General features: G+C 67.4%; 204 protein-coding genes, 7 tRNA genes and 5 pseudogenes (2 of these 216 running past the window's edge). 119 read left to right on the top strand and 97 right to left on the bottom strand.

The features are described from left to right. A protein-coding gene (locus QP609_RS12935) for an XVIPCD domain-containing protein (RefSeq protein ID WP_014647567.1) crosses the window boundary here: on the top strand, positions 1-769 show its 3' portion. The gene continues 239 nt to the left of window position 1, outside the view; the window shows 769 of its 1,008 coding nt (coding positions 240-1,008); its start codon lies off the left edge, out of view; the stop codon is at positions 767-769. 519 nt (positions 770-1,288) lie between these two features. Next, the gene (locus QP609_RS12930) at positions 1,289-2,137 is read left to right on the top strand and encodes a hypothetical protein (RefSeq protein ID WP_289213791.1); all 849 of its coding nucleotides are present in this window, start codon (positions 1,289-1,291) and stop codon (positions 2,135-2,137) included. A 54-nt stretch (positions 2,138-2,191) separates the two neighbouring features. Here the strand turns inward: QP609_RS12930 and QP609_RS12925 are convergent, their stop codons facing one another. Genes QP609_RS12925 through QP609_RS12915 form a run of 3 tightly spaced genes read right to left on the bottom strand, consistent with a single transcriptional unit; the run spans position 2,192 to position 4,870 of the window. After that, positions 2,192-3,520: an XVIPCD domain-containing protein gene (locus QP609_RS12925; protein WP_069118273.1), complete on the bottom strand. Its 1,329-nt coding sequence runs from the start codon at positions 3,518-3,520 to the stop codon at positions 2,192-2,194. Beyond that, positions 3,517-4,170 (bottom strand): hypothetical protein, encoded by a 654-nt coding sequence (locus QP609_RS12920; protein WP_014647564.1) that lies wholly within the window; start codon positions 4,168-4,170, stop codon positions 3,517-3,519. Before QP609_RS12920 ends, QP609_RS12925 begins: the two co-directional genes overlap by 4 nt. 43 nt (positions 4,171-4,213) lie before the next feature. After that, positions 4,214-4,870 (bottom strand): hypothetical protein, encoded by a 657-nt coding sequence (locus QP609_RS12915; RefSeq protein WP_249327307.1) that lies wholly within the window; start codon positions 4,868-4,870, stop codon positions 4,214-4,216. Between the two features lie 260 nt (positions 4,871-5,130). Between QP609_RS12915 and QP609_RS12910 the strand changes: the two genes are divergently transcribed. Next, entirely contained in the window at positions 5,131-5,637 is a 507-nt protein-coding gene (locus QP609_RS12910) for an N-acetyltransferase (RefSeq protein WP_197621813.1), read from the top strand. 33 nt (positions 5,638-5,670) lie between these two features. On the opposite strand, the gene QP609_RS12905 is transcribed toward QP609_RS12910, so the two are convergent. Further along, the gene (locus QP609_RS12905; protein WP_197621812.1) at positions 5,671-6,108 is read right to left on the bottom strand and encodes an acetyltransferase; all 438 of its coding nucleotides are present in this window, start codon (positions 6,106-6,108) and stop codon (positions 5,671-5,673) included. A 68-nt stretch (positions 6,109-6,176) separates the two neighbouring features. Beyond that, the gene (locus QP609_RS12900) at positions 6,177-6,944 is read right to left on the bottom strand and encodes an NAD(P)H-dependent oxidoreductase (protein WP_289213790.1); all 768 of its coding nucleotides are present in this window, start codon (positions 6,942-6,944) and stop codon (positions 6,177-6,179) included. Positions 6,945-7,022: 78 nt separating this feature from the next. Between QP609_RS12900 and QP609_RS12895 the strand changes: the two genes are divergently transcribed. From QP609_RS12895 to QP609_RS12875, 5 genes are all read left to right on the top strand, one after another. Continuing rightward, the gene (locus QP609_RS12895) at positions 7,023-7,382 is read left to right on the top strand and encodes a helix-turn-helix domain-containing protein (RefSeq protein WP_164077846.1); all 360 of its coding nucleotides are present in this window, start codon (positions 7,023-7,025) and stop codon (positions 7,380-7,382) included. Between the two features lie 75 nt (positions 7,383-7,457). Then, positions 7,458-7,982: a tRNA adenosine(34) deaminase TadA gene (gene tadA, locus QP609_RS12890; protein ID WP_014647558.1), complete on the top strand. Its 525-nt coding sequence runs from the start codon at positions 7,458-7,460 to the stop codon at positions 7,980-7,982. 75 nt (positions 7,983-8,057) lie between these two features. Further along, complete coding sequence (orn, locus tag QP609_RS12885) at positions 8,058-8,630, top strand: oligoribonuclease (protein WP_014647557.1); 573 nt, start codon at positions 8,058-8,060, stop codon at positions 8,628-8,630. Between the two features lie 170 nt (positions 8,631-8,800). After that, positions 8,801-9,673, top strand: a complete 873-nt coding sequence (locus QP609_RS12880; RefSeq protein WP_169411850.1) for an EcsC family protein — start codon at positions 8,801-8,803, stop codon at positions 9,671-9,673. A 209-nt stretch (positions 9,674-9,882) separates the two neighbouring features. After that, entirely contained in the window at positions 9,883-10,998 is a 1,116-nt protein-coding gene (locus QP609_RS12875; protein WP_014647555.1) for an alkene reductase, read from the top strand. 129 nt (positions 10,999-11,127) lie between these two features. Here the strand turns inward: QP609_RS12875 and QP609_RS12870 are convergent, their stop codons facing one another. Continuing rightward, positions 11,128-12,021 (bottom strand): mechanosensitive ion channel domain-containing protein, encoded by an 894-nt coding sequence (locus QP609_RS12870; RefSeq protein WP_049408109.1) that lies wholly within the window; start codon positions 12,019-12,021, stop codon positions 11,128-11,130. A 148-nt stretch (positions 12,022-12,169) separates the two neighbouring features. Continuing rightward, the gene (gene ppsA, locus QP609_RS12865; protein WP_197621448.1) at positions 12,170-14,548 is read right to left on the bottom strand and encodes a phosphoenolpyruvate synthase; all 2,379 of its coding nucleotides are present in this window, start codon (positions 14,546-14,548) and stop codon (positions 12,170-12,172) included. A 144-nt stretch (positions 14,549-14,692) separates the two neighbouring features. Between ppsA and QP609_RS12860 the strand changes: the two genes are divergently transcribed. The 15 genes from QP609_RS12860 (at position 14,693) to QP609_RS12790 (ending at position 29,705) form a co-directional block, all read left to right on the top strand. Continuing rightward, complete coding sequence (locus QP609_RS12860) at positions 14,693-15,514, top strand: pyruvate, water dikinase regulatory protein (protein ID WP_014647552.1); 822 nt, start codon at positions 14,693-14,695, stop codon at positions 15,512-15,514. A gap of 178 nt (positions 15,515-15,692) precedes the next feature. Further along, the gene (locus tag QP609_RS12855) at positions 15,693-16,202 is read left to right on the top strand and encodes a DUF1249 domain-containing protein (RefSeq protein ID WP_032956108.1); all 510 of its coding nucleotides are present in this window, start codon (positions 15,693-15,695) and stop codon (positions 16,200-16,202) included. A 41-nt stretch (positions 16,203-16,243) separates the two neighbouring features. Beyond that, on the top strand, positions 16,244-16,732 hold the full coding sequence (locus QP609_RS12850) for an 8-oxo-dGTP diphosphatase (protein ID WP_014647550.1): 489 nt from the start codon (positions 16,244-16,246) through the stop codon (positions 16,730-16,732). A 124-nt stretch (positions 16,733-16,856) separates the two neighbouring features. Further along, positions 16,857-17,474 carry a DUF2239 family protein gene (locus QP609_RS12845; protein ID WP_134809026.1) on the top strand — a complete coding sequence of 206 codons (618 nt, stop codon included), beginning with the start codon at positions 16,857-16,859 and terminating at the stop codon, positions 17,472-17,474. Positions 17,475-17,592: 118 nt separating this feature from the next. Continuing rightward, positions 17,593-18,954, top strand: coding sequence for an MATE family efflux transporter (locus QP609_RS12840; RefSeq protein ID WP_197621449.1), 1,362 nt, complete (start codon positions 17,593-17,595; stop codon positions 18,952-18,954). Between the two features lie 455 nt (positions 18,955-19,409). Continuing rightward, the gene (locus QP609_RS12835) at positions 19,410-20,024 is read left to right on the top strand and encodes a phosphatidylcholine/phosphatidylserine synthase (RefSeq protein ID WP_014647547.1); all 615 of its coding nucleotides are present in this window, start codon (positions 19,410-19,412) and stop codon (positions 20,022-20,024) included. A gap of 22 nt (positions 20,025-20,046) precedes the next feature. Then, positions 20,047-21,120, top strand: a complete 1,074-nt coding sequence (gene phaE, locus QP609_RS12830) for a class III poly(R)-hydroxyalkanoic acid synthase subunit PhaE (RefSeq protein WP_289213789.1) — start codon at positions 20,047-20,049, stop codon at positions 21,118-21,120. Beyond that, positions 21,117-22,184: a class III poly(R)-hydroxyalkanoic acid synthase subunit PhaC gene (gene phaC, locus QP609_RS12825; protein ID WP_289213788.1), complete on the top strand. Its 1,068-nt coding sequence runs from the start codon at positions 21,117-21,119 to the stop codon at positions 22,182-22,184. The genes phaE and phaC overlap by 4 nt, the downstream gene beginning before the upstream one ends. 33 nt (positions 22,185-22,217) lie before the next feature. Further along, complete coding sequence (locus tag QP609_RS12820) at positions 22,218-22,586, top strand: YfeK family protein (protein ID WP_049408149.1); 369 nt, start codon at positions 22,218-22,220, stop codon at positions 22,584-22,586. A 64-nt stretch (positions 22,587-22,650) separates the two neighbouring features. Then, entirely contained in the window at positions 22,651-22,854 is a 204-nt protein-coding gene (locus QP609_RS12815) for a PspC domain-containing protein (protein ID WP_014647543.1), read from the top strand. Then, positions 22,851-23,303: a hypothetical protein gene (locus QP609_RS12810; RefSeq protein WP_197621451.1), complete on the top strand. Its 453-nt coding sequence runs from the start codon at positions 22,851-22,853 to the stop codon at positions 23,301-23,303. The genes QP609_RS12815 and QP609_RS12810 overlap by 4 nt, the downstream gene beginning before the upstream one ends. An 829-nt stretch (positions 23,304-24,132) precedes the next feature. After that, complete coding sequence (locus QP609_RS12805) at positions 24,133-24,348, top strand: hypothetical protein (protein WP_005410085.1); 216 nt, start codon at positions 24,133-24,135, stop codon at positions 24,346-24,348. 207 nt (positions 24,349-24,555) lie between these two features. Beyond that, complete coding sequence (locus tag QP609_RS12800) at positions 24,556-26,943, top strand: Tex family protein (RefSeq protein ID WP_014647540.1); 2,388 nt, start codon at positions 24,556-24,558, stop codon at positions 26,941-26,943. Between the two features lie 207 nt (positions 26,944-27,150). Then, the gene (locus tag QP609_RS12795; RefSeq protein ID WP_014647539.1) at positions 27,151-29,340 is read left to right on the top strand and encodes a PAS domain S-box protein; all 2,190 of its coding nucleotides are present in this window, start codon (positions 27,151-27,153) and stop codon (positions 29,338-29,340) included. Between the two features lie 62 nt (positions 29,341-29,402). Next, complete coding sequence (locus tag QP609_RS12790; RefSeq protein ID WP_080052993.1) at positions 29,403-29,705, top strand: hypothetical protein; 303 nt, start codon at positions 29,403-29,405, stop codon at positions 29,703-29,705. Here the strand turns inward: QP609_RS12790 and QP609_RS12785 are convergent. Continuing rightward, positions 29,647-29,937 (bottom strand): putative quinol monooxygenase, encoded by a 291-nt coding sequence (locus QP609_RS12785; RefSeq protein WP_053495870.1) that lies wholly within the window; start codon positions 29,935-29,937, stop codon positions 29,647-29,649. The genes QP609_RS12790 and QP609_RS12785 overlap by 59 nt on opposite strands. Before the next feature lie 62 nt (positions 29,938-29,999). Continuing rightward, the gene (locus QP609_RS12780; protein WP_014647537.1) at positions 30,000-31,088 is read right to left on the bottom strand and encodes a DUF5694 domain-containing protein; all 1,089 of its coding nucleotides are present in this window, start codon (positions 31,086-31,088) and stop codon (positions 30,000-30,002) included. A gap of 580 nt (positions 31,089-31,668) precedes the next feature. Between QP609_RS12780 and QP609_RS12775 the strand changes: the two genes are divergently transcribed. Then, positions 31,669-33,495, top strand: a complete 1,827-nt coding sequence (locus QP609_RS12775) for a methyl-accepting chemotaxis protein (protein ID WP_197621452.1) — start codon at positions 31,669-31,671, stop codon at positions 33,493-33,495. Here the strand turns inward: QP609_RS12775 and QP609_RS12770 are convergent. Together QP609_RS12770 and QP609_RS12765 are read right to left on the bottom strand one after the other, a co-directional pair. Next, on the bottom strand, positions 33,492-34,931 hold the full coding sequence (locus QP609_RS12770) for a GGDEF domain-containing protein (protein WP_197621453.1): 1,440 nt from the start codon (positions 34,929-34,931) through the stop codon (positions 33,492-33,494). The two genes, QP609_RS12775 and QP609_RS12770, sit on opposite strands and share 4 nt — an antisense overlap. Positions 34,932-35,236: 305 nt before the next feature. Then, positions 35,237-35,322, bottom strand: a tRNA-Leu gene (locus QP609_RS12765). Positions 35,323-35,454: 132 nt separating this feature from the next. Between QP609_RS12765 and QP609_RS12760 the strand changes: the two genes are divergently transcribed. Next, positions 35,455-35,835, top strand: coding sequence for a response regulator (locus QP609_RS12760; RefSeq protein WP_014647534.1), 381 nt, complete (start codon positions 35,455-35,457; stop codon positions 35,833-35,835). 123 nt (positions 35,836-35,958) lie between these two features. Here the strand turns inward: QP609_RS12760 and QP609_RS12755 are convergent, their stop codons facing one another. Continuing rightward, positions 35,959-36,915 (bottom strand): SOS response-associated peptidase family protein, encoded by a 957-nt coding sequence (locus QP609_RS12755; protein WP_197621454.1) that lies wholly within the window; start codon positions 36,913-36,915, stop codon positions 35,959-35,961. A gap of 76 nt (positions 36,916-36,991) precedes the next feature. Here QP609_RS12755 and QP609_RS12750 point away from each other — a divergent pair, with 76 nt between their 5' ends. Next, positions 36,992-37,408, top strand: a complete 417-nt coding sequence (locus tag QP609_RS12750) for a GNAT family N-acetyltransferase (protein WP_014647532.1) — start codon at positions 36,992-36,994, stop codon at positions 37,406-37,408. A gap of 101 nt (positions 37,409-37,509) precedes the next feature. Here QP609_RS12750 and QP609_RS12745 read toward each other — a convergent pair. The 7 genes from QP609_RS12745 to QP609_RS12715 all read right to left on the bottom strand — a co-directional run bounded on the left by QP609_RS12745 (position 37,510) and on the right by QP609_RS12715 (position 38,821). Then, a tRNA-Glu gene (locus tag QP609_RS12745) sits at positions 37,510-37,585 on the bottom strand. Positions 37,586-37,632: 47 nt separating this feature from the next. Continuing rightward, positions 37,633-37,708, bottom strand: a tRNA-Ala gene (locus tag QP609_RS12740). 45 nt (positions 37,709-37,753) lie between these two features. Continuing rightward, positions 37,754-37,829: transfer RNA gene (locus QP609_RS12735), tRNA-Glu, on the bottom strand. A gap of 49 nt (positions 37,830-37,878) precedes the next feature. Continuing rightward, a tRNA-Ala gene (locus QP609_RS12730) sits at positions 37,879-37,954 on the bottom strand. A 184-nt stretch (positions 37,955-38,138) separates the two neighbouring features. After that, positions 38,139-38,214, bottom strand: a tRNA-Glu gene (locus tag QP609_RS12725). A gap of 54 nt (positions 38,215-38,268) precedes the next feature. Continuing rightward, positions 38,269-38,344, bottom strand: a tRNA-Ala gene (locus QP609_RS12720). A 78-nt stretch (positions 38,345-38,422) separates the two neighbouring features. Beyond that, complete coding sequence (locus QP609_RS12715) at positions 38,423-38,821, bottom strand: heavy metal-responsive transcriptional regulator (RefSeq protein WP_014647531.1); 399 nt, start codon at positions 38,819-38,821, stop codon at positions 38,423-38,425. Positions 38,822-39,007: 186 nt separating this feature from the next. Here QP609_RS12715 and QP609_RS12710 point away from each other — a divergent pair, with 186 nt between their 5' ends. The 8 genes from QP609_RS12710 (at position 39,008) to QP609_RS12675 (ending at position 49,081) form a co-directional block, all read left to right on the top strand. Further along, on the top strand, positions 39,008-40,075 hold the full coding sequence (locus QP609_RS12710) for a helix-turn-helix domain-containing protein (protein WP_014647530.1): 1,068 nt from the start codon (positions 39,008-39,010) through the stop codon (positions 40,073-40,075). Positions 40,076-40,156: 81 nt separating this feature from the next. Next, complete coding sequence (locus QP609_RS12705) at positions 40,157-40,960, top strand: redoxin family protein (RefSeq protein ID WP_197621455.1); 804 nt, start codon at positions 40,157-40,159, stop codon at positions 40,958-40,960. A 30-nt stretch (positions 40,961-40,990) separates the two neighbouring features. Beyond that, positions 40,991-41,833: a thiol:disulfide interchange protein DsbG gene (gene dsbG / locus QP609_RS12700; protein WP_014647528.1), complete on the top strand. Its 843-nt coding sequence runs from the start codon at positions 40,991-40,993 to the stop codon at positions 41,831-41,833. 525 nt (positions 41,834-42,358) lie between these two features. Next, positions 42,359-43,792, top strand: a complete 1,434-nt coding sequence (locus QP609_RS12695) for a DcaP family trimeric outer membrane transporter (RefSeq protein WP_289213787.1) — start codon at positions 42,359-42,361, stop codon at positions 43,790-43,792. Positions 43,793-43,868: 76 nt separating this feature from the next. Further along, positions 43,869-45,221, top strand: a complete 1,353-nt coding sequence (gene adiC, locus QP609_RS12690; RefSeq protein ID WP_014647526.1) for an arginine/agmatine antiporter — start codon at positions 43,869-43,871, stop codon at positions 45,219-45,221. A 20-nt stretch (positions 45,222-45,241) separates the two neighbouring features. Further along, entirely contained in the window at positions 45,242-47,530 is a 2,289-nt protein-coding gene (locus QP609_RS12685) for an Orn/Lys/Arg decarboxylase N-terminal domain-containing protein (protein WP_049440967.1), read from the top strand. A gap of 28 nt (positions 47,531-47,558) precedes the next feature. Next, positions 47,559-48,461, top strand: a complete 903-nt coding sequence (locus tag QP609_RS12680) for a cation diffusion facilitator family transporter (protein WP_014647524.1) — start codon at positions 47,559-47,561, stop codon at positions 48,459-48,461. Between the two features lie 185 nt (positions 48,462-48,646). Next, complete coding sequence (locus QP609_RS12675) at positions 48,647-49,081, top strand: Rid family hydrolase (protein ID WP_014647523.1); 435 nt, start codon at positions 48,647-48,649, stop codon at positions 49,079-49,081. Here the strand turns inward: QP609_RS12675 and QP609_RS12670 are convergent. The 9 genes from QP609_RS12670 to QP609_RS12630 all read right to left on the bottom strand — a co-directional run bounded on the left by QP609_RS12670 (position 49,078) and on the right by QP609_RS12630 (position 56,961). After that, positions 49,078-49,791: an energy transducer TonB gene (locus QP609_RS12670; RefSeq protein ID WP_014647522.1), complete on the bottom strand. Its 714-nt coding sequence runs from the start codon at positions 49,789-49,791 to the stop codon at positions 49,078-49,080. The two genes, QP609_RS12675 and QP609_RS12670, sit on opposite strands and share 4 nt — an antisense overlap. Continuing rightward, a complete protein-coding gene (locus QP609_RS12665) occupies positions 49,784-50,584 on the bottom strand; it encodes a ChaN family lipoprotein (protein WP_014647521.1) in 801 nt (266 codons plus the stop codon). Before QP609_RS12665 ends, QP609_RS12670 begins: the two co-directional genes overlap by 8 nt. After that, positions 50,571-53,042 carry a TonB-dependent receptor gene (locus QP609_RS12660; RefSeq protein ID WP_197621851.1) on the bottom strand — a complete coding sequence of 824 codons (2,472 nt, stop codon included), beginning with the start codon at positions 53,040-53,042 and terminating at the stop codon, positions 50,571-50,573. Before QP609_RS12660 ends, QP609_RS12665 begins: the two co-directional genes overlap by 14 nt. A gap of 64 nt (positions 53,043-53,106) precedes the next feature. Continuing rightward, positions 53,107-54,033: a FecR domain-containing protein gene (locus QP609_RS12655; protein WP_014647519.1), complete on the bottom strand. Its 927-nt coding sequence runs from the start codon at positions 54,031-54,033 to the stop codon at positions 53,107-53,109. Next, on the bottom strand, positions 54,030-54,539 hold the full coding sequence (locus QP609_RS12650) for an RNA polymerase sigma factor (protein ID WP_014647518.1): 510 nt from the start codon (positions 54,537-54,539) through the stop codon (positions 54,030-54,032). The genes QP609_RS12655 and QP609_RS12650 overlap by 4 nt, the downstream gene beginning before the upstream one ends. Before the next feature lie 123 nt (positions 54,540-54,662). Next, on the bottom strand, positions 54,663-55,169 hold the full coding sequence (locus QP609_RS12645; protein WP_014647517.1) for a hypothetical protein: 507 nt from the start codon (positions 55,167-55,169) through the stop codon (positions 54,663-54,665). A gap of 99 nt (positions 55,170-55,268) precedes the next feature. Continuing rightward, positions 55,269-55,493: a hypothetical protein gene (locus tag QP609_RS12640; protein ID WP_014647516.1), complete on the bottom strand. Its 225-nt coding sequence runs from the start codon at positions 55,491-55,493 to the stop codon at positions 55,269-55,271. Next, positions 55,490-56,191, bottom strand: a complete 702-nt coding sequence (locus QP609_RS12635; RefSeq protein WP_014647515.1) for a glutamine amidotransferase — start codon at positions 56,189-56,191, stop codon at positions 55,490-55,492. Before QP609_RS12635 ends, QP609_RS12640 begins: the two co-directional genes overlap by 4 nt. Next, positions 56,188-56,961, bottom strand: coding sequence for a YggS family pyridoxal phosphate-dependent enzyme (locus QP609_RS12630; RefSeq protein WP_289213786.1), 774 nt, complete (start codon positions 56,959-56,961; stop codon positions 56,188-56,190). Before QP609_RS12630 ends, QP609_RS12635 begins: the two co-directional genes overlap by 4 nt. Before the next feature lie 76 nt (positions 56,962-57,037). Here QP609_RS12630 and ptsJ point away from each other — a divergent pair, with 76 nt between their 5' ends. After that, a complete protein-coding gene (ptsJ, locus tag QP609_RS12625) occupies positions 57,038-58,324 on the top strand; it encodes a transcriptional regulator PtsJ (RefSeq protein WP_046431219.1) in 1,287 nt (428 codons plus the stop codon). A 91-nt stretch (positions 58,325-58,415) separates the two neighbouring features. Here ptsJ and QP609_RS12620 read toward each other — a convergent pair whose 3' ends face one another. The 7 genes from QP609_RS12620 to QP609_RS12590 form a co-directional block, all read right to left on the bottom strand. Further along, entirely contained in the window at positions 58,416-58,922 is a 507-nt protein-coding gene (locus QP609_RS12620; RefSeq protein ID WP_032957269.1) for a hypothetical protein, read from the bottom strand. 81 nt (positions 58,923-59,003) lie between these two features. Continuing rightward, entirely contained in the window at positions 59,004-62,114 is a 3,111-nt protein-coding gene (locus tag QP609_RS12615) for an error-prone DNA polymerase (RefSeq protein WP_197621125.1), read from the bottom strand. Between the two features lie 6 nt (positions 62,115-62,120). Further along, positions 62,121-63,530 carry a DNA polymerase Y family protein gene (locus tag QP609_RS12610; RefSeq protein ID WP_046431214.1) on the bottom strand — a complete coding sequence of 470 codons (1,410 nt, stop codon included), beginning with the start codon at positions 63,528-63,530 and terminating at the stop codon, positions 62,121-62,123. A 9-nt stretch (positions 63,531-63,539) separates the two neighbouring features. Further along, positions 63,540-64,154, bottom strand: coding sequence for a translesion DNA synthesis-associated protein ImuA (imuA, locus tag QP609_RS12605; protein WP_014647509.1), 615 nt, complete (start codon positions 64,152-64,154; stop codon positions 63,540-63,542). A gap of 219 nt (positions 64,155-64,373) precedes the next feature. Beyond that, positions 64,374-65,381: a cyclase family protein gene (locus QP609_RS12600; RefSeq protein WP_049418880.1), complete on the bottom strand. Its 1,008-nt coding sequence runs from the start codon at positions 65,379-65,381 to the stop codon at positions 64,374-64,376. A 36-nt stretch (positions 65,382-65,417) separates the two neighbouring features. Beyond that, positions 65,418-66,068 carry a DsbA family protein gene (locus QP609_RS12595; RefSeq protein WP_053496081.1) on the bottom strand — a complete coding sequence of 217 codons (651 nt, stop codon included), beginning with the start codon at positions 66,066-66,068 and terminating at the stop codon, positions 65,418-65,420. Positions 66,069-66,160: 92 nt separating this feature from the next. Further along, positions 66,161-67,066 carry a LysR family transcriptional regulator gene (locus tag QP609_RS12590; protein WP_041864222.1) on the bottom strand — a complete coding sequence of 302 codons (906 nt, stop codon included), beginning with the start codon at positions 67,064-67,066 and terminating at the stop codon, positions 66,161-66,163. A gap of 177 nt (positions 67,067-67,243) precedes the next feature. Here QP609_RS12590 and QP609_RS12585 point away from each other — a divergent pair, with 177 nt between their 5' ends. Further along, positions 67,244-68,134, top strand: a complete 891-nt coding sequence (locus tag QP609_RS12585; RefSeq protein ID WP_046431202.1) for a sterol desaturase family protein — start codon at positions 67,244-67,246, stop codon at positions 68,132-68,134. Positions 68,135-68,143: 9 nt separating this feature from the next. Here the strand turns inward: QP609_RS12585 and QP609_RS12580 are convergent, their stop codons facing one another. Then, a complete protein-coding gene (locus QP609_RS12580; protein WP_169410356.1) occupies positions 68,144-68,848 on the bottom strand; it encodes an AraC family transcriptional regulator in 705 nt (234 codons plus the stop codon). Between the two features lie 165 nt (positions 68,849-69,013). Continuing rightward, the gene (locus QP609_RS12575) at positions 69,014-69,448 is read right to left on the bottom strand and encodes a glyoxalase/bleomycin resistance/dioxygenase family protein (RefSeq protein ID WP_014647503.1); all 435 of its coding nucleotides are present in this window, start codon (positions 69,446-69,448) and stop codon (positions 69,014-69,016) included. 337 nt (positions 69,449-69,785) lie between these two features. On the opposite strand from QP609_RS12575, the gene QP609_RS12570 reads away from it, so the two are divergent. Then, positions 69,786-72,581: a glycoside hydrolase family 3 C-terminal domain-containing protein gene (locus tag QP609_RS12570; protein ID WP_197621124.1), complete on the top strand. Its 2,796-nt coding sequence runs from the start codon at positions 69,786-69,788 to the stop codon at positions 72,579-72,581. A 98-nt stretch (positions 72,582-72,679) separates the two neighbouring features. Here the strand turns inward: QP609_RS12570 and QP609_RS12565 are convergent, their stop codons facing one another. Next, positions 72,680-73,576 carry a LysR family transcriptional regulator gene (locus QP609_RS12565; protein WP_075076137.1) on the bottom strand — a complete coding sequence of 299 codons (897 nt, stop codon included), beginning with the start codon at positions 73,574-73,576 and terminating at the stop codon, positions 72,680-72,682. 105 nt (positions 73,577-73,681) lie between these two features. Between QP609_RS12565 and QP609_RS12560 the strand changes: the two genes are divergently transcribed. The 3 genes from QP609_RS12560 (at position 73,682) to QP609_RS12550 (ending at position 77,553) form a co-directional block, all read left to right on the top strand. Beyond that, positions 73,682-75,040 (top strand): MFS transporter, encoded by a 1,359-nt coding sequence (locus tag QP609_RS12560; RefSeq protein ID WP_197621123.1) that lies wholly within the window; start codon positions 73,682-73,684, stop codon positions 75,038-75,040. After that, complete coding sequence (locus QP609_RS12555) at positions 75,040-75,426, top strand: DUF4440 domain-containing protein (RefSeq protein ID WP_049440941.1); 387 nt, start codon at positions 75,040-75,042, stop codon at positions 75,424-75,426. Before QP609_RS12560 ends, QP609_RS12555 begins: the two co-directional genes overlap by 1 nt. Before the next feature lie 216 nt (positions 75,427-75,642). Then, positions 75,643-77,553 carry a CocE/NonD family hydrolase gene (locus QP609_RS12550; RefSeq protein ID WP_032957710.1) on the top strand — a complete coding sequence of 637 codons (1,911 nt, stop codon included), beginning with the start codon at positions 75,643-75,645 and terminating at the stop codon, positions 77,551-77,553. 119 nt (positions 77,554-77,672) lie between these two features. Here QP609_RS12550 and QP609_RS12545 read toward each other — a convergent pair whose 3' ends face one another. After that, the gene (locus QP609_RS12545) at positions 77,673-78,626 is read right to left on the bottom strand and encodes an AraC family transcriptional regulator (protein ID WP_049407541.1); all 954 of its coding nucleotides are present in this window, start codon (positions 78,624-78,626) and stop codon (positions 77,673-77,675) included. 394 nt (positions 78,627-79,020) lie between these two features. Between QP609_RS12545 and QP609_RS12540 the strand changes: the two genes are divergently transcribed. The 7 genes from QP609_RS12540 (at position 79,021) to QP609_RS12510 (ending at position 86,898) form a co-directional block, all read left to right on the top strand. After that, positions 79,021-79,779, top strand: coding sequence for an SDR family NAD(P)-dependent oxidoreductase (locus QP609_RS12540; RefSeq protein ID WP_014647496.1), 759 nt, complete (start codon positions 79,021-79,023; stop codon positions 79,777-79,779). Positions 79,780-79,908: 129 nt separating this feature from the next. Further along, positions 79,909-80,361 carry an MgtC/SapB family protein gene (locus QP609_RS12535; RefSeq protein ID WP_014647495.1) on the top strand — a complete coding sequence of 151 codons (453 nt, stop codon included), beginning with the start codon at positions 79,909-79,911 and terminating at the stop codon, positions 80,359-80,361. A 223-nt stretch (positions 80,362-80,584) separates the two neighbouring features. After that, positions 80,585-82,243 (top strand): L-lactate permease, encoded by a 1,659-nt coding sequence (gene lldP / locus QP609_RS12530; protein ID WP_046431188.1) that lies wholly within the window; start codon positions 80,585-80,587, stop codon positions 82,241-82,243. 53 nt (positions 82,244-82,296) lie between these two features. Beyond that, positions 82,297-83,061, top strand: coding sequence for a transcriptional regulator LldR (gene lldR / locus QP609_RS12525; RefSeq protein ID WP_014647493.1), 765 nt, complete (start codon positions 82,297-82,299; stop codon positions 83,059-83,061). A 4-nt stretch (positions 83,062-83,065) separates the two neighbouring features. Beyond that, positions 83,066-84,205: an FMN-dependent L-lactate dehydrogenase LldD gene (gene lldD, locus QP609_RS12520; protein ID WP_049407546.1), complete on the top strand. Its 1,140-nt coding sequence runs from the start codon at positions 83,066-83,068 to the stop codon at positions 84,203-84,205. Next, positions 84,202-85,902 (top strand): D-lactate dehydrogenase, encoded by a 1,701-nt coding sequence (gene dld / locus QP609_RS12515; RefSeq protein ID WP_197621122.1) that lies wholly within the window; start codon positions 84,202-84,204, stop codon positions 85,900-85,902. The genes lldD and dld overlap by 4 nt, the downstream gene beginning before the upstream one ends. Positions 85,903-86,013: 111 nt before the next feature. Next, positions 86,014-86,898: a hypothetical protein gene (locus QP609_RS12510; protein ID WP_032957700.1), complete on the top strand. Its 885-nt coding sequence runs from the start codon at positions 86,014-86,016 to the stop codon at positions 86,896-86,898. A 36-nt stretch (positions 86,899-86,934) separates the two neighbouring features. Here the strand turns inward: QP609_RS12510 and QP609_RS12505 are convergent, their stop codons facing one another. Beyond that, positions 86,935-87,231 carry a hypothetical protein gene (locus QP609_RS12505; protein WP_014037553.1) on the bottom strand — a complete coding sequence of 99 codons (297 nt, stop codon included), beginning with the start codon at positions 87,229-87,231 and terminating at the stop codon, positions 86,935-86,937. 169 nt (positions 87,232-87,400) lie between these two features. Between QP609_RS12505 and QP609_RS12500 the strand changes: the two genes are divergently transcribed. Together QP609_RS12500 and QP609_RS12495 are read left to right on the top strand one after the other, a co-directional pair. After that, the gene (locus tag QP609_RS12500) at positions 87,401-88,060 is read left to right on the top strand and encodes a decarboxylase (protein ID WP_197621121.1); all 660 of its coding nucleotides are present in this window, start codon (positions 87,401-87,403) and stop codon (positions 88,058-88,060) included. Positions 88,061-88,128: 68 nt separating this feature from the next. Then, positions 88,129-88,908, top strand: a complete 780-nt coding sequence (locus QP609_RS12495; protein WP_041863570.1) for a CDP-diacylglycerol diphosphatase — start codon at positions 88,129-88,131, stop codon at positions 88,906-88,908. Here QP609_RS12495 and QP609_RS12490 read toward each other — a convergent pair. Beyond that, the gene (locus tag QP609_RS12490; protein ID WP_014647486.1) at positions 88,905-89,540 is read right to left on the bottom strand and encodes a GNAT family protein; all 636 of its coding nucleotides are present in this window, start codon (positions 89,538-89,540) and stop codon (positions 88,905-88,907) included. The two genes, QP609_RS12495 and QP609_RS12490, sit on opposite strands and share 4 nt — an antisense overlap. A gap of 178 nt (positions 89,541-89,718) precedes the next feature. Here QP609_RS12490 and QP609_RS12485 point away from each other — a divergent pair, with 178 nt between their 5' ends. Next, positions 89,719-92,445, top strand: coding sequence for a TonB-dependent receptor (locus QP609_RS12485; RefSeq protein WP_197621120.1), 2,727 nt, complete (start codon positions 89,719-89,721; stop codon positions 92,443-92,445). Between the two features lie 80 nt (positions 92,446-92,525). Here QP609_RS12485 and QP609_RS12480 read toward each other — a convergent pair whose 3' ends face one another. After that, positions 92,526-93,167, bottom strand: coding sequence for a hypothetical protein (locus QP609_RS12480; RefSeq protein WP_075076515.1), 642 nt, complete (start codon positions 93,165-93,167; stop codon positions 92,526-92,528). 184 nt (positions 93,168-93,351) lie between these two features. Between QP609_RS12480 and QP609_RS12475 the strand changes: the two genes are divergently transcribed. Beyond that, complete coding sequence (locus QP609_RS12475) at positions 93,352-94,512, top strand: amidohydrolase family protein (protein ID WP_197621119.1); 1,161 nt, start codon at positions 93,352-93,354, stop codon at positions 94,510-94,512. A gap of 77 nt (positions 94,513-94,589) precedes the next feature. Here the strand turns inward: QP609_RS12475 and QP609_RS12470 are convergent, their stop codons facing one another. Together QP609_RS12470 and QP609_RS12465 are read right to left on the bottom strand one after the other, a co-directional pair. Further along, positions 94,590-95,027 carry a DUF3806 domain-containing protein gene (locus QP609_RS12470; RefSeq protein ID WP_069118246.1) on the bottom strand — a complete coding sequence of 146 codons (438 nt, stop codon included), beginning with the start codon at positions 95,025-95,027 and terminating at the stop codon, positions 94,590-94,592. 208 nt (positions 95,028-95,235) lie between these two features. Next, complete coding sequence (locus QP609_RS12465; RefSeq protein WP_046431153.1) at positions 95,236-96,117, bottom strand: LysR substrate-binding domain-containing protein; 882 nt, start codon at positions 96,115-96,117, stop codon at positions 95,236-95,238. A 122-nt stretch (positions 96,118-96,239) separates the two neighbouring features. On the opposite strand from QP609_RS12465, the gene QP609_RS12460 reads away from it, so the two are divergent. Continuing rightward, on the top strand, positions 96,240-96,941 hold the full coding sequence (locus tag QP609_RS12460; RefSeq protein ID WP_049440918.1) for an ankyrin repeat domain-containing protein: 702 nt from the start codon (positions 96,240-96,242) through the stop codon (positions 96,939-96,941). A 51-nt stretch (positions 96,942-96,992) separates the two neighbouring features. Next, entirely contained in the window at positions 96,993-98,450 is a 1,458-nt protein-coding gene (locus QP609_RS12455) for an amidohydrolase family protein (protein ID WP_197621118.1), read from the top strand. A 67-nt stretch (positions 98,451-98,517) separates the two neighbouring features. Here QP609_RS12455 and QP609_RS12450 read toward each other — a convergent pair whose 3' ends face one another. Continuing rightward, on the bottom strand, positions 98,518-99,447 hold the full coding sequence (locus QP609_RS12450) for a LysR family transcriptional regulator (protein ID WP_014647478.1): 930 nt from the start codon (positions 99,445-99,447) through the stop codon (positions 98,518-98,520). Between the two features lie 93 nt (positions 99,448-99,540). Here QP609_RS12450 and QP609_RS12445 point away from each other — a divergent pair, with 93 nt between their 5' ends. Continuing rightward, positions 99,541-100,731, top strand: coding sequence for an MFS transporter (locus QP609_RS12445; RefSeq protein WP_014647477.1), 1,191 nt, complete (start codon positions 99,541-99,543; stop codon positions 100,729-100,731). 419 nt (positions 100,732-101,150) lie between these two features. On the opposite strand, the gene QP609_RS12440 is transcribed toward QP609_RS12445, so the two are convergent. After that, positions 101,151-101,804, bottom strand: coding sequence for a response regulator transcription factor (locus QP609_RS12440; RefSeq protein ID WP_014647476.1), 654 nt, complete (start codon positions 101,802-101,804; stop codon positions 101,151-101,153). Continuing rightward, positions 101,797-104,826, bottom strand: a complete 3,030-nt coding sequence (locus tag QP609_RS12435; RefSeq protein WP_289213785.1) for a sensor histidine kinase — start codon at positions 104,824-104,826, stop codon at positions 101,797-101,799. The genes QP609_RS12440 and QP609_RS12435 overlap by 8 nt, the downstream gene beginning before the upstream one ends. Before the next feature lie 96 nt (positions 104,827-104,922). On the opposite strand from QP609_RS12435, the gene QP609_RS12430 reads away from it, so the two are divergent. The 7 genes from QP609_RS12430 (at position 104,923) to QP609_RS12400 (ending at position 111,699) form a co-directional block, all read left to right on the top strand. Further along, complete coding sequence (locus tag QP609_RS12430) at positions 104,923-105,255, top strand: hypothetical protein (protein WP_197621116.1); 333 nt, start codon at positions 104,923-104,925, stop codon at positions 105,253-105,255. Between the two features lie 77 nt (positions 105,256-105,332). Then, complete coding sequence (locus QP609_RS12425) at positions 105,333-105,749, top strand: AraC family transcriptional regulator (RefSeq protein ID WP_014647473.1); 417 nt, start codon at positions 105,333-105,335, stop codon at positions 105,747-105,749. Continuing rightward, positions 105,746-106,402 carry a hydrolase gene (locus QP609_RS12420; protein WP_197621115.1) on the top strand — a complete coding sequence of 219 codons (657 nt, stop codon included), beginning with the start codon at positions 105,746-105,748 and terminating at the stop codon, positions 106,400-106,402. The genes QP609_RS12425 and QP609_RS12420 overlap by 4 nt, the downstream gene beginning before the upstream one ends. Positions 106,403-106,404: 2 nt before the next feature. After that, the gene (locus QP609_RS12415) at positions 106,405-106,830 is read left to right on the top strand and encodes a DoxX family membrane protein (protein ID WP_014647471.1); all 426 of its coding nucleotides are present in this window, start codon (positions 106,405-106,407) and stop codon (positions 106,828-106,830) included. A 119-nt stretch (positions 106,831-106,949) separates the two neighbouring features. Continuing rightward, positions 106,950-108,797 (top strand): amidohydrolase, encoded by a 1,848-nt coding sequence (locus tag QP609_RS12410; protein ID WP_173390344.1) that lies wholly within the window; start codon positions 106,950-106,952, stop codon positions 108,795-108,797. Continuing rightward, a complete protein-coding gene (locus tag QP609_RS12405) occupies positions 108,776-110,059 on the top strand; it encodes an alginate export family protein (protein WP_197621114.1) in 1,284 nt (427 codons plus the stop codon). The genes QP609_RS12410 and QP609_RS12405 overlap by 22 nt, the downstream gene beginning before the upstream one ends. Then, positions 110,053-111,699 (top strand): MFS transporter, encoded by a 1,647-nt coding sequence (locus QP609_RS12400; RefSeq protein WP_049440904.1) that lies wholly within the window; start codon positions 110,053-110,055, stop codon positions 111,697-111,699. The genes QP609_RS12405 and QP609_RS12400 overlap by 7 nt, the downstream gene beginning before the upstream one ends. Positions 111,700-111,812: 113 nt before the next feature. Here QP609_RS12400 and QP609_RS12395 read toward each other — a convergent pair whose 3' ends face one another. Beyond that, positions 111,813-112,637: an alpha/beta hydrolase gene (locus tag QP609_RS12395; RefSeq protein WP_197621561.1), complete on the bottom strand. Its 825-nt coding sequence runs from the start codon at positions 112,635-112,637 to the stop codon at positions 111,813-111,815. A 186-nt stretch (positions 112,638-112,823) separates the two neighbouring features. Here QP609_RS12395 and QP609_RS12390 point away from each other — a divergent pair, with 186 nt between their 5' ends. Next, positions 112,824-113,210, top strand: coding sequence for a hypothetical protein (locus QP609_RS12390; protein ID WP_014647466.1), 387 nt, complete (start codon positions 112,824-112,826; stop codon positions 113,208-113,210). Positions 113,211-113,285: 75 nt separating this feature from the next. Here the strand turns inward: QP609_RS12390 and QP609_RS12385 are convergent, their stop codons facing one another. From QP609_RS12385 to QP609_RS12325, 13 genes are all read right to left on the bottom strand, one after another. Beyond that, positions 113,286-113,996, bottom strand: coding sequence for a DUF2968 domain-containing protein (locus tag QP609_RS12385; RefSeq protein ID WP_014647465.1), 711 nt, complete (start codon positions 113,994-113,996; stop codon positions 113,286-113,288). Positions 113,997-114,101: 105 nt separating this feature from the next. Further along, positions 114,102-116,252, bottom strand: a complete 2,151-nt coding sequence (locus QP609_RS12380) for a TadG family pilus assembly protein (protein WP_197621560.1) — start codon at positions 116,250-116,252, stop codon at positions 114,102-114,104. An 8-nt stretch (positions 116,253-116,260) separates the two neighbouring features. Next, the gene (locus tag QP609_RS12375; RefSeq protein ID WP_197621559.1) at positions 116,261-116,722 is read right to left on the bottom strand and encodes a DUF3613 domain-containing protein; all 462 of its coding nucleotides are present in this window, start codon (positions 116,720-116,722) and stop codon (positions 116,261-116,263) included. Then, the gene (locus QP609_RS12370) at positions 116,719-117,609 is read right to left on the bottom strand and encodes a Flp pilus assembly protein TadD (RefSeq protein WP_197621558.1); all 891 of its coding nucleotides are present in this window, start codon (positions 117,607-117,609) and stop codon (positions 116,719-116,721) included. The genes QP609_RS12375 and QP609_RS12370 overlap by 4 nt, the downstream gene beginning before the upstream one ends. After that, on the bottom strand, positions 117,609-118,544 hold the full coding sequence (locus tag QP609_RS12365; RefSeq protein WP_014647461.1) for a type II secretion system F family protein: 936 nt from the start codon (positions 118,542-118,544) through the stop codon (positions 117,609-117,611). Before QP609_RS12365 ends, QP609_RS12370 begins: the two co-directional genes overlap by 1 nt. A 28-nt stretch (positions 118,545-118,572) precedes the next feature. After that, a complete protein-coding gene (locus QP609_RS12360; RefSeq protein WP_134966967.1) occupies positions 118,573-119,529 on the bottom strand; it encodes a type II secretion system F family protein in 957 nt (318 codons plus the stop codon). Between the two features lie 2 nt (positions 119,530-119,531). Next, positions 119,532-120,881, bottom strand: a complete 1,350-nt coding sequence (locus QP609_RS12355) for a CpaF family protein (RefSeq protein WP_014647459.1) — start codon at positions 120,879-120,881, stop codon at positions 119,532-119,534. Next, positions 120,866-122,122 carry a fimbrial protein gene (locus QP609_RS12350; protein WP_041863560.1) on the bottom strand — a complete coding sequence of 419 codons (1,257 nt, stop codon included), beginning with the start codon at positions 122,120-122,122 and terminating at the stop codon, positions 120,866-120,868. Before QP609_RS12350 ends, QP609_RS12355 begins: the two co-directional genes overlap by 16 nt. 27 nt (positions 122,123-122,149) lie before the next feature. Then, positions 122,150-123,508 carry a type II and III secretion system protein family protein gene (locus tag QP609_RS12345; protein ID WP_032962552.1) on the bottom strand — a complete coding sequence of 453 codons (1,359 nt, stop codon included), beginning with the start codon at positions 123,506-123,508 and terminating at the stop codon, positions 122,150-122,152. A gap of 18 nt (positions 123,509-123,526) precedes the next feature. Beyond that, on the bottom strand, positions 123,527-124,561 hold the full coding sequence (gene cpaB, locus QP609_RS12340) for a Flp pilus assembly protein CpaB (RefSeq protein ID WP_169410385.1): 1,035 nt from the start codon (positions 124,559-124,561) through the stop codon (positions 123,527-123,529). 25 nt (positions 124,562-124,586) lie between these two features. Beyond that, entirely contained in the window at positions 124,587-125,063 is a 477-nt protein-coding gene (locus tag QP609_RS12335) for a TadE/TadG family type IV pilus assembly protein (protein WP_164077797.1), read from the bottom strand. After that, positions 125,060-125,605, bottom strand: coding sequence for a prepilin peptidase (locus QP609_RS12330; RefSeq protein WP_046431106.1), 546 nt, complete (start codon positions 125,603-125,605; stop codon positions 125,060-125,062). Before QP609_RS12330 ends, QP609_RS12335 begins: the two co-directional genes overlap by 4 nt. Positions 125,606-125,694: 89 nt before the next feature. After that, complete coding sequence (locus QP609_RS12325; RefSeq protein WP_005416979.1) at positions 125,695-125,883, bottom strand: Flp family type IVb pilin; 189 nt, start codon at positions 125,881-125,883, stop codon at positions 125,695-125,697. Positions 125,884-126,576: 693 nt separating this feature from the next. Between QP609_RS12325 and QP609_RS12320 the strand changes: the two genes are divergently transcribed. The 4 genes from QP609_RS12320 (at position 126,577) to QP609_RS12305 (ending at position 134,889) form a co-directional block, all read left to right on the top strand. Beyond that, complete coding sequence (locus tag QP609_RS12320; protein WP_032962548.1) at positions 126,577-127,557, top strand: helix-turn-helix transcriptional regulator; 981 nt, start codon at positions 126,577-126,579, stop codon at positions 127,555-127,557. Positions 127,558-127,792: 235 nt separating this feature from the next. Further along, complete coding sequence (locus tag QP609_RS12315; RefSeq protein ID WP_197621557.1) at positions 127,793-133,573, top strand: ESPR-type extended signal peptide-containing protein; 5,781 nt, start codon at positions 127,793-127,795, stop codon at positions 133,571-133,573. A 61-nt stretch (positions 133,574-133,634) separates the two neighbouring features. Further along, positions 133,635-134,477: an OmpA family protein gene (locus QP609_RS12310; protein ID WP_197621556.1), complete on the top strand. Its 843-nt coding sequence runs from the start codon at positions 133,635-133,637 to the stop codon at positions 134,475-134,477. A 148-nt stretch (positions 134,478-134,625) separates the two neighbouring features. Continuing rightward, on the top strand, positions 134,626-134,889 hold the full coding sequence (locus QP609_RS12305) for a hypothetical protein (RefSeq protein WP_223224455.1): 264 nt from the start codon (positions 134,626-134,628) through the stop codon (positions 134,887-134,889). An 80-nt stretch (positions 134,890-134,969) separates the two neighbouring features. Here QP609_RS12305 and QP609_RS12300 read toward each other — a convergent pair whose 3' ends face one another. Further along, a complete protein-coding gene (locus QP609_RS12300; RefSeq protein WP_134809000.1) occupies positions 134,970-135,797 on the bottom strand; it encodes a class I SAM-dependent methyltransferase in 828 nt (275 codons plus the stop codon). Positions 135,798-135,860: 63 nt separating this feature from the next. Between QP609_RS12300 and QP609_RS12295 the strand changes: the two genes are divergently transcribed. Continuing rightward, positions 135,861-136,268, top strand: coding sequence for a MerR family transcriptional regulator (locus QP609_RS12295; RefSeq protein WP_046431094.1), 408 nt, complete (start codon positions 135,861-135,863; stop codon positions 136,266-136,268). Positions 136,269-136,341: 73 nt separating this feature from the next. On the opposite strand, the gene QP609_RS12290 is transcribed toward QP609_RS12295, so the two are convergent. The 3 genes from QP609_RS12290 to QP609_RS12280 form a co-directional block, all read right to left on the bottom strand. After that, positions 136,342-137,058: an MgtC/SapB family protein gene (locus QP609_RS12290; RefSeq protein WP_014647448.1), complete on the bottom strand. Its 717-nt coding sequence runs from the start codon at positions 137,056-137,058 to the stop codon at positions 136,342-136,344. 101 nt (positions 137,059-137,159) lie between these two features. Then, complete coding sequence (locus QP609_RS12285) at positions 137,160-138,932, bottom strand: chloride channel protein (protein ID WP_289213784.1); 1,773 nt, start codon at positions 138,930-138,932, stop codon at positions 137,160-137,162. Between the two features lie 62 nt (positions 138,933-138,994). Then, entirely contained in the window at positions 138,995-141,076 is a 2,082-nt protein-coding gene (locus tag QP609_RS12280) for a TonB-dependent siderophore receptor (protein ID WP_169410399.1), read from the bottom strand. Positions 141,077-141,207: 131 nt separating this feature from the next. Here QP609_RS12280 and QP609_RS12275 point away from each other — a divergent pair, with 131 nt between their 5' ends. Continuing rightward, on the top strand, positions 141,208-142,128 hold the full coding sequence (locus tag QP609_RS12275; RefSeq protein ID WP_197621554.1) for a M14 family metallocarboxypeptidase: 921 nt from the start codon (positions 141,208-141,210) through the stop codon (positions 142,126-142,128). A gap of 87 nt (positions 142,129-142,215) precedes the next feature. Here the strand turns inward: QP609_RS12275 and QP609_RS12270 are convergent, their stop codons facing one another. Continuing rightward, on the bottom strand, positions 142,216-143,067 hold the full coding sequence (locus tag QP609_RS12270) for a LysR family transcriptional regulator (RefSeq protein ID WP_049407431.1): 852 nt from the start codon (positions 143,065-143,067) through the stop codon (positions 142,216-142,218). A gap of 162 nt (positions 143,068-143,229) precedes the next feature. Here QP609_RS12270 and QP609_RS12265 point away from each other — a divergent pair, with 162 nt between their 5' ends. The 4 genes from QP609_RS12265 (at position 143,230) to betT (ending at position 146,547) form a co-directional block, all read left to right on the top strand. Next, positions 143,230-143,583: an SMR family transporter gene (locus QP609_RS12265; protein ID WP_010485170.1), complete on the top strand. Its 354-nt coding sequence runs from the start codon at positions 143,230-143,232 to the stop codon at positions 143,581-143,583. After that, positions 143,583-143,906, top strand: coding sequence for an SMR family transporter (locus QP609_RS12260; protein ID WP_014647443.1), 324 nt, complete (start codon positions 143,583-143,585; stop codon positions 143,904-143,906). The genes QP609_RS12265 and QP609_RS12260 overlap by 1 nt, the downstream gene beginning before the upstream one ends. A gap of 97 nt (positions 143,907-144,003) precedes the next feature. After that, positions 144,004-144,384 carry a VOC family protein gene (locus QP609_RS12255; protein ID WP_046431075.1) on the top strand — a complete coding sequence of 127 codons (381 nt, stop codon included), beginning with the start codon at positions 144,004-144,006 and terminating at the stop codon, positions 144,382-144,384. Between the two features lie 183 nt (positions 144,385-144,567). After that, complete coding sequence (gene betT / locus QP609_RS12250; protein ID WP_046431073.1) at positions 144,568-146,547, top strand: choline BCCT transporter BetT; 1,980 nt, start codon at positions 144,568-144,570, stop codon at positions 146,545-146,547. Positions 146,548-146,657: 110 nt separating this feature from the next. Here betT and QP609_RS12245 read toward each other — a convergent pair whose 3' ends face one another. Both QP609_RS12245 and QP609_RS12240 read right to left on the bottom strand, forming a co-directional pair. Then, a complete protein-coding gene (locus tag QP609_RS12245; protein WP_197621412.1) occupies positions 146,658-149,285 on the bottom strand; it encodes a TonB-dependent receptor in 2,628 nt (875 codons plus the stop codon). Positions 149,286-149,486: 201 nt separating this feature from the next. Next, a complete protein-coding gene (locus QP609_RS12240; RefSeq protein ID WP_014647439.1) occupies positions 149,487-150,464 on the bottom strand; it encodes a zinc-binding dehydrogenase in 978 nt (325 codons plus the stop codon). A 433-nt stretch (positions 150,465-150,897) separates the two neighbouring features. Between QP609_RS12240 and QP609_RS12235 the strand changes: the two genes are divergently transcribed. The 4 genes from QP609_RS12235 (at position 150,898) to QP609_RS12220 (ending at position 155,194) form a co-directional block, all read left to right on the top strand. Continuing rightward, entirely contained in the window at positions 150,898-153,261 is a 2,364-nt protein-coding gene (locus QP609_RS12235) for a ribonucleoside-diphosphate reductase subunit alpha (RefSeq protein ID WP_197621732.1), read from the top strand. 101 nt (positions 153,262-153,362) lie between these two features. After that, complete coding sequence (locus tag QP609_RS12230) at positions 153,363-154,403, top strand: ribonucleotide-diphosphate reductase subunit beta (protein WP_289213783.1); 1,041 nt, start codon at positions 153,363-153,365, stop codon at positions 154,401-154,403. Positions 154,404-154,416: 13 nt separating this feature from the next. Then, positions 154,417-154,896, top strand: a complete 480-nt coding sequence (locus QP609_RS12225) for a flavodoxin (RefSeq protein WP_197621733.1) — start codon at positions 154,417-154,419, stop codon at positions 154,894-154,896. Next, a complete protein-coding gene (locus QP609_RS12220) occupies positions 154,868-155,194 on the top strand; it encodes a thioredoxin family protein (protein WP_005409967.1) in 327 nt (108 codons plus the stop codon). The genes QP609_RS12225 and QP609_RS12220 overlap by 29 nt, the downstream gene beginning before the upstream one ends. Positions 155,195-155,257: 63 nt before the next feature. Here QP609_RS12220 and QP609_RS12215 read toward each other — a convergent pair whose 3' ends face one another. Then, entirely contained in the window at positions 155,258-156,589 is a 1,332-nt protein-coding gene (locus tag QP609_RS12215; protein ID WP_049440868.1) for an Nramp family divalent metal transporter, read from the bottom strand. 117 nt (positions 156,590-156,706) lie between these two features. Here QP609_RS12215 and mntR point away from each other — a divergent pair, with 117 nt between their 5' ends. Then, positions 156,707-157,177 (top strand): manganese-binding transcriptional regulator MntR, encoded by a 471-nt coding sequence (gene mntR, locus QP609_RS12210; RefSeq protein ID WP_014647435.1) that lies wholly within the window; start codon positions 156,707-156,709, stop codon positions 157,175-157,177. 114 nt (positions 157,178-157,291) lie between these two features. On the opposite strand, the gene QP609_RS12205 is transcribed toward mntR, so the two are convergent. From QP609_RS12205 to fabR, 3 genes are all read right to left on the bottom strand, one after another. Further along, positions 157,292-157,840: a thioredoxin-like domain-containing protein gene (locus tag QP609_RS12205; protein WP_134808989.1), complete on the bottom strand. Its 549-nt coding sequence runs from the start codon at positions 157,838-157,840 to the stop codon at positions 157,292-157,294. Continuing rightward, entirely contained in the window at positions 157,830-159,989 is a 2,160-nt protein-coding gene (locus QP609_RS12200; RefSeq protein WP_197621731.1) for a TonB-dependent receptor, read from the bottom strand. The genes QP609_RS12205 and QP609_RS12200 overlap by 11 nt, the downstream gene beginning before the upstream one ends. Positions 159,990-160,258: 269 nt before the next feature. Continuing rightward, positions 160,259-160,915 (bottom strand): HTH-type transcriptional repressor FabR, encoded by a 657-nt coding sequence (fabR, locus tag QP609_RS12195; protein ID WP_014647432.1) that lies wholly within the window; start codon positions 160,913-160,915, stop codon positions 160,259-160,261. 92 nt (positions 160,916-161,007) lie between these two features. Here fabR and QP609_RS12190 point away from each other — a divergent pair, with 92 nt between their 5' ends. Together QP609_RS12190 and QP609_RS12185 are read left to right on the top strand one after the other, a co-directional pair. Next, positions 161,008-162,078: a ferredoxin reductase gene (locus QP609_RS12190; protein WP_046431056.1), complete on the top strand. Its 1,071-nt coding sequence runs from the start codon at positions 161,008-161,010 to the stop codon at positions 162,076-162,078. An 11-nt stretch (positions 162,079-162,089) separates the two neighbouring features. Then, positions 162,090-163,238, top strand: a complete 1,149-nt coding sequence (locus QP609_RS12185) for an acyl-CoA desaturase (protein WP_197621729.1) — start codon at positions 162,090-162,092, stop codon at positions 163,236-163,238. Between the two features lie 5 nt (positions 163,239-163,243). Here QP609_RS12185 and QP609_RS12180 read toward each other — a convergent pair whose 3' ends face one another. The 5 genes from QP609_RS12180 to QP609_RS12160 form a co-directional block, all read right to left on the bottom strand. Then, positions 163,244-163,579 carry a tetratricopeptide repeat protein gene (locus tag QP609_RS12180; RefSeq protein ID WP_075077115.1) on the bottom strand — a complete coding sequence of 112 codons (336 nt, stop codon included), beginning with the start codon at positions 163,577-163,579 and terminating at the stop codon, positions 163,244-163,246. Continuing rightward, positions 163,576-164,154, bottom strand: coding sequence for a flavin reductase family protein (locus QP609_RS12175; RefSeq protein ID WP_032962524.1), 579 nt, complete (start codon positions 164,152-164,154; stop codon positions 163,576-163,578). Before QP609_RS12175 ends, QP609_RS12180 begins: the two co-directional genes overlap by 4 nt. Further along, positions 164,151-164,780, bottom strand: coding sequence for a superoxide dismutase (locus QP609_RS12170; protein ID WP_014647427.1), 630 nt, complete (start codon positions 164,778-164,780; stop codon positions 164,151-164,153). The genes QP609_RS12175 and QP609_RS12170 overlap by 4 nt, the downstream gene beginning before the upstream one ends. A 585-nt stretch (positions 164,781-165,365) precedes the next feature. Then, on the bottom strand, positions 165,366-166,886 hold the full coding sequence (locus QP609_RS12165) for a thioredoxin family protein (protein WP_197621737.1): 1,521 nt from the start codon (positions 166,884-166,886) through the stop codon (positions 165,366-165,368). Positions 166,887-166,983: 97 nt separating this feature from the next. Continuing rightward, positions 166,984-167,433, bottom strand: coding sequence for a GNAT family N-acetyltransferase (locus tag QP609_RS12160; RefSeq protein WP_049439384.1), 450 nt, complete (start codon positions 167,431-167,433; stop codon positions 166,984-166,986). Between the two features lie 66 nt (positions 167,434-167,499). Between QP609_RS12160 and QP609_RS12155 the strand changes: the two genes are divergently transcribed. From QP609_RS12155 to QP609_RS12110, 10 genes are all read left to right on the top strand, one after another. After that, on the top strand, positions 167,500-168,435 hold the full coding sequence (locus QP609_RS12155) for a TIGR03571 family LLM class oxidoreductase (protein ID WP_049439386.1): 936 nt from the start codon (positions 167,500-167,502) through the stop codon (positions 168,433-168,435). Positions 168,436-168,560: 125 nt separating this feature from the next. Next, the gene (locus QP609_RS12150; RefSeq protein WP_041863547.1) at positions 168,561-168,872 is read left to right on the top strand and encodes a DUF3817 domain-containing protein; all 312 of its coding nucleotides are present in this window, start codon (positions 168,561-168,563) and stop codon (positions 168,870-168,872) included. Between the two features lie 151 nt (positions 168,873-169,023). Further along, positions 169,024-170,220 carry an MFS transporter gene (locus QP609_RS12145; RefSeq protein WP_049439387.1) on the top strand — a complete coding sequence of 399 codons (1,197 nt, stop codon included), beginning with the start codon at positions 169,024-169,026 and terminating at the stop codon, positions 170,218-170,220. Continuing rightward, a complete protein-coding gene (locus tag QP609_RS12140) occupies positions 170,217-171,410 on the top strand; it encodes an isochorismate synthase (RefSeq protein WP_014647421.1) in 1,194 nt (397 codons plus the stop codon). Before QP609_RS12145 ends, QP609_RS12140 begins: the two co-directional genes overlap by 4 nt. Beyond that, positions 171,407-173,059, top strand: a complete 1,653-nt coding sequence (locus tag QP609_RS12135; protein ID WP_197621735.1) for an AMP-binding protein — start codon at positions 171,407-171,409, stop codon at positions 173,057-173,059. The genes QP609_RS12140 and QP609_RS12135 overlap by 4 nt, the downstream gene beginning before the upstream one ends. Continuing rightward, complete coding sequence (locus QP609_RS12130) at positions 173,059-173,691, top strand: isochorismatase family protein (RefSeq protein ID WP_014647419.1); 633 nt, start codon at positions 173,059-173,061, stop codon at positions 173,689-173,691. Before QP609_RS12135 ends, QP609_RS12130 begins: the two co-directional genes overlap by 1 nt. Continuing rightward, entirely contained in the window at positions 173,691-173,948 is a 258-nt protein-coding gene (locus tag QP609_RS12125; protein ID WP_014647418.1) for a phosphopantetheine-binding protein, read from the top strand. The genes QP609_RS12130 and QP609_RS12125 overlap by 1 nt, the downstream gene beginning before the upstream one ends. Continuing rightward, positions 173,945-177,835, top strand: a complete 3,891-nt coding sequence (locus QP609_RS12120; protein WP_197621734.1) for a non-ribosomal peptide synthetase — start codon at positions 173,945-173,947, stop codon at positions 177,833-177,835. The genes QP609_RS12125 and QP609_RS12120 overlap by 4 nt, the downstream gene beginning before the upstream one ends. Next, positions 177,826-178,584, top strand: coding sequence for a 2,3-dihydro-2,3-dihydroxybenzoate dehydrogenase (locus QP609_RS12115; RefSeq protein WP_169410426.1), 759 nt, complete (start codon positions 177,826-177,828; stop codon positions 178,582-178,584). The genes QP609_RS12120 and QP609_RS12115 overlap by 10 nt, the downstream gene beginning before the upstream one ends. A gap of 170 nt (positions 178,585-178,754) precedes the next feature. After that, positions 178,755-179,201 carry a transposase gene (locus tag QP609_RS12110; RefSeq protein WP_169410428.1) on the top strand — a complete coding sequence of 149 codons (447 nt, stop codon included), beginning with the start codon at positions 178,755-178,757 and terminating at the stop codon, positions 179,199-179,201. A 1,343-nt stretch (positions 179,202-180,544) separates the two neighbouring features. Here the strand turns inward: QP609_RS12110 and QP609_RS12105 are convergent. Genes QP609_RS12105 through QP609_RS12090 form a run of 4 tightly spaced genes read right to left on the bottom strand, consistent with a single transcriptional unit; the run spans position 180,545 to position 184,481 of the window. Further along, positions 180,545-180,994: a DUF2894 domain-containing protein gene (locus tag QP609_RS12105; protein WP_227864608.1), complete on the bottom strand. Its 450-nt coding sequence runs from the start codon at positions 180,992-180,994 to the stop codon at positions 180,545-180,547. Continuing rightward, positions 180,918-181,556 (bottom strand): OmpA family protein, encoded by a 639-nt coding sequence (locus tag QP609_RS12100; RefSeq protein WP_014647413.1) that lies wholly within the window; start codon positions 181,554-181,556, stop codon positions 180,918-180,920. The genes QP609_RS12105 and QP609_RS12100 overlap by 77 nt, the downstream gene beginning before the upstream one ends. Continuing rightward, positions 181,553-183,817 carry a DUF802 domain-containing protein gene (locus QP609_RS12095; RefSeq protein WP_197621199.1) on the bottom strand — a complete coding sequence of 755 codons (2,265 nt, stop codon included), beginning with the start codon at positions 183,815-183,817 and terminating at the stop codon, positions 181,553-181,555. Before QP609_RS12095 ends, QP609_RS12100 begins: the two co-directional genes overlap by 4 nt. A 10-nt stretch (positions 183,818-183,827) precedes the next feature. Next, positions 183,828-184,481, bottom strand: a complete 654-nt coding sequence (locus QP609_RS12090; protein ID WP_014647411.1) for a DUF3348 family protein — start codon at positions 184,479-184,481, stop codon at positions 183,828-183,830. Between the two features lie 146 nt (positions 184,482-184,627). Between QP609_RS12090 and QP609_RS12085 the strand changes: the two genes are divergently transcribed. Beyond that, complete coding sequence (locus QP609_RS12085) at positions 184,628-185,548, top strand: M14 family metallocarboxypeptidase (protein WP_033835608.1); 921 nt, start codon at positions 184,628-184,630, stop codon at positions 185,546-185,548. Here the strand turns inward: QP609_RS12085 and QP609_RS12080 are convergent. The 7 genes from QP609_RS12080 to QP609_RS12050 all read right to left on the bottom strand — a co-directional run bounded on the left by QP609_RS12080 (position 185,452) and on the right by QP609_RS12050 (position 191,456). Continuing rightward, positions 185,452-187,260: a phosphoethanolamine--lipid A transferase gene (locus QP609_RS12080; RefSeq protein ID WP_197621200.1), complete on the bottom strand. Its 1,809-nt coding sequence runs from the start codon at positions 187,258-187,260 to the stop codon at positions 185,452-185,454. The two genes, QP609_RS12085 and QP609_RS12080, sit on opposite strands and share 97 nt — an antisense overlap. Before the next feature lie 73 nt (positions 187,261-187,333). Next, positions 187,334-187,720: a diacylglycerol kinase gene (locus QP609_RS12075; protein WP_014647409.1), complete on the bottom strand. Its 387-nt coding sequence runs from the start codon at positions 187,718-187,720 to the stop codon at positions 187,334-187,336. Between the two features lie 47 nt (positions 187,721-187,767). Next, the gene (locus QP609_RS12070; protein ID WP_049439413.1) at positions 187,768-189,021 is read right to left on the bottom strand and encodes a HAMP domain-containing sensor histidine kinase; all 1,254 of its coding nucleotides are present in this window, start codon (positions 189,019-189,021) and stop codon (positions 187,768-187,770) included. Continuing rightward, positions 189,018-189,692 (bottom strand): response regulator transcription factor, encoded by a 675-nt coding sequence (locus QP609_RS12065; protein ID WP_014647407.1) that lies wholly within the window; start codon positions 189,690-189,692, stop codon positions 189,018-189,020. The genes QP609_RS12070 and QP609_RS12065 overlap by 4 nt, the downstream gene beginning before the upstream one ends. 104 nt (positions 189,693-189,796) lie before the next feature. Further along, a complete protein-coding gene (locus tag QP609_RS12060) occupies positions 189,797-190,324 on the bottom strand; it encodes a nuclear transport factor 2 family protein (RefSeq protein ID WP_197621201.1) in 528 nt (175 codons plus the stop codon). A gap of 38 nt (positions 190,325-190,362) precedes the next feature. Next, complete coding sequence (locus tag QP609_RS12055) at positions 190,363-190,815, bottom strand: hypothetical protein (protein ID WP_197621202.1); 453 nt, start codon at positions 190,813-190,815, stop codon at positions 190,363-190,365. A gap of 149 nt (positions 190,816-190,964) precedes the next feature. Beyond that, the gene (locus QP609_RS12050) at positions 190,965-191,456 is read right to left on the bottom strand and encodes a hypothetical protein (protein ID WP_289213782.1); all 492 of its coding nucleotides are present in this window, start codon (positions 191,454-191,456) and stop codon (positions 190,965-190,967) included. 492 nt (positions 191,457-191,948) lie between these two features. On the opposite strand from QP609_RS12050, the gene QP609_RS12045 reads away from it, so the two are divergent. Continuing rightward, complete coding sequence (locus QP609_RS12045; protein WP_041863541.1) at positions 191,949-192,263, top strand: hypothetical protein; 315 nt, start codon at positions 191,949-191,951, stop codon at positions 192,261-192,263. Positions 192,264-192,313: 50 nt separating this feature from the next. Here QP609_RS12045 and QP609_RS12040 read toward each other — a convergent pair whose 3' ends face one another. The 5 genes from QP609_RS12040 to QP609_RS12020 form a co-directional block, all read right to left on the bottom strand. After that, positions 192,314-192,661 carry an RcnB family protein gene (locus QP609_RS12040; RefSeq protein ID WP_197621203.1) on the bottom strand — a complete coding sequence of 116 codons (348 nt, stop codon included), beginning with the start codon at positions 192,659-192,661 and terminating at the stop codon, positions 192,314-192,316. Between the two features lie 133 nt (positions 192,662-192,794). Further along, positions 192,795-194,231: an efflux transporter outer membrane subunit gene (locus tag QP609_RS12035; protein WP_197621204.1), complete on the bottom strand. Its 1,437-nt coding sequence runs from the start codon at positions 194,229-194,231 to the stop codon at positions 192,795-192,797. Then, entirely contained in the window at positions 194,228-195,112 is an 885-nt protein-coding gene (locus QP609_RS12030) for a biotin/lipoyl-binding protein (RefSeq protein WP_014647402.1), read from the bottom strand. Before QP609_RS12030 ends, QP609_RS12035 begins: the two co-directional genes overlap by 4 nt. A gap of 1 nt (position 195,113) precedes the next feature. Then, a complete protein-coding gene (locus QP609_RS12025; protein WP_014647401.1) occupies positions 195,114-195,323 on the bottom strand; it encodes a DUF1656 domain-containing protein in 210 nt (69 codons plus the stop codon). Positions 195,324-195,327: 4 nt separating this feature from the next. Then, the gene (locus tag QP609_RS12020; RefSeq protein WP_289213781.1) at positions 195,328-197,298 is read right to left on the bottom strand and encodes an FUSC family protein; all 1,971 of its coding nucleotides are present in this window, start codon (positions 197,296-197,298) and stop codon (positions 195,328-195,330) included. A gap of 79 nt (positions 197,299-197,377) precedes the next feature. On the opposite strand from QP609_RS12020, the gene QP609_RS12015 reads away from it, so the two are divergent. Then, positions 197,378-198,172: a helix-turn-helix domain-containing protein gene (locus tag QP609_RS12015; RefSeq protein ID WP_197621215.1), complete on the top strand. Its 795-nt coding sequence runs from the start codon at positions 197,378-197,380 to the stop codon at positions 198,170-198,172. Positions 198,173-198,207: 35 nt separating this feature from the next. Here QP609_RS12015 and QP609_RS12010 read toward each other — a convergent pair. After that, positions 198,208-198,750: pseudogene (locus QP609_RS12010) on the bottom strand (alpha/beta fold hydrolase); the annotation flags it as partial. 1 nt (position 198,751) lies between these two features. Here QP609_RS12010 and QP609_RS12005 point away from each other — a divergent pair. The 11 genes and pseudogenes from QP609_RS12005 to QP609_RS11955 form a co-directional block, all read left to right on the top strand. Beyond that, a pseudogene (locus QP609_RS12005) lies at positions 198,752-200,704 on the top strand (RHS repeat-associated core domain-containing protein); the annotation flags it as partial. Positions 200,705-201,196: 492 nt separating this feature from the next. Next, the gene (locus QP609_RS12000; protein WP_197621205.1) at positions 201,197-201,532 is read left to right on the top strand and encodes a hypothetical protein; all 336 of its coding nucleotides are present in this window, start codon (positions 201,197-201,199) and stop codon (positions 201,530-201,532) included. Further along, positions 201,520-203,013, top strand: a pseudogene (locus tag QP609_RS11995) (RHS repeat-associated core domain-containing protein); the annotation flags it as partial. The gene QP609_RS12000 and the pseudogene QP609_RS11995, both read left to right, overlap by 13 nt. Positions 203,014-203,496: 483 nt before the next feature. Then, positions 203,497-203,952: pseudogene (locus QP609_RS11990) on the top strand (RHS repeat-associated core domain-containing protein); the annotation flags it as partial. Between the two features lie 521 nt (positions 203,953-204,473). Continuing rightward, positions 204,474-205,223 (top strand): annotated as a pseudogene (locus tag QP609_RS11985) (RHS repeat-associated core domain-containing protein); the annotation flags it as partial. 15 nt (positions 205,224-205,238) lie between these two features. Further along, positions 205,239-205,670 (top strand): hypothetical protein, encoded by a 432-nt coding sequence (locus tag QP609_RS11980; RefSeq protein ID WP_164072070.1) that lies wholly within the window; start codon positions 205,239-205,241, stop codon positions 205,668-205,670. A 17-nt stretch (positions 205,671-205,687) separates the two neighbouring features. Next, positions 205,688-206,128 (top strand): hypothetical protein, encoded by a 441-nt coding sequence (locus QP609_RS11975; RefSeq protein ID WP_141098601.1) that lies wholly within the window; start codon positions 205,688-205,690, stop codon positions 206,126-206,128. A 318-nt stretch (positions 206,129-206,446) separates the two neighbouring features. Further along, on the top strand, positions 206,447-206,770 hold the full coding sequence (locus tag QP609_RS11970; protein ID WP_069116524.1) for a hypothetical protein: 324 nt from the start codon (positions 206,447-206,449) through the stop codon (positions 206,768-206,770). A gap of 474 nt (positions 206,771-207,244) precedes the next feature. Beyond that, positions 207,245-207,622: a hypothetical protein gene (locus tag QP609_RS11965; RefSeq protein WP_049439435.1), complete on the top strand. Its 378-nt coding sequence runs from the start codon at positions 207,245-207,247 to the stop codon at positions 207,620-207,622. Positions 207,623-207,720: 98 nt separating this feature from the next. Then, positions 207,721-208,107: a hypothetical protein gene (locus QP609_RS11960; protein ID WP_111205423.1), complete on the top strand. Its 387-nt coding sequence runs from the start codon at positions 207,721-207,723 to the stop codon at positions 208,105-208,107. A 244-nt stretch (positions 208,108-208,351) separates the two neighbouring features. Beyond that, the gene (locus QP609_RS11955; RefSeq protein ID WP_111205434.1) at positions 208,352-208,738 is read left to right on the top strand and encodes a hypothetical protein; all 387 of its coding nucleotides are present in this window, start codon (positions 208,352-208,354) and stop codon (positions 208,736-208,738) included. A gap of 19 nt (positions 208,739-208,757) precedes the next feature. On the opposite strand, the gene QP609_RS11950 is transcribed toward QP609_RS11955, so the two are convergent. Beyond that, positions 208,758-209,132, bottom strand: a complete 375-nt coding sequence (locus QP609_RS11950) for a hypothetical protein (RefSeq protein ID WP_069116526.1) — start codon at positions 209,130-209,132, stop codon at positions 208,758-208,760. 564 nt (positions 209,133-209,696) lie between these two features. Here QP609_RS11950 and moaA point away from each other — a divergent pair. The 11 genes from moaA (at position 209,697) to QP609_RS11895 (ending at position 217,544) form a co-directional block, all read left to right on the top strand. Beyond that, positions 209,697-210,677: a GTP 3',8-cyclase MoaA gene (gene moaA, locus QP609_RS11945; RefSeq protein WP_111205425.1), complete on the top strand. Its 981-nt coding sequence runs from the start codon at positions 209,697-209,699 to the stop codon at positions 210,675-210,677. Between the two features lie 8 nt (positions 210,678-210,685). After that, positions 210,686-211,684 (top strand): bifunctional molybdenum cofactor biosynthesis protein MoaC/MoaB, encoded by a 999-nt coding sequence (gene moaCB, locus QP609_RS11940; protein ID WP_169410448.1) that lies wholly within the window; start codon positions 210,686-210,688, stop codon positions 211,682-211,684. Continuing rightward, positions 211,681-212,934 (top strand): gephyrin-like molybdotransferase Glp, encoded by a 1,254-nt coding sequence (gene glp / locus QP609_RS11935; RefSeq protein ID WP_197621206.1) that lies wholly within the window; start codon positions 211,681-211,683, stop codon positions 212,932-212,934. Before moaCB ends, glp begins: the two co-directional genes overlap by 4 nt. After that, complete coding sequence (locus tag QP609_RS11930) at positions 212,934-213,194, top strand: MoaD/ThiS family protein (RefSeq protein WP_005409914.1); 261 nt, start codon at positions 212,934-212,936, stop codon at positions 213,192-213,194. The genes glp and QP609_RS11930 overlap by 1 nt, the downstream gene beginning before the upstream one ends. Positions 213,195-213,197: 3 nt before the next feature. Continuing rightward, on the top strand, positions 213,198-213,698 hold the full coding sequence (locus tag QP609_RS11925) for a molybdenum cofactor biosynthesis protein MoaE (protein WP_014647392.1): 501 nt from the start codon (positions 213,198-213,200) through the stop codon (positions 213,696-213,698). Beyond that, positions 213,664-214,230, top strand: a complete 567-nt coding sequence (locus QP609_RS11920; RefSeq protein ID WP_197621207.1) for a molybdenum cofactor guanylyltransferase — start codon at positions 213,664-213,666, stop codon at positions 214,228-214,230. The genes QP609_RS11925 and QP609_RS11920 overlap by 35 nt, the downstream gene beginning before the upstream one ends. After that, positions 214,227-214,592: a hypothetical protein gene (locus QP609_RS11915; protein ID WP_014647390.1), complete on the top strand. Its 366-nt coding sequence runs from the start codon at positions 214,227-214,229 to the stop codon at positions 214,590-214,592. The genes QP609_RS11920 and QP609_RS11915 overlap by 4 nt, the downstream gene beginning before the upstream one ends. A 68-nt stretch (positions 214,593-214,660) precedes the next feature. After that, the gene (locus QP609_RS11910; RefSeq protein WP_046430997.1) at positions 214,661-215,437 is read left to right on the top strand and encodes a helix-turn-helix domain-containing protein; all 777 of its coding nucleotides are present in this window, start codon (positions 214,661-214,663) and stop codon (positions 215,435-215,437) included. 18 nt (positions 215,438-215,455) lie between these two features. Continuing rightward, on the top strand, positions 215,456-216,199 hold the full coding sequence (gene modA / locus QP609_RS11905) for a molybdate ABC transporter substrate-binding protein (protein WP_142234850.1): 744 nt from the start codon (positions 215,456-215,458) through the stop codon (positions 216,197-216,199). Positions 216,200-216,202: 3 nt separating this feature from the next. Next, positions 216,203-216,886 (top strand): molybdate ABC transporter permease subunit, encoded by a 684-nt coding sequence (gene modB, locus QP609_RS11900; RefSeq protein WP_049439453.1) that lies wholly within the window; start codon positions 216,203-216,205, stop codon positions 216,884-216,886. Continuing rightward, complete coding sequence (locus QP609_RS11895; RefSeq protein WP_197621208.1) at positions 216,876-217,544, top strand: ATP-binding cassette domain-containing protein; 669 nt, start codon at positions 216,876-216,878, stop codon at positions 217,542-217,544. The genes modB and QP609_RS11895 overlap by 11 nt, the downstream gene beginning before the upstream one ends. A gap of 93 nt (positions 217,545-217,637) precedes the next feature. Here the strand turns inward: QP609_RS11895 and QP609_RS11890 are convergent, their stop codons facing one another. Continuing rightward, positions 217,638-219,167, bottom strand: a complete 1,530-nt coding sequence (locus tag QP609_RS11890; RefSeq protein WP_197621209.1) for a sulfite reductase flavoprotein subunit alpha — start codon at positions 219,165-219,167, stop codon at positions 217,638-217,640. Further along, entirely contained in the window at positions 219,164-219,592 is a 429-nt protein-coding gene (locus QP609_RS11885) for a PAS sensor domain-containing protein (protein ID WP_005409905.1), read from the bottom strand. The genes QP609_RS11890 and QP609_RS11885 overlap by 4 nt, the downstream gene beginning before the upstream one ends. A gap of 441 nt (positions 219,593-220,033) precedes the next feature. Between QP609_RS11885 and glgA the strand changes: the two genes are divergently transcribed. The 5 genes in view from glgA to treY are tightly spaced (each overlapping or abutting the next) and all read left to right on the top strand, a layout consistent with a single transcriptional unit that may run on beyond the window. Beyond that, positions 220,034-221,560, top strand: a complete 1,527-nt coding sequence (gene glgA / locus QP609_RS11880) for a glycogen synthase GlgA (protein ID WP_197621210.1) — start codon at positions 220,034-220,036, stop codon at positions 221,558-221,560. Then, positions 221,557-223,791, top strand: coding sequence for a 1,4-alpha-glucan branching enzyme (locus QP609_RS11875; protein WP_197621211.1), 2,235 nt, complete (start codon positions 221,557-221,559; stop codon positions 223,789-223,791). Before glgA ends, QP609_RS11875 begins: the two co-directional genes overlap by 4 nt. Then, complete coding sequence (gene treZ, locus QP609_RS11870; protein WP_197621212.1) at positions 223,788-225,506, top strand: malto-oligosyltrehalose trehalohydrolase; 1,719 nt, start codon at positions 223,788-223,790, stop codon at positions 225,504-225,506. The genes QP609_RS11875 and treZ overlap by 4 nt, the downstream gene beginning before the upstream one ends. Continuing rightward, positions 225,503-227,347: a 4-alpha-glucanotransferase gene (locus QP609_RS11865; RefSeq protein ID WP_197575296.1), complete on the top strand. Its 1,845-nt coding sequence runs from the start codon at positions 225,503-225,505 to the stop codon at positions 227,345-227,347. The genes treZ and QP609_RS11865 overlap by 4 nt, the downstream gene beginning before the upstream one ends. After that, positions 227,344-227,679: the start of a malto-oligosyltrehalose synthase gene (gene treY, locus QP609_RS11860; protein ID WP_197621213.1), read on the top strand. Its footprint extends 2,238 nt past the window's final position; the window shows 336 of its 2,574 coding nt (coding positions 1-336); it begins with the start codon at positions 227,344-227,346; its stop codon lies off the right edge, out of view. The genes QP609_RS11865 and treY overlap by 4 nt, the downstream gene beginning before the upstream one ends.

The following is a 227,679-nucleotide window of genomic DNA, read 5'->3' as shown; positions in this document are numbered from 1 at the left end:
GAACCTGGCCGAACTGATGTATGGCGGGCGCATGGGCAATGACGCGCCCGGTGATGCACTGAAGTATCACGGCCGTGGCTATCTGCCGCTGGTCGGCAAGGAGAATTACGAGCGTGCCGGCAAGGCGCTGGACCTGGACCTGGTGAATCAGCCGGAGCTGGCCGCGCAACCCGAGCACGCAGGCCGTATTGCCGTGTGGCAGTGGCAGACGCGGGTGCCGGAAGCGGCGCGCGAGGACGTGCGCGAAGCGACGCGTGCCCTGAATGGCGCGCTCAACGGCATCGAAGCCCGCCAGCAGCGTTTTGACGTGTGGCAGCAGAAGCTGACCCCCGATGTGATGGCGCGCTTGGAGCGTGGCGAAGTGGGGGCGCCTGCCCAGCCCACAACGGGACGCGACATGTCGCAACCGGGCGAGCCGGGATACACGCTGTTCTCGGGAGCGCGCCAGCACCTGCAGCAGATGGGGCCGCAAAGCGGAATGCGCAGCGCGCAGGAACTGGACAATGCCGCCGGCGCACTGGCGCTGAGCGCGCAGAAGGCCGGAATGTCGCGTATCGACCACCTGTTGGCCGGCAATGACGGTCGCACGCTGTTTGCCGTGCAGGGCGCGCTGGGCGATCCGGCCATGCTGCGCGCATCGGTCGATCGCGAACAGGCGGCGCAGCAGCCGCTGGCGCAGAGCAGCCAGCAATTGGCTGCCAATGTCGCCCAGCAGGACCCGGCGGCCGCGCTCGCCCGCGAGCAGGAGCAGCGTTCTCGATCCCTGTAACACCGATGCCGGCGGGCAGGGTGCCCGCTGGCGCTTCATGTACGACGCGTGGCGCCCTGTGGCGCCGACATGGAAACCCACCCGTAAGGACACCACATGCGAATCGTTCCCCCGAATGCCCGCCACGCCGCTGCCCGCTGCAATGCACCCGTGCGTCGCCTGCCGCCGCTCTGGCTGCTGTCACTTGGACTTGCCGCAGCGTCGGCACAAGCTCAGGAGGCAGCGGCGCCCGTCGTGGAGACGCGCCCCGCTGCCGAGGCTACCGTTGAGGCGCCTGCAGGGGCAGCGCCCGTTGCAGCGCCCGCGGCGGCCGACGCCGTTGTCGCGGCGCCGGCTCCCGAAGTACCGGCTGCCGCGACACCCCCTGCGACACCGGTGGTGGACACGCAGCCGGCGCCGGCTGCGGACCCGGCGCCTGCGCCCGTTCCGCCCGCAGCGGCGGCGCCTGTGGCTGCACCGCCTACAGTCGTCGAGTCAGCGGTCCCGGCGGTAGCGCCGGCACCGCCTGCATTGGCCATCGTGCCGTTGCCGCCCGAGCAGGCGACCGAGCGTGCGCTCGGTGCCCGCTGCCCGGTGGATCTGGCCGGGCGGCTGGCGAGCCAGGGCGACCTGCTGATCGGCGCCTGCCAGGGCACCATGCCGGCGCATCTGGCTGCGATGCTGGTCGCGCTGCCCGAGCAGGACATCCACCTGCCGCGCAGCTGGCGCGAGCGTGAGGTGCGGCAGAAGGCCTGGTTCAAGGCGGTGCCGGGCTACGGCCAGCGCCCGGACTTCATCGTGCGGATGGGCGACATCTGGGTGCGCTCGTTGGAAGGGCGCGACGCCGACAGCACGTTCTACCTGGTGTCGGCGCCGTTCACCTGCAGCGACCAGGTCGCCAACCGTGATGAGTACGGCGCGGAGCCGGTCCGCGTGCCAGCGGGTGATTGCCGCGAGGCCTATGTGGGCCAGCGTGTGTACCAGGTCCGCGGGGACGCGGCGCCGAGGGATGTGACCGCCGATGCCATGCCTGTCATGCCGCAGCAGACGGAAGCGGATCGTGCGCGGCAGCTGTCGCGTGAGGGACGGATCAGCCTGGACCATAGCAAGTTGCAGTACGGCCCGGCCATGCGCTGGTTCGTGCAGTATCCGGAGTCGGCGCAGAAGGGTGGTCCGCGCGCCTACGGTGACTGGAACCGTGAGCACATCGCGTTCGTGGTCTGGACCGGTGATCGCTTCGAGCTGCGCGAGAAGGTTGCGCGGGCGCAGTGGCCCTGTGATCCGGTAGCACCTGGCGATCGCGCCTGTGGTGGATTCCCGGATTCCGGGCCGGATCTGTTCGTGACGGCCGGAGCATCACTGCTGCCGGTGGCGGCCCCCAGCCCCTGAACCAGAGTGCCGATGTACAACGGGAGCCGGAATTACCGGCTCCCGTGCTGTCCATCAGGCCTGCAGGCTGCGGGTCTGATTCTGCTGCTGTTCCAGCTGCTGGTCGCGCTCCAGTGCAAGGCGCTGACCTGCGGCCTGCTGGTCGATGCGCTGGCTGCTCTGTTCCAGCGGTGTGTTCATCGCCACCGCCGTATCCACTGACACGCGAAGGTGGGCCGGGTCACCGCCCTGGCCCTGCACGGCGAAGCTGCGCGAGGCATCGGCATTCATGACCACCTCGTCGATGCGCTTGCCGCCCGCCGCATGCATTTCGGCGGCCAGGCTGCCGGCCAGTTGCGTGCTCATTACGTCCGGTACCCGGCCGACGCGGACGTCCTGCGCGTGCACGCCACGGATCGCGTCGTTGAACAGTGGGTTGCCCACATGGTTGGCGTCGTCCATGCGCAGCATGCTGGTGTGATGGCCGTTCTTCTCCGCTTCGCGGCGTGCCGGCTCACCGGGCTGCAGCGGGCCGCGGATATGGTCGTACAGATCGACGGCGCCGCCCGGAATGCCGCGCGCCGCGCGGGTGACACCACGGCGCAGTGATTCAACGTCGTCGCGGTACTCCTCGATCATCCTGGCGTTGTCTTTTGCCAGCTTCTGCGTTTCCGGGTGTTGCAGCACCGAGCCGTCACCGAGGAAGTTGCCCAGCTTGTGCGCACCGAACGAGCTGCCTGCGGCGATGATCGGCCGGTCGGGGATCAGGGCGCGCAACGAGTGATTGCTGAAGCCGTTCGCGGCAAGCGTGCTGATTTCATTTGGCCGGGCGTAGATGCGCACCTGGCCGAAGTGCGGCGACGCCGCGCTGACCGGATCGGAGGCCATGACATGGTTGATCATGGTGTTGCCGCCTTCCGGGATGCGGTAGCTGAGGCTGACCGCGCCATAGGCGTTGAAGGTCTCGCCCTTGACATTGAAATGGTGCGAGGTGATCTGGGCCAGCGCGCCACCGAGAGAGTGGCCGGTGACGGTGACTTCGGGTGGGCGCTGTCCGAGATCCTGCCCCTCCTTCTTGGCGTAGGCCAGGGCGCGTTGGGTCAGCGCGATGGCGTCCGGTGCCTGGACGTTGGTGCGGGCGACAACCATGCCACCATCGGTCAGGATCGCATCGCGGGCGATCTGTTCGGTGCCGCGATGTGCGACGACAATTTCATTGGTGTCGACTCGCTGGTAGATCGTTCCCTGATAACCGTTCAATCGATTATCAACGTGCTCGAGGATCTTGTACTCATGCCCGTTGATCGCTACGAGCTCTTCCTTGCCGGGAGCGCGTCGACCGACCGCACGGTCCTTGTACACGTCGTCGGAAATACCCGCATAGTCTTGGCTGCTGAGGCTCATTGGCGGACCTCATTGGCTTCAAGTGAAGCCGAGAACAGCGAATTCTGCAGCTCAGGGCGGAACTTGGTGGGGTCTTCTTGGCCGCTTGCGCCGTAGTCAGGAATCTCGTTCACGCGCGGATAGTCCGAACGAGGATAGTGGCGAGTCTCGGTCTCGCCTTTCACGAATGGCGCTGCTTCAATAAATGAAAGGAAACGCGTCTCGCCCTCGGCCCCCGTCGCCTTCAGCATCGCGCCTGCACCGGTGAACTCCCACTTGCAGACACCGCGACCGTAGTAATCCTCATCCAGCATGCGGTCGATGTATACAGTGCCCCGGTACTCGCCATCAGCGACCTTGCGCAGTTCCACCGGTTCCTGGCTGGTAATCCGTGCAGCCGTGCCGGTGGCCGGCTCGATATAGCCACACTGGTCTTCGTTGGTGACGTCGTACTGCGCGACACCTTCGACCACCGCGAAATCGCCCGGGGCGTCCTTCAGGCGCAGCACCAGTTCATAGGCCTTGCGCGGGCTGGGGTTGAGCTTGGCGAGGCCGCGCCCACCCTGGGCGACATCGGCTTCAGCAGCGGCACGTTCCTGGTTCATGGCGGTCTCCGGATGGCAGGCGGTCAACAGAAGCAGAGCAAGGCACGGAATCATCTTGTGGCGCAATGTCGGCCTCCTGGTGTGTAGGGGGAAATGTGGCACTGACAGCTCATGGCGCGAGCTTCTGCACAGTGGTGGTGGTTGAGAACAGCGCATTGCGCAGCTCTTCGCTGTACCCCGACGGAGCTTCCTCGCCACTGGCGCCAAAGTTGGCGACAGTGTCGGCGCGCGGATAGACAAGGTTCGGGTAATAAAGCGTCAGAGGCGAGTCGTACTCCATGCGCTTCTTGTCGATGAACGTCAGGAATCGCGTATCCGCCTTGCTGGTCGTGGCGCGCAACATCGCACCGACACCCGTCAGCGTCCAATGGCAGACGCCACGCCCGTAGTAGTCCTCATCCAGCATACGGTCCAGGTAAAACGTACCGCGGTACTCGTTCTCGCTGACCTTGTGCAGGGTGATGGGCTCCTGGCTGGTGATGCGGCCTGCAGTGCCTGTTGCAGGTACGATCCGTCCACAGTCTGCGTAGTTGATGGCGTCATACTGGGCCACGCCCTCAACAACCGCGAACGGGCCTGGCGCGCCCTTCAGTGTCAGCACCAGCTCATAGGCCTGCTTCGGCGCCGGGTTGAGTTTGGCCAGGCCGCGTCCACCCGCGGCGACGTCGCGCTCGGCATCGGCGTAGGGCGAGCATGCCGCCAGCAGGACGAGGGCGAGCACTGCCAGCAGCGGCCGTCCCCTGTGTGCGAGGTGCGCTACACCCATGGCCCGATCCTGCATCGTGCGTCCATGTCCATCTATCCTTCCTGGGTGGCAGGTTTCTCGATTATGGAACGTGCCGGGAGCCCTGTGCCACCCCTTGGAGACGGATTTTTGACGCTCCCGGGGCGCGCCGCCGGCAGATCGCTTGCCGCACAGGGCATCCGATCGTCGCGTTGGCTCTGACGCCGGACGCAGGTTCGCAGCTGAATCCGTGACCGGAATCGATCATTCACATGTCCATCACTTCATCAAAGGTGTTGTCCTTGAACTGCACGATCCGCCCTGAAACCCGCGAAGACCACGCGGTCATCCACGCACTCACCGAGGCGGCCTTCCGCGAAGCCCCGCACAGCAGCCACACCGAGCATTTCATTGTGGATGCACTGCGTTCGCGTGGAGCGCTGAGTCTTTCGCTGGTCGCCGAGAAGGACGGGGAGGTCGTCGGACATGTTGCCTTGTCGCCGGTGACGATCAGCGATGGCAGCACCGGCTGGTTCGGCCTCGGGCCAATCTCGGTGCTGCCGGACTGGCAGGGGCAGGGCATCGGTGCGGCGCTGATGCACGCGGCGCTCGGCGCGTTGCGTGAGCAGAACGCGCAGGGCTGTGTATTGCTGGGGGAGCCCGCCTATTACGGTCGATTCGGATTCCGCGCCGAGCCGGGCCTGGTGCTGCCGGGTGTGCCGCCAGAGTACTTCCAGGCGCTGTGCCTGCGGCCACCGATGGCGCAGGGAGAGGTGCAGTACTCGCCGGCATTCGAGGCCACGGCCTGATGATCGGGGCGGGCCTCGAACATCCGTCGAATGTCAGCCGTTGTACCGGAGATGGATCAGGGGATACGGGCGGCCCTGCGAATCCAGCGGTGAACGTCCGGTTTCGACGAAGCCCATGCGCTGGTAGAAGCCGACGGCCTGCGCGTTCTGTTCGTTGACGTCGGTACTCAGCTGCGGATGCAGGGCCAGCGCGTGCTGCAGCAACTGCCGGCCGATACCGGTGCCGCGTACGTCCGGATCGATGAACAGCGCTTCCATGTGCGTGCCGTCGATCAGCATGAAGCCAAGGGGGCGGTCCTGAGCGTCGACGGCCACGGTCATCGCAGCCTGCGGCAGGAAGCCGGCGACTTCGGCATCGATGGCCTGGCGGTCGTCGGCGCTGAGGAAGTCGTGGGTGGCGTCGACGGCGCGGCGCCAGAGGTCGACGAGGGCGGCGCCGTCGTCGGCGCGCGAGGGACGGAGGGTGGTCATGGGTTCACCAAGGTGCTTGCAAAGAGCGCGTAGTATGGCGCGTCCCGACCCAGCGCGCAGGCGTGGATTCATCCGCTGTTGCGATGGCGGATGAAGGGGCTGTAGGCAGTGGCCTCCGCGCGCAGCACCACGCCATCCTCGAAATCGCCGCTGTCGTTGAAGGGCACGGTGGGCCACCGCGGCCATTGCGCCAGGCGTTCGCGGTAGTAGTGGGTTGCTGCAGCCAATGCCTCGTCGTGTGCCTGCACGCGCTCCGCTGCCAGCCCGGAACGCACGCCATGCACCAGATGCGGCTCCAGCACGTCGAAGCCGACGTAGCGCAGGCTGTACATCAAGGGCCACAGCAACAACCGGGTATCTCCCTCGCGGCCGTCGACGGCGCAGGCCCGTGCCGATGAGCCGGTGGTGACGCTCAGCAACGCACGCTTGCCGCGCATCGCGCCGTGCTCGTGGCGCAGGCGGCTGTTGTACATCGGCCCGTAGACCAGCACGCGATCCAGCCAGCCCTTGAGGATTGCCGGCGGCGCGAACCACCACAGCGGGAACTGCAGGATGACCAGATCCGCGGCCTGCAGCAGCTGCAGATGGCGCTGCACATCGGCGGGCAGCCGGCCCTGTTCGGCGCCGTGGCGTTGTTCGCGCTGGGCATCGAAACGGCCGGGCTGCAAGCGACTTGAATGATGGCGGGCCGCTTCCAGCGGATCGAAGCCCTCTGCATACAGGTTGACCACGTCCACCTGCAGCGCGTCATGCCGCAGCTGTTCGGCGGCCTGTGCGGCCAGGTGGGCGTTGAACGAGCGGGGTTCGGGATGGGCAAGCAGGATGAGGGCGCGCATGGGGCGAGGTGTTGGTGGAGTGTGCGACCATCCTCGCGATGCCGGAGTGCCCCGGCAATTACGCACCTTGAGGTAACCATGGCCTACCCGGGCGATGTCTATGCCGCCGATTGCTCGGCACGCGATGCGCTGGCGCTGATCTCCGGCAAGTGGGTGATGCTGCTGTTGCCGGCGCTGGCGCAGGGCCCGCAACGCAATGGCGCGCTGCTGAGGAAGATCGAAGGCATCTCGCAGAAGGTGTTGACCCAGACCCTGCGGCAGCTGGAGCGCAACGGCCTGGTCGAGCGGTGTGATCTGGGGAGCAAGCCGCTGCATGTCGAGTACCGGTTGACCGAGGTTGCACGCAGCCTGGTAGACACCTTGACCGCGTTGGACCGTTGGGCCGAGCACAATTTCCCGGCGCTGGACGCCGCCCGCGAGCGCTTCGACACGCGTTAGCGGCGCCTGCACGGCCGCGGGCGTACAATGCGGCCCCGGCGGCCATCCTGGCCCTGCAGACACGCGAGAACCGCCATGACCGACGCCCTGGGTGTACCGGTGCACGACGCCGATGAACACTGGATGCGCCATGCGCTGGCGCTGGCCGAGCGTGCGCAGCGCGAGTACGACGAGATCCCCGTTGGTGCGGTACTGGTGGGCGCCGATGGCCAGCTGCTGGGCGAGGGCTGGAACCTCAACATCGCCTCGCACGATCCCAGTGCGCATGCCGAGATCGTGGCCATGCGGGCCGGTGGCACGCGGCTGGCCAATCATCGGCTGCTCGGCAGCACCCTGTACGTGACCCTGGAACCGTGCGCGATGTGCGCGATGGCCATCGTGCATGCACGCGTTGCCCGCCTGGTCTACGGCGCCAGCGACCCCAAGACCGGCGCCTGCGGCAGCGTGTTCGACCTGCTGGGCGATGCCCGCCACAACCACCGGGTGGAGATCCACGGTGGGGTGCTGGCCAAGGAGGCCAGCATGCGCCTGACCAACTATTTCCGTGCCAAGCGTGGCAAGCCGCCGCTGCTGCTGGAAGACCATGCCGGCGAGGCCTGAGGGGGCGAACCGGTATGATGGGCGCCTCTTTCCATCACCGGCAGGCCGCGCGCCTGCCCAGCAACGAGGCGACACATGGCGGACAACGGCGCGGCCAACGAGCGACTGATCTGGATCGACCTGGAAATGACCGGGTTGGATACCGACAACGATTCGATCATCGAGATCGCCACCGTGGTCACCGATGCCCAGCTCAACGTGCTGGCCGAAGGGCCGGAATTCGCCATCCACCACCCGCTGGAAACGCTGGAAGCGATGGACGAGTGGAACCGCAACCAGCATCGCCGCTCGGGCCTGTGGCAGCGCGTGGTGGACAGCACCACCACCCTGGGCCAGGCCGAGGCGCAGACGGTGAACTTCCTGGCGCAGTGGATCCCGGCCGGCCTGTCGCCGATGTGCGGCAACTCGATCTGCCAGGATCGCCGCTTCCTGCACCGCCAGATGCCGCGACTGGAGAAGTACTTCCACTACCGCAACCTGGACGTGTCCACGGTGAAGGAACTGGCCAAGCGTTGGGCGCCGAGCGTGGCCGCCGGCGTCGGCAAGAACAGCAACCACACTGCGCTGAGCGACGTGCACGATTCGATCGCTGAGCTGCGCCACTACCGCCAGTTCATGGGCGCGCTGTCGGGGCTGCCGGTTGCCTGAACAACGACGCCGGGCATGGCCCGGCGCTATCGGATGACGCGCCAACGGGTAGTGCCGGCCGCTGGCCGGCAAGGCGCCGGGGTCGGATCCCTTTCCTGCGGAAAGGGCTCTGACCCCTCTGTCGTACCCCGCGACGAACCGTTCAACTTCCTGGCGCTAAGATCGGCGCCATGAACGAGCCGATCCTGCTCCCCCGCGACATCGCCCATGACGCCCGCGACTGGTCCGACCTGCAGCGCGCGGTGGCCCTGCTGGAAGCGCCGACCCTGACCGCGCGCATGGCCAACCTGGTCGGCACGCCGCTGGAGTTCGCGGTGAAGGCGCTGCCCAGCTCGGTCTCCAACCGCATCCACGGCGCTGTGCAGGCGGCGCTGAGCAAATCGGCGCAGGCCGCGCTGTGGAGCATGGACAACACCCCCGGCAAGGGGGCGTCCACCCGCTGGCACAAACTGGCGGCGGCCACCTCGGGCGCGGTCGGTGGGGCCTTCGGCTTCGCGGCCTTGTTCATCGAGCTGCCGGTGTCGACCACCATCATGATGCGTGCAGTGGCTGACGTGGCCCGCAGCGAGGGCTTCGACCTGTCCGAGTTCAGCACCCGCCAGGCGTGCCTGGAGGTGTTCGCGTTGGGCGGCAACTCGCCGCGCGATGATGCCAGCGAGACCGGCTACTACCTGGCCCGCGGCTTCACCACGGATGTGATGCGCCACCTGTCGGCCGAGCTGGCCGGGCGCGTGGTGACCGGCCGCGACCTGACCCTGGGCGTGGCGCCAAAGGAAGCTGGCAAGCTGCTGGCGAAGATGGTGGAGAAGGTGGCGGCGCGCTTCGGCGTAGTGGTTACCGAGAAATTTGCCGCACAGGCGGTGCCGATCGTCGGTGCGGCCGCGGGTGCAACACTGAATACCATGTTCACCGACTACTACCAGGACATGGCGCGCGGCCACTTCATCGTACGCCGTCTCGAGCTGAAGTACGGGGAAGATGTGGTGCGCACCTGCTATGACCGCGTGGCGCATGGCGGCGCGCTGATCGAGCCCACGCTGTAACCGGCTTCGGGGTCGGAGCCCTTTGCGTTGCAAAGGGCTCCGACCCCGGTTGCGCGCGGGGTCGGATCCCGTTCCGCAGGAAGGGGCTCTGCCCCCCGGCCGGTCATCCTTGCCTTGGGGGAACAATTGTTTTGCCAGTACATGCCTGTTGCCTGGCAGCTGGCATCCCCATCCTTTGCGGCAGTCCCCCCCCGCAAGAGATCGCCGCCATGTTGTTCACTCCCCACCGCCTGGGCGCCTTGACCCTGCCCAACCGCATCGTGATGCCGCCGATGACCCGCTCGCGTGCCGCCGACGGCAACGTCGCCACCGCGGATATGGCCGCCTACTACGCCCAACGCGCCAGTGCTGGCCTGATCGTCAGCGAAGGCACCCAGATCAGCCCGCAGGGCCAGGGCTATGCCTGGACCCCGGGCATCCACAGTCCGGAACAGGTGCAGGGCTGGCGCCGGGTGACCGATGCCGTGCACGCCGCTGGCGGCCGCATCTACGCCCAGCTGTGGCATGTGGGCCGGGTCTCGCACGTGGCCCTGCAGCCGGGTGGTGCCGCACCGGTGTCGTCGTCGGCGCTGCTGGCCGAAGGCGTGAAGGTGTTTGTCGACCCTGCAGGCGCTGGCCCGGAAGCGGGCGTAGGCGAGATGATCCAGCACTCGATGCCGCGCGCGCTGCGCGAAGACGAGATTCCGGGCATCGTCGCCGACTATGCACAGGCCACCCGCAATGCACTGGCCGCCGGCTTCGATGGCGTGGAGCTGCACGGGGCCAATGGCTACCTGATCAACCAGTTCATCGACTCGCAGGCCAACCGGCGCACCGACGGCTATGGCGGCGCGTTGCAGAACCGGCTGCGGTTCCTGCGCGAGGTCGTGCAGGCGGTGACGGCCGTAGCCGGTGGTGACCGCGTCGGTGTCCGTCTGGCGCCGCTGACGACGTTGCAGGGCGCGGTGGACGATACGCCACAGGCGACCTATCTGGCCGCGGCGCACCTGCTGGGTGAGCTGGGCGTGGGCTACCTGCACATCGCCGAAGCCGACTGGGACGATGCACCGTTGATGCCGGTGGCGTTCAAGCAGGCGCTGCGCATGGTCTACCCGGGCACGCTGATCTACGCCGGCAAGTACACCGCCGAACGCGCCGAGCAGGCACTGGCTGAAGGCTGGGCTGACCTGATCGGCTTCGGCCGGCCGTTCATCGCCAACCCGGACCTGCCGGAGCGACTGCGTACCGGTGCGGCGCTGAATCCGCCGGATCGTGCGACATTCTTTGGCGGTGGCGCGGCGGGCTTCACCGATTATCCGACGCTGGAAGAGAGCGTCGCGGCCTGATCCTGGACGCTGCCGGCCAGCGGCCGGCACTACCAGTGGGCGAGGGGTAGTGCCGGCCGCTGGCCGGCATTCCAATGTCGTATCGCCGATGGGTGGGTGCCGACCGTTGGTCGGCGCTACCGGCATGGATCAGGGCTTGTCGCGCACCAGCGCGTCAGCCTCTATCACCCCGCCATCCTTGCCGTGCAGGTACAGGTGCATGTCCTGCTGCGGGTACGGGATGTTGATGCCGGCCTTGTCAAAGCCCAGCTTCAGCTGCTCCAGCAGCGTGACCTTGGTACCGAACCAGTCGGCCGACTTCACGTAGCAGCGGATGCCGAGGTTGATGGCGTGCGCGCCCAGCTCATACACCACCACGTCCGGTGCCGGTGTCTGCAGCACGCGTGGGTCGGCCTTCATCAACGCCAGCGCGGTATCGCGCGCCAGCTGGATGTTGTCTTCATAGCCGATGCCGATCACCAGTTCGACGCGGCGCGTCGGTTCGGCGGTGAGGTTGATGATCGGTGCGGCAGTGATCAGCGTGTTCGGAATGGTGGTGTGCTGGTTGTCGGCACCGGTGATGACGGTCTGGAAGATGCGCACTTCGCGCACCGTGCCGGTCTGTCCGGCCACGGTGACCACATCGCCCACACGGAACGGTCGCAGCGTCACCAGCATCACGCCCGAGGCGATGTTGGACAGCGAATCCTTCAATGCCAGGCCGACGGCCAGGCCAGCGGTACCGAGCACGGCCAGCAACGGGGTGATCTGCACGCCCAGCGTGCCGATCGCCAGCACCACCACGATCACAAGCGATGCGGCATACACCACGTTGCGCAGGAAGCTGCCCAGCATCGGGTCCACACCCATGCGAGCCGTAGCGCGCGGCATCGCGTTGGACAGGCGTCGTGCCACCCACAGGCCGACCAGCAGCACCACGATCGCGGCCAGCAACGGTACGCCGTAGGTTTCCAGCAGGCGCTCCCAGTTGAGCGAGTGGAACCAGGGCGTTGCGGCGGGGGCGGGTCGGGCGGCGGCGATCATGCGGGAGTTCCTTTGCTGCTGAGGGACAGGCGCGAGGTGCGCGTGGCGTGCACGGACGCCAGAAACAGCAAGCCCCGCAGAGGCGGGGCTTGCGTGCGGCAGCAGTATGTGCGGACGTCGATGAAAGCGACGTCAGCCCATTACGGCATCAGCCGTTGGCCTTCAGCTTGGCCAGGCGCAGCCAGGTATCGACCACGGTGTCCGGGTTCAGCGACACCGACTCGATGCCTTCCTGCATCAGCCATTCGGCCAGATCCGGGTGATCGGACGGGCCCTGGCCGCAGATGCCGACGTACTTGCCCTTGGCGCGTGCGGCCTTGATCGCCATCGACAGCAGCTTCTTCACTGCCGGGTTCCGTTCGTCGAACAGGTGCGCGACGATCGACGAGTCGCGGTCCAGGCCCAGGCTGAGCTGGGTCAGGTCGTTGGAGCCGATCGAGAAGCCGTCGAAGATCTCCAGGAACTCATCGGCGAGCAGTGCGTTGGACGGTACTTCGCACATCATGATGATCTTCAGGCCGTTCTCGCCCTGCTTCAGGCCGTTCTGTTCCAGCACCTCGACGACCTTGCGGCCTTCCTCCAGGGTGCGCACGAACGGAATCATGACCCACAGGTTGTCCAGGCCCATTTCGTTGCGCACGCGCAGCACGGCCTTGCACTCCAGCGCGAAGGCGGCCGAGAAGCTCGGGTCGACGTAACGGCTGGCGCCGCGGAAGCCGATCATCGGGTTTTCTTCGTGCGGCTCGTAGTTGCTGCCGCCGATCAGGTTGGCGTACTCGTTGGACTTGAAGTCCGACAGGCGCACGATCACCGGGTTCGGTGCAACCGAGGCGGTGAGCGTGGCGATGCCTTCGGCCAGGCGGTCCACGTAGAAGCTGACCGGATAGCCGTAGCCGGCGATCTTCTCGTCGATCTTCTTCTTGGTCGCCGCATCCTGGCGGTCGTATTCCAGCAGCGCGTTCGGGTGGATGCCGATGTGGCTGGCGATGATCATTTCCAGGCGGGCCAGGCCGATGCCGGCGTTCGGCAGCTGGCCGAAGTCGAAGGCACGTTCCGGGTTGGCCACGTTCATCATGATCTTCAGCGGTGCCGGCGGCATGTTGCCCAGATCGGTGGTGGTGCGCTCGAAGCCGAGCTTTCCTTCGTAGATGAAGCCGGTATCGCCTTCAGCGCAGCTGACGGTGACCAGCTGGCCATCTTCGATCACCTTGGTGGCGTTGCCCGAACCGACCACGGCCGGCACGCCCAGCTCGCGCGCGATGATCGCGGCGTGGCAGGTACGGCCGCCACGGTTGGTGACGATGGCCGAAGCGCGCTTCATCACCGGTTCCCAATCGGGATCGGTCATGTCGGCGATCAGTACGTCGCCCGGCTGCACGCGGTTCATGTCGTCCAGCGTCTTCACCACGCGGGCCACGCCCGAGCCGATCTTGGCGCCGACGGCGCGGCCTTCGGCCAGCACGTTGCCGCCCTTTTCGGTCAGCGCGAAGCGCTCGATCTGGGTGGCGTGGCTGCGCGACTTCACCGTTTCCGGGCGCGCCTGCACGATGAACAGCTTGCCGCTGACGCCGTCCTTGGCCCACTCGATGTCCATCGGGCGGCCGTAGTGCTTTTCGATGACCAGCGCCTGCTTGGACAGTTCCTGCACGTCCTCGTCGCTGATCGAGAAGGTGTTGCGCAGTTCGACCGGGGTATCTTCGATCTTGACGCGCTCACCCGGAACATCCGAATACACCATGCGGATCGCCTTGCTGCCGAGCGAGCGGCGCAGGATCGCCGGCTTGCCGGCCTGCAGGGTGGGCTTGTAGACGTAGTACTCGTCGGGATTGACCGCGCCCTGCACGACCATTTCGCCCAGGCCGAACGAAGAGGTGACGAACACCACGTCGCGGAAGCCGGACTCGGTGTCCAGGGTGAACAGCACGCCGGACGAACCGACGCCCGAACGCACCATCAGCTGCACGCCGGCGGACAGGAACACGTCCTCATGCTTGAAGCCGTGGTGCACGCGGTAGGCGATGGCGCGGTCGTTGTACAGCGAGGCGAACACTTCCTTGACCTTGTGCACGACGTCGTCGGCACCGGTGACGTTGAGGAAGGTTTCCTGCTGGCCGGCGAAGGACGCATCCGGCAGATCCTCGGCGGTGGCCGAGGAACGCACGGCCACGGCCACGTCGCCGCCGCCGTTGTCGGCGCTCAGCTTGGCGTAGGCGGTGCGGATGTCCTGATCCAGCTGCGGCTGCAGCGGCGCATCGATCACCCAGCTGCGGATTTCCTTGCCGGCGGCGGTCAGCGCGTTGACGTCCTCGACGTCCAGCGTGGCCAGCCTGTCGAAGATGCGCTTGGACAGATCGTTGTGCGCAATGAAGTCCTTGAAGGCTTCAGCGGTGGTGGCATAACCGCCCGGCACCGAAACGCCCAGACCGGCCAGGTTGCCGATCATCTCGCCCAGCGACGAATTCTTGCCGCCTACGCGGGCCAGATCGGCCAGACGCAGTTCGTGCAACCACAGGATGTTCTCGTTCAAGCGCGATGCTCCGTTTGGCCATCGCCCGAGGCGGGCTGAGTGGCCGCGTCCGTAGGAAGAAGCCGATATGATGCCGGGCAGAGCACCGTCGGCACAAGCTTGTGCTGGCGGCCTTTTTAAGCTTCGTAGGGGGTAAAAGCGCGCATGTCGACCATCCGTCCGGTGTTCTACGTTTCCGATGGAACCGGTATCACCGCTGAAACCATTGGGCATAGCCTGCTGACCCAGTTCTCCGGGTTCAGCTTCATTACCGACCGCATGTCGTTTGTCGACGACCCCGAAAAAGCGCGTGAAGCCTGTGCCCGGATCCAGGCGGCAGGGGAGCGCTACCAGGTCCGGCCGATCGTGGTGAACTCCTGCGTGGACCAGAGCCTGAGCCTGATCCTGGCCGACAGCGGGGCGCTGATGCTGGATGTGTTCGCGCCGTTCATCGAGCCGCTGGAGCGTGAACTGGCCAGCCCGCGCCTGGCCCGGGTCGGCCAGGCCCACGGCATGGTCGATTTCGATACCTACCACCGTCGCATCAACGCGATGAACTTCGCCCTGACGCATGACGACGGTATCGCGGTGAACTACGACGATGCCGACGTGATCCTGGTGGCGGTGTCGCGCGCGGGCAAGACGCCGACCTGCATCTACCTGGCCCTGCATTACGGGGTACGCGCGGCCAACTACCCGCTGACCGACGAAGACCTGGAAAGCGATCGCCTGCCGCCGCGACTGCGCAATTACCGGCGCAAGCTGTTCGGCCTGACCATCGATCCGGACCGGCTGCAGCAGATCCGCCAGGAGCGCCGTCCGAACTCGCGCTACGCCAACCTGGAGACCTGCAAGCGCGAGGTGGCTGCGGCCGAGACCATGTTCCGCATGGAGCGGATCCCGACCCTGAGCACCACGCATACCTCGATCGAGGAGATTTCCAGCAAGGTGCTGGCCACGCTGGGGCTGCAGCGCGAGCTGTATTGAGCCTTTCCGGCGCGCCGCACTTCGCCCTGTAGAGCCGAGCCCACGCTCGGCTGGGCCGCCGGGTTCTTCCCGAACAGCAGCCGAGCATGGGCTCGGCTCTACACGGGGATCGTCGTTGTCGGGTTGGCTGTGGCTTGAGGCGCCCCCACGTTGAAGCACCAACGTGTAGGATCGACCCATGGCCCAAGCCTCGCCCCGCACCGAACGTATTCCCCGCCTGAGCCGGTTGAGCTGGCTCATGGGCCTGTACGCGGAGAACTACCGCCATCTGGTGCGCCTGTTCGAACCGGCCGGATTGGTGGCGGGCAGCTACATTTCCTCGATCGGCGACGGCCTGGACGTACGCCTGGACGTGATCGAGTGCCACCGCTACACGGTGGAGCTGCGCCTGACCTACGACCTGGCTGACCCGGTCACCGGTGAGCCGGATCCCTCGGCGTATGTGCGTCTTTACCGTGACGCACGCCAGGCCGAGACCACCCATTGCTACGTCGGCCGCCGCTGGCAGGACACGATGGGCCTGTACCCGCCGCCGGCCGAGCTGATCAGCCACCGCATGCGGATGAACACCTTCCTCGGCAAGTGGCTGGAATACCTGGCTGAGCGCGGTCACGGCGTGGCCACCCTGCGCCGCGATCCCGATGGCGCAGGCACACCCGCCGAGCGCCGCCTGTCGCTGGTGCGCTGATCGGCCATAATCCACGGCTGACCCGCCGCTGGATGCCGCCCATGCCGTACACCCCGATCGTCGCCACCCTGGGCTACGTGCTGTCGCCTGATCGTCGCCAGGTGCTGATGATCCACCGCAACACCCGTCCGGGTGACCACCACCTGGGCAAGTACAACGGGCTGGGCGGCAAGATCGAAGCGGACGAGGACGTGGCAGCCAGCATGCGTCGCGAGATCGCCGAGGAAGCCGGCATCGACTGCACCGGCATGCGCCTGCGCGGCACCCTCAGCTGGCCGGGCTTCGGCAAGCACGGTGAAGACTGGCTGGGCTTCGTGTTCGTCATCGATACTTTCGAAGGCACCCCGCACGGCGGCAACCATGAAGGCACGCTGGAGTGGGTGGACCTGGACAAGCTGGACACGCTGCCGATGTGGGAGGGCGACCGCAACTTCCTGCCGCTGGTATTCGACGCCGACCCGCGCCCGTTCCACGGCGTGATGCCGTACAAGGACGGCCGCATGGTCAGTTGGTCCTACAGCCGGCTGTGAGGTGACGAATCGGGTGGGTGCCAACCTTGGTTGGCACGCTCTTCTGGCAAATTAATACCCGGACAATATTGACTCGGTGAAATTACCCGGGCAATATTCACGCATCGCCTCTGATGCCATTGCCATGCCTGTGTCCCGACTTCCTCCCTTCAGCTGTTTCGACGGCCATCGCCTGGTCGCTTCCGGTACCCCGGAAGTGGCAGCGCTGGCGTTGAAACAACTGCGTGCCGACAATGCAGCCGGTCCGCTGCTGGTGTTCGACAACGCCAGCGGGCGAACCCGCGATTTCGACACGCGCGGCAGCGACACAGAGCTGCTGGCGCGGGTGACCGAAGCGTTTCCCTCCGCCGTGGAGGCGGGTGCCGACGTCACTACCGGAGAGGCGCCCGCAACCCCGCGTGGCCGTGGCCGCCCCAGACTGGGCGTGGTCGCCCGCGAAGTGACGCTGCTGCCGCGGCATTGGGCGTGGTTGGCCGAACAGCCGGGTGGGGCCTCGGTGGTGCTGCGCAGGCTGGTGGAAGCGGCCAGCCGTGCCGGTGCCGACGAGGATCGGCAGCGCCGCCACAGCGAGCGTACCTATCACTTCCTGCAGGCCATCGCCGGTGACCTGCCGGGCTTCGAGGAGGCCATTCGGGTGCTGTTCGCGCATGACCGCGCGGGCCTGGAAGCAGCGCTGCATTCCTGGCCCAGGGATGTGCGCGACCACGCCCTGCGGCTGGCGTTCGAAGACGCTGACGGCTGAGCCATCGCGCCGTTGCTGAGCGACGGCGTCATCTGATCGCGGGCCGCGGCCCGCTTCCCCTGTGCTTGCTTTGCTGGCGGAAACGCCGGGCAGGGCGGCGCCTTGCCCAGAGAATCCCATGAGCCCCCCTGTACATCCGACACCTCCGGCAGCACCCCCGCTGTGGCGCACCTACCTGACGCTGCTGCTGCCGATGCTGCTGACCAATGCGTTGCAGCTGGCCGCAGGCACGCTGGACAACATCTATCTCGGCCACCTGCTTGGCACACAGGCGGTGGCTGCGGCCGCGGCGTTCTTCCCGGTCTTTTTCCTGCTGCTGGCCCTGGTGATGGGCCTGGCCACGGGCGCGATGGTGCTGATCGGCCAGGCCTGGGGCGCGGGCCGCCCGCAACAGGCGCGCGCGGTGGCCGGCAGCGCGGTGGCGCTGATCCTGCTGTTGTCGGTGCTGGTGATGGCCCTGGGCGGCGGTTTCGCGCCACAGCTGCTGGCGGCACTGGGCACGCCGGCAGCGATCCTCGGCGAGTCCATCGTGTACGCGCGCGTGCTGTTGCTGGCGGCTCCGGTGTTCTTCCTGCTGTGGCTGGCCACTGCCGTGAGCCGCGCAGTGGGCGATGCAAAGACGCCGCTGCAGGCGCTGCTGCTGGCCACGGTGGTCGGCCTGCTGTGCACGCCGCTGCTGATCCTGGGCTGGACCGGCCTGCCGCGGCTGGGGTCGGCCAGTGCGGCTGTATCGGCGGCGTTTGCCTCATTGTTGGCCCTGGGCTGGTTGCTGTGGCGCTGGCATCGGGTAGGACATCCCCTGGCGCCAGGGCACGAGCAGTTGCGTGCCATCCGTTTCGATGGCGCGCTCATCCGCGCGATGCTGCGCATCGGCGTACCGTCTTCGCTGCAGATGCTCAGCCTGGCCATTGCCGAGATCGTATTGCTGGGCTGGATCAACCGCTACGGCTACACGGCCACGGCGGCCTACGGTGCGGTCAACCAGTTGATGAGCTGGGTGCAGCTGCCGGCCATGTCACTGGGCATTACCGCCACCATCCTTGCGGCGCATGCGATGGGCGCGGGGCGTACGGCACGGCTGCCCGGCATCGCCCGCACCGGCGTGCTGCTTGGACTGGCGATGCTGAGTGCAGTGGTGCTGCTGGTGATGGCGCTTGCGCCCTGGCTGACCGGCCTGATCCTGGTGGCTGCCGAAGCGCATGAACTGGCCACGCTGCAGTTGCGCACGGTGGCATGGGGCGTGCTGGCGATGGGCGGCAGCACCGTGCTGGTAGGGGTGATGCGCGGCAGCGGCACGGTATGGCGGCCAGCGCTGCTGGGCATGACCGCGGTATTGCTGCTGGAGCTGCCGCTGGCGATGTGGTTGCAGGCGCGGCATGGGCTGGCCGGCGTGTGGTGGGCGTGGCCGCTGGGGTTGCTGGCGATGCTGGTGATGCAGGTGTTCTGTTTCGAGCGCTGGCGGCGGGTGCAGGCTGGGTAGTGCCGGCCGCTGGCCGGCAACGCTGAACGGTCGGGGCAGCCGGCGAGCGGCCGGCTCTACCACTTCAGGGCCGCTGCGCCAGCGGCAGGTGGAAGCATCCGGCATCATCGCCGCCCGTCACCAGGAATCGGACGCGGCGGCGGCGGGCCCGCCGGTGACCATAGCGCCGACTCTGCGGCTTGGGAAGTAGGGAAACCCCGCGGAAGAGTGATGAGGAAATGTCCACCGTCGCAGTCGGTGAGATCTGGTTGTCCACAGGGGGTGTGGATTACGCGTGGGCAACTTTGTGGATAAGCCCCGACAGGCGCCACCCCCCTAGGCTGTCAAGATGGGTGGCGAAAAATTCACCGCCGGTGACGACGGGTGAGGGGGTGGTGAAGGATCGGCCGCGCCAGCGCTGTCGCCAGCGGCGGCGCTCGCGGTAACCTGTGGGCCTTGATGCTCCGTGAGACCCCATGAAACGTCACTTCTCGATGCTGCGCGAATTCCAGCTGGCCGACTGGTTCACCCTGGCCAATGCTTTCTGCGGCACCGGTGCGGTCTTTGCCGCGATGCGCTTCCTGCAGGACGGCGAGCGCGGCTATCTGCTGTTCGGCATGGCGCTGATCCCGCTGGCCTTCATCTTCGACGCCCTCGACGGGCGCATCGCGCGCTGGCGCAAGTCCAGCTCCACCCTGGGCCGCGAGCTGGACTCGCTGTCCGACGTGATCTCCTTCGGCGTGGCGCCGGCGGCGCTGGCCTATGCCTGCGGCATGCAGGGCGGATGGGACTGGCTGGTGCTGAGCTACTTCGTCTGCTGCGGCGTCAGCCGCCTGGCACGCTACAACGTCACTGCCGAGGCGCTCGCCGGCGACGAGGGCAAGGTCACGTATTTCGAGGGCACCCCGATCCCGACCAGCCTGGTGCTGGTGATCGTACTGGCGATTGCCGCCGGCACCGATGCCATCGGCCAGAACATCTGGTTCGGCCAGTGGCAGATCGGCCCGTGGCAGCTGCACCCGATGGTGCTGTTGTTCGCCCTGTCCGGGTCGCTGATGATCAGCAAGACCCTGCGTATTCCCAAGCCATGAGCCAGCCCTGCGGAGGCCTGCGATGACCAGCTCGGCCCACGACACCGGCAGCAGCGATTTCGAAACCCTGGCCCGGCAGTATTTCGGCGCCTGGGGCGATGCCCTGCGCCATGCGAGCACGCCCGGCGCACCCGCCGGTGACGATCCCGGCAGTTGGCAGCGGTTGTTCGACTGGTGGGGCCAGCTGTTGCCCGAGCAGGCGCAGGGCGCGCGGGAAGATGCCGTGCGCCGGTTCCGCGAACAGGCGGGCAGCTGGTACGGCACCATGCAGGAGGTCGCCGCACGGTTTGCGGGCCGCGACGCCAGCAGTGCCGATGTTGCCCAGGCCTGGCGCGAGGCGGTGCAGGGGCAGGGCGACGGCATGCTCCAGTGGATGCTGCAGGGCGCCCGTGGCAGCACGCACGCCGGCGCCGCGATACCCGAATTCGCCGCCTGGCTGCAGCAGTTCCAGCTGCAGGCGGGCCCGTGGCTGCAGAGCCCGGCATTCGGCCCCGGCCGCGAGCACCAGGCGCGCTGGCTGGCCCTGCTGCGTGCGCAGGAGGAATACCAGCAGCATTCGCGCGCCTATGTCGATCAGATCAAGCAGGCACTGGACGAAGCCTTTGCGCTGTTCGAGCAGCGCCTGGCCGAGCACGAACAGCCCGGCAGCCAGCTGACCAGCGCCCGCGCGATGTTCGACCTGTGGATCGAAGTTGCCGAGGAGGCCTACGCCAAGGTCGCCATGTCCGAACCGTTCCAGCAGGTGTACGCCTCGCTGGGCAACGCGCAGATGCGCCTGCGCGCCGGCCTGCAGCGGGAGGTGGAACAGATGAGTGAACGGATCGGCCTGCCGACCCGGAGCGAGATGGATGCCGCACACCGCCGCATCGCCGAGCTGGAGCGCAGCCTGCGCCGCCTGCAGGCGCAGGTGGCTGTGCTGGCTGGAACCGCTGAGGTCGATCCGGTGGCGCAGCCGGCGCCGGCGAAGGTGAAGCCAACTGCGCGCAAGGCCGCGAAGAAGGCCGCGCCGGCAAAGAAGGCGCCTGCGAAGAGGACATCTGCAAAGAAGACATCTGCGAAGAAGGCCGCACCTCGCGCTGGGGCGCGTGACCGATGAAGGGACCATTGGGCTTCAACGCCGATGACCTGATGCAGGAGAGCCTGGCCATGCAGCGCAAGCTGATGGAAGGGCTGAAGCTGCTGCCGCAGGTGGAAGACGTGGACTATGGCGTGACCGCGCGCGAGGAAGTCTGGCGCGACGGCAAGGTGGTGCTGTATCGCTTCGTCGGTGAGCAGGCGCCGACCCGGCGCACGCCGCTGCTGATCGTCTACGCGCTGGTCAACCGGCCGTACATGGTCGACCTGCAGGCCGACCGTTCGCTGGTGCAGAAGCTGCTGGCGCTGGGCCAGGACGTGTACGTGCTGGACTGGGGCTACCCGGACCGGTCCGAACGCTTCCAGACCCTGGAGGACTACCTGCTGCGCTACATCGACGGAGCGGTCGATGCGCTGCGCGTGCGCAGTGGTGGCCCGGTCGACCTGCTCGGCATCTGCCAAGGCGGCGTGTTCGCACTCTGCTACGCAGCGTTGCGCCAACAGAAGCTGGGCAAGCTGATCACCATGGTCACCCCGGTCGATTTCCAGACCGCCGACAACATGCTCTCGCACTGGGCGCGGCAGGTGGACGTGGACCTGCTGGTCGATACGCTGGGCAACATCCCGGCCGACCTGATGAACGCCAGCTACCTGATGCTCAAGCCGTTCCGCCTGAACGTGCAGAAGTACGTCGGCCTGCTCGACATCCTCGATGACAACGCGGCGCTGGAGGACTTCCTGCGCATGGAGAAGTGGATCTTCGATTCGCCGGACCTGGCGGGCGAGGCGTTCCGCGATTTCATCAAGCAGTTCTACCAGGCCAATGGCCTGATGAAGGGCACGGTAAGGATCGGCGAGGAAGCAGTGGACCTGTCGCAGGTGACGCTGCCGGTGCTGAACATCTACGCCGAGCAGGATCATCTGGTGCCGCCGGACGCCTCGCGCGCGATGCGCGGGCGCCTGGGCACGGACGACTACACCGAGTCCAGCTTCCGCGGTGGCCATATCGGCATCTACGTGTCCGGGCGCGCGCAGCGCGAAGTGCCGGCCACGATCGATGGTTGGCTGAAGGCGCGCGACCTGTAGAGTCGAGCCCTGCTCGACTGACTTGGAGGGATGATGACGTACCGGATTTTGTTGATTCTTGCGGTACTGCTGGCAGCGCCCCTTGCCCAGGCCGCACCCGGTGCGGATGCACGGCGGGAGATCGCCCAGTTGATCGCCAGCCTGGACGGCTCCCAGTGCCGGTTCCAGCGCAATGGCAGCTGGTACGACGGCGGCGATGCGCGCGCGCATCTGCAGCGCAAGTACGACTATCTGCTGAAGAAGGACATGGTGGACAGCGCCGAGCAGTTCATCGAGCGCGCCGCCAGCCAGAGCAGCATGAGCGGCAAACCCTATCGCATCCAGTGCCCGGGGCAGCCTGAACAGACCGCAGCCGCCTGGTTCGGTGCGCGCCTGCAGGCGCTGCGTCACCGCACGCCGTAGACATGGGCAGGGTGTAGAGTCGAGCCACGCTCGACTGCCCTGTCCGTTGCCCGGAGCCGCCGCCATGAACACCACGCCCAAGACACTGTCGCGTTCATTGAACGACCGCATGATCGCCGGCGTGATGGGTGGCATTGCCCATCGCTTCGGCTGGAATGCCACCCTCCTGCGGGTGGTCTACGTGCTGCTGTCGCTGGCCTCGGCGGCCTTCCCCGGCATCCTGGTCTACCTGATCCTGTGGCTGCTGATGCCGAACGAGGCCGATTGAACACCGCCTCCCGGCCTTGGCCGATCTGGCTGCGCGCGCTGCAGGTGCTGGGCGCGGTGTGGACCCTGCCCAACACCCTGATCGGCCTGATGGGTGGGCTGGCCGGCATGCTCGGCGGCGCGACATTGCGCTGGAGCCGGGGTGACTGCGCGCTGGTGTTCGACCGCTGGCCGTGGGGGCCGGGTGGGGCGATCACCTTGGGCAATGTGATCCTGCACACGGGCCACGATCTTGGCATTTCCTGCCGGACCTACGCGCATCAGGCGGGGTGGGGCGTGGAGCCGCTGATCCGGCTGGACGACCATGAGCGTGCGCATGTCTACCAGTACATGGTGCTGGGGCCGCTGTACCTGCCGGTGTACCTGCTGTGTGGCGGGGTGAGTGCGCGCAATCCGTTCGAGCGGGCGGCCGATCATTTCGCCCGGTTCGGGCACGGCTGGTGGCCGTAGTTTCCAGCCAACGGCGCAGCCCCTCGTGGCTTGGTCGCGGAATGCCTGCTTCCTAGGGGCTGGCCGGGTGGGTGGGGCCAGCGCGGACGCCGTGAACCCATCCATGGGGGCTTGGCCGCGGCTTGCACGTGTGCGCTGTCCTGCGCACACGGCAAGACCGGGGTTGGGCGTCCTGCCCAACCCGTCGGGCGCATGCGCCCGACCCATGCCGCGGATACCCCGCCACCCCCACCCACCCGGCCGCTGACAGATTCCGTGCGCGTCCAGCCACGGAAGAGATAAAGAACAGCAGAAGCGGGTCGCGCGCTGCGCTTGCTCGTGTAGAGCCGAGCCTGCGCTCGGCTTCGCGGACTGGCCGGAAAGCAGCCGAGCGTGGGCTCGGCTCTACAAAAAGCGGCCAGCCAAGCTGTTTTTGCTTTTGATCTTCATTTTTTCTCTTCCGTGGGTGAACGTGCCCGAAAAACTGTCCGGGGCCGGTCGGGGTGGGTTCGCGGGACCGTTGGCGCCATGGATGGCGCCATCGAGCCCCCATGGAACGGGTTTACGGCGTGTCCCGCGAACCCACCCCGACCGACCTACTCACATGAAGCGCATTTCGCGACCACCCACGAGGGCTTCGCCGTCGGCGGGAACGGCCCTGGATTCGTTAGCCGGAAGTTAAAGATCCGTAAGCATTCTGCTGCGATCCCGCAGTCATCTGCATGCAACCGATCGTCATTAGCCTTCGTGACGTTCCAGTCAGGTTCGACGCGGTAAGCTCTCCCCCGATGAGCTCGCAGCATCGCTCATCGAGTGCAGTACGCAGTAGCAATTTGGAGGAATACATCACATGGCAATCGTTCTTTATGTCGGTGGTAGCAAGGATGGCGAGAAGGGCGTGGTGCCCTACGGCTTCAGCAAATCCCGCGCCGACACCGCGCTGGGGCCGGAGTTCTACACGGAGCGGTTCATGGAACTGCAGGGTGTCGGCAAGGTCCGCCTGATGGCCCTGGAAGGCATGCGTGACGAGATCGTCATGCAGCGCGCCGCCCGCCACTACCGCTGACCTACGCAACACGCGGCAGGGCGCGCCCACCATCGCGCGCCCGCGCCGGCATCCCAGCCCCGGGCCAGTCCGGGCCCGCTCTTTGCCAGGATGCCGGCGTCCACTCCGGCTACGCCGCTGTACCTCGTCCCCTGTCAATGCCTTGTCCGGCTCCGTCGTCGGTTGCCAGAATGGGGTCTTCCCGTAACGCGGCTCAGACCTGAAGCAATGCACGACGCCAAGAACGCCCAGAGCGCGCTCGCCCAGCAGATCGCCCAGACCATCGCCGACGAGATCGGTGCCCAGTCCGCCCAGGTACGCGCCGCCGTCGGCCTGCTCGACGAGGGCGCCAGCGTTCCGTTCATCGCGCGCTACCGCAAGGAAGTGACCGGTGGCCTGGACGACACCCAGCTGCGCAACCTGGAAACCCGGCTGACCTACCTGCGCGAGCTGGAGGACCGCCGTGCGGCGGTGCTGGCCAGTATCGGCGAGCAGGGCAAGCTCAGCGACGAGCTGCGCAATGACATCCTGGCCGCCGATACCAAGAGCCGGCTGGAAGACCTGTACCTGCCTTACAAGCCCAAGCGCCGTACCCGCGCCCAGATCGCCCGCGAGGCCGGTCTGGAGCCGCTGGCCGATGGCCTGCTGGCCGATCCGACGCAGGACCCGCAGACGTTCGCGGCCACCTTCGTCGATACCGACAAGGGTGTGGCCGACACCAAGGCCGCGCTGGAAGGCGCCCGCGCGATCCTGATGGAGCGCTGGGGCGAAGATGCCGCGTTGGTTGGCGAGCTGCGCACCTGGCTGGGCGAGACCGGCGTGATCCGTGCCCGCGTGGCCGAGGGCAAGGAAACCGAAGGCGCCAAGTACCGCGACTATTTCGAACATGCCGAATCTCTGGCGAAGATTCCCTCGCACCGGTTGCTGGCGCTGTTCCGCGCGCGCCGCGAAGAGATCCTGTTCCTGGAACTGGACCCGGGCAGCGATGCCGAAGCGGGCCACCAGTACGCCGAGGGTCGGGTGGCACGCAAGGCCGGCATCGCCGACCGGGGGCGTGCCGCCGACCGCTGGCTGCTGGATGCCTGCCGCCTGACCTGGCGCGCCAAGCTGCACACCCATCTTCTGCTGGACCTGTTCAACCAGGCCCGCGAAAAGGCCGAAGCCGAAGCCATCGCGGTGTTCGGCGACAACCTGAAGGACCTGCTGCTGGCCGCACCGGCCGGCCCGAAGACTGTGCTGGGCCTGGACCCTGGCATCCGTACCGGCTGCAAGATCGCCGTGGTCGATGCCACAGGCAAGCTGGTCGCCACCGACACCATCTACCCGCATGAGCCACGTCGCCAGTGGGACCAGTCGGTGCAGACGATCAAGCAGCTGTGCGCCAAGCACAACGTGGAGCTGATCGCGATCGGCAATGGCACCGCCAGCCGCGAAACCGACAAGCTGGCCGGCGAAGCGATCAAGGCTGCCGCCAACCCGAAGCTGCAGAAGGTCGTGGTCAGCGAGGCGGGCGCCTCGGTGTACTCGGCCTCCGAGTTCGCGGCCAAGGAGTTCCCGGGGCTGGACGTGTCGCTGCGTGGCGCGGTATCGATCGCTCGTCGCCTGCAGGACCCGCTGGCCGAACTGGTCAAGATCGAACCCAAGGCGATCGGTGTCGGCCAGTACCAGCACGACGTGGACCAGTACCGCCTGGCGCGGGCGCTGGACGCGCGCGTGGAGGACTGCGTGAACGCGGTCGGCGTGTATGTCAACACCGCCTCGGCCGCGCTGCTGTCCCGGGTGTCCGGCCTGTCGGCCACGGTGGCCGAGAACATCGTGCGCCATCGCGACGACAACGGCCCGTTCAAGCGCCGCAAGGACCTGCTGAAGGTCGCGCGCCTGGGCGAGAAGACCTTCGAGCAGTGCGCCGGCTTCCTGCGCATCGCCGATGGCGACCAGCCGCTGGACGCCTCGGCGGTACACCCCGAAGCCTATCCGGTGGTTGAGCGCATCGTGGCCAGCACCGCGCGCCCGATCAAGGCGCTGATCGGTGACGGCAGCTTCCTGCGTGGCCTGAAGGCAGAACAGTTCACCGACGACACCTTTGGCGTCCCGACCGTGCGCGACATCCTGAAGGAACTGGAAAAGCCGGGCCGCGACCCGCGCCCGGAGTTCAAGGCGGCGCGCTTCGCCGAGGGCGTCGAGGACATCAAGGACCTGCGCGAGGGCATGGTGCTGGAGGGCGTGGTCAGCAACGTGGCCGCCTTCGGGGCCTTTGTCGATATCGGCGTGCACCAGGACGGCCTGATCCACATCTCGGCGCTCTCCGATACCTTCGTGAAGGACCCGCGCGACGTGGTCAAGGCCGGTGACATCGTCAAGGTGAAGGTGCTGGAGGTGGACGTGGCGCGCAAGCGCATCGCCCTGACCCGGCGCCTGGACGATACCCCGGGCCAGGCCACCAGCCGCCCGGGCCAGCGCGATGAGCGGGGCCAGGGCCAAGGGCCGCGCCGTGACGCTGGCGGCCAGAACCGTGGACCGAACCGCGGCCAGGGCGCTGGCGGCCGTCCGGCCCAGTCTGCGCCGCCGGCCAACAATGCCCTGGCCGAAGCCTTTGCCCGGGCCAAGCGCAGCTGAGGATCGTGCCCCCCGTCACGGTTGATCCGGGGCGGGGGGCTTGTCGGTTTTCCCCGTGATTGCGCACACTTGCGCCTGAGGGGGGCGTTTGGCCTCCCCGCTGTCGCTGGGGAGGACCATGACGCCAGCACGACCCGCCGTCTTCGTTGCAGGCCGCAGTGCTTCGCTGCGGTCGGCGCCTGCCCGTGCCGGCAGGGGACCGGAGTGATGCCGGGCCAGGGCACCCACGGCAATGGACTGCTGGAGCGCCGCCTGCAGGCGTTGGCTGAAGAGCGTCGCCGGCTGGCGATGATCATCGACGGTACCGCTGCGGGTACCTGGGAATGGAACGTGCAGACCGGCGAGATGCGGGTCAATGCGCGCTGGGCCGAGATTGTCGGTTATCGCCTGGATGAGCTGGAACCGATCTGCCAGAAGACGTTCCTGAAGCTGGTCCATCCCGATGACATTGCGCTGTCCGATGCAGCGCTGGACGACCATTTCGAAGGGCGCAGCGACAACTACGCCTGCCTGCTGCGCATGCGCCACAGGAACGGCCAGTGGATCTGGATCCAGGACCGTGGCCGGGTCTTTGAATGGGACGGGCAGGGCAAGCCGCTGTGGATGGCCGGTGCCCATGCCGATGTCACCGAGCTGCAGCAGGCAAGGCAGGACGCGGCCGAGACCCGGCAACGCCTGCAGGCTGTGGTCGATGCGTCCGATGAGGTGGCGGTGATCGCCACCGATACCGATGGCACCATCACCCTGTTCAACACGGGGGCGGAGCGCCTGCTGGGCTACAGCGCGGCGGAGGTGGTCGGCCAGCGCCGGCTCGACGCCTTCCACGATCCAGCCGAACTGAAAGCGTGGTTGCAGCCGCTGGCCGATGCTGATGGCAATCTTCCCGGCGTGTTCGAGGCGCTGAGCGCGCGTGCCGACGGGCAGACCTACTCGCGGCAGTGGACGCTGCTGCGCAAGGATGGCCAGTCACGCCAGGTACGCCTGTCGATCAGCCGCATGGAGAGTGCCGATGGAACGCGCATCGGCTACGTCGGCATGGCCATCGACATTACCGAGATCCTGCAGGCACGCGCCGAAGCACGACTTTCGGCAGAGAAGTTCGCTGGCGCGTTCACCTCCGCCGCACTGGGCATGGCACTGGTGTCGCTGGAAGGACGCTGGCTGGATGTCAACGACGCGCTGTGCCGGATACTGGGCTACCCGCGAGAAGAGCTGCTGCAGGTCGATTTCCAGCGCCTGACCCATCCCGATGACCTGCAGACCGACCTGGCCCTGGTACAGGACCTGTTGGCCGGGCGACGCAGCCACTATCACCTGGAAAAGCGCTACCTCGACCGCGACGGCCGCATCATCTGGGCGCGGCTGTCGGTGTCGCTGGTGCGCAACGAGCATGGCGAACCGCTGCATTTCGTGTCGCAGATCCAGGACATCACCGCCCAGCGCAGCAGCGAGCAGCGCCTGTTCGAGAGTGAACAACGCAGCCGAATCACGCTGGATGCGGTGGCCGACCTGGTGCTCAGCGTCAGCCTTGATGGCCGCATCGACTACGCCAACGCGGCTGCGGTGCGCACCCTGGCCGGTGATGGCGCATTGTCGCTGGCCGGGCACAAGGTTCAGGACGTCCTGGCGCTGACCACCGAGTACGCGCCCGGTTCGGTACTGGATGTGACGGTGCTGCTGGACCCGGAGAGCAACGCGGTGGACCTGCACGCCGACCTGCTGCTGCGCCTGGGCACGGCAACGGTGCCGGTGGACCTGACCCGCGCCTGGCTGCGCGATGACGAAGGCCACGTGCGCGGCGCGGTGTGGGTGCTGCGCGACGACACCCAGCAGCGGGCACGCCAGCGCGAAGCCCGCCACCTGGCCGAGATCGATCCGCTCACCGAACTGAGCAACCGCCGCGGTTTCGAGGTACACCTGCAGCAGGCGATCACCCGCGTGGAGCGCACCGGCCAGGCTGCCTCGCTGATGTACATCGATCTGGACCGCTTCAAGCCGGTCAACGACACCTGGGGCCATCTGGCCGGCGATGCCGTGCTGTGGGCGGTGGCCAGCGTGCTGCGCCATGGCGTGCGCGATTCGGACGTGGTGGCGCGGTTGGGCGGTGACGAATTCGCGGTCATCCTGTCCGGTTGCACGCCGCGGCGTGCGGCCCGCATCGGGGGCGAGCTGCTGCACACCCTGGCCGCGCTGTCCATTCCGTGGGACCAGGACCGGCTGCGGATCGGTGCCAGCATCGGTATCGCGCCGCTGGCCGGCGGCATGAGCGTGGACCAGGCGGTGGCTGCGGCCGATGCCCAGTGCTACCGGGCCAAGGCGATGGGGCGCAACAACGTGCAGGTGCAGGGCGAGTTGTCCCAGCTTCCGGGTGACGATCCCGACGCCGCGGAGGACTGATCTCAGCCTGTGAGAGGACGCGCGCGAATACTGCGCGCACTCCACTCACGCAGGTAACCTCCATGAATGCCTGGAACCCGGTTGCGGTACGCAAGTTCATTCCGGCCCTGATCGGCTGGTGCCTGGCGCTGGCCGCCTGTCTACGCGCCGAACAGCTGCGCGGCGACCTGCACGCAAGGGCGTTGTTGCCCGTGTTGCAGCAAGGTGCAGTCGCGCTGCTGGTCCTGAGCCTGTCCTGCACGGTTGCGGCCTGCCTGTTGCTGTGGCGGCATGGCCGCAGCGATCATGTGCATCCCGCTGCAGGCACTACACCCGTACGGCATCCATCAGCAGGAACCGGCACGGCGCACACTGGAAGGCATTGATCTGTGGCACCAGGCGCTGGAAGTGTTCGCTGGCACAGTGCAGGTCGAGCGCGGCGCGGTCGGGCCACAGCTCGATGAAGATGAAGTGGCCCGGATCCTTCTGGTCGACGAACAGTTCATAGCCGAGGCAGCGCGGCTCGCGCAGCGTGCACGCCACCAGCTCCCGGTACAGGGGAAGCACGGTGTCCACCGCATCGAAATGGATGAAATCCTCGGCGATCACTTTCAGCATGTCGGCACCTGCGAATCGGGTCTTGCAGGATAGTGCCGGCGCATGGCCGGCACCTGTTCCCGTCAACGCAATACCGTGTCCGCACTGACCAGCCGCACGTCATGCATCTGATTGAGGTAGGCCTCGTAGTAGCCCTTGTGCGAGGCACCCACGATGGCCAGCATGCGTCTGCCAGGATGCTGGCTCAGCACGTCGCGGATGTTGGCGACCATGCGCAGGTTGCGGGTTTCCCAGTAACCGACGTACATCCGGCCGAACGCCTTGGAGGACGGCTCGACGAGCGTCGCGCCGAAGTCGCTCTGGTAGGCGGCCATCGCCGCCGCCGGGCTGTTGTAGTCCCGATACAGCGCCATGACACCGCCGGGCTTGTCCAGATCGGCCACGAGGCGTTCATCGGCCTCCCGCCGCGCGCGCGAGTGCGTATTGTTCCAGGCACCGGTGATGGCCGCGCTGGCCGCCGCTTCATCCTCGGCGGGCGTGGGCGAATCGGCCGTGTGGTCGTCCACGGCCCACAGGCGTTCCTGCCCGAGGCGGGCGGCGACCTCGGCGGCGATCAGGTGGGTTTCATTGCGGCGAACCAGGCCTTTTTCGAGGATCTCGACCAAGGCAGGTGTCAGTCCATCACCGCCTTTGCGCTCGGACGCAGGCAGGCGCAGCCACTGCACCTGCGCCGAGCCGCGTTCACCCGCTGCCAGGAACAATGCTGCGAGCCGACGACGCTGGGCGGGCGTCGGCTCGTCCGGCCAGGTCGCAAGCAGGTGCTCGGCCTGGGTGTTCGCCGTAGGCACGTCCAGTCCGGTCGCAGCCTGCGCAGCGGTGGTGTCGAAGCAGTAGGTGGCCACGCTCTCCGCATAGCGTGCCGGGTAGCGACGCATGAAATCGCACTGCAGGCCTGACAGGTCTTCGGTGGCGATCAGCTCGGGCTTCCAGGCGACCAGTCGCTGCAGCAACGGTTCAAGCAAGGCGGGCTGGAAGGACTTGGGCAGGCCGGACAAGTGGGGGGTGCCCAGTACCAGCACTTCGTTCGGGCGCCCGGCAGGCGGGCCCTTCAGCTGGTCGGGATGGAAGCTGGGGCGGTAGGTGGCGTCGGCAGCGAAGGCGCCGCTGCTGCACAGGCCCAGGATGAGGAAACTGGCCAGGCGTGGGAACATGCGATCTCCGTGTCAGTGAGCGTCCTGCGGTTCGCTGCATGCTGGCCAGTTTCATCTGCCATCGGATCTCCCGTTGGTCATGCAAACCTTTTCCGCTTGAACTGCATCCGCGTGCCGGGCAAGGCTATGCCCAGTGACGGCGACAACGCGCGACATATGCCCTGACGACACCCGGTGCCGAGCAGAACCTGCCCAGCCGGCACCCGGCGAAACCGCTCGGCGGTGCCCCTGTCGCGCGTGAGCAGAATGTGAAGTACATCGCGATTGTCTACCGCATCCCTGTAGCAGCATCTGAAGATGCGACGGACGTCGCGGAATCCGGCTAAAGCCACCGATCGCATCGCCGATATTCCCTCTGGATCCCGCTCAAGTCGCCCGCTGCAGGACCCCAGGCTGCCCCCGACGGGCGGCCCGCGCTGTGTGTTCCGCCGCTCCCTATGCCGATCGCACCCGCACCAGACGTTCTTGCCAGCCGCTCGAGGGGTGCCTGCCGGTACCTGTAGTCCCAAGCAACTGAAGTTGCCGCCGGGCATCCCGCCCGTCGGGTCGCAACCGCTTACCGGACACCGAGGATCAGACAATGCTCATTCCAGGCTTTACGGCGGGCGCGCAGGCGCCGGCCGAGCTGCATACCCGTTGGTCGCCGTGGCGCGCCCTGCTGGGCGCGCTGGCACCGCAGCACCGCAGCGGCGTCGAGGCGGCGGCCGATGGCCGTGCCGAGCTGGAGGCGCAGGTCGCGGCGCTGCACCGGGTCCAGGCGGTCATCGAGTTCGCCCTCGATGGCACCATCCTGCAGGCCAACGACAACTTCCTGCAGGCGATGGGTTACCGGCTGGAGGAGATCCAGGGCAAGCATCATTCCCTGTTCGTCGACCCCGAGCAGGCGCGCAGCGCCGGATACCGTGACTTCTGGGCGCGGCTGGGTCGTGGCGAATATGACGCGGGCCAGTACCGGCGTTTTGGCAAGAACCAGCGCGAGATCTGGATCCAGGCCTCGTACAACCCGGTGCTGGACCGACAGGGGCGTCCGTACAAGGTGGTCAAGTTCGCCACTGACATCACTGCGCAGAAGCTGCAGGCGGCCGACTCGGCCGGCCAGCTGGCGGCCATCGACAAGTCGCAGGCGGTGATCGAGTTCAGCATGGATGGCCGCATCCTGTCGGCCAACGACAACTTCCTGGCTGCCACCGGTTACAGCCTGGATGATGTGCGTGGCCAGCACCACTCGCTGTTCGTCGAACCTGAGTATCGCAGCAGTGCCGAGTATCGGCAGTTCTGGGAAAAGCTCGGCCGTGGCGAATATGATGCCGGCCAGTACCGGCGCCTCGGCAAGGGCGGACGCGAGGTCTGGATCCAGGCGTCCTACAACCCGATCCTGGACCTCAACGGGAAGCCGTTCAAGGTGGTCAAGTACGCCACCGACATCACCGCGCAGGTGCATGAGAACCAGGCCATGCAGCGTGCCGTGGCGCAGACCCGTGAAGTGGTGGCGGCCGCCAAGGAGGGCGACCTGACCCGGCGCGTGGCCACCGCCGACAAGACCGGGCCGATCGCCGAGCTGTGCGAAGGGGTGAATTCGCTGGTCGAGGCGATGGCCGCGATCATCGGCCAGATCAAGTTCGCCGCTGACACCATCGCCGTCGGTGCCACCGAGATCGCGCAGGGCAACAGCGATCTGTCGCAGCGCACCGAGCAGCAGGCAGCGTCGCTGGAGGAGACCGCGGTGTCGATGAAGGGCCTGGCCGAGACCGTGCAGCGCACCGCGACCAACGCACGGCAGGCCAGTCAGCTGGCTGGTGGTGCCGCCGATGTCGCCGCGCGCGGCGGTAACGTAGTGCACGAAGTGGTGGAAACCATGGCGGTGATCAACGCGTCCTCGCGCCGCATCGTCGACATCATCGGCGTGATCGACGGCATCGCCTTCCAGACCAACATCCTTGCCCTGAACGCCGCGGTGGAAGCCGCGCGTGCGGGCGAACACGGGCGTGGCTTCGCCGTGGTCGCCACCGAGATCCGGGAACTGTCGCAGCGCTCGGCCAGTGCCGCCAAGGAGATCAAGCAGCTGATCGATGCGTCGGTGGCCAATGTCGGTGCCGGTACCGCGCAGGTTGAGAGCGCCGGCCGCACCATGGACGAGATCGTGGTCAACGTGCGCCGGGTCAGCGACCTGATGTCCGAGATCAGCACGGCCGCGCAGCAGCAGAGCGACGACATCCAGCAGATGAACCATGCCGTCGATCTGATCGACCAGGGCACCCAGCAGAACGCCGCGCTGGTCGAGGAAGCTTCGGCCGCGGCGCGCAGCATGGAAGAACAGTCGGCGCAGCTGCTGCAGACGGTGGCCAGCTTCCGCGTGCAGGGTGGGGCGGGGCACCTGCATGGTGCGGCGGTGCTGCGCGCGGTCTAGGCGCGGCGGTCGGCGTGTTGTTCCCCGGCCTCGACGGCCGGGGCGGCGTGCACGCAGTTGCGGCCGGCATGCTTGGCCCGGTACAGGGCCTGGTCGGCACGCTCGACCAGGCTGCGCGGGTCACCCTCATCATGGGCGGCCTGCCAGGCCACGCCGATGCTGATGGTCACGTGGGCCTGGGCGGCGGGCAGGGCGGCGGCTTCCACGGCGGCGCGCAGGCGCTCGCCCAGGCCCAGGGCGTGGCCGATGTCGGGCGCGGGCAGGGCGGCGATGAACTCCTCGCCGCCGTAGCGGGCCAGCAGATCATCACCGCGTTGCAGGCAGCCGTCGAGGATCGCGGCGACCGCCTGCAGGCGGCGATCACCTTCCGGATGCCCGTAGGTGTCGTTGAGTCGCTTGAAGTGGTCGATATCGATCATCAGCACCGCCAGCCCCACGCCCTGGCGACGGGCGCGGCCGTGCGCGCTGCCGAGCGCTTCATCGAAGTTGCGCCGGTTGCCGAGCCCGGTCAACGGATCGCGCCGGGCCAGCAGCGCCAGCTCGTCGCGCTCACGCTGGATCTGCACCTGGGTGAGCACGCTGCGCAGGGCATGGCCGAGCATGGCACCGATGAACCCCACGGTGGCCAGGGTCGGCTGCAGGCGTGCCACCAGCAGCGCCACCATCATCAGCAGCAACGGCAGCATCAGCGGCACGCCGGCATCGACGATGCGGCGGAGGTTGCGCGGCACAGCCACCGCCGGTGGGCGGTACGTGCTGCCGGCCAGCACTGCCAGCAGCACGAACAGCCCGCTGATCAGCAGGTCGCCCCAGCCACCATCGGGTACCTGCGGCTGCCAGGTATTGATGTAGAGCGCCATCAGGAAGTAGCCGAGCGCGTAGATCGTCAACGTGCGGAAGAAGTCGCGGCGGTCGGCATTGTCCTCGGCCAGGAAGCGGATCAGCGCGAAGCAGAACACCAGGCTGTTCTGCACGTTGCTCAGGGTGTGCAGGCATTGCGTCCACAATGCGGTGTTGAGGTGTGCCATCGCCCGCGTATGCACGAAGTACAGCAACCACAGCAGCGCGATGACCGTCAGGTCCACCGCACGGATACAGCGGTTGCCGCCGCCTGGGCTGGCGGCCACGTAGGTCAGCGGAATCCGGTAGAACACATACAGGATCAGCGACGAGGCGGTCATCTGCGCAGGGCTGAGGCCGGCCACATTGCGATACAGCAGGGCCAGCAGGGCCAGCGAGAACAGGCCGACGGCAGCGCCCAGCGTTCGCCACTTGCAGGCCGCCTGGCTGTCGCGCGCGCGTCGCACGCAGGCCAGAGCGGCCAGAAGGGGGGCGGTGATCAGCATCAGGTAGGAGCCAACCGGGTCCTGCGGGCCGATCAAGGCAATGACGAGCGCGTGCGTGACCATGAAAAACAGTGCCGCACGCAACGTCATGCATTCCCCCGCCCCCAGATCCGGCTGGGATCACGATAGGCAGAAGTAGGTGAGGCTGGCAAGAAAAGTGTGCGCTAGTGCTATTCGCAACCTTGTCGGCTGTCACATTTTCGTTTCAGCGGGGTGACACGACGGCGTTGACGTGGGCGTACGTCCAGACGTCGCGGGGCTGCCCCCGCACGTGGCGATGGGCGCGCAGTATGTCGGCAAGCGTGGGAGGGGCATGCTGGGGCATCCTCGCCAGTGCCGGCGCTCCGGCCCGGGAAATGCAAAAGGCCAGGTCATGGACCTGGCCTTTGATGCAGTGGTGCCGGTGAAAGGACTCGAACCTTCATGGGGTCACCCCCGGCTGATTTTGAGTCAGCTGCGTATACCATTCCGCCACACCGGCAGGCAGCGTGCGAGTGTAACCGAGGTCGGCAGGAGATGCCTAGTAGGAGAGCCTATCAGGGCGGTTCCTGTCGGCATTGGCCCCTTGGTAGCTATACTCCCGACGTGCAATTGCCTCCAGGAGCGGTAGCTGATGACAGTGTTGCAGGACCTGAGGGTGCTGGTGGTCGAGAACGACGAGATGAGTGCGGCCCTGCTGCAGATGCAGCTGGTGCATGCCGGTGCGACTGTGGTCGGGCTTGCCGCGAGTGTGTCCGAGGCCCTGCGGCTGCTGGAGCAGAGCACTCCTGACGTGGCCCTGCTGGATTACCGGCTGGCCCGCAACGAGACCAGTGAGCCAGTGGCTGCAGCGCTTTCGGCGCGTGGCATTCCGTTCGTGCTGGCCACCGGGATGCTGGCCGAGCAGCTGCCTGCGCCGATGCTGGCCGGCCTGTTGCTGGTCAAGCCGTACCTGTCGGCCGATCTGTCGCGGGCGCTGGTGCGTGCGGTGGGACGCTCCAGCGCCAAGGCCTGAGCCGCTCGCCACGCACCGGCAGGGGGAAGCTGCGGGGGCTGAATCCTCACGTCTGCGATGCGCGGCGGCAATCCCTGATCCAGGAGCCCTGCCCACGCGCGGTTTTTCATTCGCGTCCGGCGCTCAGCCCGCTTCCTCGTACACGTAACGGATTTCCTCGCGGTCATCGAGGATGCGGTACTGGCGCGCCAGATCATCCGGTTCGGGGTTGAGCCAGGCGTCCAGGTGTTCCCTGCGGATCGGCACCACGCCGCGGTCATGCCCGGCAGCGGCGACGTCGCTGGGCGGTGTGTCGGTGATCGTGGCAAACGAAAGCAGGCGGCCTTCCGGTCCTTCCCATTCCGCCCAGAGGCAGGCCAGCAGCAGGTCGCGGGGTGGATCGGGGCGGAATTCGAGCACCACGTCCTGCTCCTTTTCGTCGGCACCGAGGCTGCGGCCGGCGATGGCGTGGCGGGGCACGTGCTCGTAGAACGCCTGCACCACCACCACGCCGTGGCGCAGTCCGAACGCACCCCGCCAGTAACCTTCCAGGCTGTCGCGCCGCGCGTTGTAGGCGCCGGGGTACAGCACGTCGTTGCGCGCCGGCTTGTCCGGCAACCGGCACTGGTAGCGCATCGGCTTGATCACGCGCCGGCCGTTCTCGCCGACCATCACCGGCGCGTAGGTGCCGGGGAAAATGCGGTTGTCGCGCGGCAGCAGCTGCACCCGATGCAGGTCGTCCAGCCGGGCCTGCGCGCGCTCGATGCGGTTACCGGCCACGCGCAGGTCATTGCGCGCTTTCTGCGTGGGCCGGGTGGCCAGCGTGGCGTGGGCAATATCGCGTCGTTCGCGCTGCCGGACCAGTTCAGCCTCCAGCGCCTGCTGCTCCTGCGCATGCCATTGCTGGATCTTCGCCACGATGGCCCGGCCCTGTTCGGTACGCGCACCGGCGAACCCGTCATCCATCGCCTTCGGCGTCTTCGGCCGTTTCTTGCCTGGATCGTGTGCGTACAGTTCGGCGAACTCCTCCAGCGACAGGATGGCGCCGAACTCGCGTACCAGCTTGGCGTAGTCAGCGCGGATCAGGGCGGAATAGCACATGGGACTCTGGGGGCCTGGGTCGCAGCGGCTGCGACGTGGATGCGGCAGGATAGCCCGACCCATCTGGAGATGCCGCATGACTGATTCCATCACCTGCCAGTTCCGCGAAGCCGTGCCCACGGTCGAGGACTACTGCCGGTTGCGCGTGCTTGCAGGCCTCAGTGCCAAGGCCCGGGAAGCGGCCGCCCGCGCGCTGCCCAATACGCTGTTCGGCGTGTGTGCCTACCAGGGCACTGAGCTGGTGGCGATGGGCCGTATCGTCGGCGATGGCGGCTGCCACCTGCAGGTCTGTGATATCGCGGTGCTGCCGCGGTTGCAGGGGCAGGGCCTGGGCAAGGAAGTGATGCGGCGCCTGGATGGCTGGATGCAGGCCAACCTGCCGCCATCGGCGTACGTCAGCCTGCTGGCCGATGGCGAGGCGCATCGGTTGTACGCACAGTTTGGTTTCGCGCCCACGGCGCCGGCATCGATCGGGATGTATCGGCGGTTCTGAGCTGTAATCGGGGTGAAGCCATCCACACCATGCGTGGATAGGGCCTTCCCAGGAATCACAGGCAAAGAAAAACCCCGACCGGAGTCGGGGTTTTCAAGAATTGGCGTCCCCACGGGGATTCGAACCCCGGTCGCCACCGTGAAAGGGTGATGTCCTAGGCCTCTAGACGATGGGGACGCACGAAAACTTCAAGTTGTAGATCCTTCGACGGCCTAATGTCGAAGTGGTGGAGCCAAGCGGGATCGAACCGCTGACCTCCTGCATGCCATGCAGGCGCTCTCCCAGCTGAGCTATGGCCCCATGAAACTCCGGATGATCTGCCGGGAGCAGAGTCCGTTTTGAAACTGGCGTCCCCACGGGGATTCGAACCCCGGTCGCCACCGTGAAAGGGTGATGTCCTAGGCCTCTAGACGATGGGGACGCACGAAAAACTTCAAGTTGTAGAACCTTCGACGGCCTAATGTCGAAAGTGGTGGAGCCAAGCGGGATCGAACCGCTGACCTCCTGCATGCCATGCAGGCGCTCTCCCAGCTGAGCTATGGCCCCGTGTTACCGAGCCGCCTATCATACCTGCGTGTTCACGTTTGTGGAAGTTTTTTTTGAACTTTTTTCGTTAAGGTTCGACCGTCGCCACGAGGGCAGGGGAACCGCAACGCCACAACCTGAATGCCGGTAGGCGGTGAACAAAAAAGACCCGGTTATCGGCCGGGTCCTCGTTGTTCGTGATGAGTGGCGTCCCCACGGGGATTCGAACCCCGGTCGCCACCGTGAAAGGGTGATGTCCTAGGCCTCTAGACGATGGGGACGCAATTCTCATCAATGTTCTTTAGCGACCTTTCGACGGCCTAATGCCGAAAGATTGGTGGAGCCAAGCGGGATCGAACCGCTGACCTCCTGCATGCCATGCAGGCGCTCTCCCAGCTGAGCTATGGCCCCACGTCGCTGAGGAGCGAAATAATAGCCTTGCCCCCGGGGGTTGGCAAGCATTTGTTGCACTTTTCTTCACGCGCGTTGCTATGCCGCGTCGTCGGTCAGCGCCGCCAGGATCGGGCACTGATCCAGCGTGCCGTGGCCGGGGCAGGCGTCGACCAGCTGAGAAAGCGCGGTGTGCATGCGCTGCAGTTCGGCCATGCGTTGTGCAATGTCCTGCAGCCGGGCCTGCGCCGTGTCGCGCACACTGCCCATGTCCTGTGAGTGGCGGTCACTGAGCGCCAGCAGTTCGGCGATTTCTTCCAGGCTGAAGCCCAGCGTCTTGGCGCGGCGGATGAAGCGCAGCCGGCGCAGGTCCTGCTCACCGAAGATGCGGTAGCCCCCGGCCGAGCGTGCCGCCGTGGGCAGCAACTGCTGGCGTTCGTAGTAGCGCACCGTATCGATCGGCACGCCGGCCCGGCGTGCCAGTTGACCAATGTTCATGGCGGATTCCTGCGGATGCTGCCGCTCATTGTGAAGCCTTGAGTCTGGTCCAGGGTCAAGGTCCCGTCGCTGACGGCGCATTCAGCGCACTTTGCAACTTTCTTCATAGCCCCACCGTCGTGGCAGTTCCTACCCTGCGCCTGAACCGGCCGCTGGACGGCCTGCAACGAACCGAGGAGATGGTCTGTGGAAGGATTCAGGAACGAAGGATTCGTCGAGGTCGCGGTGGTCGAATACCCGGGAGGCGACCCGTCGGCCGCCTCCGTGCTGACCGAGATGGCACATGTCGCCAACCGGCTTGCCCAGCAGCAGCGCCGTCCGTTCAAGCGTGTCCTGGTGACCCGCTGGATCGTGCCGGCCAGCCAGACCGGCGTGCATCGCATTGCCGGCGCGGAGATGCTCGAGGCGGACATCCCCGCCGTGATCGCCGTGCCTGGCCAGATCAGCCAGGGCGTCTGCCTGCGCGCCGATGAGGTGCTGCTGGATTGGCTGCGCGCGCATTACGACGGTGGCAGTCTGCTGGCTGCCGCCAGCGACGGTGTCAGCATGCTGGCACGCGCCGGTCTGCTGGCTGGGCGCACCGTCAGTGGTCCGGACCTCGGGCGCCATCCGGGCCTGCAGGGGCAGTCGGCCAGCTGGGTACCCAGCGAGCGCGCGCTGGTCGATGACGGCGACCTGCTGACGGTGGCCGGTTCCCAGGCCTGGCGCTTCCTCGCCCTGCGCCTGCTGTACCGGCTGCACGGCCAGGGCGTGGCGAGTTCCGTGGCGCAGCAGCTGGGGATCACGGTTCCGGCGGCGATCCAGCAGGATCTCGAGCGTTTCAGTGCCAACTTCGCCCACGGCGATCGCGACGTACTGAAGGCGCAACGCTGGCTGCATACCACCGCTGCGCGCGGCGCCACGCTCGGTGCGATCTGTGAGATTTCCGGGCTGGAGCCGCGCACCCTGCAGCGGCGCTTCCTGAAGGCCACCGGCCTGCGCCCGATCGAGTATTGCCAGCGGTTGCGTATCGCCAAGGCGCAGACGCTGTTGCAGCAGGGGGCGGGCATCGATGAAGTGGCCTGGGGCGTGGGCTATGCCGACCAGAGCGCATTCCGTCGCCTGTTCCTGCGCATTGTTGGAATGACGCCGGCCAACTATCGCCGGCTGGTCAACAACAAGCGGCGCGAGCGGCCGCTGTTGCCATCGGTGGCAGGCAGCCTGCGCGGGCTGCAACCGGCGCCCGGCATGCAGATGCCGCGCAGCATGGCCTGATGCCTGCAGTAGGCGTCGCGCTTGCAACCTGGGCGCGACGCTTCGACCATGCAGGTAACGGATGATGGGGCAGGTGGGCTGATGTCGAGTGTGGGACCGGTGCCGATGCCGGTGGTATTGATCCTGATGTGCGTGCTGCTGGCCATGGCGGTAGCACGCCTGTGGCCGCGTCGGAAAGACGGGATGGCAGTGCCTTCCGCGGCCAGCCTGGTTCTGGACATGTTGCTGATCGGCCTGCTGTGCGGACGCATCAGCTTCGTCGCCTTGAACTTCGCGCTTTACCGTGAGGCCCCGTGGAGCATCCTGCAGATCGCCGACGGTGGGTATCACCTTGCAGTCGTGCTGGCTGCGGGCCTGGCGTGGGGCACCTGGCGGCTGCGGCTCTGGCGCGCGTTGCGTGCGCCGGTGCTGGCGGGCGCACTGGTGGGCGTGGTGTCGTGGGTGGTGGGCAGCCACCTGCTGGCAGCCTGGCAGGAGCAGCGGATGCCGCTGCCGGCGGTGCAGGTGGCCGATCTGCAGAGGCGCGTGATCGACCTGCAGCAGTTCCGGGGCAAGCCACTGGTGCTGAATCTCTGGGCCAGCTGGTGTGGGCCCTGCCGGCGCGAGATGCCGGTGCTGGCATCCGCACAGCAGACCCACACCGACGTGCAGTTCGTGTTCCTCAACCAGGGGGAAACCCTGGACGAAGTGAAGGGTTTCATTGCATCCGAACAGCTCCGGCTGGGCAATGTGCTGCTGGACGATACCGCCTCGGCGTCAACCGTGCTGGGTGTGCAGGCCTATCCGTCGACGCTGTTCTTCGACGCCGAAGGTCGCCTGCGTGAACTGCACCTTGGCGAACTGACGGCGGCGGGTCTTGAACACAAACTGCGCCGGCTGCGGTAGCCTGCGCGGGCATCTCATTACGGAGTTCCCATGTTGTCGACTTCCCTGCGCATCGCTCCGGCGGTGCTGTTGCTGCCGGTCATGCTGGCATTGGCCGCCTGCAGCCAGGCCCAGACCCCGCCGGGCAAGACGGCGGCAGCGCCGGCCGCCGGCGCTCCGGCCACCGCGGCAAAGGGCGACCGTCCCGCAGTGCTGAAAGGCATCGAGAAGCACGGCTTCGAAGTCGTTGCCGAGTTTGATGCACCGGGTGGCCTGCGTGGCTTCGCCGGCGTGGTGGGGGGGCAGCAGCCCGCCGCCGCGTACGTGACCGCCGACGGCAAGCATGTGCTGGTGGGCAGCCTGTTCGATGCCGAAGGCAACGATGTGGCCGCCGAGGCGGTGGAGAAGCTGGTCGCTGCACCGATGTCGGCCAAGATGTGGACCAAGCTGGAAGCCAGCGCCTGGGTGCGTGACGGCAAGGCCGATGCACCGCGTGTGGTCTATACCTTCAGCGATGCCAACTGCCCGTACTGCCACAAGTTCTGGGAAGCGGCGCGTCCGTGGGTTGACGCCGGCAAGGTGCAGTTGCGCCACATCATGGTTGGCGTGATCCGCGAGGACAGCCCGGCCAAGGCCGCCGCCATCCTCGCCGCGCGTGATCCGAGCGCGGCGCTGCTGGAGAATGAGCACCAGTTCGACCGTGGCGGCATCAAGGCGCTACCGAGCATCAGCCGCGAGATCGCAGGCAAGCTTGATGCCAACCAGGTCCTGATGATCGAGATGGGCTTCCAGGGCACGCCGGGCATCCTGTTCCAGGATGGACAAGGGCAGGTGCAGCGTCGCGCGGGCCTGCCGCAGGGCGCCGACCTGCAGACGGTGCTGGGTCCGCGCTGATCGCCGCCAACGTCGTGATGTAACCGACAGGCCCGCATGGCAGCATGCGGGCCTGTTGCATTTCGGCGCTCCTGCGGCGGGCGGAGAGGGCAGCAGGGCTGCGCAGCAGCTGTTCGTCGTCACATCTGAATCGTGACTGACATCAAGCATCGCGCCTTGATTCCAATCAAGGTCAAAAACGACAGGCGGATTAGCCTGTTGACGCATGGAATACAGCGTCAACGCGCCATGGATGCCGCGCCAGACATGCCTTGAACCAGGGCGGTCGGCACAGCCATTCACGACACTCTCACTCCCCGATTGTTACCCAGACCGCTGCGGTCGACACCTCTCTGGCAGCGCGGCCTTGATGGGCTCGACACCGGTGCGGGCAGGGCAGTGTCATCGTCCTGTTGCCTGCCGGATGCAGGCTGGCCGGTGTCGTCAACGCAGTATCCGCATTTCCAGCAACGGCGACGCGAGGCCAGGGCACTGTGCGCCTGTATCCGGCCAGCGCGCTGCGAATGTTTGTCCAGGGAGGATGCAATGCGCTTGGCGGTACTGAGTCTGGCCTGTTCGACCGCACTGGCGATCGCGCCAGCGTATGCGCAGCAGCATGGCCAGGAAGATGCGCAGGCGTTGCGGCAGGAAATCGCTGCCATGCGCCAGGCATTGGAAGGCATGCAGCAGCGCCTGGATCGGCTTGAGCAGCGCGAGGGCTCAGCGCCTGCCGCCGTGGCGCAGGCCCCGACCCCGGCAGCAACGGCGGGCGGCAGCGCCAGCATGCTGCACCCGACCCAGGTGCCGGGCGTGGCGCAACCGGTGCTGCCGCAGCGCGAATCGGTGGCCGATCCCTCAACGGCGGCGTCGCGTCCCGACAGCGCAGCCGGTCCGACCGACCCCGATCTGAAAGGCTTCTTCACCATTCCCGGCACCGATACGGTGATCCGCATCGGCGGCTACGCCAAGCTCGATGCGATTGCCGATTCGCGTGCGGCCGGTGACGAAGATCAGTTCATTCCGTCGTCGATGCCGGTGGGTGGCAGCCATCGCGATGTCTCCAACTTCAACATCCATGCCAAGCAGACCCGCTTCAGCTTCGAGGCGCGGCGCCCGACCACGCACGGCAACCTGCGTTTCTACCTGGAGAACGATTTCTTCGGCAGCAGTGAGGGGTATGAGTTCCGCCTGCGACACGCCTATGGACAGCTTGGCAACACCTATGCCGGCTATGGCTACTCCAGCTTCATGGACCCGGACAGCCTGCCCGATACGCTTGACTTCGCCGGGCCGGGCGGCGCCGGATACCTGCTGGTGGCGGGCATCCACCACAGTTTTGCGATAGGCAAGGGCAACACCCTGACCGTCGCTGCTGAAGACCCGAAGACTGAACTCGCCGGCGCCAGCGATGCTCGCACGGCAGTCAACCGCCTGCCCGATGTGACCGTGACCGCGCGCCTGGAGCGCGACTGGGGCCACCTGCAGCTGGGCGCGGTGGCACGCAGCCTGGCCTACGACGGCGATGGCGAGCGCGACCGGCGCATGGCCGGTGGCCTGCAGCTGAGCGGCTCGGCGTCAGTGGGCGAGCGCGACCTGCTGCTGTTCGGCGTACTCGGCGGGCGCGGCCTCAGTCGCTACACCGCCGACCTGACCGGCTCCGGACTGGACGCAGTGGTCGGTGCCGATGGCCGCCTCGCCGCGTTGGACCTGCACGGCGGTTTCGTCGGCTACACCCATTACTGGTCCGCGCTGTGGCGCTCCAACCTGATCTTTGGCCGGCTGACCCTGGAGCGCAACGCCGCACTCGCCGCTGATGCATTCCGGCAGAGCCGCTACGGCGTGTTCAACCTGATCTGGAGCCCGGCGCCGTCCTGGACGATGGGCATGGAGCTGCTGTACGGCCGGCTGGAACAGCAGGGCGGCGCACGCGGCGACACGGTCCGGGTGCAGGGCAGCCTGCAATACAACTTCATCAAATAGACGCCAGCGGTCGTACGCCAGCGTAACCGTCCCCACGCCCGGTGCTGCCGGGCTCATGCCAGTACCGGAGATCGTCATGGCAGAAGCAAAGAAAATCGGGGTGGTCGGAGCCACCTTCCTCGTCGCCGGCAACATGATGGGCTCAGGCGTGTTCCTGTTGCCGTCCAGCCTGGCCAAGATCGGTACCGCCTCGATCTGGGGCTGGCTGATCACCACCGCCGGTGCGCTGCTGCTGGCCTTCGTGTTCGCCAAGCTGGGCAAGCTCGCACCCAAGGCGGGCGGTCCCTATGCCTACGCGCGCGACTGGTTCGGGCCGTACATGGGCTTCCAGACCAACACCATCTACTGGTTCGCCAACTGGATCGGCAACGTCGCCATTCCGATCGCGGCGGTGGGCTATTTCAGCTATTTCTTCCCGATCCTGTCCGAGCCGCTGGTGCGTTGCGTCGCGGTGCTGGTGCTGGTGTGGGCACTGAGCTTTGCCAACGTGATCGGTCCGGCCTTCGTCAGCCGCGTGCAGACGGTCACCACCAGCTTTGCGTTGGTGCCGATCCTGGGCATCGCCATTTTCGGCTGGTTCTTCTTCGATGCCGACATCTTCAAGGGCGCCTACAACGTGTCTGGCGAGTCGAACTTCGGTGCGATCTCGAGCGCTGCGGCACTGACCCTGTGGGCCTTCATCGGCGTCGAGTCTGCATCGGTGACTGCCGGTGTGGTCGAAAATCCGGAGAAGAACGTCGCCCGCGCGACGCTGGCCGGCGTGTTCCTGGCTGCCATCGCCTACATCGCCAGTTCGTCGGTGATCATGGGCATGGTGCCGAACGCGGAACTGCAGGTGTCCGACGCACCGTTCGCGCTGGCGGCGGCCAAGGCGGTCGGTGGCTGGGGCGGCGCGCTGGTCAGCCTGTGCGCCTTCATCGGTGCCGCCGGCTCGCTGGGTGGCTGGATCCTGCTGACCGCGCAGAGTGCCAAGGCAGCGTCGGATGACGGCCTGTTCCCGAGCATCTTCAGCAAGACCAACAAGGACGACGTGCCGGTCAAGGGCGTGCTGATCGTGGCGGTGCTGATGACCCTGGCGGTGCTGGTGACCTCCACCTCGGAAACCGCGTCGGCCCAGTTCGACGTGATCACGTCGGCGGCCGTGGTGCTGACCCTGCTGCCCTACATCTACTCGTGCGTGGCGTGCTACTTCGTGGTCGAGCGTTCGCACACCCTGGTCCACACCGGTGCGTTCTGGACGCTGACCAGCCTGACCGTCGTGTACTGCCTGTGGGCGATCTACGGCTCGTCGGGGACCATCGTGCAGTACGCCTTCCTGTTCGTGCTGTTCATCACCGTGTTCTATCCCTTCTTCAGCGAGGAGCGCCGCCAGCAGCGGCAGCGCGCCCGCGAGGCCTCGGCGATCAGCGCCGGCGCCCGGCATTCCTGAGTTCGACAAGGAGAATCAACGTGTACTTCAAGTCCCTGGACTACCCGGTCATTGTCATCGACAACGACTACGAGTCGCCGCGCATCGGTGGCATCCTGATCCGTGCGCTGGTGGAAGAGCTGCGCAGCAACGACCAGCGCGTGCTGTGCGGGCTGAACCTGGATGACGCCCGGGCCGGTGCCCGCACCTACGTGGCGGCCTCGGCGGTGCTGATCTCGATCGATGGCAGCGAAGAGGTGGATGGCGAGTTCCAGCGCCTGACCGCCTTCCTGCGCGAGCAGAGCGCACGCCGTGCCAATCTGCCGGTGTTCCTGTACGGCGAGCGCCGCACCATCGAGAAGGTGCCGAGCAAGCTGCTCAAGTACATCCACGGTTTCATCTTCCTGTTCGAAGACACCAAGAGCTTCATCTCGCGGCAGGTGATGCGCGCGGCCGAAGACTACATGAAGAACCTGCTGCCGCCGTTCTTCAAGGCGCTGATCCATCATGCGGCCGAGTCGAACTATTCCTGGCATACGCCGGGCCATGCCGGCGGCGTGGCATTCACCAAGTCGCCGGTCGGCCGCGCATTCCATCAGTTCTATGGCGAGAACACCCTGCGCAGCGATCTGTCGATCTCGGTGCCGGAGCTGGGCTCGCTGCTCGATCACACCGGCCCGATCAAGGATGCCGAGAACGAGGCGGCACGCAACTTCGGTGCCGACCACACCTTCTTCGTCACCAACGGCACCTCCACCGCCAACAAGATCGTCTGGCATGGCACGGTGGCCCGCGGCGACGTGGTGTTCGTTGACCGCAACTGCCACAAGTCGCTGCTGCACGCGCTGATCATGACGGGTGCGGTGCCGGTGTACTTCACGCCCAGCCGCAACGCGCACGGGATCATCGGCCCGATCAGCCTGGACCAGTTCACGCCGGAGTCGCTGCAGCAGCGCATCGCCGCCAATCCGCTGGCCAGCCAGGCCTACAAGGCCGGCTCCAAGCCGCGCATCGCGGTGGTCACCAACTCGACCTACGACGGCCTGTGCTACAACGCCGAGAAGATCGCTGACGAGATCGGCAGCGCAGTCGATTTCCTGCATTTCGACGAAGCCTGGTACGCCTACGCCGCGTTCCACCCGTTCTACGAGAACCACTACGGCATGGCCAAGGGCAAGCCGCGTGAGCAGGATGCGATCATTTTCACCACGCATTCCACCCACAAGCTGCTGGCGGCGTTTTCGCAGGCCTCGATGATCCACGTGCGCAACTCGGCGCAACGCAACCTTGATGCCGAGCGCTTCAATGAGTCGTTCATGATGCACACCTCGACCAGCCCGCACTACGGGGTGATTGCCGCCTGTGACGTGGCCTCGAAGATGATGGAAGGCGATGCCGGGCGCTCGCTGGTGCAGGAAATGCATGACGAGGCGATCGCCTTCCGCCGCGCGATGCTGCACGTCCGCGATGATCTCGGTCGCGACGACTGGTGGTTCAGCGTGTGGCAGCCAACCCAGGTCGAGCGCAGCCTGGACAAGGGCGATACGCCGGCACCGCTGGTGGCCAAGCGCGAGGAGTGGTACCTGCGGCCGGACGCGCACTGGCACGGCTTCGAGAACCTGGTTGACGACTATGTGTTGATCGATCCGATCAAGGTGACCCTGCTGACCCCGGGCCTGGCAATGGACGGCAGCATGGGCAGGCTGGGCATCCCGGCGGCGGTGCTGAGCAAGTTCCTGTGGGGCCGCGGCATCACCGTGGAAAAGACCAACCTGTACTCGGTGCTGTTCCTGTTCTCGATGGGCATCACCAAGGGCAAGTGGAGCACCCTGGTCACCGAGCTGATGGCGTTCAAGGAACTGTACGACCGCAATGCGCCGCTGAGCCAGGCACTGCCGACGCTGGCCGCCGATTATCCGAATGCCTACGCCGGCTGGGGCCTGCGTGACCTGTGCGACGCGCTGCATGCGTTCAACCAGGAATTTGCCGTGGCCAAGGTGATGCGCGAGATGTACGTGGACCTGCCGACGCCGGTGATGACCCCGGCCGATGCCTACAACCACCTGGTCAAGGGCGAGATCGAGCGGGTCGACATCGAGCAGATCAGTGGCCGCATCGCGGCGACCATGCTGGTGCCGTACCCGCCGGGCATCCCGACCATCATGCCGGGCGAGCGCTTCGGCGACAGCGACGAGCCGATCATCCAGTCGCTGCGCATCGCCCGCGAGCAGAACGCCCGTTTCCCGGGCTTCGAATCGGACGTGCACGGGCTCATCATCGAGCAGGAGGGTGATGCGGTCTCGTACAAGGTGGAGGTGCTGAAGGCCTGACCCGTAACGGTCGGCTCATCGGCGAACGATGGATACCGCGCGCGAGCAACGCATCCTGACGTTCTCGATCGGGGTCACCCTTGCGGTGAGCGCGGTCGGCTTCGGCGGTGGCCTGCTGGTGGGATCGCAGGCCATCCTGTTCGACGGCGTGTACAGCCTGGTCGACGTCGCCCTGACCCTGGTGTCGTTGTCGGTGCTGCGGCTGGTGGCGCGGGAACAAAGCCCGCGCTTTCAGTACGGCTACTGGCACCTGGAGCCGATGGTCGAAGCGCTGGGTGGTGTGATCCTGTCGCTGGCCTGCGTGTATGCGCTGGCCAACGCGGTGATCGGCCTGACCACGGGCGGGCACGAAGTGAAATTCGGGCCCGCGCTGTGGTGGGCGGCGCTGCTGAGTGCCAGCAACCTGGCGATGGCGGCGTTCGTTGCGCAGCGGGCGCGGCATCTGCGCTCGGCGCTGTTATGGCTGGATGTGCGGGGCTGGCTGCTGGGCGGGTTGATGAGCCTGGCAGTGGTGCTGGCCTTCGTGTTGGCGCTGGTCCTGCACGGTGGTGAGTGGCACCATTGGGTGCCGTACCTGGATTCGATCGTGCTGGCATTGATCAGCCTGGCGATGCTGCCGGTGCCGGCGCGCAGCGCGTGGAAGGCCATGCGCGAAGTGCTGCAGGTGGCGCCGGATGATCTGGACCGGCGCGTGCAGCAGGTGATGCAGGCGTTCGTGGCCGAGCGTGGCTATGCCGGTTTCACCAGCCATGTGGCGAAGATGGGGCGGATGCGCTTCATCGAGATCCACGTATTGGCCGATCCGGCGACGCCCTTGGGCTCGGTGGGTGAGGTCGATGCGATGCGTGACGAGATCGCGGTGCGGCTGGATGCTCGGGGCAGCACGTTCTGGCTGACCATTGATTTCACCGCAGACCCGGCGTGGACGTGAGCCGTGAACGGTAGAGCCGAGCCCATGCTCGGCTGCCATTCGCGCTGAGCAGCCGAGCGTGGGCTCGGCTCTACACGTGGGCACGATCGTTGCGCATGGCGGACCGGACTGTTGCAGCGGCTCGGTTTGACCTCAACTCTGGTTGAGGTCGCAGACTGCCTCGCATCCCCCACGAGGCATGCGGCATGAACCTGTTGACCACCCCGGACCTCAGTCACGGCCTGCTGGAACTGTTCAATCCTGCGGGGCTTTACGACCCCTCGGCCAACGGCTACTCGCACGTGGCGGTGGTGCGCCTTCCCGCCCGGGTGATCCATATCGCCGGGCAGGGCGGTGAGGATGCCGATGGTCATCTCTCCCCCGGCTTCGGGGAACAGGTCGAGCAGGCACTGGACAACCTGCAGATCGCATTGCGTTCGGCGCAGGCCAGCCTGGCCGATGTCGCGCGGTTGCGCATCCTGGTGGTCGACCACGACGAGGACCGGCTGGGCATCATCGCCCGGCAGGTACGGCGGCGTTGGCCGAACGGCGCAGCGCCGACCTGCACCCTGATTCCTGTGCCACGGCTGGCGCTGGACGGCATGCTGTTCGAGATCGAGGCGGAGGCCTACGCCGCCTAGCGCAGGTAGTACTCCACCGGCACCACCAGTTCCTGCGGTGCCTTCATTTCCATGGGAATGGGCGGCAGCGGCTGCGCGCGGCGGAACGTCTGCAGTGCGGCGTCGTCGAGCATCGGTTGGCCGCTGGACTGCTCCAGCCGCAGGGCCTGCAGGCGTCCCTCGCGATCGATGCTGGCCCTGACCCAGGCCGTCCCCTGCTGACGGCGCGAGCGCGCGGCGGCGGGGTAGTAGCGATAACGCTCCAGCCGCGCCATCAGGCGGGCTTCCCACTGGTCGCTGGCGGCGCCGGCCTGGAAGTCCGCCGGTGGTGCGTCGGGAGCGGGCGGCGCGGCCGTGATCGATGCCGGTGCGGGACTTGCATCGGTCACGGCCGCAGGCGGGGCGACCGGCAGGGCTTGCCGGCCAGGGCCACCGAGCTCGCTGGCGGCCACCTCGCCCTCGCGGGCGGCGGTGGGCTTTGGCGGAGGGGGCGACTTCGCCGGTTGCGACGCGCGCGCCTGCTGCGCCTGGCTGGGGGTGTCGGCCTGGCGCTCTTCGACCGGCTGGGGAGGCGTAGCCGGTGCCAGCAGGCGCAGGCTGATGCGCACATCCTGCTCAGGCGGCGGCAGCAACGGTGGCGCGGCCATCCAGTGCACCAACAGCAGCAAGGGCAACAGGTGCAGGCCGATGCTGATGGCAATCGCCTGCCAGTGTTGGCCGCGTTCACTCATCGCCCGGCACCCACAGCAGATCGGCGTCGGCCGCATCGACGCCTTCGTCGGGTGACGCAAGCGCGATCACCAGTGCCGGTACCTCCGGTGGCAGGTAGCCCGGCACGCCGGTGCCGCGCAGTACATGCCAGCGGCCGGCCACCAGCAGCGCGGGTGCAGGGGCTGCGGTCAGTGCCTGTGCCATGCGGGTGTCGCGGGCCTGTTGCACGGCCAGCATCCCTTCCAGCATCGGTGCGGCGTCTGCGTGCTGGGCCAGCACCACGGCCGACAGGCGTTGCCGGGCGGTGGGCATCGGAAACCGCACCGACGTGTTGGAGGCAAGCAACGCATTGACCTCGGCACGCGACAGGTTGCCGCCGAACAGGGGGATGCCGGCGGCGGTGGCGTCCTGTACCAGCCCGCCATAGGTGGCCCACGGCCAGCGTGTATCCCAGCCCAGCAGCGCCTGCAGGCGCGCACCATCGGCATGGTTGCCCTTGGCCAGCCAGCGCTGCACCCGCTGCAGGCGCGGTTGGCGTTCACTGGCGATCATCTCCATCACCAGCGCGCCTTGTGGACGCTGCCGTTGCAGCGCGTGCAGCAGCCAGCGCTGGGCGGCGTGGTCACCGGCCAGGTCGTGGCGTTCGCCCAGCAGCAGCCGCGGGGCGTTCGCTGCACGCTTCACGAACGCGGCTTCGTCCAGGCGCTGCCCGCTGGCCAGGTCGATCACCGTGCCGGGCATCGGCTGCGCGCTGGCGATTGCGGCCAGTGCGAGCAGGCACAGCGGCAGCCAGCGACGGCTAGAACGCCACATTGACGCCCATCGAGACGGTGCGGCCACGGCCGTTGCCGCGGTCCAGGATCGGGCTGAAGATGCTGTCGATCGAGGCATTGTTGTCATAGGCCTTGTTCTGCAGGTTTTCGATGTTCAGCCACAGCGTGGTGTTGGGCTGGGGCTTGAAGCTGGCGTAGAAGTCGAGCAGTACACCGGTACCGCCGGTCCTGCGGGTCTGGAAGAAGTCGTAGCCTTCTTCGGTGGGCCCGGAGTATTCGGCGCGCAGGCCGGCCTGCACGCGCTGCTGCCACCAGCGGCCGCCGACATCCAACGTCCAGAAGCGGTCGGGCAGGGCGGTGATGTCTTCCAGGTTGACGAATTCGATGGCAGGCGCACTGGTGCGCGAGCGGGTCCAGCTCAGCGTGGCGTGGTAGTGCGCGCTGGCGTAGTGCGCTTCCAGCTCGATACCGCGCATGCGCACCACGCCGGGGTGGTTCATCCAGCGCGTGGTGGTGCTGAAGTCGTCCACGTCCAGGGCATCGGTCCAGGCAGTGAGCTGCTGATCGCTGTCGATCGGTACCACGAAAGGCCCCACCTCCGGCGGGTGCACGATCAGCAGGTACTGCGGCTTGATGTAGTCGCGGATGCGGTTGTCGAAGCGGGTGACGCGCAGCTGCGCCAGGTCACCGTCGGCCAGCAGCGAGGAGGCGCTGAGGTTGGCGCCGAACTGCAGGTTGCGCGAACGCTCACGGCGCAGGAACGGGTTGGCACCCACGCCGTCGGCATCGCTCATGCCTTCCAGAGGGATCTTCTCGAAGAACATCTCCTGCACGCGCGGCGGGCGGGAAGTACGCGAGGCTTCGGCGAACAGTTGCAGCCAGTCGGTGGCCTGCCACGATACCGCCATGCTGGGGCTGAGTGCGCGCTGGGTACGGCGCACGTCGATGCCGCCGCCGTTGATCTCGGCGCACTGGCCAGGCACATCCGAGCACACCGGGACGTGGCCGCGGATGCCATAGCGATCCTGGCGCAGGCCTGCAGTCAGCGCGTAGATGTCGTACTGCAGTTCCAGCGTGCTGAACACGCTGTCCAGCTGGCTGCGGCCCTGGGGGTTGGCGCCGCGCAGGATGGGGGTGTCGGCCACGTAGACGTCCGACTGGTGCTTGATGCCGGTGTTCCAGCGTGCCTGCAGTGCACCGATATCGAAGCGGCTGGTGTTGTCGAGCGTCCAGCTGCTCAGGCTGCTGTGGGTGCGGCGGCCGATGTAGCTGGAATCCTCCACGGGTGGATAGAACAGCCGGGTCTTGTTGCCGGCGAAGGTCGCGCGCAGGTCGATCCACGGCGTGTAGGGCGTGTAGTGGTAGCTGGCGCGCTGGTTGCGTGCGGAAATCTGCCACGGGTAGTTGTGGTAGAAGTCGTTTTCGTAGCGCATGTGGCTCAGGTCCAGCCGATGCTGGTCAGTGGGCTGCAGGCGTGCTTTCAACAGCCAGCTGCTGGGCTGCTGGCTGCCGGGGTCGGCATTGTTCTTCTGCCCGCGTGCCGTGGCGTACTCGCCGCTGCGACTGCTGCTGGCAGCGGCCAGCAGGCCGAACTGGCGGTCACCGCCGTCCTCGCTGTGGCGCCATGCGCCGGCGAAGGTGCGGCCGCTGCCATAGCCGTTGCTGCCATGGCGATAGCCCGCACGCAGGCCCCAGTCACGGCCTTCGCCGAGCAGGTCGTCGATGTCCAGCGTGCGGAAATTGGCACTGCCGGCCAGCGTGCCGGCACCATCACCACCGGCGACCGCACCGCGTTGCACGTCCACACCGGCCAGCAGGAAAGGGTCGACGTAGGCGAACGGACCGCCGGAGCCATGGCCCGCGTTGTTGCGGAAGGTCTGGGTGACACCATCGATCATGGTGTTGACCCGCCCGGCGCCGGTCATGCCGCGGATGTTGACCTGCAGGCCGGGCTGGCTGCGCGAGTGGAAACTGTGGGTGCCGGGCATCGAACGCAGCAGGCTGTTGCCGTCCTGGCGTTCGGCCATCGCCACGCGCTCGCTGCCGACGGCGGGCGCAAAGCCATCGCGGGCCGCCGGGACATACTGGCTGGCGCCTGCACCGGGGGAATGGCCGTGTGCGATATCGCCCTGTACGCGCAGCGGGCCGGTTCGACGGCTGCCATCGGAGGGGGCGGCCGGCGCCGGTTCCAGGGTGGCGCGGCGCGCGTCGATGAAACGGGGGCGCAGGCCGCTACCGGCCAGCAGGCGCGACAGGGCCTGCGCGTCGTCGAACCGTCCGCGTAGTGCCGGCGCCGCCTGGCCGCCTGGCAATGCCGCGCCGATCACCAGATCGACACCGGTCAGCCGGCTGTAGGCATCCAGCGCGCTGGCCAGCGGTTGCGCAGGAAGATCGAAGTGACGGGAGGCGGCCTGCGCGTGTGCGCTGGCAGGTAACGACGGAAGCGGACCGGCGCAGGCCAGTGACAGGGCGAGGACAAGGGGACGGTGAAACAGCATCGGGAGCTCCAGGGGCTGACGCAGCGCGTCGTCATCCTGGGTAGACGCAGTGGCAGGGCCGATGTCAGGGTGCATCGCGATGTTCCCTGCGTGGCGGCAGCCACACCTGCACGCCCGCGCCCAGGCGCAGCACGCGTACATGCAGCTGCGTGGCCAGCTGGTCGCGGCTGCGCGCCGCACCGTCTGCACTGCCGAGCAGGGTGACCGGCTGCTGGCGCAGGTGTGCGCCGATGATCCAGGTGTGGCCGCCATGCCAGCGATCCAGGCCCTGGGTGACCTCGGCCAAGGGCGTGGAGACCCAATGCAGGCGACGCTCGCGCCAGGCCAGGGCACTGTGGCTGGCGGCCAGGCCGATGATCGGTGCCTGGCCATCGAAGCGCAGCTGCTGCCCTTCGATGGCCTGCTCACTGCGGGTGCCGCTGTCCACACGGACGCGATGCTCGGTGACGGTGACCACGCTGTCGTTGTCGTGCACGGCAAGGTCGAAGGCCGTGCCGAGCGCGGTGACCATGCCGTGCGTCGTATGCACCTGGAACGGATGCTGCGCATCGGCGGCTACCTTGAACCAGGCTTGGCCGTGCTGCAGCTGCAGCTGGCGGCGCTGTGCATCGATGCGGACATGGACTTCGCTTCCGGGTGACAGCAGCACGTGCGAGCCGTCCGGCAGTACTTCTTCACGGATCTCGCCTGCCGCCGTGCGCATCACCTGCGCGGCCGGTGGTGCGGCCTGGCGGGTATACAGGCCCAAGGCGCAAAGCAGCAGCACGGCAGTGCCGGCGTCGCGCAGGTGCCGGCGCTGCCGCTTGCGCTGATGCCGCTGCAGGCTGGGCGTGGCATCACCGGCCTGCCAGAGCGCCTGCAGGTGCTGGTACTGCGCGGCGTGGCGGCAATCGGCGTAGTACCACTGGTTGAAGGCACGCTCGTCGCGGCCGCCGTCGTGGCCGTCCAGCCACCAGCGCGCGGCCTCGCGCGCGATCGCCTCCGGGCTCATGCGCCGGGTACCTGCTGCAGCGCCACCAGCGCACGCAGCAGATGGCCGTGCGCGGTCTGCCGGCTGATGCCGAGCCGGCGGCCGATCTCGGCCAGTGCCATCTGCTCCACCCGGGCCAGCAGGAATACCTGGCGCGAGCGCGGTGGCAGCGCGGCGATGATCGCGTCGAGATGGCGCAGCTGTTCGGCGTCCAGCAGGTGCTGCTCCGGCAGCGGTGCAGGGTCGGCGAGGGCGTGCAGTTGGGCGTCATCCAGCGCTTCCTCACGACGGCGCTGGCGTTGCCGGTAGTGATCGGCGATCAGATTGTGGGCGACGCGGTACAGGTAGGCGCGGCCGTTGCTCAGCAGGCCGCTGGCGGCGACCTTGATGACACGCAGCCAGGTTTCCTGGACGACGTCATCGGCGTCGCTGCGTTGCGGGAGTTTACGGCGGACATGGGCGTGCAGCGGCCGGTAATGGGCCGCGCACAGCTGCGCGACATCCGTCGGTTCGACAGGCGTGGACACGGGGCGGGCGACAACTGGGAAAGGGAACAGCCCGCGGCGGCAAGGGCAGCGGCTGCACCTTACAGGAAAAGAGAATCATTTGCATCTATCGATGGGCGTGACACGCCTGCCCGGGACGGGAGATCAGCGCGGGCGATAATCGCAGTGGATCTGCAGGGCTTCGGTGGGGTTATGATGCAGCTTGAAGCCGCAGCGCTGCAGGCTGCGCTTCACCCGCGCGACCGCTTCGGCATGGCGGGCGACGCGACGATCCTGCCAGCGTGGCGGGGTGAATACGCCCACGGGCAGCAGCCGTAGCCGCTTGCCGTGCAGTACCAGCGAGACATCGATATGACGGCCATCGATGTCGTGGCCGTTGGCGCCGAAGATGGCATCGACCTCATCATGGCGTTGCGGATAGCAGGCCCGGAACAACGCGATACCGAGCCAACGCACGCCACGACGGAAGCTGCCGAGCCGGCTGTGGCTGGGTTCGAAGCCGCGCGTGAGCAGCAGTCGCAGCCCGGCAGGCAGCATTGCCTGCGCATCGAGCAGGCGTTGTAGTACCTCTTCTTCCAGCTGGATACGGGTGGAGGGCCAGCGCGGGGCGACCAGCAGCCCGTGGTGGCTGCCGCGTTGCAGGGTCAGCATGCGTGAAGCTTCGCACGCGGGCGAACAGCCGTGGTAGTGCCGGCCGCTGGCCGGCCAGATTCGGGTGCCGGCCAGCGGCCGGCACTACCGTGACGATCGTCAGATGTCGCGGTACTGGATCTGCGAAGCCAGTACGCGCAGGCCGTCGGCATTGCTGGACAGGATGCGCTCTTCGCCGACGCCTTTCTGCCGTTTCAGCTGGAAGCCCTGTTCGGCAGGCAGCTGCGCGGCGATGGTGTCCATGCGTTGCATGGCATCGGGGCCGCTGCAGTCGAAGTGGCCCCAGTGGGCGCCATCGCGGTGGATCTGCAATCGGTAGTTCATTGCGGTGTCTCCGGCAGCTCCTGCAGCCAATGGTCGAACATCGCGGTGGCCGCCGCAGCCAGCGGTGCACCGTAACGGCGTGCCTGGGCGCGAAGATCGTTCGGATCGATGCCGGCCTGCGCCAGCTCCAGGGTGTGGCCGATCAGCCAGCGTTCGAACTGGTGGGCATCCAGTTCCGGATGGCATTGCAGGGCCAGCGCATGGCTGCCCATGGCGAAGGCCTGGTGGCGGCAGGCCGGCGTGCTGGCCAGGCGACGTGCACCGGACGGGAGTTCGAACGCCTCGCCATGCCAATGCAGTACCGGAATGCCCTGCAGGGCCTGCAGTGGTGAGCGCTGGCCGTCATCGGTGAGCAGCAGCGGCGCAAAGCCGATCTCCTTGCCGCCACTGGCGGCGACGTCGGCACCGAGTGCGCGCGCCATCAGCTGCGCGCCGAGGCAGATGCCCAGCGTGGGCCGTTGCTGCTGCAGCCGACGTTGCAACAACGCGATGCTGTCGTTGAGGAAGGGATAGCGATCAACATCGTTGACGCTGACCGGGCCGCCCAGCACGACCAGCAGGTCGGCGGCTTCGGCCGGATCGAGGGTGTCGACACCGGCCTGCAGCACCTGCAGCTGCCAGCCCTGTGCCGACAGCAGTGGCTGCAGGGTGCCGAGGTCTTCAAAGGCGACGTGTTGCAGGACGACCGCGTGCTTCATGCGGAGGCTCCATTGCTGGGCCAGTAGAAACTGTCCGGGGTGGCGCGTGCGCCGAAGATGGCCTGCCCGACGCGGACCACGGTGGCACCTTCCTCGATCGCCACTTCGAAGTCTCCGGACATGCCCATCGACAACTGCGAAAGGTCGATGACGGGAGGTGCAGTGCGCTGCAGCTGGTCGCGCAGTTCGCGCAGGCGCACGAAGCAGGCACGCACGCGCTCGACCTCCGGGGTGAAGATGGCCAGCGTCATCAGGCCGCGCACGCGCAGGCGATCGAACGCTGGAAGCTGCTGCACAAAGGCCTCGACGGCAGCGGGTTCCAAGCCGTACTTGCTGGGTTCGGCGGAGGTGTTGACCTGCACGAACACATCCAGCGTGCGGTCTTCCAGCTGCAGGCGCTGCTGCAGTGCTTCGGCCACGCGCAGGCTGTCCAGCGCCTGGAACTCGCTGGCGAAGCGCGCCACGTAGCGCGCCTTGTTGGTCTGCAGATGCCCGATCACCGACCAGTGCACGCCAAGATCGGCCATCGTCTCGGCCTTGCGTTGCGCCTCCTGCACCTTGTTCTCGCCCAGCTCGCGGCAACCGGCGGCAACCGCCATGCGGATGCGGGCGTCATCGACGGTCTTGCTGACCGGCAGCAGGCGCACGCTGGCCGGGTCGCGGCCGAGGCGGGCGCAGGCATCGGCGATGCGTTGGCGCACCGTGACCAGGTTGGCGGCGATCTGTTCAACGGACTGGGCGACGGGCCAGTCGGCAGCGGCAAGGGGCATGCGGGCACCTCCAATGCAGGGTGGCCAGGGTGGGATACACTGGCACAGGACAAGAGATATTTTGGCATAGGACAAAATGAAAATCACCGGGCACAGCGCCGAGTCGATCTTCGACAGCATCCGCGACGGCATCGGCAAGGGTCGCCTGCCGGCCGGTAGCGTGCTGCCGCCGGTGCGTGAACTGGCCGAGCAGCTGGGCGTGAACCGCAACACCGTGGCTGCTGCCTACAAGCGCCTGGATGCGGCGGGACTGGCCAGCACGGCGGGCCGCCGCGGCACGGTGGTGCGTGGCCTGCCGCCGCCGCTGGCGCGCGAGGGCAGCACCCCGGGGCTGGCGCTGCAGGACCTGGCCGGTGGCAACCCGGATCCGCGCCTGCTGCCGAACCTGCGCCTGACCCCGGCGGCGCCGCGGCTGTATGGCGTGGGTACGGTCGACACGAGGTTGCAGGCGCTGGCACGCGCCTCGCTGGATGCGGATTGCCCCGAGGGATATGCGCTGGAGCTGACCCATGGCGCCGTCGATGGCATCGAGCGCCTGCTGGCGGCGTGGCTGCTGCCGGGTGATCGCATCGCGGTGGAGGATCCATGCTTCCTCGGCAGCCTCAATGTGCTCAATGCGTCGGGTCATGCGCCGTTGCCGGTGGCGGTGGATGCCCAGGGCATGCAGGTCGAATCGCTGCGGCAGGCGCTGGAGGCTGGTGCACGTGCGGTGCTGCTCACCCCCCGGGCGCACAATCCGACCGGGGCCAGCCTGGATGCGAAGCGGGCGCGGGCGTTGCGGCAGTTGTTGGCGGCGTACCCGCAGGTAGCAGTGCTGATCGACGATCACTATGCGCTGCTCTCGCAGCAGGCCTATCACTCGGTACTGCCGCTGGATGGGCGGCGCTGGGCGCTGCTGCGTTCGTTGTCCAAACCGCTCGGCCCCGACCTGCGGCTGGCCTGGCTGGCCTGCGATGAAGAAACCGCGATGCGGTTGCGGCTGCGATTGGCATCCGGTATCGGCTGGGTCAGTCACCTGCTGCAGGACGCGGCAACCTCGGTGCTGGCGTCGTCAACGCAGCGGGCGAAGATCGCCTCGGCAGGCGAGCGTTACCAGCAGCGCCTGCAGTCGCTGCAGGAACTGCTGCGCGCGCGTGGCGTGCCGACGCCGCTGCCGATGGAGGGATTGAACCTGTGGCTGCCGTTGCCGGGCGACAGCCATCCGCAGGTGCTGGCGCTGGCCGCGCGCGGATGGCATGTGCGCGCTGGCGAGGTGTTCGCGGTGGCGGCGCCGGCACATGGCCTGCGCATCACCTGCGCGGCGCTGGGCGCGGCGCAACTGCGGCCGCTGGCTGACGACCTGGCGGCGGTGTGCGGTCTGTAGCGTCGAGCGATGCTCGACGTTGCAGAGCCGAGCCATGCTCGGCTGCTGTTGGTAGAAGCAGTCGAGCATGGCTCGACGCTACAGAAGCAGATCAGGGCGCGGCGTTGGCGCCCGGGCGCACGTAGTAGGACTGGCCGCTGTCATCGACGAACATCAGTTCCGGCTTGCCCTGCCATGAGGTGAGCATGGCGCCGGTGTTGTTCTGGTGCTTGACCATCAGGCTGGCACCACGGTCCGGGTTGGCCACCACCTTGAACACTTCCGTGGTGCCATTGGCATCGTCCAGGGTCAGCACGGCTTCACCGCCGCGATCGCTGGTGCCATAGCCCCCGCGTTCGGAGCCATCCGGGCCGAGCAGGATCAGGCCGGACAGGGCGGTGGCGCGCGGCCCCTGGATACGGCCCCGGCTGAGAGGGTCGGGCACCGGCGCGCCTAGGATCACCCGGGGTTGGCCCGTGCCATCGTGGATGATCAGCCCGCGCGCTTCGATGATGCGCTGTGGCGATTGGCTGCGATGCAGGCTCCAGGCGGTCCAGCCGGAAACCAGCAGGGCGAGTGTGGAGACCACCAGCGTGGTCAGCAGCAGTGCGCGCGGCATCGTGTCGTCCTTCCTTGGATGCAGCGACGATAGCGGATGCGGGCGACCGATGGCCAGTTCATTGTGTGACGCTGTGTATCGTCAATGGAAATCGCGGCTGTGGCTGCGCAACCCCTGCAACAGTTCATCCAGGCAGTGCATGCGCTGCACGATGACATGCTGCACGCCATCGACGCGTTCCAGGCGGCCGTCGATCTGCATCAGCCGAGTATCGACCAGGACCCGGTGCTGGCGATCGGCCAGGTGCCGCCAGACCACGGCATTGACCATGCCGGTCTCGTCTTCAAGGGTGAGGAAGGTAACGCCACTGGCGGTCTGCGGGCGCTGGCGCATGCGGACCAGGCCGGCGATGCGCACGCGACGGCCATGGCCGTGGCCCGCAAGCTGCGCGGCATCCAGGCAGCCGCGGCTGCGCAGCTGCGTGCGCAGGAACGAGATCGGGTGGCGGCCGAGGGTGGTGCCGATGCTGCGGTAATCGGCCTGCATGTCCTCCCAGGCGCTGGGCAGGGGCAGCGGCACGCGTGCTTCAGCGGTGGCGCGGGCCTGGTCGAACAGCGGCAGCCGGTTCTCCACGCCGGAGATATCCCAGCGTGCACGATGGCGATGGCCGCTGAGCCCGCGCAGCGCACCGGCATCGGCCAGCAGGCCCTGCTGGCGGCGATCCAGTGCGGTGCGCTGGCACAGGTCGCCCACATCGTCGAACGGGCGCCGTGCACGTTCGCGCATGATGGCCTGTACAGCCGCTTCATTGCAGCCGTCGACGAGGCGCAGGCCGAGCCGGATCGCGGCCGCGCCCCTGCTGAAATCCAGCGTGCAGTCCCAGTCGCTGTGGCGCACGTCCACGGGAAGCACGCGGATGCCATGCCGGCGCGCGTCCTGCAGCAGCTGGTCGGGGCTGTAGAAACCCAGTGGCTGGCTGTTGATCAGGCTGGCAGTGAATGCGGCCGGGTGGTGGCATTTCAGCCAGCAGCTGTTATAGGTCAGCAGGGCGAAGCTGGCGGCGTGGCTTTCCGGGAAACCGTAATCACCGAACCCCTTGATCTGCTCGAACAGGTGCTCACCGTATTCGCGGCTGAAGCCGTTTTTCAACATGCCTGCCAGCAGTTTTTCACGATGCGGTTCCAAGCCGCCACGGCGTTTCCAGGCCGCCATCGAACGGCGCAGGGCATCGGCCTGGCCAGGCGTGTAACCGGCTGCTTCGACCGCCAGCTGCATCACCTGTTCCTGGAACAATGGCACGCCCAGCGTGCGTGCGAACACGCGTTCCAGCTGCGGTGGGTAGAGCGGGTTGTCCGGGTCGTTCAACGCGCCCGGTCCCTGTTCGCGCAGGATCCGGCGCCGCTCCAGATAGGGGTGCACCATGTCGCCCTGGATCGGGCCAGGGCGCACGATCGCCACCTCGATCACCAGGTCATAGAACGTGCGTGGCTGCATGCGCGGCAGCATCGCCATCTGTGCGCGCGATTCGATCTGGAACACGCCGATGGTGTCGGCGGCGCAGATCATGTCGAAGGTCTTTGCATCCTTGGGCGGGATCGCATCCATGCGTCCTTCATGCAGGCCATGCTGTTTCAGCATGGCCAGGCACTTGCGGATGGCGGTAAGCATGCCCAGCGCCAGGCAGTCGACCTTCATCAGGCCGGTGGCATCCAGATCGTCCTTGTCCCATTGGATGACGGTGCGGTCGGCCATCGCCGCGTTTTCCACCGGCACCAGGGTCGACAGGGGATGTTCGGAAATCACGAAACCGCCGGGGTGCTGCGACAGGTGGCGCGGGAAGTCGATCAGCTCGGCGGTCAGCGCCAGCAGGCGCCGCATCAAGGGCGTGTCCGGATCGAAACCGCGCTCGCGCAGGGTTTCCGGCAATGGGATGTTGCCGCCCCAGTGGTCCATCGCCGCGCCCAGTTCGTTGACCTGGTCCATCGGCAGGCCAAGTGCACGCGCCACGTCGCGGATCGCGCTGCGGCCACGGTAGCTGATTGCCACCGCGGTCAGTGCGGCGCGCTCGCGGCCATAGCGCTTGAACACGTACTGCAGCACTTCCTCGCGGCGCTCGTGCTCGAAATCGATGTCGATATCCGGTGGCTCGTCGCGCTCGGCGGAGATGAAGCGCTCGAACAGCAGGTTGCTGCGTGCCGGGTCGATCTCGGTCACGCCCAGCACGAAGCACACCGCGGAGTTGGCCGCCGAGCCGCGGCCCTGGCAGAGGATGTCCTGGCTGCGCGCGAAGCGCACGATGTCCTGCACGGTGAGGAAGTACGAGGCGTAGTTCTTCTGCTTGATCAACGCCAGTTCGTGTTCGATCTGCTCGCGTTGTTTCGGTTCGATGCCGCCTTTCCAGCGCCAGGGGATGCCACGCTCGACCAGCACGCGCAGCCAGCTGTCCGGGTCATGCCCCTCGGGCACCAGCTCGCGTGGGTAGGTGTACTGCAGCTGTTCCAGGGTGAAGTGGCAGCGCTCGGCGATGCGCAGGGTCTCGGCCAGCAATTCGGGCGGATACAGTTGGGCCAGCGCGGTGCGCGGACGCAGATGGCGCTCGCCGTTGGGGAACAGGCGCCAGCCAGCCTCGGCCACGCTGCAGCGGTGGCGGATCGCGGTCAGGGTGTCCTGCAGGGCGCGGCGGCGGCGCACGTGCATGTGCACGTCGCCACTGGCGACCAGCGGCAGGCGGTGGCGTTGGCCGAAGGCCTGCAGCTGCTGCAGGCGGCGTGCGTCGTCGTGTTCGTGGTGCAGCTCCACCGCCAACCACAGCCGATCATTGAAGCCGGCGCGCAGCAGTTCCAGGTCGGTGGCGGCCGGTTGCCGGTCCAGCCACAGGCACAGCAGGCCGTCGGGCAGGCCGAGCAGGTCCTTGCGCAGGCAGCGGTACTCGCCCTTGGCTGCGCGCCGCCGGCAGGTGGTGATCAACTGGCAGAGCCCGGCATAGGCGGCCTGGTCGGTGCACAGCAGGGCCAGCTTCGGGCCGTCCTCGACCTGGAATTCGGCGCCGACGATCAGCGCCACGCCATGCGCCTTCGCCGCCTGCCAAGCGCGCACAATGCCGGCCAGCGAGCATTCGTCGGTGATCGCCAGTGCCCGGTAACCCTGGCCAGCGGCGCGCGCGAACAGTTCTTCGGCGATCGAAGCACCGCGCTGGAAACTGAAGGCCGACAGGCAGTGCAGTTCGGCGTAGCCGGGCAGTTCGCTGTGCATGGCGGCTCAGCCGAACCAGCCGTGCAGCATCCACGGCGCATGCGGATCGTTGCGCTCACGGAAGGCCCAGCCGCGCTGGCCGTGTGCGGTTTCCACCACGTAGTAGTCGCGGCGTGCGTCGGCCTGGTCCCACCAGCCCGATTCGATCCGCTCCGGCCCGGCGACGATGCGCAGGCGCGGGTCACGCAACGGTTGTGGGGTGTCCAGCAACCAGCCGGGGCGCAGTGGCCAGTACGACGGGGGCTTGGCCGGTGGCTGGGTGCCACTGGCGCGTTCGGGGCGATGGTCGGCCTGCACCGCCAGCGGCTGCACGGCGTCATCACCCAGCCGCGCACGCAGGCGCTCGCGCAGCTGGTTCCAGGGCATCGCCTGCGCCGGCCGGGTATCGAACAGGTCACGCGCGGCGGGCACGAACGGTGGCAGCTGCTCGGCCTGCAGGCGCAGTGCGCGGCTGCCGGCCGGCAGGGCGAACGCTTCCATGCGGTTGCGTGCGATCTCGAACAGCAGCGCAGGATCGCGTTCGGGGGCCAGCAGGCCGATGGTCAGCACGCTGGCCGGCAGCAGGTCGTGCTCGAAATGCAGGTCGAAGCGCTGCACGCCGCCATCGCGCGAACACAGGAAGGCGGCCAGGTCCAGCAGCAGGCGGCGCAGCGGGAACAGCAGGGCCTGGCTGGATTCGATCTCGTATTCGAATTCGATGCGCGCATCGAAACGGTCCGGTGGCTGGTAGTAGCGCAGCGGCGCGGTGGGCAGGCCGCGCAGTGCATCCAGCTGCTGCAGTACCTCCGGTGCGAAGCGCCGGGCCAGGCTGTCACGCGGCAGCTCGAGCACCGCACCCAGCGTGCGCAGGCCGGAACGGCCGAGCACGGTCACCGCGTCGCTGGGCAGGCCGCAGCGCGGCAAGGGTAGCTGCGCCAGTGCCGCTGGCAGCTGCTGCGCATCGATGCCGAGGCCGTCGTGGACGTTGGCCAGCACGCGCGCGGCATGTGCCGTGGGGGCGGCCACCAGGCGGTGGCGGAAACCGAGTTCATGCAGTTCGTTGCGCAGGCGCTTTTCGATCGTCAGCCAGTCACCGAACAGGGCACGGCTGGCGCCGATTTCCAGCACCAGTGCATGCGGGAAATCGAGGCTGACCTGCGAGCTGTAGGCGTAGGCCCAGCTGGCCAGCAGCTGCCGGGTGTGCTGTTCCGCGTCAGGGTCGTAGTCGTGCAGGTGCATGTCCTGCACCAGCACCTGCGCGGCCGACAGCAGCATGCCCGGGCGCAGCCCTGCTGCGCGCGCGGCCGGGCTGACCGCACGCAGCACGCGGCGCTGCGCTGGGCCCTGCAGCAGCACCAGTGGCCGCTGGGGGTCCGGCTGCAGGCGCAGCACGCTGTCCAGCGCCAGCTGCGGCAACAACAGGCAGGCCCAGTGCATGGCGCGGCCTCAGTGGGTGATGGCCAGTGGCAACGGCTGCGCGGGTGGCAGGCCGCCACGGCACTTCAGCACCCTTACCTGGCCGTGGTCGAGCTGCAGGCGCAGGCTGGCCGGGGAGGGGTTGCGCGCTGCCTGCGCCTCGCGGAACACGAAGCCCAGGCACTGGCCGCTGTCGGCGGCGACCTGCAGCCGGCGCAGGGCGCGATCGTCGGCCTGGTGCGGCCAGCACAGCACCGCCGCGCAGGCGGCAGAGCGCAGGCATTGTTCGGCCGCCCACAGCGCCTGCTTCGGCGCAGCGTGGATGATCTGCAGCTGGGCCAGATCCAGCCCGGCCGCGGCCCAGGCCGGGGCATGCGGGCGATAGGGTGGGGCGACCAGCACGATCGGGCGGTCGCGCTGGCTCAGCCTGGCCAGCGCCGGCCAGACCAGTGCCAGTTCGCCAACGCCCGGCGCCGCCTGCAGCACCTCGCACAGCCCGCTGGCCGGCCAGCCGCCGCCGGGCAGGCGTGCGTCCAGCGCCGGGTGGCCGCTGGCCAGGTGGTCGCTGGCCGGCCCCTGGCGGGCCGGGCCGCGCCACAACTGGCGGCCGTCCAGCAGCCGGTCGAGGGCGACGACGGCGCCCATCAGCCGGTCCTCCAAGGGAGGCGCCGGGCGGGCTGGAATCGGCAGGAACGGGCGGAAACGACAGGCATGGAGCGAGTATCGGCGGGCTGGTATCAGGGGCTGAGACCAGACATGCTACTCGTCTTGTGAGTAGAATTACTAATGAAATTGGCGGGCCGGGTTTCAGGTTGCTGAAGTGGGAAAGGAGTGCCGAGCCAGGTCGGCACCCACAGGGCCCGGTTACGGGCGGACCGGCAGCGCGACCGGGCGCAGCGGCGCGGCATCGCCGCCGCGGATCTTCAGCGGGCCGCCGATGAAGGCGAACTCGTAAACCTTGTCGCGGGCCAGTTCATCCAGCGCCACCAGTTCGATGATCGGCGCGCCCTGCTGGGCCAGCAGGTAGGTGTGCAGCGGCACGTAGTCGTCGGCCACCTCCGAGGGGAAGGTCTCGAAGCTCAGGTTGTCGGCGCCGACGATCATCGCGCCGCTGTCCTCAACCAGGAAGCGCGCCGCGTCCAGGCCCATGCCCGGCGGGTTGGCCATGTAGGCCTTGGGCTGTTCGAACAGGCGCATGCGGCCGGTACGGATCAGCACCACATCGCCCTGCTGCAGCTTCACCCGCTGGCGTGCCAGCGCATCCTTCAGGTCCTGGCGGGTGACGCGGTAGCTGTCCGGCAGCATGTCCACGCCCTTGGCGGCGGCCACGTCGATCAGTACGCCACGCGCGATCAGCGGCGGGAATTTCTCGATGCCGGTGACATTCCAGCCACGATCGCCGAGATGCTTGTCGGCCTCGAAGCCGTTCCAGATCTTTCCGTGGATGCCGAAGTGGTTCAGCGCATCGATGTGGGTGCCGGTGTGGCTGTACATCGAGAACGCGGTGCCGGTGTAGCTGCGGGTGAGGTTCATGCTCTCGCCCACGCCCATCGGATCATCCATCACCGTGCCGCGCGGGGTGTGGGTCATCCAGAACTGGTAGTGCGGGTCGCCGGCGTCCTGCCAGCTGGGCATGCCGACGTAGTAGTCGGTGGCCAGGTCATAGGCCTTGCCGCCGCTGACCCGCGACAGGATCGCCGCACGCGAGGCTTCGGTGATCAGGTTGAGCCGGCCGATCTCGTCCTTCGGCCCCCAGGGGCTGGTGCCGACCTGCTGGCCGGAGGGAACGCGTTCGTGCGCGGACACGGTGGTGGACGCCGCGGTGCCGGCCAGCAGCAGGGCCAGCGCGCTGGCCAGGATACGTGGGGTCATGGGGGAATCTCCTTGCAGGGTGGGGGAGGGTGCGGCTCAGGCCGCGACCAGGGGCGCCAGGGCCTGGCGCAGTTGCGGCAGCGGCAGGGTCTGCAGGCGCAGGCCGTTGCCGCCGATCACGGTGGGAATGGAGCGGATGCCGAGGGCAGCGGCGTCGGCACGATCGGCCTGCACGTGCTGGCGTACTGCGTCGCTGCGCATGTGGTCAGCGAAGGCACCACGGGGATGGCCCAGTGATTCGGCGATATCCAGCAGCACTTCGGCGTCGCCGATGTTGCGGTGCTGGTGCAGGTGCGCCCATTGCACCGCGTCGAACATTGCGCCATGGGCATCATTGCCGCCGATCAACCCTGCGGCCTGGCAGGCCAGTGCGCCGAGCCAGCCGGAGGGATATTCGAAGTCCTGTGCGCGCATGCCTTCGATATCGATGCGCGCGCTGTCTTCATGCGCGGCGCAGTCGGTCCAGTGGCGCAGGATGATCGCCTTGGCGCGCTCCATCGAGCCGAACACCTCGACCATCTGCGCGCGCGAGTCCTGCAGCACGAAGCTGCGATGGCGCACCTGGATGCCGAGTTCGGCCGAGACCTGCTGCAGGCGCGGGGCCAGCACGAAGCACCAGCCGCAGACCACGTCGTGGAAGAAGTCGACCACCGGCGCGGCGGTGGCGGGGGAAGGAACGGGAGACATCTGCCTGCCATCGGTGAGAGGGGAGGCGGCAGATTAGGCAGCGCGGCGGGGCCGAAACAGCGCGCCGTGGGCAGCTCAGTTTTCGCTGGCGGTTACGAATCCAGGCCGGCGCAGCGGGGCAGCTCGGCGTGCAGGAAATCGATGAAGGCACGCACCTTGGGTTGCAGGTGGCGCGACGTGGGATAGACCGCATGCACGAAGCGTGGCGGATAGCGGTGGTCGGGCAGCACCTGTTGGAGTTCGCCACGGGCCAGCGCTGGTGCCGCCAGGAACGAGGGCAGGGCGCCGATGCCCATGCCGGCCACCAGCAGGTCGCGCAGCAGCAGGCTGTTGTTGACGGTGACGCGTGCCGGCAGGGTGATGGTCACCTGCCCATCCGGGCCGAGCAGCGGCCAGCTGCCGGGGGAGTCGGACAGGCTGTAGGCCAGCACACTGTGCACCTGCAGATCGTCCACCGACTGCGGTGCTGGACGCTGCCGCAGGTAGGACGGGGCAGCGCACAGCACCTGTTGCAGCGAGGCAAGCCGGCGCGCCACCAGTCGCGAGTCGTCCAGCTCGGCACGCAGCCGCAACGACACATCGAAACCCTCACCGACCGCATCAAGCAGGCGATCTTCCATCACCAGGTCCAGCGACAGCTGTGGATGCTGTTGAAGGAAGCGTGGCAGCAGCGGCGACAGCGTGCTCAGTGCGAACGACTGCGGTGCATTGACACGCAGGCGCCCGGCCACCTCGCCACGCTGTTCGGCGATGCCACGTTCCAATGCGTCCAATTCGTCGAGCAGGCGGCAGCATTCGCGGTAATAGGCGTGGCCGGTCTCGGTCAGGCTCATGCGCCGCGTGGTCCGCTGCAGCAGCACCACGCCCAGGTGCGTTTCCAGCGCGCGCAACTGCTTGCTCAGCCCGGCCGGCGACATGCCCAGGTCTTCGGCAGCGCGGGCCAGCCCGCCGCGTTCGACGATGCGGCGGAAGGCGCGCATCAGGTTGAAGGAATCCATGCCGGTACCGGGCGCGATGAGGGCGCCATTGTAGATCCACGCCGTCCGTGGGTGGGGGAAACGCGGTGTCGGCCAAAGGGGGGATATCCACCGAGGCGGGGCGGGTTGCGCCGTTTGTTCAAGCGCGCAACCGTCGTGCCGCGCCAGCATGCAGGCCCCTCACGTTCCGGGTTGCCCATGAAACACTGGATCCTCCGCCTGTATGCCCCGTTGTTCCTGCTCGGTTTCGTTGCCGCCGCCGTCGTCTGGGTCGGCCACCTCCATGGCGATCCGCTATGGCTGCTGGCCTTGCTGGCGGTCGCCATCGCAGTTTCGTTCGCTGCCGAACGTGCCTGGCCGTATGACCCCGCGTTCAACCACGACCACGGCGACAGTCTGCGTGACACCCTGCATGCACTGGTCAACGAAAGCCTGAACCTGCTGTCGATCGCTGCGGTGCCGCTGCTGGCAGCGCTCCTTCCGTGGCAGCTGTGGCCGCTGCAGTGGCCGTTCGTTCTGCAGGTACTGCTGGCCATCGTCTGCGCCGACCTTGGCATTACCCTGGTGCACTACGCCAGCCATCGCATCGGCTGGCTGTGGCGGTTGCACGCGGTGCATCACAGCGTCACCCGCATGTACGGCTTCAACGGCTTGATGAAGCATCCGCTGCACCAGGCGGCCGAAGCAGTGGGCGGCGTACTGCCGCTGCTGCTGTTGGGCCTGCCGATGCCGGTGGCTGCGGTGCTGGCCTTCGCCATTGCCATCCAGCTGCTGCTGCAGCACTCCAACGTGGACATGCGCCCGGGCCTGCTGGGCCGGGTGATGGCGTGGGCACCGCTGCACCGCTTCCACCACATGCGTTACGGCAACGCTGGCGACGTCAACTTCGGCCTGTTCCTGACCGTCTGGGATCACCTGCTGGGGACCGCCTTCGATGCGCCGGGCTATCGGCTGCAGCAGCGCGACCTCGGCATCGGCAGCCAACCGGACTATCCGCGCGATTATCCGGGACAGCTGCTGGCGCCGTTCCGCGAACTGCCGCATGGCGAGGTGCCGGAGCTGCCGGAAGGTCTGCGCAGGCGCGGATGATGGGCCGTGTCAGGCCGCTTGAAGCTGCAGGCCCTGCAGCTGCGCGGCACCGATACCGAACATGCGGCGCAGGCTGCGCGACAGATGGGCCAGATCGGCGAATCCAGCGGCATGCGCACTGTCGGTCAGGGTGTGCCCGTGCAGATGATGCATGAGTGCGCGGCGCAGCCGCTGCCACAGCACCCAGCCGCGCAGGGTCACCGCCAGATCAGACTGGAAACGCCGGTGCAGCTGGCTGGTCGACAGGTGCGCCGCCCCGGCGATATCGGCGGCCGGCACCGGGCCGGGCAGGTGCTGGGCGATACGGGCCAATGCCGCCTGCACGCGGCGGTCCAGCGGTTGCGGGCGGCTCAGCCGTGGCAGCCAGCCGTGCAGTTCCAGCGCGTTGCCCGGCAGTGCGTGCAGGTATTGCTGGATCTGTGCGGGATTGGCATGCGTCGGCTCAAGAAACACCGTGCAGCCTGCTTCTGGCGCTAACAGGATCGCGTGCGGCTGGAATGATGGCAGCCACAGCCGCTGGCCTTGCTGCTGCACGCCATCGACCTCGACCTGCCAGGCTGCGCCGTCGCTGAGCAGCAGTTGATGGGCGTAGTGCGCGTGCGCGGCGCTGTCACCGGCATGACCCTGCAGCACGGCCACGTGAGCATCCAGCAGCAACGTGCCATTCCAGGGCAGGGCGGGGGAGGACATTGAGGGATTGTAGATCCACACCATGCGTGGATGAATCTCAATCGAAATCGATTATTTCGACAGACGGATTCACGGCGTCAACGCAACCGGCCCTACCCCGCCAACCCACAGGAAGCCCGCTTTTGCTTCGGCTGTTGCTTCTGAGGTTGCCTACCGCGGGTGCCGGGCGCCGCCCGGCCGTGCGCCCCCTCAGCGCCCGTGCGGATCCGGCCGGTGATGCACGTATTCAACCACGGTGCCATCGGGATGCACCGCATTGAACGCCGCCCCGGTCGGGACTACCTGCAGCGGGAAGATGATCTCGGCGCCGGCGGCGACCAGTTTGTCGTGATAGGGCCGAACGTCATCGACCAGCAGTGTCCCCGTGGTCGAGGTGAACGGTGCCAGTGCCGCCTGGCTGCCTTCGATCAGCAGGAAGGCGCCGACCATCGCCAGGCGCAGCCCGGCTTCCGGGAACGGGAACCCTGCATCGGCTACCACGCCCTGCAACTGCTCGTAGAACGCCACGCTGCGCTCCAGCTCGCCCGGGGCCACGAACACCCGGATCAGCACGCGCGGTGCGCGCTGGCTGGAGGTGTCACAGCGGTCGCGCCAGAGATGATCGAAGTCGCGATGTACGGTCATGGGCTCGATTCGTGGCCAGGGATCTCCATTATCAGCAGCCTCGCGCGGCGCGCTGATGACCGCCAGTGATGGCCTGATAACCATTGGCCGGGTTGCCCCTGTGACTTAGGTCCTGTTGACAGGTGTGAACGCCCTCGCACAATCTTCACAGGATTGGGTCGCCCTGCGCGGCCCGGGCAGGCAGGTTGTCACGCCGGGAGGAGGGTCCCGCGCGCAGACCGGCCCGTCCATCGGCCTGCGGGGCGTTGCCTGGCAACCCCTGCGCGGCATGAACGCTGCACCCTTCGGCGGCACTTTCCCTGGACCGATTGCCTTGGCAACGGAATTACGCCTGCCGATGAAAACGTTTACAAAACCGCTTGCACTGTCTCTGGCCCTGTCTGCCGCACTGGCCGCTCCGGCCTGGGCCGACCCGGCCGCGTTCACTGTGCTGACCCTGGAACAGGCGCCCCACGCCGAGGCGATGCCGGCGCTGGCCGCGCAACTGAAGAGCCTGAAGGTGGACGCGGTGAGCGTGCGCCAGGTGCAGCGCGGCATCGGCCAGGTCGATCCGCTGCAGGTGCTGGCCGATGGCCTGGGCTACGAGTACCGCTTCATTGCCGCCGGCAAGGACGATGGCCAGACCCAGCGCGGCCAGGCTGTTCTGACCCGGCTGCCGATCGCCGCTGAATCCGGCCCCGACCAGCCGGGCCTGAACTACCTGCGCCTGGACGATGGCCGCCACACTGTGGCGGTCTATACCGATGCCGGTGCAGGTGCGGCGCAGCTGCCGGCGCTGGTCACCCGTTCGCGGCTGGGTGCACCGGCGGTGCTGCTCGGCGCGGTGGCCGGTGAATCGGCCAAGGCCGCAGGCTTCGATCCGGCGCGTGTGGCGCTGGAAGCCGATGCCAGCTATTTCAGCGACGGCTTCCAGGCCGCCAGCAGCGCGCCGTTCAAGGTGGAAGGCAGCACGCTGCATGCCACCCTGCTGACCCTGGCCTATGCCGCCGACAAGCACGGCGACACGCCGTGGATGGACACCACGCTCAACGCCGATGCGCGCGCTGCGCTGCTGCTGAAGGCGATGACCGAGGATGAGAAGTTCCAGATGCTGCACAGCTACTTCGGGCTGGGCAAGGACGGCGGCCCGCTGCCGGAAGGTGCGGTCGGTTCGGCCGGCTTCGTGCCGGGCGTACCGCGGCTGGGCATCCCGTCGCAGCAGTCGGCCGATGCCGGTGTCGGCGTGACCAATCCGGGGGGCATCCGCCCGGGCGACTTCGCCACGGCGATGCCATCGGGCCCGTCCACCGCATCGAGCTGGAACCGCGAAGTTGCCTTCGCCGGTGGCGCCACGATGGGCCGCGAGGCGTGGCAGCAGCGCTTCAATATCCTGCTGTCGGGCAGCGTCAACCTGCAGCGTGACCCGCGCAACGGCCGCAACTTCGAGTACGCCGGCGAAGACCCGCTGCTGGCCGGCTCGATGGTTGGCGCGCTGATCCAGGGCGTGCAGAGCCAGCACGTGATCTCCTCGATGAAGCACTTCGCGCTGAACGACATGGAGACCCGTCGCAACTTCCACGACGTGCGCATCGGCGAGCAGGCCATGCACGAGTCGGACCTGTTGGCCTTCGAGATCGCGCTGGATGCCGGTCGCCCGGGCGTGGCGATGTGCTCGTACAACAAGATCAACGGCACCTACGGCTGCGAGAACGGCTACCTGATGAACCAGGTGCTGAAGCAGGAATGGAAGTTCCCCGGTTTCGTGATGTCCGACTGGGGTGGCGTGCACAGTGGCTCGAAGGCTGCGCTGGCCGGCCTGGACCAGCAGTCGGCCGGTGAGGTGTTCGACGCGGCGGTGTTCTTCGATGAACCGCTGCGCCTGGCCGTGCATGGCGGCGTGGTGCCGCAGGCGCGCCTGAACGACATGGTGGCGCGCATCCTGCGCACGATGTTCCTGCATGGCAACTTCGACAACCCGCCGCAGCACCAGAAGGTGGATGCCGAGGCCGGCTTCGCCGTTGCCCAGCGCACGGTGGAGGAGGGCAGCGTACTGCTGCGCAATGAGGGCAACCTGTTGCCGCTGGCCGACAGCGTGAAGCGCATCGTCATCATCGGCGGCCATGCCGACAAGGGCGTGATCGGTGGCGGTGGTTCATCGATGGTGGGCGTGACCGCCAAGGGCACCAACGCGGTGCCCGGCGTGATGCCGACCACCTGGCCGGGCCCGGTGATCTTCCATCCGTCCTCGCCGCTGGAATCGCTGCGTGCGGCGCGCCCGGACACGACTATCACGTATGTCGATGGCACCAACGCCGCTGCTGCGGCCAAGGCGGCCGCGCAGGCGGATGTGGCCATCGTGTTTGCCACGCAGTGGGCTGCCGAATCGGTGGACCTGCCGGACATGCAGCTGCCGGACAACCAGGATGCCCTGATCTCGGCAGTGGCCAAGGCCAACCCGAAGACCGTGCTGGTGCTGGAAACCAACGGCCCGGTGCGCACACCGTGGCTGGCGCAGGTGCCGGCGATGCTGCAGGCCTGGTACCCGGGCATCCGCGGTGGCGAAGGCATTGCCGCACTGCTGACCGGCCAGGTCAATCCGTCCGGCCGCCTGCCGGTGACCTGGGTGACGGACGAATCGCAGCTGCCGCGCCCGCACATCGACGGCCTCGGCTTCAAGCCGGCCAAGCCGTTCGGTGATGTGTTCGATTTCGATATCGAAGGCGCCAACGTCGGCTACAAGTGGATGGCGGCCAAGGGCCTGACCCCGACCTTCGCCTTTGGCCATGGCCTGTCCTACACCTCGTTCGCCTATGACAACCTGAAGGTGAGCGTGGAAGGTTCGCGCCTGGTCGCCAGCGTCGACATCCGCAACATCGGCAAGCGCGCCGGTGCCGACGTGGCCCAGCTGTACCTGAAGCTGCCGGCCGGCAGCACCACGCCGATCCGCCTGATCGGCTATGACAAGGTGACCCTGCAGCCGGGCGAACAGCGCCGCATCCGCATCGAAGCCGAGCCGAAGACGCTGGCCCACTACGATGCACAGGCGCGCCAGTGGAAGATCGATGGCGGCACCTACCAGGTGCAGCTGTCGCGCAACGCCGCCGAACCGCTGCAGACGGTGGACGTGCAGCTGGTGGAGCAGGTGCTGCGCTGAGGCTTGAAGGCACGGCCCGCAAGGGCCGTGCCTGAAAAAGGGGACGGAGGGGATTAAGTCGTTTATGCATAAACGACTTAATCCCCTCCGTCCCCTTTTCATATGGCGAACCACCCGCGCAGGAAATCGATCAGCTGCCGCACCTTCGGCGAGGGCTGCGTGCTGTGCGGGTAGACCGCGTACACGCTCTGCTGCGGGAAGCGGTGCTGGCGCAGCACCGGGCGCAGGCGGTCCTGGGCCAGGTCGTCCTCGATCAGCCAGCTTGGCAGCACGGTGACCCCGGCGCCGGCCACGGCGAAGGCGCGCAGGCTGCTGGCACCATCCACGCGCACCACTGCATTGCCCGGATTGGTGGCAAACAAGGCGTCGCTGCCGTCGGGCGCGACCACCGGCACGTCGGCCAGGCGCGGGTAACCCAGGCGGGGCAGGGTGCCCAGTTGCACGGGGTCATTGGCCGCATCGGCAGAGGGCAGGCGTGCCAGCAGGGACGGAGCCGCCACCGCGCACAGCGGGTGCCGTTCCAGTTCACTGGCATGCAGGCCCGAATCGGGCAGACGGCCAAGACGGATCGCCAGGTCGAAGCGCTCGGGAATCAGGTCTGCCGGCGCGGGAGACGTGGACAGGTGCAGCTGCAGGGCCGGATGCCGCGCACGGAAGGCTTCCAGTGCGGGAATCAGGCGAAGCTGCGCGTACTCCGGGGTGGTGGTCAGGCGCAGCACACCCTGCAGCTGGTGCTGGTCGCGCCGCGCGGCGTCGATTGCCGCCTGCGCGGCATCCAGCGCCTGTACGCAGTGCTGCAGGAACTGCTCGCCAGCGTCGGTCAGGGCCAGGTGGCGGGTACTGCGCAGCAGCAGGGTCACGCCCAGTTCCTGCTCCAGTCGCTTCAGGTTGAAGCTGACCACCGCACGGCTCAGGCCGAGCCGATCGGCCGCTGCGGTCAGGCTGCCGGCCTCGACCACGGCACGGAAGATATCGAAGCGATCGAGACTGACCATGGCGATTCATTGTCAAAACAGATTTGACAGTGTTGCAGGTGTTGTCGTGTTTTTCCAACAGCTCCCGGGCGGCATGCTGGCGGTCTCTCTGCTGGAGCACCGCCGATGCCGTCCCCCCGCCTGCGCCATGAGGCGATCTTCCTGCTGGTGTTCGCCCTGGATCTGGTCAACATGTTCATCGCCACGGTGGCCTATCCGGCACTGGCAGCGGAACTGCACGCTGATGTCGGTACCCTGGCCTGGGTGGGCACCGCCTACATGCTGGGCCTGAGCGTGGTGATTCCGCTGGCGCCCTGGTTGGCCGCGCGCTGTGGTGAGCGTCGCCTGCTGCTGGTGGCGTTGCTGTTGTTCGCGGTTGCCGCTGTGCTGGCCGGCGCCGCACCGGGTATCGGCTGGCTGCTGGGCTGGCGCCTGCTGCAGGGGCTGGCCGGTGGCCTGCTGATTCCGGTGGCACAGGCGGCAGCGTACCGACAGTGCACGCCGGACCAGCGTGGCGCGCTGACCCGCCGCATCCTGCTGGTGGCGCTGCTGGTGCCCGCACTGGCGCCGGCGCTGGGCGGGTTGCTGGTGCAGTGGTTGTCCTGGCGCGGCGTGCTCTGGGCCAGCCTGCCGTTGGCGGTGGTGGCGATCAGCCTGGTGCTGGCCTGGATGCCGGCCGATGGCGCGCGCAGTGCGCCGCGCCTGCAGGCCTATGCGCTGTCCACCGCGATGCTGGCGCTGGGCGCGCTGCTGCTGGCGTTGACCTGGCTGGGTGAACCCGGCCATCGGGCCGCCGGTGCCGTACTGCTGTTGATCGCAATGCTGTTGGCGGCGGCCCACCTGCGGCATGCACGGCAGCAGGCGCAGCCCCTGCTGCGCTGGTCGCTGCTGTCCCATCGGGGCCTGCGCCTGGCGATGCTGGTCTATCTGGCAGTGCCCGGTGTGTTCATCGGCAGCCAGCTGGTCAGTACCCTGCAGCTGCACCAGGCCGGTTACAGCGCGGCACGCATCGGCGCGTTGATGCTGCCCTGGGCGCTGGCCTCGGCCATTGCGATCACGGCCAGCAAGCGCCTGCTGGCGCGCTTCGGCCCGGCCACGGTACTGCGTACGGGCATGCTCCTGCAGGCCAGCGGCCTGCTTTTGATGGCGCTGCTGCCGCAGCCGGCCTTCGCGTTGGCCGGGCTGCTGTTCGCGCTGATGGGCGCCGGCGGCAGCCTGTGCAGCAGCACCGCGCAGACGCTGGCCTTCCATGGGGTCGAGGGCGAAGCATTGGGCGATGCCAGTGCACTCTGGAACCTCAACCGCCAGCTCAGCTTCTGCCTGGGCACCGCGGCCATCGCGCTGCTGCTGGCATTGGCCATGCAATGGCTGCCGGCCCACGGCACCGGCATGGCGCTGGGTCTGGCCGCGGTACTGACCCTGCTGCCGATGGCGCTGCTGCGCCGGCCGCAGTTGCTCACCCTTTCGCAACCGGAGAACATCTGATGGATACCACCGCAGAACATGAAATCCACCACCTGCACGACAAGCTGCAGGCCTGGTTCCGTGCCGATGTCGGCGCCGATGCGCTGGAGGATCTGATGGCGCACTTCAGCGCGGACTTCAGCATGGTCGGCATCGCGGGTCGCCGATTGGATCGGCAAGCCGTGCAGGCGTTGTTCGCGGGCGGTCACGGGGCGCGCCCCGGGCTGCGGATTTCCATCGACGCCGTGCACGCGGTGGAAGCGCCTTCACCGCTGGCGGTGCTGCGCTATCGCGAAGGGCATTCGCTCGATGGCGGCACGCCTGCATGGCGGGAGTCACTGGCGGTGCTGCGGCAGGAAGAGGGTCGCTGGCGCTGGCTGGCACTGCATGAGGTGGTGGTGGCCTGATGTTGTAGAGCCGAGCCTACGCTCGGCTGCTCTTCGGGTAGGTCGCGGCGGTCTGAGCCGAGCGTGGGCTCGGCTCTACAGGACGCACTGCTCCCACATTGGCCGCACATGTGCCATCAGTCCTGCCTGCATCCACCGCAGAATGCAAAGCCCGCACACACTTCATGGCTCGGGGCAGGAGTAGGCTTGGAGCTTTCCTGCCGGGAGGGGTTGTCCATGCGTGTGCGTGCCGTCGCTGTAGCCATTGCCCTTTGCCTGTCCAGCGCCGTGCTGGCCGCCGATACCCCGCCGATGACCCCGGACATTAGCGGCAAGCCCTTCGTTGCCCCCGATGTCGGTCGTGACTACGACAAGCGCGTGGTGATGGTGCCGATGCGTGATGGCACCAAGCTGTATACGGTGATCGTGGTGCCCAAGGGTGCCCGCAATGCCCCGATCCTGCTGACCCGCACCCCCTACGATGCCGCCGGCCGCGCCAACCGCAGTGATTCGCCGCGCATGCGCGACCTGCTGCCACAGGGCGACGAGGTGTTCGTCGACGGCGGTTACATCCGCGTGTTCCAGGACATCCGTGGCAAGTACGGCTCCGAAGGCGATTACGTGATGACCCGGCCGCTGCGCGGGCCGTTGAACAACACCAGGGTGGATCACTCCACCGACGCCTGGGACACCATCGACTGGCTGGTGAAGAACGTGCCGGAGAGTAACGGCAAGGTCGGCATGCTCGGCTCGTCGTACGAGGGTTTCACCGTGGTGATGGCGCTGACCGACCCGCACCCGGCACTGAAGGTGGCCGCGCCGCAGAGCCCGATGGTCGATGGCTGGATGGGTGACGACTGGCTCAACTACGGTGCGTTCCGCCAGGTCAACTTCAACTATTTCGCAATGCAGACCGAGAAGCGCGGCAAGGGCACGCCGCTGCCCAGCCTCGGCTATGACGACTACAGCACCTTCCTGCGCCTCGGTTCGGCCGGTGACTACGCGCGTTTCACCGGCGTGGACCAGCTGACCTGGTGGAAGAAGCTGGTCGAGCACCCGGCCTATGATGGCTTCTGGCAGGGCCAGGCGCTGGACGCGGTGATGGCCAAGACACCGTTGAAGGTGCCGACCATGTGGCTGCAGGGCCTGTGGGACCAGGAAGACATGTGGGGTGCCAACCACGCCTACCAGGCGATGGAAGGGCGCGACAGCGGCAACAACCGCAACTACCTGGTGATGGGCCCGTGGCGGCACAGCCAGGTGAACTACGGCGGCAGCGAGCTGGGTGCGCTGAAGTTCGATGGCGATACCGCGCTGCAGTTCCGTCGCGATGTGCTCAAGCCGTTCTTCGACCAGTACCTGGTGGATGGCGCGCCGAAGGCCGATACGCCGCCGGTGCTGATCTACAACACCGGCGAGAACCACTGGGACCGCCTGAAGGGTTGGCCGCGCAGCTGCGACAAGGGCTGTGCCGCCAGCAGCAAGCCGCTGTACCTGCGCGCTGGCGGCAAGCTGGCGTTCCAGGCACCGGCGGCGGGCGAGGGGGACTTCGAGGAATACGTGTCCGACCCGGCCAAGCCGGTACCGTTCGTGCCGCGCCCGGTCCGCTTCGGCGACCGCGACATGTGGACCACCTGGCTGGTCAAGGACCAGCGATTCGTTGATGGCCGCCCGGACGTGCTGACCTTCATCACCGAACCGCTGACCGCGCCGCTGCGCATCGGCGGCGCACCGGTGGTTCACCTGCAGGCCTCGACCAGTGGCACCGACAGCGACTGGGTGGTGAAGCTGATCGACGTGTATCCGGACCAGGAAGCGTCGACGCCGGAGATGGGTGGCTACGAGCTGCCGGTGTCGCTGGCGATCTTCCGTGGCCGTTACCGCGAAAGCTTCAGCGATCCGAAGCCGCTGGCCGCCAACCAGGTGCTGCCGTACCGCTTCGACCTGCCCAACGCCAACCACACCTTCCAGAAGGGCCATCGGGTGATGGTGCAGGTGCAGTCCAGCCTGTTCCCCCTGTATGACCGCAATCCGCAGACGTACGTGCCGAACATCTACCTGGCCAAGCCGGGCGATTACCAGAAGGCCACGCAGCGGGTCTGGCACAGCGCAGCGCAGGCCAGTTACATCGATCTGCCGGTGTATTGAGGTTGATGAGGTACGCCGGGTGCGCGATGCCCGGCGGCGGTAGTGCCGGCCGCTGGCCGGCATCCGCGACGGCGCGAGAGCGTGTCGACCAAGGTCGACACCTACCGGAGCGGGGATCCTCACCCCACCTTCGAGGGGCCCGTACGCCAGCGGCTGGGGACCAGGCCGAAGCGCTTGCGGAACGCGGCGGCGAAGTTGCTGGGGTGGCGGTAGCCGCTGGCGGCGGCGGCCTGCTCAACCGTCCATCCGTTTTCGCGCAGGCCCTGTTCGGCATGGCGCATGCGCTGTTCATGCAGGTAGTCGAACACCGAACTTCCATACTGCTGGGCAAAATGGCGGCGCAATGAGCTGGGGCTCATGCAGGCCAGCCGGGCCAGCTCGACCAGGCTGTGTGCATGGCTGGGGTCGTCATGCAGGTAACTGCGTACCCGTTCCAGGCGCTCGCGCTGGCCGGCACGCAGCGTGCGCACCGGGTCGGTCTGCAGATCCTCGGCCTGCAGGCCGAGGGCCAGCAGCTGCAATGCCACGCCTTCGCGCCACAGCGCGTCGATGCCGTCCTGCCACGGGCTGTCGAACAACTGGCCCAGCACCGGCAGCATGGCGTGGGGAATGGCCCAGTGGCGGCATTCCAGGTGCGTGCCAAGCGCTTTTTCCAGCTGTGGCATCTGGAAAACATCCGCGTCGATGCCACCCGGCACGATCACGCTGACCCCGCGCAGGCGCGTTTCGCCGGGGTGCGCGCCGGTCATCTCGATCTGGTCGCGATGGTGGGCGGTCATCGCGGTGCCGGCACGCAGGGTGAAACTTCCGCGTCGCGGGATACGCACGTCGACCTGACCCTGCAGCATCACGCGGATGGCGAGCCCGGGCCGCTGTTGCGCGGTCGCCACATAGGGGAACCGGTTATGCACGTCGGAGGCGATCAGGCTCATGCCACCGCGCATGAACTGTTCGTTGACTTCGCCGCGGCCGGCCCACTGGTCGTCACGCAGGTGTTCCGGATCAGCGCGGTAATCGAAGCCGTGGCGTTGGCCGAAGCGGCGGTAATCGGCAAAGGTGAAGTATCGGGACATCGCTCGGCACGTACAGGAGGGGAGGCGCTGGCACCATGGCCCATGTGCTGCCCCGCGTAGCGGGCAGCCTGGAAGGCCGGAAAACGCCAGGTTGGAAAAAATGTGTCGAAGAAACTGGAAACGTTTCCCATTGTCGCTGCGAATCATTCGCAGGGGATTTGAATACGGTCAAACCGATTGGTCATTACGGCCAAGTTGAACGGGGTGCCGGACATACGCCAGCGTTTTGCCGCTATATCCGTACTTGATTCCTTACATGAACTTCGGTTGAGGTTTCATTGCTGGAACGATCATCCGCGGACAGGCTGTTGGTCTGCTCGTCACAGCGGCCGGCGTAAGGTGATGGATTGGCGGCCGCGCGCCGCATCGCTACCCCCACCGATGGAGAATGCAGATGATTGATTACCAGCTGACCGGCAAGACCGCGATCGTGACCGGCGGCGTGTCGGGCATCGGCCTGGCCGTGGCACAGACGCTGGCCGCATCCGGTGCCCGTATTTCGGTCTGGGACCTCAAGCAGGATGCGGTGGATGCCACCGTGGCGCAGTTGCGCAGCACCGGCGCACAGGCCATCGGCATCGCGCTGGACGTCACCGACGATGCAGCAGTGGAGGCGGCGGTGCAGCGCACGGTCAAGGAACTTGACGGCCTGCATGTGGCGGTCAACAACGCCGGTATCGGCGGGCCGGCGGCCAGCAGCGGCGACTATCCGATCGAGGGCTGGCAGCGGGTCATCGACGTCAACCTCACCAGTGTGTTCCTGTGCCAGCGTGCGCAGATCCAGGCAATGCGGGCCGCTGGAACCGGCGGCAGCATCATCAACATGGCCTCGATCCTGGGCCAGGTGGGCTATGCCGGTTCCACCGCTTATGCGGCGGCCAAGCACGGCGTGGTCGGGCTGACCCAGACCGCCGCGTGGGAACATGCGGCCGACGGCATCCGTGTCAACGCGGTGGGTCCGGGTTTCATCAGCACGCCGCTGCTGGAGAAGATGGACCCGAAGGTGCGCGCCACGCTGGAAGGACGGCACGCGCTGAAGCGGCTGGGCACGGCCGAGGAAGTGGCGGCATTGGTGGCCTGGTTGGCCAGCGACGACGCCTCGTTTGCGACCGGCGCGTACTACGCCATCGATGGTGGCTACCTGGCGCAGTGATGCGTTGAACGCAGGGTGCGGTGCCGCCGGGTGTCGCCCGGCGCTACCGGGTGAACGGACTGTGGCGTGGCCTTCACCTCTGTGCCACGGGGGCCACGCGACGCTCCGGGAAAACCCCGGAGCTTGACCATGGAACTCACCCAGGATGTCTCGATCCTGCTGCGCGTTGCCGCAGCGATGCTGTTCGGCGGCGTGCTCGGCGTCGAGCGCGAGATGGGCAAGCACGCCGCTGGCCTGCGTACGCACATGCTGATCGCGGGGGCCGCTGCGCTGATCGTCGGCCTCGGCGACTCGGTGGCCGAGCATTTCCAGCAGGAGCGCTACCGCGACCTGCTGCAGGTCGATCCGGTGCGCCTGATCGAAGCGGTGGTGGCCTGTGTCGGCTTCGTTGCCGCTGGCACCATCCTGCGTGGGTCACGCGAGGACCAGGTCAGCGGCCTGACCACGGCCAGCTCGCTGATCATGGCAGCGGCCATCGGGATTGCGGTGGGGATCAGCAAGTACGTGATCGCCATCGGGGTGAGCGTGCTGTGCGTGCTGGTGCTGGCGGTGATGCGGCGGTTGGAGAAAAGGATTCCGTAGGGAAGGTCTAGTTGCCGGCCAGCGGCCGCCACTACCATGAGAGCCGTAATGGTCGGACCAATATGAAGTCTAGCCCTATGGTCTAATAGGCACGTCGTCGGAGCGGCGGTTAAATCAGCTGCAAGTGGTCTGATCGAAATCATTATTGGTACGACCAATAATCGACAGCCACGGCGACCCACCGCCTGCGGTGGAGCACATCCCGCCCCAGTCGAGAGCCTTCATGCAGCCCTGGCAACACCTGTACGACCCCGCCGGCAACCTGTGGTTGTCCAGCCTGATCGCGCTGCTGCCGATCGCGTTCTTCTTCGTTGCCCTTGCGGTGCTGCGCATGAAGGGCTGGCTGGCCGGCACGATCACCGTGGCCATCGCGCTTGGCGTGGCCCTGTTGTTCTACCGCATGCCGTTGAGCCAGGCGCTGGGCGCGGCCGGTTTCGGCTTCGTCTACGGCCTGTGGCCGATCGCCTGGATCATCATCGGCGCGGTGTTCCTCTACAAGGTCTCGGTCAAGACCGGTCAGTTCGACATCATCCGCGCCTCGATCCTGTCGGTGACCGAAGACCAGCGCCTGCAGATGCTGATGGTCGGTTTCGCGTTTGGTGCCTTCCTGGAAGGCGCGGCCGGCTTCGGTGCGCCGGTGGCGATCACGGCGGCGCTGCTGGTCGGGCTGGGCTTCAAGCCACTGTATGCCGCCGGCCTGTGCCTGATCGTCAACACTGCGCCGGTGGCGTTCGGTGCGATGGGCATCCCGATCATCGTGGCCGGGCAGGTCACCGGCCTGGATGCATTCGAGATCGGCCAGATGGCCGGCCGCCAGCTGCCGTTCCTGACTGTGATCGTGCTGTTCTGGATCATGGCCATCATGGATGGCTGGCGTGGCATCAGGGAAACCTGGCCGGCGGTGCTGGTGGCCGGTGGCTCGTTCGCCATCGCGCAGTACCTCACCTCGAACTTCATCGGCCCGGAGCTGCCGGACATCACCGCCTCGCTGGCGTCGCTGGTGTGCCTGACCCTGTTCCTGCGCCGCTGGAAGCCGGTACGGATCTTCCGCTTCGATACCGAAACCAGCGCCGAGGCGGCCGCGCAGGCACTGGAGGCACCACGCTACAGCGTCGGCCAGATCGCCAAGGCGTGGTCGCCGTTCCTGATCCTCACCGCGATGGTCACGCTGTGGAGCATCAAGCCGTTCAAGTCGCTGTTCGCGGCAGGCGGCCCGTTGGAAGGCTGGGTGCTCAAGCTCCCGGTGCCGGGCCTGGACCAGAGGGTGCAGAAGATGCCGCCGATCGTCGACGCGCCGCTCAGCTATGAGGCGATCTACAAATTCGACTGGTTCTCGGCCACCGGCACCGCGATCATCCTTGCGGCGGTGATCGCGATCATCGCACTGCGCATGCCGGCCCGGTCGGCGCTGCAGACCTTCGGCGAAACCGTGCGTGAGCTGCGCATGCCGATCTACTCGATCGGCATGGTGCTCGCCTTCGCCTTCATCGCCAACTACTCGGGCCTGTCGGCAACACTGGCGCTGGCATTGGCGCACACCGGCGATGCGTTCCCGTTCTTCTCGCCGTTCCTGGGCTGGCTGGGCGTGTTCCTGACCGGTTCGGATACCTCGTCCAATGCGCTGTTCTCGGCGCTGCAGGCCACCACCGCGCAGCAGATCGGCGTATCCGACGTGCTGCTGGTGGCGGCCAACACCACCGGTGGCGTTACCGGCAAGATGATCTCGCCGCAGTCGATTGCCATTGCCTGCGCGGCGGTCGGCCTGGCCGGCAAGGAGTCGGACCTGTTCCGCTTCACCGTCAAGCACAGCCTGATTTTCACCACGATGGTCGGCCTGATCACCCTGGCCCAGGCCTACTGGCTGACCTGGATGATTCCCTGAGCCATGCATGGCTGGCCGACCACCCGCTGTGCGCTTCGGGCCACAATGGCGCCATGAGCACGCAACGTATTTCGGACAGGGTGGCCGCGCAGCTGCGCGGCCTGGTGCAGGAACAGCGGCTGCGGCCGGGCGACCGGTTGCCCGCCGAGCGCACCCTGGCGGTGCAGCTGGGGGTCTCGCGCACCGCGCTGCGCGAGGCCATCGCGCAGCTGGCCAGCCAGGGCCTGCTGACCGCACGCATCGGTGGCGGCACCTACGTGGCCGAACCGGCGGCGCGCGCGCGGCAGGCGCTGGATGAACCGCTGGCGCCGTACCTGCCGCTGTTCCAGGGCGACCCGGAATACCGTTTTGACGTGCTGGAGATCCGCCACGCGCTGGAAGGTGCCACTGCCTGGCATGCGGCGCTGCGAGCCACCGATGAGGACCGTACGCGCATCGCGCAGGCCTTCCAGACCATGATGGACGCGCACGGCAAGGACGACCCCACCGGTGAAGCAGAGGCTGACGCGGCCTTCCACCTGTCCATCGCCGAGGCCTCCCACAACCTGGTGCTGCTGCAGGTGATGCGCGGCCTGTTCGAACTGCTGCAGACCAACATCTCGCAGAGCCGCGAGAAGCTCTACACCTCGGCGAGGACCTTCTCGCCCCTGTCCGACCAGCACCGCGAAATGATGGATGCGGTGCTGGCCGGCGACCCCGAACGCGCGCGCGCCGCCGCGCATGCCCACCTCGAGTTCGTGCACACCACGCTGCGCACGCTCGATGACAACGAAGCCCGGCGTGCGCGGGCCTCGCGCCTGCCTTCCCCACACGGTTGACCCCATGATCATCTCCGCCTCCACCGATTACCGTGCCGCAGCGCAACGCCGGCTGCCGCCGTTCCTGTTCCACTACATCGATGGCGGCGCGTATGCCGAGCACACGCTGAAGCGCAACGTTTCCGACCTGTCCGACATCGCGCTGCGCCAGCGCATCCTGCGCAACATGTCCGACCTGAGCCTGGAAACCGAGCTGTTCGGCGAAACGCTGGCAATGCCGGTGGCGCTGGCGCCGGTCGGCCTGACCGGCATGTATGCCCGCCGCGGTGAAGTGCAGGCGGCGCGCGCGGCCGACAGCCGGGGCATCCCGTTCACCCTGTCCACCGTATCGGTGTGCCCGATCGAGGAAGTGGCACCGGCCATCCAGCGGCCGATGTGGTTCCAGCTGTACGTGCTGCGCGACCGTGGCTTCATGCGCAATGCGCTGGAGCGGGCACAGGCCGCCGGCGTGACCACGCTGGTGTTCACCGTGGACATGCCGGTGCCGGGCGCGCGCTACCGTGATGCACACTCCGGCATGAGCGGCCCGAATGCCTCGCTGCGCCGCATCGGCCAGGCCGTCACCCATCCGCACTGGGCGTGGGACGTCGGCCTGTTCGGCCGTCCGCATGACCTGGGCAACATCTCCACCTACCGCGGCAACCCGACCGGGCTGGAGGATTACATCGGCTGGCTGGGCAGCAACTTCGATCCGTCCATTTCGTGGAAGGACCTGGAGTGGATCCGCGAGTTCTGGAAGGGCCCGATGGTGATCAAGGGCATCCTCGACCCGGATGATGCGCGCGATGCGGTCAGGTTCGGTGCCGATGGCATCGTGGTCTCCAACCACGGTGGTCGCCAGCTGGATGGCGTGCTGTCTACCGCACGTGCATTGCCGGCCATCGCCGATGCGGTGCAGGGCGACCTGAAGATCCTGGCCGATTCGGGCATCCGTACCGGCCTGGACGTGGTGCGCATGCTGGCGCTGGGGGCCGATACCGTGCTGCTGGGGCGCGCCTTCGTCTATGCGCTGGCCGCGCAGGGCGAGGCCGGCGTGGCCAACCTGCTGGACCTGATCGCCAAGGAGATGCGCGTGGCGATGACACTGACCGGCGCGCACCGTATTGCCGACATCGGGCGCGATTCGCTGGTCAACCTGCCATGAGTGGCCATGATGCCGTGCTGGCGCAGTTGCGCGACGCGGTTGGCGGCCGCCATGTATTGACCGGTGACAAGGCCACGCGCCGTTTCCGCCGTGGCTACCGCTTCGGCGATGGCCCGGTGCTGGCGGTGGTGCGCCCAGGTACCTTGCTGGAACTGTGGTATGTGCTGCAGGCAGCGGTGCAGGGCGGAGCGGCGATCATCCTGCAGGCGGCCAATACCGGCCTGACCGGTGGCTCGACCCCGGATGGGGACGACTATGGGCGCCCGATCGTGCTGGTCAGCACGCTGCGCCTGACCGGCATCCAGCTGTTGAACGAGGGCCGCCAGGTGCTGTGCCTGCCCGGCGCCACGCTCGACCGCCTGGAGCAGACCCTGGCACCGCTGGGCCGCGAACCGCATTCGGTGATCGGCTCCTCCTGCATCGGCGCCTCGGTGCTGGGCGGCATCTGCAACAACTCCGGCGGCGCGCTGGTGCGCCGTGGCCCGGCCTATACCGAGCTGGCGCTGTATGCGCAGGTCGATGCGCAGGGCCAGTTGCAGCTGGTCAACCACCTCGGCATCGCGCTGGGTGATACGCCCGAGCAGATCCTGCAGCGCCTGCAGGCCGGTGACTATGCCGCTGAGGACGTGGGTGACGGCGATGGCCGCGCCGCGTCTGATCCACGCTACGCCGAGGAAGTGCGCCGGGTCGATGCCGATACGCCGGCACGCTTCAACGCCGACCCCAGCCGCCACTTCGAAGCGGCCGGTTCGGCCGGCAAGCTGGCGGTGTTCGCGGTGCGCCTGGATACCTTCGAAAAGGAGCCCGCCGAGGTCTTCTACATCGGCAGCAACCGCACCGACAGCCTCACTGCGATCCGGCGCCAGCTGCTGACCGGCTTCGAGCGCCTGCCGATTGCCGGCGAGTACATCCACCGCGATGCCTATGACATCGGCGAGCGCTACGGCAAGGACAGCTTCCTGTTGATCGACCGCCTCGGCACTTCCCGTGTGCCCGCCGCGTTCGCATTGAAGAGCCGGGTCGATGGATGGTTCGAACGGCTGGGCCTGCGCGGGGTGACCGACCGGGTGATGCAGATGCTGACCGGCCTGCTGCCCTCGCACCTGCCCAGGCGCATGGGTGAATTCCGCCAGCGCTACGAGCATCACCTGTTGCTGAAGGTCTCCGCACAGGACGCGGCGGCAACCGAGGCCTGGCTGCGCGGCTTCTTCGCCGATCATGAGGGTGGTTACTTCCACTGCACGGCCGATGAGGGGCGCAAGGCGTTCCTGCATCGCTTCGCGGTGGCCGGCGCGGCGGTGCGCTACCGCGAAGTGCATCGGGACCAGGTGCAGGATATCGTGGCGCTGGACATCGCCCTGCGCCGCGATGATGCCGACTGGTTCGAGCAGTTGCCGGCCGATATCGATGGCCGCCTGCTGCACAAGCTGTATTACGGGCACTTCCTGTGCCATGTGTTCCACCAGGACTACATCGCACGCAAGGGCGAAGACCCGATGGCGATCGAGCACGCGATGTGGGCGCTGCTGGACCAGCGCGGCGCCGAGTATCCGGCCGAGCACAATGTCGGCCACCTATACCCGGCCAAGCCGGCCCTGGCCGGGTTCTATCGGCAGCTGGACCCGAGCAATACGTTCAATCCGGGCATCGGCCAGACCTCGAAGGAAAAAGGGTGGGGTGGCTGCGACTGCGGATGATGTAGAGCCGAGCCCATGCTCGGCTGCTCTTCCCGACAGACAGCCGTCGAGCATGGCTCAGCCCCACCCGGACAGCGGTTACCATCGGAATCCCGTACGCAGGAGCCGCCCATGCCCACCATCGTTGCCCGCGCGACCCTGTGCGCTGCATTGCTGGCAACACCGCTGCTGGTGCTGGCGCAGTCCGCGATCCTGCCGCAGCAGCGCGACGCCGCCGGCAACGTGATGGAGCCGCTGGGGCAGGTGCTGGAACAGGGAGGGCAGGGCGAAGCACGCATGCAGTACTGCACCCTCGATCGTGCCTGGTGCGTGCGTGTGCAGCCGGTGGCCGAGGACGGCGATCGGCCGACGACGCTGGAAGTCTCTGAACGGGAGGCCGGCGAAAGCGAGCCGCACGTCTACCACGTCAGCATCGACGTGCCGCAGGAAAGCGAGCTTTCGCTGTGGCCGTGGATCGTGCGGCTTGCGCCTGGCGTTGGCAGCGATGAGGCAGTGAGCGACCCGCGGCAGCGCGCCCGCCAGAACGTGCTGGTGGGCGGTATCGTCAAATTCAGCACGATGTACTCAGGCGGTGGTGCCGACGCGTCCACGCTGCAGCTGGCGCGCGTGCGTCACCTGCAGGATGACATCCAGGTGGACGACGACGTGCTGACCCTGCCATGGCTGGGCAACGCGATGATCCGCGCCTGTTTCAGCGAGCAGGACATGAAGCAGCGCGCCGGTGCCTGCCACGACGAGTACGGGTTCTCGGCAAGGCTGGCGCTGGATACCGCCGCCGGGGGCATGCCGGTGCTGCGCTACCAGACGGTGGCGACGCGGTTCCCGGCCGGTGTCTCACGCTTCGAGGATTCGCTGGCCAAGGGGCCGTTGAAGAAGAAGGACCTGCGCACCGAGCAGGACCCGGCGTGCAGCTACACGCGGTTGTTCCGCTTCAGTGATGGGGTGTTCCACCCCGACCAGGCGCTGCCGGACTGCGCGGGGTATACCGAGCCCTGAGCTGTAGAGCCGAGCCTGCGCTCGGCTCTACAGCGCCTACTCGCAGCGGGTGGCGGTGATGATGTTGTCCTTGTCCACGTACACACGCAGGCGGTCGTGGCGGATGTCCTTGGTGGTGATGGTGTTGGGGCCGATCGGGTTGACCAGGCCGGCACCGCTTTCGCTGGACAGGCGGCGGATGTTGGGCTCATTGGCGGGCTGGCCGATTGCCCAGCCCAGCTGGCTGGCGTCGCAGTGGCCGGTACCCTTGACCTGCGGACCGGGGGTGCTGACGCAGGCCGACAGCAGCAGGGCCGACGCGGGTAGCAACAGGGACAGACGGAAGGCGGACATGCAGCGCTCCTGCGCAGGGAAGATGGGCGGAACGATAGCACCCGGCGCGCGAAAGGCGTCAGCGCCCCGGTCATTGCCGGCACAGCATGGTCATTGCATAGTGGGAGGGATGACTGGCATCGCGCCAGCGGGCAGGCCGGGCCATTCCGGTGCAGGTGCTGGATTCGGTATGACGGCAGACAGTTTCCGCGACAAGCGCAGGGCGATGACGGTACTTGCAGTATCGGTGCTGGCCGTGACGTGTGCCGCCACTGCCGCCGAGCCAGTGCCGGCCGCAGCCGCGGAAACGCCGGTGTTCGGCGCGTGGCGCAACCTTCAGACCGAGGCCGGCTACGCGCCGGCCCAGCGCAATCTGGCCTTCGCCATGCTGCCGCAGGCGGCGACCCGCGGCGACCGTTTCGCCATCCTCGACCGTGAAGGCAAGCGGGCGGTGTGTTGCCTGCAGGTGGCCAGCCCGTCGCTGGGCGTGGCCGCGCTGCGCGAGCAGTACCACCTGCCGCAGGCCTGGGTGACCGACCTGAGCAATGGCCGCAGCCCGGCGCGTCCTTATCTGCCGCATGTCTACGCGATGCAGCGGGTGGACGAACTGGCAGACTACGGCTTCGCCGATGTGCCCGGGGCCTACAGCGACCTGGGCGGGCTGCTGATCCCCGAGGGCGCCGCGCTGGAGGACGATGGCAGTGCCGTCCTGCTGGGCGACAACCGTTATTCCCTGCATTTCCAGCGCCAGCCGCACGCCGATGACGATGGCGCGCTGGACCGCTACACCCTGCAGGGCGGCGACGGCGAGGCCCCGTTCGTGGTTGAAGTGCCGTTCGGCACCTACTGACTGCAGCACTGCACTGGCTAGAATGCAGCGCGGCGCCGTCTGCCGTGCCTGTTCCGTGAGTTGCCGCCGTGTCCCTCCGCCCTTTGCTGCTGTCGTCCCTGCTGCTGTTGTCCGCCTGCGCCAGCGCGCCACCTCCACCGCCGGCCCATTCCGATGCGCTGTGGCGCTTGATCGAGCGTGACTGCAAGGCGGTGGAAGGACCGCGTGGCAGTTGCCTGCGGGTGGAGACGGCGGCCGACCGCCGCGACGTGTTGGTCAAGGATGCGCACGGTGACTACCAGTTCCTGCTGATGCCGCTGGACAAGGTCAGTGGCATCGAGAGCCACGGCCTGTACCAGCGTGGGGTACCCAACTATTTTGCGGCCGCCTGGCAGGCGCGCGGGCATACCGAACAGGCCCTGGGCCGGCCGCTGCCGCGCAGCGTGGCCAGCCTGGCACTGAATTCGCCGCACGGTCGCTCGCAGCACCAGCTGCATATCCATGTCGACTGCCTGCGCGCGGATGTGCTGCAGGCACTGGATGCACATGCCGGTGCGCTCGGTCCGCGCTGGTCACCGTTTCCGGTGCCGCTGCGCGGGCATCAGTACCAGGCCTATCTGCTGCCCGGTGCAGAACTGACCGCCAATCCGCTCAATCTGCTGGCCTATGGCCTGAGCGGCGTGGGCGATGTGGGCCAGTGGAGCCTGGTGGTGGCCGGGCGCGGCGAGGTGCGGGGCGGGCCCGGCTTCATCCTGCTGGCTACCCGCGTGGATGCCGCCAGCGGCAACGATGCCAGCGGCGAGGAACTACAGGACCATGCCTGCACGGTCTTGACCGGTGCCGGTGCGGCACTGGAGCGGGTGCGCTAGCCGATCGGCTGCTGACAGCTGCGCCAGGCCGACGCGGTCAGCGCCAGCAGCTGACGGTCATGCCATCCCTGCGCGTCCAGATGGTAGTCGCGCAGGATCCCTTCGCGGATGAACCCATGGGCCTGCAGCGCCTGGGCAAACGGGCTGGTGCAGCCTGGCGGCAGCAGCACGAAGAGGCGGTGCAGGCCGACATCGTCGAACAGGAACGGGCACAGTGCCCGCAGTGCCGCCTGCGGATGGGGGTGCCGGTGCTGCAGCGATTGCAGCTCGGCGCAGCGCGAGTGCAGCGACTGCAGGCGGATATGCAGCTGGTCGTGCAGTACGCCCTGCACGTCGTCGAACACACCCAGCACCAGCAGGTCGTTGTCTTCCTGCAGGCGTGAACGATAGACGCTGGCGAGGAACCGCGCCTCTTCATCAATGCCGTAGGACGGCCGTTGGCCGCGCTGGCGACGGTCGTCGAAGGCACGCCAGCGTGGCAGGTCGGTGCGCTGGAACGAACGCAGGGTGATGGGCGTGGCCTGGAGGTGGAGCAAGTGGCGGCGCAGGACGGGTCGTAGTGGAGCGAAGTGGGTGGAAGGGGCGCTGTTGGTCATCCCGGCACGATGCGCATCACCGACGCGCCAGGCCATGCAATTCATTGCAAAAGTGGGGTGGTGCCGTAAACGCGTCTGATTCGGTTCAGGCATAAGCCCATCAGGGCTGGTCATTTCCGTTGAAACCACCCATTCAGGACACTTTCGTTACGGGATCGTTATGTGTCGTACCGGCTGCGGCTCCCGTACCACCGCCCACTCCCCCAGGAAGCCCATGTCCGCCTCCCACAAGGCGATGCGCCCGCGTCCGCTGGTGCTCGCGCTGTCGTCCCTGATGCTGGCCTCGCTGCCGGCCTTCGCGCAGGAAAGCGCGCCCACCACATTGCAGGAAGTGAAGGTCACCGGCTCGCGCATTCCACGTGCCAGTGTCGAGGGACCCTCGCCGGTGACGGTGATCAGCCGCGAGCAGATCGACGCACAGGGCTACCGCAATGCCTTCGACGCCCTCAGCGCGCTGACCGAGAACACCGGCAACGTGCAGGGCGAGGATTTCGGCAATACGTTCACGCCGGCCGCCAACACCATCAATCTGCGCGGGCTGGGTCCGAACCGCACGCTGGTGCTGGTCAACGGCCGTCGCCAGGCCGACTACCCGCTGGCCTACGAAGGCTCGGTGAACGTTGTCAACCTGGCCAACATTCCCAGCGCCCTGATCGAACGCATCGAAGTGCTGGCTGCCGGTGCGTCGGCGGTGTACGGCTCCGACGCCATTGCCGGTGTGGTCAACATCATCCTCAAGGATCGCTTTGAAGGCGTGGACGTGAACGTGCGCGCCGGCGGCACCCAGCAGGGCGGCGGTGACAACCAGCGCGTGCAGGTGGTGGGCGGCAGTTCCGGCGAGCGCTGGGACGGCCTGTTCGGTTTCGAGTTCGACGTGCGCAAGGCGATCCACGCGCGCCAGCGCGACTTCATGGATTCGCTGGACGATGACCCGGCCGGCAAGGCGCCGCAGGCGACCGCGATCGCCTATCGGCGCAATGCTGCCACCGGCCGCAACATCGATCCGGGCGTCAACGGCTGCGACGCCGCGTCGGACATCTATGGCGGCAGCGTGTTCCGTGCCAACAACCCGCGCCAGGGCTGGTACTGCGGCAGCAACGAGGCCGCCGCCAGCTACTGGACCGTGCAGACCCAGAAGCGCAATCTCAACGGCTACGGTCTGCTGACCTTCCACGTCAACGAGAGCACCGACCTGTTCGCCGATGTCGCCGTGGGCAGCGCGCGGATCTACAACAACACGCGTGCACCGACCTGGACCTCGGCCCGCAACTACTTCTACAACCAGACCACCGGCAACCTGGAAAGCTGGTACCGCCGCTTCGCGCCGGAGGAAATCGGCGGCCTGCCGCGCAATGCCAACCGCTTCCTGGAAAACTCGTGGTCGTTCAATGTCGGCGCACGTGGCCAGATCGGCGACAGCGGTTGGGATTACGAAGCGGTCTACAGCCGCTCGCGTTACGAGAACCGCACCCGCCGACCGGTGCTGCTGGCCGGCATCAACGAATACCTGCTCGGTCCGAAGCTGGGCGTACGCAATGGCGTTGAGGTCTATGCGCCCGACCCGGCACGCCTGTTCAAACCATTGACCCCGGGCGAATACGAGGGCCTGTCCGGCTACCAGGAAAGCCGCAATGCGGCGTGGCTGCAGACCTTCAGCGCCAGCGTCAACGGCCGTTTGTTCGCGCTGCCCGGTGGCGACGCTGCATTGGCGGCGGTGGTCGAGGCCGGCAGCCAGGGCTACCGCAACCGCCCGGACCCGCGACTGGGCACAGGCGAGTTCTGGAACACCAGCGCCGGTATCGGTGCCGGCGGTGATCGTGACCGCTATGCGGCCGGCGTGGAGCTGCAGTTGCCGTTGCTGAAATCGCTGACCACGACGCTGGCCGGTCGCTATGACCAGTATCGCGCCGGTGGCGAGCACATCGGCAAGGCGACCTGGAGCTTCGGCGTCGAGTTCCGCCCGACCGAGAGCCTGTTGATCCGCGGCTCTGCTGCGACCAGCTTCCGTGCGCCGGACATGAACTACGTGTTCGCGACCGAGACCCGCGGCTACAACCCGGGCATGACCGACTACTGGCGCTGCCGCACCGCAGGCCAGTCGTACGACAACTGCGACTACAACGGCCTGTCGATCGACTACAGCAACCGCGCCAACGCGCAGCTGCAGCCGGAAACCGCTAAATCCTATGGTTTCGGCGTGGTCTGGTCGCCGCTGTCCGGCCTGGATTTCAGTGCCGACTACTACGACATCCGCATCGACAACGAGGTCACCAGCCTCGATACCAGCCGCATCCTGCGCGACGAAGCCGATTGCCGCCTGGGCCGCACGCTGGGTGGCGAAGCGCGCGATATCGGTTCACCGCTGTGCCAGGACGCGCTGTCGCGGGTGATCCGCAACCCGTCCACTGCAACCGTGCAGCCGGACCAGGTGACGCGCGTGCTGATCAATCCGATCAACGCGGCCTCCGAATCGGTGCGTGGCCTGGACCTGAAGGGTAACTGGCGTTTCGATGCCGGCCGCTATGGCCGCTTCACTACGCGCCTGGCCTATACCGTGGTGCTGGAGCACACGTACCGGCAGTTCTCCGATGATCCGGAGCGTGACATCCGCAATTCGCTGGATGACTACCAGTGGCGCAGCAAGGCCAATGGCAGCATCACCTGGAACCAGGGTGACTGGACCACCACGCTGTACGGCAACCGTTTCGGTTCACTGCCGAAGACCGATGGCAGTGGCCGCATCGCGCCGTACATGACCTACAACGCCAGCGTGTTCCGCCAGTTCGGCGAGAACCTGTCGGTGGGCGTGATCGTCAACAACCTGCGTGACAGCCGCCCGCCGGCGGACAGGAACGGTGGCGGCTGGCCGTTCTATCCAGTTGGCAACTACGACCCGTATGGCCGCCAGTACTGGCTGCAGCTGGACTACCGGTTCCGCTGATCCGGCTGGCAAACAGAAGGTCCGGCAATGCCGGGCCTTCTGCTGTGTCGATGTCCGCTGTGATGGCGGGCGCCGGTGGCCTAGGGCAGTGCCTGCTGCAGGTACGACTCGATGACGTAGCTGAAGGGCTGCTGCTGGCGATCGCGCAGCAGGGCGCGCACTTCCAGGATCACGCTGCGGTCGCCTTCGCCACGCGGTGGCCAGAAGGTCTGGTCAGCCAGTGTCTGGCGCTGGAAGCCGAGCGGGCCAACCACGCGGCCAAAGGGTTCGTCGGTGCTGTCCAGCACCTGGTTCATGGCCGGGCTGAGGTGGTCCGGCAGGTACCAGTTGTCGGCCTCGGAGAGTACGCGGCTGCCACAGACCAGCTGCACACGGCGGTAGCGAAGGGCGGTGCCGGGTTTCGCACCCAGTGCCTGCAGCACGTCGGCCGGTGCTGTCTTGTCCTGGCCGTGTACACGCACCGCGCGCACCCGCGCCTGTTCGGCCAGGCCGTGTTCGGCGCACCAGTATTCCAGGGTGGCGGTGGCGCTCTGCCCGGAAAGCACACGCTGGTGCAGCCGCTCGACCAGCGCCGCCGGGGCGATGCGCTGTTGGCCAGGCGGCGCCTGCAGCGGCGCGGTGGCGGCCGCATCAGTGGCGGACAGGCTGGCCATCGGGGCAGCAGCCAGCAGGGACGCGGCCTGCCAGCGGCGGAGACGATCGTGGCGGTCGGACGGGCCCATGCGGCATCACAGCGGAAACAGGTGCCTATGGTACCCGTTCAGGCGTGTGCACGGCGTGGCTGCGAGCCGCCGTCGCGGCGGCATTCATCGTTCTGATGAATGTGTGGCATCCAGATATTTCGTTGGCCGATGGCAGTGCCAGCGCGCAGGATGGCGCCATGACTTGGCTTTCCGGGAGTTTCCGATGACGCTTCAGTTCGTCCATGGCGGTGTAGACCGCTACGGCGCGCCACTGCATTTCCACATCCGTGGCGGCCGCATCAGTGGCCTCAATGGCGAGGCCTCGCCGGCCGACGGAGCGGAATGCGTCGACCTGCAGGGCTTCGCAGTCCTGCCCGGGCTGGTCGACGGCCACATCCATCTGGACAAGAGTTTTGTCGGCGACCGCTGGCACCCGCATCAGCCGGTGAACAGCCTGCGTGAGCGGCTGGCGGTGGAGAAGGCCGCGGTGGCGGGCGCGGCGCCAATGGTGGACCGTGCCGAGGCCTTGATCCGCCAGTGCAGCCGCTTCGGCACGGTGGCGATGCGCTGTCACGTCGATGTCGACGGCAGCACCGGCCTGCGTCATCTCGAAGCAGTGCGCGAGGCCGCGCTGCGCTGCGCCGACATCATGCGGATCCAGCTGGTGGCGTTCCCGCAGGCCGGGGTGATGTCCTGTCCCGGCACCGCCGCCGTACTGGAGCAGGCCCTTGCCGCAGGGGTGGAGGTGCTGGGCGGCATAGATCCGACCACGCTCGACGGCGATGCCGAAGGCCAGCTGGCCCTGCTGTTCGGCCTGGCCGAGCGCTATGGCGTGCAGCTGGACATCCACCTGCATGAGCCCGGCGAAACCGGACTGGCCCAGCTGCTGCGCATCGCCGCACGCACCCGTGCCGCCGGCCTGCAGGGACGCGTTGCGGTCAGCGATGCCTACTCGCTGGGCGACGTGCCGCTGGCGCGCGCGCTGCAGGTGGGTGAAGCACTGGCCACGGCGGGCGTTGCGATCATGAGCAACGCGCCGGGCGACCATCCGTTCCCGCCGCTGCGTGCATTGCACGACGCCGGCGTGCGCATGTTCGCCGGCAATGACAACATCCGCGACTGCTGGTGGCCGTATGGCAATGGGGACCTGCTGCAGCGCGCGATGCTGCTGGGCTACCGCTCGGGCTTCTACACCGATGGCGACCTGATGCTGGCGCTGGACATGGTCACCACCCATGCCGCGCAGGTGATCGGGCTGCCGCAGCACGGCATCGCCGAAGGCCGGCCGGCGACGTTCGTGGCCGTGCGTGCGGACCATGGCCCGGCGGCCGTGGCCGGGGTGCCGGTGGAGCGCCGGGTGGTGGTTGACGGCCGTTGGTTGTAGATCCACGCCGTGCGTGGAGGGAGCCATCGCGTGGTCTCATTCATCCACGCATGGCATGGATCCACCTCGATGTGCCGTCAGGCGTAATCGTCGGCGCGGGTAGCGACGAACGCTTCCAGCCACGCCAGCAGGTGGGCGATGTCGATGACTTCGCCCTGTTCGACGCGCTTGAGCAGCAGTGTGCTGGCGCCGATCTGCAGGCTGCTGTCGGCATAGCGCAGCACTGCATCGATGCCCCAGGCGTCGGTGACCTGCATCCAGGCCAGGCCCGGCACGCGTTGGGCCAGGGTATCGCCGAACGCCACGCCCAGCGCTTCCCAGCCATCGCAGTCGTCAGGCTCGATCAGCTCGGCATCGATCACGCGCTGCAGCGTGCTGGCCGCCAGCGGCCATTGCACCGGCAGCGTCGGGAAGCCGGCGGCGACGCGCGCGGCGATCAGCGAGCGCTGGTGCTGCAGGTGCGTCTGCAGGGCGGCGGGCAGGGGGTCGAAGCGGGCGGGGATTTCGTCGGACATGACACGATGCCGTGGAGCACGGAAACAGGAGGCACTCTAGCGGCAGAGCCGTGACTTCCGCGCGACAGGCGTGATCAGCTTTCGATGGTCAATGCGCGGATTTCGCTTCGGGGTCAGATCCGTTTCGGAAAACGGATCTGACCCCACGCGGGACGATGTTGCCGTCGCGGCTGCCGGCCAGCGGCCCACGCTACCGCAGTTGCAGTGGTCAATCCGGTTCGCGCTGCACCTGCCGCCACAGCTCGCTGGCCAGCGCGCGCACCGCATCGTCGGCGTCCGCACGATGCAGCAGGCCGATTTCGTAGTTGTCGATCACCGGCAGGTCGCGCTCACCATCGATGATGCGATGATCGCGGGCGACCGCGCGGCGGGGCAGCAGGCTGATGCCGATGCCATCGGCCACGGCGCCCTGGATGCCACTCAGCGACGAGCTGGTGAAGGCGATGCGCCAGCGCAGGCCCAGCGCTTCCACGGCGTGGATCATCTCGTCGCGGTACAGCCCGCGCGGCGGGAAGGTGACCAGCGGCAGCGGGTCCTGCTGCAGGCAGCTGCTGCGCAGGCTGTCGATCCAGTGCATCGGCTCGCGGCGGCAGTGCACCGCCTGACGGCTGTTGCGCCGCTGCTTGACCAGCACAAGATCCAGTTCACCGTGGTCGAAGCCGTGCGCCAGGTCGCGGCTGAGGCCGCTGCTGATTTCCAGTTTCACCTGTGGGTGACGGCGGCTGAAGGCGGCCAGCATGCGTGTGGTCTGCGCGTTGACGAAGTCCTCGGGGACACCGATGCGCACCGCGGTTTCCACGGTGGCGCCGGCCAGCGCCTGCGCCATTTCCTCGTTCAGGTCGAGCATGCGCCGCGCATAGCCGAGCAGGGTGTGGCCGGCGTCGGTGGGGTGCACGTCGCGGTGGCCGCGCTCGAGCAGGCGATGCCCCGCCAGCTCTTCCAGGCGGCGCACCTTCTGGCTGACCGTGGACTGGGTCGAATGCAGGCGGGTGGCGGCCGTGGTGAAGCTGCCGCAGTCGGCCACCATCACCAGCGCCCGCAGCAGGTCCAGTTCGAACAGGGTTCTATTCGATTTGGCACTGTCTTGCATTTGAACATTTCACTTCTGGATACCCAAGCCGACTTCTACCATGCAGGGCAGGGGCCGGCAACGCCCGGCTGTTGCTACCGTCGCACGGCGTTCCGTGGCGACGGACATGAGGAGACACTGTCATGCGCGTCCATCATTCCGCTGGCTGGCCTGCGCCGTTCACGCGCGTGCTGCTGTTGTGCCTGCTGGCCATGGTCACCCCCGCCTGCACCGCCACGTCCCGGGCCGACGCAGACGCGCGCCTGCGGGATGCCGCCAGCCGCGGCGACGCCGATGCGGTGCGGCAGGCGATAGAGGATGGCGCCACGCTGGAGGCGCGCGATGGCCAGGGTCGCACGGCGTTGCTGCTGGCCACGCAGGGCAACAACGTGGATGCCGCGCGCGAGCTGATCGAAGCCGGTGCCGACGTCAATGCCAAGGATGTGTTGCAGGACAGCGCCTACCTGTATGCCGGCGCGCGCGGCCTGGATGAGATCCTGGCGATGACGCTGGCGCATGGCGCCGATCTGCGCAGTACCAACCGCTATGGCGGCACCGCGCTGATTCCGGCCGCCGAGCGCGGCCACGTCGCCACCGTGCGCACGCTGCTGCGCGCGGGCGTGGCGGTCGATCATGTCAACCGCCTGAACTGGACCGCGCTGCTGGAAGCGATCCTGCTCGGCGATGGCGGTGCGCGCCACCTGCAGATCGTGCAGTTGCTGCTGGAGGCCGGCGCCGACCCGGAGCTTGCCGACGGCGACGGCGTGACGCCGCTGGCGCACGCGCGCCAGCGCGGCTATACCGGAATTGAGACCCTGCTGCGCCAGCACGGCGCGGTGCGCTGAATGCAAACCCCTTCCACCCGCACGCTGGGCGTGCCCATCAGGATGCTGTCCATGTTCCGTTCCCGTCCGTTGTCCCTTGCCATCCTCCTTGCGGTGGCACCGCTGTCGGCGTCTGCCGCCGAGCGCGCCGACCTGCTGATCCGCAATGCCACCGTGGTCGATGTCGAGCACGCCAGTACCCGGGCCGGGCAGAGCGTGGTGATCCGTGGCGAGGACATCGTCGCCGTCGGCCCGGACACGCAGCTGCGCAGCCAATGGAGCGCGGCCCGCCAGATCGATGCCAAGGGCAAGTACCTGATCCCGGGCCTGTGGGACATGCACGTGCACTTTGGTGGTGGCCCGGCGCTGATCGAAGAGAACAAGGCACTGCTGCCGCTGTACATCGCGCACGGCATCACCACGGTGCGTGACTGTTCCGGCGACCTGCCCGAGCAGGTGCTGCAGTGGCGCGGGGAAATTGCCAAGGGCACGCTGTTCGGTCCGCGGCTGCTCAGCTCGGGCGCGAAGATCGAAGGCCTCAAGCCGGTCTGGAAGGGCACGATCGAAGTGGGCAGCAAGGCCGACGTCGACAAGGCGATCACCCGCCTGCAGCACGACAAGGTCGATTTCGTGAAGATCACCGACAGCACGCTGAAGCCGGAACTGTTCCTGTACTCGGCCAGTGCCGCGCGCAATGCCGGATTCAAGGCGTCGGGGCACATCCCGATGGCGCTGACCGTGGAGCAGGCAATCGATGCCGGGCTGGCCTCGATCGAGCATCTGGACTACGCATTCAAGGCCGGGAGCAAGGACGAGGCGCAGATTGCCGGCGACTTCGGTGCAGGCCGCATCGACCGCGCCGAAGCCAACCGCCGCCTCGACGCCAGCTTCGACCGCGATACGGCGATGCGTGCCTACCGCGATTTCGCCAGGCGCGGCGTGTTCGTGACCCCGACCCTCAACGGTGGCCGCATCCTCGATTTCCTTGACCAGGATGACCACGCGAACGATCCGTACCTGGCTTACATCGGCCCGGGCCTGCGCGCGACCTACCAGTGGCGCGTTGAACGTGCCGCCAAGGCAACGCCAGCGCAGATCGAAGCGCGCCACGCGCAGTACCACCAGGTGGCCGCCGTGCTGCCGATGCTGCAGGAAGCCGGCGTGACGATCATCGCCGGCACCGATGCGGGCTTCCTCAACTCGTTCAACTTCCCGGGCATCGCCCTGCACCAGGAGCTGCAGCTGTTCGTGAAGGAAGGCTTGAGCGCGCCGCAGGCGCTGTCGGCGGCGACCCGTTCCGGCCCGGCCTGGTTCGGCCAGATGAATCGTTACGGGGGTGTTGCTCAAGGCAAGGCCGCCGATCTGGTGCTGCTGACCGCCAACCCGCTGCAGGACATTGCCGCCACCGAAAAGATCGACAGCGTGATCCTGCGTGGCAACGTGTATGACCGCGCCGCGCTGGACAAGATGCTGGCCGACACCAGGGCCAAGGTCGCGGCGTGGAATGCCGAGGCGGCGAAGGCGCGGTGATCGACAGGGTCAGAGCCCTTCCCCGTGGGAAGGGATCCGACCCTGTGGCTTCGATGCGGTCGGTGACCTAACGCGGTGCCGGCCGCATTCCGTGCAGCTGCGGCAGTGCGGCCTTCATCGCATCGATGAAGGCGCGCAGCCGTGGCGGCTGCTGGCGCGCGGCGGGAAATACCACGTGTACCGGCAGCGCCGGCGCCTGCCAGTCCGGCAGCAGCTGCACCAGCCGCCCTTGTGCGAGGTCTCCGGCCACCAGCCAGGCCGAGACCACCGCTGCACCCAGCCCAGCACATGCGGCCTGTTGCACCACGAACAGGTTGTCGCTGAGCAGGCGCGGGCTGATCGAAAGGGTATGCGCACGCCCCTGCGCGTCATGCAGCAGCAGGCGTTCGCGGTAGTAGGTGACCAGTGAAATCCACGGCAGTGCCTGCGCCTGTTCTGGTGTGCTGATCGCGGTGGCCTGCACCAGCGAGGGCGCTGCCACGACGATGCGCGGCACTTCGGCGAGCGGCAGTGCGACCATGCGCGGTTCGTCGACCGGTCCCACCCGCACCGCGCAGTCGATGCCTTCGGCGATGAAATCCGGGCGACGATCTTCCAGGATCCACTCCAGGCTCAGCTGTGGGTGCTGGGCGAGGAACGCGAGCATGGTCGGCAGCAGCTGCGCCTGGCCGAAGGCATGCGGCACCATCACCCGCAGGCGTCCGCGCAGCGTTTCCGGTTCGCCGTGCAGTTCGGCCTGCAGCGACTCCCATTCGTCGACCACGCGTTGCGCATGGCGCTGGCAGCGCAGGCCATCTTCGGTCAGCTGCAGGCCATGGGTGGAGCGCTGCAGCAGGCGCAGGCCGAGCTGCCGCTCCAGTGCCTGAAGGCGCCGGCTGACCGTCGGCTGGGTGGTGCCCAGCTGCACGGCGGCGGCAGACAGGCTGCCGGCATCGACGATGCGCAGGAAGGTGCGCAGCAGATCCAGGCGATCGGCGCCGGTGGCGAGGTCATTCATGCGTGTCACGTATGAAGTATATGTGCAGGAGCCTACTACAGACGCATGGCGAATACGGGCAGGATACGCCCACTTCCTCCACCGGACTCCCCCATGTCTACCCCTTCGCTGTCCGTCGTCGCACCCGCGAACGCGCCTTCCACCCCGCTGGTGCTGGCGATGGCGGCCGGCGCCGGCTTTTCGGTCGCCTCGCTGTACTACAGCCAGCCGATGCTGGGCCTGATCGCGCAGGACCTTGGCGCAGGTGAGCGCGCCGCCGGGCTGGTGCCGACCCTGACCCAGCTCGGCTACGCGCTGGGCATCCTGCTGCTGGCACCGTTGGGCGACCGCTTCGACCGCCGCCACCTGATCCTGTTGAAGTCCGCGCTGCTGGCGTTGGCACTGGGCGCCGCAGCGATGGCCGGGCACCTGCCGGGCCTGCTGATGGCCAGCCTGCTGGTCGGGTTGATGGCCACGCTGGCGCAGGACATCGTGCCGGCCGCTGCGGTCCTGGCGCCGGATGCACAGCGCGGCCAGATCGTCGGCCGGGTAATGACCGGCCTGCTGCTCGGCATCCTGCTGTCGCGCGTGGTCAGTGGCGTGGTGGCCGAGGCATGGGGTTGGCGCACGCAGTTCGTGCTGGCCGCGGTATCGGTGGCGGCGATGGGCGCAGTGATGGCGCGTGCGCTGCCGCGTTTCGCACCGACCAGCACGCTGCGCTATCCGGCGTTGCTGGGCTCGTTGCTGGCGTTGTGGCGCGAGCAGCCGCAGCTGCGCCGCGCGGTGGCGAGCCAGTCGTTGCTGGCGGTCGGCTTCAGCGCATTCTGGTCGACGTTGGCGCTGATGCTGCATGCCCGCCTGGGCCTGGGCAGTGCGGCGGCGGGTGCGTTCGGTATTGCGGGTGCGGCCGGTGCGCTGGCCGCACCGTTCGCAGGACGTTTCGCTGATCGCCTGGGTTGCCATGCCGTGGCGCGGTTGGCGATCGCGGTGGCGCTGCTGGGCTTCGGCCTGCTGCTGGCCGAAGCCTGGCTGCCGGCCGCCGCGCTGCTGCCGCTGCTGGTGGTGAGTGCGCTGCTGTTCGACTTCGGTTTCCAGTCGGCGCTGGTGGCGCACCAGACGCTGGTCTATGGCCTTGTGCCGCCGGCACGCAGCCGGCTCAACGCGCTGCTGTTCACCGGCATGTTCATCGGCATGGCCGCTGGCGGTGCGCTGGGCAGCCTGGCGCTGGCGCAGTGGGGGTGGCACGGCGTGGCCTGGCTGGCGGTGATGTGCGCGGGCGGCAGTCTGCTGCTGCGTTTGAAGTAGGGGTGGTGTTCGGCAGGGCTTGCAGCCCTGCACCTGCGGTAGTGCCGGCCGCTGGCCGGCAACAGCGCAAACAGCGGATTTTCAGTAGCCTTCGACAGGTTCCTGCGGTCTGTTGGAACGGCTCTTGGGGTCAGATCCGTTTTCCGAAGGAAAACGGATCTGACCCCTGATTGATTTCGATATCTGACAGAAGTGTCGACCAAGGTCGACACCTACCAAACGCCATCGGAATCCGTCAGAGGTGGGGCGGTGTCGGAGTGCGGGGTGTCAGCCGCATGGATGCGGCTGCCAAGCTTGCAGGGACGTACTTGCAGCGTCCCCGCAGTCCGACACCGCCCCGCCATCCCATGGAATCCATGCTGTTGCTGTTGCTCCAGCGCGTAGCGGGTGCAGGGCTGCAAGCCCTGCCGAACAACCCCCTAATCGTGACCGCTGTCGTCCAGGCTGATGATGCCGCGCCGCAGCGCCTGGGTCACCGCGTGCGTGCGATCGCCCACGCCCAGCTTGTCCATCAGGCTCTTCATGTGCGCCTTCACCGTCTGCTCGGAAATCTGCATGCGCTCGCCGATGCGCTTGTTCGACAGGCCACCGGCCACATGCCGCAGCACCTCGGTCTCGCGCGGCGACAACCGGTCCTCCACCACATGTGCGGCAATGCTCGCAGCGACTGCCGGTGGTATCGGTGCGCGCCGGCCGCCAGCGACCATGCGGATCGTATCGACCAGCTCGTGGCGCAGCATGTCCTTCAACAGGTACGCACTGGCGCCGGCCTGCAGCGCCCGTACCGCACGCACGTCACCGCGATAGGTGGTCAGCACGATGATGCGCGCACGCGGGTCCATCGCGCGGATCCGCACGATGGCTTCCACACCATCCAGGCGTGGCATCTGCAGGTCCATCAGCACCACGTCCGGCTGCAGCTGCTGATAGCGCTCGATGGCTTCCTCGCCATCGGCGGCCTCGCCGAGCAGGCGCAGGTCGGAATGGGCGCCCAGCAGCGCGGCCAGGCCGTCACGCAGCAGCGGGTGGTCGTCGACCACCAGCACGCCGATCGGGGCAGGGGACTCAGTCATGGTGGCTTCTACTCCAGGGCCAGCGCCAACGCGATGGGCGGCGGTGATACAGGCGACGGGCGGGAACCGCCAGCGCGACTTCAGTGCCCAGCCCGGGGCGGGTCCACAGCCGCAGCTCCGCGCCGAGGCGCTGCGCGCGCTCACGCATGCCCTGCAGGCCCCAATGGCCATGCCCGGCATTTTCGTCGGCGATGCCGACGCCATCGTCGCGCACGTGCAGCAGGAAGCACCGCGCGCCGTAGGACAGCTCTACCTCGATGGCGCTTGCATTGGCGTGGCGCAGTGCATTGCGGATGGCCTCGCGGCCGATCAGGAACACTTCCTCGGCGGCATCGGCCTGCAGCGGTGGTGTTGCGCCTTCCACAGTCAGGCGCAGCGGATTGGTGCCGTGCCCGGCGTATTCGGCGTGAACATCGGCCAGCGCCGAAGCGAGGTCGCGGCCCGCGAAAGGACCGTCGCGCAGTGCGTTGACCCGCTCCCGGCCCTCGGCCAGGTTGCGTTCGGCCAGCTGCATCGCCGATTCCAGCTGGCCGCGCACCCTGTCCGGGGTCTGCGGCGACTGGCTGATCGCGTGCAGCCGCAGGATCAGGCCCTGGCTGCCCTGCAGCAGCGTGTCGTGCAGGTCGCGGGCAATGCGTTCGCGTTCGCCATGGCGTTCCTGCAGGCGCGCACGGAACAGTGCAGCCAGCTGCCCGCTGCGGATGCGCACCGCCAGGACCAGCAGCGCAAGCACCGCGGCGGCGCACAGCAGCTTGAACCACAGGGTCTGCATGAAGGTAGGGGCGATGCGGAAGGTGCGGCTGGCGGGTGCAGTGCTCCAGATGCCGTCTTCGTTGGCGGCTTCCACCTCGAACCGGTAATTGCCCGGTGCGAGGTTGGTGTAATACGCGCGCGTGCTGCTGCCGGCATCCTGCCAGCCGTCGTCGACCCCGGACAGGCGATAGCGGTAGCGGTTGCGCTCCGGGCGCGCCAACGACAGCGCCACGTAATCGATCTGCAATTGGCTGGTGCCGGCCGGAAGGCGCAGGCCGTCGCGCAGTGGCTGGTGTTCACTGCCGTACAGCACGTCGCCGATGCGCACGCTGGGCGCCATGGTGTTGACGTGCGAGCGGGTGGTGTCCAGCCAGGCCAGGCCCTGGTTGGTGGCCAGCCACAACAGGCCATCGCTGGCCAGCGCGGTGGTGGCGATCGGTCCGCTCTGCAGGGCGATGCCCGGCATGCCATCCACCGCATCGAACAGGCGGGGCGTCACCGGCTGCCGGCTGCGCAGTGCGCGCCGCAGCTGATCGCTCCCGAGCCGGACCAGGCCACGACTGCCATTGAGCCAGAGGTAGCCATTCGCATCGGCCACCATGCCGGTGATGCCTTCCATGACGCCGGCCATGTCGGTGCTCACCTGAACGAACCGGCCATTGCCCGGGCGCACGGCCAATCCGGCCTCGCCGGCTACCAGCAGGAGGTCCTGATGATCGAGTACCGCCGTGATCGGCCCGACCGACAGGCCGTGGCTGGCGTCGAAGGTTTCGATCTGCGTCGCCCCCATGCGGCGCAGCCGGCCGTCTGCATAGCCGAGCAGCAGCTGGCCGTTGGCATCCAGCGCCAGTGACGAGCAGGCCTGTTCGGGCAGGCGGCGTTCGCGTTGCCACTGGCCCTGCTGGTAGTGCAGCACCCCCCGTTCGCCGGTGCAGACCCAGGCCTGTTCGTCGTCGGGGAACAGCAGGGCATGCAGTGGTTGCCCGGTGAACGGCGCAGGCAGCGGAATCCGCGTGGTGCGGCCGGCCACGGTGCGCGCAAGGTTGACCCAGTCGAACTGCCAGATCGGGGCAGCTGCCTGGCGCGCGGCGGCCTGCAGCTGCGTGGCGCTGCCATCGAGCAGGGTGCGCTCGAGGTCGTAGGGCTTGAGGTCTTCGCCATAGCCATACACATGGCCATCGCTGGCCCGCACCAGCGAGCGGTAGGGATCACTGGGACCAACCGCCAGCGTGTGCACGCTGCGCGCGCGGAAGCGGTTGAGGCCGAGATTGGTGCCGACCCAGAGATTGCCTTCGCGATCAACGATGATCGGCACGGCCGAGGTGGCGGTCAGCCCGTGCGGCGAATCGAAGCGCTCCATGCGTATGGCGCGGTCGCCATCGAAGGTGACCCGGGCGACACCGCCATGCGGGCTCATCGTTGCCCACAGCGCGCCATCGGCAGTGAACTGCAGGCGCGCCGCCACCAGCTCCGGCAACCGCCGTGCCTCGCGCTCGCTGTCCGGCAGCAGGCCTCGTGCGTTGGCCAGCGGCGACGTACCGCGCACGCGGTCGGCCAGCCACACTTCCCCCTGCGGACTTTCGGCCAGCGTCGCCATCTGCGAAACGGCGATGCCGGTGTCCTTGAAGGCCGCCTGGCCGGCCGCGCGCACCCAGATCTTCAGGTCGGCCAGTACCCAGAAGGTGCCGCGGCTGTCGTGCAGCAGCCATTGCACGCGATGTTCCGGCACCCCCATGCCAGCGGGCAGCGGCTGCCAGCGTTGGCCAGTGAATTGGCGTAGTCCACCATTGATCGCGGCCCACAGCCGGCCGTCACGGTCCTGGCTGAAGTGTGGCACCACACCCACCGGCACGCCCTGGTCGCGGCCGTAGTTGTGCAGCTGGCCGCGCGCAAACTGGCTGATGCCGGCCTGGAAGTAGCCGATCCACAGTGCATCGTCGCGGCCCCGCGCAAGGGTGACCATGTTGGTGGACGGGAAATGGCTGCCCGCGGGAGCGGCCTGGCGTTCAAAGCGACGACCGTCGAAGCGGTACAGCCCTGAGCCGGTGGCCAGCCACAACAGGCCATCGCGGTCCTGGGTGATGTCCCAGATGTCACCGGGGGCGCCCTGGCCGACGCGCCAGGCCGTGTGCTCGTAATCGGGCAACCCGCCGCTCACCGGCGGGTGCTGCACGGCAAGGGCGGGCAGGGCGGTCAACAGCAGCAGGCAGGTCAGCAGCGTCCGCAGGTGACGTTGCAACGGGAAGGGGCGGCCACGCATGGCGCGCATTCTGGCAGGTGCGGGGCAGTCCGGGGTGACCCGAACGGGGTAGGCAGTGGCCGCCGTGGTCGGCTATCACGCCGGCATGACCCCTGGAGCCCGGCCATGCAGCGCCTGTTCGTGATGTTCCCTGATCGCGGTCCGGGCATCGGCCTGCTGTGGCTGCGGCTGTGCCTGGCCGCCGCGCTGTGCGCGCCTGGCACGCATGCTGGTTGGGGGGCGGTGCTGTGCGTGCTGGCGGCGGCCATGCTCGTGCTGGGCGTGTTGACGCCGCTGGCGGCCCTGATGGCAGCCGCGACCATGTTCGCGCAGCAGGCGCCGTGGCCGCTGGTGGCGTTGCCACCGGCGCTGCTGATGCTGGGGCCGGGCGCCTACTCGGTGGATGCGCGCTTGTTCGGGCGCCGCCTGCTCGGCCGCCGGCCTCCCCCATTCGGGTAGGTGCCGGCCTCGACCGACGGGGGTAGGGCATCGCACGCCGGCCGCGCACCATGGGCCACCCCCTCGCGGCGCCCCGCATGGCCACCGTCAGTCCGCCCGATCCGTCCGCCATCCCACTTGCCCCGCAGCAGGCCGCCGCACTGCAGCGCGCCCTGCGCTATGTCGATGAGCACCTGTCGCAGCCGCTGCGGGTGACCGAGCTGGCGCAGGCTGCCTGTGTCAGCCGCTTCCACCTGGTGCGCCTGTTCCGTAGCGGCACCGGTGCCAGCCCGCTGCGCTACGTGCGCCGCCGCCGCATCCAGCGTGCCTGCCAACTGCTGCCCAGCGCGCAGCTGCCGATGGCGTGCCTGGCCCAGCAGCTGGGCTTCTTCGACCAGAGCCATTTCGTCCGCAGCTTCCGCGCCGAGACCGGCTGCAGCCCCGGCCAGTATCGGGCCGGCGATGCGGCCCTGCTGCTTCCCCCTGATCATGTTTCCCACGGAGTCCACCCATGAGCCTTGCCACCTCCACGCCCGCCCCGGCCCTGCTGTCGCCCACCGACCATGCCCTGGTGCTGATCGACTTCCAGTCGCAGATGGCATTTGCTACCCACACGATCGACATCTCCGCGCTGCGCAACAACGTGTCGCTGATCAGCAAGGGGGCCAAGGGGTTCAACGTGCCGGTCGTGTTGACCACGGTGGCCGAGACGTCATTCTCCGGCCCGATGTTCCCGGAACTGCCGCAGATCTTCCCGGGCCAGCCGGTGTTCGACCGCACTTCGATGAATACCTGGGAAGACCAGCCGGTAATCGATGAGATCAACAGCATCGGCAAGCGCCGGCTGGTTCTTGCCGGCCTGTGGACCAGTGTCTGCATCGTGGGTCCGGCGCTGTCGGCGCTGGCGCAGGGCTTCGAGGTCCACGTGATCACCGACGCCTGTGGCGATGTCAGCGAAGAAGCGCACGAGCGTGCGATCACCCGCATGGTGCAGGCCGGCGCGGTGCCGATGACCAGCGTGCAGTACCTGCTTGAACTGCAGCGTGACTGGGCACGCGGTGAAACCTACGACCTGACCACCGGCATCGCCCGCGACCACGCCGGCGGCTATGGCATCGGCATCCAGTACGCCAAGCGCATGTTCGGCGCGCAGGAAGGCGGGCACTGAGCATGCTGGCCGGCCACGGCCTCGACCTGGCCCTGCTGATGCTGCGGGTGGCGGCAGGCGGCTTCCTGCTGCCTCACGCGCTGGGCAAGCTGTTTGGCTGGTTCGGCGGACCGGGGCTGGCCGGCTTCGCCACCGAGCTGCGCGGTTTCGGGCTGCCGGCAGTGGCGCCGTTGCCGCTGCTGTTGTCCCTGCTGCAGGTGCTGTCCGGGCTGGCCGTGCTGCTGGGCTGGCAGACCCGCATCGCCGCGCTTGCCGCCGCTGCCTTCATCGGCTTCACCGTCCTGTTGGCCTTGCCCAGGGGCTGGTTCTGGATGCGCGGCGGCAGTGAGTACCCGCTGATGTGGGCCACGGTGCTGCTGGCCATCGCCCTGGCCGGGCCGGGGGCCTGGGCGCTGGACGGCCAACGTCTTCCGGGAGCTTTCGCATGAGTCACGATCCCCTCGACCACGGCCGCCGCAACGTGGTGCTGGCCAGCGGTGCCGCGGTTGCGCTCGGCCTGGCCGGTCGCGCCGCTGCCGCACTCGATTCCACTTCCAAGGAGCGTCGCATGAGCACGCTGGTCATCCGCAATGCCCGCATCACCACACTCGACCCGCAGCAACCTCACGCGCAGGCATTGGCCGTGCAGGAGGGCCGCATCGTCGCTGTCGGCAGCGATGAGGAGATCATGCGCGGCTGGGGCAATGAAGCGACCCTGATCGACGCGCAGGGCCGGCGCCTGCTGCCCGGCCTAAACGACAGCCATACCCACCTGATCCGCGGTGGCCTGAACTACAACCTGGAGCTGCGCTGGGACGGTTTGCGCTCGCTGGGCGACGCGCTGGACATGTTGAAGGCCCAGGTCGACCGCACCCCGGCACCGCAGTGGGTGCGCGTGGTCGGTGGCTTCACTGCCGCACAGTTCAACGAGAAGCGCCTGCCGACGCTGCAGGAGCTCAACGACATTGCGCCGGATACGCCGGTGTTCCTGCTGCACCTGTATGACCGCGCGCTGCTCAACCGCGCCGCGCTGCGCGCCTGCGGCTACAGCAAGGACACGCCGGATCCACCGGGCGGGCAGATCGTGCGTGACTCGCTGGGCAACCCGACCGGGCTGCTGCTGGCCAAGCCCAACGCGCTGATCCTGTATGCGACGCTGGCCAAGGGGCCACGCCTGCCGATCGAGTACCAGGCCAACTCGACGCGCCACTTCATGCGCGAACTGAACCGGCTCGGCATCACCTCGGTGATCGACGCTGGCGGTGGTTTCCAGAACTACCCCGAGGACTACCAGGTCATCGAGCAGCTGCATCGCGATGACCAGCTGACGGTGCGCATCGCCTACAACCTGTTCACCCAGAACAAGGGCAAGGAAGTGGACGACTTCCGCGGCTGGAGCGAGATACTGCAGCCGCGCCAGGGCGATGACCTGCTGCGCCACAACGGCGCTGGCGAAATGCTGGTGTTCTCCGCGGCCGACTTCGAGCTGTTCAACGAGCCGCGCCCGGAACTGCCGCCTGAGCTGGAACCGGAACTGCACGATGTGGTGAAACTGCTGGTCGAGAAGCGTTGGCCGTTCCGCATCCACGCCACCTATGACGAGAGCATCACCCGCATCCTCGATGTGTACGAACAGGTCAACCGCGAGGTGCCGTTCGATGGCCTGCACTGGTTCATCGACCACGCCGAGACCATCACCCCGCGCAACATCGAACGCATCCGCGCGCTGGGCGGCGGCATCGCCGTGCAGCACCGCATGGCCTACCAGGGCGAAGCCTTCGTCGAGCGCTACGGCGTGCAGGCGGCGCGGCACACGCCGCCGGTCAAGCGCATGCTGGCCGAAGGCGTGCCGGTCGGTGCCGGTACCGATGCCACCCGCGTGGCCAGCTACAACCCGTGGGTGGCGTTGTCCTGGCTGGTGACCGGGCGCACCGTGGGCGGGCTGGCCCTGTATGGCGATGAGAACCTGCTCGAGCGCGAACAGGCGCTGCGCCTGTGGACCCAGGGCAGCGCTTGGTTCTCCGGCGACGAAGCGGTGAAGGGCACGCTGAAGGTGGGCCAGCTGGCCGACTTCATCCTGCTCTCGGCCGACTTCTTCCGCGTTGATGACGCGCAGATCGCCGACATCACCAGCCTGCTGACCGTGGTCGGCGGCCGCATCGTGCACGCCGACGGCGATTACGCCGGCCTGGCGCCGCAGCTGCCGCCGGCGATGCCGGACTGGTCGCCGGTCAACCGCTTCGGTGGCTACCACGTTGGCGGTGCCGCCACCGGATTGGCCGCCGCGCATCGCCACCATCACGGTGTGGCCTGTAGCACCCACGGCGCGCACGGGCATGCGGCCCGGCATGCGGCACCCACCGATGACCTGACCGCCTTCTGGGGCGCGATGGGATGCTCGTGCTTCGCCTTCTGAGCCTGGCGCTGCTGGCCATGCCATGGATGGCGCTGGCCTGTGACACCGGCCGCTGCACCGACATGGGCGGCGGGCAACTGCAATGGGACGCCTCGCTGCGCTTCAGGGGGATGTACTACGACCCGGCCCGGTTCGGTATCGGCGGCAGTGAAGACGGCTACGGTCTGCTGCGTGCACTGGCGTCGGCCACGTATGTCGAGGACAACTGGCAGGCACGGGTGCAGCTGGGCGTGCATGCCGAGAATGGCAAGGCAGGTGGACCCGGCCGCACCGACCGCAGCGCGCTGGACGTGCAGCAGGCGTACTGGCGCTGGCAGCGCGGTGGCTTCCATCTGCAACTCGGCCGGCAGGAAGCCGGCTATGGCAGCTCGCGGCTGTTGTCGGTGCGCGATGGGCCGAACATCCGGCTGGCATTCGATGGTGCCCGTGCAGGCTGGAAAGGCCGCCTCGGCACGCTGGACCTGATGGCGCTGCGACCGCTGGAGAACCGACCCGGCGCCTTCGATGACCGCGGCGAACGCGGTGCCCACTTGTGGGGCGCGTATGCGACCACCGCGCGTGGTCGTGGCCCAGGCCAATGGGATCTGTACCTGCTGGACTACCGTCGTGAAGGCGCGCGCTTTGCGGTGGGCTCCGGTACCGAGCGACGGCAGACCCTGGGCGCGCGCTGGTTCGGCCAGGCTGGTGCACTGGACTGGAACAGCGAGCTGGTGGCGCAGGGCGGTGAACTGCGAACGACCGCTGGCACGCTCGCTATCCACGCCTGGACGCTGGCCACCGATACGGGGTGGCGCTGGACGGACCTGCCGCTGCAGCCGCGTCTGGGGCTGAAGGCCGACATCGCCAGTGGCGATGGCAATCTGCACGACGGCCGCCTGGGCACCTTCAATGCCTTGTTCCCGAAGTCGGCCTATTTCAGCGAGGCCAGCTTGCTGGCCCCGGCCAACCTGATGGACGTCCAGCCGACCCTGACACTGCGCCTGCACGACGCGGTGACGACGGAACTGGGCGTACAGATGGCCTGGAAGCATCGTCGCGCCGATGCGGTCTACACCACGCCGGCACCGCTGGTGGCGTTGCCGGGCAGCGCCGGCGGCGCGCGCCGCATCGGCACGCAGTACAAATCCGAAACCCGCTGGCAGGCCAGCGAACACTGGCAATGGCAGCTGCAGCTGGCCTGGGTCGATGCCGGGCCTGCACTGAAGCAGGCCGGCGGCCGGGACACGCTGTTCGCCTCGATCGTTGGAGCATGGCAATGGTGAACGCAACCGCGTCGCAACCCCCCGCACAGGCCGCAGGCGCCTGGTCCCCACTGAAGATCCAGATGTTCCGCTCGATCTGGCTGGCGATCCTGGCCAGCAACATCGGCACCTGGGTCAACGACGTGGCCGCCGCCTGGGTGATGGCCGAACGTACCGGCTCGCCGTTGATGGTGGCCCTGGTGCAGTCGGCCACCACCGTGCCGATCGTGCTGCTGGCACTGGCCGCCGGAACCCTGGCCGACATCGTTGATCGCCGCAGGTACCTGCTGGCCACCCAGGGCTGGATGCTGCTGGTCGCCGCCGTGATGGCGGCGCTGACCGCGATGGACATGCTGACCCCGCAGCTGCTGGTGCTGCTGACCTTCTGCATGGGCTGCGGTGCGGCGATGGCGATGCCGGCGCAGGCCGCTATCGTGTCCGAACTGGTGCCACAGCCGATGCTGGCCTCGGCGGTGGCGCTGAACTCGATCGGCATCAACATCGCGCGCTCGATCGGCCCGGCCATCGGCGGCGTGATCGTCGCCCAGCTCGGTGCGGTCTGGGCCTTCGGCTTCAACGCCATCACCTTCGCCGCGATGCTGTTCGTGGTGTGGGGCTGGAAGCGCGACCCGAAGCAGTCCAGCCTGCCGCCGGAAGGCTTCGGTGCGGGCCTGAAAGCGGGCCTGCGCTATGCCAGCCGCGCCGGGCGGTTGCAGGCGGTGCTGATCAAGTCGGTCGGCTTCTTCTTCTTCGCCGCAGCGATGAATGCGTTGCTGCCGGTGGTGGTGCGTGGGCAGATGCAGGGCGGGGCGGGCCAGTACGGCATGCTGCTCGGCTGCATCGGCATCGGTGCGGTGGGGGGTGCGCTGCTGCTGCCGAAGCTGCGCGCGCAGCTGGATCGCGACCTGCTGGTGCTGCTGGCGACCCTGTCGCTGGCCATGAGCCTGGTCGGGCTGGCGCTGACCCGAAGCTGGTACGTGCTGCCGCTGGTGATGCTGGTCAATGGCTTTGCCTGGATCACCGTGCTGTCGTCGCTGCAGATCGCGGCGCAGACCGCAGTGCCGGCGTGGGTGCGTGCGCGTGCGCTGGCGCTGTACATCATGGTGTTCTCTGCCGGCATGGCCGCCGGCGGCCTGAGCTGGGGCGCACTGGCTCAGCGCACCTCGCCGGAGCTGGCCCTGCTGGTGGCTGCCGCGGGTGCGGTCATCGGCGGGTTGCTGGTGTGGCGCGTGCGCATCGCCGGCACCGAAGACCTGAACCTGCGTCCGGCGGGGCACTGGCCAGCCCCCGAACTGTCGGTACCGGTATCCAATGATCGAGGCCCGGTGCTGGTGACCATCGAGTACCGCATTGACGATGCTGATCGCGCCGCGTTCCAGGCGCAGATGCGCACACTGGGCACCATCCGCCGCCGCGATGGCGCCGTGGTCTGGGGCGTGGTCGAGGACGTGGCCAGTCCAGGCATCCACCTGGAGTATTTCGTGACCCCGTCGTGGCTGGAGCACCTGCGCCAGCACGAACGCATCACCGCCGACGACAGGGCGATCCAGGAAGTGCTGCGCGGATTGCATCGCGGTGAGCGTGCGCCGGTGGTGCGCCACTTCGTGGGTGGGCATGACCCGCTGCCTGTCGCTGTGCCGCATCACCACACCGACATCTGAAAAAAAAGGGGACGGAGGGGATTAAGTCGTTTGTGCACAAACGACTTAATCCCCTCCGTCCCCTTTTTGCGATCGAAGGGGCGGCGGCACCGTTACAGTGCCGCCGCGGCGCATCAACTGCGCGCGAACGCCAACAGGTCGGCGTTGAACTGCTCGGCGTGGGTGATGGTCAGGCCGTGCGGGGCACCGGCGTATACCTTCAGTTCGGCATTCTTGATGATCTGCGAGGAGAGCTTGGCCGAGGCATCGAACGGGACGATCTGGTCGTCATCACCGTGCACGACCAGTGCCGGCACGTCGATCTTCTTCAGGTCTTCGGTGTAATCCACTTCCGAGAATTCGTGCACGCAGTCGTACTGGCCCTTGACGCCACCGAGCATGCCCTGCAGCCAGAACGCATCACGCATGCCCTGGGTGACCGTGTTGCCATCGCGGTTGGCGCCGAAGAACGGGGTGGTCAGGTCCTTGAAGAACTGCGAACGGTCGCCGCCGGTGCCCTTGCGGATGCCGTCGAAGACCTCCAGCGGGGTGCCGGCCGGGTTGCCGGCGGTCTTGAGCATCAGCGGCGGCACGGCGCCGACCAGCACCACCTTGGCCACGCGCGTGCTGCCGTGGCGGCCGATGTAGTGGGCCACTTCGCCGCCGCCGGTGGAATGGCCGACCAGGATCGCGTCCTTCAGGTCCAGCGCCTCGATCACTGCAGCCAGATCGTCGGCGTAGGCGTCCATGTTGTTGCCGTCCCAGGTCTGGCTGGAACGGCCGTGGCTGCGGCGGTCGTGGGCGATCACGCGGTAACCGTTCTGGCCCATGAACAGCATCTGCGGGTCCCAGGCATCGGACGACAGCGGCCAGCCGTGGGCGAACACGATCGGCTGGCCGTTGCCCCAATCCTTGTAGAAGATGCGGGCGCCGTCGGCGACGGTGACGAAGTTGCTCATTGCAGGTTCCTTGGCGGAAGGGAGGTAAGGCACCGGCAGGCTGCCGGTGCCTTCGGCAGTACAGCGCAGGTGCCGGCGACGGACTTGCACCGCTGTGCTGGATTGCAGAGGATGTGACGCATATCGCTCTGGCGGGACCCGAGTCGCGCGCCGAGGATGTCCGCAGCCCGCCTGTGGAATGCCCGGATGCCCGCCACGCGATGGTCCCTGCTGTTGTGCCTGCTGTTGCCGATGGCCGCGCCGGCTCAGACCAATGTCTACAAATGCGTGGATGGACCGCATCCGGTCTACCAGCAGACACCCTGCCAGGGCCGGGCGGCGTGGCGCTGGGATGTCCCGGCGGAGCAGTCATTGTCCCGTGGGGCGGTGGTTCCCGCAGTCACGCCATCGAAGCCGTCGCGTCGCCCGCGTCGTGCCGTCCGGGCGCAGGGCGCATTGATCACGATCAGTACGGATGCGGCGGCCTGCGAGCGTGTGCGCCGCCAGCGCGGACAGGCGCTGCTCAAACGTCGGCGGTTGGATTTCGTGCAGCGCCGGCAGCTGGATGATGCAGTCTACGACGCCTGCCAGTGAAGTTGTGCACTGAAGCGCCGAAAACAACAACGGCGCCCTGGGGCGCCGTCGTGTGCAATGCCGTGAGTGCAGCTCTCAGCGGCCGTCGCTGGTGGCGGCCGGTGCCGGCGAGGGCACGCTGTCCGGCTTGGGCAGGCTCAACTCCGGGTTGCCCTGTTCGGCCTGCAGGATCTGGATGCGGCGCTGCAGGGCGTCCAGCTGGCTGTTGGTGCTCTGCACATCGGTGCTGAGGCTGACTGCCTGCTGCTGGGCCTGCTGCAGGGCGGCGCTGACCTGCGCCGACTGTGCCTGCTGCTGTTCCATTTCCTGCTGCAGGGTGCGCAGGCGTTCTTCGTTGTAGGCCACCAGGCGCTCGGTGTAGCGCTTGCCGGCTTCCAGGCGGGTGGTGTCGATGTAGACCTGGGCCAGCTGCTCGGACTGCTGCGCGAAGGTGCGGTAGACACGTTCGGCGTTGTCCACCGCATCGGTCTTGATCACCCGCCAGAAGTTCTTCTCCTGGAACAGGGCGACGTAGTAGGTCAGGGTATTGGCGTTGAACAGCAGGCTGGCGCCGTAGTTGCCGTTGTAGGTGGTGCGCAGCTCGGTCAGCTGGCGCGAATCCATCAACTGCTTGAGCTCGTCCACGGTATTGCGCACCACCGGCGCGCTGCGCGCCGGTTCGGCTGCAGCCTCGCGGTCGCCACGCGCGGCCATCGCCGCCGGTGCCACCAGCATCATGGCCACGGCCAGCACTGCTGCGTTGCGCGCGTGCCGGGCGAAGACCGCGCCCCCTGAAGTTTCTCGCATGTCTAGACCATCCACGGATGAGTGTGGGTTGAGATGAAGGTGGTTCCCCGCCGGGAGTCTAGCATGGGCGCGGGCGCCGCCAAGGGCGGCGGTCACGGCGCGATTTCAATAGACCAGCTGTGCCGCGCTGCACTGGATCGACTGCACGTTGACGTCGGTCCGGCCCAGTTCCAGGCCCAGCACGCTGGCCAGCAGGTTGGTCAGCAGAGTGCCGACACTGTTGAGCACCGGTCGCAGTGCGGCCAGGATCGGCTTCAGCACGGTGCACAGCAGGCCGCTGCAGCTGACGCTTCCGTCCGGGTTGGCAACGCCGCTGCCACTGGCGCCATCGAGGAAACCCGCCGGCGCGGTCTGGATGTACGACGCCAGGTTGTTGCGTACGCAGCCGTTGTAGTCGATCAGGTTGCCGAGCAGGCTGTCGCAGCGGTTGATCAGCAGGCCGCCGACCAGCGAGCCGAGCAGGCCATCGAGCAGGCCCAGGCCCTGGCCGGTGACGGTCGTCCTGTAACCGGTCCACACCGAACCGTCTTCCCAGCAGGTGGTCAGGCCCAGCAGGCAGGGCTTGGGGACGCCATTCTTCACCGTCCAGTTGCCCAGCGGGGCGAGGTTGCGTGCCGGATCGCCATCGCGCAGCAGCGGGATGACCTGGTCGACGTTGTAGCGTCCGCCAGTGGGAAAGGCCGCCTGCAGGTAACGATCGGCCAGCGCCTTGGCCGTGTCGTTGGCACTCATGCCCTGCTTGGGCGAGCTGAGCATGCCCGACAGCACCCGCAGCAGCTCGTTGACCAGGCTCGACACTGCGTCACCGATCGCGAGCGGATTGATCCGGGTCGAGCCGGTCTCGCCCGCAGCCAGGGTCAGGTTCTGTGAGCCGGTGAGGGCGGGCAGGGTGATCCTGTCGTTGATCAGCGGCTGGCCCAGCAGCTTCAACAGCTGTTCGTTCTGCAGCGTGGCGTCGCAGACATTGGCCTTGGAGAATCGCTGTGCGGGGTCGACGTTGCCGACGCAGGCACGCAGCACCGATGAATCGACCTGGATGGTGGCCTTGGGGGGACTGCCGCCGCACTGGATGCCGGTCAGGGTACCCATGCCGTTGGCCACGTCGACGTGCAGCGGCAGGTGCAGGCGCGTGCCGAGCAGGTTCAGCAGCGGCCCAAGCGCGAACAGGTTGTTGCTGTCCACGTCCACCATCAGCCGCACCTGCGCATTGTAGGCGCGGGTGCCGACGCCGCCGATGGCGATCGACGGCGGCTCGACCACGCCGCCCTGGATGTTGATGCCCAGCAGGTCCAGACCCTTGATCGTCACGCCGTTGCCATCGTTGGCGATGGAGATGGCGGTGCTGATCAGGTTGAGCACGTTGATCTTCGATTCCAGTGCGCTGCCGACGGTGCCGTCGGGTGAGACAACTTCCGCGAACAGCCCGCCGCCGCCGGCCTGGCTGCCGAGCACGATGTTGAGCTTGTTGATGTCCAGCTGGGTGGCGACCAGGTCGGACAGGGCGCGCAGCTGCACGCCCACCGTCGAGTCACGGCCGACCACGGTGGCGGTGGCATCGACCAGTTGCGCCAGCGAGATCTTGTTGACCGACAGCAGGCGGTTGAAATCGGCCACGCTGAGGTTGGCGCTCACCGGGATGTTGAGTGCCTTCAGCAGGCCGGATGGGGTGACGTTGGCCTGCGCCAGACCATCATAGGACAGCACCGTGGCATTGCTGACATCCAGGCCGACCAGGCGCAGGGTCGACAGCAGTACGGAATCGCCATTGGTGCGCAGCAGCTGCGAGCCCACCGCGAACACCGCCGTGGGCTCCGAGCGGCGGGCGACCGCCTGCACGCTGACGGTCGGCAGGCTGGTGTTCTGGCCGAAGAAGGGCAGCACGCTGCGCTCGGCGATCACCTGCACCGCATTGCGCGGGTTGCTGGCATCAACGCTGGTGGCGAAACGGTTGCTGGTACCGCGGCTGGCACTCCAGTTGCCGCAGCGGACCTGCAAGGTGCCTGCGAACCTGTTCTGGGCCAGTGCGCTTTGCCGGGCGGCGCTGTTGTCGCTGTTGTCCGCGCTGCACAACTCCAGTCGCTGCGCGCCGGCCAGCGCGGCCAGGTCGGCAACCTTCTGCGCATCGCGCTTGGCCCAGAACAGATAGCCGATCTCGATCAGGCCCAGCATCGCCAGCAAGGCCAGCATGACCAGCATCATGGTGACCGACATGCCGCCGCGTGCGCGGCCGAAACTGAACTGGCGTGGGCGTTTCATGGCCTACCTCAGCGTCCGGAGGAGGAGGCATCCTTGGACCGCGCAACATCGGTCTCAAAGAAGTCCGGGATCTCGTGTTCAAAGCTCTTCAGGTAACGCGCATAACTCAGGGTGGCCTGGTCACCCAGGATCGGCAGGCGCTGGCCGGCCTGCTGTCCCGACGCCTGCAGGCGGAACAGGTTGCGGGTGGCTTCGCCGCTCTGCAGGCGCGCACGCGGTGTTGCCGGCCGGGCACCGTCGGTTGCGGGGAGTGCCGGTGGCACCGCTGCCACCGCCGCGGATGCGGCGGGTGCGGCCAGCTCCACGGTGGGAAGCGGCTCGGCCTGCATCGGTGCTGCGGCCGGTGCCGACGGCATGGGGCCACCGAGCATCTGTCCGGTCAATGGCTGTTGCTGGGCCTGCACGGCACCGGCAGCAAGCAGGCAGGACAGCACGGGCAACAGGCGTCGGGTCAGGCGCATCGCAGTCATGGTGTGCTTCCGGTCGGGTGTTCGGTGGTGCTGAAGCGTTCCAGCATCGACGGTGGCAGGCGCTGCGGATCGCGCTCGTCACGTGCTTCGCGGCGTGGTTCGGCTGCCAGCCGGGTACTGCCCGACGCACGGGCGCCGTGTTCGCTGCTGGCCGCGGACGCAGACGCAGGGGCGTTGACGGCGGCCGCCGCCTGCCGCTGCTGCAGGCGCGTGCGGATCTGCTGGGCCTGCTGCTGGATGCTGCGGCGCGTTTCGTCGTTGAGGTTGGCCTGTGCCGCCAGGCGCTCCGCGGTGGCCTGGTCGCCGCGCAGGAGCGCCCACAGTGCGAGATTGGCCGTGGCCTTGGCGTTGCCTGGCGACAGCTCCAGGGCCTTGGCCAGCGGCTCGCGCGCCTGGTCGAACTGGCCGGCGCGCAGCCGCGCATAACCCAGGTCGCCCAGGTAGTCGGTGTTCAGGGGCTGCAGTTGCGTGGCGCGCGCCAGCGCCTGTTCGCTGCCGGCGTCGTCATCGCGGCGTGCAGCGATCAGGCCCAGGCCGTGGGCGGCCGCAGCGGCCTGCGGCCCGCTGGACAGCTCGCGATACAGCGCTACCGCTGCGTCGCTCTGGCCAGTCTCGCGCAGGGCGTCGGCCTGCAGCAGGCGCAGGGCGGGGCGATCACCATAGCGTTGGCGGAAGGCCTCCACGTGGGCGAGCGAGGCATACCAGGCGCCCTGCTGCTGCATGCGCTCGATCAGCTCCAGATAGGTGTTGCGGCTGTCCTGCGGATCGGGCTCCGGCGGCGCAAGGCTGGGCGCCCGCACGTACTTCGGCGTGGTCGATGCGCAGCCACTGGCCAGGGTGGCGAGGGCGACGGCAAGCAGCAGGCAGGGGGTGCGCAGGGCAGGCATCAGGGCGATCCCATCTTGGACATGGTGGTGGCCAGCGCGACCAGCGCTGGACCGGCAAGCACCAGCATCAGTGCCGGCAACAGGGTCAGCATCATCACCACGGTCATCTTCACCGAGAGCTTGCCGACCTTTTCCTTCAACGTGTTGCGGCGCTGCTCGCGCAGGCGGATGCTGAACTGGCGCAGCGGTTCCTGCACGGCGCCGCCGTGCGCATGCACCTGCAGGATCAGCTGCATCAGGCTGGCCAGGTCGTCATCGGCGTAGACCTCGCTCAAGCGCCGCAGTGACTGCGCGCGGGTGCGGCCGTGGGTGTAGGCCACGTTGGCTTCCTGCAGTTCGCCGCCCAGTACCGGCAACGCATCGCGCAGCTTGTCGCCCAGCGTCTGCAGGCTCTGGTCCATGCTGAAGCCCACGCCCTGCAGCAGGCGCAGCAGGTCGATCAGCAAGGGCAGTTCGTTCTCGACCGCGCGGCGGCGGCGCTTGACCCACGACGACAGCACGAACTTGGGCAGCAGCAGCCCGGCCGCCAGCGCACCGATCACCACCATCACCCTGGCCAGACCGTGCGCGCTGCTGAACGCCAGCGCCAGCGCCAGCACCAGCAGCGCAAGCAACAGGCGCAGGCCGAGATAGATGGCGGTGCCGCGGCGCGTGTTCCAGCCGGCCAGGTCCAGCAGCAGCCTGTCCTCGTTGGCCAGCAGCGCGGCCTCCAGGCGGCCACCACTGAGCGAGCGCCCGAAGCGCTCGAGCCAGCCCAGCGAGTCGCGGCGCGTAGCCTCGGTGTCGCGGGCTTCCTCGCGCGGCTGCAGGGCGGTCTTCAGCGCGGCCGAGGTGCGGTGCTCGCGATGGCTGCGCACCCAGCCGGCAATGCCGAGCAGGGCGACGCCCGCTGCCAGCACCAGCAGCGAAAGGGCGAACCAGGCGCTGGCGCTCATCGGGCACCTCCCGGGTAGCTGCGGGCGGTCATAACGATTTGGCCAGGCGGTACAGCAGCAACGCCCCGAGCAGTTCCAGGCCCAGTGCGATCAGCAGGATCCTGTGGCCGAGCGGGTCATGCAGCACCGGCTGGAAGAACGCCGGGCTGGAGATCGCCATCAGCACCGCACTGGCCGGAGGCAGCAGCCCCAATACCCAGGCCGACATGCGGGTTTCCGAGGTGGTGGCGGCCAGCTCCTGCTGGGCCTGCTCCAGGTCGCGCATGAAATCACCCATGCGCTGCAGGATCTGGTCGGCGCGCCCGCCGATGCGCACGCTCACCCCGATCACCACCGCCAGCACCTTCAGCACGTCCATCCGGTACGGCTGTGCGGCCAGGCTCAATGCACGATCCAGCTCCATGCCGCTGCGCGCATAGCGCACCGTGGTGTCCAGCAGGCCGCGCAGTGGCGCGCTGGTCTGCATCGAAGACACCTGGAACGCGGCCTGCAGGCTGTTGCCCAGCGCGGTGAGGCGGACCAGGTTGTCGAGGAAGTCCGGCATCTGGTGCAGCAGCTGCGCGCGCAGTTTCGTGATCCGGCGCATCACCCACAGCCAGCAGCCCAGCAGGTACAGCAGAAGGGTCAGCGGAAACATCCAGGCCGTGCCCAGCCGCACCGCCGCCACGACCGCAAGCACCAGTCCCGGTACCAGCAGCATCAGTGGCAGCTTCCAGCCCGGCTGCAGGCCGGCGCGCTGCAGGACGCCATCCCAGGGTAATGCGCGGCTCCCACTGCTGGCGGGGCGGGCCGAATCGTTCGCCGCCGCAACGGCAGGCCCGGCCGGCACCGCACCGGCCGTGCTGCCGCGTGCCAGCTGCTGCTCGGTGTGCTGCAGCGAGGCCTGGCGCTGTTCACGGCTGCTGGCGGTACCCCACAGCCAGACGGCCAGCGCCAGCAGCACCGAGATGATGCTCAACACGCCCAGCAGCAGGCCGGTGCCCATGTTCAGAAGTCCCCGTAGAGTGATTCGCGCAGCTGCTGGCGGAACGGCTCCAGCTTGTGCGAATGCGGATGGAAGCCCAGGCCGATCCAGCGGTCGGTCTCGCGGCCGGTGCCATCGATCTGCACCTCGTGGCGGAACATCTCCTGGGTGGTGATCAGGTTGTCGCTGACCCCGGTGATCTCGGTGATCGAGACCAGCACCCGGCGCCCGCTGCCCAGTCGCGAGATCTGCACGATGAAATCAATGGCGCTGGCGATCTGCCGGCGCAGGCTGTCTTCGCTGCCCTGGAAGCCGGCAAACCCGGCCAGCATCTCGATGCGGTACAGGCAGTCGCGCGGCGTGTTGGCGTGGATGGTGGCCATCGATCCGTCGTGGCCGGTGTTCATCGCCTGCAGCATTTCCAGCACTTCAGCGCCGCGCACTTCGCCGACCACGATGCGGTCCGGGCGCATGCGCAGGCTGTTGCGCACCAGGTCGCGGATGCTGACCGCGCCCTGGCCCTCGGCGCCGCCGATGCGGCTCTCCAGGCGCACCACGTGCGGATGGTTCAGCGAAAGCTCGGCGGTGTCCTCCACGGTGATGACGCGCTCATCGGCCGGCACGTAGCTGGCCAGGGCATTGAGCAGCGAGGTCTTGCCCGAGCTGGTGCCGCCGGAGACCAGGATGTTGCAGCGCCCCAGCACCATCGCCTTCAGCAGTGCCTGCATCGGTGCGTCGAAGGTGCCCTTGGCGAGCAGTTCGTCGGGGGTGAACGGGTCCTTGCGGAACTTGCGGATGGACACCATCGGTCCGTCCACCGCCAGCGGCGAGATGATCGCGTTGAGGCGGCCACCGTTGGGCAGGCGCGCGTCGACCATCGGATTGGAATCATCCAGCCGGCGGCCGAGCGGGGCGAGGATGCGGCGCAGGATGCGCAGCAGGTGGGTATCATCGGTGAAGCGCTGGGTGGCGCGCTTGAGCTGTCCGCCCTGCGAAACGTGCACGTCCTTGAAGCCGTTGATCAGGATGTCTTCGATGGAGGGGTCGTGGAGCAGGTCGTCCAGCGGGCCGAAACCGGTCAGCTCCTTGACCAGTCCCTCGGCGACCACCTGCATCTCTTCTTCGTTGATCGGGATGCGCCATTCCTGGATGAAGCCCACGGTCTGGACCTGCACCCAGCGGGCGATGGTGTCCGGGGCCCAGGAATCGATGTCGATGCGCTCGTCCTCGATGCTGTTGAGCAGATGCTCATGCGCGGCCGACAGCACCTTCTGGTACTGCTCGGTCTGCGCGAACGGCAGGTGGCCCGGGGCAGATTCGGGCAGTACCGGGCGGGCAACGGCATGCGGGAACGGGGTTACCTTGTCTTCCATTGCGATCCACCCAGGGCAAGGGAGAGTCTTTCCCGCAGGCCATGCGGCTGGACCGGGCAGGCGGCCGGATCCAGGCGCGACACGAGCGGGGCGAGGGCACGCAGATAGGGGTCGCGCGGGGCATCCTGCAGCAGCAGGTGTCCCTGGCTGGCGGCCAGGCGCACGCGCGGTCGTTCGGGCAGCGTCGCCAGCAGCGGTACTTCGAAGCGGCGTGCGATCTGTTCCGGGCTCATGCCGCTGCTGTCATCGTGGCGGTTGATCACCAGTTGCAGGCGCTTCTCGCGCTCACGCTGGCCCGCCAGGTGCTTCAGGGCCTGGTCCAGAGAAACCAGCGTGGCGATCGAGGCATCGGTGACCAGCCAGATCTCGTCGGCCTGGTCCAGCAACAAGGGCGGAAGCTGCCGCAACGGGCAGCCGCCGGCATCGCACAGCACGCTGGCGAACACGCCGCGCAGGCGCTGCAGCAGCGCGCCAGGATCGGAGGGCGGAACGGCATCGCTGCCACTGGCACGATCCAGCAGCACCAGCCCGGAGTCATGGCGCGCCATGGCCGTGCGGGCGAGGGTGGCATCGATGCGGCTGGCATTGCGCAGCGCGTCTTCGTAGTGGAAGCGGCTGTCGAGATTGAGGTACAGCGCGAGGTCGCCGGAGGGCTGCGCCAGCTCCATCAGCAGGCCGTCCTGCTGCACGGCTTCGCCCTGGGCCAGGGCGCGCGTCTGCTGCGCCAGCACCGAAAGATGTGCGGCCAGGGTGCTGGTGCCGACGCCGGCGCGCACACCCAGCAGCACGATCAGGCGTGCCTTGTGTGCGTGCTGGGCAACCGCTGCCGGGCGCGGAGACAGGGCGCGCCGCAAGGCCGCCTCGATGCCTGCGTCGTCACTGTCCAGGTCCAGTACATCGCGCAGGCCGGCGCGCAGCGCGATCACCACGCCTTCGACCTGGCCGGCGCTGGTGGCGCCCACGGCCACCAGCGGCAGGTCCGGTTGGGTCTGCTGCAGCTGCTGCGCCAGCACGCTCGAGGCGGCCGCATGCTCGGGCCGGAAGTCGAGCAGCACCAGGCTCTGCGGGCCGCGTTGCAGGTCCTGGGCGGAGGTGGGGGCGTTGCTGTCCTGCCAATGCAGGGCGGTGCTCGGCGGCAGCTTGGCGGCCAGCCGGGGCAGCAGTTCGCGGTCGATGCCGTACAGGACCAGGTTCATTGGCGGTCCTTGCGGATGCAGCGGCTGGGCGGTGGCGTAGGGCATGGGCGTGGTATCGCAGGCATCATGGAGTCAGCGCGAGAATCCGGGCACCGGGTCCTGGCTGACCGGACCCAGCAACCAGGAACCCCACTCGGGGAGATGCGGCCTGGCTTCGCGCTCGCCGGGCAGCGGCAGTTCGGTGTTGCGCGCCAGTGGCTGCACCAGGCGCGGGGTGACGATGATCACCAGCTCCTTGTCCTGGCGCTTGTAATCGAAGTTGCGGAAGAACGAGCCGATGATCGGCAGGTCGCCCAGCAGCGGAATCTTGCTGACGTTGGAGACGATGTTGGAGCTGACCAGGCCCCCGATGACGAAACTCTCGCCGTCACCCAGCTCGACGGTGGTGTCGGCGCGCCGGGTGGTGATCGAGGGAATCTGCACGTTGTTGAGCACAATGGCATTGCTGTAGTCCAGGTCGCTCGCTTCGGGCGCTACCTTCAGCGCGATGCGGTTCGCTGCCAGCACGGTCGGGGTCACGGTCAGGCCGATGCCGAACGGCTTGTAGGTGATGGTGGTGGTGCCAAGCCCCTGCGGTTCCAGGATCGGCAGTTCGCCACCGGCCAGGAAACTGGCGCTCTGCCCGGACAGCGCCACCAGCGTCGGCTCGGCCAGTACGCGGGCCATGCCATTGGCCTGCAGCAGTTCGACATCGGCGTTCCACAGCCCCTTGGTCGAGCCGAAAACAAGGCGGAATGCCGAGGAAATCGGCGAGACGGCCTCGTTGCTGCTGTTGCCTTCCTTCATGCCGGGCAGCAGGCCGGTGTTGCCCGGCAACCCGGTGCCGGGCCGCGCGAAGCCGTAGGCGAAGCCGCCGTTGCGGTTCTGGAAGTTGATGCCGATCTGCTTCATCGCGGTCTTGTTGAACTCGACCACCTTGACCTCGACCTGGACCACACCGCCGCTGCTGATGGTGGACGTATCGGCAAGCGCACCTTCCTTGCCCAGTGCCATCGCCGCCGTGCGTTGTTCCTGCATGTGCGAGAGCACGCTGTCAGTGCTTCCCTGCAAAAGGCCCTGCTGGTCCTGCTGGGTGAACACCAGATCGTTGCCGCCGGTGCTGGCCGCACCCTGTACGGCGCTCTGCACCCGTACTGTCACCCGTTGCGGCTCGGCCTGCTTGCGGTGCCACAGCAGCAGGGTGGTGGTGCCAGGCATCCTGCCCACCAGCAGCGCCTGGCGCTGGCCGCGCAGCATCACGATGTCGGCAACGCCGGGGTCGGCAATGGCCACCCGTTCCAGGTCGGCCGGCAGGTTCCAGGGACGCTGCTCACGGGCCTGCAGCACCAGGTCATCGGCGGCCACGCTCGTTGCCGGTGCCAGCAGCACCAGCAGCAGGGCCAGCCACCGCTGGCGGGGAGAAAGGCGTGGACGGCGGCGACGTTCGGTCATGGATGCGCTCGATGCAGGTCAAAGGGAGCTACGGGGGGCGGAACTGTCGCCACGGATGATCTCGATACCCGAAGCGCGCGGGGCGCTGCGACGGGGCGCCGGCGCACGCGCGGGTGCATCCGCGTTGCTGCGTGGCGGGGCACTGCCGCGGCCGGCCAGCGCGTCGCCGTCGATACCGGCGAAGGCGTGGTTCTCCGGGCGCTGCAGTGCCAGCTGCTGCTCTGCGTCGAGCCCACGCAGCGGATCGATCACGCCGCGCGACTGAGGGAACAGTGCGAGGTCGGGCAGGCCCGTATCAGCAGGATTGCGCAGCGCCAGGAACAGCTTGCCCTGCTGCGCACCCAGCAGCAGTCGATTGGCGTCCGCCACCGGTACCGCCAGCACCGCGCTGCGCGCGGGTTGCGGGGCTTCATTGCTGCTGTGGCTGCCGCCACTGCCGGTGATGTCGGCCGCGCGCGGGTCGTTGCGGGTGTCGGCCTCGCTATTGGAGGTGGCTTCCGAGGCGACCGGCGCGATGTCCTGCTGCCCATAGCTCAGCACGCGCAGGCGCGACAGCAGCAGGCGCGTCTGCGCGGCCTCGGCGGGGCTGTTGATGCTGGGCTGGGCATTGCGCAGGTTGAGGAAGACGTCGACGAAGTCACCGGGAAGGATGCGGTTGCCGGCACCAACCAGTTCGTCCACGGGCACGGCCAGTGCGCGCTCGCCCGGCCGCAGCTGCAGCGAGAAGCCCTGTGCCAATGCGCTGCTGCTGATCGGGCTGCCTTCGGCGATGTCCTGCACCGGCACCTTGCCGACCACGGCGGCGATGCTGGTGGCGGCACCGGCGACGGGGGAGGTGCGCTGGGCCAGGCGCAGGTCGTTGGCGCTGATCGGCTCGCCCGCGGGCAGGCGCGCCACGGCTTCCACCACCGTGATGGCCTGCACTTCGTTGTGCGCGATCGGCGCGGCCGTGACCGGTGCGGCCGGTTTGCGCCCGATCATGAAGGCGATCAGCGCCAGCAGCACGGCCAGGCCGATCAGGGCGACGGCAGCGATGCGGGTCAACTTGAGCATGGAACCGTCTCCAAAATACCGGTCATCAGTTGCCGCTGCCGAGATCGAGCTGGGCGACCGCGACGCTGCGGATGGGAGCCTGCATCACCCACTTGTAGAGCGTGGCGGTGCCGGGCAGGAAGGGATGGCTGGCGTAGTCGTAGCTGACTGTCACGGTCATGCACTGGGCCGTGGCCAGGCCGGCGCAGGGCGCCTGCGCGGACACCACGATGGCATTGCTGCCCCCCGCGCTGCAGTCCACGTTCTGCTTGGAGAACTGCAGCAGCCATTGCATCGAGGTGCGTGCGGCGACGCAGGCGGCGGTGCGCCGTTCGCCGGCGGTGCCGTAGCGCAGCGAGGCGCGCGCGCCTTCGGCCGAGGCGGTGGCCAGGGTCTGCTGTGCTGCCATGATCATCACCCCGGAGAAGGTGAACAGCAGCAGCGGCAACAGGCCGAGCATCAGCATCAGGGCGAACTCGATGCTGGCGACGCCGCGTTGCTGGCGCGGGCTGCGGATGTTCATGGTGCACCTCCGTAGATGCTTGCCAGCACCCAGCCGATGGCGGCGAGTGCGAGGTAGGCGGCATAGGGAATGCCACGTCGTCCCTGGCGTGCGGCCTGCATGTCGCGCAGGGCCGGATGCGCGTGCCATTGCGTGCTGGTGCGATTCACCTGCATCTGCAGGTGGCCGGGCAGCAACACGCCCAGGCGCCGGCCCGCCAGCACCAGCACGGCGTGCAACCCGGCGGCGAGGCTGGCGACCAGCCAGACCGGCAGCAGCGCCTGCCAGCCCAGCATCAGCCCCAGCACGGCAAAGAACTTCACGTCGCCGGCGCCCATCCAGCGCAGGGCATAGAACGGCAGCAGCGCCAACAGGCCGAGCGCCGCGCCGGCAACGTGGGGCAGCCACGGCTGGCGCGGCGCACTGAACTGGCCGAAGACGATCACCACGGTGGCGATCACGCAAGCGGCGATCAGCCAGGCGTTGGGCACCCGACGGGCATACAGATCACTGATCGCGATCCGCAGGCATACGCCGATGGCCAACAATCCCAGCAGTGTCATCGCACACTCCGTCGTCCGTCACTGGACGGTCTTCGCCTGGTTCCATGCGCCCCACCGTCGCGGCTCTGCCGGCCGCGCGCGGTCGCCGCTCAGGTCGTCGAGCCCGACGCCTTGGTGGCCAGTGCGGAGAGGTTCTTGAACAGCGTTTCGAAGAACCCCTTGATCTGGTCGTTGCCGACCGCGATCAGGACACCAGCGATGACGGCAGCCAGCAGCCCGTACTCGAGCGCGGTGACACCGTCTTCTTCCTTCAGGAATTTGCGGATCGATGCGTTCATGACCAATGTCTCCCTCTACCTGTCTGCGGATGCAGTACACCTGCGTTGGGCGGTGGCCCGGCTCCGCCGGGATCGTCCGTGGGCCTCCGCGCGTCCTGGCGGAGGAGGCACGGCGGGATGGGCCCGCTGTGCTCAAGCAGGGTGATCTTCTCCAGGCAGGCCGCCAGCCGCACGGTCGCGACCGCTCGGCCCGGGGCCGGTGGTCGAGGCATCCAATGATGCGTGCGTGGTCATGCTGTCCCCCTGGGTGCGGCCGGATCAGTTGGCCGGATCACCGTGCTATCGACTTTGCCTGAATGGAAGTTGGCTGCAACAGGAACCTATATGCAAATTCGGCAGAAACCCCGCGATGCTGAAACTTTCAGGCCGTTTCTGTGACGAGAATCCGTTCGAAGGCAAAACGATTCATGGTCGTGCAGATTATGTGATTTCCATTTTCCGGCGCATGCGAGGACCGTGCCAATGGCGCCGACATTTTCTTCATCTGTGTATCTTTTTTCTTCATTGCAGCCCGCAGGTTTACCTTCGCCGATTATCGGGCATACTCGCATTCAAGCTGTTGCATTTCCATGGTTGGCCGCATCGGAGCCGATGCGGCCTGCACGACAACGGAAGTGGTTTCTGGATCGCTGCGCGCCCTGTCAGGCAGTGGGGGCCGCATCGCATGGCGGATCAACGGGGGACAACACTGTCATGGTCGATGGTGGGGTAGGAGACAGCGGCGACAGCGGCCTGCGGTCGATAGACCTGGCCACGCTGAGCGGCGTGCTTCGTGTCTGTGATGTCGAACTGCTGCTGCTCGATGGCAATGGGCCACGTGCGGCATTCGCTTCGCGCGTGCACGAGGAAGCCCTGTTCTGCAGCATCAGCTGCGGTTTCCACTGCCGCGGCCGTTTCATGCTGCCGCCGGACTGGGCGATGCTCGGGTACCTGCACGCCACCGATGAGACGCTGAGCTGGTGCCATGGCGTACCGCTCACGCCGGGGATGGCGTTGACGATCATGCCGGAAGGCATCAGTGAGTTCACCCTGAGCCCAGGCACGCACATGACCCTGATGCTGCTGCCGGTGGCACGGGTGCAGCGCAAGCTGACCGAACTGAGCCTGCGCAGCACGCCTCCCGCTGGCCAGGCACTGTCACTGTTCAATCTGGCCAGCGAAGGCACGCCGTTGGCACGCCACTACCAGCAGCTGCACCTGCAGCTGGGGCAGGGTGCAGGCCTGCAGCCGGAAGAAACTGAAACCCTGCTGCACGAGCATGTGCAGGCCCTTCTGGGTGCCGGTGCGGCGGATCGCCCGGGTTGCAGCCGTGCACGGCGTACGCATTATCTGATCGCACAGCGGGCAGAGAACTTCATGCGGCTCAACCTGCGCCGCAATATCTACATGAACGAAATCTGCGATGCGGCTGGGGTCAGCGAGCGCGGCCTGCGTTATGCGTTCGAGGACCTGTTTGGAACCTCGCCCAACCGGTATCTCTCCATGCTGCGCCTGTGCGCGGCCTGCCGCAGCCTGTCGATGGCCGATTCCAGCCGTCGCTCGGTGAAAGCAATCGCCCTCAGCTGCGGCCTGTGGGATCTTTCGCGCTTCGCCGACAATTACCGCAAGGTATTCGGCGAACTGCCGCGCGATACCCTGATGCGCGCGCCCGCGCAGATCGGCCAACCGGCCTGAGCCAAGCCCCGCAAGGGTTTTCGCGGCATTCGTGCCGGAATTGCACATCCGCTTGCCGATCATGTTGCCGCTTCTGCATAAACGGCTGCCGATTCCGGCCGTGGATTTGCCGGAATGCGCGATTGCCGTGCCGGATTGAAGTGCGCCGCCACCGTTGCAACCGCTGAAATGTCAGTCACCTGCCTAACGGCAAGTCCACTGACATTCCAGTTGTTCGCCTACGGGGGAAATGCTCATGAACCGCATCTACCGGCGTGTATGGAACCGCCAGCTCAATGCTCTGGTTGTGGCCTCGGAACTGGCCACCGGCGACAGCGGCGGCGGCGCCGCACGCGATCCGCGCGCCTTCCTGCTGATGCCCACCGCGCTGGCCCTGGCACTGCTGTGCGCGCTGGCCAGCGGCCACGCAGGGGCATCGGAAACCAATCAGTCGCTGCGCGACCTGCAAGCGCTTGCGGCGAAGTATGCGCAGCCGATGCCGGTCAAGGTCGATGCGGAAGTGGCCTTGGCTGCCGCCGCGCGACAGGCGCAGAGCAGCCCCGCGATCAGTGCGGACGCTCGCCTGGGCCTGCAGTTGAACACCACATCGCTGCCGGTGGTGCGTGACGTATTGCCGGCCGCCGTGCAGGTGAAGCTGGCAGCGAACACCACGCCGAAGCAGGTGGCCGTGCCGGCGCTGGCGGCCGATGTACGCGCCACTGTCGGCCTGGGCAACACTGCGATCAAGGCGGCACAGGTGGATGCATCGCTGGCAGCGCACGTTGCGCCGGGCGCGCAGGCGCCGCTGGGCGTGGCTGCCGATGCGCGCGCCAGGGCCAAGGTCGGCATCGCTGGCCATCAGGTCGCTTCGATCGATTCGGGTGCCCAAGCGGCAGCGGGCCTCAGCGGTTCGTCCCTGAAGGCCTCTGTCGACGGCGACACCGACGCGCATCTGGCGGTGGCTGGCCATCACATCGAGGGGCAGGGCCAGGCCCGGGCGACGGCGGCGGTCACGCTGCCGGCCAAGGAGGAACTGCCGGGTGACACGCATGATCGCGCCATCAGTGCCGCGTTCGATGCCGGCGCCGCGGGCAAGGTGCGCGTGCAGGCGCCGGACGGCCAGGAAGTAGTCGCCGATCGCAACCTGAAGCTGGCCGGGCAGGCAACCGTAGCCGCGCAGCACAGCGCGCTGGGCGTCGGCGGTCTGGTGGGCGGAGCAGTGGATGCTGTCGGCGGGACGCTTCACGGTGCCGCGGGTGCGGTCGGTAGCACGGTGGGTGGTGCGCTGAACGGCACCGTTGGCACGGTTGGCGGTGCAGTGGGCGGCGCTCTGAACGGTACTGTCGGAACAGTCGGTGGCGCAGTGGGCGGTGCACTCAACGGCACAGTCGGCGCGGTCGGCGGTGCAGTGGGTGGCACGCTCAACAACGCGGTGGGCGCAGTCGGTGGTGCGGTTGGCGGTGCACTGAACGGCACGGTAGGCACGGTCGGTGGCGCAGTGGGCGGCGCTCTGAACGGTACTGTCGGAACAGTCGGTGGCTCAGTGGGCGGTGCACTCAACGGCACAGTCGGTGCGGTCGGCGGTGCAGTGGGCGGTACGCTCAACAACACAGTCGGCGTGGTCGGTGGTGCAGTTGGCGGTGCACTGAACGGCACGGCAGGCACAGTTGGCGGCGCCGTGAGCGGCGCGCTCAACAACACGGTCGGTGCGGTCGGTGGTGCTGTGGGCGGAGCTCTGAACGGCACCGTTGGCCAGGTCGGCAGCGCAGTGGGCGGTACGCTCAACAACACGGTCGGTGCGGTCGGTGGTGCTGTGGGCGGAGCTCTGAACGGCACCGTTGGCCAAGTCGGCAGCGCAGTGGGCGGTACGCTCAACAACACGGTCGGCGCAGTCGGTGGTGCAGTTGGCGGTGCTCTGAACGGCACGGTCGGCACAGTTGGCGGCGCAGTCGGCGGTGCACTGAACGGCACCGTCGGTACCGTCGGCGGTGCAGTGGGCGGAGCTCTGAACGGCACCGTTGGCCAGGTCGGCGGCGCCGTGGGTGGCGCTCTGAACGGGACTGTCGGTACGGTCGGCGGTGCAGTGGGCGGCACGCTCAACAACACGGTAGGCGCAGTCGGTGGCGCTCTGAACGGCACTGTCGGTACCGTCGGCAGTGCGGTGGGTGGCGCACTGAACGGCACGGTTGGCCAGGTCGGCGGTGCAGTGGGCGGCACGCTCAACAACACGGTGGGCGCAGTCGGTGGCGCATTGAACGGTACCGTCGGCAGTGCGGTGGGTGGCGCTCTGAGCGGCACCGTCGGCCAGGTTGGCAGCGCGGTGGGCGGCACGCTTAGCAATACCGTCGGCACGGTCGGTGGTGCAGTGGGCGGCATTCTCAACGGCACCACCGGTAGCCCCGGCACAGGCCTGGGCGGCGTGCTGGGAAGCACGCTGGGCAACGTAGGCAGCGCGGTGGGCAACCTGCTCAACGGCAATCTCAATGGCACCGTCGGCAACCTGGGCAGCGCCGTGGGCGGCCTGGTGGGTGGCACGCTCGGCAGTCTCGGCCTGACCCAGCCGTCGGCGATCCCGCCGACCAGCCCGAAGGCACCGGCGCCGGCCGACCCGAATGCCGGCCTGATCATCGGCACCGGTGGCCTGGTCGGCAATGTCGGCCAGCTGATCGGGCCGACCACCACCAGCCTGTTCGGCGGCAATGGCTACCTGAGCAATGGCAATCTCAAGCTCAGCAATGCCAACGTGATGCAGACCTATTCGACGGTCAATGTGCTGGGCCTGCCGGTGGTGAACCTGTCGCCGGTCGGCAGCACGCTCAACGGTCTGGGCGGCGCGGCCACGGGCGGCAGCTCGCACCTGACCCTGATCGGTGGCGTCACTTCCGACAGCTACATCTACAACATCAACAACGGCAATCCGGGTGGCCTGCTGGGCCTGCTGCTGCCGAAGGATTCCCCGGCCTGGGCGGCCAAGTGCCTGGACATCGCGCTGGCCGACATCTCCTGCTGGGCCGTCAACGCCGCGCAGGACTACCAGGTGCTGATGGGCGATGGCGCCTTCGCCAACGGCTCGAAGGAAGTGGTGATCGGCGCCAACGCACGCCATGAACTGCCGAAGGTCGATGCCAACGTCGCCTTCCCCGGTGATGGCGTGAACGATCCCAGCAATCCCACCGGCGTGCCGACGGCCGACTATGCCGCGCGCATGGGCCACTCGGTCATCGTCGGCGACAGTGCCGCCGGTACCGCCAACGGGCAGACCCTGCTGGGTGCCGAATCCACCTCCAACCAGGCCAACTCGGTTGCGCTGGGCTACCGCTCGGCCGCGCTGCGCGGCGCGCAGGCCAGCTACAGTGCCTACGGCCTCACCGCACCGCAGGTCTCGGCGGGTGAAGTGTCGGTGGGCACCGCCGGAGGCGGCGAACGCCAGATCACCAATGTGGCCGCCGGCAGCGTCAACACCGACGCGGTCAACGTGGCGCAGTTGAAGGGCGCGATCAGCCTGATCAACGGCGTGGCGGATGCTGCGGTGACCTACGATCTGGACGCCGGCGGCAATCCGAACTACCGCCGGGTCACGCTCGGCGCAGGCACCGGCACCACCACCATCGGCAACCTCGCCGCCGGTGCGGTCACCGCCGGCAGCCTGGAAGCAGTCAACGGCGGTCAGCTGGCGGCCACCAACAGCGCCATCGCCGGCTTCTTCGGTGGTCGTGCGGCCTTCGATCCTGCCAGCGGCATCTTCACTGCACCGCTGTTCGAGATCAGCACGATCTCCACCGGTGGCGCCATCGCCCAGGGCCTGTACACCAACGCCACCGATGCCTTCGCGGCGGTGGATGGTTCGCTGGTCAACCTCAACACGCAGATCACCGATATCCGCAACGGCGGTACCAAGTACCTGCGGGTGAACTCGACCGGTACCGAGGCCGTGGCCAGCGGCGCCGATTCGATCGCGGTCGGCACCAATGCGCGGGCGACGGCAGCCAACAGCATCGCAGTGGGTGCGGGAAGCCTTGCCGATCGTGCCAACACGGTTTCCATCGGTGCCGCTGGCGCAGAGCGTCAGGTCATCAACGTGGCGGCCGGTACCGCGGCCACCGATGCGGTCAACGTGGGACAGCTGCAGGCCTCGGAGCAGGGGGCACTGCGCTATGACCTCAACGCCGATGGCAGCGTCAACTATGCCAGCGCCACGCTGGGCCAGGCCGGCACCGCCACCACGCTGCGCAATCTCGGCCCGGGCCAGGTCAGCGCCACCAGCAGCGAGGCCATCAACGGGGCCCAGCTGTTCGCCGCCAACCAGGCCGTGGCCACCCACCTCGGCGGTGGTGCTGCGGTCAGCGCCAGCGGCGTGCTGACCGCACCGACGTACTCGATCAACAACGTCGCCGCCAACGGCACCGTGACCAAGGGCAGCTACAACGACGTCGGCACCGCCTTCGATGCGGTCAGCAACTCGCTGGCCAACGTTGCCGACCAGACCGGCGAGATCGACAAGCTGGCCGTGAAATACGATGTCGACGGCAGTGGCAACGTGCTCAACAGCGTGACGCTGACGGGCACCGGTACCGGTGCGGTGAAGATCACCAACGTCGCCGCCGGCAGCATCCTGGCCGGCAGCAGCGACGCCATCACCGGCGACCAGCTGTTCAGCACCCACAGCACCATCGCCAACTACTTCGGCGGCACCACTGCCTACAACGGCACCACCAACGCGTGGACCGCGCCGACGTTCAGCATTTCCAGCATCGCCACCGATGGCACCTTCACCAGCGGCGATTACAACAACGTCACCGCCGCCTTCACTGCCGTCGATGGCTCGCTGAAGGTCCTCAACCAGCGCATCACCAACGGTGGCGGTGGCAGTGCCTACCTGGCGGTGAACTCGACGGCGGCCGCAGCCACCGCGGACGGTGCGGAAGCGGTGGCGGTCGGCCCGCAGGCCAGTGCAGCCGGTGCCAACAGCGTGGCGGTCGGCAACGGTGCCAGCAGCAGTGCCGGCAACAGCGTGGCGCTGGGTGCCGGTTCGGTGGCCAGCGTTGGCGCACAGAGCGGCTATACCGGCGCCTACGGCCAGACCGGTGCCAGCAACTCGGCCGGTGAGGTCTCGGTCGGCAGCAGCGGCAGCGAGCGCAAGATCACCCACGTTGCCGACGGCTCGGACACCTACGACGCAACCAATGTCGGCCAGCTGAAGAACGGCGTGAATTACGCCATCGACGAGTCGAAGAAGTACACCGACCAGAAGATCCAGAACATCACCAACGTGGCGGGCAGCTTCCGCGCCAACAACACCAACAACCTGGCCGATCCGTCCGCCAGCGGCGCCAACTCCGCCGCCGGTGGTGCAGGCTCCACTGCCGCCGGTGCCAACTCGACCGCGCTCGGCAATGGTTCACAGGCGCAGGCCGACAACTCGGTGGCATTGGGTGCAGGTTCGGTGGCGAACCGGGCCAACACGGTCTCGGTGGGTGCCAGCGGCGCCGAACGCCAGGTGGTCAACGTGGCCGACGGCTCGCAGGCCACCGACGCGGTCAACGTGCGCCAGCTGCAGGCGTCGCAGCAGGGCACCATCCGCTACGACACCACGGTGAACGGTGCGACCAACTACAACAGCGTCACCCTGGGCAGCACCAGCAGCGGCCCGACCACGGTGCGCAACGTTGCCGCTGGCACCGCCGGTACCGACGCGGTCAACGTGGATCAGCTGAAGTCGGGCATGGCGCAGACCCTGGACTGGTCCAAGGCCTACACCGACGAGCGCATGGGTGGCTTCGAGCGCGACCTGCGCAAGACCGACAACCGTGCTTCGGCCGGTATCGCCTCGGCGATGGCCACCGCAGCGCTGCCGCAGCCCAGCGAGGCGGGCCGCAGCATGGCCTCGATCGCGGCTGGCAGCTACAACGGCGAATCGGGCGTGGCGCTGGGCATCTCCGGTGTCTCCGAAGGCGGGCGCTGGATCTACAAGTTCAGCGGTTCGACCAACAGCCGTGGCGAGGCCGGCGTGGCCGTCGGTGCCGGCATCCAGTGGTGATCCCCGCCGCCGGGCCGCACCCGCGGCCCGGCATCGCGGAAACGTCTACAGGGGGAATGACATGAAACAGCATCGCATCGCCCGCGCCGGCCAACATGCCGCTACGCTGGGCCTGATCCTGGGGATGGGCCTGCTGGCCGCCTGCCGCAGCCATGCGCCGGCCACCGACGGTCCCGTCGAAGCCACCGCCGTGCAGTTCCCGGAGGCCTCCAGGGCCTCGTTGAAGGAAGGCATCTATCCGGACGTCGCCGACCTGCGCCGCTTCGCGCCGGGCATGAGCAAGCGGCAGTTGTACACGCTGCTGGGCACGCCGCATTTCAATGAAGGCATGTGGGGCGTGCGCGAGTGGAACTACCTGTTCAACTTCCGCACCGCGCAAGGTGCGGAGTATTTCACCTGCCAGTTCCAGGTCCGCTTTGACAGCAAGGGCATCGCCCAGGCGGGTTACTGGAAGCCGGAATCTTGCGCGGCCGTGCTGGAGCCGCCGCGGCCACCGGTCCCGCCGGCACCGGCACCGGCACCACTGCCGGAACAGCCGCTGCGGCTGTCGGCCGACGCGTTGTTCGGCTTCGACAGCGCGGTGCTGAGCGCGGAAGGGCAGCAGGCGGTGCAGGGCATCCTGGCGCAGGTACGCGAAGCCGCACAGGTGCAGTCGATCACGGTGACCGGCTATACCGACCGTATCGGCAGCGCCAGCTACAACCAGGCGCTGTCGCAGCGCCGCGCCGAGGCCGTGCGCAGCGCGCTGGTGCAGGGCGGCGTGCCTGCGGCCAGCATCAGCGCCGAAGGACGCGGCGCGGCTGAGCCGATCGTGCAGTGCGGGCAGCGCAACCGGCGCGAGCTGATTGCCTGCCTGGCGCCGAACCGGCGCGTGCAGATCGCCGGGATGGCACAGCCACGTTGACCCTCCTGCGCCGGGGCTGTGCCCCGGCATCCCGAGTCCCCCCTGACCGCCGGCAGGCGTGGCAACGTCTCCCCCGTCGTCCACGCCTGCCTGCGGCTCAGGTCTTCAAACGGTGCACGCGATGAATGCCCAATTCCTGCCACTCTCCATGAAGACGGAAGCTACGCTCAGCGTGTACGGCCAGCTCGGCAACCATGCCGTGGTGCGCATCCCGGGCCGGCGCCTGCCCGGCCTGATCCTGCAGGCCGATACCGTGGCAGGGTTCCTGGCCCAGCTGCAGGAAGCCCAGGCCTGCCTGCGCAGCGGCCGCGCACAGCGCACCGACGCCGAGCTGGACATGCTGATCGACGTGCTGCAGCAGTGGTACGCCTTGATCGAATCGCGCCTGGCCGACGCCGGCGAGGCGCTGTAAAGAAAAAGGGGACGGAGGGGATTAAGTCGTTTCCTGCACACGCGGGGCAAGAACGACTTAATCCCCTCCGTCCCCTTTTCCTACGCGCGGGCGCGGACCAGCCAGCAGGCGGCATCCACGCGTACGCGGTCACCTTCGATGAACGGCGCGAATGCAGCCAGCGCCTGGTGGCGAAGCACGGCGGCACGGGCTTCCGGCATTGAGCGCAGGGCCAGCCCCAACGGGCCCAGCTGGCCGACATAGGTGGGCAGGTCTTCGCGGGCGATCGAGCAGGGCAGGTCTACCGCAACCACCTCCACATCCTTCCAACCGGCGGCCTGCACAAGCCGCTGTGCCCGCCCGCCATCGGCGAAGGCGAACTGTCCCGGCGCGCCGGGTACCCGGGGCGGCAGATCCAGTGCATCGCCGATGGCGCGCTCGGCCGTGGTCATGAATGGATTCTCGTCGGCACTGCGCCAGGCGATGAAGCGCAGCCCAGCGCCGGGTGTCGCGGCACGATGCAGGTTGGCGAACGCGGCCTGGCTGTCCTCGAAGAACATCACGCCCAGCCGCGACTGGATCCAGTCGAAGTGCGCGGACGGCAGAGGATGGCGCTGCGCGTCTGCCACGATGAAGTCCGCGTCCAGTCCCGCAGCCTCGGCGCGCTGGCGGGCCAGCGCCAGCATCGGCGCGGAGATGTCCAGGCCGGTGCTGTGTGTCGCCGGGCGTGCGGCGGCTGATGCCAGCAGGCTGGCACCGGTACCGCAGCCTACATCCAGCAGTTGCGTGACGGTCTCCGGAAGTTCGGCCACCAGCAGGTCGGCCATGGGCTGGAACAGGCCATCGAGAATGGCCTGCTGCGCAACCCAGACCTGGCCGCCAGGACCGTTCCACAGGGCGCTCTGATCAACGGGGGGTGTACGGGTCATGGTCTTGCCTTGCAGGGAAGTCGCCCATAGGTTGGCGCTTGAAGGTCACTTGAGGTCAAGCCCGTGCGTGAACTGGATATCGGCGAAGTGGTCAAGCGCAGTGGCGTGCCGGCCTCGACCCTGCGTTACTACGAACAGCTTGGGCTGCTGCAGGCAGTGGGCCGTCGCGGCCTGCGCCGGCAGTACGACGAGCAGGTGCTGGAGCGGCTGGCACTGGTCGGCCTGGGCCAGGCGGCCGGGCTGTCGCTGCAGCAGATCGGCGCATCGCTGCCGCCGCAGCGCGGATGCCTTACGCTGGATCGTGAGGCCCTGCTGGCGCAGGCTGATGTGCTGCAGCGGCAGATCATCCAGCTGCAACGGGTACGCCGGCACCTGCAACGTGCGGCGGCCTGCCCGCAGGCAGAGGATGCCCGGAAGTGCGGCTCGTTCCGGAAGCTGCTGCGGGCACAGCAGCGCATGGCGGGTGGGTGAGAGAAGCGTATCCACGCATGGCGTGAATCCACTGCAGCACGACCTCGGCAGATCCACGCCCTGCGTGGATGAATCAGTCGCGGGTGCTGACTTCCCAGGTGGCATGCAGCACCCCCGGCACGTGCTCCATCCGTGCCAGCACCAGATCCAGCTCGTCGGCACTGACTGCGGTACTGACCAGGACCGCGATCACGTCGGTAGGCGCGTCGGCATGCTCGACCACCTGCACATCGCCCACCGGATACTGCGCGGCCTCCAGCGCATCGACCAGTCGCTCGCGCACCCGCGGTACGGCTTCGGCATCCACGCTCAGGCGCACTTCGTAGGTGGCTTCGGTCGCCGCCTCGTTGATCGGGATGCGGTTGATCGCATTCACCAGCGGCCGCAGCAGCGTGTTGCCGGCGATGATCAGCACGGTCAGCAGCACGCCCTCGGCCAGCATGTCCGCGCCGGTGCAGCTGCCGACCGCCGCCGAGCACCACAGGGTGGCGGCGGTGTTCAGGCCGCGCACGTTCATGCCTTCCTTCATGATCACGCCGGCGCCGAGGAAGCCGACACCGGAGACCACGTAGGAGATCACCCGTACCGCCTCGGCGCTGCCGGCGATGCGCATGCCCAGGTCGACGAAGGCGGCGGCGCCCACTGCCACCAGCACGTTGGTGCGCAGGCCGGCGGTGCGTTGCCGGTACTGGCGCTCGGCGCCGATCAGCGTGCCCAGCACGAAGGCGGCCAGCAGGCTGACCACGGTGTCGGCGAAGGGACCGGCCTGGAAGGTCTCAATGAAGCGCATGGCCGGAGTCTACCCGGTCGAGGTGACCGTAGATCCACGCCATGCGCGGATTTCGAAAGTGTCAGAAACGACTTAATCCCCTCCGTCCCCTTTTTGCGGGGTCAGTCGGTGTCGTCGACGCGCTCGCCCATCAGTTCGCGCTGGCGCTTGTCCAGTTCCTCGGCGTAGCGCTTGCGGACGAAGGCTTCAGAGACCACGCCCAGGACCTGGCCGTCGGCGCCGACCACGGCCAGTTCGTCGGCCTGGGTCTGGTCGAAGCGCTGCATCACGCTGACCACGTCCGCGGCCGGTGACAGTGACACGTCCCGGTTCTCGGCCAGCTCGCCGATCATGGTCTCCGGCTTCACGCCGTCGCCGTAGACGCGCGGAATCTGCACGATGCCTGCGTAATGGCCTTCGCTGTCGATCAGGATCACCCGGCTGCCCGAACCCAGCGGGAAGCGCTGGCGGAACGTGGCGGCATCGAGATCGGCCGGCGCGGTAGCCACGCCCTTGCGCATCAGCCGGCCGGCGTTGAGGTTCTGCACCCAGCCCACGTCGCGTGCGCTCTTGATGGTCTCGCCGCGCAGGTGCATGCGCCAGGTCGAGAACGAATAACCGAACCACTGCCGTACCAGCGTGCTGGAGACCAGCACCGCACTCATCACCACGCTGGTCAGCAGGAAGTCGTGGGTGCCTTCCAGCACCAGCATGGCCATGGTCATCGGTGCGCCGACCACGGCGGCGGCCAACGCTGCCATGCCAGCCAGCGCGGCGGACGTGGCATCGATCACCGGCACACCAGTGGCCATCGCCAGCAGGCCGGCGAACAGGGCGCCGACCAGGGTGCCCATGAACAACGAGGCGAAGAACAGGCCGCCGCGGAAACCAAACCCGAGCGAGATGCCCGAGGCCAGGCACTTCAGGGTCAGCAGGCCGCCGATCCAGATCAGCGGCAGGTGCGTGGTCAGGTCCAGGTGCAGCGCGCCATGGCCGGACGACAGCACCTGCGGGCTGGCCAGTGCCAGCGGGATCAGCAGCAGGCCGCCGACCACCGGCCGGCCCCACAGCGGCAACGGGCTGCGCTTGACCGTGCCTTCGATCGAGGCGATCAGCCGCATCACCGCGATGCCGACCATCGCGCAGCAGCAGCCAAGCAGGCCGTAGATGGCATAGTCGGCGGCGCGGACATCAATCGTCGAGGCAGCCGGCAGCAGGTAGGGCTCGATGCCGGCCTGGTCGGCCACGAATGCACCTGCCAGCGCGGCCACCGCCACCGGCGCCAGTGCGGCCGGGGTGTAGGCGCCGATGACGATCTCGAAGGCGTAGAACGCGCCGGCCAGTGGCGCCCCGAAGGCGGCCGCGATGGCACCGGCGGCACCGGCGCCGACCAGGATGCGCACGTCGTTGCGGCGCAGGCGCATCACCCGGCCCAGCTGCGAGCCGCTGCCCGCTCCCATCTGCGTATACGAAGCCTCCAGCCCGACCGAGGCGCCGCAGCCATTGGACAGCAGGGTCTGGGTCAGCACGATGAGGTTGTCGCGCATCGACATGCGCCCGCCATGCAGGGCATTGGCTTCGACCGCATCGAGCAGGGGCCGCTTGAGCCGGGTCGCGGCCAGGCTGACCAGGCCGACCAGCAGGCCACCCAGCGGCAGCACCAGCAGTGCGGTCCAGGTCAGCGCGGGCAGGGAGCTCAGGCGCATGCCGTCGTCCAGCCCGTACAGGGTGCCCTGCAGCCAGCGTGCGATGCCGGACTGCAGCAGGGTCAGGTAGCCGGCGATCAGGCCGACCAGCAGGGCAAGCGCGATGAACCACAGGTCGCTGCCGCGCAGGCGCAGGCGCAGGCCCTGGAAGGCCAGATGCAGGCGCGATGGCGAAACAGGCAGTGACATGGTGGCGGCATGATACGCCGCCACCGTGGTCGCCGCCGTCACTGCATCGGGCGGTTACCGCGTCAGAAGCGGTAGCGGCCCTGCACGTAGAAGGTGCGTGGCGCAGCCACCATGCGGCCGGCGTTGCCATCGACGTTGCGGGTGTACCAGCGCTTGTCGGTCAGGTTGTTCACGCCCAGCGCGATCTCGCTGTCGTCCAGCCCCGGCACCTGCCAGGCCACCTGCGCGTTCCACAGGCGCACGCCCGGCACGCGGCCCACGCGCGCGTCAGCGGTTTCTTCCCAGGTGTTGGCGGCATCGGAGAACTGGCCGCTCTGGTGGGTGCTGGAGACATTGAAGGTCCAGCCGGCCAGTGCGTAGCGGGCGCCGACGCTGTCGGTGTCGCGCGAGTAGAAGGGCACGTCCAGGCCGCGGTTGTCACCGGACTGCTGGATCGCCTGGGTCCAGGTGTAGTTGGCGTACAGCTCCAGCCCGGCCAGCGCACTGTCCTCGGCGAAGTGGTACTCCAGCGCGCTCTCCACGCCCTTGTGGTCGGTGGCGCCGATGTTCTGGAAGGTCGGCGGGGTGATGCCCGGCACCTGCAGGATCTGGTTGTCGAAACGCATCTTGAACACGGTCACTTCCGCGCGCAGTGCGCCGTCCTGCCAGCGCGCGCCGAGCTCGGCGGTCTTTGCCACTTCCGGATCGAGCGGATTGCTGGCGGTCTGGGAATTCAGCTGGATGTTCTGCACCGGCCCGAACGAGGTGGTGTAGTTGCCGAACACAGTCAGCCGCGGCGTCAGCAGGTAGGCGATGTTGAGCGAGGGCAGGGCCTTGTCGTTGCGGCTGCTGAAGGTCGCCGTGCCACCGGCCTGGCGGCGGTCCATGTCGATCCATTCCATGCGCACGCCCGGGGTGATCCGCCACTGGCCGATCGCGATGCGGTCGTCGATGTAGAACGCATGGGCATCGGTCGCGTTGTCGAAACGGGTGGTGGCACTGGCTACGCCGGTGCGGCGGCTGACGGTGTAGCTGCGGTCGTTGCCGCGTTCGCGCAGGAAGCGGTAGCCGGCGGTGATGTCGTGCACCGTGCTGCCCCAATGCAGGCGCTGGGTATAGCGCGGCTCGATGCCAAGCACGCGGTAATCGCGCGGCTGCACGGTCAACTGGGTATTGGCCGTGTTGATCAGCGAGCTGGCGCGGCTGCTTTCGTTGTAATAGGCCAGCACCTCGAATTCGCTGTTGGCCGACAGCGTGTTGGTGTAGCCCAGGTCGATGCCGGTGCGGTGGCCCTTCCAGAAATCGGTGGAGCGGGTGTTCTGGAACGGGTCGGCCTCGTACTGGGCGCGGGTCAGGCCGCCCGGCGTCAGCGAGCGCACATCGTAGTACGACAGCTTGGCACGCAGTTCCTGCTGCGCGTCGATGGCATAGGCGAACTTCAGCGCCAGGTCGTTGAAGCGGTCATCGCTGCCCTGGCGCCAGCCACGCCCGTCCTGGCCGGAGTACAGCAGGGCCGCGCCCAGGCCGTTGTCGCCGGTGCCGCCGAGGAAAGCGTTGTACTGGGTGCTGTCACCGCCGCCATGGTCGTAGGCGGTGTAGCGCACGCCCGCTTCGCCGTGCAGGCCTGCCTCGGTGGGAATGGCACGGGTGCTGAAGTTGATGATGCCGCCCACGTTCTGCGGGCCGTAGCGCACCGCGCCGCCGCCGCGCACCACGTCGATCGATTCGATGTTGGACAGGCTGGTCGGTGCGAACGACAGCTGCGGCTGGCCATACGGCGCTACCGCCAGCGGTACGCCGTCCAGCAGTACGGTCGAGCGCGGCGAGTAGCGCCCGGTCAGGCCGCGCACGCCGATGTTCAGCGAGACCGAGCTGCCGGCCGTACCGGAGTTGTCGGTGACCTGCACGCCGGGGATGCGGCGCATGGCATCGCCGATGCTGGCCGCGCCGCTGGCCTCGATGCGCTGGCGGTCGACCACCGTGCGCGCGCCGGCGAAGCGCTTCACGCTGTCATGCAGGCCGGTACCCAGCCAGCTGCCAGAGACCTGGATGCTGTCGAGCGTGGTAGCGCCGTCCTGGGCGAAGACGCTGGCGGCCGGAAGCAGGCACAGGGTGAGGGCGGCGGCCAGGGGCAGGCGGGCCGGTTGCAGGGCGTGGATGGGCATCGGTGCAGGCTGTGGAAGGTCGTAAATGAGAATTATTGCTGATTCGATTCGCCAATGGAATGCGCGTCGGGTTCATGCCGTTGACCCGGTGGTAGAGTGGGCGATTGCTTCCTGACTCGCCGAGATCCGCCATGTCCCAAGCCGCCTTCTACCCCGTCGGAATCCCTGGCCAGCCGTGGGGAGCGGCGGAACGGGAGCTGTGGCGTGGTCGCCAGCAGCGCCTGCGTCGCTATGACCAGGAGGTGCTGCCGCGCATCGAAGCGCTGGCCTCGCGTTTCGACAAGGTGGCCTATGGCCAGCTCGACTACGCTGGCGAGACCTATACGTTGTTCGCCCTGCGCAGCCGCGACTGGAACCCGGCGCTGCCCGCCGCGCTGGTTACCGGTGGCGTGCACGGCTATGAGACCAGTGGCGTGATGGGCGCGCTGGAGTTCCTCGAAAAGCACGCCGCCGACTATGCCGGCAAGGCCAACCTGCTGGTGGCGCCGTGCGTGAATCCGTGGGGCTTCGAGCGCATCAACCGCTGGAACTTCGATGCGATCGACCCGAACCGCAACTTCCGCGCCGATGGCCCGGCCCGCGAGTCGACCGCGCTGATCGAGCTGGTTGCACCGATCAAGGGCCAGTTCGTGCTGCACATCGACCTGCACGAGACCACCGACAGTGATGAAAGCGAGTTCCGCCCGGCGCTGGCCGCGCGTGACGGCAAGCCGTTCGAGCCGGGCCTGATTCCGGATGGCTTCTACCTGGTGGATGACAGCGAGGCCCCGCAGCCGGCCTTCCAGCAGGCGGTCATTGCCGCCGTGGAGAAGGTCACCCATATCGCCCCCGCCGACGACAAGGGCGAGATCATCGGTTCGCCGGTGGTGGCCCATGGCGTGATCGAGTACCCGCTGGTGAAGCTGGGCCTGTGCGCCGGCATTACCGGCGCCAAGTACACCACCACCACCGAGGTCTACCCGGACAGCCCGCGGGCAACCCCGCAGCAGTGCAACGACGCACAGGTGGCAGCGGTGTGCGCGGCACTGGATTACGCGTTCGCCCATCGCTGACAGATAAAAAGGGGACGGAGGGGATTAAGTCGTTTGTGCCCCAGTACCGCCGGGGCACAAACGACTTAATCCCCTCCGTCCCCTTTTTCACCCCAACGCGTCGGCCCACCAGAGTGCGGCTGGGCCTGGCGGCGTGTCGCGTCGCCACAGCAGGTCGCTGTGGATGCGCCGCGGCCAGCCCGGCAGCACCAGTTCCACCAGCCGCCCACGGTCATAGCGCTGCACCAGCGCCCGCGGCAGTTCGGCCCAGCCGATGCCGTCCTCGGCCATCTCCATCACCATCAGGTAATCGGTGGCGGTCCAGGCCAGGCCGGTGACCAAGCGGGTCTGATCGACTTCCGCGCTCAGGCGCACCTGCCGATGCCGTGCCAGTTGTGCGGCGGCGCGGCGCCCGGCGCTGGCCAGCGGGTGTCCGCGCGCCACGTACACCGACAACTCGCTGTGGTGCGCCAGCGGCCGCGCCACCAGCCCATCGGGATAGCGCTCCTGCCTGGGCAGCAGGCCCAGCGCGGCGCGGCCGCTGCTCACCCGTTCCAGCACGTCCTCGCCTTCGGCATCCAGCCACTCCAGCTCGATCTCCGGGAACGCTTCGGCGAAGCGCTGCAGGATCCGCTGCTCCGGATCCAGCTGGTAGACATCGGAAAACACCACGGTCAGGCGCGGCTCGACCGGCGCGGACAGGCGCACGCTCAACTGCTGCAGGCGCGCATCGGCGGCCAGGATCTCCTGTGCGTGGCCCAGCACCTGGCGCCCGGCCTCGGTCAGCCGCGGGTAGCGCCCGCTGCGGTCGAACAGGCTCACGCCGAGGTCGGCTTCCAGGTGGGCAATGGCGGTGCTGACCGTCGACTGGGTCTTGCCCAGCCGCCGTGCCGCGGCCGAGAACGAGCCCAGCGCGGCGGCTTCCACGAAGGCCTGTAGGGATTCAGGGGAATAGGGCATTGATCCATCGCTCCTGTCGATGGAATCCATTTTGATACCACCGTAAAAGGCGATGATACTAACCCCCGTCGCCCCTGTCTGCGAGGGGCGTTCCGGACCCTCCACGCGCGGCGTGGATCCATTGATGAGGCGGCGCGGTCCCCGTCCTGCAAGGAGTTTCACATGTCCCGTACTGTTCCCGCCCGTGGCGCGCTGGTCGCCTGGGCCTGCCTGACCGTGGCGATCGTCGCCGAAGTGGTCGGCACCTCGTTCATGGCCCACGCCGCCCGCGATGGCGGCTGGACCGGTTATCTGATCATGGCCGGTGCGCTGGCGCTGTCCTACTTCTTCCTGGCGCAGTCGGTGCGTCGCATCGCGGTGGGCGTGGCCTACGCGGTGTGGGAAGGCCTGGGCCTGACCCTGCTGACCGTGGTCGGCCTCACCGTGTTCGGCGAGAGCCTGTCACTGCAGCAGCTGGCTGGCCTGGTGCTGGCGGTGGTGGGCATCGTCTGCGTCACCCTCGGGGAGGCACACTGATGAATACCCTGGCTCTGTTTTTCGTGATCTGTTCGGCGCTGATCGATGTCGCCGCGAACATGATGGTGGCCAAGTCGGAAGGCTTCCGCCGCTGGCGCTGGGGTGTCGCCGCGATCGTCATGGTCTGGATCGCCTTCGCCCTGCTGGGCCAGGCGGTGCGTTACATGGACCTGGCCACCGCCTATGCGATGTGGGGTGCGATCGGCGTGATCGGAACTGCCACCTGCGGACGCCTGTTGTTCGGCAACCGCCTGCGTCCGATCGGTTGGATCGGCATCGGTCTGGTCACTGCGGCGGTGCTGCTGCTCAGCACCGCCAAGTAGCAACGGGTCTTTTCGCGGGCGTGGCGGCACCGGTGCGGGCGATTTGCGAAGTCGCCCGCGCTCGCCGACACTGCGGCTTTCCACAAGGAGTGCCCGCATGTTCAGCCACATCACCGTTGGAACGAACGACATGGACGTCGCGCATCGCTTCTACGATGCCCTGTTCGCCGCGATGGGGGCACGTCCGGGTGTGTTCGACGAAAAGGGTCGGCTGCTGTACTTCAAGGATGGGCGGATGTTCGGCGTGACCGCGCCGATCGATGGGCAGCCAGCGTGCCATGCCAACGGCGGCACCATCGGTTTCAGTCTGGGCAGTGCAGAGGCCGTGCGTGCCTGGCAGGAAGCTGGCGTGGCTCACGGTGGTACCGCAATCGAAGATCCGCCCGGCGTCCGCAACATGTCCGGTCGGCAGGTGTTTCTGGCCTATCTGCGTGACCCGGATGGCAACAAGCTGTGTGCGGTGCATGTAATGTCGTGATCGGACAGGATGCGCGTGGCCGCGCCGCGGCCCGCGCGGGCAAGGTTGCGCTCCGGCGCGCGCGTGATAACACGGAATGGTGGGCCGGGCCTGTGACCACAGGCCGCAACTTCATGCTCTGTCCACTGCGGTTCAGCCAGAATCGGTCGGCTAACCCTTTGATCTACCGGAGAACGCCGCCCCATGGATGTACTGGAGCCGCAACAATCCCCGGTGCGCACCCTTCGGCCTGTGTTCGCCTTCGCGGCGATCGTTGTCGTGGCGTTCGCGCTGTTCGTCAGCCTGTTTCCGCTCGGTGCGGGCCGCCTGCTGGTCAAGGCGCAGGACTGGGCCGCACTCAATGTCGGCTGGTACTACCTGCTGGCGATGACCCTGTACCTGGTGTTCGTGGTCGGTGTGGCGCTGTCCAAGTATGGTGGCATCAAGCTCGGCGCCGACCATGATGAGCCGGAGTTCAGCTATCTTTCCTGGGCCGGCATGCTGTTCGCCGCCGGCATCAGCATCACCCTGTTCTTCTTCTGCGTCTCCGAACCGCTGACCCACTACCTGCAGCCGCCGCAGGGCGAACCGGCGGCGGGCGAGGCCGGGGCGCGCCAGGCCATGCAGCTGCTCTTCCTGCACTGGGGCCTGCATGGCTGGGGCGTGTTCGCACTCGCAGCGATGGCGATGGCCTACTTCGCCTATCGCCACAACCTGCCGCTGGCGCTGCGCTCGGCGCTGTATCCGCTGATCGGCAAGCGCATCAACGGGCCGATCGGCTACACCGTGGACGCGCTGGGCATTGTCGCCACCGTATTCGGCATCGGCGCCGACATGGGCTTCGGCGTGCTGCACCTCAACGCGGGCCTGTCGCACCTGTTCAACATCCCGCACTCCAACCTGGTGCAGATCATCCTGGTGGTCAGCATGATGGGCGCGGCGGTGGCCGTCGCGGTTTCAGGCGTGGAGAAGGGCGTGCGCTGGATGGCCAACATCAACATGCTGCTGGCGATCGCGCTGGTGCTGTTCATGCTGTGCGCCGGCCCCACCCAGTACCTGCTGAGTACGCTGATGCAGAACCTGGGCGACTACCTGGGCAGCGTGGTCGGCAAGAGTTTCGATGTGTACGCCTATGGCGGCCGGCCGGAATGGCTGGGCGGTTGGACGGTGTTCTACTGGGCCTGGTGGATCGGCTGGGCGCCGTTCGTCGGCCTGTTCATCGCGCGCATCTCGCGTGGCCGCACCATCCGCGAATTCGTGTTCGGCGTGCTGCTGATCCCGCTGGGCTTCACCCTGGCCTGGCTGTCGATCTTCGGCAACAGCGCGCTGGACCAGGTGCTGCACCACGGCCAGCAGCAGCTGGCGCAGCTGGCGGTGGATGACCCACCGACCGTGCTGTATGCACTGTTGGATGGCTACCCGTGGAGCCGCACGGTGATCGCGGTGACCGTGCTGGTCAGCTTCATCTTCTTCGTGACGTCGGCTGATTCGGGGGCGGTGGTGTTGTCCACGCTGTCCTCGCACGGCGGCGCGCCGGAGGATGATGGTCCGCGCTGGCTGCGCGTGTTCTGGGGCACGGTGATCGCGGTGCTGACCGCCGGGCTGCTGCTGGCCGGCAGCATCGATGCACTGAAATCGGCGGTGGTATTGGCCTCGCTGCCGTTCTCGGCGGTGCTGCTGCTGATGATGTGGGGCCTGACCCGCGCCTTCAGTGACGAATCGCACCGCAAGCGCGCGCTGCAGTACCGGCCCTCGCCGCTGATCGGTGACGATCGCCACCATCAGGGCTGGCGCCAGCGCCTGAGCCAGGCCATGCACTTCCCGGTGCGCGACCAGGTCTACCGCTTCATGGATGACACGGTGAAGCCGGCGATGGAAGCGGTGGCCGAACAGCTGCGCGGGCAGGGCTGGGACGTGGCCACGCGCTTCGAGCCCGGCGACATGGAGCTGACGGTGAACCATGGCGAGCAGCAGGATTTCCTGTACCGGGTGATCCTGAGTGGCTACCTGACCCCGTCGTTCGCCGCGCAGCAGCTGCGCAACCAGCGCTACTACCGCGCGGAAGTGCATCTGTTCGAAGGCAGCCAGGACTACGACCTGGTCGGCTACAGCCGCAAGCAGATCATCAACGACATCATCAGCCAGTACGAACGGCACCTGCAGTTCCTGCACCTGAGCCGGTGATGCGGTGGGTGCGGACCGTTGGTCCGCACACCCCAGCAGAGCCGAGCCCATGCTCGGCTTCCTGTTGCCGAAGAGCAGCCGAGCACGGGCTCGGCTCTACAGGTGGCGCATCAGAACCGGTAGCGCGCGCCCAGCGAAACGAACTGCCCGCGCAGGTTGTACTGGCTGATGTCGAAACCGTTGGAGCCGCCGGCCGGGTCGAACGGCGGGTCCTTGTCGGTCAGGTTCAGCACCGACAGCGACAGCGTGGTGTTGGGAATGCCTTCGTACGCCACGTACAGGTCCAGCTGGTGATACGGCTTGACGCGGTCGCGCAGGCCCGGATTGCTGGTGGCCGTCGCCACGCGCTGGTCGTAGCCGCTCACGTACTGCAGGCTCAGCGTGCTGCTCCAGTCGCCCACCGCCCAGTTCAGCGAGGTGGTGCCGCGCGTACGCGGCAACGCGCCGTGGCGATTGTTGCCAGCCCCCTCATACGGCGCCTGACCGGCTACCAGCGGTTGCTTGAAGCTCAGCAGGTGGGTCCAGCTGCCGGCCACGGTGAAGTTGCCCCAGCCCTCGGTGCGGAAGGTGTGGTTGGCGTCCAGGTCCAGCCCGGAGGTGGTCAGTTCGCCTTGGTTGGCGTACTGGTTGGTGATGAACTGGATGCGCCCCTGCGCATCACGCTGTACACGGCCGGGGAAGAGCGTCGGGTTGTCGACGATGAACTGCGCGCTGTCCGGCTTGACCAGGTTGTCCTGCTCGATGCGGTACCAGTCCAGGCCGATGCTGGTATCGCCATCCGGTGACCACACCGCGCCCACGTTGAAGTTGCGCGAGCGTTCGGCCTTCAGGTCCGGGTTGCCGGTGCGGATGTTGGTCACGCCACGGCTGCCACCGGGCTGCAGCGGATCCAGCGGATCGATCACCGAGCCGTAGCTGACGGTCTGGCCTGGCGCGATTTCCGGCAGCGAGGGGGCGCGGAAGCCGCGCGAGAACGAACCGCGCAGCAGCAGGCTGTCCAACGGCTGCCAGCGCAGCGCCAGCTTCGGCGAGAACGCCTTGCCGAAATCATCGTAGTGGTCGCCGCGACCAGCCACCTGCAGCTCAAGCGTGCGGTGCAGCGGCACGCTCAATTCGGCGTAGGCGGCGCTGACCTGGCGCTCGCCGTTGACCACGTTGATGGCCGGGCGCAGTTCGGTGCCCGACAGCACCTGTGCACTGGTGCGCGCATCCAGTGACTCCTTGCGGAACTCGGCACCCCAGGCGAAGCCGACCGCACCGGCCGGGAGGTCCCACAGCGAGGTCGAGGCCTTGACGTTCAACGCGTGCAGCTTGTACCAGCCTGGCCGCTTGGTCTGCAGGCGCAGTGCATCCAACGCGCCCGGCGTGCTGGACGGATTGAGGAAGTTGTAGCTGCCATCGCGCAGGATCTGTTCGAACGCGTAGCGGTTGACGAAATTGTCGACGTACTCGCGCTGCGCGCTCTGCGAGGTCAGCGCCGCCGCTTCCCAGTCCCAGCGCTCGCCACTGCCACGCACGCCGGCCAGGGCACGGTAGAACACCTGGGTGTTGTCCTTCAGGCGCGGGCCGAGGTCGAAGAAGGTGTACTCGAACGGCAGCGGCGTGCTGCCCGGGTTGTTCGGGTGGCCCACCGGCAGCACCGCCGGCACGTCGACAAGCGTGCCGGTGGCCGGGTTGTAGGCACGCAGGCCAGGGCCCACGGTGAGCGGCGCGCTGAAGATCTGGTCGGCCTTGTTGTGGCTGTACAGCACATCGGCGAAGGCTTCGACGCTGTCGTTGAAGCGGTAGGTCGCGCTCAACGACGCCTGCAGGCGCTCGGCGCCGGGCTGCAGGGTCTTGAACGGCTGCGCGTTGAAGGCGCAGGCCTGGCCGGGCAGGGTGCTGCCGAAATCGCTGTAGGGGCGCAGCTGGCTGCCCTCGGGGCAACTGGCGAACGGTTGCGGCGCGCGCGGGTTGGACAGCCAGTTGCCACCGGCAGTGGACCAGCCGGCCAGGCGGCCGCCGGGCCTGTCGCGGAAATCGCCGCTGCGGGTAAAGGCGCGCTGGTCTGCATCGAGCCGATCGCGCTTGAGCAGGTCCAGCCCGAACAGCACGTTCCAGCCCTGCTGTTCGAGGTCACCGAAGCCGGCCAGCAGGTTGGCCTTGCGTTCGTCCAGGCCGCCCTGGGTGGCGGTACCGAAGCCGCCGCCGACTTCCACGCCCTGGAAGTTCTTTCGCAGGATGATGTTGATGACGCCGGCGATGGCATCGGAACCGTACACCGCCGAGGCGCCATCCTTCAGCACTTCGATGCGTTCCACCGCGCTGATCGGCAGCGCGTTGAGGTCGACGAAGGTGTCCTGCGTGTTGAGCGCGAAGCCGAAGTTGGACACGCGATAGCCGTTGACCAGCACCAGCGTGTTCTTCGGCGACAGGCCGCGCAGGCCGATCGATGCAGAACCGGCGGCGAAGCTGCCGGTGTACTGCTCGTCGAAACTGTTGCCGGCATTGGCCGACAGGTTGCGCAGCACGTCGGTGAGGGTGGAGCGACCGGTCTGCTCGATCTGTTCGCGGCTGACGATCTGCACCGGGTTCGGCCCGGCGGTGTCGCTGCGCTTGATGTTGGAGCCGGTCACCAGCACGGTGCCCAGGGTGGTGCTGTCCTTGCCGGCATCGGCGGTTTCAGCGGCGCCGGCAGCGCCGGCGGTGAGGCCCAGCGCGATCGCGCCGGCAAGCAGGTTCAGGGTGGTGCGGTACATGGAAGCGACAACGCCGAACGGGGGAGGAGCCGTCAGTACCGCATGCAGGCAAGTACGCCTTCCAATGACGAAAGCGCATTCAGTTATACATCACAGGTTCTTAACGAACCGACTCGATGGGTGCGGACCGTTGGTCCGCACTCCTCCCCGGGGTCAGATCCCTTTCCAGCGGAAAGGGATCTGACCCCGGTTGTCCTACCCTCAAGGCCGCAGCAGCACCTTGCCATTGCGGCCAGAACCGGCGCCCGCCTTCGCCGCCTGGGCGATGTCGTCCAGTGCGAAGATCTGCTCCACCGGCAGGGTCAGTTCGCCGCTGGCCGCACGATTCAGCAGCTCGCCGACCAGCCGGCGCTTGTCCTCCACCGCCATCGCCTGGCTGACTTTGCTGCCCCAGAAGCCCTTCACCGTGGCCTCCTTGTAGATCAGGCCACCGGCGGGAATGCGCATCGGCTCGCCGCTCATCACCCCGAACGACACCAGGGTGCCGTGGTGGCCAAGCAGGTCGACCAGGTCACCGCTGGCGTCGCCGCCGATGGAATCCACCGCGGCCGCGGCCTGTGCTTCGCCGGTCGCTTCACGCACGCGATCCTTCCAACCCTCCACCGAGGTGTCGAACACATGATCGATGCCCAGCGCCTGCAACTGCGCGACCGCATCGGCATTGCGCACCAGGTTGGCCACATGCACGCCACGCGCCCGCGCCAGCATCGCCAGCGACTTGCCCACCGCGCCGTTGGCGGTGTTCTGAACGATCCACTGGCCTGCTTCGACGTGCAGGAATTCCAGCAGCATCAGCGCGCTCAGCGGCATGGCGATCAGCTGCGCGGCCATTTCGTCGGGGATCGCCTCGGGCATCGGAATCACCATGCGTGCCGGTGCAATGAACGCTTCGGCCCAGGTGCCATGCACCGAGGCGGCGGCCACCCGCTGGCCGATCTGCAGGCCGTCGACGCCTTCGCCGAGTGCATCGACCACGCCCAATGCTTCACTGCCACCGATCGCCGGCAGTGTCGGCTTGTAGCCGTAGAGGCCGCGCACGGTCAGCAGGTCGTGATTGTGGATCGAGGCCAGCACGGTGCGGATGCGCACCTCGCCGGGGCCGGGCTCGGGGAGGGTGGCATCGGCAATGGCGAGGACGTCGGCCGGGTTGCCGAAGGAAGGGTACTGGGCAGCGCGCATGAGCGGTGTTCCGCGGAAAGTTGATGTTGTACCGAACTGGGGACGCAGGCGCTGTCGACAAGGCGCCGCAGGTGCAACACGGCATCCTGCGACTGATCGTCGCGGCATGTCGTGATTGCCGCATCTTGTGTTGACGGTTCCGATTATCCCCACTATGTTGTGGTCGTCACTCCCGGTCAGCCGCCGCCGCCGGACACGCAGCAAACGTCCCGCGGCCCGCCCCTGAAGGCTTGCCGTGTCGACGCGGCCGCCATCGTGCGGACCCAGATCGCCCCCACGGCCCGGATACCGGCCGCAGGCGCAGGCTGTTGCCGACGATCTGGTGTTCCCGCGCTTTGGCATCCCACCCCGACCGCCCCGTGCGCCGGTATCGCGTGCAGGGCCGCCATGGCATCGACCGCCAACGCGCGTGCGAGCCTGGAGCTTCACCACCATGACCGACAGTACCTTCCGCGTGGCCGATCTGGCCGGCGCTGGCGACGCCTTGCGCGCCGGTGGCGAGCGCGTGCCGACCTGGGTCACCAAGGAGGCCGGCGACCGCCGCCTGCCATTCGACGCCGAGCGCCTGCAGCGCAGCATCGATGCGGTGCACGCCGAGTTCCCGCAGCTGGATGTGAGCGACTACCGCCGCGTGGTGCAGGCAATGGTCGAGCGCAAGCCCAGCATCAGCGCCGATGACCTTGTCGATCTGCTGATCCGCGAGGCCGAATCGCGCGTGGACCTCGTCGCGCCGGAGTGGGAGCAGTTTGCCGCGCGCATCTACCTGCGCCGCCTGTACAAGCGTGCCAGCCGCAACCGCTTCTACGATGTCGGCCTGAAGTACGGCTCCTACGTGGGCCTGCAGGAAAGCCTGGCTGACCGCGGCATCTACAGCAACGACATCCTGCGCTGCTACTCGAAGGAAGAACTGCAGCAGGCCGGCGGGATGATCGACCCGGAACGCGACCGCCTGTTCGCCTACAACGGCCTGTACCTGCTGGCGACGCGCTATCTGGCCAGCGACCGCAGCCGCGAGGTCTATGAGCTGCCGCAGGAGCGTTGGCTGACCATCGCGCTGTACCTCATGCAGGAAGAAAAGCCGCGCGAGCGGCGCATGCAGCTGGTCGGCGAGGCGTACTGGGCGCTGTCCAACCTGTACATGACGGTGGCCACGCCGACCCTGGCCAACGCCGGCAAGGTCGGGGGGCAACTGTCCAGCTGCTTCATCGACACGGTGGACGACAGCCTGCAGGGCATCTATGACTCCAATACCGACATCGCCCGCGTGTCCAAGCACGGCGGCGGCGTGGGTGCCTATCTGGGCTATGTGCGCAGCAGCGGCGCGCCGATACGGGGCGTGCCCAATTCCTCCGGCGGCGTGGTGCCGTGGATCAAGCAGCTCAACAACACCGCAGTGTCGGTCGACCAGCTTGGCCAGCGCAAGGGCGCGGTGGCGGTGTACCTGGACATCTGGCACCGCGACATCGAAGCCTTCATGGACCTGCGCCTCAACAACGGCGACCAGCGCCTGCGCGCGCATGATGTGTTCACCTCGGTGTGCGTGCCGGACCTGTTCATGGAAGCAGTCGAACGCCGTGCCGACTGGTACCTGTTCGACCCGCACGAGGTGAAGCAGGCCAAGGGCTGGTACCTGCAGGACTTCTACGACGAGAAGCGCGGCGCGGGCAGCTTCCGCGACCGCTACGCCGAACTGGTGGCCGACGAGCGCATCAGCCGGCGCACGGTGAAGGCGATCGATCTGTTCAAGCGGATCATGCTCAGCCAGCTGGAGACGGGCAACCCGTTCCTGTTCTACCGCGACGAGGTCAACCGCCGTAACCCGAACAAGCACGCCGGCATGATCTATTCCAGCAACCTGTGCACCGAGATCCTGCAGAACATGAGCCCGACGCGGATGATCCAGGAGATCGTCAGCGGCGACCAGATCGTCACCACACGCCGCGCCGGCGACTTCGTGGTCTGCAACCTGTCTTCGATCAACCTCGGCCGCGCGATCCGTGCGCCGGATGACCTGCTGGCCACCGATGTGCTGGAGCGCCTGATCCCGATCCAGGTGCGCATGCTGGACAACGTGATCGACCTCAACGCACTGCCGGTGCCGCAGGCCACGATCACCAACCGCAAGTACCGCGCCATCGGACTGGGCACGTTCGGTTGGCACCACCTGCTGGCGCAGCAGGCGATCCAGTGGGATTCACCGGATGCCGAACAACTGGCCGACCGCCTGTATGAGCGCATCAATTTCCTGACCATCCAGGCCAGCGCGCAACTGGCGAAGGAAAAGGGCAGCTATCCGATGTTCACCGGCAGCGATTGGCACAACGGGCGTTACTTCCGTGACCGCGACTACACTGGCGCCGCATGGGACAGCCTGGCGCGCGAGGTCGCCACGCACGGCCTGCGCAACGGCTGGCTGCTGGCGGTGGCGCCGAACATGAGCACCGCGCAGATCGCCGGTTCCACCGCATCGATCGACCCGATCTACAGCGCGTTCTACTACGAGGAAAAAAAGGACTTCCGGCGGCCAGTGGCAGCGCCGGGGTTGTCGCTGGAAACCTGGCCGTACTACGAGAAGGGGGCGTACAAGGTCGACCAGTTCGCCAGCGTGCGCCAGAACGCGCGTCGCCAGCGCCATGTTGATCAGTCGATCAGCTTCAACCTGTACGTGCCCAGCACGATCCGCGCCAGCACCCTGCTGGAGCTGCACCTGAGCGCCTGGCGTGAAGGCCTGAAGACCACGTACTACGTGCGCTCCAACGACATCGACATCAGCGAATGCGAGTGGTGCGCCAGCTGACCGCTGTAGCGCCGAGCCCACGCTCGGCTCCGACGCGAAGAGCAGCCGAGCATGGGCTCGGTTCTACATCTGCAACGCACGTAATACGAAGGTAGACGACCATGGCAACCCCCCTCGACCGCATCAAGATCCTCGAACCGCGCCATCCCAACCGCAGTACCGGCATCATCAACGGCCGCACCAGCGGGATCCTGAACTGGAATGACATCCCGTACCCGTCCTTCTATCGCGCCTACAAGGAGCTGTCGACCAACTTCTGGATCCCCGACGAGGTCGACATGAAGGCCGATGCGCGCCAGTACGGCGAGCTGTCCGGGCGCGAAAAGAACGCCTACGACTCGATCATCGGCCTGCTGGCCACGCTCGACTCACCGCAGACGCGCTTCATCTACAACGTGGCCGAGTACATCACCGACCCGGCGGCGCATGCCAATGCCGCGATCATCGGCCAGCAGGAAGTGATCCACAACGAGAGTTACAGCTATGTGCTGGCCTCGATCACCGACCTGCCGAACCAGAACCGCGTATTTGAACTGGCGCGCACCCATCCGACCATCATCAAGCGCAACGCGCCGATCATGGGCGCGTATGACGACTTCATGCGCGAGAAGACCGCCGAGACCCTGTTGAAGTCGTTGATCCAGTCCTCGATCCTGGAGGGCATCAACTTCTATTCCGGATTTGCGTACTTCTACAACATGGTGCGGCAGAACCGCATGACCGGCACCGGCAAGATCATCAGTTTCATCAACCGCGACGAACTGGCCCATACCAAGTTCATCAGCGAGCTGATCCGCGCCATCATCGGCGAGAACCCGGAGCTGCAGACCAACGAACTGACCGCCTATGTACACCAGGCGTTCGAGCACGCCATCGAACTGGAAACCCAGTGGTCATCGGAAGTACTGGACGGCATCGATGGCATCGATGTGGAGGAAATGACGCGCTACGTGAAGTACCGCGCCAACAAGATGGGCGGCATGCTCGGCATCGAGCGCCTGTACAGCGACACCACCGACAACGTGATGCCGTGGATCAAGGCCTACGCTGACAACTTCACCGAGACCAAGACCGACTTCTTCGAGATGCGCAATGCAAGTTACAAGAAGACCAACGTCGACAACGGCTTCGACGACCTCTGAGTCCGGCACGGCGCTGAGCATCCTGCTGGTGGTGGCCTCACTGAGCGGCAACACCCGCGAGCTTGGCCGGCAGATTGCCGAGCGTTGCCGCGCTGCAGGCCATACCGTGCACTGGCAGGAGGCCGACGACCTGCAGCAGGCGCCGTCCCTGGCGGCCGACGAGGCCGACCTGGTGCTGCTGGGCTGCTGGACCGACAACGCCGGCCGCACGCCTTCGGAGATGAAGGCATGGGTGGCTGGCATCGCCGAGCGCGGCGAGCGGCCGCGGCAGCTGGCTGTGTTCGGTACCGGCGAGACACAGTGGGGGCAGGAGTACTACTGCGGTGCTGTGCACCGGCTGATCCGCTACTTCCACAGCGACTATCCGCCGCTGGAGATCGAACAGATGCCGCATGGCGAGCGCCATGCCGCGGCCATCGAGGCTTGGACCGATGCGGTCCTGGCCCATTACTGGAGCAACAGCGATGCAGATCATCGACGCCACCACGCCTGAGCAGTTCCAGCAGCTGCTGGCCGAACACCCGCGCGTACTGGTGGACTTCCACAAGGACCAGTGCCCGGGGTGCCGGATGCTGGAGATGTCGCTGCACCGGGTGGCCAACAGCGTCGCGGGGCAGGGCACCACGCTGCTGCGCGTGCAGCTGGAGGTGCTGGGCGAGGCGTTCTTCAGGGAACTGGGGCTGCGGCAGACGCCGACGCTCTCGCTGTTCCGTGACGGGGACGAACGTACCCGCCTGGCAGGGTTCCAGTCGCCGCAGCAGATCGAGGCCGCGATTGCGTTGCATCTGTAGCATGGAGATGGCGGGGTCGGAACCCCTTGCCTGCGGCAGGGAGTCCGACCCCAGGGATGCGGTTTACGCCCCGGCGAAGGTGTCCACCAGCAGCTTCACGTTCAACACCACGATCACCAGCGCGATCACCCAGGCGATCGCGCCCAGCCAGCGCGGTGCGACCAGCGCGCCCATCGTCACCTTGTCGGTCACGATCCGTACCAGCGGGATGATCGCGAACGGCAACTGCATCGACAGCACCACCTGGCTCAGCACCAGCAGCTTCACTGCGCCCTGGTCGCCGAACAGCAGGATCACCACCACCACCGGGATGATGGCCAGCGCACGCGTGATCAGCCGACGCAGCCACGGCGGCATTCGCAGGTGCAGGAAGCCTTCCATCACGATCTGGCCGGCCAGCGTGGCGGTCACCGTCGAATTCAGGCCCGAGGCCAGCAGGGCCACCGCGAACAACGTCGCCGCCGCGCCCACACCCAGCATCGGTGCCAACAGCTGGTGCGCCTGCTCGATGTCTTCCACATCAAATCGGCCATTGGCATGGAACACCGCCGCCGCCAGGATCAGGATGCTGGCGTTGATGAACAGCGCCAGGGTCAGCGCGAGGGTGCTGTCGGTCACCGCCCAGCGCAGCGCGCTGCGGCGGCCTTCATCGGTACGTGGGTAGGCGCGGGTCTGCACGATGGACGAATGCAGGTACAGGTTGTGCGGCATCACGGTGGCACCAATGATGCCGATCGCGATGTACAGCGCGTGCGGATCGGTCACCACCTGCGCGCGCGGAATGAAGCCGCCCAGCACCGCCATCACCGGCGGCGCAGCCATCGCGATCTGCACCACGAAGCAGGCGAAGATCACCATCAGCAGCGCGATCACGAACGCTTCCAGCGCACGGAAGCCGCGGTTCATCAGCAGCAGCACCAGCAGCGTGTCCAGCGCGGTGATCACCGCACCCCACAGCAGTGGCAGATCGAACAGCAGTTTCAGTGCGATGGCGGTGCCGATCACCTCGGCCAGGTCGCAGGCGATGATCGCCGCCTCGCACAGCGCCCACAGCGCCAGGTTCACCGGCTTGGGGTAACGCGCGCGGCAGGCCTGCGCCAGGTCCATGCCGGTGGCGATGCCGAGCCGCGCCGACAGCGCCTGCAGGATCACCGCCATCAGGTTGGAGACGAGGATGACCGACAGCAGCAGGTAGCCGAAGCGCGAACCGCCGGCGAGGTCAGTGGCCCAGTTGCCAGGGTCCATGTAGCCGACCGAGATCATGTAGCCCGGGCCGAGGAAGGCCAGCAGGCGGAACCACCAATGGCCCTTGTCGGGCACCGCGACCGAGGCGTTGAGCGCACCCAGGCTGGCCGGAGTGGAGGCCGAAGGGTCGCGGGGCGCCAGGGTGTTCATGGGTCCGAATATAGCTCCTGCTATAGTCATTAGCAATGTGAAACAATCGTCTTTATCGTGTGACTGGTCCAGAATTCAGGTTCAACACCGGATTGCACCGGAAGGACAGGCGCAGGCGTGGGCAAGACCGACGATTCGACATCGCTGAAAAGCACCCCCTTGATCGAGGCCGAGCGCCAGGTCGAGAGCTTCCGGCAAGTGCGCGAGGCGCACCGGATGGAGCTGGTGGAGGACTATGTCGAGCTGATTTCGGACCTGCTGGCCGACGGCGGCGAGGCCCGCCAGGTCGACATCGCCACCCGACTCGGCGTGGCCCAGCCCACCGTGGCGAAGATGCTGCGGCGCCTGGCCCGTGATGGCTGGGTGGTACAGCGGCCGTACCGTGGCGTGTTCCTGACCCCGGAAGGCGAGGCGCTGGCCCACGCCAGCCGCCAGCGCCACCAGACCGTGGAGCGTTTCCTGCTGGCGCTGGGCGTGGACGCGGATACCGCGCGGCGCGATGCCGAGGGCATCGAGCACCATGTGAGCGAGCAGACGCTGGCCTTGTTCGAAGCCTTCGTGCGCAAGGCCGAGGGCGAGGCGCCGTAACGGTAGCGCCGGGCCATGGCCTCCGGCCGTTCGCGCGATCCCGGTTTTTGTAGAGCCGAGCCATGCTCGGCTGCCGTTCGCACGGTGATCGAATGCGTCGAGCGTGGCTCGACTCTACAGATCGGGCGGGCAGCGCGCCTGCTGCTGCGCACACGCCCGTTTCATCCATTCCTTCAACACCGGCTGCAGGCCTTCATAGCGCCGGCCTTGCCAGCCGTTGGCCAGCACCGTGCCGTCGGCATCGATCAGTACCAGGTTCGGCGGTGCCAGCCCGGCCAATGCCTGCAGCGCCGGCATGCGCGCGGCGCGGCGCGGGTCCAGCACCGGCCACGGCATGTCCTGCGCGTGCATGTAGCGGCGCAGCGCGCTCTCGCTCTCATCCAGGCTGACGTACACCACTTCGGTATCGGCGCCGGCTTCGCGCAATGCGTCGCGCACGCTGCGCAGCGTGGGGACGAACGCATGGCACGGTGCGCACCAGTCGGCACCGAAGTACAGCGCGACCAGCTTCGGCGGCGGCGACCACTGCATCGGCCGCAGCGAGCGCTGCTCCGGCCGCATCAACGAGGCCGAGACCTGCGCGTGCAGGTCCGCAGCCACCGTCGGTGCGGTCGGCAGCACGGCACAGGCCAGCACCAACGCTCGCAGCGCTTCAGAACGCATAGCGCAGGTTGACATACCACGAGCGCGCGAAGCGCGGCCCGTAGACATAGTCGCTGTCACGCAGCGCGCCCACTTCCAGATCCTTCTGGCGCTGATCGAACACGTTCTTGACGCCCGCGGCCACCGACACTTCCTGCTGCGCCTGTGCGCCCAGGTGACGGTGCCAGCGCGCCCCGAGATCGGTGACCAGGAACGAACGCGTGCGGTGCAGTTCGCCCAATCGGTTGTTCAGCACCGACATCGGCCCGGTATGGCGCAGCGCGACGAAGGTCTCCCACGGTTCGGCCGGCATCCAGCTGAGCTGGGCCAAGCCGGTCCAGCGCGGAGTCTTCAGGTAGTCGCGGCTTTCGATCACGGTGTCGCCACCGTCGCCGCTGTCGTCGAAGATGCGCTGCGGCTCGCGGAAGCGCGAGCGGTACCACGAGGCGCCGGCGGTCAGGCGCCACTGCGGCGACGGCTGCCAGCCGAGGTTGGTTTCCGCACCCAGCACGTCCGAGCCGGAGGCGTTGTAACGCAGCTGGCTCAGCTGGCCGTCATCGCTGCGCTGGATCTCGCCCAGCGCGAAGGTATCGCGGATGCGTGCATAGGAGGCGGTAGCATCCCAGCTCCACACCGGATTGGCCGGGTCCGAGCGCCAGTCGAAGCCGAACAGGGTGGTCAACGCGCGCTCCTCCTTCAGGCCATCGGTATTGCGCACGCGCACCTGCTCGCCGCCGAGCGTATCGACATGCACATCCTCAACGAAGATCTCCGGAGCACGGAAGCCGGTGGCAATGCCCGCCCGCCATTTCAGGTTCGGTGTAGCCTGCCAGGCCAGCGCGATGCGCGGCGAGAACACCGCGATGTCCAGTTCCGAGCTCTTGTCCACGCGTGCACCCAGCACCAGGTCGACGTTGTCGTGCAGGCTCCATTCGTCCTGGATGAATGCGCCCAGGTTGTGGAAGGTCGCATCCTCCAGCACCGCAAGACGCTGCCCGTCACCGGTGCGGTTGTCGTCGCGCAGCGCCTCGTGCTTGTACTGCACGCCGAAGGCCAGCGCATGCGCGCCCAGCCGCCAGTTCAACTGGCTGTCGATGTAGTGCAGCGGGTTGTGGGTGCGGCCGTACTGGCGCCACGAACGCGAGGCCGCGCTGCCGGCCACGTTGCGGTCCAGCTGCGACGGGTCATAGCCGGGTGCGGACGGATCGGTGACTACGTCGCCGAGACCGCCGTACAAGCTGTCGCGGTCGATGTCGGCGAAGGCGTAGGCCAGGCGGAAATCGACGTCGGCAGTGATCTCCTGGTCCCACGACACACTGCCGCGCCGGTATTTCGTATCCAGCGATTCGGCGATGTTGGCCAGGTATCCGGGCTGGTCCAAGCGGTTGCCGCCGCGGCGGGTTTCATCGGTCACCTGCAGGTCCAGGCGCAGCCGCGTGCCCGGCGTGGGCGCGTACCAGGCCTGCAGCCCGCCGACCTTGAGGTTCTTGCGGGTGATCTCGGTGTAGCCGTCACCGTTGTAGTCGATGCCGTTGTTCCAGTTGCGCTGGGCAATCACGGACAGGCCGGCGTCTGCGTCCCTGGCCACCAGGTCCAGCCGCAGGTCGGCGTTCTTCTGCGGCGTACCTTTCAGGACATCCACGCCGGCCTGCACATGGCCACCACTGCGTGCCGGCAGCGGCGGAATCAGGTTGATCACACCGGCAACCGCACCCGGCCCATACAGCGCCGAACCACCGCCCTTGACCACTTCGATGCGGTCGACGAATCCGGCAGGAATCTGTTCCAGGCCGTACACGCTGCCCAGCGTGGACAGCAGCGGGATGCCATCGAACAACAGCTGGTTGTAGGCACCGGGCAGGCCCAGCAGCTGCACTTCGCTGGTGTTGCAGTTCTGGCAGTTGCTCTCCACGCGCAGGCCGTTGATCAGCTCGGCGGCGCGCGAGAAGTCGGTGGCCGCGCGCAGCGCGATGTCTTCCTTGCGCAGCACCTCGGTGCGGATCGGCACGTCCGACAGCAGGCGTTCGCTGCGCGTGGCGGTGCTCACCTTGACCTGCACACGGTCCAGTTCGGTCGGTTTCGGAGTGGCGGCCAGTGCAGCCAGCGGCAGGGTCAGGGCAATGGCGGCGGCCAGGGGCAGCCGATCGAAGAGGGGCGTGGCAACGGGCATGAGGGCGTCGTCCTTGGGGGAAAGAAAGGCGGCGAGGGCGACCTGGCTGACGCATATGAAAGCAGTGGCTTATCAATATAGCAAGTGCTATATAAGGAAGCCGCAGTCATTCCGAGCGGAACGCCGATCGAGCCAGATCATGGCTGTGTTATAACATTACATTTGGCGGCCGCAACCCTGCCTGTGGTCATGCACGGAGGTTGGTGTTGCTGTGTGGTTGGGGTCAGAGCCCTTTCCCCTGGAAAGGGATCCGACCCCGGGGGCGATCGTCAGCCGCGGCGGAACGCGGCGGGCGTGCGGGCGCCGACGATGATCATGCGGATCATCGTGGAGATCTCTTCGATCAGCTCCGGGTCCTTCTCCGGCGGCAGGTCCATGGCGGTGGCACCCATCGCGAACACCAGCCGGGTGATGGCCTTGGCCACCAGTTCCGGGGCATGCAGCACGGCGCCGTCCAGCGCGGCCAGACGCACCAGGTCGTGCTGCAGCTCTTCCTCGAAATAGTGCAGCTCACGTTCGACCGCGTGCTTGAAGTCGTCCGAACCCACCGCGCCTTCGCGCAGCAGTACGTGCAGCAGCTTGTCGTCGGCGCGCAGCTGTTCCATGAAGGTCTCCACCGAAACCCGCACCACGCTGGTGGCGGTGGAGGTGGCGCGCTGGCGGGCCTCGCCGATGATGGTCCGCAGCGAACGGCCGGCGGCGTCGATCAGCGCCACGGCCAGTTCGTCCATGTCGCGGAACTGCCGGTAGAAGCTGTTCGGCGCGATACCGGCCTCACGTGCCACTTCGCGCAGGCTGAGCGTGGACAGGCTGCGGTGCGGCCCGATCAGTTTCAGGGCGGCGGCCAGCAGGTCCTCGCGGCTCACCGTACGGCGGGCCGGGCTGTTGGCATCTTCAGGCGTCGACAAGGCGGTGGCGGCGGCCATGGGGGTTCCGGTGGGGCGAGGCTGAATCATACCCAATCCGGTTCAATATACACATGTATACACAGGTGTATGTGCGCCCGTATAGTTCGCCCATGAGCGCTGTCGTCCGTCCGTCCCTGTTCTCTCCGTACCGCTGGGTCTCGCCGTCGCTGTTCGATTTCTGGGCGGGCCAGCTCAATCCCCTGTGGACCCTGCGCGAGCCGGTGGCCCGCCTGGTCCGGCGAGAGCCGGCCGGCGAGGGCGCGGCGACCCTGGTCCTGCGCACCAACCGGCACTGGGCCGGCATGCGCGCCGGCCAGCACGTCACCCTGGGCGTGGAGATTGAAGGGCGCCTGTGGCAGCGCAGCTACAGCCCCACCGCACTGGGTCGGCGCGAGCTGGCGATCACCGTCAAGGCGATCGACGGCGGCCTCGTCAGCCAGCACCTGGTCAACCACGCGCAGCCGGGCGAACTGTTCCGCCTCGATGCCGCCTTCGGCGAGTTCCACATGCCGGCTGCGGCGCCGGTGTTGCTGCTGGCTGCCGGCAGTGGCATCACGCCGATGCGCAGCCTGTTGCGCGACGCCTGCCAGCGCCCGCTGGCAGCGCCGGTGGACCTGTTCTACTGGGAACGCAGCGCCGCCCACCTGCAGTTCCGTGATGAGCTGCAGGCGTTGGCCGCCAGCCAGCCGAACCTGCGTGTGCATCTGCTGACCACCCGCGAAGGGGATGTGCCCGCCGCACGTATCGATGCCCACGACCTGCAGGTGGCGGGCGATGACACCCCGTTGGCGCAGCGCCATGTGCTGGCCTGCGGCCCGGACGGCTTCGTTGCCGCCGCCCGCGAACGCCTGGCGCACCAGGTTGCCGGTTTCCAGGCGGAAGCGTTCACTCCTCCCGCACCGCTGCGTGACGCCAGCAGTGAAGGGGAGGTCGTGCTGACGCTGGCGCGCAGTGGCCGCCAGCTGAGCGTGCCGCGTGGCAGCTCGTTGCTGGAAAGCCTGGAAGCCCATGGCATCAAGCCCAGGCATGGCTGCCGCATGGGCATCTGCAACACCTGCAGTTGTGACCGCGTCAGTGGCGCCACCCGCCACCTGCGCACCGGCGACCTGCAGTCCGAATCGGCGCAGCCGGTACGGATCTGCGTGAGCGCACCGACCACCGACCTGACCCTGGATCTCTGAGGACGCCTGCCATGACCCGCGCTACCGACCGTGCCCTGAGTACTGCCGAGATGCATGCCTTCGGTGAGGAACTCGACGCGATCCGCGACCGTGTGATCGGCAGCCTCGGCGCCTCCGATACCCGCTACATCCGCCGCGTGGCCGCCGCCGTGCGCTGGTTTGGCGTGGGGGGCCGTGGCCTGCTGTTCCTGGCGGCGTTCTCGCCACTGTTCTGGATGCCGCTGCTGTGGCCGGCCGCGATCACCGGCACGCTGCTGCTGGCGCTGTCGAAGATCCTGGAGAACATGGAGCTGGGCCACAACGTCATGCACGGCCAGTTCGACTGGACCGGCGACCCCAAGCTCAACGGCAATACCTATGAGTGGGACATCGTTGCCACTGCCGACAACTGGCGCAAGACCCACAATTTCCGCCACCACACCTATACCAACGTGCGTGGCATGGACGATGACATCGGTTATGGCCTGCTGCGCATCTTCCCGGAGCAGCGCTGGAAGCCGTTCTACCTGCTGCAGCCGTTCATCGCGCCGATCTTCGCGCTGCTGTTCCAGTGGGGCGTGGCCGCGCAGGACCTGCGCCTGGGCCGCTGGCTGAAGGGCCGTATCAGCGGCCGTGCGATGTGGCTGCAGACCCGCCCGGTGGCGCGGAAAATGGCCCGCCAGGTGCTGAAGGACTACGTGTTCTTCCCGCTGCTGGCCGGCCCGTTCTTCCTCACCGTGATGCTGGGCAACATGGTGGCCAACGGACTGCGCAACATCTGGACCTACGTGATCATCTTCTGCGGCCACTTCACCGCCGAATCGGAAACCTTCCCGAAGGAATGCCTGCGCAATGAATCGCGCGGCCACTGGTACCTGCGCCAGCTGCGCGGTTCATCCAACATCAGCGGCGGCTTCCTGATCAACGTGCTGTCGGGCAACCTCAGCCACCAGATCGAGCACCACTTCTACCCGGATCTGCCAGCCAACCGCTACGCGGCCATTGCCAAGGAAGTGAAGGACATCTGCCGTCGCTACGGCCAGCACTACAACAACGGCTCGCTGCCGCGCCAGTTTGGCCAGGTGGTCTGGCGCATCCTGCGCCACGCATTCCCGAGCAAGCCGCGCCGCCTGCCGATGTCGGACATCATGTCCGCACCGGCATCGGCCAACGCGGGCTGATCAACTCAGCCCGCCTTCGCCGGCTCCGCCTGCTCGCGGTCCAGGCGGCGCAGGAACACCTGCATTTCCCTGCGTGCCTGCTGGTCGCCCTTGCTGCCGGCCACGCTCAATCCGCGCTGCCAGGCTTCGCGCGCCGCCTGCGGCTGGCCACTGGCCAGCCAGGCCTTGCCCAGCAGCTTCCACGCCGCCGAGTACTGCGGATCAAGCACCACGCAACGGCCCAGATGGGTGGCCGCGCGCACCGGGTTGCCGGCATCCAGCCAGCCCTTGCCCAGGCCGAAGCGCAGCAGCGCGCCATCCTTGCCGGCGGCGAGCATGCATTCCAGAGCTTCGATGTTCATCCGCGCACCTCCACCAGCAGTTCGGCCGGGCCGGGCTGGAAGCGGCCGCGATGGAACAGCAGCGGCGCGCCGCCGTTCTCGTGCACGTCGATGATGCGGCCGGCCAGCAGCAGGTGATCGCCCACCGGCCACTGTGCGTGGCGGGTACAGGTGAGATGGGCCACGGCACCGGCGATGCGGGGTGGGGCGTCCTCGTCGTCATCCAGCAATGCCAGGCCGTCGAAGCGATTGCGGACCTGCGGATCGGCGAAGCGCCGGGCCAGCGCTTCCTGGTCGGCCGCCAGCACGCTGATTGCAAAGCGGGTGGCGCGCTGGAAGGTGGACAGGCTCTGCGCGTGCAACGCCAGGTTCCACAGCACCAGCGGTGGCTGCAGCGAGACCGGTACGAACGAGTTGATGGTCAGGCCGACCGGCTTGCCCTGTGCATCGCGCGCGCAGACGATGGCCACGCCGGTCGGGAAATGGCCGAGCAGCCGCCGCAGGGCACGCGGCGGCATCTCGACCGACGGCACCGGCGCCGGTGCGGGGAAGACCCCCGCCCACGGCCCGGCGTACGGCACTGTCTCGCCGCTCATGAGGCCCGGGCCTGGCGGTAGCGCCGGCCGACCTCGGCCCAGTTGATGATGTTGAAGAACGCACCGATGTAGTCCGGGCGACGGTTCTGGTAGTGCAGGTAGTAGGCGTGTTCCCAGACGTCCAGCGCGAGGATCGGGGTATTGCCTGACAGGCCCACGGTTGCACCCATCAGCGGGCTGTCCTGGTTGGCGCTGCTTTCGACCTGCAGGCGGCCATCGCGGTCACTGGTCAGCCAGGCCCAGCCGCTGCCGAAACGGGTCTGCGCGGCCTTGCTGAAGGCGTCCTTGAAGGCATCGAAGCTGCCCAGGTCACGGTCGATGGCGGTGGCCAGTTCCTCATCGGGTGCACCACCGTCCGCGCTGAGCACGGTCCAGAACAGGCTGTGATTGGCGTGGCCACCGCCGTTGTTGCGGACCGCGCCACGCTGCGCCTCGGGCACGGCACCGAGGTTGGCGATCAGCGCCTCGACCGGCAGCTCGGCGATGCCGGCCTGCTCGATGGCGGCATTGAGGTTGTTGACGTAGGCCTGGTGGTGCTTGCTGTGATGGATCTCCATCGTGCGCGCATCGAAGTGCGGCTCAAGGGCGTCGTAGGCGTAGGGGAGCGGGGGAAGCGAGTACGACATCGAAGCAATCTCCGTGGGGAAGGCCAGGGGCTGGCCGTGGGGAGATTGTTATCGCACCTCAACATTGGTTGAGGTCAAGGGGCGGGATTGAAATGCGTGCGCGTTCGTCGCCTTGATTCTTCCTGGCAGGCAGGGGCTGATGGGTCAGCGCAGGACACGCCGTGAACCCATCCATGGGGGCTCGATGGCGCCATCCGTGGCGCCAACGGTCCTGCGCTGACCCATCAGCCCCTGCAGGACAGCTCCCTGCGCTGGCGCGGAGACGGAGTCAAAGGCAGGAGCAGGAGCGGCATGGTAGTGCCGGCCGCTGGCCGGCAATCAGCGAAGGTCGGGTTGCCGGCCAGCGGCCGGCACTACCAGAACCCGCTTTTCGAACCTCACCGGCGCGCTGTTGCGCTGCCCGCGCTCGCAGGAAACCGTCGGGTGGCGGGGGAAGGGGCTGGCCGGGACCGTTGGCGCCATGGATGGCGCCATCGAGCCCCCAAGGATGGGTTTACGGCGTGTCCCGGCCAGCCCCTTCCCCCGTCACAGCCGATATCAACAAAAGCGCCGGCAGGCGAACCAGCCGCCAGCGCCTTCATCAACTCAACTCAACCAATCCTTGCACGCACCATCAACCTGTTCCCCGCACGCCTGCTGCATCCGCTGCTGCAGCCGCGCCAGTGTTTCGGCGCCCTGGTGCTTGCCGCTCCACGTCTTCAACTGCCCGGCCAGGCGCTCGAAACGCTGGCGGGTACGCTGGTGGTAGCCCGACGGCTGCGCTTCCAGTTCGGCGATCAGCGAGGCGGTGGCCTGCTCGATGCGTGGTGCATCGTCCGGCGCCAGCTTCAACAGGCCCTCCACGTACAGCACGCCCCACTGTACGCGGGTGGCCGGGCCCTGCGCACCATCGTAGGCACGCTTCAGCCACTCCAGCGCACCGGCGGTGTCGCCGCGCTGCTCGGCCAGTTCGGCCAGCTCGGGCATGTAGTAGTACGGCTGCTCGCTGCGCTTCAGCTCGGCCAGCAACAGCGCCTCGGCGCCCGCGTCGTCGCCGACCTGGCGCAGTGCGTAGACCGCGCTGCTGATCGTGGCCTGGCGTGCATGCGCATCGGTGGCGGCGGCATCGGCAGCGGCCACGCGCTGCTTGACCCGCTCAACCAGGGCCGCGGGCAGTGGGCCGTTTGGCTGCTGCTGACGTGCCAGCGACACTTCGGTCAGCGCACGCGACAACGCGTCGTCGGCGCGATCACCGCGCTCGGCATCTGCGCGCTCCAGTGCGACCAGCAGCTGCTGTCCCAGCGTGTTGCTGGTGGCCGGCCCCGCACTGGCCTGCTTGACCAGCGTCGCGCCCGCGTAACCCAGCAGTTCGCGGTTACGACGGACTTCGGCAGGTTGCGCCAGCACTGCCTGCAGCAGCTCACGCACCTCGGTGGGCGAGCTGGCGGGCGTGTCGGCGGTGGCCAGGGCCAGCAGGGCGAAGCGGCGTTGCAGCGCCGCGTCGGGTGCGGCCTTGGACAGCTGGCGCAGCACATCCTGGCTCCTGCGCTCGCCGGCCAGGCGGTTGGCGTCGACTTCCCAGCCGTAGTCGCCCAGCACCTGCCAGTCTTCGGCGGCCAGCCTGTCCGGCGTGGCCAGTGCCGTCGCCAGGGTGGCGGCGATGGCGCTGCGGCGCCCGGCTGCGACGGTCAGCGCACGGGTCAGTTCGGCCGCGTCGTTGCCGCCGGCCACGCGGGTGAGCTCAGTGCGTTGTGGGTCCAGCACGATCAGGGTCGGATAGCCGCGCACCCCGAAGCGTTCGCCCCAGGCCTGTGCCCCTTCCTCGTCGCCATCCAGGTAGACCGGCACGAACTTGCCGGTCAACGCGATGAACGCCGGGTCCTTGAACAGGCCGGCCTTGAGCTGGTTGCACGGCGGGCACCAGACCGCGCCCCAGTACAGCAGCACCGGCTTTCCGCTGTCGGCGGCCTCGGCGAAGGCATCGTCCACATCGCCCTGGCGCCAGGCGATGGCGGACGCCGGCGCGGGCGCCTCGGCGGAGCTGGCGGTGGACACCGGGGCCGGGGTGCAGGCGCTCAGCGCCGAAGCCAGCAGCAACACGGAAAGCGCGACGCGCATCGGCGGCATCTCGAAGGGGGGACAGTCCATTGTAGGAATGGCCGGGGAGTGTGCTGATTCAGTTTGCTTATATCGGCCGTGCGGCGGGGCATGACACCCGCTGCCCTCAGGCGGCTGCCCGCACCATCTGCTGGTACACCAGCCCGTTGAACTCGCCGACATCACCGTCCAGCACGAAGCCATAGCGCAGGTAGGTAGGCACTGCGTTGAGCGAGGCGCGCACGGTCAGCACCGGTGTGCGCAGGTGCGGCAGCACGGCTTCGAACAGGGCATGGCCGATGCCCTGGCCCTGGCAGGCGGGATCGACGAACAGCATCGCCAGGTGGCGGCCTTCCTTCAGCTCTACCACGCCGAGGATGCGGCCATCCTGCTCGGCCACCAGGATTTGGTTGTCACCCTGCAGGCGTGCAGCGAACGCATCGGCGGCGGCGACACTGCCGAACGTAGCAATGCCGGCCGCGCTGAGCGAGGGCGCGACGGCCGCAGTGAATGCGGCCAGGCATACCGCGCTCATCGCGGGCATGTCATCGATGTGGGCGGGGCGGATCCTCGGCATGCAGCGATCTTCCTGTGGCGTGTGGCGTGTGATCGTCGCCGGTTGCCTGCACGCTAAGCTGGTCCCATGAGTGAATTCAATCCCGCCTACGCTTCGTTGTTTCCGCAACAGGGACTGAGCCTGGGCCTGATGACGCCCGTTGCGGCGCATGGGCTGGCCGATCCGGGCGCGGCGCGGCGCATTGCGCGGCTGGCCGACGATCTTGGTTTCGCCGCGTTGTGGGCGCGCGATGTACCGCTGATGGTGCCGCAGGGTCCGGACGCGACGGCGAGCGCGCTGGACGACCCCTTCCTGTGGCTGGGCATGCTGGCCGCCGCGACCACGCGCATCGTGGTCGGTACCGCCGCCATCGTGTTGCCGTTGCGCCAGCCGTTGCAGGTGGCGAAGTCGGCCTTGAGCCTGGACCGGATCAGTGCAGGGCGGTTCGTGCTGGGCCTGGGTTCGGGTGACCGCCCGGAAGAATTCGCCGCCTTCGGCGAGGATCTGGAGGGCAGGGCGACGACCTTCCGTGAGCGCTGGACGTTGCTGCGCGCGGCGTTGTCACCGGAGGCCGATGCGCGGACCGCCGTACTGCAGGCCACGGGTGGCTTCGACGTGCTGCCGGCGCCGGCAACCCGCATCCCGATGCTGGTGGTGGGTACCGCGCGGCAGAGCCTGCAGTGGATCGCGCGCGAGGCCGAAGGCTGGGCCACCTATCATCGTGAGGAGGCCGCGCAGGAGGGGCGCATCGGCCTGTGGCAGCAGGCGCTGGTGCAGCGCGGTGGGCCGGGCAAGCCATTCGTGCAGTCGATGCTTCTGGATCTGCAGGCAGATCCGCAGGCGCCAGCCGAGCCGCTGCCGCTGGGCCTGAAGGTCGGCCGCGATGGCCTGCGTGACTATCTGCTGCGCGTGCATGGGCAGGGCGTGGCGCACGTGATGTTCAATCTGGTCGACAACGGGCGGCCGATGGACGCGGTGTTGCGTGAGATCGGGGAGCAGGTTCTGCCGAATATGCCCCGGTAGGTGTCCACCTTGGTGGACACGCTCCAGCAGTCGAGCACGGCTCGGCTCTACATGCAGTGTGCATCTGCGTATCATTCGCATTTGATGCCCCGCTGCCGGAGCCCCGTGTGACCCAACGTTCCCCCATGCACCCGAGCGGACGCCTGTTCGCCGCGGTCGCTTTCATCGAGGCCGTGACCTGGGCCGGCCTGCTCATCGGCATGTGGATGAAGTACGGCCCCATGGCCAACGTGGCGCTGGTGAAGCTGTTCGGACCCCTGCACGGCGTGGCGTTCCTGCTCTATGTGGCGGTGACGCTGTTCGCGGCGCTGCGCCTGCGCTGGCCGTGGTGGGCCAGTGCGCTGGCGCTACTGGCAGCCATCCCGCCGCTGGTGACGCTGCCATTGGAATGGTGGTTCAAGCGCCGTGGCCTGTTGGGCCTGCGCGCGGTGCGCTGAAGTCGCTGTTGCGTGCCCGTTCAAGAGAATGGGTATCAAATGCAAATACGAGCCGTTATCATTTGAGGATGGCGTCCGGTCCTGAGCAGGGCCGGCGCCGGGCGGGGCGCAGGTGCGCCCGGCGATCCCTTCCTGTTACGGCTGGTGTTCCATGCACGCACGTCCCGTCGTTCCCGGCTTGCCGGCGCTGGTAGTGGCCGCCCTGATCGGCACCATGGCGATGATGTCCTTCGTCGCCGTGATCGGTCCGGTGGTCCGCATGCTCGGGCTGTCCGAGTGGCATGCCGGACTGTCGGTCACCGCCGCGGGCGCGTTGTGGATGCTGGCCGCGCGCCCATGGGGCCAGCTCAGCGACCGCATCGGCCGCAAGCGCGTGCTGATGCTGGCGATGAGCGCCTACACCGTGGTCTACATCGCGCTGGCGGTGTTCATCGACGTTGCCCTGCAGGCGGTGCCGCCGGTACTGGTATCGGTGCTGGTGCTGGTCGGTGCGCGAGGCCTGATCGGCCTGTTCTACGCGGCGGTGCCGCCTACCGCAGCCGCGCTCATCGCCGACAAGGCACCGACCGGCCAACGTGCGAAATTCCTCGCCCGCCTGGGCAGCGCCAATGCGCTGGGCATGGTGCTCGGGCCGGCCGCTGCCGGCTGGCTTGCCTATACCAACCTTTCGCTGGCGCTGTACGTGGCCGCGTTGCTGCCGCTGCTGGCACTGGCATTGCTGGCCTGGCGGCTGCCGGCTACACCGCCGGTGGTTGGCGCGTCCGCACAGCGCCGCGCGCCGATGAGCCGCCTCGACCCGCGCCTGCGCCTGCCGCAGCTGGCGGCGCTCATCGCCATGGTCTCGGTGACCATCGCGCAGGTGACGGTGGGCTTTTTCGCGATTGATCGCCTGGGCCTGGATGCTGCCGCTGGTGCACGCATGGCCGGCATCGCGCTGACCGCGGTCGGCATCGGCCTGATCCTGGCGCAGGCGCTGGTGATGAAGCTGGAGGTGCATCCGCGCCGCTGGATCATCCTCGGCGCGCTGATTTCCGGCATTGGCTTTGCTTCGGTGGCGGGCGTGCAGCAGGGCTGGCAGTTGCCGGCGGCATACGCGCTGGCCGCGTTCGGCATGGGCTTCGTATTCCCCTCGTTCCAGGCGCTGGCCGCCGACGCGGTGGAAGCGCACGAGCAGGGTGCCGCGGCGGGCACGGTCGCTGCCGCGCAGGGGCTGGGCATGGTGGCCGGGCCGATGCTCGGCACGCTGTTGTATCGCGGCGGGCCCAGCCTGCCATATCTGCTGGTCGGCGCGCTGCTGCTGTTGCTGTGCGCGCTGGCTGCAGCGCATCGGATGAAGGAGACCCCATGAACGATTCCCTGATGCAGGGCGCGTGGCCGGAGGCTGCGCCCGCGCCGCTCGAGAGCACTGACGACGCGTCGTTGTTCCTGCTGCAGCATGCCGGCCAGCATGTGCACGCACGCGGTTGCCGCCTCGCGCTGCCGGGTGGCGCGCTGGCAACCCTGGCGGAGCGCGTTGCGGCCTTCTTCGCCCAGCAGCGTGGCGGTCCGGGCCTGCTGGTCGGTGCGGTGCCATTCGAACCGCGTGCCGACGACGCGTTGTACCAGCCCGAGCGCCTGCTGCCGGCCCTGCCGTTGCAACCACGGGCGGCGCCGGCGCTGCAGGGCCCGCTGCAGGCGGAGCCCGCAGCGCAGGACTATGCAGCCGCGGTTGCCGAGGCAGTGAAGGCGCTGCGCGCGCCCGACCAGGACCTGCACAAGGTGGTGCTGGCGCGCAGCCTGCTGGCGCACAGCCGCCATGCGCTGTCTCCAGAGGTGCTGCTGGCGCGGTTGGGCGCGGATCCCTCGGTGGCGACCTATGCGGTGCCGCTTCCGGTTGAACCGGGGCACGCACCGGCCTGGCTGGTCGGCGCAACACCGGAGCTGCTGCTGCGCAAGCGTGGCGCCGAGCTGTTGTCGCACCCGCTGGCCGGGTCCGCGCGCCGCAGTGCCGATGCCGCCGAGGACGAGCGCGCCGCGCAGGCGCTGCTGGCTTCGAACAAGGACCATGACGAGCACCGCCACGTGGTCGAGGCCATCATCGAGGGCCTGGCGCCGTACTGCAGCCACATCGATGCGCAGCCGCGCCCGGTGCTGCATGCCACCGCCAGCATGTGGCATCTCGGCACCCGCATCCACGCCACCCTGAAGGATCCGCAGACATCGGCGGCCGAGCTGCTGGCGCAGTTGCATCCAACGCCGGCGGTCTGCGGTACACCCCGGCTGGCGGCACTGCAGCGTATCCGCGAGCTTGAGCCGGTGCCGCGTGGCTTCTACGCCGGTGCGGTCGGCTGGCTGGATGCGCAAGGGGATGGTGACTGGTATGTGGCGATCCGCTGCGCACGCCTGCAGGGCACGCAGCTGCGCCTGTACGCCGGCGCCGGCATCGTTGCCCAGTCGCAGCCCGAGGCCGAGGTCGCCGAAACCGCGGCGAAGTTTGCCGCCCTGTTGAACGCGTTGGGCGTCCACGACGCCGCGCCCGTCATCGAGCCTGCTGCATGAACACGCCCACTGTTTCTTCCCGCCTGCCACTGCAGCAGGCATGGCCCGATGCGCTGGTGGTGCGCTATCGCGAGGCGGGCTACTGGCGCGGCGAGACCTTCCCGGCGTTCCTGCGTGAGCGTGCGGAACGCTACGCTGATGACATCGCCGTGGTCGCTGGCGATGTGCGCCTGAGCTACGCGCAGCTGTGGCACGAGGCCGGTCGCATCGGTGCCGGACTGCTGGCACTCGGCCTGCAACCCGGTGAGCGGGTGCTGGTACAGCTGGGCAACACCGCCGGGTTCATCGCCACCGTATGCGGGCTGTTCCGCGCCGGCCTGGTGCCGGTGTACGCGCTGCCGGCGCACCGCATCACCGAGCTGGTGCACTTCGCCAACAAGGCCGAAGCCAGTGCCTACATCACTGCCGACCTGCACGATGGCTTTGATCATCGCGGGCTGGCGCGGGCGCTGCAGGCCGAGGTGCCGGCGCTGCGCCACGTGGTCATCGATGGCGATGCAGCAGAGTTCACCGCGCTCGAGGCGCTGCAGGGAGACCGCAACCAGCTGCCGGCCGACCCGGACCCGCAGTCGGTGGCGTTCCTGCAGATCTCCGGCGGCAGCACCGGGCTGTCCAAGCTGATTCCACGCACCCACGACGACTACATCTACTCGTTCCGTGCCAGCAATGACCTCTGCGGCATCGACCGCGACAGCGTGTATCTGGTCGCGCTGCCGGCCGCGCACAACTTTCCCATGAGCTCGCCCGGTTTCTTCGGCGCGCTGTATGCCGGTGCCCGCGTGGTGCTCAGCCCCGGTCCGGGGCCGGACGCGGCCTTCCCGCTGATCGCGCGCGAGCAAGTGACCTGCTGTGGGCTGGTGCCGCCGCTGGCGCTGTTGTGGGCACAGGCCGCCGCCACCAGCAAGCACGACCTGTCCAGCCTGCAGGTACTGCAGGTAGGCGGGGCCAAACTGGTGCCGGAAGCCGCACGGCGGGTGATTGACGGTCTTGGCTGCACGCTGCAGCAGGTGTTCGGCATGGCCGAAGGCCTGGTGAACTACACACGGCTGGATGATCCGGAAGAACTGATCGTAGCCTGCCAGGGCCGGCCGATCAGCCCGGACGACGAGGTGCGCGTGGTCGATGACCATGACCAGCCGGTGCCGGAAGGCGAGGTAGGGCATCTGCTGACCCGCGGCCCTTACACCATCCGTGGCTACCACAACGATGCGGTGGCCAATGCGCGTTCGTTCACCGACGACGGCTTCTACCGCACCGGCGACCGCGTGCAGCAGCTGCCCGGAGGCTACCTGGTGGTGCAGGGCCGTGCCGGTGACCACATCAACCGGGCGGGCGAGAAAATCTCCGCCGAGGAGATCGAAGATCACCTTCTGGCCCACCCCGGCGTGTTCGACGCCGCCGTGGTCTCCATTCCTGACGAGTATCTCGGTGAGCGCAGCTGCGCGTTCGTGATCCAGCAGGGTGAGCCGATCAAGGCCCCGGCACTGAAGGCCTGGATGCGCGGGCGCGGCCTGGCCGCGTTCAAGGTGCCCGACCAGGTCGTGTTCGTCGACAGTTTCGATACCACCGCGGTCGGCAAGATCAGCCGCCGCGAACTGCGCGCGCAGCTGCGTGCGCGTCATCTGCAACAGACAGGAGGAACGCGCTGATGGCGCTGCCCCGTATCACCGATTACCCCTTGCCGACTGCCGCCGAGCTGCCGCAGGCGCGCGGCCCGTGGCGCCCGCAGCGCGATCGTGCCGCCCTGCTGGTGCACGACATGCAGCGCTATTTCCTGGCCGCATTCGACGCCGGCAACGCACCGCTGCGGCCGGCAGTGGACAACATCGCACGGCTGCTGGCGCATTGCCGCGCGCACGGCATTCCGGTGTTCTACACCGCCCAGCATGGCGACCAGGACCGCCGTGACCGTGGCCTGCAGGCCGACCTGTGGGGACCAGGCATGCGTCGCAGCGCCGACCATGAACCAATCATCGAGGCACTGGCACCGCAGCCTGGCGAGCACGTGCTGGTGAAGCACCGCTACAGCGCGTTCCAGCGCAGCAACCTGGAGACGCTGATGCGGGTGCGTGGACGCGACCAGCTGCTGGTCACTGGCGTGTATGCGCATATAGGCTGCACGGCCACCGTGGTCGAAGCCTTCCAGCGCGACATCGAGGCGTTCATCGCGGCCGATGCGGTAGCGGATTTCTCGCGTGCTGACCACGATCAGGCCCTGCACTGGATTGCCCGCACCTGTGGCGTACCGATGACCACCGACCAGTTGCTGGAGGTGCTGTGATGGCCGCCACGGGTGAGGTGCTGGATCTGGAGCGGATGCGTGCCGACGTGGCGCGCGTGCTGGAATGTGCCCCGGCCGAGATCGGTGACGACGACAACCTGATCGACCTGGACCTGGACTCGATGCGCATGCTCGGCCTGGTCCTGGCCTGGGGCAACACCGGCCTGCCCATTGAGTTCTCGCAGCTGGCCGAGCACACCACGCTGCGCCAGTGGTGGGCTGTGGTGCAGCAACTGCAGGCCGCGCAGAACGCATGAACGCCGCTGCGCTGGCCACACCGGTGGCATTGACCGAGGCCCAGGCCGGACTGTGGTTCGCACAGCGGCTGGCACCGGACAATCCGTCATTCAATACCGCGCACGCGGTGTGGATCGACGGCCCGTTGGACGTGGCCGCGTTCATTGCAGCGGCAGACCAGGCTGCAGGCGAGGCCCAGGCCTTCGCATTGCGCTTTGCCGAAGGGGCCGATGGCCAGCCGCTGCAGTGGCATGACCCGGCACACGTGCCGCTGCTTTCGGTGCGCGATGTTTCCACCGCGGCGGATCCCGCCGCTGCGGCACGCAACCTGATGCACACCGACCGTCTGAGCCCGGTCGATCCCACCCGTGACCGGATCAGTCAGCAGGTGTTGTTTGACCTGGGCGGGCAGCGCTGGGTCTGGTACCTGCGCGTGCATCATCTGGCCGCCGATGGCTACGGCATGGCGCTGTTCACCGATCGCGTGTGCGCGTTGCATGCCGGTCGCATGGCTGAACCGCTGCCAGGGCTGGCGGGCGTGCTGGCGGATGACGCCGCCTATCGTGCCGACCCGCGTCGTGCGCAGGCCGGGCGCTGGTGGCGCGAGCAGTTGCAGGGGGCGCCGGCGGGCGTGGGCCTGGCAGGCACTGTGGCGGCCAGCGACGATGCGCTGCGCTGGGTGCGGCCGCTCGATGCGGCCTTCCGCGAGCAGCTGCTGCAGGCGTCGGCACGTTGGCTGCAGCCCTGGCCGGATGTGCTGGCCGCGCTGGCGGCCGAGTACCTGCGGCGGATGAGCGCTGCCGATGAAGTGGTGCTGGGCGTGCCCTACATGGGCCGGCTCGGCAACGCGTCGGCGCGGGTGCCGGCGATGGCGATGAACGTGTTGCCGCTGCGCGTAGCGGCCGGCGAGGGCAGCGTCGAGGCCTTCACCCGCGGCCTGGGCCGGCAGCTCAGCCAAGGTCGCAAGCACGGCCGTTACCGCAGTGAGCAGCTGCGCCGGGACCTGGGGCTGGTCGGCGCGCAGCAGCGCCTGCACGGTCCGCTGGTGAATGTGCAGCCGTTCTACAAGCCGCTGGCGCTGGCCGGCGTGCAGGCGACGCTGGAGGTGCTGTGCACCGGGCCGGTGGATGATCTGACACTGGGCTTCCGTGGCGATGGCCAGCACCTTCTCGATCTTGAGATCGAGGCCAATCCCGCGCTGTACAGTCGCGAGGATGTCGAGGCGCATGCAGCGCGGTTGCTGCATTTCGTGTCGGCAGCATTGCAGGCTGACGATATTGCAGCCGTGCCTTTGGCGACGCTTGAGGAGGCGCAGCAGGTGCTGCACGGTTTCAATGCCACCGCGCATGCGCTTCCCGAGACTACCCTGGTTGAATTGCTGCAGCAGGGCATGGATCGGGATCCGCACGCGCCGGCGCTGGTGTTCGGCGACACTACGCTCGACTATGCAACGCTGGAAGCGCGCAGTTTCGCGCTTGCCGCACAACTGCGCGGGATGGGCGTCGGCCCGGGCAGCGTAGTCGCGGTGGCATTGCCGCGCTCGCTGGAACTGGTGCTCGCGCTGGTCGCGGTGCTGCGCGCAGGCGCGGCCTATCTTCCGCTGGACCTTGCCCATCCTGACGAGCGGTTGGCACGTATTCTTGCGTCGGCGCAGCCGGTGTGCGTACTGGCTGCGCCAGACGTATCGGTGCGCGTGGCCGGTGTGCCGGTGCTCGCGCCGGAGCAGTGGACCGCGCTGAGTTTCGCGGCGCCATGGGCGGATCCTGCGCCCAGCGATGCCGCCTATGTGATCTATACCTCCGGTTCGACCGGCGAGCCCAAGGGCGTGGTCGTCGAACACCGCGCGATCGTCAATCGCCTGCTGTGGATGCGCGAGCACTACGGCATCGGCGCCGATGACCGCGTGCTGCAGAAGACCCCGGCCACCTTCGATGTCTCGGTCTGGGAATTCTTCCTGCCGCTGCTGTGCGGGGCAACGCTGGTGGTTGCCAGGCCCGATGCGCATCGCGATCCCACTGAACTGGCGCGCTTGATCCGGGGCCATGGCATCACCACCGCGCATTTCGTGCCGTCGATGCTCGACGCCTTCCTCGCTGCGCCGGCCTCCGAAGGTTTGCAGCTGCGCCGCGTATTCACCAGTGGCGAGGCGCTGGACGCTGCGTTGCGCGACCGCTTCCATGCGCGCGTGCACGCAGAACTGCACAACCTGTATGGCCCGACCGAGGCCGCAGTGGACGTCAGCTATTGGCCGGCGTCAGCGCAGGATCGCTCGCGGCCGGTGCCGATCGGCTTCCCGGTCTGGAACATCCGCCTGTACGTGCTGGACGCCCGGATGCAGGCGGTGCCGGTCGGTGTGGCCGGTGACCTGTACCTGGGCGGCGTGCAGCTGGCACGCGGCTACCTCGGTCGCGACGATCTGACCGCCGAACGCTTCCTTGCCGATCCTTTCCTGGCGGGCGAGCGCATCTACCGCACCGGCGACGTGGCGCGCTGGCGCCGCGATGGTGCGGTGGAGTACCTGGGCCGCAGCGACCATCAGGTGAAACTGCGCGGCCTGCGCATCGAACTGGGCGAGATCGAGGCGGCTTTGCGCGAACTGCCGGGCATGGAGCGGGTGGAAGTGCTGCTACGCCAGGATGCTCCCGGCGAAGCGCGTCTGGTGGCCTATGTGCCGACCGCGCTTGCCGATGCCGTAATGCTGCGCAGCCACCTCGCCACGCGTGTGCCTGACTACATGGTGCCCTCGGCCATCGTTGGTGTGGACCAATGGCCGGTGACCGCCAACGGCAAGCTCGACCGCAACGCGTTGCCGAAGCCACCGCAACGTGAAGTTGCCGGCCTGGCGCCGCGCACGCCGTTGGAACAGGAGCTGGCGTTGCTGTTCGCACAGGCGCTTGGGCGTGAGGCGCCGGTGGCGGTGGATGCGGACTTCTTCAGTCTCGGCGGTGACTCGCTGTCGGCGGTGCACCTGCTGCTGGCGATCGAGCAGCGCTGGCGCTGCGATCTGGGTTTGGGCGCCTTGTTTGCCCAGCCCACCGTGGCCGCGCTGGCGGTTCGTATTGCCGCGCCACCCGCGCTGGCCGATCACGCGCTGGGGCCGGTGATCGCGCTGGCCGCAACCGACGCTGCCGCGCCCACGCCGCTGTTCGTGCTGCACCCGGCCGGTGGCATCGCCTGGAACTACCGCACGCTCGCCCGGGCACTGCAACCAGCCCGCCCGGTGTATGGCCTGCAGTCGCCGGCACTGGACGCGCGGCTGCCACTGCCGAGCAGCATCGAGGCGATGGCCAACGACTACGTACAGCGCGTGGTCGCACTGCAGCCGAAGGGGCCGGTGCATCTGCTGGGCTGGTCGGTGGGCGGCATCCTGGCCCAGGCGATGGCGGTGCGGCTGCATGAGATCGGCCGCGACGTCGGCGAACTGGTGCTGCTGGACGCCTATCCCAGCGAGTGCTGGCGGGCCGAGCCTGAACCGGACGCCGTCGCCGCACTGCGGGCACTACTGGCGATTGCCGGCCATGACCCGGATGCGCATCCGGAACTGGACAGCCGGGAACGCATACTCGCGTTCCTGCGTCGCGGCGGGAGTGCACTGGGCAGCCTGCCGGATGTGGTGCTTGACGGCGTGGTGCGCGCGGTGACCGGTACCAATCGGCTGATCCGTGAACATATCCACCGGCCGTTCGAGGGCACGCTGGTGCACGTCCGCGCTGGCCGGGATCACCAGGCGCGGCCACAGCTGCAGTCGGCGTTGTGGCGGAGCCACGCGCGCAAGGTGCAGGCACTGGAACTGCCGTTCCTGCACGCCGAACTGACCGGCCGCGATGCGGTGGCGCAGCTGGCACCGTGGTTGTCGGCGCGGTTGCGCCACTGGGACGAGCAACAGGAGACCGCAACATGCAATTGACCGGTTTTGAAGGTCGTGTGGCGCTGGTGACCGGTGCCGCCGGGGGCATCGGTGAGGCACTGGTACGGCTGTTGGCCGCGGCCGGTTGCATCGTGGTGGCGACTGATCGCGAAGCACCCATGTTCGCGGATGCACGTGTGCAGGCGTTTGCTCTTGACGTGACCGACAGTGCGGCCGTCGACGCCTTGGTGGATCGGGTCGAGTCCAGCATCGGGCCGATCATGCTGGCCGCCAGCGTGGCCGGTGTGCTGCATGTGGGCGGCGTGACCGAGACCGGCGATGACGACTGGCGCCGGGTGTTCGCGGTGAACACCGACGGCGTGTTCCATGTCGGGCGTGCTCTGGCGCGGGTGATGTCGCCGCGCGGACAGGGCGCGATGGTTACCGTCAGCTCGAATGCGGCCGGTGTGCCGCGGCACGGGATGGCCGCCTATGCGGCATCCAAGGCCGCCGCCACCATGTTCACCCGCTGCCTCGGGCTGGAACTGGCGCCGTTGGGCATCCGCTGCAACATCGTCGCCCCGGGATCGACGTTGACCCCGATGCAGACCGGCATGTGGCAGGACGAGCACGGTGCCGAGCGGGTGATCGCCGGCAACCTGGAGACCTACAAGGCCGGCATTCCATTGCGCAAACTCGCCACCCCGGAGGACATCGCGCACTCGGTGATGTTCCTGCTCTCCGATCAGGCCGGGCACGTGGCCATGAGCGACCTGTACGTCGACGGCGGCGCCACCCTGCGCGGCTGAGCCCCGACGGCCGCCTGCCGGCTGTGGTCGTGCCGGCCGCTGGCCGGCAGCCTACGGCCCCCGGTAGTGCCGGCCGCTGGCCGGCAATCTCATTCACCTTCAGACATCTCCCAACCCCCGTCGAGCCATGGCCCGACAGCCAACGCGCAATGATCGACCCACCATGGCGCATGAGCAGCCATCGCCTCCGCCTGGGCCGTCACTCGATCATCGGCCAGGTCTACGTTCTGACAACTACCACGCATCAGCGCCGCCGGCTCCTTGAAAGCAAAGCTGCAGCAGCATGTGTGATCGACCAGTTCGATTACATCGAGCAGCGCGGGCTCGTACGGTCACACGCATGGGTCGTCATGCCGGATCACGTCCACTGGATGTTCGAGCTGCGCGCAGCCCACCTTCCAGACATCGCACGCCGGATGAAATCGTCGAGCGCGCTTGCCCTGAATCGCTTGGCGGGCCGTCGAAGTACGGTGTGGCAGCCCGGCTACTTCGATCATGCCGTGAGGGCCGAGGAGTCGATGGCGCGGCAAGCGCTGTACATCCTGGGGAATCCGGTACGCGCCGGTCTTGCTGGGCAGATTGGCGAGTATCCGCATGCGTGGTCGGACTGGGTGTGATGCCGGCCAGCGGCCGGCACTACCACGGCAGAACCGAAGCGCAGTGCAGATCGTGTGCCGGCGCACAGAGCACCCGCGATGGTAGTGCCGGCCGTTGGCCGGCAACCCCATGACCCGCGCGGAGACGCGTAGCTGCCGGCCAGCGGCCGGCAGTACCACGGCAGAACCGAAGCGCAGCGCAGATCGTGTTCCGACGCACAGAGCACCCGCAATGGTGGTGCCGGCCGCTGGCCGGCAACCCCATGACCCGCGCGGAGACGCGTAGCTGCCGGCCAGCGGCCGGCAGTACCACGGCAGAACTGAAGCGCAGTGCAGATCGTGTGCCGGCGCACAGAGCACCCGCGATGGTAGTGCCAGCCGCTGGCCGGCAACCACATGACCCGCGCGGAGACGCGTAGCTGCGGGCCAGCAGCCGGCACTACCAGTCAATATTCAGCGCGGCCATTCGCTGTTCAGCGCCGCTTGCGCGCGTCTTGGCCGTGGTCGGCCTGGTTGTGATGCCGGCCAGCGGCCGGCACTACCAAAGCAAAGGCGAAGCGCAGCGCAGTTGCGCTGCGGCGCACAGAGCACCCTCGGTGGTAGTGCCGGCCGCTGGCCGGCAACCCCATGACCCGCGCGGAGATGCATGGCTGCCGGCCGGCAGCTGGCACTACCAGTGAATGTTCAGCGCGGCCATTCGTGTTCAGCGCCGCTTGCGCGCGTCTTGGCCGTGGTCGGTCTGGTTGTGATGCCGGCCAGCGGCCGGCACAACCAAAGCAAGGGCGAAGCGCAGCGCAGATTGCGTTCCGGCGCACAGAGCAGCCTCGGTGGTAGTGCCGGCCGCTGGCCGGCAACCCCATGACCCGCGCGGAGATGCATGGCTGCCGGCCGGTAGCCGGCACTACCAGTCGATGTTCAGCGCGGCCATTCGCTGTTCAGCGCCGCTTGCGCGCGCTTCGGCCGTGGTCGGTCTGGTTGTGATGCCGGCCAGCGGCCGGCACTACCAAAGCAAGGGCGAAGCGCAGCGCAGATTGCGTTCCGGCGCACAGAGCAGCCTCGGTTGTAGTGCCGGCCGCTGGCCGGCAACCCCATGACCCGCGCGGAGATGCATGGCTGCCGGCCAGCGGCCGGCACTACCAGTCAATGTTCAGCGCGGCCATTCGCTGTTCGGCGCCGCTTGAGTGCGCTTCGGCCGTGGTCGGTCCGGTTTGATGCCGGCCAGCGGCCGGCAGTACCACGGCAGAACCGAAGCGCAGCGCAGATCGTGTTCCGGCTCACAGAGCACCCGCGATGGTAGTGCCGGCCGCTGGCCGGCAACCCCATGGACCTGCGGCCATCAATCAATTGCCGCCCAGCGGCCGGCGCTACTCCTTCGGCGTCTGGCGCGGCTTGCGCGTGCGCTTCGGCTTTGCGCTATCCGCACCGCTGGCGGCGCCATCCTGCAGTGCCTGCAGCCAGGACAAGGTGTCCACGTAGTCGATGAAGTGGCGCAGGTAGCCGGGGCTGGTGGCCTGCATCGTGTCCAGCATGCGCTGCACCAGCACCGCCGAGTTCAGCGGGCCGCCGTCAGCCGGGGCCTCGGCGCGCAGGGAGCGGCGCACCTGCAGCTCGCTGCGCAGCTCCGACCACTCGCGCTGCACCTGCTGCAGCATCGGCACCTGCGGGTAATGCGGCAGCGAGCGCGACCCTGCATCAAGGTCGCGCACCAGTGCGCGCAGGCCTTCGAGCGCTGGCGACTTACTTGGCATCCGGGGCCTTGGGCTTGGGAATCGGCGCGATCTCGACGCGACGGTTGCGTGCGCGGCCTTCCTCATCGGCATTGGAACTGACCGGCTGCTCGCTGCCGAACGCGGCGGCGAACACGGCGTCCGCCGGTACGCCATCGGCGATCAGGGTGCGGGTCACGGTCAGCGAGCGCTGCGCCGACAGCTCCCAGTTGTCGGCGAAACGCCGGTTGCCTTCGCGTACCGGCGCGTCATCGGTGAAGCCGCTGACCATCAGGATCTCTTCGCGGCTGCCCAGGTAGGCGGCCAGCGGTGCGGCCAGGCTGCGCAGCAGCTCCTGGCCTTCCGGCTGCAGCTGGTCGGAGTTCAGCGCGAACAGCACGCTGCCGCTGATGCCGATGCGGCCATCCACCAGCGTCACGCGGCCGGCCGCCAGCGGTCCAGCCAACGCTTGCTCCAGCGTCTGCAGGCGCTTGGCTTCGGCCTGGCGCTGTTTCACTTCCTGGTCCAGTCGCTGCGACAGCTCCAGCTGTACGGCGACCACACCGACCAGTATGAGCACGAACGCGCCCAGCAGCACCGACATCAGGTCGCCGAAGGCTGCCCAGATCGGGGCATGCGAACCGCCGTCGACCTCCAGCTCGTCGCTCATGCGCTGCCGGCCTTGCCGCGGCGCGCGGCCAGCTGCTGCAGTTCTTCCATCACCTGCTTCTGCGACAGCAGGCTGAGGTCGACCACCTCGCGCGCCTGGGCTACGTAGTAGGCCAGCTGCTCGTCGCTGCGGGCCAGCGAGGCATCCAGTGCGCCGCCGATCTGTTCCAGGCGGCCGGACAGCTCGGTGGCGGCACTGCCGAACTGCGCGACCGCTTCGCCGAACGTGCCGGCCAGCTGGCCCACCTCGGCAGCGCTGCCGTTGAGCGCTGCGGCAATGCCATCCAGCTTGCCGGTCTCTGCGGCGATATGGTCGGTGAAGCGATTGCCAACCCGCTCCAGCAGCTCGGCCGAGCCACCGACCAGTGCGTCCACAGCGGTGCGCTGCTCGTGCGAAGCGTGATTGATCGCATCCAGCAGGGTCTGCACGGTGGCCAGCAGGCGGCCGCGCTCTTCCAGCATCGCGTTGTCACGCACCAGGCTCTCGGACAGCGTGCTGCGCAGCTCGTTGATGACGTCGGCAGCAGCCTTGGGCGCGGCCGCGGCGGTCTGCAGCAGGGTAGACACTTCAGCCAGCGTGGCGCTGGCCTGCGCGCGACCGTTCTCGCCGATCTGCTGTGCGGTGGCCGCCAGGGTGTCGCAGACCTGCTGCTGCTGCGCAGCCAGGTGTTCGCCGTTGGCCTGCAGGCGCTCGGCCAGGTCGCTGGAAACGTGCTGCAAGGCTTCGCTCCAGCGCTGCAGGCGCTGTTCGTCGCCGGCCTGCAGCTGCGCCTGCAGCGCGGCGTGGGCCTGCTGCAGCTCGGCGCTGATCGCGTCCCAGCGCGCCTGGCGCTGCTGCTCGCGGCTGTCCAGGCCAGCCTGCAGTTCGGCGTGCGCGGCCGCGGCAGCGGCCTGCGCGGCCTGCCACTGCTGCGAACGCTGCAGTTCGTGGTCCTGCAGCAGCGCCTGGCTGGTGCTGTGGTGCTGCTCCAGCGCCTGTAGCAGCGCCTGCGCGCGCGCGTCCAGATGCTCGCTGGAGGCCAGCAACGCCTGCTGCTGGCGTTCGACCAGCGCGCTGTTGAGTGCCTGCTGCTGTTCGGCGGCGGCGCGCCATGCCTCGGCATTGCCGCGGGCATTGGCCTGCAGGCGCTCGCCGAGACGCGCGACCAGTGCTTCGGCGTGCGTGCCCTGGCCATCGCTGAAGGCCTGCAGGTGCTGGCGCAGATCACTGACCAGCGCCTGTTGTGCCTGGGTCTGCTCGCTCACCACCTTGGCCCAGCTGGCCTCGGTGGCGACGCGGCTGCGCTCGAAACCCTCGCTCAGGCCGGCCAGCTGCTGCTGCACGGCCTGCTCGACGCGGGCATGCAGTGCTTCGCCGTGATGGGCCAGGCCAGCCAGGGTGGTTTCGGCCATCGGCTGCAGCGCACCACCGATGGCGGCGGCGCTGGCTTCGGCACCTTCGCGCAGCGACTGCTGCAGCGAGACGGCCAGGCGTTCCTGCAGGGCCTGGCTCTGGGTCAGGAACTCGGCCTGGCCGGCCAGCAGGCGCTCATTGGCGGCCGCACTGTGCTGTTCAAAAGTGCTGGTCATCGCCTGCAGGCGGTCGACCAGCGCCGGCAGCGCCGCAGACTGTGCCTGCAGCAGGCGCAGCGATTCGGCGCGCTGCCAGGCCTGCGAGTACGGATGCAGGTCGCCGGCAATGGCGCGGTCCAGCTGCTGCACGGCCTGCAGGCGGTCACGACGCAGCAATGCCGCCAGCAGGCCGAGCATGGCCGAGCTGGCCACACCGGCGATCGAGGTACCGAATGCCACCGCCAGGCCCTGCACCGGCGAGGCCAGCGAGCCGCGGATCGCGGCCATGTCGGTCGCACTCTGCAGCGCCAGGCCGGTGCCACGCAGCGTGTCCATCATGCCCAGCAGGGTGCCGAGCATGCCCAGCAGCACCAGCAGGCCAACCAGGTATGGGGTCAGCACCGGTGCGGGCAGGGCGGTGCGCTCGCCTTCCACGCGCAGGCGCACGGCGTTGCGCAGGCCCAGCGGCACGCGTTCCAGCCAGGCGGCGAGGCTTTCCTTCGCGCTGGACAGGTCGTTCAGCGCGCTGCGCAGGCCGTTGCTGGCCTGGCGGTAGCGATACAGCTCCACGCCACCGGCGACGTAGCAGGCCGCGATGATCGCCGCCACCGCTGCACCCAGCGGATGCACCGAAACGTAGCCAATGCCGATCCAGCACACGGCCAGCAGGCCGACAAGGAAAACAACGACATGGAAAACAGTTCTGGACATGGTGTTCCGGTCAGTGGGAGCGCAGGGCGTCTTGCAGCCCTTCGATCGGGTGGAAGCGCAGCTGCAGCTCGGCGAGCAGCAGGGTGCGCATGTCATGGCGGAAGGCCGCGCGCCAGCCGGGCTGGCCGTGCACGCGTTCAAAACGGGCGCCGAGCACCGCCGGCGCCGTGGCCAGCAGGCTGTGCTCGCGCGGGGTGAGGGTCTGTTCCATCACCGCATCGACCTCGGCCAGCCGCGCCAGCTCGGGTGAAACCTGCACCAGCTGGTCGCGCAGGCGGCCGCGCAGGCGCCCGGTGGCCGTCTGGATGGCCTGCTGCAGCACCCGATAGCGCTGGCGCAGCGAGGCGAAGTTGGGTACAGCGGCGGCTTCGGCCAGGTCCAGCAGGCGCTCGGCTTCGGCATCCTCACTGATCGAGGCCAGCAGGCTGGCGTGCGCCTGCGCGCAGTCGGCCAGCACATCCTCGAGCGCTTCGGCGGCTTCACCGGGCTCGGGCAGGCGTCCGCCGAGCGCCCCGGACAGGGCCACGGCGCGGCTCCAGTCCACCCACTGGCCGAGGCGATCGGTCAGGGCGGGACTGGTGGCCGGCATCGCGCCGTCGCTGAGACGGGCGAGCAGGCGGAGGAACTCCGGTCCACCCAGGACCGGCTGCGCTGCGTTCGCCATCAAGGGGTGAGGGGCCAAAAACCGTTGATTTTACAACCAGATGACCCGGCCTGGATGAAGGCGGGGCCGGGGGGAGGGGCCCCGCAGGCGCGACAAGGCTTAGAATGTCCGGCTGCACCCATCCGTTCGACCCCTGGAGTTCCCCAATGACTGTTGCGCAGTTCTACCCGATCGGCACCCCCGGACAGCCCTGGGGCGACGCGGAACGCGCACAGTGGCGGGCCCGCCAGCAGCGCCAGCGCAGCTACCACGACGATGTGGTGGCCGCGCTTGAACGCCTGGACGACAGCTTCGATGTGATCCAGTACGGTCAGCTGGACTACGCGCCGGACCATTACCCGCTGTTCGCCGTGGTCAACCACGACTGGAACCCGGCGCTGCCGACCGCGCTGATCACCGGCGGCGTGCACGGCTATGAGACCAGTGGCGTGCATGGCGCCCTGCAGTTCCTGGAACAGCAGGCCGAGCGCTACCTGGGCCGGCTGAACCTGATCGTGGCGCCGTGCGTCAGCCCATGGGGCTACGAGCGCATCCAGCGCTGGAACCCGGATGCCGTCGACCCGAACCGCAGCTTCCGTGACGGCGGCCAGATCGAGGAAGCCGCCGCGCTGATGCGCTGGGTGGCCGAGCGCAAGCCGAACCTGCTGGTGCACCTGGACCTGCACGAGACCACCGACAGCGACCTGCACGAGTTCGATCCGGCCCGCTGCGCCCGCGACGGCAAGCCGTTCGAGCGCGACACCATTCCGGACGGCTTCTACGTGATCGGCAACAGCGAGGATCCGCAGGCCGAGTTCCAGAAGGCCCTGATCGCCGCCGTCGCCCCGGTCACCCATATCGCCCCGGCCGACGCCGAGGGCAACCTGGTCGGCCTGCCGTTGCAGTCGCCGGGCGTGGTCTGGGGCGAATCGCGTTCGATTGGTGCCTGCGCCGGCTTCACTGATGCACGCTTTGCCACCACCACCGAGGTCTACCCGGACAGCCCGCGCACCAACCCGCAGGAATGCAACGACGCCCAGGTGGCGGCGGTATGCGCCGGCCTGGATTTCGCCCTGGCCGCACAGTAGCGTGCCACGTTCCGGGCGGTGACCGGCATCAGCCGGTGCCGCTTGGCCGGCGCGGTGGCGAGCGGCGCGCCGGTCGTCGCCCGGCAGCCGGCGAAGACATCCAGATCGCGCTGGTACACGCTGCTGCTGACACCGAACAGGCCCAGCAGGGAATGGAAGACATTGTCGTGGCTGTAGGCGCGGTGCAGCGCATTCCCACGCAGGCAGGCCATGTCCAGGCCCGCGTTGCGGCTGAACTCCGTTGAGAACCACATCACCATCGGCACCTGGGTCTGTTCGCGCGGGGCGATGAAGTAGGGCGTGCCGTGAAGGTACATGCCGCGTTCGCCGAGCGACTCACCATGGTCGGAGATATAGATCAGCGCAACGTCGCGGTGGTCCGAATAGCCCTGCAGCAGGTCGATGGTCTCCGCCAGCACCTGGTCGGTATGCACCAGGGTGTTGTCATAGGTGTTGACCAGTGCCTCGTTGCTGCAGTGCTGGATCTGGTTGCTGTCGCAGGTCGGGCTGAAGGCCCGCGACGCTGCGGGATACCGTTCAAAGTAGGTCGGCCCATGGCTGCCGAGTTGATGCAGCACGACCAGGGCATCGCCGTGGATGGCGTCGATGCGTGCGCCGAGCTGATGCAGCAGCACGTCGTCGTAGCAGGTGCCGTCGGCGTTGACGCACCGGCCGGCCACCTTGAGTGCGGGCATGTCCTCGGTCGGCACGCGCTCGCACACGCCCTTGCAGCCGCCATTGTTGTTGTTGCGCCAGAGCACGCCGACGCCGGTACGCTGCAGGATGTCGAGCACGTTCTCCTCGGCCGCCGCGCGGACGTCGTCGTATTGCTGGCGGGTCATCTGCGAGAACATGCACGGTACCGAAATCGCCGTTGCGGTTCCGCATGAGGAAACATCACTGAAGCTGATGACGCCATCCTTGCGCGAGAGCCGGGGATTGGTCGCGCGTGGGTAGCCGTTGAGCTGGAAGTTCTGTGAACGCGCGGTCTCGCCGACGACCATGACCACCAGCTTCGGGCGCGGGCCCGGAAAGCGCCGCGCGTCCGTGCCGATTGGGCGCAACGGTTGCTGGCGGGTGCTGTAGAGGCTCTTCAGGTAGCCGTGGGTATGGCGCACCACGTTCAACGGCAGTACCTGGTCGCGGATGTAGCGGTTGTTGCGCAGCAGCGAGGAGTAGTCCTTGTAGAACGAAAAGCCGATCACCAGCAGCACCACAAGCGACGCCAGGACGTTGGCCGGCCACACCAGCAGCGAACGTATCGAACCGGCCCCGCTGGTGGTGCGCACCAGGGCGAGCCCGGCAGCGGGCAGCACGCCCAGCGCCAGCAGGGTCAACAGCAGCGGCAGCGACAGATAGGCGTTCAGTTCGGCCTGATTGGTCTCGAACACGTTCTGCACCATGCTGCGATCGATCAGCACGTTGTAGTGCAGCATGAAGTAGCTGCACGCGGCGCTGACGACAACGAGCAGCACCAGCAGCGGCCTGCGCAGGAATGGCAATGCCAGCAGTGGCGTCAGCAGCAGGTTGAACAGGCAGAACAGCAGCGGCGGCAGGCTGGCCAGGAACAGCATGCTGCGCAGGCTGTTGAGATCGATCAGCCCCCAGAGCGTCTTCCAGAGGGCAATGTTTCCAATCGTGGCGAAGAACAGTGCGGCGGCCCAGACCAGAACGATTGGATGGGACCGCGGGAAACGGAGGCATTGACGCACGAGCAGGTTCCGCGGAACAGGAGTGCGCGCAGTATCGAAACGGCCTTATCAGGAAGTTGTCAGGATTGTCGGGCTAGCCCAGCAGGATCACGCCCCACACCGCACCCACCATCAACAACGCGGTGGTCTGCGCGGCGCTGCCCATGTCCTTGGCGTTCTTGGACAGCGGATGCTTCTCCAGCGAGATGCGATCAACCACGGCTTCAATCGCCGAGTTGAGCAGTTCCACCAGCAGGCTGATGAAGCAGACCGCCAGCACCAGTGCCCGCTCGACCGTGCTGATGTCCAGCACGAACGCAGCCGCCATCAGCAGCGCGTGCAGCAGCAACAACTGGCGGAACGCCGCCTCGCCGCGAAAGGTGGCGATGAAGCCATCGCGCGAATGGATGAGGGTGTGGAAGATGCGGCTCAATCCGGTCTTGCCGTGCGGGTACTTGCCGCTGTCCTTGGGGTGCTGCATGCCGTCTCCAGAGCGGGGGAGCAGCCCGGAGCATGTGCAGCCCGATGTCAGGAATCCGTCAGATGCGGGGGGCGGGGCCAGCGCAGGGTGAACCGGCACCCCTGCCCGGAGGATTGCACGGTCATCGTCCAGCCCAGGTGCTCGACGATGCGCTGCACGATCGACAACCCCAGCCCCTCGCCGCTGTGCGCGCCACCCGGCGCGAAGCGCTGGAACTGCCGTGGGTCGATGCTGGACGGCAGGCCGGGTCCGGTGTCAGCGACGATGAGTGCGGTGTCGTGGAGGGTGATTCGCACCTCGCCGCTTTCGGTGTACTGGCAGGCATTGCGCAGCAGATTCCAGATGATGCTGTGCGCCAGATCCGCGTTGGTGACCAGCACGGCGTCATGCCGGGCATCAAACGCAACGGTCACCGGCTTGCCGGAAAGCCAGGGCTGGCAGCGCTCCATGCAGGATTCGAGCAGCGGACGCAGGGCCACCGCGTTGCGCGGCACGGCGCCGGGGGCACGCGAGAGCAGCAGCAGGCAGGTCAGCTGGCGCTGCATCTCCTGGGTGGTACGCAGGATGCGTGCCGCGCTGGGAACCAGGTGGCTGTCGGCCGGAAGCTGGCAGGCCAGCGTTTCGGCAGCACCGCCGATGATGGCCAAGGGCGTGCGCAGCTCGTGGCTGGCATCGCCGCTGAAGCACTGCTCGCGATGCAGGAACCGTTCGAGCTCGTCACTATGGCGGGCAAAGGCGCGCGCGAGCACGCCGATCTCGTCGCGTGCGTCCTGGTAGGGAAAGGGCTTGTGGCCGTCCTGCACCGCATCGGCCAATCGTGTGATGGGCGCGATGACGTGGGTAGCGACCTTGCGGCCGATGAGGAAGGCGCCGAACACGCAGACCGAAATGACCAGTGCCGCAAAGGCATTGATCAGGTGTTCCAGATAGCCATAGGGTGCGGCGTCCTGCAGCAGGTAGTAGCGTTGGCCACCACTGTCGAACACACGCAGGTGCCACTCGTTGGGCGCCTCTTCGCCGTGGTAGCCCGGGCCGTATTGGCGCAGCACGACAGGCACGTCCTGGGCATCGAACAGCTGGGTCCCTGGTGGCAGGGCGGGGCGTTGGCCACGATCCAGCGCGGCCTGCAGCCTTTGCACTTCGCCGTGCTGGGTCCGTGCGACGACAGCAGTCCGGACCTGGTCGTAGTCGACCTGTTCGGCCAGTACGATGAAGCCCATGGCACCGGCCATCAACAGCACGAACGAGATCGTGATGCGGGTGCGCAGGCTCAGGCGGCGGTAGAGGGAGGCAGGGCTCACGCCTGCATGCGCCAGCCGACGCTGTGCACCGTGGTGATCAGCGCGGTGTCGAAGCTGCGGTCCACCTGCAGGCGCAGCTCATGGATGTGGGTTCGCAGCGCGCCGCTGTCCGGTGGCTCGTCGCCCCAGACCAGGTATTCCATCTCCTGCTTGCGCACCACGGCGGGAGCTGCACGCACCAGGCACATCAGCAGCTTGTGCGACGTGGGCGTCAGCGCAATGCAGCGGCCTTGCCGCCAGGCCTGTGGCGAGCGCGTGTCCACCTGCAGGTCCTTCCACGCCAGCACGCTCTGGACCTGGCGCCCCTGTGCCCTTCGTACGAGGGCCTTGATCCGTGCATCCAGTTCCACCAGCGAAAACGGTTTGACCAGGTAGTCATCCGCGCCCAGGGCCAGGCCCTGCACACGGTCTTCGACCGGATCGCGCGCGGTCAGCATCAGGATCGGCACCGGGTTCTGGAACTCCTGGCGCAGCTTCTGGCACAGCGTCATGCCGTCCAGGCGCGGCAGCATCAGGTCCAGCAGGATGGCGTCGTAGTCGTGCTGCGTGGCCCGGCGCAGGCCACTGGCGCCGTCGCGCGCGTCGTCCAGCACGTAGCCGAGCGGTTCAAAGAAGGCATACAGGTTGGCAACCAGCTCGGGGTTGTCTTCGATGATCAGCAGGCGGGTCATGGCATGCGTCCTTGCGCGTGGCCGAACTCTGCCCGATCGATGGCCGAATGCCAATGCCCTTGCTGAATGGATCGCGGCCTGGGTTCGGCCCGGTCAAGCGACGTTCAATCGCCCGGGCTGCGTGAATCGCGGATCGAGTAGATCACCGAGAAGATCTTCCAGCCCTGCTCGGTGCGGACCAGCTGCCACATTTCCTTGCCCCAGTTGGTCTTCACCCCATCGTCGTGGAAGCTGTAGTCAAACGAGACCGAGGCCACATCGCCGTCCGTTTCGATCTTCGTGTTGGAGAACTTCTCCTCCTTCGGCTTCGGCGAGGCCATCGCCCCGTCGATCAGCGCGATGAAGTTGTTGGCGGGAATCTGCCGTGCCTTGATCGCATCGGGCTTGGCCTTGCGGATGTCCTGCAGGCGCACATCCTCGGAAACGAACTGCCAGCCGATGTCTTCCGGTTTGTCAGAGAAGAACAGGCCCATGTAGGTCGGCTTGTCCTTGTTGATCAGCGAGGTGCGGAACGCTTCGACCACCTGTTCGATCGCCTTGACGTCGGCGGGGGCATTCTGCGTGGCGTAGGCCGGCAGCCACGCCGGGAGCAACAGGGCGAGGGCGACGAAGCGTGCACGTGCGTTGGGCATAATGGGGTCCTGGGGAGGAATAGGGTGGCGCGGGCGCATCACCGCGCGTAGGTTCGCCAGAAGAGCACGTGGTCTTCGGTCCTGTTGATGGCGACGAAGACTGATTTTCCGGATTCGGGCGCGCAGCGAAAGACGCGATACGACGACTTGAGCGTCCCGTCGCCCGGCCACCAGTATCGATCGAACGCAACAGGATCGCTGTGACTGAATGTCGTTGCCTGGCAATCCGCAGGCAGCCGCAGTGGTATCGCAGGAGGCTTGGTGAAGGCCAGCGCGCTGGTGTTCGAGTCGAGGTCGTGCACCTCGCGCAGGTCGGTCGCCTCGTGGGGCACCCAGCCGGGAATCCATCCCTTGTTCACCATGTCGGAGTCAAGCGCCTCGCGCAGAGTGTCGAACGAACTGTCCATAACCAGGCCGCAGGCGCATAGCACCGTGCAGGCCGCCAATGGAAAGGCAGATCGCAACTTGATCCAGGTGGTGGGTGGAAACATGGTTCCTGCTACCCCGGGGAATACCGTCCGACCTATCGGGTCAGTGCGTCGAACAGGCGATTGCGGTCCGCATCGCTCATCGACCAGCTCTGCCCGAGCGGGGCCATGCGCACGGATTCGGTCTGGCCACAGGCCCGGTACTGCCAGGTTTACGAGCCATCGGGCTGGGCGGCCACGTCGATGCCGTCCAGGCGCGCGCACTGCAGCCGAGCCAGCACCATCGGTGCAAAGTGCAGCATGTAGTGCTGCACCCGGTCGGCCGGCATTGCCGTGCCGGAAGGCAGCGGGTGGGCCGGGCCGTACTCGGCGAGCAGGCCAACGCAGGTCGCTGCGGCGGACAAGGTATTGCGACCGAAGGCGCGGGAGGCATCCCGCTCCACACTCTTTCCCAGAGTCCTGCCTTCCTTGCTGCTGGCATAGGCCTCGGCGGCCTGCAGTTGCGCGGCGTCGAGTGTCGACAGCCAGTGCTTGCGGCCCTCCTGCAACTGCAGTTCCAGGCCGGGCAGGCTCTTCTGGCAGCGCGCGGCCATCGCCTGTGTCTGCACGAAATCCTGCCCACGATCGCCCGGCATTGCGGTCGCTGTTGCGGCCGCTGGGGCAACAGCCAGGACCATGCAGGCGATCACCAGATTCCGTCCCATTCCATTGCGCATCCTGCACCCCATGGAGAGTTTGACGGCGCACGCTAGCACGGATGCCGGGCGCTGCAACAGGCCCGCGTGTCGAGGTTTGACGTTGAAGAAGGTCTGCGCGGATGATGCGCGGGCGCGCGGCGCAGGAGGGGATCTGTCAATGAGGGCACTAATGTGGGGGCTTGCGGGCCTGTTCGTGGCGTACGTGGCCGGTTGCTCGGCGATCTCGGCGTGGCATTCCCACGCGCTTGCCTCGGTCCCGGTCGGGGCGAGCAGGGGCGAGGTACTGCGGGCGCTGGGGCCCCCTGACGTGGTGGAGCACGCCGATGTTCCCTTTACCCGCTATGCCAGCCGTGGATGCAGTGGTCGCTGTGCGCAGCGATGGTGGTATGAGAACCGGCTGGGACTGGATACCGAAGCCTGGTCGGTAGAGCTGGATGCTTCCGATCGCGTGCTCGCAACGTCGCGCTGGACATCACCGTAGAAGACCGCGACGAGCGCATGGGTATCCATCGACCTTTCATCTTCATCGCAAGCCTGGCCCTGATGGCGTGGTGCGGGTTGATGGGCGTACTGGTGCTCATCCATGGCTTCAACGAGCACGGCCTGCGCTGCGGCAGGCTGTGCTCACTGGAGACCTCCATCCGCCTGCTCTTTGGTGATCGGGGATTCGAAATACTGGTGGCGATGGGGCTATTTGCCACAGCGCTGATGTGCGGGTATATCGCGCTGCGGGAGGGCCTGCATGGCGGGCCGCGGAGGCGGGCGGGGCGCCGTGGGCGCAGACACCGCCGACCGGGGCGGCCCCGGTCGTAAGGTGTCTGCACCGATGTAAATCGCTGCGTGTGCGGACGCTGCAGGTCGCTTCAGCGATGCAGGGCGTCGATGATCAGCCCGGTGGCGATCTCCACCAGCAGGTACTCGTTATCGGACTGGCGCACCCAACGCCGGTCGCGGCCCGGTTCGCGCAGGTCATAACGCGCGTAATCGTCTACCCAGTAGCGGCGGTCCACTTCGGCCCACGGCAGGCGCTCGCCACGTCGCCAGGCCTTCTTCTGCCAGCCCGGCGGCGGCGCTTCGCGGTTGTGCGGGCCGCCTGCGTGCGGCGGCGGGCCGTTGCCACGGGCGTGGTGCGGCGGATCGGCGAACGCGGGGGCCGCAGCGAAAGCGGTGGCGGTGGTCAAGGCGATGGCCAGCAAACGTGTTGTGTTCATGGATATGCCTCCGTCATGGCCGCAGCATGCGGCGCTGTGGCAGGAATATAGGGCAGTCAGAGTGAATGAATACGGGTGTAGGCGGTACGTTCCTGAACAGACGGCGCGGCGTGCAGTCGCTGCCCTGAACGGGTCACCGGGCACCGCGCGCGGCCGAATCCGTTGCGGCCCAGCCTCCGCCCAACGACAGGAAAAGATCCAGCTGGCGGTCGACCCGGTCCGCGCGCGATGCAGCCAATGCGGACTCCGCATCTGCCAGCGCGGCCTGGGCCGAAAGCACATCGAGGAAATCGATCCTGCCGTAACGGTACAGCTGCTGCGCCTGCCCGGCGGCCCGCGCTGCATCCCCACGCGCCTGCGCCAGACGGCGCTCGCGTTCAAGCTCCTGCGTGCAGGCAGAAAGCGCGGTCTCGGTCTGCCGCAGTGCCAGCAGCACGACGCCGTCAAAGGACGCGAGCGCGGTATCTGCGTTGGCACCGGCCGCTGCGACGCGGGCCTTGGCTACGCGGCGGTTGGGCCAGTGCCATGACAGCACGGGACCGATGCTCGCACCGAAGCCGTCGGCCGACAGCAGATGCGCCGGTGTGCCGGCCACGCCCGAAGAGGCGCCCAAGGTGATCTGCGGATAGAGACCCGCCGTCTCGACACCGATCATTGCAGTCGCGGCGGCCAAGCTGCGTTCGGCTGCGCGTACGTCGGGGCGCCGCTGGAGCAGCTGCCAGCCATCACCGACCGGCAGCGCCTGCTCCAGCTCAGGGGGCTGGGGGCAGGCTTCGGCCTCCCTGGGATAGTGTGCCGGGACCCTGCCCATCAGTGCGGCCAGCTCGAACAGTGCGGCCTGGCGTTCCGCCAGCAGGTGCGGTACCGCCGCCGCGCTGCGATTGATGGCGGCACCGGCACGGCTGACATCGAAGTCCGTTCCGCGCCCGCCTGCAGCCAGGCGACGGGTTGCCTCCAGCGTGTCGCGCTGTATCGCCAGCACCTGCCGGGTCGCAGCGAGCGTGTGATTGCGGGTGCACACCTGGAGATAGGCACGGGTGACGGCCGCAGCGACGACCACGCGGACCTGGTCGCGCACCGCAGCAACCGCCTCCGCGTCGGCGTTGGCGGCTTCGATGCCGCGGCGGATGCCACCTGCAAGATCCAGTGGATAGGAGAGGTGAAGGCCCAGCGCGTACGACTGCGGGGCGGCCGACGCCTGGGTGTAGCCACCGGCATGGGTGAGCGTGCCCGATGCATCCACGTCGGCCTGTACGGCACCGCGCGCGCGATACTCCAGCACGGTAGCGCTGGCGCGCCGAAGGTTGGCATCGGCGGCGCGCAGGTCGGTATTGGCCGCCAGTGCTTCGCGTACGTAGGCGTCAAGCTGAGGGTCGCCATACAGGTGCCACCATCGATCCGGTGGCGCGTCGTGGCTGAACGATGCGTCCTGGCCTGAGACGAACGCCCGCGCAGCCCGTTGTGAAGCTGCGACGGCGTTCGCAGGCAGGTGATAGTCGGGGCCGGATACGCAGGCCGTCAGGGGCAGCAACAGGGCAAGCAGCCCACCACGTACTGTCCGCACGCTCACTTGCAGGCTCCCGGTGCCGAGGGCGTGATGGTCACACTCGCAGTGCGACCCACGATCAGGCGCGTATCCGGCGGCGCATCATCGATACGGATGCGTACCGGGATGCGCTGTGCCAGCCTCACCCAGGTATAGGTCGGCGCTACGGCAGGCAGCAGGTTGTGCGTGCTGGAGCGCTGATCGTCGGCAATGCCGGCGGCGATGGTCTCCACGTGTCCGCGGACATCGCGGGTGTCGCCCATCAGCCGCGCCACGGCGGCATCGCCCTCGGTGATGCAGCCCAGCTTGGTTTCCTCGAAGTAGCCCTCGATACGCAGGCTGCCGGTGTCGATCAGCGCCAGCGCCTGCGCGCCCGGTTGCAGGTAATCGCCCGCATGCAGGTCCAGGTTGGTGACGATGCCGTCGGTGCTCGCGCGCACCTCGGTGCGTTGCACGTTGAGCTGGGCAACGCGCTGTTCGGCCCGTGCCTGCGCCAAGGCGGCCAGCTCGGTGTCGACCTTGGCCGCATTGCGTTCGCGTGTCTCCGAGGCGACCAGGTTGCCCAGTGCGTTGTCCCGCGTCGATTCGCGGCGGGCCAGCGCCAGCGTCGCGCGTGCGCTGCTGACCGCTGCGTCGGCCTTCTCAAGCGCGGCAGCCAGGCGTGGCTGATCCAGCACCAGCAGCAGTTGTCCGGCGCTGACCCGCTGGTTGTCGTGCACCAGCACCTGGGTGACCAGCCCCCCCATGTCCGATGCAACGCGCACCACATCGGCGCGGACCCGTCCATCCCGCGTCCACGGGCGTGTTTCGTAACGCTTCCAGATGGACAGCGCGGCGACGACAGCAATCGCGAATACAACCAGCGTAGCGCTCCAGCGCCCGATGACAGCAAGCAGGTGTTTCATTTCATTTCTCGAGCAGGGGCGAGAGCCGGATCATCAGCTCCGCCAGGATCACGAACAGGGACAGGCCCACCAGTGGTCGCGCGGCGAACAAGCGGTACAGACCGAGACTGGCGAGCAGGCGCGAGGTCAGCATCGACAGCGCCAGCGCGGCGGCGGCCACGGCGAGCAGGCCGGGGATCAGCACGCCATCAATGGAGAGATCAGAAAACATGAGGTCAGTGCCGAAGGGTGAGAGCAGGCGCCAGCAGGTCGCGGCGCAATCCGCAGAGCAGGTGCGACAGATGCTCACGATCATCCCCGCTGCTGGCCACTGCTGCCTCGCGCATGCGGTCGAGCAGTTCCAGAAGATGGGCGTCGACGCTGCGTGGCGCGTGGGCACGAACCCTGAAATGTGCGGCGACGCGTTCGATCAGCGCCGCATGAAGCACCCGGACCTGCGGGTTTTCCTGGCACTTGTCCAGTGCGCGGAGTTGGTTGGATGCACGTACCGCACGCACGTCCGCAAACAATGCCCGCAGGTCGTCTGCGGCACTGGAACCGCCCCGCAACCGGGGAGCGAGCAGCCCGATTCGATCCAGCATGCGGCTGAGCCAGGCCCGGGCCACGCCACCTTGTCCGGCGGCGTGTCGTGCGATATCCCGACGGATCGAACGCTCCAGCCGTGCGCGGTTGCGGCCCGCATCGGCGGTCTGGAACAGCTGCATGCTGCACAGTGCCACTGTCGTACCCACGAACAACGCTACGCTGTTGTTGAGTGCGCCGACGATGTTGACCGTATTGGTCGCGCCCAGTCCCGCGATGAGCGGAAACGTCAGCACCACGCCCAGGGCAGCCATGATGAAGGGAGGCCGGGCCAGGAACGATCCGCACAGCAGCAGCGCAGGCGCCAGCGCGGCAGTCAGGCCGACGACATCGGACAGCGCGGGGAAGATCAGCAGACCGTAGAGCAGGCCGACGCCAACGCCGATCAACGATCCCACCAGATAGCGCATGACATGCGGCGCAGGCGCTTCGATCGTGCCGAACAGCACGCACGCCGTGCCGATGATGGACACCGCCGTGGCGCCGTCCGACCAGCCGGTAACGATCCACAACACGCAGCTCAGCAGGATGCCGACGAACGCGCCCAGCGCGCTGCGCAGGGCAAGCCGATGATCCCGGTGAAGTACCGCACCCTGCGCATGTCGCGCATGTCGCGCAAGGCGGGCAGGTACATGCCGGCGCCAGTCGGGCCGGGCAGTGCATAGTTGTGCCTGCAGCACGCGGCAGTCGGCGTGGGCGAGGTCGAGCTCGGCCTGTTGCGCGGCGAGGCCGGTCTGCATCAGCTCGCGCCAGCCAGGCGAATCCATCGCGCTGGCCTGTGATGAGCGCAGCCGTGCGAGGGAATCTTCCACCGCGCTGGACAGCATCAGTACGTCCAGCATCCGGTCATGCAGGGCACGCAGGATCTGCACCTGGGCCACGCCGTGGGCGCTGTCGAAGGGCAGGTGGATCGACAGCACATGCAGCTCGAGCAGGTCGGCGGCCACTTTCGAGCGGTCCGTCGCCAGCACCGTGTCCGATGCACCGGCGCGCATGTCCCGTGTCCATCGTTCCGCGTCATCCAGCACGGCAGCAACCCGCGCGTGCACGCGTATCGAGACCCGGCGCGGCAGCACCAGCGCGTGTACCAGCGTTGCGGCGAGGATGCCGATGGCGATTTCCTGCACCCGCGTGATGGCGATGGTGAACACGTCTGCCGGCACCATCACCGCAGGAAACCCGATCAGGCTGGTGGTATAGCCGGCCAGAAGGAACGCATAGGCACGCGGCGTGCGGTCGAGCATCGCCAGGTACAGGCACAGCGCCATCCAGGTGGCAAGCGCGGCGCTCAGCACCAGGGGTGCATTGGCGAAACGTGGCACCAGCACGACGGTGGCGACGGCTCCGCCCACGGTACCGAGCAGGCGGAACAGGCCGCGGCTGAGTGTCGCCCCGGACAGCGGTTGCGACACCAGATAGACCGTCCCGATCACCCAGAACGGGCGATTCAGGCCGATCCTCAGGGAGACATACAGCCCCAGCGACGCGGCGAGCAGGCATTTGAGCGAGAACAGCACCGCCTCCTGGTCGGTCCTGAGGGCAGGGCTTTTCAACCAGGCGAATGCCTGGAACACGTGGAGACGGGCAGGGGTGGGAGCGTGCATGCGGCTCATGCTAGTGATCGGCCGCACTGGCGAATTTCGCTACAATGACAATCAATTGCTAAAACCGGTCAATGTGAGAATGGCTCGCATTTCGCTCCCCGGCTTTGACCTGGACCCGGACGAGACCGATCGCCCGGCGGTCGCCAGCCGCCTGCAGGTGGCCGAGCACGACGCGGAAATTCCCGTGCATGAGCACCGCAAGGGCCAGTTGATTCTTGCGCTGCATGGGGCGGTGACCTGCGAAGTGGCCAATGCGTTGTGGATCGTGCCGCCCCAGTGTGGCGTCTGGATTCCGGGCGGCATGCCGCACAGCAACCGCGCCACCGCCAACGCGCGCCTGTGCTACCTGTTCGTCGAGCCCGGCATCGTCGACCTGCCGGCGCAGTGCGTGACGCTGGCGATCTCGCCGATGCTGCGCGAGATGATCCTGCACCTGGCCGACGCGCCGCTGGACTACCCGCATGGCAGCCACACCGACCGGCTGGCGCGGGTGTTGCTGGACGAACTGGTGCAGATGCCGGCCGAGCATCTGTCGCTGCCGGTCAGCCATCACCCGAAGGTGCGGGTGTTGGCGGCGGCGCTGTCGGCGGATCCGGGAGATCGCAGCACCATCAGCCAGTGGGCCGTGCGCCTGGCCCTGGGCGAGCGGACGTTGACCCGGCTCATCGAACGCGAAACGGGACTGTCCTTCGGGCGCTGGCGGCAGCAACTGCACCTGCTCATCGCCATTCGGGAACTCGCCGCCGGTGCACCGGTACAACGCGTTTCCGAGACGCTGGGCTATGAGTCGGTGACGGCCTTCATCACGATGTTCAAGAAAGCGCTTGGCCTTTCCCCGGCGCGGTACTTTGCGGTGCGCCTGCGTGGGCAGTAGCCGGGGACAGCCCGGGAAGCTCCTGCCTGGAACAGCTACTTCGAGGTGCCGGAGACCGATTGAATCGCGGCCACCACCGCAGCAGGAACTTCGCGCTGGAGGGTGTGGCCGGTTGCCAGGTAGCGGTGCGAGCCGCGCGTGAATCCCGAAAAGAGCAGGGCGTGCTGTGCTTTCCAGAGTGCCTTGCCCTCTGCGGTTTCCTCGAAGAACAGCGGTTCGGCAGCCAGCTGGGTTGCAGTCAGCAGCGCTACCGGCACGTCCGGCATCGTGCGCGGGGTTTCCGCACCGGGTGCATCCAGCTGTTCGGTCAACACGGCGTAGTCGGCGGCCATGGCCGGCGGCAGCATTGCCCGCAGCTGGGCGTCGTCTGCCTGCACGCGTGCACTGTCGGCCTGCTTGAACGCATGGCGCTGCCCCATCGTGGCCGGGTCCACCAGCACCAGGCCCTGCAGGCGCTCCGGTTGGCGGCGTGCAAACTCCGTGGCCAGCAGGCCGCCATAGGAATGACCCACCAGCACCACGCGGCGACCGGGGGCGAGCGTATCGATCACGGCCGTGAGGTCGGCCAGATGCGCATCGCCGACCGGCCAGGTGCAACAGATCACCGAGCCCGACGGCAGCAGCGTTTCCTATGTCTACGATGCGGCGCTGCGCTTGACTGATATCGAGGACAACGTAGGCAACACGATTCACTACACGCTGGACAACGCCGGCAACCGCCTCAAGGAGGACACGCTGGATACCGGCGGCACCCTGCGCCGTACCCTGGCACGGACGTTCAACACGCTCGGCCAGCTGACCGCGCTGAAGGACGCAGGCAATCACGCCACAGGCTTCGCCTACGATGCCAACGGAAACCCGCAGACGATCACCGACGCACTGCAGCGCGTGACCAGCCAGCAGTACGACCCGCTGAACCGCCTGGCGCAGACGCTGCAGGACGTCGGCGGCGTCGCGGCGGAGATCCGCAGCCAGTACAACGCGCTGGACCAGGTCACCCAGGTCACCGACCCGAAGGGCCTGCATACCACCTATGCCTACAACGGTTTCGGTGATCTGACCGGGCAAGTCAGCCCGGACAGTGGCGCCAGCAGCTTCACCGTGGACGCCGCCGGCAATCGCAAGACGGCTACCGATGCGCGTGGCGTCACCGCCACCTATCACTACGATGCACTCAACCGCCTGATCGGTATCGCCTACCCGGACCCCAATCTGGACGTGGGCTACAGCTATGACGTGGCGCCTGCTGCGTGTACCGCCGACGAGCGTTTTGCCAAGGGGCGCCCGGGGCAGGTGCTGCACGCCAATGGCAGCACCCAGTACTGCCATGACCGTTTCGGCCAGGTCACCCGCAAGGTGCAGACCGTCAATGGTGTGGCCACCACCCTGCGCTATGCCTACAGCAAGTCGGGTCGCTTGACCGCGCTGACCTACCCCGACGGCAGCGTGGCCGACTACGTGCGCGATACCCAGGGCCGCATCACTCAGATCGGCCTCACCCGCCCCGGCCAAGCGCGCCAGATCGTGGTGAACAACGTGACCTACGCGGCCTTCGGCCCGGCGACGGGCTGGACCTATGGCAATGGCCGCCAGCTGCAGCGTCCGCTGGACTTGGACTATCGCCCGCAAGCGGTGCATGACCCGGCCGCGGGCGGCCTGTCACTGGGCTACGGCTATGACCCGGTCGGTTCAATTACCGAGCTGAAGAACGGCGCAGGCTCGTCGGTGCTGGCCAAGTACGCCTACGACGCGCTGGGTCGCCTGACCCAGACCCAGGACGGTACGACCGGCACGCCGATCGAAACCTATGCCTATGACGCCACCGGCAATCGCACCGCGCTGACCACGTCGGCAGGCACCGCCAGCTACACCTATCCCGCAACCAGCCACTGGCTGACCGCAGTGGATGGCGAGGTACGCAACCATGACGCAGCGGGGAATACCACCAGCATCGGCAGCAAGACGTTCACCTACAACGACGCCAACCGCATGAACGCGGTGAAGCAGGGCAATGCGGTGCTGGAAAGCCACGGTTACAACCATCGCGGCGAGCGCGTGTTGCGCTCCGCGGCCGCCGGCGCGGCTCAGATCACCTTGTACGACGAGGCGGGGCAGTGGCTGGGCAACTACTCGGCCACGGGGCAGGCGCAGCAGCAGGCCATCTGGCTGGACAACTACCCGGTGGCACTGATCAACACGCCGGCTACCGGCGTGCCGGAGCTGGCCTACGTGCAGCCGGATCATCTGGGCACGCCGCGCGTGGTGATCGATCCGGTGCGTGATGTGGCGATCTGGGAGTGGAGCAACAAGAGCGAGGTGTTCGGCAACCAGATTCCGAGTACCGACCCGGATGGTGATGGAGTGGCGTTCTAGCTGGCGCTGCGCTTCCCGGGCCAGCAGGCCACGGATGCGAGTGGGTTGTTCTACAACTATCAGCGGGAATACGACCCGGCGGTGGGGCGGTATTCGCAGAGTGATCCAATTGGATTGGAGGGTGGGATTTCCACCTTCTCATATGTTGGCTCTCGGCCAACCTTCTCGATCGAACCGCAGGGGCTACAGGTTATCGGAAGCCCAAGGGAGATGGCCAATCCCCTCGATGAGTCCCAGGCAAGAATGTTGCTTCCATGGGTTGCGGACATGACTCCAGGTGTCGGGGACGTCAAAGGCATTTACGAAGCATGTGAGAACCCAACGCCGGGCAATATTGCGATGGCGGCGATCTGTATTGGCCCTCTTAAGCTCCTGAAACTGCCAGTCAAAGCTGGCCGGATACTGCTCACATTTGGCCGAGTGGACAATCAGGTTTATCACGCCTTCCGACACGTCGAAAAGGCTGGGATGGATAGCGTTAGTGTGAAGGCGGCGATTGCCGCCGATATTGAGCGAATCGGGGCGAATCACCCCTCTGGAACATATTCTGGCTCTGTGATGGTCGACGGTGTTAAAATTGAATGCAGCTCCCATAAGTTTCCTGATGGAAGCATTAATGTAAGTAGAATTACTCCGCCCAGGAATTGATGCATGTACAGGCATTTATCGGAATCTGAAAAATCATTAGTGAAATTGATGCTTCAAGGTGTGGATTTTCCGGGCATCACTGCTGATTCACTTGCGGCGATTGAAGTTGAGGAGATGGATGATGGCGGGATGGGGAGCCTGCTGTTCAAATCAAGCAATCTCGACCGTTTGCTTGGAAAGGAGCTGGCCAGCAAAACCTTTGTCGACACGGATGGGGTTGAAGTTATAGTGACACTTTCACTGGACAATTATGGAGATCTTTTTGAGTTGGATGTATGGAAAGTCGACTTCTCGCCAGTTATTAGCCTTCGTCCCAGGAGGCCGTCCGCTGCGGGCTAATAAGAGCCTAAACGTTTCCGCCCTCGCTCCTTAGCTATCCAAGGAGGCGCCCGGACTGAGGATGTTCCGAGCAATAGGTGATCGGTTGGACCTACGGCAACGGCCGCCAGCTGTAGCGTCCGTTGGATCTGGATTACCGCCCGCAGGCGGTGCATGACCCGGCCGCAGGTGGCCTGTCGCTGGGCTACGGCTATGATCCGGTCGGTTCGATCACCGAGCTGAAGAACGGCGCAGGCTCGACGGTGCTGGCCCAGTACGCCTACGACACGCTGGGTCGCCTGACCCAGACCCAGGACGGTACGACCGGCACGCCGATCGAAACCTATGCCTATGACGCCACCGGCAATCGCACCGCGCTGACCACCTCGGCAGGCACGGCCAGCTACACCTATCCCGCAACCAGCCACCGGCTGACCGCCGTGGACGGCGAAGCGCGCGACCATGACGCGGTGGGCAACACCACCCGCATCGGCGGCAAGTCGTTCATCTACAACGATGCCAACCGCATGAACGCGGTGAAGCAAGGTGATGCCGTGCTGGAAAGCTACGGTTACAACCACCGCGGCGAGCGCGTGCTGCGTACCCCGGCCGGTGGCGCGGCTCAGATCACCCTGTATGACGAGGCGGGGCAATGGCTGGGCAACTACTCGGCCACGGGCCAGGCGCAGCAGCAGGCCATCTGGTTGGACAACTATCCGGTGGCGCTGCTCAATGTGCCGGTTACCGGCGTGCCGGCACTGGCCTACGTGCAGCCGGATCATCTGGGTACGCCGCGCGTGGTGATCGATCCGGTACGGAATGTGTCGATCTGGGAGTGGAACAACAAGAGCGAAGTGTTCGGCAACCAGATCCCAAGTGCCGATCCGGACGGCGATGGTGTGGCCTTCGAACTGGCGCTGCGTTTCCCGGGCCAGCAGGCGACGGACGCGAGTGGGCTGTTCTACAACTACCAGCGCGAGTACGACCCGGCGATGGGGCGGTATTCGCAGAGTGATCCGATTGGGTTGAATTCTGGCGTCAGTACGTATGGCTACGTGATCTCGAATCCCATCCGATTTACTGATTCGCTCGGGCTGACGACTACGCTGATAACGACATATAATTTCGGTATTGCAAACCACTCGGCGATTCATGTTTCGAGGCCTGGAAAGCCTGATTTCCTGTACGACCCTTCCGGCACTTACGCACCTGGTGGCCGTCGAGGAACAGGCGGGCTATTTGAGGGGCGCGACGCCAGCTTGGCCAGCTACAAGAAGTATCAGGTAGGAACTGGTAGTCGAGGTGTTTTTACAGTAATTCCTTTGACTCCCGAGCAAGAGTTGACTCTCATTGCGAACGCGGAGGAGTGGGGGGATGCGCGTGGATTCTGTTGTGCGAGCCATGTGTCCGGGGCGTTGGGCGGAATGTGTGGAATCAAGCAAGCCCTCTTCCCAGGTGTTCTTCAAAAGAGTGCAAAGGCAGCGGAATGTCCAGTCAAGTAAAGGATAGAATTTTCTCATCGTTGATTTGCTTCACTCTATCTGCTTCTGTGAATTTTGCGGGATGGGTATGGATATCCGCTTTCATGAAGATAGGAGCGATGCGAGTTCCCTACGTACTGCTTCTCTCATTACTCCTTTCGGTCACATTCTTTGCGCTCTCTCGAGGCGAAAGTATGCGCCGCATCCCGCGAAGTTTAGTGGTAGGGTTGATCGCTGGCCTTGTACTCGGGGTCGTGGCTGTAACTTCTTCCAATCTGGCAATTGATGGAGGGGGGCGCTTGCTTCTAAAGAGCCTTGAGAGATTCGGAGCAACGGCATTGGTAGCAGACCTTCGGCCATCGCTGTTACTTGGAAGCTGGCTTGTGGGAGCGATCTCATTTTGCGGGGCATCGGCTTATTTAAGGCGAGCGTCCCTAGGGATGCCCTGAATAATTGCCACTGAGCCCCGGATTTCCATCATGCCGAATTAACCCATGCCCCGGCGCCACCGGTAATCGCACCTCGCTGCCACTTCAGCAGGCACTGCCAGCCACAACTATTCCGCAGCCAGCCACCGTCTGGCCGCCGTGGATGGCGAAGCGCGCAACCATGACGCAGTGGGCAATACCACCAGCATCGGCAGCAAGGCGTTCACCTACAACGACGCTAACCGCATGAACGCGGTGAAGCAGCGCAATGCCGTACTGGAAAGCTACGGTTACAACCAATGTCTCGATCTGGGAGTGGAGCAACAAGAGCGAGGTGTTCGGCAACCAGATTCCGAGTGCAGACCCGGACGGGGATGGTGTGGCGTTCGATCTGGTGTTGCGATTCCCGGGCCAGCAGGCGACGGATGCGAATGGGCTGTTCTACAACTACCAGCGCGAGTATGACCCGGCAGCAGGGCGGTACTCGCAGAGTAATCCCATCGGTCTACTTGGGGGGATTGCAAGCTTTGCGTGTGCTGGTGGGAATCCGATTTCACAGTCCGATTCTCTTGAATTGTGCGAAGACGATAATGGTTCTGATGCTCCCATTCATCAAAAGACATATGGCAAGTACTTCAAGTCATGCATGTCCTACGTTCAGCCGCCGACATGGTTGACTTTGCCGGTGTCTGGTGCGTCCGTTCTGACGTTGTTTGTTGAAGTGCCCTTTGTTGCCGGTGTTGCAACAGTGGGGGGAGGAGCGCTGGCGAGCTATGAGGCTGGAGCCGCTATCGTCTGCGCTATGGCTGGAATTCAAACTCTGCAGTGAGCCCTATGAAACTGACACGCGGGTGGCTTCTTACATTTTCTGGCATTTGGCTAGCACTTTCGGCTTTGATGCTGTGGCTTGACCGAATCTGGGATGCGTGTGGCGCGTTACTAGCTGCGACAGCCTTCTTTCTCGTTGCCTTGAGGAGAAAGCAGCATTTGGCTGGTGGATCACAAGAGTAGCGTGCCTTCTCAGCCCCCTCTTCGAAGAGGGGGCTTGAGAATTTTGACTCCACCGGTAATCGCACCCCGCTGACCACTTCGGCAGGCACCGCCAGCTACATCTATCCCCCAACCAGCCATCGCCTGGCTGCGGTGGATGGCGAGGTACGCAACCATGACGCAGCGGGGAATACCACCAGCATCGGCGGCAAGACGTTCATCTACAACGATGCCAACCGCATGAACGCGGTGAAGCAGGGCAATGCCGTGCTGGAAAGCTACGCTTACAATCATCGCGGTGAGCGCGTGCTGCGTACCCCGGCCGGTGGCGCAGCGCAGATCACCCTGTACGACGAAGCAGGGCAGTGGCTGGGCAACTACTCGGCCACGGACCAAGCGCAGCAGCAGGCCATCTGGCTGGACAACTACCCGGTGGCACTGATGAACACGCCGGCTACCGGCGTGCCGGAGCTGGCCTACGTCCAACCAGATCATCTGGGCACGCCGCGCGTGGTGATCGATCCGGTACGGAATGTCTCGATCTGGGAGTGGAGCAACAAGAGCGAAGTGTTCGGCAACCAGATTCCGAGGGCTGACCCGGATGGCGATGGTGTGGCGTTTGGGCTTGCGCTGCGCTTCCCAGGCCAGCAGGCGACGGCTGCGAGTGGGATGCTCTACAACTACCAGCGTGAATACGACCCGGTGGTGGGGCGGTATTCGCAGAGTGATCCAATTGGGCTTGGTGGAGGTGTTAGCACCTATACCTATGCAATCGGCAATACAATTTCGCACGTTGATCCACTGGGTTTGAAAGACTCCCAGCCTGGAGTGACTGTGACAGACACTGGCGCATATACGGTCGATTGGCGCTATTACGTGAATAGGACATTGGAAGCTCTTGGCTTTCCGGGGGCATTTGTCGCGGGAGCCAGCGACTTCGGCGGGCAGTATGCCAATCAACGGTCAGCCACACACGTGGTTGGTGGGTCTCATAACGGATGGGGTGGCCAGGATAAGTACTTCCACTGCATGGCGAACTGCGAGGCTGCACAGAAGGGTATGGGCGGATCAGCTGCTGCTCAGTGCATAAGCAACGGGCGCGAGTGGTTCGATCAAAGCATCAAGGGCGACTCTGCCGCTGACTCCGCTGCGGATCAGTTGGCAAATCGCCTCGGACGATCATCTGGACAAATGAGTCGTACGGGGAGTTGCTCGCAGATGTGCGGGAGCTATCGTCCCGGTGGAAACTTCCCCTACTGATGATTTGGACGCCTCAAATGTACGCTCCCAAGCTGCTCCCAGTCGTGATGCTGTCAATCGCACTTTCTGGTTGCATGGAAGTTGCCAGCACCGAGTATGCAGACCGCAATCAAGCCGTCTCAAGACAAGCAATCGGTGAATCGAAATGGTTGCCTTCATGGTTGCCTGAGGACGCAGTCAACATACGCGAGTCGCACGACATGGACACAAATGAATCGTGGCTGGTTTTCCGCCTGACCAGCGGGGTTCTTGCTTTGCCCGAAGAATGTAGGCTGGTGAGCAGGCCGGAGATGTCCGATGCGCGAGTCATGCGGAGATTTCCTCCGTTTGCCCGCAACGCGTGGTCGCGAGCGTCAAGCTATGGCGGCAAGTTCTATCTGTGTCCGGAGGGAAATGCTGGCCGCTGGGTCATGCGCGATGAAGAGCTGGGCCTTGTTTACAGCGGAATAAAGTTATAGGTGGCTGGGCGGTCTCACCCAGTAAGCGAAATGCGTGAGTGGCACGTGGCGATCTCCTTTCCCGGTGCCTGATTCGGCACTTTCCGGCCGAGCGTCGTGTGGGTTCGGGTATGTGTCAAATCGACCTTGCCACTTGTCCGTGTTCACGAATGGGAGGGCCGTGTAAGAAGATCGGATGGTCCGGCAAGCTTCAAGCACCCAGGCGTTCGGCAGGAAGATTGCTGGGCCGCGGTGACGACTGTGCGGGAGGACCTATGGGATATCGGCTCCATGGTCTATTGTGGCTGCAGCGCAGGCGGTGGATAGAGGCGAAGGGAAATGAAAGACAAACTGAGAGAAAGAGAGGCGCTGTCGCCAACTGGCTTCTATGACCAATACTATGCGGAGAGTGGTCTGGATCAGGAAACCGTAGTGGAGCTGCTGGAGCATGTTGCAGACGAGCTTCGTTTGCCCTCCGGGAGGCTCCGTCCTGGAGATCGATTTTCGAAGGAACTGTCGCCTGGTGAAGCTCATGGCTGGGACTCGGGGTATGGGGTGTTGATATTCGAGCTTCAATCGCTCGCAAAAAAGCGTGGTATTGCAGTCGATCGGCGGGTGGATTCGCTCGACGACTACATTCGTATCATGGCGGGTATCTATTGATGAGATTGATGCATCCCTGAATGGCTATCGGCGTAGACGTCGCAGTGCGTACTGAGAATTCGGGGATGCCGAAGGTGAGGTATGCCGCCGCTGTCGTTGCCGGTCTGGTTCTGGCCGGCTGTGCAACATCGGGTGGCGATATGATCGTGCGCGTCTCGGGAAGCGTGCCGCCAGGTCAGGGTGACGTTCGCGCTCTAGATTGTGAGCCGAGTATGCTCGGGGAGGTCGAAGGTGTAGTTTCGTCGAAACCGGTTGGAAGCACATTCTCGGTCCCCATGATGGTCGTTGCAGGGCCGGAACCCAGAAGCTACCAATTCGCCGTCGAATGCAGGGATGGTCGAAGGTTCGCATCCAAAGAAGTACAGATCAGTAGTCGGCGGTCATATGCCCGGGATCTCAATCTTGGGGAGCTTCAGGAGCGGTGACCGGCGATCGTCCTCGCGCATCCCAGAGCTCTGATCGGGAATCTAGTCCATGAGATTCATTTACGTGTTGCTCTTCATCCTTCTCACAGGTGCGGCGCTGTTTTCATTTCGCAAACTCCAACGAGGTGAGCTGGGCGAGAAGCCGGTTTATGCCGCTTTGCAAAGCGCCGAGCTGGAGTACAGACGCCAGCCGGTTGGCGACCTGATCTATGAAGAAGGGGGCGGGCATCTGCTCGCCGGGTTCTCTGTAGACGCGCAAGCGAGGGTTTGGGTTGCGTTGGACACAACGAGGGACAATGGGGATCTGTTTGTCGTCCCTATGCACGGGGAACAGAGAATCTCTTGTCAACTCGTCGATCAACTGGTGTCGGCCAATGTTGGATCAGCACAGGCTAGGCACGCGTTGAAGTCGTCTTGCGTGAAGTAGGGCGTTGCGAGGCTGAAGAAATTCCCCGTACACGCCGCAGCAATGATGGCGGCGGTGATTCGGTCGTTCTGTTGTATGGGTTTGGGGAATTCCAGTAGATGAAAGATTTCAACGCGCTCGAATGGTGTGACGCCACGTTGCTGGCCATCAACATTGATAGGAGCAAACCTGGCGTATGCGACGAGGTAAAGGTCCACGTGCGCTGGCCGGACGGCCGGCAGGCAACCGTCTGCTTCTCGGAAGCCTACGGGTGCTCGGCGCTCATGAACTTCGGCGTACTGGGGGAGGAGGGAATAGAGTTCGCCAGGGTCGAGGACGACGAGCCGGGGCTTGCTCATCTTCTTGATCGTTGGAAGGCGGTCGGCTATCCGTTGTCCGGCCTGAAGTGTTTCCGTATCGAGACCACCTCGACCGGAAGCGTAATTCTTATCTACGCCAGGACATGGCGGATCGAGCATCTGCCGATGGCGGGTGCAGTGCCCTGAAGGACATTCCGTGCCCAGATTCCTCACGCCCGACAAGGTCTCCCTCATTCAGGGGAAGCGGCCTGAGAAGACCGAGCGGAGATGTGCTTGGGGTCATGACTTTTGACTCTGCGGCGGCGTTGGCCGCCACACCTTGCATATTGGGGCCTTGATGATGGTGAGGATCCTGACAGCACTACTTCTGATTGGAGTCGGACTTGGATTCTCTGGCGGCGCATGGGCTCTAGGAAAGCGGCCCTTCAAGATGCTCCAGTTCTGCGTGCATGACCAAGACGGCTTGAAGCGGTTCAAGCAGACCCTCAGCTCTATTGCCAAGGACGAAGGAATGCAGTTCTTTGATGGCAGCGCTGAATTGGATCGCCAGCTTGCCAGGGCAAAAGTGGACGTGAAGCGCCCCGTCGTCTACGTCGGAGTGAAGCGGGAAGATGGCTCTGGACTGGAGGCGGGGAATCTCGGATTGGATCGCTTCGAGATAGCTATCGGCTTTTCTGAAGGGAAGATGCCCGCCGAGGCACGGTCATTTTCTGTCCGCGTCGAACGCGCTTTGGCAGATCGCTGGAATGTACACGCAGTTCCCCCGGACAAGGGCGCTGCGCCGACGGCGTGTCGGTCGGGAGGCGATTCTCGCTGAAGGGCGTTGCGCATGGCATTCACCCTTCGGGCTGCAACCGCCCCACCGCCTGCGCGCACAACGACTGGCAGGCCATGACCAATCCTTCCATCACCCGGTCGCCCACGTACTGCCCGGGTTCGCCGTTCTGCCGGGTGCGTTCGGCTGCCAGCAGCATTTCCAGCACCACCCGCAACCCGTTCAGAGCGCAATCGGCATCGGCGAGGGCGAGGCAGCGGCCGGGCAGCTGGTGACGCTCCGGCCAGGGTTGTCCGTCGGCCGCCGCACCGGAGCCGATGCGGTGGAGATTGGCAATGAAGGTGTTCCTGTCCACTGTTGGCGCAGCCGGAGGCGAACCGTCGTCGCCGGCGGTGCTGCGGTAGGCGTGCAGATGCGGGAGGTCCGATTCGTTCATGGCAAGGCTCCGTGCAGGGCAATCGGTAGCCGCCACCCGAAAGGTGGCGGGCGGTACGTGGTTCGAATCCGGGTTGGCCTCAAGCCGGCGGGCGCGAACGCCCCCAACGCACCGCCCGCCATAGCCGGCAGACGGATTGCCAGCCGGCGCCACGCATGGTGACGCCGGCTGGCAAGCGCACTTACTCAAGGCCAACACGGGATTCGAAGCCCGGCCACCCTTTTCCGGTGGCACGCCATCTGAGCCCCTGGCGCTGTGCAATGCCAATCAGAAGAGTTGCAAACATCACTCGATTGGAGACGCTTTTGACATTGTCCTACGCTGTTAAGCCCCGCCGGTGCTGGCTGGCGTAGTGATCCGCCCGCAACGTGCAATCTGCGACAGGTGTCGAGGTTGTCACGGCGAACGGGCCGGGCGGGGAGGGCCTATCGCGACAGGCGGTACCAATTCAGGCTGCGTGCCTCCCGGGTTGACGCTTTCAACGCCCCAGCGCACTCTGCGGGCTGGGGTCGACAACCCGTTCAGGGGCAGGGCTGCAGGGTGGTACCAGGAGGCGGAACAGCCATGAGCCAACTCACCGACAGCTTCGGACGCAGCTTTCCGTACCTGCGCTTGTCGCTCACCGAAGCCTGCAACTTCCGGTGCAGCTACTGCCTGCCCGACGGGTACCAGGCCGATGGCCACCCGCGTTTCCTGCAGGTGGAGGAGATCGGCCGCTTGGTGCGGGCCTTTGCGGCGCTGGGGATGAGCAAGATCCGCCTGACCGGTGGCGAGCCCAGCCTGCGCAAGGATCTGGACGAGATCATCGCCACCGTGGCGGCGGTGCCGGGCATCCGCAAGGTGGCCATCACCACCAATGGCACGCTGCTGCCGCGGCGCCTGCCGGGCTGGCACCGGGCCGGCCTGACCGCGCTGAACGTGAGCATGGACAGCCTGCAACGCGAGCGTTTCCACACCATCACCGGGCACGACCGCCTGCCGGAGATCCAGCAGGGCCTGGCCCTGGCGCAGGCGTTGGGCCTGCCGGCGATCAAGCTCAACGCGGTACTGCTGCGGGGCCTGAACGACGACGAGCTGCCGCAGTGGATGGACTACCTGCGTGACCGCCCCTTCAGCGTGCGCTTCATCGAGCTGATGCGCACCGGCGACAACGAAGCCTATTTCCAGCGCTACCACCTGCGCGCCGACGTGGTGGTCGAGCAGCTGCTGGCCGCGGGCTGGCACGAGCGTCCGCGCGCGGCCGACGCCGGCCCGGCGCGCGAGTTCGGCCACCCCGACCATCGCGGCAGCATCGGCATCATCGCCCCGTATTCGCGTGACTTCTGCAAGGGCTGCAACCGCCTGCGGGTGACCGCCAAGGGCGACCTGCGGCTGTGCCTGTTCGGCGAGTTCGGCGTACCGCTGCGCCCGCTGCTGCAGCGCGATGAGGACCACGACGCGCTGCTGGCACGCATCACCACCCAGCTTGGCCTGAAAGCGGCCGGGCATGGACTGCACCAGGGCCAGACCGGGCTGACCCCGCACCTGGCCTCCATCGGAGGATGAGCAACACGATGAGTGGGGAATTGAACGCGGCCTTCCACATGGCCGATGTGCGCAACAAGCGCATCAGCCGCCGCCGTGCGGTGGCGGTGGGCGAGCTGCATGCCGGTCCAGTGGCCTATCCGCTGATTGTCGAGCGCCGCCTGCCCAAGGGCGATGCGCTGGTGATGGCCGAGATTGCCGGCCTGCAGGGCGCCAAGATGGCCTCGATGCTGATGCCGCTGTGCCACCCGCTGCCGCTGGAACTGGTGCAGGTGTTCTGCGCGCCGGTACCGGAACGGCAGGCGATCCGCGTGTGGTGCGAGTGCGCCAGCGAGGCGCGCACCGGCGTGGAGATGGAGGCACTGGCCGGCGTCAACGCGGCGCTGCTGACCCTGTACGACCTGAGCAAGCCGGTGGAGCCGGCGTTGCGCATCGAAGGCATCCGCCTGCTGTTCAAGGAGGGCGGCAAGCGCGGTGTCTGGCTGCACCCGGACGGCATGGACGAGGCCGAGCGTGAGCGGTTCAAGCCGCGTGCGCCGAAGGGCCTGGAAGGCGCGGCCTGCGCGGTGATCACGCTGAGCGATCGCGCCAGCGAAGGCACCTATGAGGATATCTCTGGACCGACCCTGGTGACCGGGCTGAAGAAGCTGGGGGGCGAGGTGGTGGCCGCCGAAGTGCTGCCCGATGGCATCGAGCCATTGGCGGGCCGCCTGCAGGCGTTGGCTGCCGAGGGCGTGCGCCTGTGCCTGTGTACCGGTGGTACCGGGCTGGGCCCGCGTGACCTGACCCCGGAGGCGCTGCGTTCGTTGAATGCGCGGCCGGTGCATGGCCTGGCGCAGATGGTGCGGGCACTGAGCGCACAGCACACGCCGATGGCCTGGCTGAGCCGCGCCGAGGTGGTGCAGCTGGGCAACATGCTGGTGTTTGCATTGCCGGGCAGCCCGAAGGCGGCGGCGCAGTGCCTGGACATCCTGGCGCCGGTACTGGGCCACGCCCTGGCGATGGTCGAGGGGGATGGCCACGCATGATCCCCTACAGCGATGCCTTGCAGCACCTGCTGGACGCGGCCAAGCAGCTGCCGGCCGAACGCCTGCCGCTGCACGAGGCCGCGGGCCGCACGCTGGCCCGTGACATCCACAGCGCACAGTCGCTGCCGCCGTTCGACAATTCGGCGATGGACGGCTTCGCGCTGCGCGCCAACGGCGCGACGTTCGAGGCCGGTACCGAATTCGGGGTGCAGGGCTGGCAGGCGGCGGGCGATGCCGGTGCCGACGGCGGCGAGGGTGCCTGGGAAATCATGACCGGTGCGCGCATGCCGGTTGGCCTGGATACGGTGGTGCCGGTCGAGAATGTGGAGATCCTCACCAGCGAAGATGGACGCCCGACCCGCATCGCCCTGAAGGCACCGGTGAAGCCGGGCCAGAACGTGCGCCTGTGCGGCGAAGATGTGAGCGACGGCGAGCGTGTGCTGCAGGCCGGGCAGGTGCTGGACATCAACGCGCGCACCTTGCTGCATGCGATCGGCGTGGGCGAGGTGGCGGTGGTGGCGCGGCCAAAGGCAGCGGTGATCGCCACCGGCAAGGAGCTGGTGACCGAGGCGGCGCAGGCGCTGGAATCCGGGCAGATCCGTGACAGCAACCGGCCATACCTGGTCGGCCGCCTGCAGGCCGCCGGTGCCGAGGTGGTCTGGCAGGGCACGGTGGGCGATGAGGTGGCCGCCTTCAATGCCGTACTGGATCAAGCGCTGGACGCGGGTGCGCAGCTGTTGATCAGCACCGGCGCGGTGTCGGCCGGCCGCTACGATTTCATTCCCGACGCGCTGCGCGGCCGCGGTGCGCGCATCGTGTTCCACAAGGTGGCGATCCGCCCCGGCAAGCCGTTGCTGTTCGCGGTGCTGCCCAATGGCACGCTGTATTTCGGCCTGCCGGGCAACCCGGTGTCGGCTGCGGTGGGCCAGCGCTTCTTTGTCGAGCCGGTGCTGCGCCGCCTGCTGGGGCTGGCACCGGAGCAGGTGCTGATGTTGCCGCTGCAGGCCGACGTGCGCACGCCGCCGGGCCTGCGCTTCCATGCGCGGGCCCGGGTGGAAGTGGACGCGCAGGGCCGCCTGAGTGCGCGCGTGCTGGCAGGGCAGGAGTCGTTCCGTTTGATGTCCATGCTGCAGGCCAACGCCTGGGTGGTGCTGGACGGCGAGGGCGGTCTCGCCCCTGCCGGCACGCCAGTGCGCGTGCAGGGCTGGGGTCATCAGGACCCTGTGCAGCTGGCGAGCCAGGAGCCGTGATGAGACAGGTGAATCTGCAATTGTTCGGTGCGTTTTCCGATCTGGATGCCAGCCGCGAGATCGCCGTGGATGTAGCCGGTGGCACCGTGGCCGATCTGCGCCAGGCGCTGCGCGAGCTGCTGCCGCTGCGTTGGCCGGGTTTCCGCGCGGGCCTGCTGGACTACTCGGCATTCGCCGACCAGCAACGCGTGCTGCGCGACCACGAGGCGCTGCCCGACGATGGCCGGGTGGCGATCCTGCCGCCGGTGAGCGGGGGCTGAGCGATGAGCGAGACGATCATCGCCAAGGTCGTGGACCGCGCGCAGGCGGCAATCGATCCGGCCGAGGGCATCGCGGCGGTTTCCGATACGGGCTTCGGCGGCATCGATGTGTTCATCGGCAAGGTGCGCGACGTCAACGTGGGCCGGCGGGTGACCGGGATCACCTACGATCTGTTCGAACCGCTGGTGCTGAACGAATTCAAGCGCCTGGCCGCCGAGGTCGAAGCCACGTTCGGTCCGAAGCTGAAGCTGTATGTGGCGCATGCCAAGGGCCGGCTCGGCATCGGTGATGTGGCGGTGGTGGTGGCCGCCGGCAGCCCGCACCGTGACGAGGCGTTCCGGGCCTGCCGGCAGTTGATCGAGGTGGTCAAGCACCAGTGCCCGATCTGGAAGCAGGAGCATTACGAGGACGGCGACAGCCAGTGGAGCGAAGGTTGCAGCCTGTGCCATGCGGACAGCGAACCCGGCCATGACCATGCGCACGATCACGAACATCCCCATTGATGGCATCGTGCTGGCCGGCGGCCTGTCCAGCCGGATGGGCCGCGACAAGGCGCTGCTGCCCTGGCACCGCCGCACGCTGCTGGAACACATGCGCGGCCTGCTGCTGCAGGCCGGCGCCGGGAGGGTATGGGTGAGCGGCGACTACCCAGCTTTTGGTGGCATCCCGGACCGGGTCGCACGCTGCGGCCCGCTGGGCGGCCTCTACAGTGTGGCGATGCAGATGCCAGACGGCCCCGCCTGGGTGGTGCCGGTCGATACGCCGCGGGTGACACCCGCGCTGTTGCAGCGGCTGCAGGCCGATCAAGGGCGTGCCTGCACGGTATTCGACGATGAACCGTTGCCTATGCGGTTGCGGATCGATGATCATTGCCGCCGCGTGCTGCAGGAGCTGATTGAGGATCCGACGGTGCGTCGTTCACTGCGCGCCCTGCAGCAACGCCTGGGCGTAATCCGGCTGCCATTGGCACCGGAGGATCGGGCATTGCTGCTCAACTGCAATACGCCATCAGAGTGGGAGTCCATCACAGCATGAAGGTCCAGCTGCAACAGCAATCGATGCGCCTGCGCGTGGATGAGGAAGAACTGGCAGGATTGCTGGCCGGCGAATCAGTGGAGAACCTGACGCGCTTTGGTGGCAGCGGTGGCTGGGGCGTGGCGCTGTCGCTGCATGCCGGCGATCAGGCGGTGCTGCTCGATGGCGGGACATTCTGCCGGTTGGTACTGCCTCGCCAGGCCGTTGAGTCGCTGGCGGGCAGGCTGCCCTGCCGGGATGGGCTGGGCTTCGGTATCGCGTTGGATGACGACAGCATGCTGCAGCTGCAGTTCGACGTGGACGTGCGCGACAGCATGCGGCAGCGTGGCCCGCAGCGGCGTTCCGAACCCGCGCCAGAGTAGGTGCACGTTGCGCAGGGCCGGGCGGTGCGCTGTCGTATGATGAGGGCCTTCGTTCCTGCCTCGCTGCAATGCCTCTGAACCCCTCCGCTCCCTCTGCGTCCCGGCCGGCCACGCCCAATCCGGCAGCAGCCGATGACGGAGACGCGCTGCACTTCTGCAGCACCTGTGCGTTCTCCGACGCCTGCATGTCGCAGGGCTACGACAAGACCGCGCTGGGCGAACTGCATGTGCTGGTCGACCACGTCGGCCCGTTCCAGGCCGGCGACTACCTGTTCCGTGCCGGCGATCCATTCGACTCGATCGCCGCGGTGCGTGCCGGCATGGTCAAGACGTTCGTCGATGACAGCCAGGGCAACGAGCAGGTGCTGGGTTTCAGCCTGCCGGGCGAGGTGATCGGGCTCAATGCCATCCACGGCGCGCGCTTCCCTTGCAACGCCGTGGCCCTGGACACCGTCTACCTGTGCCGGATCTCGTTTCCGCGATTGAGCCTGCTGGCCACGCGCATGCCGGGGTTGCAGGCGCGGCTGTTCAGCCTGCTCAGCGCCGAGATCGGCAAGGTCGCCACGCTGGCCGCCAACCATCGCACCGAGGAGCGCATGGCGGCGTTCCTGCTGGATCTTTCCGAGCGCTATGCCCGGCGCGGATTCTCCGCCACCCGTTTCAACCTGAGCATGGCCCGCACCGAGATCGCCAACTACCTGCGGATGGCGCCGGAGACGGTGAGCCGGGTACTGCGCCGCTTGAGCGACGACGGTGTGATTGCGGTGAACCAACGTGAGATGCTGTTGCTGGACCCGGACCGGCTGGCGGAACTGGCCGTAGCCCGGGACGCCGGACTGGACTGATCAGGCAGGGGGCTGGGCATGAAGCGAGCGGCATTGTTGTGGCTGGGCCTGCTGGCCACGGTACCGGCCTGGGCGGCCGACCTGACGGTGTCGGCGGCGTCGAGCCTGACCGAGAGCTTCCGCGAACTGGGTGCGGCCTATGAGAAGACGCACCCGGGAACCAAGGTCGATTTCAACTTCGCCGCCTCTGGCGTACTGCTGCAGCAGATCAGCCGCGGCGCGCCGGTGGATGTGTTCGCGTCGGCCGATGAAGCCACCATGGACCAGGCCCAGCAGCAGGACCTGCTGGCGGCCGGCAGCCGCGCGGTGTTCGCGGTGAACGCGCTGTGGGTGGTGGCGCCGCCGCAGGCCAGGGCCGCGCCGCGCAGCTTGAAGGACCTGGCCGGTGCCGGCGTGCAACGCATCGCACTGGGCAACCCGGACAGCGTGCCGGTCGGTCGCTATGCCAAGGGCGCGCTGGAAGCGGCCGGCCTGTGGCCGTCGGTGCAGGGCCGGATCATCACCACGCAGAACGTGCGCCAGTCGCTGGATTACGTGGCGCGCGGTGAAGTGGATGCCGGCTTCGTCTATGCCACTGACGCGCAGGCGATGCCGGACCGGGTACGCCGTGCCTTCGCGGTACCGGTGTCCGGGCGCATCGCCTATCCGCTGGCGGTGACCAGGGCCAGCGCGCAGCCGGCAGAGGCCAAGCGGTTTGTCGCCTTCGTGCGTTCGGCGCCGGGCCAGGCGATCCTGGCCCGGCACGGATTCGGCAAGCCCTGACGCATGGATCTGGACTGGAGTGCATTGGGATTGTCGCTGAAGGTGGCCGGCTGGGCCACCGCGGCCAACCTGGTGCTGGGCGTGGCGCTGGGCGCGCTGCTGGCGCGTCGGCGCTTTCCCGGCCGTGAGCTGCTGGATTCGCTGTTGACCCTGCCGATGGTGCTGCCACCAACGGTGCTGGGGTATTACCTGCTGGTGCTGATCGGTCGCAACGGCCCGATCGGCGCGTGGCTGCAGTCGTGGTTCGGCATCAACCTGGTGTTCACCTGGCAGGCTGCGGTGATTGCGGCGGCGGTGGCTTCGCTGCCGCTGGTGTTCAAGCCGGCACGCGCGGCGTTCGAGGAAGTGGACGGACAGCTGGAGCAGGCCGCGCGGACGCTGGGTGTGTCCGAAGCGGCGGTGTTCTTCCGCGTCACGCTGCCGCTGGCCTGGCGCGGCATTCTTGCCGGCCTGTTGCTGGCGTTTGCACGCGCGATGGGCGAATTCGGCGCGACGTTGATGGTGGCCGGCAGCATTCCGGGCCGGACGCAGACGTTGTCGATCGCCATCTACGAGGCGGTGCAGGCCGGTCAGGACGGCAAGGCCAATGCGCTGGTGATCCTGACCTCGGTGGTGTGCATCGTGATCCTGTTGCTGGCTGCGCGGTTGGTGGGCGGACGTCGCCGGGAGCTGCGTGATGTGGCTTGACCTGCAGGTGCAGCGTCGCCTGCAGGCGGCCGGCCAGGATTTCGTGTTGGACGTATCGCTGCAGTGCACGCAGCGGCAGGTGGTGCTGTTCGGACCCTCCGGCGCCGGCAAGAGCCTGACCCTGAAGGCGGTGGCCGGGCTGCTGCGGCCGGGCCAGGGCCATGTGCGCCTGCAGGGGCAGACCCTGTTCGACGCGGCCACCGCTGTGGATCTGCCGCCGCAGCGCCGCCGGCTGGGCTACGTGTTCCAGGATTACGCGTTGTTCCCGCACCTGAGCGTGCGCCAGAACGTGGCGTTCGGGCTGCAGAAGGGATGGCTGAATCCGCGGATCGGCCAGCGCTTCGACGCGGTGGAACAGTGGTTGCACGCCTTCCGCATCGACACGGTGGGCGATCTGCTGCCATCACAGATTTCCGGCGGACAGCGCCAGCGTACCGCGCTGGCGCGCGCGCTGGTGACACAGCCGCAGGCGCTGCTGCTGGATGAACCGTTTTCCGCGCTGGACCATGATCTTCGCCATCATCTGCGCCAGGAGCTGGAGACCGTGCTGGACAGGACCGGCATTCCGCTGCTGTTGATAAGCCATGACCCGCAGGATGTGGCCATGTTCGGCCAGCAGGTGGCGCGCGTGGTGGACGGCCGCATGGTCGACGGTTGACCTGCACCTGTAGAGCCGAGCCCATGCTCGGCTGCTCTGCGCGACAACGCCAACAGCAGCCGAGCGTGGGCTCGGCTCTACAGGATCAACGGATCAGTACAATTCACAGTGCGTGCGGCCTTCATTGCGCAGCGTGTCCCAGTGGCCTTCGCCGCCGATGGCATCGATGGCCTCGCGCACCGCGCTTTCCAGGTGGCGCTTGTTGCCGCACAGGTACAGATGCCCACCGCGGGCCAGCACATCGCGCACTTCATCGCCGCGCTGCTGCAGCACATGCTGCACATAGATCTTTTCGGCGCCATCGCGCGAGAACGCGGTATGCAGGCCGGCCAGCACGCCACGCGTGCGCCAGTCCAGCAGCTGGTCACGGTACAGGTAGTCGTGCTGGCGGTGCTTCTCGCCGAACACCAGGTGCACTTCGCGTTCGCAGGCCTTGGCCTGCAGTTCCTGCAGCAGGCCCATCAAGGGTGCGATGCCAGTACCGGTACCGACCAGCAGCAGCGGTGCCTCGCCGGTATCGGGCAGGTGGAAGCCGGGGTTGGAGCGGCAGTACACACGGGCATGGTCGCCTCCATGCAGCAGGCTGCCGGTGGCAGTGCCGAAGCGTTCGCGGCCGCGCAGGGTGTAGCGCACTTCGCGCAGGCACAGGCTCAGCTGGTCGTCGCACGGGTGCGAGGCGATCGAATAGGCGCGCGGCAGCCGCGGTGACAGCAGTTCGCGCAGCCGGGCAAGCGGCACGCTGTCCGGCGTGGCGTGGTCCTGCAGCACGTCCAGCAGGTCCAGGCCGTGCAGGTAGGCGTCCAGCTCGCGCTTCTGGCTGACCTTCAGCAGGCCCTTCAGTGCCTCACTACCGCCCAGCCGGGCCAGTTCGCGCAGCACGCCCTTGCTCAGCAGGCGCAGTTCGCGGTCGTGCAGGGCGGCCACGGCGGCGGTGTCGCCGTACCAGGTGGCCAACGCCTGCAGCAGGGCAGGATCGTTCCCGGGTACTACGTGCAGGGTGTCGCCCGCGCGATAGGCCATGCCACTGCCGGCAATGTCCAGTTGCAGGTGCCACGCGGCCGGGTCGCTGCTGTTCAAGCGGCGGCGTTCGAGGATGCGCGCGGCAAAGGCATTGTCTTCGCCATAGGCGGTGACCTGCAGGTGCAGGTGCTGGCCAGCGCTGAGGTCACCCTCCAGCACCTGGCCCAGCACCGGCTGCCATTGCTGGAAGAACTGCTCGTAGCCCAGGTCGGCGTCCACCCGATGCAGCAGCGGCTGGGCCTGGCGCTCGCTCAATGCAGCATCCAGCGCCTTGGTGAAGCCGCAGAAGCTGGGGTAGCCGGTGTCACCAAGGCCGAACACCGCATAGCGCAGGCCGCGCAGCGTCGGGATCTGGCGCAGTGTTTCGAAGAACTGCTCGCCATTGGCCGGCGGTTCGCCATCGCCGAACGAGCTGGAGATTGCCAGCAGCACATCGCCTTGGCCGAGACTGGCCACGTCGATGTCGTTGAACGGGAGTACCTGCGGCCCGTGCAGCTGCAGGCCCGCGCCCAGGCGCTGGGCCAGGGCGCGGGCGTTGCCCGACTCGGACGCAAAACCCACCAGCAGGCGGCTGAAGGGCGTACTGGTCGGGAGAGCGTTCACGCGGCCTCGTAGAAGTCGTCGAACTTTTCCTTGCTGAACTCGACCAGGTCGTAGTTCTGCATCAGGTCGTTCACCACGCGGCGGATGCTGATGTACGAGGTGATGTTGCCGTCGGCGTCGAACAGCGGCTGCACGGTGGTGTCGACCACGTAGAGCACGCCGCCTTTGCCAAGGTTGGGCACGATGCCGGTCCAGGTCTTGCCGGCCTTGATGGTGTCCCACATGTCCTTGTAGACGGCCTTGGGCACGTCCGGGTGGCGCACGATGCTGTGCGGCTGGCCGATCAGTTCCTCGCGGGCGAAGCCGGTGAGCGTGCAGAACAGGTCATTGGCGTAGGTGATGTTGCCCTGCAGGTCGGTGGTGGAGATCACCATGACGTTCTGCATGGCGTTCAGCAGCTGGGCGTTGTCGGGGGTGTAGCTCATCGCAGGGTCCTTGTGGATGCCGGCAGTGCCGGCGTGTTCGGGTCCTGCATAGAAATACGCCCGCGCGGCGGCGGGCGGTTTGACATTGGTCAAGCGCGTCGCTCGATGGCCTGCGACCGGGTGTCGCAGGAAGAATCCCTGTAGAGCCGAGCCCATGCTCGGCTCACGGGGCAAACGGGATTGCCGGCAGCCGGGCGCGGGCTCGGCTCTACATGAGAGACACGGGCAGGAGGCGGGCGCCTGTCATGTGTACTGAGCTCATGACGCCTTGTCACAAAGAAATCGCCATGGCTTCACGGTTGATTGATCGCATGGAGGGCTATTGTCGTCCTGAGCCTCTCGCTGACGTCCCCCACGTCCTGCGTCGACTTCCTTCCCAGCACAAGCGCCCGTCCGGGCGCCGCTGGCGTCTGTCTGCCTGAAGCATCCGAGATCATCCCCATGGCCCGCGCCGCCCAGTCCGCTTCACCCGTTGCGATCTCTCCGCTCACGCCCGTGCCGATCGGCACTCGCCGCGGCCACTCGCAACCGTTGGATCTCCCAGAACTGGTGCAGCGCGTGCTGTTCGTCGCCACCGAGATGGCCGACTTCATCAAGGCCGGCGGACTGGGCGATGTGGCCGCGGCGTTGCCGCGTGCGGTGCGCGGTGCATGTGATTCGCGCGTGCTGCTGCCCGGCTACCCGGAGGTTCTGCAGCGCCTGCCACAGCTGCGACCGGTGGGGCGGGTCAGCGCCCGAGCCGGGTTGCCCGCGTGCACGATCGGCATGGCGGTGCAGGCCGACGGCCTTCCTATCTACGTGCTGCTGTCGCCTGGGCTGTACGAGCGCGAGGGCTCGCCCTACGTGGATGGGCAGGGACAGGAGTGGAAAGACAACGCGGTCCGCTTCGCCACGCTTTCGCATGCGGCTGCGGAGATTGCGGCCGGGCGCGCCGGGCTGGACTGGACGCCGCAGCTGCTGCACCTGAATGACTGGCCGGTGGCCATGGCTGCCGCCTACGTACGCTGGGACCGGACAGCCGTGCCGACCCTGCTGACCATCCACAACCTGGCCTATCAGGGGCTGTTTCCCTACGCGCTTGCGCCGGTGCTGGGCGTGCCGGCCGAACACCTGGATGAACTGCACTTCCACGGGCAGATGTCGTTCCTGCAGGGCGGCATCACCAATGCCACGCGGCTGAACACGGTCAGCCTGCGCTACGCGCAGCAGATCACCGCCCCGGATGACGGCTGCGGGCTGCATGACCTGTTGGCGCGCCGGGCGGCCGGCGGACACCTGAGTGGCATCGTCAACGGCATCGACGCCAGCTGGGATCCACGCCGCGACATCCACCTCAAGGCCCATTTCGGCATCGGCGAATGGACCGGGCGCGCCACCAACGCGCATGCGGTGCGCAAGGCGTTCGGGCTGGCGCCGTCGACCGGACCGCTGTTCGCGGTGGTCTCCCGCCTGGTGCACCAGAAAGGCCTGGACATCACCTGCGACGTGGCACCGCAGATCGTGGCGGCCGGCGGCCAGCTGGTCATCATCGGCGGCGGCGAGACGCAGGTGGAAGCGCAGGTGCAGGCGCTGGCCCGGCGCTACCCCGGACGGGTGGGCGCATTCATCGGCTTCGAAGAGGCGCTGGCCCGCCAGATGTTTGCCGGCGCCGACTTCCTGCTGATGCCTTCACGCTTCGAACCCTGCGGGCTGAGCCAGATGTACGCGCAGCGCTTCGGCTGCCTGCCCATCGCACACGCGACCGGCGGGCTGGTGGATACCGTCGAGGATGGCGTGACCGGATTCCTGTTCCACGGCGCCAATGCCGATGGCCTGCGCCGCTGCGTGGAACGGGCGATGCGCACCTTCCGCCTGCCCGGCCTGCTGCAGGCCATGCGCCGCGCCGCCATGCTGCGGCCGGGTGGCTGGGATGCGGCCGGTCGCGCGTATCTGGCCCTGTACCAGCAGACCTGCCAGGTGGCCGCATGAGCCACGACAGCCTGCATCTGGCCGCCCTGGAGGATGAAGCGATCACGGAGACGGGATTGGATCAGCGTATCGCCCCGGCGCTGCAGGACCTCGTCCACGCGCGCCCGGCCGATGCATTCGCCTGGCTGGGCCCGCATCGCCAGCCAGAAGGCGGACGCCAGCTGCGCGTGCTGGTGCCGCATGCGCAGCGCGTCGAGGTGATTGCAGACGATGGGCGGCGCTGGAGCCTGTCCCCTGGCCCGTTGCCCGGCCTGTTCGAGGGCGCGGCCGGTGACGCGGCGATACCGCTGCTTGCCCTGCATTTCGAACAGGGCGTGGAGCAGGTGCACGATGCCTATGCGTTCGGTCCACTGTTGGACGAAGCCCTGCTGCAGCGGTTCCATGCCGGTGATGCCGATGCGGCGCGGCAGCTGGGTGCGGTGCCGATGCAGGTGCAGGGCATTGCGGGCGTGCGCTTCGCGGTGTGGGCGCCCAATGCCCAGCGGGTCGCCGTGGTTGGCGATTTCAACGGGTGGGACGGCCGACGCCATCCGATGCGGCTGCGTCACACCGCCGGCGTGTGGGAGCTGTTCCTGCCGGGCGTGCAGGCCGGTGCCCGCTACAAATTCCGCATCGTCGGCGCCGACGGCCGGGTGATGCCCGACAAGTTCGATCCGATGGCGCGCTGGGCCGAGCTGCCACCGGCGACCGCATCGCGGGTGCCTTCGGCTGGGCAAATGGAGTGGCACGATGATGCTTGGTTGGCGGCCCGCCGCCTGGCCGGAACCTGCGCGCCGCTGTCGATCTACGAAGTGCATGCGGGTTCCTGGCAGCGCAGCGACGATGGTGCGCCGCTGGACTGGGATGCCCTGGCCGACCGTTTGATTCCGTACGTGGCCGGTCTTGGCTTCACCCATATCGAGCTGTTGCCGGTGAGCGAGCATCCCTTCGGCGGTTCCTGGGGCTATCAGCCGCTGGGGATCTACGCGCCGACGGCACGCCATGGCACGCCACAGGCCTTCGCACGCTTCGTGGACCGCTGTCACCAGGCCGGCGTGGGAGTGATCGTGGACTGGGTGAGCGCGCACTTCCCCAACGATGCGCATGGCCTGGCCGGGTTCGATGGCACCGCGCTGTACGAGCATGCCGACCCGCGCGAAGGGGTGCACGCCGACTGGGACACGCTGATCTACAACTACGGCCGCAACGAAGTGGCCGCCTACCTGATCGGCAGTGCGTTGGAGTGGGTGGAGCGCTTCCATGTCGACGGTCTGCGCGTGGACGCCGTAGCGTCGATGCTGTACCGGGATTACAGCCGTGCCGAGGGGGAGTGGGTACCCAACGAGCAGGGCGGGCGCGAGAACCTGCAGGCGGTCGCTTTCCTGCGGCGGATGAACCAGACGCTGCGGGAGCGCTTCCCGGACGTGCTGGTGATCGCCGAGGAATCCACCGCGTGGCCGGGGGTGACAGCGCCGGTGGAGGAGGGCGGGCTTGGCTTCACCCACAAGTGGAACATGGGCTGGATGCACGACACCCTGCAGTACCTGGGGCGCGATCCGGTCCATCGTTCGCATCACCACAGCCAGATCAGCTTCGGCCTGGTCTACGCCTTCTCCGAACGGTTTGTGCTGCCGCTGTCCCACGACGAGGTGGTGCATGGCAAGGGCGCGCTGCTGGCCAAGATGGCGGGCGAGCCGGCACAGCGGCTGGCCCAGCTGCGCGCGTATTACGGCTTCATGTGGGCGCACCCGGGCAGCAAACTGCTGTTCATGGGCGGCGAGTTCGGCCAGGGCCATGAGTGGTCGCACGATGCGGCACTGGACTGGGCACGGGCGGCCAGCAACGAGGGCCAGGGCCTGTCGCGCCTGGTGGGCGACCTCAATAACGTGCTCCGCGCCGAACCTGCGTTGCATCGCGACGAACGCGACGAACGCGGCTTCGACTGGAGCGTGGCGGACGACAGTCGCAACAGCGTCTACGCCTTCATCCGCCGGGATCCTGCCGGCAGCGGCCGCACCCTGCTGGTGGTGACCAACTTCACCCCGGTGCGTCGCGACGGCTACCGGGTCGGGGTGCCGCAACCGGGGCGCTGGAGCGAACGGCTCAACACCGACAGCGCGTATTACGGTGGCGGCAATGCGGGAAACCTCGGCGCAGTGCATACCGAGCCGAGGCCGATGCACGGCCACGCGCAGTCGCTGCGGCTCACGCTGCCGCCGCTGTCCACGCTCTACCTGCAGGTTGATGCATGACCACAGTGGCCCCGCGCCTGGGCGCTTGGCCGGTGGCCGGTGACGGGGTGGAGTTCCGCGTGTGGGCACCGGGCGCAAGGACGATGGCGCTGTGCCTGCAAGGCACCCAGCGGCCGATGCAGCGCGACCCGGACGGCTGCCACTGGCTGCGAGTACCGGCATCGCATGGCGACCGCTACCGGTTCCGCCTGCCTTCTGGCCAGGACGTGCCCGACCCGGCCTCGCGCTGGCAGCCGGACGGCATCGACGGCGACAGCGCGGTGGTGCTGGATACGGAGGCAGCGCGGCCTGCCTGGCAGGGGCATGCCTGGCAGGACCTGGTGATCTATGAGGTGCATATCGAGGCCGGGGGCGGCTTCGCGGCGTTGACCGCGCAACTGCCGATGCTGGCCGCGCTGGGCATCACCGCCATTGAACTGATGCCGGTCGCGCAGTTTCCCGGGCAGCGCAACTGGGGCTACGACGGCGTGTTCCCGTATGCGCCGGCCCATGCCTATGGCGGGCCGGCAGCGCTGAGGGCCTTCATCGAAGCGGCGCACGATGCAGGGCTGTCGGTGCTGCTGGATGTGGTCTACAACCACTTCGGACCACAGGGCAACCACCTGCGCGACTACGCGCGCGGGTTCTTCCGTGACGACCGCGGCACGCCGTGGGGCGAGGCCATCGACTTCCGCCAGCCCTGGGTGCGGCGCTTTTTCATCGACAACGCGCTGATGTGGTTGCGCGACTACGGCTTCGATGGCCTGCGCCTGGACGCGGTGCACGCCATTGACGATGACCGTTTCCTGCAGCAGCTGGCCGATGAGGTACGTGCGGTGGCCCCGCACGCGCACCTGGTGCTGGAGAACGAGCGCAACCAGGCGCGATGGCTGCGCGGCGCCTACCAGGGGCAGTGGAACGATGACTTCCACAATGCGCTGCACGTGATGCTGACCGGCGAGCAGGAAGGCTATTACGCGGCCTATGCCGGTCGCGCCGAAGCACTGCTGGCGCGCTGCCTGGCCGAGGGATTCGCCTGGCAGGGTGAACCGGACCTGCGCGGCAATCCCCGCGGCGAACCCAGCGCCGACCTGTCGCCCGCGCGTTTTGTGGTATTCGCGCAGAACCATGACCAGGTGGGCAACCGCGCTTTCGGCGAGCGCCTGTCGATGCTGACCGATCCTGCGCCGCTGCGCGCGGCGCTGGCGCTGACCCTGCTGACGCCGATGATCCCGCTGCTGTTCATGGGCGAGCCGTGGCAGGCGCAATCGCCCTTCCTGTTCTTCACCGACTACGCGCCGCCGCTGGACGAGGCGGTGCGTGAAGGGCGTCGACGTGAGTTCGCTGGTTTCAGCGCCTTTGCCGACGCCGCCGCGCGCGCGCGTATTCCGGACCCGAACGATGCGGCGACCCTGCAGGCGTCGTACACGCCGCCGCCCGGCGATGATCCCTGGTCGCAGCACTGGCTGCGCTGCTCGGGTGAATTCCTCGGCCTGCGCAGGCGCTATCTGCAGCCGGGCCTGCTGCAGGCGCGGTCGCTGGGCGCGCGCGTGCTTGGCCAAGGCGCGGTGCAGGCGGGCTGGCAGTTGCCATCGGGCCAATGGTGGATCGCGATCAACGTGGGCCCTGTGCCGGTGGCGCATGCGGTGCCGGCCGGCGAGTACGTCGTGGGGCCGGACGCTGCCGGGATGCTGCCGGCAGGCGGCGGCGTGCTGGCCTGCTGGGTCGCCGCATGAATACGGATGCAGCGGTGCGGGAGACGGCCCGCCGTGCGGGCCTGCTGGTCCGCTGGACCGACGTGGCCGGTGCCGCGCGCGAGGTCGCGCCGGACGTGCTGCGCGCCGTGCTGGAGGGGCTGCAGTGCGAGGCGGTGCCCGAGCACGCTGGCCTGCGCACGGCCTGCTGCGGACAGCTGCTGGTGATGCCGGAGGCAGCCGGCGCAGCGTGCTGGGTGGATGAGCAGGGCGCAGCGTTGCCCGCCCGTGCCGACGCGCAGGGCCGCTGGCGCGTGCCGGACCAGCCGGGTTACTGGCAGTGGCGCCGGGGCGACCAGCAACAGGCGGTTGCGGTGGCGCCACAGCGTGCCTGGTGGCCGCGGGGCACGCTGCGCGGCTGGGGCCTGTCGGCGCAGGTCTACAGCCTGCGCGCGCCCGGTGATGCCGGCATCGGTGACAGTGCCGGCTGTGCACGATGGAGCGAGCTGCTGCACCGGCACGGCGGCGACGCACTGGCGTTGAGCCCGCTGCACGCGGGCATGCCACCGGGCCCAGGCTACAGCCCCTATTCGCCCAGCGACCGGCGCTGGCTCGACCCGCTGCAGGTCTCCCTGCCGCAGGTATTGCCCGATGCCGCCAACAGCGTGCTGGGCGGGGACGAGGCGCTGGCGGCGGCGGTGGAAGCGGGGACTGCCGCACGTCGCATCGACTGGCCGCACTCGGCGGCAGTGAAGTGGCGCTGGATACGGCAGGTTCGCCAATGGGTTGCAGCGCAGGCACCGTCGCAGCACGCGCAGATCGAAACCTGGCGTGCCATGCAGGGCGATCCGCTGCGGCACTATTGCCAGCATGCCGCCGACCGGTTCACCGGCAGCGCGGACGACCATGCGTTTGCGCAGTGGTTGGCACAGCAGGGCTGGGCGCAGGTACACGCCACGCTGCGCGACGAGGGCGCTTTGATCGGGTTGATTGCCGACCTGGCCGTGGGCTGCGCGCCGCAGGGCGTGGAGGCACGCACCGGGGGTGCTGATCTGCTGCAGGGACTTGAGCTGGGGGCGCCGCCGGACGCGTTCAATCCGCTCGGCCAGGCCTGGGGCATCACCAGCTGGTCACCGATGGCGTTGCTGCGCGAGGGCTTCGCCCCCTACCTTCGCGTGCTGCGCGCCGTGATGTCCGGCCGCGGCGGGCTTCGCATCGATCACATCCTGGGCCTGCTGCGGCTGTGGGTGTTGCCCCGTGGCGCGGACGCCGGGCAGGGCGTGTACCTGCGCTATCCGTTCGATGATCTGATCAACCTGCTGGTGCTGGAGTCCTGGCGGCATCGCTGCGTGCTGATCGGCGAAGACCTGGGCGTGGTTCCGCCGGGCATGCGCCAGCGGCTGGCAGCCCGGGGCATTCTGGGCATCGAGGTGCTGCCGTTTGCCCGCAACGGCGCGCGCTTCCTGCCGGCGCCGCAGTGGCGCCGCGATGCAGTGGCCATGCCCTCCACCCATGACCTGCCACCGCTGGCCGGTTGGCTGCGCGGGCGTGACCTGCGCTGGCGCGCACGCCTGGGTGAGCTGGCGGATCTGCCAGCGGCACTGCGCGCGCGTGCCAGCGACGCGCAGGCACTGTCTGCGGTGGTTGGCGGCGAGGGCGCGCCGCTGGACGCCAGGGCGTTGTCTCTGGTCGCCCACGCGGCGTCCCGGCTGGCGTTGCTGCCGCTGGAAGACGCGCTGGGCGGTCGCGCACAGGTGAACCTGCCAGGCACCGTCGGCGGCCATCCCAACTGGCGCCGCCGCCTGCCGCCGACGTGGGATGCTGACGCGGCCGATGCGCGCGTGGCGCGCCTGAGTGCCACGCGCCGCAGGGCCGGGCAATGACGGGGTTGCGTGCCACCGCGCGCCTGCAGCTGCACGCAGGCTTCGACCTCGGGGCGGCTGCCGCGCAGGTGCCGTACTACGCCGCGCTGGGCGTCAGCCACCTTTACCTGTCACCGATCGCTTCGGCGGTGCCCGGGTCGACGCATGGCTACGATGGCATCGACCCGGCTCGCATCAATCCGGAACTGGGCGGTGAAGCGGGCTTCCGGCAGCTGGCGGAAGTGACGCGCGCGCACGGCATGGGCCTGATCCTGGACATCGTGCCCAACCATCTGGCGGCGTCCCCGCACAGCCAGTGGTGGAGCGATGTGCTGATGCACGGGCCTCGAAGC

The organism is Stenotrophomonas sp. 8(2023) (assembly GCF_030345295.1).
Classification (GTDB): domain Bacteria; phylum Pseudomonadota; class Gammaproteobacteria; order Xanthomonadales; family Xanthomonadaceae; genus Stenotrophomonas; species Stenotrophomonas muris.
This window is presented reverse-complemented; position numbering and strand designations above follow the sequence as displayed.

Bases quoted from the DNA above. Each gene is read 5' to 3' on its own strand.
- QP609_RS12510 (WP_032957700.1), top strand. From the start codon at position 86,014: ATGCCCACCATCGTTGCCCGCGCGACCCTGTGCGCTGCATTGCTGGCA.
- QP609_RS12790 (WP_080052993.1), top strand. From the start codon at position 29,403: ATGAATGCCTGGAACCCGGTTGCGGTACGCAAGTTCATTCCGGCCCTG.
- QP609_RS12610 (WP_046431214.1), bottom strand. From the start codon at position 63,530: ATGCACTGGGCCTGCCTGTTGTTGCCGCAGCTGGCGCTGGACAGCGTG.
- QP609_RS12780 (WP_014647537.1), bottom strand. From the start codon at position 31,088: ATGTTCCCACGCCTGGCCAGTTTCCTCATCCTGGGCCTGTGCAGCAGC.
- QP609_RS12915 (WP_249327307.1), bottom strand. From the start codon at position 4,870: ATGGGTGTAGCGCACCTCGCACACAGGGGACGGCCGCTGCTGGCAGTG.
- QP609_RS12065 (WP_014647407.1), bottom strand. From the start codon at position 189,692: ATGACCCGCCTGCTGATCATCGAAGACAACCCCGAGCTGGTTGCCAAC.
- QP609_RS12110 (WP_169410428.1), top strand. From the start codon at position 178,755: ATGAGCAGCCATCGCCTCCGCCTGGGCCGTCACTCGATCATCGGCCAG.
- QP609_RS12390 (WP_014647466.1), top strand. From the start codon at position 112,824: ATGCCCGCCACGCGATGGTCCCTGCTGTTGTGCCTGCTGTTGCCGATG.
- QP609_RS12385 (WP_014647465.1), bottom strand. From the start codon at position 113,996: ATGCGAGAAACTTCAGGGGGCGCGGTCTTCGCCCGGCACGCGCGCAAC.
- QP609_RS11885 (WP_005409905.1), bottom strand. From the start codon at position 219,592: ATGAGCTACACCCCCGACAACGCCCAGCTGCTGAACGCCATGCAGAAC.
- QP609_RS11925 (WP_014647392.1), top strand. From the start codon at position 213,198: ATGAGCGAGACGATCATCGCCAAGGTCGTGGACCGCGCGCAGGCGGCA.
- QP609_RS12325 (WP_005416979.1), bottom strand. From the start codon at position 125,883: ATGAACGCATCGATCCGCAAATTCCTGAAGGAAGAAGACGGTGTCACC.
- QP609_RS12095 (WP_197621199.1), bottom strand. From the start codon at position 183,817: ATGTCCAGAACTGTTTTCCATGTCGTTGTTTTCCTTGTCGGCCTGCTG.
- QP609_RS12855 (WP_032956108.1), top strand. From the start codon at position 15,693: ATGGCCCAAGCCTCGCCCCGCACCGAACGTATTCCCCGCCTGAGCCGG.
- QP609_RS12165 (WP_197621737.1), bottom strand. From the start codon at position 166,886: ATGCCGCCGATGCGCGTCGCGCTTTCCGTGTTGCTGCTGGCTTCGGCG.
- QP609_RS12670 (WP_014647522.1), bottom strand. From the start codon at position 49,791: ATGAGTGAACGCGGCCAACACTGGCAGGCGATTGCCATCAGCATCGGC.
- QP609_RS12290 (WP_014647448.1), bottom strand. From the start codon at position 137,058: ATGCGCTTCATTGAGACCTTCCAGGCCGGTCCCTTCGCCGACACCGTG.
- QP609_RS12205 (WP_134808989.1), bottom strand. From the start codon at position 157,840: ATGCGTTCTGAAGCGCTGCGAGCGTTGGTGCTGGCCTGTGCCGTGCTG.
- QP609_RS12350 (WP_041863560.1), bottom strand. From the start codon at position 122,122: ATGCCCTACGCCACCGCCCAGCCGCTGCATCCGCAAGGACCGCCAATG.
- adiC (WP_014647526.1), top strand. From the start codon at position 43,869: ATGGCAGAAGCAAAGAAAATCGGGGTGGTCGGAGCCACCTTCCTCGTC.
- QP609_RS12030 (WP_014647402.1), bottom strand. From the start codon at position 195,112: ATGAAACACCTGCTTGCTGTCATCGGGCGCTGGAGCGCTACGCTGGTT.
- QP609_RS12155 (WP_049439386.1), top strand. From the start codon at position 167,500: ATGAGTGAATTCAATCCCGCCTACGCTTCGTTGTTTCCGCAACAGGGA.
- QP609_RS12330 (WP_046431106.1), bottom strand. From the start codon at position 125,605: ATGACACTGCTGGGATTGTTGGCCATCGGCGTATGCCTGCGGATCGCG.
- dld (WP_197621122.1), top strand. From the start codon at position 84,202: ATGAGTGGCCATGATGCCGTGCTGGCGCAGTTGCGCGACGCGGTTGGC.
- QP609_RS12470 (WP_069118246.1), bottom strand. From the start codon at position 95,027: ATGTCCGACGAAATCCCCGCCCGCTTCGACCCCCTGCCCGCCGCCCTG.
- QP609_RS12415 (WP_014647471.1), top strand. From the start codon at position 106,405: ATGCTGGCCGGCCACGGCCTCGACCTGGCCCTGCTGATGCTGCGGGTG.
- QP609_RS12285 (WP_289213784.1), bottom strand. From the start codon at position 138,932: ATGTCACTGCCTGTTTCGCCATCGCGCCTGCATCTGGCCTTCCAGGGC.
- QP609_RS12805 (WP_005410085.1), top strand. From the start codon at position 24,133: ATGGCAATCGTTCTTTATGTCGGTGGTAGCAAGGATGGCGAGAAGGGC.
- QP609_RS12550 (WP_032957710.1), top strand. From the start codon at position 75,643: ATGCGTGTGCGTGCCGTCGCTGTAGCCATTGCCCTTTGCCTGTCCAGC.
- QP609_RS12655 (WP_014647519.1), bottom strand. From the start codon at position 54,033: ATGAGCCCGGAGGCGATCGCGCGCGAGGCCGCGCGCTGGTGGCTGGAC.
- lldD (WP_049407546.1), top strand. From the start codon at position 83,066: ATGATCATCTCCGCCTCCACCGATTACCGTGCCGCAGCGCAACGCCGG.
- imuA (WP_014647509.1), bottom strand. From the start codon at position 64,154: ATGGGCGCCGTCGTCGCCCTCGACCGGCTGCTGGACGGCCGCCAGTTG.
- QP609_RS12440 (WP_014647476.1), bottom strand. From the start codon at position 101,804: ATGACTGAGTCCCCTGCCCCGATCGGCGTGCTGGTGGTCGACGACCAC.
- QP609_RS12635 (WP_014647515.1), bottom strand. From the start codon at position 56,191: ATGAAGCACGCGGTCGTCCTGCAACACGTCGCCTTTGAAGACCTCGGC.
- QP609_RS12345 (WP_032962552.1), bottom strand. From the start codon at position 123,508: ATGACCGAACGTCGCCGCCGTCCACGCCTTTCTCCCCGCCAGCGGTGG.
- QP609_RS12240 (WP_014647439.1), bottom strand. From the start codon at position 150,464: ATGCGCGCTGCCCAGTACCCTTCCTTCGGCAACCCGGCCGACGTCCTC.
- QP609_RS11865 (WP_197575296.1), top strand. From the start codon at position 225,503: ATGAATACGGATGCAGCGGTGCGGGAGACGGCCCGCCGTGCGGGCCTG.
- QP609_RS12575 (WP_014647503.1), bottom strand. From the start codon at position 69,448: ATGACCGTACATCGCGACTTCGATCATCTCTGGCGCGACCGCTGTGAC.
- QP609_RS12090 (WP_014647411.1), bottom strand. From the start codon at position 184,481: ATGGCGAACGCAGCGCAGCCGGTCCTGGGTGGACCGGAGTTCCTCCGC.
- QP609_RS12160 (WP_049439384.1), bottom strand. From the start codon at position 167,433: ATGCCGAGGATCCGCCCCGCCCACATCGATGACATGCCCGCGATGAGC.
- QP609_RS12025 (WP_014647401.1), bottom strand. From the start codon at position 195,323: ATGTTTTCTGATCTCTCCATTGATGGCGTGCTGATCCCCGGCCTGCTC.
- QP609_RS12055 (WP_197621202.1), bottom strand. From the start codon at position 190,815: ATGTTTCCACCCACCACCTGGATCAAGTTGCGATCTGCCTTTCCATTG.
- modA (WP_142234850.1), top strand. From the start codon at position 215,456: ATGAAGCGAGCGGCATTGTTGTGGCTGGGCCTGCTGGCCACGGTACCG.
- QP609_RS12880 (WP_169411850.1), top strand. From the start codon at position 8,801: ATGAACGAGCCGATCCTGCTCCCCCGCGACATCGCCCATGACGCCCGC.
- cpaB (WP_169410385.1), bottom strand. From the start codon at position 124,561: ATGCTCAAGTTGACCCGCATCGCTGCCGTCGCCCTGATCGGCCTGGCC.
- QP609_RS12315 (WP_197621557.1), top strand. From the start codon at position 127,793: ATGAACCGCATCTACCGGCGTGTATGGAACCGCCAGCTCAATGCTCTG.
- QP609_RS12630 (WP_289213786.1), bottom strand. From the start codon at position 56,961: ATGCCCCTTGCCGCTGCCGACTGGCCCGTCGCCCAGTCCGTTGAACAG.
- QP609_RS12085 (WP_033835608.1), top strand. From the start codon at position 184,628: ATGACTGTTGCGCAGTTCTACCCGATCGGCACCCCCGGACAGCCCTGG.
- QP609_RS12190 (WP_046431056.1), top strand. From the start codon at position 161,008: ATGAGCGCTGTCGTCCGTCCGTCCCTGTTCTCTCCGTACCGCTGGGTC.
- QP609_RS12925 (WP_069118273.1), bottom strand. From the start codon at position 3,520: ATGAGCCTCAGCAGCCAAGACTATGCGGGTATTTCCGACGACGTGTAC.
- QP609_RS12365 (WP_014647461.1), bottom strand. From the start codon at position 118,544: ATGAGCGCCAGCGCCTGGTTCGCCCTTTCGCTGCTGGTGCTGGCAGCG.
- QP609_RS11915 (WP_014647390.1), top strand. From the start codon at position 214,227: ATGAAGGTCCAGCTGCAACAGCAATCGATGCGCCTGCGCGTGGATGAG.
- QP609_RS12485 (WP_197621120.1), top strand. From the start codon at position 89,719: ATGTCCGCCTCCCACAAGGCGATGCGCCCGCGTCCGCTGGTGCTCGCG.
- QP609_RS12435 (WP_289213785.1), bottom strand. From the start codon at position 104,826: ATGCGCGCCATGCGTGGCCGCCCCTTCCCGTTGCAACGTCACCTGCGG.
- QP609_RS12860 (WP_014647552.1), top strand. From the start codon at position 14,693: ATGTCGACCATCCGTCCGGTGTTCTACGTTTCCGATGGAACCGGTATC.
- QP609_RS12310 (WP_197621556.1), top strand. From the start codon at position 133,635: ATGAAACAGCATCGCATCGCCCGCGCCGGCCAACATGCCGCTACGCTG.
- QP609_RS12500 (WP_197621121.1), top strand. From the start codon at position 87,401: ATGACGGCAGACAGTTTCCGCGACAAGCGCAGGGCGATGACGGTACTT.
- QP609_RS12400 (WP_049440904.1), top strand. From the start codon at position 110,053: ATGGTGAACGCAACCGCGTCGCAACCCCCCGCACAGGCCGCAGGCGCC.
- moaCB (WP_169410448.1), top strand. From the start codon at position 210,686: ATGAGTGGGGAATTGAACGCGGCCTTCCACATGGCCGATGTGCGCAAC.
- QP609_RS12115 (WP_169410426.1), top strand. From the start codon at position 177,826: ATGCAATTGACCGGTTTTGAAGGTCGTGTGGCGCTGGTGACCGGTGCC.
- QP609_RS12075 (WP_014647409.1), bottom strand. From the start codon at position 187,720: ATGCAGCACCCCAAGGACAGCGGCAAGTACCCGCACGGCAAGACCGGA.
- glgA (WP_197621210.1), top strand. From the start codon at position 220,034: ATGGCCCGCGCCGCCCAGTCCGCTTCACCCGTTGCGATCTCTCCGCTC.
- lldR (WP_014647493.1), top strand. From the start codon at position 82,297: ATGAGCACGCAACGTATTTCGGACAGGGTGGCCGCGCAGCTGCGCGGC.
- QP609_RS12040 (WP_197621203.1), bottom strand. From the start codon at position 192,661: ATGAACACAACACGTTTGCTGGCCATCGCCTTGACCACCGCCACCGCT.
- QP609_RS12640 (WP_014647516.1), bottom strand. From the start codon at position 55,493: ATGAACTACCGATTGCAGATCCACCGCGATGGCGCCCACTGGGGCCAC.
- QP609_RS12705 (WP_197621455.1), top strand. From the start codon at position 40,157: ATGTCGAGTGTGGGACCGGTGCCGATGCCGGTGGTATTGATCCTGATG.
- QP609_RS12300 (WP_134809000.1), bottom strand. From the start codon at position 135,797: ATGACCCGTACACCCCCCGTTGATCAGAGCGCCCTGTGGAACGGTCCT.
- QP609_RS12375 (WP_197621559.1), bottom strand. From the start codon at position 116,722: ATGACTGCGATGCGCCTGACCCGACGCCTGTTGCCCGTGCTGTCCTGC.
- QP609_RS12490 (WP_014647486.1), bottom strand. From the start codon at position 89,540: ATGGCCTGGCGCGTCGGTGATGCGCATCGTGCCGGGATGACCAACAGC.
- QP609_RS12320 (WP_032962548.1), top strand. From the start codon at position 126,577: ATGGTCGATGGTGGGGTAGGAGACAGCGGCGACAGCGGCCTGCGGTCG.
- QP609_RS12465 (WP_046431153.1), bottom strand. From the start codon at position 96,117: ATGCAAGACAGTGCCAAATCGAATAGAACCCTGTTCGAACTGGACCTG.
- modB (WP_049439453.1), top strand. From the start codon at position 216,203: ATGGATCTGGACTGGAGTGCATTGGGATTGTCGCTGAAGGTGGCCGGC.
- QP609_RS12230 (WP_289213783.1), top strand. From the start codon at position 153,363: ATGGCAACCCCCCTCGACCGCATCAAGATCCTCGAACCGCGCCATCCC.
- phaC (WP_289213788.1), top strand. From the start codon at position 21,117: ATGAAGGGACCATTGGGCTTCAACGCCGATGACCTGATGCAGGAGAGC.
- QP609_RS11910 (WP_046430997.1), top strand. From the start codon at position 214,661: ATGCCTCTGAACCCCTCCGCTCCCTCTGCGTCCCGGCCGGCCACGCCC.
- QP609_RS12235 (WP_197621732.1), top strand. From the start codon at position 150,898: ATGACCGACAGTACCTTCCGCGTGGCCGATCTGGCCGGCGCTGGCGAC.
- QP609_RS12215 (WP_049440868.1), bottom strand. From the start codon at position 156,589: ATGAACACCCTGGCGCCCCGCGACCCTTCGGCCTCCACTCCGGCCAGC.
- QP609_RS11965 (WP_049439435.1), top strand. From the start codon at position 207,245: ATGAGATTCATTTACGTGTTGCTCTTCATCCTTCTCACAGGTGCGGCG.
- glp (WP_197621206.1), top strand. From the start codon at position 211,681: ATGATCCCCTACAGCGATGCCTTGCAGCACCTGCTGGACGCGGCCAAG.
- QP609_RS11970 (WP_069116524.1), top strand. From the start codon at position 206,447: ATGAAAGACAAACTGAGAGAAAGAGAGGCGCTGTCGCCAACTGGCTTC.
- QP609_RS12590 (WP_041864222.1), bottom strand. From the start codon at position 67,066: ATGGATTCCTTCAACCTGATGCGCGCCTTCCGCCGCATCGTCGAACGC.
- QP609_RS12815 (WP_014647543.1), top strand. From the start codon at position 22,651: ATGAACACCACGCCCAAGACACTGTCGCGTTCATTGAACGACCGCATG.
- QP609_RS12060 (WP_197621201.1), bottom strand. From the start codon at position 190,324: ATGCCCAACGCACGTGCACGCTTCGTCGCCCTCGCCCTGTTGCTCCCG.
- QP609_RS12105 (WP_227864608.1), bottom strand. From the start codon at position 180,994: ATGAGGAAGGCCGCGCACGCAACCGTCGCGTCGAGATCGCGCCGATTC.
- QP609_RS12715 (WP_014647531.1), bottom strand. From the start codon at position 38,821: ATGAACATTGGTCAACTGGCACGCCGGGCCGGCGTGCCGATCGATACG.
- betT (WP_046431073.1), top strand. From the start codon at position 144,568: ATGGATGTACTGGAGCCGCAACAATCCCCGGTGCGCACCCTTCGGCCT.
- QP609_RS12840 (WP_197621449.1), top strand. From the start codon at position 17,593: ATGAGCCCCCCTGTACATCCGACACCTCCGGCAGCACCCCCGCTGTGG.
- orn (WP_014647557.1), top strand. From the start codon at position 8,058: ATGGCGGACAACGGCGCGGCCAACGAGCGACTGATCTGGATCGACCTG.
- QP609_RS12045 (WP_041863541.1), top strand. From the start codon at position 191,949: ATGGGTATCCATCGACCTTTCATCTTCATCGCAAGCCTGGCCCTGATG.
- QP609_RS12645 (WP_014647517.1), bottom strand. From the start codon at position 55,169: ATGCTGACCCTGCAACGCGGCAGCCACCACGGGCTGCTGGTCGCCCCG.
- QP609_RS12245 (WP_197621412.1), bottom strand. From the start codon at position 149,285: ATGTACCGCACCACCCTGAACCTGCTTGCCGGCGCGATCGCGCTGGGC.
- QP609_RS12265 (WP_010485170.1), top strand. From the start codon at position 143,230: ATGTCCCGTACTGTTCCCGCCCGTGGCGCGCTGGTCGCCTGGGCCTGC.
- QP609_RS12220 (WP_005409967.1), top strand. From the start codon at position 154,868: ATGCAGATCATCGACGCCACCACGCCTGAGCAGTTCCAGCAGCTGCTG.
- QP609_RS12665 (WP_014647521.1), bottom strand. From the start codon at position 50,584: ATGTGGCGTTCTAGCCGTCGCTGGCTGCCGCTGTGCCTGCTCGCACTG.
- QP609_RS12335 (WP_164077797.1), bottom strand. From the start codon at position 125,063: ATGAACATCCGCAGCCCGCGCCAGCAACGCGGCGTCGCCAGCATCGAG.
- treZ (WP_197621212.1), top strand. From the start codon at position 223,788: ATGACCACAGTGGCCCCGCGCCTGGGCGCTTGGCCGGTGGCCGGTGAC.
- fabR (WP_014647432.1), bottom strand. From the start codon at position 160,915: ATGGCCGCCGCCACCGCCTTGTCGACGCCTGAAGATGCCAACAGCCCG.
- QP609_RS12130 (WP_014647419.1), top strand. From the start codon at position 173,059: ATGGCGCTGCCCCGTATCACCGATTACCCCTTGCCGACTGCCGCCGAG.
- QP609_RS12545 (WP_049407541.1), bottom strand. From the start codon at position 78,626: ATGTCCCGATACTTCACCTTTGCCGATTACCGCCGCTTCGGCCAACGC.
- QP609_RS12170 (WP_014647427.1), bottom strand. From the start codon at position 164,780: ATGTCGTACTCGCTTCCCCCGCTCCCCTACGCCTACGACGCCCTTGAG.
- QP609_RS12540 (WP_014647496.1), top strand. From the start codon at position 79,021: ATGATTGATTACCAGCTGACCGGCAAGACCGCGATCGTGACCGGCGGC.
- QP609_RS12120 (WP_197621734.1), top strand. From the start codon at position 173,945: ATGAACGCCGCTGCGCTGGCCACACCGGTGGCATTGACCGAGGCCCAG.
- QP609_RS12770 (WP_197621453.1), bottom strand. From the start codon at position 34,931: ATGACGTTGCGTGCGGCACTGTTTTTCATGGTCACGCACGCGCTCGTC.
- QP609_RS12680 (WP_014647524.1), top strand. From the start codon at position 47,559: ATGGATACCGCGCGCGAGCAACGCATCCTGACGTTCTCGATCGGGGTC.
- QP609_RS12580 (WP_169410356.1), bottom strand. From the start codon at position 68,848: ATGGTGTGGATCTACAATCCCTCAATGTCCTCCCCCGCCCTGCCCTGG.
- QP609_RS12595 (WP_053496081.1), bottom strand. From the start codon at position 66,068: ATGTCTCCCGTTCCTTCCCCCGCCACCGCCGCGCCGGTGGTCGACTTC.
- QP609_RS12570 (WP_197621124.1), top strand. From the start codon at position 69,786: ATGAAAACGTTTACAAAACCGCTTGCACTGTCTCTGGCCCTGTCTGCC.
- QP609_RS12785 (WP_053495870.1), bottom strand. From the start codon at position 29,937: ATGCTGAAAGTGATCGCCGAGGATTTCATCCATTTCGATGCGGTGGAC.
- QP609_RS12275 (WP_197621554.1), top strand. From the start codon at position 141,208: ATGTCCCAAGCCGCCTTCTACCCCGTCGGAATCCCTGGCCAGCCGTGG.
- QP609_RS12845 (WP_134809026.1), top strand. From the start codon at position 16,857: ATGCCTGTGTCCCGACTTCCTCCCTTCAGCTGTTTCGACGGCCATCGC.
- QP609_RS12870 (WP_049408109.1), bottom strand. From the start codon at position 12,021: ATGATCGCCGCCGCCCGACCCGCCCCCGCCGCAACGCCCTGGTTCCAC.
- QP609_RS11960 (WP_111205423.1), top strand. From the start codon at position 207,721: ATGAAAGATTTCAACGCGCTCGAATGGTGTGACGCCACGTTGCTGGCC.
- QP609_RS12460 (WP_049440918.1), top strand. From the start codon at position 96,240: ATGCGCGTCCATCATTCCGCTGGCTGGCCTGCGCCGTTCACGCGCGTG.
- QP609_RS12505 (WP_014037553.1), bottom strand. From the start codon at position 87,231: ATGTCCGCCTTCCGTCTGTCCCTGTTGCTACCCGCGTCGGCCCTGCTG.
- QP609_RS12675 (WP_014647523.1), top strand. From the start codon at position 48,647: ATGAACCTGTTGACCACCCCGGACCTCAGTCACGGCCTGCTGGAACTG.
- QP609_RS11975 (WP_141098601.1), top strand. From the start codon at position 205,688: ATGTACGCTCCCAAGCTGCTCCCAGTCGTGATGCTGTCAATCGCACTT.
- QP609_RS11955 (WP_111205434.1), top strand. From the start codon at position 208,352: ATGCTCCAGTTCTGCGTGCATGACCAAGACGGCTTGAAGCGGTTCAAG.
- QP609_RS12355 (WP_014647459.1), bottom strand. From the start codon at position 120,881: ATGGAAGACAAGGTAACCCCGTTCCCGCATGCCGTTGCCCGCCCGGTA.
- QP609_RS12175 (WP_032962524.1), bottom strand. From the start codon at position 164,154: ATGAGCGGCGAGACAGTGCCGTACGCCGGGCCGTGGGCGGGGGTCTTC.
- QP609_RS12280 (WP_169410399.1), bottom strand. From the start codon at position 141,076: ATGCCCATCCACGCCCTGCAACCGGCCCGCCTGCCCCTGGCCGCCGCC.
- QP609_RS12200 (WP_197621731.1), bottom strand. From the start codon at position 159,989: ATGCCCGTTGCCACGCCCCTCTTCGATCGGCTGCCCCTGGCCGCCGCC.
- QP609_RS12370 (WP_197621558.1), bottom strand. From the start codon at position 117,609: ATGCCTGCCCTGCGCACCCCCTGCCTGCTGCTTGCCGTCGCCCTCGCC.
- QP609_RS12615 (WP_197621125.1), bottom strand. From the start codon at position 62,114: ATGCACAGCGAACTGCCCGGCTACGCCGAACTGCACTGCCTGTCGGCC.
- QP609_RS12100 (WP_014647413.1), bottom strand. From the start codon at position 181,556: ATGAGCGACGAGCTGGAGGTCGACGGCGGTTCGCATGCCCCGATCTGG.
- QP609_RS12455 (WP_197621118.1), top strand. From the start codon at position 96,993: ATGTTCCGTTCCCGTCCGTTGTCCCTTGCCATCCTCCTTGCGGTGGCA.
- QP609_RS11920 (WP_197621207.1), top strand. From the start codon at position 213,664: ATGACCATGCGCACGATCACGAACATCCCCATTGATGGCATCGTGCTG.
- QP609_RS12895 (WP_164077846.1), top strand. From the start codon at position 7,023: ATGGCCTACCCGGGCGATGTCTATGCCGCCGATTGCTCGGCACGCGAT.
- QP609_RS12560 (WP_197621123.1), top strand. From the start codon at position 73,682: ATGCCGTCCCCCCGCCTGCGCCATGAGGCGATCTTCCTGCTGGTGTTC.
- QP609_RS12660 (WP_197621851.1), bottom strand. From the start codon at position 53,042: ATGCTGTTTCACCGTCCCCTTGTCCTCGCCCTGTCACTGGCCTGCGCC.
- QP609_RS12445 (WP_014647477.1), top strand. From the start codon at position 99,541: ATGTCTACCCCTTCGCTGTCCGTCGTCGCACCCGCGAACGCGCCTTCC.
- QP609_RS12555 (WP_049440941.1), top strand. From the start codon at position 75,040: ATGGATACCACCGCAGAACATGAAATCCACCACCTGCACGACAAGCTG.
- QP609_RS12405 (WP_197621114.1), top strand. From the start codon at position 108,776: ATGCTCGTGCTTCGCCTTCTGAGCCTGGCGCTGCTGGCCATGCCATGG.
- QP609_RS12360 (WP_134966967.1), bottom strand. From the start codon at position 119,529: ATGGGCACCGGCCTGCTGCTGGGCGTGTTGAGCATCATCTCGGTGCTG.
- QP609_RS12800 (WP_014647540.1), top strand. From the start codon at position 24,556: ATGCACGACGCCAAGAACGCCCAGAGCGCGCTCGCCCAGCAGATCGCC.
- QP609_RS11875 (WP_197621211.1), top strand. From the start codon at position 221,557: ATGAGCCACGACAGCCTGCATCTGGCCGCCCTGGAGGATGAAGCGATC.
- QP609_RS12015 (WP_197621215.1), top strand. From the start codon at position 197,378: ATGGCTCGCATTTCGCTCCCCGGCTTTGACCTGGACCCGGACGAGACC.
- QP609_RS12260 (WP_014647443.1), top strand. From the start codon at position 143,583: ATGAATACCCTGGCTCTGTTTTTCGTGATCTGTTCGGCGCTGATCGAT.
- QP609_RS12430 (WP_197621116.1), top strand. From the start codon at position 104,923: ATGCAGCGCCTGTTCGTGATGTTCCCTGATCGCGGTCCGGGCATCGGC.
- QP609_RS12835 (WP_014647547.1), top strand. From the start codon at position 19,410: ATGAAACGTCACTTCTCGATGCTGCGCGAATTCCAGCTGGCCGACTGG.
- QP609_RS12475 (WP_197621119.1), top strand. From the start codon at position 93,352: ATGACGCTTCAGTTCGTCCATGGCGGTGTAGACCGCTACGGCGCGCCA.
- QP609_RS12585 (WP_046431202.1), top strand. From the start codon at position 67,244: ATGAAACACTGGATCCTCCGCCTGTATGCCCCGTTGTTCCTGCTCGGT.
- QP609_RS12775 (WP_197621452.1), top strand. From the start codon at position 31,669: ATGCTCATTCCAGGCTTTACGGCGGGCGCGCAGGCGCCGGCCGAGCTG.
- QP609_RS12150 (WP_041863547.1), top strand. From the start codon at position 168,561: ATGCACCCGAGCGGACGCCTGTTCGCCGCGGTCGCTTTCATCGAGGCC.
- QP609_RS12875 (WP_014647555.1), top strand. From the start codon at position 9,883: ATGTTGTTCACTCCCCACCGCCTGGGCGCCTTGACCCTGCCCAACCGC.
- QP609_RS11895 (WP_197621208.1), top strand. From the start codon at position 216,876: ATGTGGCTTGACCTGCAGGTGCAGCGTCGCCTGCAGGCGGCCGGCCAG.
- QP609_RS12185 (WP_197621729.1), top strand. From the start codon at position 162,090: ATGACCCGCGCTACCGACCGTGCCCTGAGTACTGCCGAGATGCATGCC.
- lldP (WP_046431188.1), top strand. From the start codon at position 80,585: ATGCAGCCCTGGCAACACCTGTACGACCCCGCCGGCAACCTGTGGTTG.
- QP609_RS12395 (WP_197621561.1), bottom strand. From the start codon at position 112,637: ATGAGCAACTTCGTCACCGTCGCCGACGGCGCCCGCATCTTCTACAAG.
- QP609_RS12305 (WP_223224455.1), top strand. From the start codon at position 134,626: ATGAAGACGGAAGCTACGCTCAGCGTGTACGGCCAGCTCGGCAACCAT.
- QP609_RS12755 (WP_197621454.1), bottom strand. From the start codon at position 36,915: ATGTGCTATTCCGCCCTGATCCGCGCTGACTACGCCAAGCTGGTACGC.
- QP609_RS12020 (WP_289213781.1), bottom strand. From the start codon at position 197,298: ATGCACGCTCCCACCCCTGCCCGTCTCCACGTGTTCCAGGCATTCGCC.
- QP609_RS12255 (WP_046431075.1), top strand. From the start codon at position 144,004: ATGTTCAGCCACATCACCGTTGGAACGAACGACATGGACGTCGCGCAT.
- QP609_RS11930 (WP_005409914.1), top strand. From the start codon at position 212,934: ATGAGACAGGTGAATCTGCAATTGTTCGGTGCGTTTTCCGATCTGGAT.
- tadA (WP_014647558.1), top strand. From the start codon at position 7,458: ATGACCGACGCCCTGGGTGTACCGGTGCACGACGCCGATGAACACTGG.
- QP609_RS12180 (WP_075077115.1), bottom strand. From the start codon at position 163,579: ATGAACATCGAAGCTCTGGAATGCATGCTCGCCGCCGGCAAGGATGGC.
- QP609_RS12480 (WP_075076515.1), bottom strand. From the start codon at position 93,167: ATGGGCCCGTCCGACCGCCACGATCGTCTCCGCCGCTGGCAGGCCGCG.
- QP609_RS12600 (WP_049418880.1), bottom strand. From the start codon at position 65,381: ATGACCCCACGTATCCTGGCCAGCGCGCTGGCCCTGCTGCTGGCCGGC.
- QP609_RS12000 (WP_197621205.1), top strand. From the start codon at position 201,197: ATGTACAGGCATTTATCGGAATCTGAAAAATCATTAGTGAAATTGATG.
- dsbG (WP_014647528.1), top strand. From the start codon at position 40,991: ATGTTGTCGACTTCCCTGCGCATCGCTCCGGCGGTGCTGTTGCTGCCG.
- ptsJ (WP_046431219.1), top strand. From the start codon at position 57,038: ATGAAAATCACCGGGCACAGCGCCGAGTCGATCTTCGACAGCATCCGC.
- QP609_RS12535 (WP_014647495.1), top strand. From the start codon at position 79,909: ATGGAACTCACCCAGGATGTCTCGATCCTGCTGCGCGTTGCCGCAGCG.
- QP609_RS12410 (WP_173390344.1), top strand. From the start codon at position 106,950: ATGAGCACGCTGGTCATCCGCAATGCCCGCATCACCACACTCGACCCG.
- QP609_RS12760 (WP_014647534.1), top strand. From the start codon at position 35,455: ATGACAGTGTTGCAGGACCTGAGGGTGCTGGTGGTCGAGAACGACGAG.
- QP609_RS12145 (WP_049439387.1), top strand. From the start codon at position 169,024: ATGCACGCACGTCCCGTCGTTCCCGGCTTGCCGGCGCTGGTAGTGGCC.
- QP609_RS12380 (WP_197621560.1), bottom strand. From the start codon at position 116,252: ATGAAACGCCCACGCCAGTTCAGTTTCGGCCGCGCACGCGGCGGCATG.
- QP609_RS12125 (WP_014647418.1), top strand. From the start codon at position 173,691: ATGGCCGCCACGGGTGAGGTGCTGGATCTGGAGCGGATGCGTGCCGAC.
- QP609_RS12905 (WP_197621812.1), bottom strand. From the start codon at position 6,108: ATGACCACCCTCCGTCCCTCGCGCGCCGACGACGGCGCCGCCCTCGTC.
- QP609_RS12820 (WP_049408149.1), top strand. From the start codon at position 22,218: ATGACGTACCGGATTTTGTTGATTCTTGCGGTACTGCTGGCAGCGCCC.
- QP609_RS12900 (WP_289213790.1), bottom strand. From the start codon at position 6,944: ATGCGCGCCCTCATCCTGCTTGCCCATCCCGAACCCCGCTCGTTCAAC.
- QP609_RS12565 (WP_075076137.1), bottom strand. From the start codon at position 73,576: ATGGTCAGTCTCGATCGCTTCGATATCTTCCGTGCCGTGGTCGAGGCC.
- moaA (WP_111205425.1), top strand. From the start codon at position 209,697: ATGAGCCAACTCACCGACAGCTTCGGACGCAGCTTTCCGTACCTGCGC.
- QP609_RS12620 (WP_032957269.1), bottom strand. From the start codon at position 58,922: ATGCCGCGCGCACTGCTGCTGACCACGCTGGTGGTCTCCACACTCGCC.
- QP609_RS12270 (WP_049407431.1), bottom strand. From the start codon at position 143,067: ATGCCCTATTCCCCTGAATCCCTACAGGCCTTCGTGGAAGCCGCCGCG.
- QP609_RS12750 (WP_014647532.1), top strand. From the start codon at position 36,992: ATGACTGATTCCATCACCTGCCAGTTCCGCGAAGCCGTGCCCACGGTC.
- QP609_RS12140 (WP_014647421.1), top strand. From the start codon at position 170,217: ATGAACGATTCCCTGATGCAGGGCGCGTGGCCGGAGGCTGCGCCCGCG.
- QP609_RS12795 (WP_014647539.1), top strand. From the start codon at position 27,151: ATGCCGGGCCAGGGCACCCACGGCAATGGACTGCTGGAGCGCCGCCTG.
- QP609_RS12850 (WP_014647550.1), top strand. From the start codon at position 16,244: ATGCCGTACACCCCGATCGTCGCCACCCTGGGCTACGTGCTGTCGCCT.
- QP609_RS11950 (WP_069116526.1), bottom strand. From the start codon at position 209,132: ATGAACGAATCGGACCTCCCGCATCTGCACGCCTACCGCAGCACCGCC.
- QP609_RS12050 (WP_289213782.1), bottom strand. From the start codon at position 191,456: ATGGGACGGAATCTGGTGATCGCCTGCATGGTCCTGGCTGTTGCCCCA.
- QP609_RS12135 (WP_197621735.1), top strand. From the start codon at position 171,407: ATGAACACGCCCACTGTTTCTTCCCGCCTGCCACTGCAGCAGGCATGG.
- QP609_RS12695 (WP_289213787.1), top strand. From the start codon at position 42,359: ATGCGCTTGGCGGTACTGAGTCTGGCCTGTTCGACCGCACTGGCGATC.
- QP609_RS12425 (WP_014647473.1), top strand. From the start codon at position 105,333: ATGGCCACCGTCAGTCCGCCCGATCCGTCCGCCATCCCACTTGCCCCG.
- QP609_RS12450 (WP_014647478.1), bottom strand. From the start codon at position 99,447: ATGAATGACCTCGCCACCGGCGCCGATCGCCTGGATCTGCTGCGCACC.
- QP609_RS12420 (WP_197621115.1), top strand. From the start codon at position 105,746: ATGAGCCTTGCCACCTCCACGCCCGCCCCGGCCCTGCTGTCGCCCACC.
- phaE (WP_289213789.1), top strand. From the start codon at position 20,047: ATGACCAGCTCGGCCCACGACACCGGCAGCAGCGATTTCGAAACCCTG.